The following is a 206,544-nucleotide window of genomic DNA, read 5'->3' on the forward strand; positions in this document are numbered from 1 at the left end:
GCGGAACAGGAGGTCGGGACGGAACACGGCGGGGTCGTGCAGCGCGTCGTCGGCGAGATTGGTGGCGCTGACGATGCGCACGTCGACGGCGTGGGCGCGGTCGGCGCCGAGCGGCGTGACTTCGCGCCGCTCCAGCGCCGTCAACAGCTTGGCCTGGGCGGGCAGCGGGAGGTTGCCGATCTCGTCGAGGAACAGCGTGCCGCCCGACGCCGCCTGGAAGCGTCCGGCCCGCTCGTGGCGCGCGTCCGTGAACGCGCCCTTGCGGTGGCCGAACAACTCGCTCTCCAGCGTGGCTTCGGGCAGGGCGCCCATGTCGAGGGCGAGGAACGGATGCGCCGCGCGCCGCGACTGGCGGTGGACGGCACGTGCGACGAGCTCCTTGCCGACGCCGTTCTCGCCCAGCACCATCACGTTCGCCTCGGTCGGCGCGACGTGGGCGATCAGGTTGCGCAGGTGGCGCATCGATGGCGCGTCGCCCATCAGCGCATCCTCGTCGCCGGGAACGGCGGGCGCCGCGTCCGCGCGCCGCGCACACGCCTGGTCGACGGTCGCCAGCAGGCGCGCGTTGTCCCAGGGCTTCGTCAGGAAGTCGCACGCACCGGCCTTCATCGCTTCCACCGCCAGCGCCACGTCCGCATAGGCCGTCAACGCGATGACGGCGGGCGGTTGCGGCAACGCGCGCAACTGGCGCAGCGCGGCGAGTCCCGCGGCGCCGTCCGTCTGGCCCGGCGCGAAATTGAAGTCGAGCAGGACGACGTCCGGCGTGGCGCCCTGCAGGTAACGGGGCAGGTCGGCCGGATGCGCCAGGCTGTCCACCCGCGCCACGTGCCGGCGCAGCAACAGCGTGGCCGCGTAGGCGACGTCGGCGTCGTCGTCGAGGACGAGGATGTGCGCTGCGCTGGGCGACATGGGAACACCAGGAATGAAGGTGCGCCGATTCTAGCAGCCGTCCCGCGCCCCGCCCAGCGTTCCGGATGGCGTGGCGGCGAAGTGTCCGGAAGCGGACACCTCGCTTGTCCGGTCGCGGACAATCCGCACGCCGGAAGCGTCCGTCCGGGCCTGAAATGTCGTGGCACGGATGTTGCGAACGGTGTGCGTCATGCTCTCCAACCTGCACGATGATCTGGCCCCGGCGGATGCCGACGGTGCCGCCATGGACACCCCGCTACCCGTACGTCGCGGACGCCGCCTCGCCGCGCTGTGCGCCGGCGCGCTGCTCGCCGCCGGTGCCGCCATGCTGGTGTGGCGCGCGATGCCGCGCGGCTTGTCGGTCGAGGCGGCCAGCGTGCGCGCGGCCGCCGTCACCCGCGCGACGTTCCATGACGACGTGCTGGTGCGCGCGAGCGCCGCGCCCCTGCGTTCCGTGCTGCTGGATGCGGTCGAATCGGGCCGGGTCGAGGAAGTGCTCGCGCGCGACGGGGCGCTCGTCGCGAAAGGAGAGGTGCTGTTTCGCCTGTCGAACGCGCAGCGTCGCCTGGAGCTGCTGCAGCGCGAGTCGGAACGGGCGCAGCAGATTTCGAATGCGATGAACATGCGCATCGCGCTCGAGGCCAGCCGCGCCGACCGGCGGAGGCGGCTCGCGGACCTCGAGTTCGCGGCGCGCGAAGCGGACAAGCAGTACCGCCGCAGCCTCGCGCTGTCCGAGCAGGGCTTCGTGTCGGCGGCCGCGCTGCAGGACGCGGCCGACCGCAGGACGCAGCAACGGCGGCTGCTGGCCGCGGAGCAGGCCGATGCGCGCGCGGAAGAGCGCATCCAGGCGAACGCGCTGCAGCAGATGGACAAGGCCGGCCTGCGCCTGGAAACGGGCCTGCGCCTGGTCAGCGAGACCGTCGCCGCGCTGGAAGTGCGGGCGCCCGTCGCGGGCCGGCTGACCGACTTCCGGCTGCAGGTCGGCGAAACGGTCAAGCTCGACCAGCACCTGGGCCGCATCGACGATCCGGTCCGCTTCAAGCTGGCGGCGCAGCTCGACGAGTATTACCTGAACCGCCTGGCGCCGGGCCTCGCGGCGCATGCCGTCGTGAACGGCACCTCGTACGGCCTGGCGGTCAGCCGGCTGTATCCGCAGATCCGCGACGGCAGGTTCGCGCTCGAACTCGCGTTCGGGGAGGGCGCCGCACCCGTCCTCCAGCCGGGCCAGAGCCTGGAAGTGGCGATCACGCTGGGCGCCCCGGCGCCCGCCATGGTGCTGCCGATGGATGCGTGGGTCGCCGACGGCGGCGGCACCAGCGTCTACGTGCTCGCGGCCGATGGACGCAGCGCGCTGCGGCGCCCGATCCGCACGGGGCGCCGCAACGACAGCCAGGTCGAAGTGCTGGCGGGCCTCGCGCCCGGCGAGCGCGTGATCGTGTCGTCCACGGCCGCCTACGGCCAGGCCGCGCGCCTCGCCTTCGCCCAGCCGGCCGGCCTTTCAACCCAACCCAAGGACATGACACAATGAAGCTCGACGATCACCCACCCATATTCACCGGAGACGCCATGCTGAAGCTCGTCAACGTGACCAAGACGTATCGCGGCGGCGACGTGCGCACGCGCGCGCTCGACGGCATCAACCTCGAGATCGAGGCGGGCGAATACGTGGCCGTCACGGGGCCGTCGGGGTGCGGCAAGTCGACGCTGCTGGCGATGCTCGGCCTGCTCGACACGCCGGACAGCGGCGACTACTGGATCGACGGGCAGCAGGCGGGCGGCCTTGACGAGGCGCGCCTGAACCGGCTGCGGCGCGGCCGCATCGGCTTCATCTTCCAGAACTTCAACCTGATCGAAGCGCTGACCGTGCAGGAGAACGTCGAGCTGGCACTGCAGTACCTGGGCGTCTCGGCGGCGGAGCGGCGCCGGCGCACCGCTGCAATGCTGGACAAGCTGGGCGTGGCACACCGCGCGCGCCATCGTCCCTCGCAGCTCTCCGGCGGCCAGCAGCAGCGCGTCGCGATCGCGCGCGCCCTGGTTCCGAATCCGGCCGTGCTGCTGGCCGACGAGCCGACCGGCAACCTCGATACGGCGCGCGGCGAAGAAGTGATGCGCCTGCTCCGCCAGATCAACGCCGAGGGCACGACCATCGTGATGGTCACGCACTCGCCGGCGCACGCGGCCCAGGCCTCGCGCACCGTGCGCCTGCTCGACGGACGCATCGTGGTCGATGCGCTCCACGCGGCGTGAAGGAGCGGCGATGACCCGACAAGATTTCACGATCGGCTGGCGCACGCTGGTCGCCGACCCCGTGTATTCGCCGGTGGTCGTGCTGGGGCTGGCGATCGGCTTCGGCAGCTGCCTGCTGCTGCTCGGCTTCGTGCGCTATTCGTGGCAGTACAACGCCCACGTGCCGCACGTGGAGCAGGTCTACGTCGTCAAGCAGCGCGACAACCGCCAGCCGACGGCGCCCTGGTTCGACCAGGTGCCGTTGCTGTTGCACGCGACCGCGCTGAAGGCGCCCGGCGTGGACAGCGCGGCCGCGTGGCTGCCGACTCGGCCGCAGCAGCTGACGGCGCGCGCGGGTGGCCGCCTGCATCGCCACGACAGCCTGACCGTCACGCCCGAATTCGCGCGCACGCTGGGCCTTGTCGCGGTGCGGGGCGACCTCGATGCGGCGCTGCGCCGGCCCGACAGCTTCGCCGTCACGGAAGCGGGCGCGCTGGCGCTGTTCGGCAGCGCCGACGCGGTCGGACGCACCATCGACGTCGATGGCCAGTCCGTGCGCGTGGGCGCCGTCGTGCGCACGCCGCCCGCCAACACGACGATTCCGTTCGAGACCGTGTTCGGTCCCACGTCCAGTCTCGCGCCGCCCGAGATCCGCGACGAACTGGTGACGGGCAGCCGCGGATGGTGGGGCAGGATGCTCGTGCGCGTGCGGCCGGGCGCGCCCGTCGGGCCGATCCGCGCCGCGCTGCAGGACGCCGTCGACCATGCCGCCGTGCTGCAGAAGATCCCGGCCGCGACGCGCGCGCGCCTGGGCGGACGCAAGGTGATGGACGTCGAACTGGTGCCGCTCGGCGAAGCGTATTTCGACCGCGACGTCGCGGCCAACAACCTGGCGCGGCCGGGCCCGCGCGGCGACAAGACCGTGGTGGCGGGCCTGGGCGCCATCGCCTTGCTGATCCTGCTGCTGGCCGCGATCAACTACGTCAACCTGGCGACGGCGCGCGTGGTCCGGCGCCAGCGCGAGATCGCCATGCGCAAGGTGCTGGGCGCGAGTCCGCGCCGGATCGCCATGCAGTTCGTCGCCGAGGCGTTGCTGGTGGCGCTGCTGGCGACGAGCCTCGGGCTGCTGTTCGCGTGGCTGGCGCTGCCGCTGTTCGCCGAGCTGGTGGCGCGCGACCTGGGCGGCCTGCTGTCGCCGTCGAACGTGGCGGCGGCGCTGGCGCTGGGCGTCGTCGTCGGCCTTGCCAGCGCGATCCATCCCGTGTGGGCCGCGCTGCGCGTGGCGCCGCATGGTGCGCTGACCGGCCGCCAGGACGACGAATCGGTGCGCGCGGGCCGCGTGCGCAAGGCGATGACGGTGCTGCAGATCGGCGCGGCGATGGGCCTGGCCTGCGTGACGCTCGCCATCACGTGGCAGACCCGCTACGCGCTGGCGCAGTCGCCCGGGTTCGATCCGTCCTCGCTGCTGATCGTCGACCTGCAAGGCGGGGCGAATGCCAAGGACAGCGCCGCGGTGCGCGGGCTGATCGCGGCGCTGAAGGCCAACGGTGCCGTGGCCGGCGTCGCGATCAGCGAAGACGCGGTCGGTCGCCACGACGCCGCCTGGTCGCGCGAAGTGCGCCGGCCCGGCGTGGCCGACGTGCGCGTCGAGATGAAATCCGTCAGCCCCGATTTCTTCGAGCGGTACGGCATCCAGCCCGTGGCGGGCCGCTTGTTCGATCCGCGCCTCGACGCGGACGACGCGGCCGAACCGCTGGTGGTCAACGCCGTCACGGCGCGCCGGCTCGGTTTCGCCACGCCGGCCGCCGCCATTGGCCAGATGGTCGTCTTCACGAATTTCGACGACAGCGTCGTCCACAAGCGGATCGTCGGCGTCGCGCCCGAACTGCGCTTCCATTCGCTGCACGAGGCACCGGCCGCCGTCGGCTACGAGGTGTGGATCGCCGGTTCGACGCTGACGGTGAAGGCGGCGCATGCGCTGCCCGAGGCCGAAGCGGCCGTGCGCGCGTCGTGGCCGCGCTGGTTTCCGGATGCGGTATTGACCGTGCACCGCGCCGCCGACGTGCTGGCCGCCGATTATGCCGAGGACCGGCGCCTCGCCCGGCTCGTTGCGATCGCCACCGGCATCGCGCTGGCCATATCGGCCTTCGGCACGTACGCGCTGGCGGCCGACGCCGCGCAGAAACGGGCGCGCGAAATCGTCCTGCGCAAACTGTACGGCGCGCGCCGGCGCGATATCGCCGTGCTCATGCTGCGCGAGATCGGCGTGCTCACGCTGGCGGGCGCCGTCGCGGGATTGCCGCTGGGGGCGCTGGCGGGCGAACGCTATCTGTCGTCGTTCGTCGAGCGTGCCCCGTTCGGCTACTGGAACGTGGCGCTGGCGTTTTGCGCGAGTGCCTGCGTGGCGGTGGCCGCGATGGCGCAGCATGCGTGGGGCGCCATGCGCATGTCGCCGGCGGATGTGCTCAGGTAGAATCCAACGTCGGCACGCGCTGCACCCTGGACGATGAGGACTTGGCATGAGCAATCAGGAATGGACTCCGGTCACCCATGACAACTGCGGCCACGTGCCAGGCCCGTTCTACCACGGCACCAGGATTCGCCTGCAGCCGGGCGACCTGTTGACGGCGGGCCGGGCCTCGAATTTCGAGGACGGGCGCGTCTCCAACAACGTGTATTTTTCCGCGCTGCTGGAGCCCGCCGTCTGGGGTGCGGAGCTGGCGGTGGCGCTGGCCGGCGCGGCGGGCCGCGGGCACCTCTACATCGTGGAACCGACGGGCACGTTCGAGGACGATCCCAACCTGACGAACAAGCGCTTTCCCGGCAATCCGACGCGGTCGTACCGCACGCGTGCGCCGCTCAGGATCGTCGCGGAAGTGGAGGATTGGACGGGGCATCCGCCAGAGGTGCTGCGGCAGATGCTCGACCACCTCGAGGAATTGCGGCGCGCGGGGCGCGCCGTGATCGAAGACTAGGTCAGCCCCGCGTGCGCTTGCGTGCGCGGCGCGCGGCCAGCAGCGCGGCCACACCGGCGCCACCCAGCAACAGGGTACCCGGTTCCGGCGCGGCGCCGGGTTTCGTCGGCGTCTTGCCGGGTTTGTCCGTGGTGCCGGGCAGGTCCGTCGTCGGCGGCAGCAGGGTGCCCGGGATCTCCGCCGGCGGCTTCGTGCCCGGGTCGGTGGAGGGCAGCTTGGTGTCGTCCAACGTCGTCGGCAACTTCGGGTCGGGGGTCGGCGAGCCGCCCTTGTCCGTACCGCCGCCCGTGCCGCCACCTGTGCCGGTGCCGTTATCGGTGCCGGTGCCGGTGCCGCCACCTGTGCCGGTGCCGGTGCCGTTATTGCCACCCGTGCCGGTGTCGGCCGGAGACGTCCCGGTCGCCAGGACTTGCGGCAGCGTGCCCCGGTCCCAGGCGCCGACCGGGTTGTTGTTGTAGTAGGCCGGTACGCCGGCAATGCGGTGCGCCAGCGGCGTGCCATTGTTCGGGACCGTGCCGCTGGTGGCGAAGGTCTGCAAGTGGAAGCGCTGGCCCACGGGATTGCCGTCGACGGCGAATCCGACCTGTGCCACGCTGCCGTCGCCGTCGCCTTCCTCCGCCTGCTCGACGGAAGAATCGAGTTCTTCCTCGCTCGGGCCTTTCACCTCGACGGGCAGTCGCGGCACGTCGGAAATGCGGTTGCCGCAGCGCGTGCGGATCTCGTTCTGGCCATCGGACAGCACGGTCTCGCCTTGTGCCAGCTGGAGTTTCTTCGCCGTCCAGTACACCTTGTCGCCCTTGCGGTACGAGACGTACACGCCGCGCGGCGCGGCGACTGTCTTGACGGTGGCCTTCGACGCTTCGAAGGCGGCATAGTGCGCCGCGACGACCTTGTCCACGACGATGGCGTGCGCCAGTTCGCGGCGGTCGAGCACGCCGCCAGGCACGATCGAATAGGCGTAGACGCGGCGCGTCTTCTTCGTCTCCACCTGCTCCGCGGCCGGCTGCACGGCGGTTGCCGGGGCGGGCGCAGCGGCCAGCGCGGTTACGCCCGCGGCCGGTGCCGATGGGGCAGAAGGGCGCATCGCCAGCGCGAACGCGGCGGCGCAGGCGGCCACGCCGAGCACGCCGGCGGCGGCCAGGCGCTTGTTCAGGCGTAAACCTTTTCTGCTGCGACGGATGTAGGCGCTGCGGTAGTCCATAAGAGGCTAGGCAATAAATAAGTAGGATAGCTCCTACAGAATAGCATCTTTCCTAACGTTAAATCCAGATTTTGTTAAAAAAATTCTATTTGCATAATGCAATGACGACACAAGTTGACGCGACATGACGGTACGTCCGGCTTCCCTGCGTACGGGCCATGCGCGGTGTTGTATGTACGACAGTTGTGTTGCGGAATTGATACGATCTAACGCCGTCGGCGTCAGCGTTCGATGAGCGCCAGCACGGCCGTGATGTTGTCCCGGCTGCCGTGCGACTTGGCCAGCGCGACCAGCTCGGCGCAGCACTGTTCCAGCGACTGCGCATGCGCGCCGGCCAGCACGCGTTCGATGGCGGCGTGGGGCGTATTGCCGTACAGGCCGTCGCTGCACAGCAGGTAGAGGTCGCCGGGGTGGGGCGTCGTTGCCTTGACGTCGGGCGCGACGGTGGCCACCGGGCCGATCGCCTGCAGCAGCAGGTTCCGCGGCGGGAAATCGCCGGAGACACCGGCTTCGAGTGCTTGCTGGTACAGGGTCTGGTCGCGCGTGAGCACGGCCAGCTCGCCGTCGCGGCAGCGGTACAGGCGGCTGTCGCCCACGTGGAAGACGACGAGCGGGCCGTCGGGCAGGCTTTGCCAGAAGCCCGTCAGCGTCGTGCCCATGCCGCCGCCTTCGCCGAGGCCGTTGTGCGCGTTGGCCTGGTAGACACGCGCGTTGGCGGCGTCGACGGCCTCGTGCACGGCCATGATGGCGGGCATGTGCTCGTCCTGCCAGGTCGCGTCCGGGTCGAACGCGTCGCCGGGGCAGGTTTGTGTCGGGGCCGCTGCGGACAGCGCGTCGCGCACCGTTTCCAGCGCCAGCCGGGCCGCGATCTCGCCGCCCTCGTGGCCGCCCATCCCGTCGGCCACGGCGACGAGGTTCAGCTGCGCGTCGATGAGGAAGTTGTCCTCGTTGGACTGGCGCACGAGTCCGACGTCGGTCAGGCCGTACGCGCAACCGAACGAAAGGCGGTGATAGATGCTCGGGGTCAGCTGCTTCCAGTGGCTCATCGACGGCGCGGCTTGCGTGGCTAAGGTGACGTGGGAGGGCTGCATGCTAGCACGCGCGGCGCCGTCCCGGTGCGCACGTCGGACGCCGCGAAGCTGAGCCGGATCGGCATCGCGGGCGGTGGCGATGACCTCGATGGCGACGCTGCGGATGAGCGGCCGCACGTGTCATCGAAGTGATTCATCGACAATGAAAATCGGCCCCGCAGCATGATGCCGCGGCGGTCGCGGAGGTTTATACTTGATGTATGAACGACATCCGCTGCACCTGGGCCAACATGGCCAATCCGCGCTACATCGCCTACCACGACCACGAGTGGGGCGTTCCGTGCCACGACGAGACGACGCTGTTCGAAATGCTGAATCTCGAGGGCGCGCAGGCCGGGCTGTCGTGGGAAACGATACTCAACAAGCGCGACAACTACCGTGTCGCGTTCGACGGCTGGAACGCCGGGAAAATCGCGCGCTACGACGACGCGAAGGTGGCCGACCTGCTCGCCAATCCGGGCATCGTGCGTAACCGCCTGAAGGTCGCGGCCGCCATCAACAACGCCCGGGCGTACCTGCGCCTGCGCGACGACGGCTTGACCCTGGACGACTACCTGTGGCGCTTCGTCGACGGCCAACCCATCGTCAACGACTGGCCCGACGGCGCGCGGCCGGCCCGCACCGACCTGTCCGACCGCATCTCGAAAGACCTCGGCAAGCGCGGCTTCAAATTCGTCGGATCGACCATCGTGTACGCGTACATGCAGGGCATTGGCATGGTCGACGACCACGACCGCGCCTGCCTGTGCCGCCGCCGGAGGTGATGTCATGGACTATCGCGCATGCTGGTGCAGCCGGGCGCGTTACACCGTCTTCGATGCGCATTACGGCGACGGGAGTGCGATCCGCGTCCTGACCGACGTCTGGAACACCGACCCGCACCGCTCGCCGAAGCTGCACGTGATCGCCGTGTGCGACCACCTGCTGCCGGGCTTCCACCGCTTGCCGCAGGCGGAGCCCGGCTTGACTGTCGACCTGGTCAGCGCGCCACTCGACGAGGCGCTCGCGCAGCTGACGGCGCGCGTCGACCTGTTCCGCCTGCACGACATCGAACAAGCCGGCACCGACTTCGCGCGCCACGTCGCGCGCGTGGCCGCGCAGGATGCGCACCTGCTCGCGCAAGGCCTCACGCCAGCGCAGATCGACGCGCTGACGGCGCAAGGCTTCGTGTTCGATGCCGGTGGCCAGCACGCGCGCTTCGCCAGCCGCAAGCCGCGCGCGCCGGTACCGCCCGCGCCCGAGCGGCGCGCCATCGTGCTCGGTGCCGGCATCGCCGGTGCCGCCGCCGCCGAACGCCTGTGCGCGCGCGGGTGGCAGGTGACCCTCGTCGACCGCCAACCGCAGCCCGCGATGGAAGCGTCGGGCAACCTGGCCGGCATCTTCATGCCGCTGCTGTCGAAGGACGACAACGTGCCCACGCGCCTGACGCGCGCCGCCTACCTGTACGCGCTGCGCCACTGGGAACGGCTGGGCGGCATCGGCCGCGCCATCGAGGGCGACACGTGCGGCGTGCTGCAGCTCGCGCGCGATGCCGACCATGCCGACGTGCAGCGCGCCATCGCCGCAGGCAAGTCGCTGCCGCCCGATTTCGCCGAGTGGCTCGAGCGGCCCGCGGCGGAAGCCTTGCTCGGCCTGCCGGCGCCGGACGGCGGCTGGCTGTTCCGCGGCGCCGGCTGGGCGCGGCCCGGCAGCGTGTGCGATGCAATGCTGGCAGCGTGCGGCGGTCGGCTCGAACGGCGCTTCGGCGTGGGCGACGTACGCATCGAGCGCACCGGCGAGCGCTGGCGCCTGACGGATGCGCATGGCGCCACGGTGGCGTGCGCGCCGAACCTGATCCTCGCCAACGGCAGCGGCGCCGTCGCCGTGCCGCAGGCTGCGCAGCTGCCCCTGACGACCTTGCGCGGGCAGGTGTCGCACGTGCCCGCCGGGATGGTGCCGAAGCTGCCCGTCGTGCTGTGCCGCGAAGCGTATCTGACGCCGGCCGCCGGTGGCGTGTGCAGCGCCGGGGCGACGTACGATGCCGATCCGAACCCGGCGCTGTCGCCGGAAAGTCACGCGGAAAACCTGGAGCGCCTGCGCGGCCTGCTGTCCGATCCGCAGGCTGCCAGGGACGCGCCGCTGGAGGGCCGCGTGGGCTTTCGCTGCGTCGCGCCGGACCGGTTGCCGCTCGTCGGCCGCCTGCCGGACTTCGACGCGGCCGGCACCACCGAGCGCCTGCGCGACGTGCCGCGCCATCCAGGCCTGTACGCGTTGCTCGGGTATGCGTCGCGCGGCCTGATCTGGGCGGGCTTCTCCGCCGAATTGCTGGCCGCACAGATCGAAGGCGAGCCGCTGCCGCTGGAAGCCAGCCTCGTCGACGCGCTCGATCCGGCCCGCTTCGTGTTGCGCGCACGCCGCGCGCCGCGGGGTCCGCAGTCCGAAAATTGATTTCTTTCGGGAAACCGAAAGTTTCAAAGGTATAATGTGTGCAGAGCAACATTTCACACATGAGCCGGACATGGACGACGACACCCCCGACGCGCCAGAGCTGTCCCTGTTTCTCGCCTCGACCGCGCACGACATGAAGAACTCGATCAGCGTCCTGTCCGGGACGCTGGAGCGGCTGCTGGTCGCGCATTCTTCCCGGCCCGCCGCGCAGACGGACCCGGAATACACGCAGATGGCGCACATGCTGTACCAGACGAAGCGCCTGAACGACAACCTGATGCAGCTGCTGGCGCTGTACAAGCAGGTGGGCACGCCCGCGTACCCGTTCGACATGCAGCCGCTCGAGCTGGGCCAGCTGGTCGACCAGGTGGTGGCGCTGGAGCGTGTGCTGCTGACGTCGCGCGGCGTGAAGCTGGAGCTGGATTACGACGCGGACCTCGTCTGGCACCTCGACGAGGACCTGATCGTGGGCGTGCTGTCGCATGCGATCAACAACGCCATCCACTACACGTGCGACACGGTGCGCCTCGCGATCCGCGCAACGGACGACGGCTGGCTCGAACTGCGCGTGGAAGACAACGGCCCCGGTTATCCGCCGGCGCTGCTGAAGGCGGGCGCGATCGCGACACGCGATACGGCGGCCGGCATGAACTTCCTCACGAACAGCGCGGGCCTGGGGCTGTATTTTTCGAGCGAAGTCGCGCGCATGCACCGCCACCGCGAGCGCCGCGGCCTGCTCCGTCTCGAGAACGGCGGGCGTTACGGCGGCGGCTGTTTCATCCTGAACCTGCCATGAACGCACCCGGGAACGCGCCGGTGAAGACGGTGACCGAGATCGACTGGGCCGGCAAGAACTACCTCGTCGTCGACGATTTCGTCGGCGTGCGCCAGCTGCTGCGCGAAGCCTTGCGCAGCCTGGGCGCGAAGAACATCGACCAGGCATCGTCCGGCGGCGAGGCGATGGGGCTGCTCGCGCGCATCCGCTACGACGTCGTCCTGTGCGACTACAACCTCGGCGACGGCAAGAACGGCCAGCAGGTGCTGGAGGAAGCGCGCGTGCGCAACCTCGTCAACCCGAGCACCGTGTGGCTGATGGTGTCGGCCGAGAAGAGCGTGGAATCGGTGATGGGCGCGGCCGAGCACCAGCCGGACGCCTACCTGATCAAGCCGATCACGGAAGGCGTGCTGCTCACGCGCCTGAACCGCGTGTGGCACAAGAAGCAGGTCTTCCGCCTCATCGACCAGGCCTACGCCGAGAAGGACTACCTGCGCGCGGCGCGCATGTGCGACGCGGCGATGGAAGTGCACAAGGCGCACGAGATCGACCTGTTGCGCATGAAGGCGAAGCTGATGGAGAAGAGCGGCGAGCCGGATCGGGCGCGCGAGGTGTACGAGCGCGTGCTGGAACAGCGCGAATACCAGTGGGCGCGCTCCGGCATCGCCAAGATCCGCATGGCCAACGGCGAATTCGAGCAGGCGCGCCAGGCCTTCCAGAGCGTGATCGCGGAGAACCGCTACTACATCGACGCCTACGACCAGCTCGCGCTCGCGTACCAGAACATGGGGAAGCTGGACGAGGCCTGCGCCATCCTCGAACGGGCCGCGAAGCTGTCGCCGAATTCCGTGCCGCGCCAGCGCAACCTCGGGAACGTCGCGCTCAAGGTGGGCAATGTGCAGATCGCGGAGAAGGCCTTCCGCAAGTGCATCGCGATCGGCGAATACTCGATCATGAAGACGCCCGACGCCTACCTCGGGCTGGCACGCGTGTGCGGCCAGAAGAACGACGCGAAGGAAGCGTTGCAGCTGCTGGCGCAAGCCCAGCGCGAATTCGCCGCGGACCATCCGGACATCGCGCTGCGCTCGAAGATCACGGAGGGCCTCGTCTACCACGAGAGCGGCGACTACCGGCGCGCGCGCAAGGCGGGCGACGAGCTGGAAGCCCTGCTGAACGCGACGGACAACCGGCCCGACATCCCGACCTGCCTGGAACTGGCCACGTTGCTGTTCGCCGTCGGCGTGAAGGACGCGCCGGCCGACCTGCTGTGCTACGTCATCCGCAACAACCACGACAATCCGCTGCTGCTCGACGAGGTGCAGAAGATCTTCGAAAAGGCGCGCCTGGGCGACGAGGGCCTGGAACTGATCCGCGCATCGAAGAAGGAAGCGACGGACCTGATGAACCAGGGCGTGCTGCTGTGGAAGACGGGCAAGCTGAAGGACGCCGTGACGTGGATGCGCGAGGCGCGCAAGAAGGTCCCGAACAACCAGCGCATCCTGTTCAACGCGGCCCAGATCCTCGTCTCGCACCTGCAGCAGCACGGCTACGACACGGCGCTGTCCGCCGAAGCCTACGACGTGCTGCACCACGTCGACCGGCTGCTGCCGGGGCAGCAGCGTTTTGCGCAACTCATGGAGCAGTTGGCGCAGTTGCAGCCGGTGGCGGAGCGTGGGGCGGTGGATGAGGTGGCTTGATCGGCCAGTAAATTCCGCTACGCGATCTGGTGAAAATCATAACGCCGGCGGCGCGGACCGCCGTGTGAGAATTTCGGCCTGACTAACTGCGGAGGGCTGCATGCGCATCGAATGGACGAACCCATCCCCGAACGGCGTGTCGCGCCGCGGCTTCCTGAAGTCCGCCGGCGGGCTTGTACTGGGCTTCGTCGTGCCCGGCGCCGCGCGCGCGGGCGCGACGGCACCCGCCGCACCCAACGCGTTCCTGCGCATCGCGCCGGACGGCACGATCACGGTGATGGTCGACCGCCTCGAATTCGGCCAGGGCGTGCACACGGCGCTGCCAATGCTGATCGCCGAAGAACTCGACGCGGACTGGTCGCAGATGCGCGGCGCGCTGGCGCCCGCGGCCAGCGCCTACAACGATCCGCTGTTCGGCATCCAGATGACGGGCGGTTCGATCTCCGTGTCGCACTCGTTCACGCACTACCGCGAAATCGGCGCCCGCGCCCGCGCGATGCTGGTCGCGGCGGCGGCCGAGCGGTGGCAGGTCGAGGCGGCGCAGTGCACGACGGCGAAGGGCGTCGTCTTCGGCCCCGGCGGCCGCAAGGCCCGTTATGGCGCGCTGGCCGATGCCGCGATGGCGCAGCCCGTGCCGGCGACGGTCAAGCTGAAGGACGCGAAGGATTTCCGCTGCATCGGCAAGCCATTCCTCCGCCTCGATGCACGCGCGAAGGCGAGCGGCAGGCAGCAGTTCGGCATCGACTTCGCGCTGCCCGGCATGAAGGTGGCCGTGATCGCGCGCCCGCCCGTGTTCGGCGCGCGGGTGCGCAGCGTCGACGCCGCCAAGGCCAGGGCGATCAAGGGCGTCGTCGACGTGGTCGAGGTAGCGGCGGGCAGTGGCGGCCGCGGCGTGGCCGTCATCGCGGACGGTTACTGGCCCGCGACCCAGGGCCGCGCCGCGCTGGCGATCGATTGGGACACGAGCGCAGTCGACAAGCCGGATTCAAGCCGGCAGATGCGCGCGTACCGTGCGCTCGCCGCGAGCCCGGGCTTGCCGGCCAGCGTGGCAGACACCGGCCGGCTGGCATCGGCACCGAAGACGATTGCGGCCGTCTACGAATTTCCCTACCTGGCGCACGCCCCGATGGAGCCGGTCAATTGCGTGGTCGATCTCCAGGGCGACCGGTGCACGGTGTGGGCCGGCGTGCAGTTCCAGACCTTTGACCGCGCCGCCATCGCCACCGCCACGGGCCTGGCGCCGGAGCGCGTCACATTGCACACGATGATGTCGGGCGGCGGTTTCGGCCGGCGCGGGGTGACGACGTCGGACGACCTGGTCGAAGCCGTCAACGTCGCGAAGGCGTACGGACGGGGGGCCGTGAAAGTCGTCTGGAGCCGCGAAGACGACATCAGGGGCGGCTACTATCGCCCGTCACACGTCCACAAGGTCGATATCGGGCTCGATGCCGACGGCGACGTCGTCGCGTGGAACCACGTGATCGTCGGCCAGGCCATCAGTGCCGGCACGCCGTTCGAAGGCGCGTTGATCAAGGACGGCATCGATTCCACGACGACGGAAGGCATCGCGGGGATGTATGACTTACCTGTGAACCTGTCGGTCCACCACCCCAAGGCGAACGTGCCCGTGCTGTGGTGGCGCGGCTCGGCCTCCACGCACACGGCCTTCGTGATGGAGACGCTGGTGGACGAGGCGGCCCATGCGGCCGGCGTCGATCCCGTCGCGTACCGGCGCAAGCTGCTGGGTGCGACGAAGCCGCGGCATCTGGCGGCGCTCGACCTGGCCGTGGCGAAGTCCGGCTATGGCACACGGACGCTGCCCGTCGGCCGAGCCTGGGGCGTGGCCATGCACGGGATGGCGGGCAGCGTCGTGGCCTACGTGGTCGAAGCGTCGGTGGAGAAGGGTCTGCCCAGGCTGCACAAGGTCACGGCCGGCGTGCATTGCAACCTGGCCGTCAATCCGCTCGCGATCGAGGCGCAGGTGCAGGGCGCCGTGCTGATGGCCGTCGGCACGACGTTGCCGGGTGCCGCCGTCACGTTCAAGGACGGTGCCGTCGAACAGAGGAATTTCGGCGATTACACGGTGGCGCGCATGCCGGACATGCCGCACGTGGACGTGTTCATCGTGCCGTCCGGCGAGCCGCCCAGCGGCATGGGCGAGCCGGGCCTGCCGCCGCTGGCGCCGGCCTTCGCCAACGCCGTGTTCAGGCTCACCGGCAAGCGCTTGCGCAAGCTGCCGTTCGACCTCGATGCGGCGTGAGTTCGCGCCGGATCAGCCCGGCTGCCGCTTCCATTCGGCGTAGCGTTGCGCGATGACGGGCGCGAGCCGGTCGTACGTGTCCCACGTGTCGGGGAAGTGGGACTGCCAGGATACGTCGTCGTATCTTACGGCGCGCCTTTATCCGTCTTGGACCGGCTCGGACGCTTGCCGTTGCCGCCCTCGCTGCCGTTGCCGGCGCTCGTCGCGCCGTTGCCGGCTTTCGGCGCAGGTTGAGCCGGCTCCGCCTTGGGCGCACCACCGGCATTCTCGGCCGGTGCCGGTGCCGGTGCCGGTGCCGGCGCCATCGCACTCGCAACTGCCTGCGTAAATTGATCCTGCAACATGTTCCACCACGCGACGGCGGCCGGCATCGCCATCGACGCCGCGTTGGCCTGCGGGTCCGGTGCGGCGGATGCTTGCGGTGCCGCCGTGCCCGGCTGTGCCGTGCCGCCGCCGCCCGTGCTGCTCGCGTTGCCTGCATCGGCTGCGCCCGGCGCGGCCACAAACGGTGCCGGCGCACCCGGTTTCACAGCGGGCGCGGCCGGTGCCGCCGTCTTCGCTGCAGCACCGCCCTGGGCCGGCGCACCGAAGAAGGCCGCGAACGGCGTGGCGCCCATCTTTTCCGCGCTGACGCCGGACTGGCGCATCGCTTCGGCCATCGACGCGCCCATCGATTTCAAGGTCGCCAGCGTGCCGCGCTGCACCTCGAGGGTCTGGATGGTTCCGCGCAGCATCGTGAGATTCAGGTTTAGCCAGGATTCGACGGCCCGCAAGTCGGCGATCCGTTTCTCCAGGTCGTCGGTCGACATGGGGGGCGTCGCGATCCCGGGCATGCCGGGCAGGCCGGTGCCGGGGATCTGCATCGATCCCCACAGGTTCTTGACGAAGTCGAGCGTGTCCGTCATGCCAGGCATGGGCGCGGAGGGTTTCAGCATGGTGGTCTCCCTGATTGGTCGCCGCTAGCGTAACAGATAAATAAGACCGGACATAGATGCGAATGGATATGCGGCGACGCGTGCGGACGGCCCCGCGCCGGCGGACCGGCTACACTAGGCGGATGAGTACCGCCCATGCTCTCATCCGTCGCCGCCGGCAACTGGTGCTCGGTGCCCTCACGGTCGTGCTGCACGTGCTCGTGTTTCGCTGGTTCGCGGGCCAGATGGGCCACGTGCCCGAGCGGGCCTTCCGCGCTGCACGCGTGACCGTGGCGGAATTGGTCGAGGCGCCCAAGCCGCCCCCGCCACCGCCCGTGCCGCCGCCGCGGCCGGCGCTGGTGCAGCCGCCGTTGCCGGAGGTGGCCCCTGTGCCGGTCGAGCTCGCGCCGCCGCCTGCTGCTGCCGGCACGGCCGACGCCAGCGCATCCGCTGCCGGCGCGCCCGCGCCGACGCCGGAAACGGACGCTGTCGCCGCCGCAGGGCGGCAAACGGGGCAGGATGGCGCCGCCGCCGGCCCGGGAGCCGTACAATCGGGGCAGCCAGCGAAACAAGAGGCGCCTGCACAAACGAATGCCCAGGCCGACGCGGCCGCGAAGCCTGCGGCCGCGGCGCCGGAAACGCGTCATTACAAGGTCGACATGCCGCCGTCGGCCGACATCAAGCTCGACGTCGCGCGCACGGACGCGAACGGCACGAAGTGGAGCGGCGATGCGCTGCTGTCGTGGCGGGTGACGCCGTCCAGCTACCGGGTCCAGGTCGAGGCCGGCATCGGCGTGCTGTTCGCGCACGTGAACCTGCTGACCCTGACCAGCGAGGGGACGGTTGGAGACGAAGGATTCGTCCCCACCTTGATGACGGAGAAGCGGCGCGGGCGCGCCATGACGGCGACGCATTTCAATCGCCAGGACGGCACGCTGACGTTTTCGGCGTCGGCGGCGAAGTATCCGCTCGTGCCGGGCGCGCAGGACAAGGCCAGCGTGCCGCTGCAACTGACGGCCATCGCGCGCGCCGATCCGAAACAATTGTCGGGAAATATCGACATCCTTGTCGGCGAAGATCGCGACGCAAGCGTTTTTACCTTCATGGTGGCCGGACAGGAACAGATCGACACCCGCCTGGGCCGCATCGCGACGTGGCATCTCGTGCGGCCGCCCAAGCCCGGCTCGTACAACTCGCGCCTGGAATTGTGGCTGGCGCCCGGTTACGGCTGGTATCCGGTCCAGATCCGCAACGTCGAGGCGAGCGGGGCCGTGACGACGCAGACCGTGAACAATATCGCAATCAAATGAGCAGGAGCTTGAATTGAAGAATGTGTTGAAACTGGCAGGCGCGAGCCTGGTACTGATGGCGGCGCTGGGCGGCCATGCGCAGGCGGCGGAAGAGCATCCGGCCGTCAAGCGTCCGTTCGACCTGCCGCCGTCGGCCGACCTGAACTATTCGATCTCCGCACGCCAGCACGGGTTCAACTTGAGCGGCGATGCGCTCGTCACGTGGCGCGCGGGCGCGGGCAAGTATTCGGTCAACGCCGAGTCGCGCGTGGCGATGCTGGGAAAGCTGACGGAGAACCGCAGCACCGGCATCGTGGATGCGTATGGCCTGGCCCCGACCGAGTACTTCGACAAGCGTTTCCGCAAGGACCCGACGACGGCCGCGTTCGACCGCGACGACAAGACGATCACCTTCAGCCAGGGCGACAAGAACTACCCGGTCAAGGGCGGCGAGCAGGACCGCGCGTCCGTGTCCTGGCAGCTGGTGGCCATCGCCCGGGCCGCGAAGGACAAGTTCAAGCCGGGCTCGGAATGGCAGTTCTTCGTCGTCGGCCCGCACGATGCCGACCCGTGGACGTTCCGCGTCGTCGGCCGCGAAAAGGTCCGGGCCGGGCCGTCGCTGGGGGAAGTGGACGCCGTCCACGTGATGCGCGCGCCGCCGCCCGACTCCAAGGACCAGACGCTGGACATCTGGCTGGCCCCCGGCCACGAGTGGTATCCCGTCAAGCTGCGCTTCACCGACAACGACCGCGACTACGTCGAGCAGACGCTCGAGCGGATCGTCAGGAAGTAACGCAGTCAGTCGCCCAGCCGCGCACGTAGCCCGGCGCCGGCGTCGTGCAATGCGCGTCCGGCACGGGCGTCCCGCGCGCCTCGGCGAGCGGCAGCACGCCTGCCCAGGCGGCGATGTGCATGTCTTCCTCGTCGTCGTCCGGCGCGCCCGTGCGGACCTTGCACGCGGCCTCGGCGAGCGCGATGCGCAGTACGGTCGTCGCCGCGAATTCCTTGTCGTTCCCGGCGCGGATCTCGGCTTGCCGGCCCGGCGCGATGTGCTCCATGAAGTCGGCGAGCGCCTGGCGCTTGGCGGGTTCCCCGACGATCTCGAAGCGACCGTAGACCATCGCACTGCGGTAATTCATCGAGTGGTTGAAGGCGGAGCGCGCGAGCACGAGGCCGTCCAGGTGCGTGATCGTCACGCAGCAGTCCTGCTCCGTCAGGCGCTGCACCATGCGGCTGCCGTTCGATCCATGGATGTACAGATGGTCGCCGCTGCGCCAGCAGGCGGTGGGGATGCAGTGCGCGCCGTGCGCGTCGGCGAACGCGATGTGGCAGAGGTAGGCGGCATCGACGATGGCGTGCAGCAGGGCAGGATCGTAGGACGCCTTGGATGCGCCGCGCTTGACCTGGGTGCGGGAGGAAGGAGCAGTGTTCATTGGCCTCGAAAGTAGGGGTGGAAGCCGCACTATAATGGCCGTGATGGCCCTGGTAACAGACCCAGGGCCGCACAATTTCATGGAGCCATGATGGACTACGCCCTGCTGCTGGACACCTTCGGCCGCGACAACGCCCGCAACGCCTGGCCGCGCCAGCGCCTGCTGCACGAATGCCTGCGTGCCGCGATCCGCGACGGCACACTCGCCGCCGGCACGCGCCTGCTCGCCACGCGCGCGCTCGCGCAGGAGCTGGGTGTGGCCCGCAACACGGTGCTGTATGCGTACGAGCAGCTGGCCTGCGAAGGTTTCGTCATCCCGGACCGGCGCGGCACGGTGGTCGCGCGCATCGCCCCGGTGGCGCGCCGGCGCGGCGCCGACGTCCCGCACGCCGGCCTGGCCCGCCGCGCGCAGAATCTGCGCGTCGTGAACGGCAATGCCGGCGACGCGCTGCCGTTCACGCCCGGCGTGCCCGATCTGCGCGCGTTCCCCCTTGCGCAGTGGCGCCGCCTGCTGGACCGCGCCTGGCGTGGCCTGTCCGCCCACCAGCTGAACTACGGCGATGCGGCCGGCGAGCCGGCGCTGCGCACGGCGATCGCGGACTACCTGCGCGCGTCGCGCGGCGTCGTGTGCGAGCCGGGCCAGGTGTTCATCACGGACGGCACGCAGGGAAGCCTCGACCTGTGCGCGCGCGCCTGCGCGGACGCGGGCGACACCGCCTGGATCGAGAGCCCGGGCTACGGCGGCGCGCTGGCCGCATTCCGGGGCGCAGGCCTCATCGTCGAAGGTATCGCGGTCGACGGCGAGGGCATGGCGCCATCGCTGCAAGACTGGACCGCGCGCCGCCCGAAGCTGGTCTACACGACGCCGTCGCACCAGTACCCGATCGGCGTGGTGACGTCGGCCGCGCGGCGCATGGCGCTGATCGACGGCGCGCGCGCGGCCGGCGCCCTGATCGTCGAGGACGACTACGACAGCGAATTCCGCCACGAGGGCCCGCCGCTCGCGGCCATGCAGGGCCTCGTGGCCGATGCGCCCGTGCTGTACTGCGGGACGTTCAGCAAGACGATGTTCCCCGCGCTGCGCATCGGGTTCGTCGTCGTGCCGGCCGGGCTGGCGCCGCAGCTCGCCGCCATGCGCGCGCAGTCGGCGGCGGCGGGGCGTACGGCGGAGCAGCTGGCGCTGGCTGAATTCCTGCGCAGCGGCGAGTTCGCGCTGCACCTGCGGCGCATGCGGCGGCTGTATCGGCAGCGGCGCGACGCGCTGGTGGAGGCGCTCGACCGGCATCTGGACGGTCATGCCGTCATCGAAGGCGCCTCCGCCGGGATGCATCTGGCGTTGTGCCTGCCGTCCGATGGCGTTGCGGACGTCGAGATCGTGCGGCGGGCGCGGGAGCAGGGGATCGTCGTGAACGCGTTGTCGGCGCACGCGGTGCCCGGTGGACCGGTGGCCAATGGATTGCTGCTCGGTTATGCGCAGGTGCCGGTGGAGCGCATGGATGCGCTGGTCGCTAAGCTGGCGGGCGCGCTGACCTGATCCGGGTCTCAGGTCCCGTTGAAGTGGCCGAGCCACAGCGCAGCGACGGCGCCTTCCAGCTCGGTGCCGAAGTCGCGGTCGAGGCCGCGCAGCCCCGGTTCCTGCAGCAGGGATCGGAGCGCGGCCGGATACGACAGTGCCTGCCACAGGCCGAGCGTGAGCGCATAAGTGCGCAGCAGGAGGGTCTCGCCGCTGCCGGGTGGCGTCAGGCCGGTATGCGCCTCGAGGCGCGCACCGCTTGCCGCAAGGCCGTTCGCGAGGGCCAGCTTGAAGCGTCGCATGGGTTCGACCGGCAGGTTCTGCTCGAGGATGGCGTTGCCCAGGGCTGCCAGCGGCAGCAGGTCGCCACTGCCCGCGATCAGCCGGCCGAAACCGGCAGCGAACGCGCCGGCGACGGCCGCGCCGCCGCGCGGCAGACTGTCCAGCAGGGGCTCCAGCGCCGCGAACATCCGTGCGAACCCGTCCTCCAGAAGCGCCACGAAGATTTCTTCCTTGGTCCTGAAGTACAGGTAGACCGTACCCTTGGCCAGTCCCGCGGCGCTGGCGATATCGGCCACGGGCGGCAAGGCGCCGCGCTCGCGATACAGCCGGTGCGCCGCCGCCAGCACCACCTGCCGGCGGCTTTCTCGTTCGTCGTCACTCAGTGCGGTACGGGCCACGGCACTCCTAATTCTTCATCAACGCAAAGGCAACACGCCGCTGCACCACGCGCGGCATGAGGCGGTTCGACCATGCCGTCAAAGCGTTCAGCCAGCCGGGCACGATCGACGCGCGTCCGGAGTATAAGGCCTTCAGACCCGTCAGCGCCACCGGACGGCTGCGCATCATCACGAGGCGCTGGTACAGCGTGGGCTTCTGGCCCGAGACGTCCAGGAAACGGGTCGCCGTGATCCCGGGCGACAGCACGGTGACGGTCACGCCACGCGGTTTCAATTCTTCATGCAGCGCCTCGCCGAACAGCAGGACGTAGGCCTTGGTCGCGCTATAGGCCGCGTAGGTCGGCGTGGCCTGGTAGCCCCCGATGCTGGCCACGAGCAGGATGTGCCCGCGGCCGCGTGCCGTCATCGCGCGGGCGAACACGTGGGTCAGCTCGGTCAGCGACAGCATGTTCAGCTGCATCATGTCGAGCGTGCGGTCGAGCGGCTGCGACAGGAACTCGCCATACACGCCGTAGCCCGCGTTGTTGATCAGGACGTCGACGGTGATGCCCGCCGCGGCCAGGCGGTCGTGCAATGCCGTGCCGGCGCCCGGCCGCGCCAGGTCGATACCGACGACGTGAGTCCGCACGCCATGTCGTGCCTGCAGTTCGATCGCCAGCTTGTCCATCGGCTCCACCGAGCGGGCCGCCAGCACCACGTTGGCGCCACGCGCGGCCAGCAGATGTGCGAAGTCGACACCGAAGCCGCTCGACGCGCCCGTCACCAAAGCCCATTGTCCTTCCAGATCCCGCATCGCTTTTCCTCCCGGTTTAAATAGATGACCATTGGTCAGTAATGCGTCATTATTGAATGACCGGCGGTCATTAGTCAAGCGGGCGGTGTCTGGTGTTGTCGGGGACACCGAGGATCCGGAAGGCGTGGCGGCAGTGATGGCCTTCCTGGCAAGCGACGATGCGCGCCTGATTACAGGCGTTAACTTGCCGGTGGACGCGGGGCCGAGTGCATCCAACGGACAGCCGCCGATGTAACCGATGTAAACAAGCGGGGCCAGCGCATGCGGCGCCGGCCATCCGCATACGCCAGCGCCGCCTTGATGTCGATCCGCCACGTCGTCCCGGCACCGGGCGCCGTGCGCAGGACGGCGTCCGCATGGATGAGGCGCGCGCGTTCTTCGATGCCGGGCAGGCCCCAGTGGCCGTGCTTCGCGCCGGCATCGAGGTCGATGCCGCGTCCGTCGTCCCGCACGGTCAGCACGAGGGCACGCGCGCCGTACTCGACGATCACGTCGTGCTGCTGCGCATCCGCATGGCGGAAGGCGTTGCGCAAGGCTTCGCGTCCGATGGCGCACAACTCCTGCTCGACGATCGGATGCAGCGCCCGTGCCTCGCCCACGCAGCGCAGCGTGAACCGCTGGCCCGGCCCGGCGTCCTGCTCGCCCACCATGCGCAGGTACTCGTGCAATGGCGGTCCCTTGCGCTCAATCGCCCGCAACGCGGTGATCTTGTCGCGGCCTTCCCGGATGGCGTAGGTGGCGTCGCCCAGGCTGCGTCGCAGCGCGTCGCCCATCCCGGATTCGGATTCGGGCAGGATCGTTTCCACCTTCAGCACGAAGCCCTGGAACGTCTGCAGCACCGTGTCGTGCAGGTCGCGTGCGATGCGTTCGCGTTCTTCCAGCTGCGCGCCCAGGCGCGCGGTGAGGGTGCGGGTCAGGTAGCGCACGCGCAGGCAGTAGCCGAGCCAGAGCAGCAGCACGCCGGCCCCGATGCACGTCAGCTTGAACCAGACGGTCTGCACGAGGGTCGGCGCGATGTGCAGGTCGAGCGTTCGTTCGTTGCCGCTCCACGCGCCGTCCTCGTTCATGGCACGCACGCGGAAACGATAGTGGCCCGGACCGAGACCCGTGTAGGTGGCGCTGCGTTCCGTACCGGTCTGCCACGCGTCGTCCACGCCGTCGAGCCGGTAGCTGAACACGACGCGTTCGGGGCGGCACAGGGCGGGCGCGGTGAAGTCGAAGCGCAGGCGGGTCGTGCCGGCGCGGATCGCGGGCGGCTGTGTCGGCGCGTAGGCGACGTCGTCCCCGGTCACGGCGAGCAGCGACGGTTGCGGCGCGGGCGGCGTGACGTCGCGCGGCGCCAGGTCGGCCTCGACGATGCCGTCCGTCGTCGTCACCCACAATCGGCCGTTCACCATCCGCAGCGAGACCACGCCGGCGGCGGTGCCCGTGTAGCCGTCGCGTATGCCCATCAGCGCATAGCGCAGCGGCGCGCCCGTCTCCACCGCCCGGCGCCAATCGCTCGCCTCGACACGCAGCAAGCCCGTGCCGCCATTGAGCCAGCGGGCGCCGTCGGGTGCCACGACAAAGCCGGTGACACGGCGCAGCACGTCGTCGCGCAGCGCGCGCAGCCGGCGGAACCGCCCGGCGTGCAATACGGCCAGCCCGTCCGTGCCGCCGACAACCAGTTCCGGCTCGGCCGCCACGGACGTCACCTCGCCGATGCCGTCCTGCGCGGCCCGGTCGTAGGTCGTCCGCACATGCCCACCCTCGAACAGCACGAGGCGCCCATCGGCAAGCGCACGCCACATCTGGCCGCGATTGCCTGGTGCGCTGAACACGAATTCGGCCCCGGCCAACGCGCGCAGCGTCGTCCAGGCGCGGCCATCCCAGAGCTGGATCGGCACGTCGAATCCACCGAGCCAGACACGTTCGCCGTCGCTGCGTGCCCAGGCGGCCCTCGCCATGGGGCCCGGGAGATCGACGTGGGTCTCGACACCGGCGCGCCGCAGCGTGATGCCGTCTTCCCGGAGGAGGACGACCGTGCCGTCCGGACCGACGGTGGCGCCCCGATACTTGCCCGGTAGCGGCGTGAGGCGGCGCGCGGCGGGATCGTAGCGCCATCCGCGCTTTTCCTGGGGCGCGACCACCCACACGCTGCCGTCGGCATCGGGTGCGACATGGAAATCGCCCTTGATCGCCGGCAGTTCCAGGGGGCGCAGGGTATTGCGGCGGAAGCGCTCGATGCCGGTCGGCGAGCCGAGCCAGATGTCGCCTTCGCGGTCTTCGAAGACGACGCGCGGCGCCAGTGAGCCCAACTGGCCACGCTGGTCGAGCCGGGCCGTCGTCGCCGCGGCCAGGTCGATGAAGTCGCCCGTGCGCTTGCCCGCGGAGCCAGCCAGGCAGACGCCGGTCGGGCAACGCAGTGCCCACAGGTTGCCGGCGCGGTCGAAAACGGCCGTGCTGCCCGATCCCTGGCCGAGGTAGCGCGGCGGCACGGCAGCGCCGGCAGCCGGCGCCGCGACGAGCGCAAGATACCTGTCCGCACCCGCCCAGAGCCGGCCGTCCGGCGACATCCGGAATCCCTCGATGCGCTCCGGCAGCCCGCCGTTTGCGTTGCGCAGTTCAGTGGGAGCGCAGCGGCCCGTGGTGCGGTCGTAGCGGAACAGCTGGTTGTGCTTTGCGGCCCATAACTGGCCGTCGGGGGCGAGCGCGATCACGACATCCTTGTCGGGACAGCCTTGCGCCGCGCCGAGCGTCGACCAGCGCCCGTCCTGCAGATGGCGCAACCCATACGACGTGGCCACCCACAGCGTCCCGTCGCGATCGCGTTTCACGTCATTGGTCCAGTGGACGGGGCTGTCCTTCGTTGCCGGAGCGAGATGATCGAGCCTGCCGTCCGCGTGGAGGACGCTCAGGCCGTGGTCCTCGTAGCCGATGTACAGATCGCCGTCGGGCTGGGCCGCCAGTTCGGAGATCCGGGGACTCAGCAAGTGCGCGCCGTTGGCCGCGGCGAACGGGTAGAAGCGGACGCCATCGAAGCGGTACAGGCCGTTCGGCGTGCCCAGCCACAGCCAGCCGTCGGGCGTCTGCGCCATGCGCGTGACCTGGACCGGCGCACCGTCGCTGGCGGTCCAGACGGCGTGATTGTAGTCGGCGAACGTCGGGCCGGGGTCTTGCGCGCAAGCCGCCCCGCTCGAGACGAAGCCGAGCAGCGCGCAGAAGAATCGTTGCATCCAGATCATTCCCGCGCTCGCACCATCGTGTCGACTCCGTTCAGTGTTACCTCATGAATAAGGGCCCATTGTAGAGTTTCCGAGGCTTTTCAGCCGGGCGTCAGGCCCCTTATTCGTCCGGGCCGGGATCGTCCGGGTTGTCATTTTCCCAATGCAGCACGATCTCCTTCGGCGCATTGCCCACCTTGACGGTCCGTTTGAAGGTCTTGCCTTCGGCCGATGCGCTGATGCGGTAGGTCCCCGGCGTCAGCTTGGCGAAGAACATCGGGCCGACGTTCGCGACGCTCAGCAGGTCGGTGCCTTTGGCGTCCATGATGTCGAGCTGGATGTCGGACCGGTAGGCGCCGCTCTGTTGCGTGGCAAAGGTCAGCAGCAGGTTGTAGTCGGCGCGCTGGGCCTTCATGGCGGCTTGCTCTTCCACGCCCACGCCGCCGTTGACGTAGGTGACGCCGTTCTGCTGGTGCGGGGTGGGGGCTGCCAGGGCGGCAGTCGAAGTCAACGCAACGGCCACAACCATGGCCGCGCTCGCAAGTGCTCGTTGCATGGTGTCCTCCTTGGTTGTCGGCCGGCCGGACCGGATCGTCCAGCCGGCCTGTCGAGAACTCGACCTTAGCACAAGCCTTTCGATTTCCGCGCGACATAACGGAACTGTAATGCTTATTTTGCAAGTTATTGCCTGGTGCATTTGTTGTCCGTTTCATAAGTTGCAAAAACGTGACGGCCGTTCCCGTGCTAGTTGCCAGGCCTTAACTGTTATACTGACGCCCCCGCGCCCGCCGGCGTCAATGTGCCGCGCGCGACAGCAGACTGGTAAGCCTTACGATGATCGACAACCTGGCAGCAACCGCCGCCGACCTCCAATCCCCAGCGTTAGAAGAACTCGACCCGCTGCAGACGCATTTCCAGGACGGAGTTGCGCCGGACGAGATCGAGCAGGTGTATCACCTCAAGCGCGCGCAGCCGATGCTGCAGGCGTTCACGGCGCTGTTCCACGGCTCGCAGGACGGCGTGATCGTGCGCCTGCTCGTGCTGCGCGAGCTCGCGTCCGACGCGATGGATTCCGCGTTCTCGCGCGCCGACATCAACCAGAAATTCGCCTACCTGATCCCGGAAAGCCTGGAGACGGTGCTGGGCCGCCTGCGCAGCCACGGCCTGCTCGCGTGGGACAACCCGGCCGCCGTCTACCGCATCACGCCGCTCGCGCGCAACGTGCTGGCCGCCCTCGACACGCTGCTCGCGCTGGGCAAGCCGGAAGAGGACGAGGCCGAGATGGGCTTCCTGCTGTCGCAGGTCGCGGGTGCGCAAGCCGTCGGCGGCGTCACGGTGGAGCAGCTGAAGCATTTGTTGGGCCGCCTCGTCGAGCTGCACGAGGAATTCCGCGACGCGATCGCATCCGGCTCCGAATTCCGCCTGCGCGCGTCGCAGGCGAAGTGGCACATGGCGTGCGACTGGGTGGAGAAGGGCTCCGTGATCCTGCGCGCCATCACGTCCGACGAGCGCGCCGATTCGGCCACGCACCGCGCCGCGCAGGCGATCGGCCGCGCGCAATCGCAGCTGCTCAATATGCAGGGCATGTTCTCGCGCGCGCTGAACCAGATCGAGCGCCAGCGCGTGCACCTGGGCCAATCGGGCCTGTCGACGACCGATATCAAGCGCTGGCTGCTGGCGCACGACGACCTCGCGAGCCTCGCCGAGGACGCGATCGACCGCCCCGTCGTCCCGCTGTTCACGACGCCCGCGGAGATGATCGACGTGGCCGAGACGGAACTGATGATGGAGCGCGTGGCGGCCGTGGCGCCGGCGGGCCTGCCGAGCGGCGAGGACGCGGCGATGACCATCAACGACAACCCGGCGATGCAGGCGGAGCTGGACGACTGGATCCGCCGCCTGTCCGATTTCGCCAACCTGGACAACTTCCCCGTGATGGCCGAGGGCGCGCCACGGAGCGTGCCGATCCAGGAATCGCTGCTGCCGGCCAGCTTCGCCGTCGCGTCGTACCGCGCCTCGCTGCTGCCGCTGCTGGGTGATCCGGCCGAGGCGAATTTGCAGGGCCCGACGGCCGAACTGGCGCGCCTGCCCGTGCGCTTCGACTCGGCCGACGAAATGGTGCCGCTCGACGACCCGCACCTCGCGGCGATCTCGCGCGCGACCCTCTCACTGAATCTCGATCTACCGAGCACCCCGGAAAGCACCACGCAAGATGAATGACGACGCCCAAATCCTGATCGCGCGCCTGCTCACGCACCAGACGCTGCGCCGTGACGACAAGATGGTCAAGCGCGCGCTGTCCGACGACCTGTTCCGCACTGAGCTCGACAAGCGCCTGCTCGAATCCGGCCTGAAACTGCTCGACAACGTGTACGCGGACCACGTGACGCTGGCCCTGCATCGCAACGTCGAGCCGAAGATCTTCGGCGCCAAGGACATCTGGCAGAACAATAATTTCGGCCTCACGCGCGACGGCGTGGCGCTGCTCGTCGTGCTGTGGGCGCAGATCATCCTCCCGAAGCGCCAGCGCCAGGAAACCCACCAGGCCATCGCCGTCGACCAGTCGGACATGTTCGACAAGGACAATCCGATCCCGCGCGCGGAAGACACGTCGATCGGCATCTCGTACACGGCGCTGCTCGCGGACTTCGGCGAGAAGCTGGGCAAGAAGACCCGCATGGACATGAACCTGGGCCTGCTGTCGAAGCTCGGCTTCATCGAGCGCCGCGGCGACGTGATCCTGGAAGGTCCGCTGCTCGACCTGCTGATGGATACCGACGTGCTGAAGGAACGCATCATCAACGGCGCGCTGGCCGACGTGTTCAAGCGCGCCCCGCTGGCCGCCGCGCCGCGCCGCCACGTCAGCGAAGCCGCGAACGACGAGCCGCAGGAAGCCGTCGACACGGCCGCCGACACCGACACGCCCCAAGCTTAAGAGACCCGCATGTTCCACATTAAATCCCTCGAGCTGGTCCACTGGGACTACTGGCAGCGCATCAAGAACATCCCGCTCGACGCCAAGATCATCACCATCGCGGGCCAGAACGGCTCCGGCAAGACGACGTTGCTGGACGCGCTGCGCACCCTGTTCGGCCTCGATTGCTCGATGGGCCGCACGTACAAGCACTATGCGCGCCACTCGGGCCAGCAGAGCGCCTGGCTGCGCGCCGTCGTCGACAACAAGCCCGTCGGGCGCCAGCTGTCGAACCGCCCGTTCCGCCATTCCGGCTTCTTCAGCGACGACGAAGTCACGCTGTTCTGCCAGGTGCAGAAGAACGGCGGCGACTGGAAGCGCCAGTACCTGATGCGACCGGGGAACATCCAGATCGAGGAAGTGACGGAAGCGACGGACTGGCTCGGCGTCGAGAACTACCGCAAGCGCCTCGCATCGGCCGGCCTGTCGCCGGCGATGTCGAAGGTGCTGGCACTTGAGCAGGGCGAGACCGACAAGCTGTGCGAATACGCGCCGCGCCAGTTGCTGGACCTCGTGTTCCAGGTGTTCGGCGACAAGGAGGTGCTCGATGCGTACGACGAGGCGAAGCGCCACCAGCGCGACACCGAGTCGGAACTGAAGCGCTTCGAGGCCGAGCTGGAAACGTCGCGCATCAACCTGGAGGGCCTGCGCCTGCGCGTGGCGAACTACCACCAGTGGGAAGACCTGAACAAGGAACGCCGCGCCCTCGTCGAGGAAGTGCTGCCGAGCCTCGAGTACCACGAGGCGCGCGAAAAGGCCGCCAACGTGAGCCGCGCGCTGCGCGAGGCGAAGAAGCCGCTGATGCAGGCCGACGGCCTCCTGTCCGAGAAGCGCAACGCGCTCGCCGCGCAGCAGCGCGCGCTGACGGAAGCGCAGCAGGAGGAAGTCAAACTCGAACAGGAAGCGAACGAACTGGCCACCCGCCTGACGCAGGTGAACGCGAAACTGAAGCCGTTGGAAAGCCTGCTCGAACAAAAGGAACGCCTGAACAAGCTGGCCGCGGACGCCGGCGCGGACATCGCGGAAGTGGCGAGCCAGCTGGAAGCGAAGGAAGCGGAACTCGCGAAGAAGAAGGCCGAGCGCGAAGCCCTGGCCACGCGCATCGCGGGCGAGCTGGCGACGATCAGCGCGCTGCAGGGCAAGACGACGATGCCTGAACCGGAAGCCCAGCGCCAGATGCGCCGCGCGCTGCGCGATGCGGGCATCCCGCACGCCATGCTGTCGGACATCGTCGAAGTGACGGACCCGAAGTGGCAGGGCGCCGTCGAGGGCGTGCTCGGCGGTTATGCGTCCGTCGTGCTGCTGGAGCGCGCGAAGGATGCGCCGGCCGCCTATAAACTCGCGGAGAAGGAGCGTTATCGCCACTTCATCGTGCCCGACTGCGTCGACGCGCCGGTCGTCAAGGACGATACCTTGTTGTCCGTCGTGCGTTTCAGCTCGAAGGCGCCCTCCTGGCTGATCGACCAGCTGGAACGCATCGAGCGCGTGGAGTCCGTCGACGCCGGCTTCAAGAGCGATGCCGACGAATGGATCACGCCGGACGCGTACCACCGCGAACGCCGCGGCGGCCGCTCGCTGTTCGTCGAGCCGTCGCGCTACCGCTTCGGCGCGGCCGGCAAGACGCAGCGCCTGGAAGCCATCCAGAAAGCGCTGCCGTCGCTGGAAGCGCAGGAAGACACGCTGACGCTCGCCATCAGCAAGCTGGCCGCGGAAGTGTCCGCGCTGCGCGTGCGGATCGCGGGCGTGGACGCGGCGAAGGAGCTGTCCGCGCGCCAGGCCGAATTCGAGGAAGCCACGCGCGCGCTGGAACCGCTGAAGGCCGAGCGCCTGCAGGTCGGCGCGCGCCTGGGCGAGCTGCAAGTGCTGATCAAGAACGCGACCGTCACGCGCACGCGCGCCGACACCGTCTGGCAGAACGCCCGCATGGCGCTGTCGGAAGCGGAAGCGGGCATGCGCCTGAACAACCGCCGCGTGATCGAGCAGCGCAGCGAGCACGCGCGCGAGCTGCTCACGTTGCGCCGCTCGTGGCGCCACGTGCCGAAGTCGTGGCGCAGCGCGCAGCAGCGTGCCACGCTCGTCGCGACGCACCAGAACGCGCACCAGGTCAAGCTGCGCATGAATTCCCTCGACGCGTCGCTCGCGCGCGGCGACTGGGAACAGGATCCGACCGTCATCGACCAGTACGCGCGCCTGAACGACCAGCTGTCCGGCCGCCAGGTGGAGACGGAGGAGCGCCGCTACCAGAACAACCGCGCGATCGAGGCGACGGACAATGCGCGCGGCGCCTACATCGAGCGCCTGCGCTACACGATCAAGACGTACTCGAAGAACATCCGCGAACTGGGCGAGCTGGCGAACATCGACGTCTCCGTCGACCCGGTGCGCCTCGAGAACGACGACGTGCAGCTGGCGCAGGCCGGCCTGCACGTGCGTTTCAAGTTCGACGGCAAGGGCCAGATCGGCATGAACGACGGCGAGGCGTCGGGCGGCCAGCAGGTCATGAAGTCGCTCGTCCTGCTCATCGGTCTGTTGAAATCGGAAGAGGGCTCCGGCGGCTTCGTGTTCATCGATGAACCGTTCGCCCACCTGGACATCCGCAACATCCAGCTGGTCGGCGAGTTCCTCAAGAACACCGACGCGCAATACCTGATGACGACGCCGCTGACGCACAACACGGACGTCTACGATCCGTCCGACCTCACGCTCATCACGAGCAAGAAGAAGAAGGACGTGCAGTGGGCGCAGCCGATCTTCGTGCTGCAGCGCCGGCGCGAGGGCGAGGCGGAAGCGAAGGTAGCTTAAGAGACCACGGCGTTACGCGTGGGCACCCCTGTGCCCACGCGTAACGCCAACATGGCGCAAACGTCACGCGTGGGCACGGGGTGCCCACCCTACCGGGTACCGTGCCAGTCACGCTGGCGCATCAGATCTCGCCGATTTCCTTGCGCTTGCGCTGGCGCCAGCGCATGAAGCTCGCGGAGAAGGTGGCGAAATAGGCGGCCGTGATCCCGAGGCACAGCATCGTGACGGGGCTGTCCGTGAAGCGCGGATTCGGTTTGTTGCTGCCCTGGTTCATGTAGATCTCGATGCCGAGGTAGATCACGCGCGCCACCAGCAGCATGGCGACGAGGATGCCCATGCGCGACGGCGGCGTGAAGAAGTAGCCTTCCGGCGTGTCCTCGAAGCGGGTGCGGCGCAGGCCGTAGGTGCCCAGCGCGATGCCCGCGATGGCGCCGCCCGCCAGCGCCGCGAGCTGGAACGGGCGGTCGCCGAGTTCGGACGCGGGAATCAGCAGCATCACGACGAACACGAACAGGCCCGTGTAGTGGCGCGACATGATGGAGCGCTGGCGCGTCATCTGCTGCTTCAGGCGCGAATAGATGCGCCACACGAGCAGCGGGACAAGGGCGATCAGGGCGAGGGTGGTCAGGCTCATGCGATAAAACTCGTGCGAAAAAAACTCAGGCGGTGCGCTTGCGCCAGGCGAGCAGGCCGAAGGCGTAGGTCATGTAATAGCCGGCCAGGACGCCGAAGATGACGAGGGTCAGCGGGCTCGATACGAACTCGCGGTGCGCGAACGAGCCCAGCGCGTAGAACTCGTACGCGCGCCACGCCATGCGGGCCATGAACAGCAGCGCGACGGCCATGCCGATCGGCGCGTGCGGCGTGAAGAAGAACGCGTCGCCGACCTGTTCGAAGCGCGTCTTGCCCGTCGCGATGCGGCCGAGGATGGCGCCGACCGGCAGCCCGGCCGCGAGGCCCACGAGGGCGAACGGGTTCGTCTGGATGCTGAGGACGGCCAGCAGGACGATCAGCAGCGGGAAGAACACGAGGGTCGTGCGGTGGCGCCACGTCTTCGATCGCTGGCGGGTCGTCAGGCGCTTGATGCGGCTGACCATGCGCCACAGGACGAGCGGGGCGAGAACGGCGGCAACGACGGGAGTCGGCAACATTGGTTTCCTCCTGGTTCTTTCTGTCGAATCCGCCATTGTAATCCAGGCGCGCGTCGGCAAACCGCCGGTCATGGTAATGTTTTGGCATCGTCCGCAGGAGTCCCACCCATGATCCAATACCTGAGCGCAGGGCAGGCGATCGGGCGCCATGCCCACCGCGCGCCCGATCCGGCACCCATCGAAGAGCCGCCGCCCGACCCGTTCGAGAATTCCGATCCGCACCAGCCGCCGATCCGCACACCGCAGAACGACGAGCCGCCGACGGACCCCAATCCCAGCGTGACCCTGCACTAGGCCAGCAAGGCCGCGTGCGCCTGCAACACCTCGGCCAGCAGCTCCGCCATCAAGGTCACGCGCGGCGAGCGGCGCACGTCCGGATGGACGGCCAGCCACAGCGGGCGGCTCAGCACCTGGGCGTAGTCGGGGTGCAGCACGAGCATGGGGTCGCCGCGGCCGAGGAAGTGCGGCAGCACGGCGACGCCGAGCCCGGCCCGGCACGCCGCGAGCATCGCGGCCGCGTCGTTGGTCCAGAACGCATACGGCCGTCCGGCCACGAACTTCGCCAGCCATGCCTGCTGGGGCGTCTCCTTCATCGCCTCCCCGTAGCCGATGAATTCCCATTCCTCCGTCGGACGCTCGAACCAGCCCGGCGCCGCATACAGCCCGTAGCCGGTCTGCGCCAATGGCCGCGCGGCGAGCCCGCCCTGGTCCGGACGCGACATGCGCAGCGCGAGGTCGGCCTCGCCCCGGTACAGGTCGGCCTGGCGGACCTCGCCGATGATCTCCAGCGTGATCGCAGGCCAGCGCGCCCGCGCGGACGCGAGGCGCGGCACGAGAAAGGCGTGCGCGAAGGTCGGCGGCGCCGACAGGCGCACGACGCCGCGCAAGGTGGCCGCGCCCGCGCCGGCGCGCGCGAAGGCGAGCGCCTCGTCCTCGACCTTGCGCGCCTGCGCCAGCAACTCATCGCCATCCACGGTGAGCACCCAGCGCTTGGGCAGGCGGTCGAACAGGCGCACGCCCAGCCGGGTTTCCAGCGTGCCGATGCGGCGCGCGACGGTCGAGTGTTCCACGTCGAGCACGCGCGCCGTCGCGCTCAGCTTGCCCTGGCGCGCCAGTTCGACGAAGTAGCGGATGTCGTCCCAGTCGAAAGCCGCGGCGTCTGGTTGACCTATGGATTTTTGCACGGTAAGTGACGAGTTTTAGGGATTTCGGGCGATTTTCGATCAATCTACCATGGGGCCTCACACATCAGGAGGAATCATGGACGAATTGTTCGAACAGGTACGCATTTACCGCCAGGGCGGTGCCGGTGAACTGGAAGCGGAACGGGTCGCGCTCGCGCCGCCCGCGGCCGGAGAAGTCCGCGTGCGCCAGATGGCGGTCGGCGTGAATTTCCTGGACGTCTATTACCGCAGCGGCGCGTACCCATTGGCGCAGTTGCCGGCCACGCTGGGTGTCGAAGGCGCGGGCATCGTCGAGGCCGTCGGTTCCGGCGTCGCCGGCTTCGCACCCGGACAGCGCGTCGCGTACACGGGCCTGATGGGCGGCTACGCTGCCGTGCGCAACGTGCCGGTGGAGCGCCTCGTCGCCGTGCCGGACGGCGTCGCGCTGGATGCCGTCGCCGGCGGCCTGCTGCGCGCCGTCACGACGCACATGCTGTTCGCGCATGTACGTGAGCTCCGTCCCGGCGACACCGTGCTCGTGCATGCGGCCGCCGGCGGGCTCGGGCTCGTGCTCACGCAGTGGGCGAGCGCGCTCGGAGCACGCGTCATCGGCACCGTCGGCAACCGGGAGAAGGCGGCGCTGGCGCTGGCGCAGGGCGCCGAACGCGTCGTGCTGTACCGCGACGAGGATTTCGTGGCGGCCGCGCGCGAGTTCAGCGGCGGGCGCGGCGTCGACTACGCGATCGACGGCATCGGCGGCGCCACCTTGCTGCGCACGTTCGACGCGGTGCGTCCCTACGGCCTGGCCGTCAGCGTCGGCCAGGCCGGCGGCACGGTCGAGCCGGTCGACCTGATGCAGATCGGCAGGCCGCGCCAGATCGCGTTTGCGCGCCCCAGCGTGATGCAGTTCATGACGGACCCCGCGCTGTACCGCGAAGGTGCGCAGGCCGCGCTGGACCGGCTGGCGGCGGGGCTGCGCGTGCCCATCGGGCTGGACCTGCCGCTGGCGCGCGCGGCCGACGCGCATGCCGCGCTGGAGGAGGGGCGCACGAGCGGCGCGGTGCTGCTGCGGCCGGCACCATAAAAAATCGCTTGACCGACGTATAACCATCTGGTTATGATTAAATCCATAGCCGGATGGTTATTGATTGCCATGACAGACGCTCAAGACATTCTTTTCCGGACACTCGGCGACCCCACGCGGCGCGCCATCTTCGAATCGCTGTGCCGCGACGGCGAGCAGACGGTCGGGGCCCTGACGGCCCGGGCCGGCATCTCGCAGCCGGCCGTGTCCAAGCACCTGGGCTTGCTGAAACAGGCGGGGCTCGTGCGCGATCGGCATGCAGGACGCCAGACGCATTACACCGCACAGCCGGGCGCGCTCGCGCCGCTGACCGACTGGACGACCGACATGGCCCGGTTCTGGGAGAGCCGGCTCGACGACCTGGACGACCTCTTGAAAAGGATGGACCAATGAACGATACCTCGCTCCAAACGCGCACCGTCACCGTCGAACGCGAATTCGCGCATCCGCCGGAAAAGATCTGGCGCGCGCTCACGCAGCCGCACCTGATCGAGGCCTGGCTGATGAAGAATGACTTCGTGCCCTCCCTGAACCACCGCTTCAAGCTCACCGGCGACTGGGGCTCCGTCGATTGCGAAGTGCTGGAGATCGAGCCGAACCGCTCGCTGTCGTACACGTGGGCCGCGATGGGCCTCGACAGCGTCGTCACCTGGACGCTGACCCCGGCGGGCGCGGGCACGCATTTGAAAGTGGAACAGACGGGCTTCCAGCCGGGCCAGGATGCGGCCTACAATGGTGCGAAATATGGCTGGGACAAATTCACCACCGCCCTCGACGAGGTGCTGGCGAAGCTCGACGACTGAACGACTGGAGGCCACATGAAGCAGGAGAATGCGTCCGCAGACTTGCCCGCGTCCGCTCTGATCGACCGCCGCATCGCCGACCTGGGCGGTTGGCGCGGCGCGGCACTCGCCCGGGTGCGCGCGCTGATCCACGAAGCCGTGCCCGGCGTGGTGGAAGAGTGGAAGTGGATGGGCACGCCCGTGTGGAACAGCCAGGGCATCCTGTGCACGGGCGAATCGTACAAGTCGCACGTGAAGCTCACGTTCCTCAAGGGCGCATCGTTGGACGATCCTGCCGGCCTGTTCAACTCCAGCCTGGACGGCAACGCGCGCCGCGCCATCGACATCCACGAAGGCGAGGAGCTGGACGCGGCCGCATTCCGCGCGCTGATCCGCGCGGCGGCCGATCTCAATGCGGCCGCGAAGGCCAAGCCGAAGCGCACGAAAACCGCAGCGTGACGCATGGTGGGCTCGGGGAGCCCACCCTACGGGCGCCGGTCATCGAACGCCCACGAATGCCGTAGGGTGGGCACCCCGTGCCCACCAAACCGATGCGTCGCCGCGCATCCGGCCGGCACCCGCTACCCGTCAAACGGTGCCGGTCATCGAACGCCCACGAATGCCGTAGGGTGGGCACCCCGTGCCCACCAAACCGACGCGTTGCCGCGCATCCGGCCGGCACCCGCTACCCGTCAAACGGTGCCGGTCATCGAACGCCCACGAATGCCGTAGGGTGGGCACCCCGTGCCCACCAAACCGATGCGTCGCCGCGCATCCGGCCGGCACCCGGTATCCGTCAAACGGTGCCGGTCATCGAACGCCCACGAATGCCGTAGGGTGGGCACCCCGTGCCCACCAAACCGATGTGTCGCCGCGCATCCGGCCGGCACCCGCTACCCGTCAAACGGTGCCGGTCATCGAACGCCCACGAATGCCGTAGGGTGGGCACCCCGTGCCCACCAAACCGATGTGTCGCCGCGCACGCGGTTGATACCCCGTACCCACCAGCCGGTGCCGTCAATCGAACGCCCACGAATACAGAATGTCCAGCGCCGTATTGGTCCCGGTCTGCAGCTGCAACGTGATGCGCGGATTGATCTTGTAGCGCACGCGCACGACGCTCGACGCCGTCGCGGCGCCCTGTTCGAAGCTCAGGTACAGGCGCGACGAGATGCGCTTGCCCACCGTGACCACCGTATTCTCCAGCCCCGATGCCTGCCCCGCGCCCTGGCGCACGCCCAGTTCGTCCACGCCCAGCGAGTTCGCCAGCTTGCTCGTGATGCCGCCCGTGCCGCCCTTGCCGCCGAGGAGGGCGCCGGCGGCCGCGCTCAGCACGTCGGCCTCGTTGCCCGTCGTCGCCTCCATGCCGTGGCCAAGCACGAGCCACGACAGCTTGTCGCTGTCGGACACGTTCGGCGTCGATATCAGCTTCGCCGTCGGCGACAGCGCCGAGCCGCGCACCTGCACGCCCGCCTCGACGTTCGTGGTGCTCAACTGGTCGCCGCCCGGGGCCTTGCGCACGGCGAGGATGTCCAGCGACGGGTTGTCGTACGGGCCGCTGAACGTGATGACGCCGCGCTCGATCACGAGGTGCTGGCCGTACGCGGCATACGTGCCGCTGACCGTGTTGACGGTGCCGTTGATGCGCGGCGGACGATCGCCGACTTTCTGCACGCGCACGCTGCCCGCGAGGTAGGCGTCGGCGCCCATGCCGCGCAGATGGAAGTCGTCGCCCAGGTCGGCCGTCAGGTCGATCGTCAAGGGCACCGCCGCCTGCTTCTTCGACTGCGCCGACGCCACCTTGCCGCGGCCCAGCACGATCACGTCGTCCGAGATCGTCGGGCGGTCCTGCGGCGCCAGTTCGACGAGGGCGCGGTCGGCCTTGAAATTGCCCTCGACCTTGAACTGCGTCGCGTCGCGCACGACGCTGGCCTGGCCGCTCAGGATCACGGTGCGGTCGGGGCGCGACAGCGCTTCCAGCTTGTCCGCCACGAGTTTCAGGTTCATCGTCGCCTCGCCGCCGGCAAAGCGCACGAAGCCCTCGGCCGTCGCGCGTCCGCTGTTGCCTTCCAGCGTGAGGCGCTGCAATTGCAGCTGGTCGCCGGCGAGCAGCGCGCGCAACTGGCCGTTGCGCAGGCGGACGCCCTGGTCCGGCCAGCGCACGGCGAGGCCGTCGCCATCGACGCTGCCGTTCAGCGTGGGTGCGCCGACGGTGCCCGTGCCGTTGATGGCGAGGCGCAGCGCGCCGTCCACTTCCAGCCCCGGCTGGCCGAGCAGCGGCGACACCCACGACAGCGACGCGAGGTTCGCGTTCGCCGTCAGTTTCAAGGGGCTGTCGTTGTCGACGCGGCCCTGCAGCAGCTGCGCCGTCGCATCGACGCGCGCCGTGCCGATGCGCGTGCCGTCCAGCGCGACCTGGGTGCGCAGCGCGCCGCCCGCGACGTCCGCGCGCAGGTCGAGCTGGCGCAGGCCCAGCGCGATCGGTGAGACGTCGCCCGCGATCAGGTCGCCCTTTTCGCGGAACACGTGCACGCTGCCGGCCAGTTGCGGCACGGCGCTCGGCACCGCGGGCGCGCGCAGGTCGATCGCCCATTGCGCGCCGAGGGTCAGGTCGCCGCGCAGGTTGTCGGCGACGGCGGGCGACGCCTGCCCGAGGTAGCTGATCGAGACGCCGCTGGCGCTGCCGCGCGTCGTCCAGCGCGGGCCCGTCTTGACCAGCGAGTCCACGGTGACCGTGCCCTCCGCGAGCTTGAACGTCGCGCCGTTGAACGCGATCTGCTCCGGCTTCGCCAGGCCCGCGAGGCCCGTGCCCGGTGCGCCCGCGATGCGCAGCGGCGTCGGCGCGACGAGCGCCAGCGCGTAGCGGCCGCCATTTTGCAGCGCGTCGACCGTGCCGTTCCACGCATTGCCCGTGAGGCCGCCGTGCACGGCCAGCGACGCGTCGAACGTGTCGCCGCGCGCGGCCGCGCGGATCGTGTGCGCGCCGCGCGTGCCCGTCGACGTCAGGTGCGCCGACGCGATCCTCGTTTCGCCGACGTTGCCCTGCTTGTCCGTCTTCGTGCCCACGTAGTCCGTGACCGCCACGTCCAGCGCGAGCGGATCGGCGGCACCGCGACCCGCGCCGAGGTTCGCCGTCGCCTTCAGCGCGCGCACCGATTGCGTGCCCATCGCGCGGATGTTCTGGCCGTCGAGGGACGCGGTCAGCGACGGCGTCTCCATCGTGCCGGACAAGGTGCCGGAACCGCGCAGCGCACCGGCGAAGTCAGGGCCGAGCGCGGCCAGTTGCGGCGCGTCGATGCGCCAGTTCAGCGTGTCGCGCCCGCTGCCGAACGCGCCGTTCGCCGCAACGACGTTGCCGCCCAGGTGCAGGTCGACGTCGGCATTCGACACGCGGTGCTTGTCGGCCGCGAGCTTCGCATGGCCCCACAGCGGCGATTTCGACAACGTGGAATCCTGCAGCGCGAGGTCGATGGCGCCGCCCATGTTCGCGCCCGTGCGGCCGCTCGCCGTGAAGCCGCCGTTGATGCTGCCGGCCAGCGGGGAGCCGAAGGCGGCCGGGTTCAGTCGCTGCATGTCGCCCTTGGCCTTGACCTCGACGACACGCGCGCCGGGGGCGCCGGCCCGCCACGCCTCGCCGCTCGCGTGCACGGACCCGTTGTCGTTTTTCCGTTCACGCGGCACCCAGCCGAGGTTGCGGGCGTCGACGTCGAACGTCGTGCGCGGCGCCTGCATGGTGCCCGTGACCACGCCGCTTGCCAGGACGGCGCCGTACAGGTCGCCGCGCAGCGCGGACAGCTGCTTGCCGTCGACCTTCCACGCCAGCTGCTCGCCCGGCTTGCCGAACGCGCCGCGCAGGTCGACCGTGTTCTGGCCCAGCGCCAGCGTGGCGTCGACGTCGTGCACGTGCGTGGCGTCCGCAGCGACCTTGCCGCGGCCGGCCAGCGGCTGGCCGAACAGGCGGCTGTCGCGCACGGCGAAATCGGCTCCGACCTGCCACTTCGGCGCCAGCGTACCGGCCGCGTTGACGTCGGCATTGATGTCGGCCTGCGGGAACGTGCCGAAGTCCGCGGGATTGAAATGGCTGGCGACGGCGTTCGCCTTGAACGGCTTGTTGTCCTTCAGGCTCGCGCGGCCCGTCACGCGCACGCTGCTCCTGCCCGCGGACAGGCGCGCGTCGCGCACGGTGAGTTCGTTGCCGTCCAGCGCGGCCTGCGCGGCGAGGCGCAGGCCCGCGTCCACGAGGTTCACGTCCAGCGTCTGCACGTCCTTCGTGTTCGCCACTTTGACGTCGCCCGCGATCTTCGTCGGCTTCATGCTGCCGTAGACGCGGTGCAGGTCGAAGCGGTCCGTGTGCAGCGTGAATTCCGCGGTGCCGAGCCCTTGTTCGTGGGGCCCGCGCTGCACGCTGCCGCTGCCGGTGAAGCGGCCGGCGTCGCCCACGTCGATCAGGACGTCCGTGATGCGCATCGCGGAGAGGCTCCCGCCCAGCCGCCCGCGCATCGCGCGCAGCGGCAGGCGTTGCTGGTCGAGGGTGCCCACGGCGCCGTCGTTCGCCAGGTCGACGGTGCCCGCGATGTTGCGGTTGGCGTCGAGGCGCACGGCCACGGCCAGGTTCAGGTCCGCGCTCGGCAGCGTGGGGCTGAAGAAGCCGGGGTCGATGTCGTGCGCGTCGAGCGTGAAGGCTTGCAGCGGGATGTCGGCGAACGGCGCCAGCACGAGCTGCGCCTTGCCTTGCGCGCGCGCGGCCTTGCCGGTGGCGTCGACGACGGCCTTCTGCAGGTCGCCACCCGCGTGCAACGTCAGCTGGGCGCCCAGCGACGCCGGCGTGACCGTGTCGCCGGTCCCCGCCTGCGCGGGAGCGGCCGGCTGCGCCTGCGTCAGGCTCGCGTCCGCATCGAGTTTATAAGGCAGCGTGTTGGCGATGGTGCCCTTCGCGGCGACCTGGCCCCACGGCGTGGTCGCCGATGCGTGGTCGAGCTTCCACTGCACCTTGTCGCCATGCAGGCGCGCGCGGATGTCGTCGATTTCCGTCGCCGCGCCCTTGTTCACGAAGATGGCCTTCGCGAGGCGCGCATCCTCGACCGCGATCTCGAACGGCGGCGCGAGGCGCGTGGGCATCGTCGCCGGCTCTTGCGACGGCTTGAGCGTCTCCACGCGCAGCACGCGCGCATACAGCTTGTCGATCTCGACGCCGCGCGACAGGTATTGCCAGGGCTTCCAGTCGATGTCGATGGCGTCGGCCGTCGTCACCGACGTCTCGGTGCGGAACACGACGTGGCCGATGTGCATGCGGCCGTACAGCGAGCCGGAGACCCCGGACAACGTGAGCTTGCCGCCGCTGGCGTTGGCCACGCGCTGGGCGATCATCTGCAACGTGGTTTCGCGGCCGAGGTACCAGACGGCGCCGCCCAGCACGACGCCGACGACCACCACGCCGATGGCGACGCGGCGCGGCCAGCGGCGCTTGTGTTCCGGAGCAGGAGTCTCGGGCGTTTGTCGATCGGCTGCCATCAGAACGTGAACCCCAGTGAGAAGTGCAGGCGGACCTTGTGCACGGCCTTGCCGTAGGCGAAGTCGACGTTGATCGGGCCGACGGGGCTGCGCCAGCGCGCGCCGACGCCGTAGCCGACCTTCGGCTTCAGGTCGTGGAAATTGTCGCCCGCGTTGCCGACGTCGTAGAACACGGCCGCGCCCCACGGCGGCTTGAACCAGTAATCGTATTCGGCGCTGCCGGTGAGCAGGTAGCGGCCGCCGGTGATGGCGGAACCGACCGGGACGCCCAGCTGCTGGTAGCCGTAGCCGCGCACGGACTGGTCGCCGCCGGCGCGGAACAGGAACGTCGACGGCACGCCGTTCTTGTCCTTCGAGCCGACGGCACCGAATTCGCCGCGCACGATCAGGGTGCCTGCGTCGCCGACCGGTTTGTAGCCGAGGGCGCGCGTGTAGACGCGCAAGAATTTCTCGTCCGTCAGGACGGGCAGCACGGCGCCGCCGACCTGCGCGTTCACGATATAGCCGCGGGTCGGCTGCACGAGGCTGTCCAGGTGGCGCTTCGTGATCGAGAACGTCAGCGGCACGCTTTTCACGCGCGTCGTCGGCATGTCGTCGATGGTCACCTGTTCGGTCAGCGCTTCCAGGGTGAGCGTCTTTTCCAGCAGCGGCGAACCCCACGCGCGCTTGGCGTGCACGCTCGTCGTGCGCGTGATCTGGCCGTTGGCGTCGAGGCGGTCGTAGCCGGCGCCGAAGCTGTTGTTGTAGCCGCCCGTCGTCGTGGGCAGGTAGAACTCGGCCTTCGCGGCCTGGTGCTTCTGTTCGTACAGCACGTTGCTCTTCATGCGCTTGCCGAACACGTTCAGGTCGTCGTATTCGGCCTGGGCGCGGGCACCCGTGTTGGTCGAGTAACCGAGGCCCAGCGCGACGTTCTTGCGCTTGTTCTCCGTGACGCGCACGAGCACGGGCAGCACGGCCGGTGGACTCGGCGGCTGCGGCGTCGGGGCCTCGTTCTCCTTCAGGTCCTGCACTTGCGACGCGATCACGGACGACATGTCGGCGCTCACCTCGACGCCGCTGAAATAGCCGGTGTCCTGCAGGCGGCCCTGCAGCGCCTGCAGCGCGGCCTCGCTGTATTCGTCGCCGGGCCGGATCGTGTTCAGGTTCGTGATCACGCTGGGCGGGTAGCGTTTCAGGCCCTCGATCTCGAGGCCGCCGAAGTGCGCGTCCGGGCCGCTGTCGATGACGACCTTCAGCAGCGCGCGGTGCGTGTCCGGGTCGACGGTGGCGGAAGACTCCAGCAGCTGCGCGCGCGGGAAGCGCGTCTGCGCGATCTGGCGCACGAGGCCGCGCTTGGCCGCTTCCCAGTCGGCCGTGCGGAAGCGCGCGCCGACGGGCAGCGTCCAGCGGTTGCGCAGCGCGGCCGCGTCGATCGGGGCGCTGCCCTTGTCGAAGGGGACGAAGCCGCGCAGCTCGATGTCGACGTCGCCCACGGTGACGGGGTCGCCCGGCACGACGTCGATGAGCGCGAGCGGCTTCGTGCCGGACGTGTCGAGGTCGGCGGACACGGTCGGGCTGTAAAAGCCTTCGGTGGCGATCAAGGTCTTGATCTGCTCGGGCGCGGCGCGCACGAGGCGCAGCAGCTGTTCGCGGTCGAGCCGGGGGTTGCCGCGCCAGCGCATCAGGTCGAGGTTATTCTCCAGCAGCTCGCGCAGCTGGCGTGGCGCGTCGATGCGGACGTCGTAGTCGATGGCACGGGATGGCGCGACGTCGGCGGGCGCCGGTGCCGGCTGGCCCTGCGCCGGCTCGTCCTGCGCGGCCGCGACCGGAGCAAGGCATAGCGCGTTCACGGCCAGCACGATTTGTGCCAAAATTCGTGATCGCGCCGGCGCCATCGCCGTGCATGGGTCGGGTCGTGCGGGAAACATGTCGCTCCATTCGTCAATATGCCGGCGACATCTTAACTGATTGTCAAATGTGATGGCGGACGCCTCGCTCGACAATTACTTCAGGAAATCCACTATGCACCCACCCGATACCGCGCTCGTCCTGTTCAGCGGCGGACAAGATTCCACCACCTGCCTGGCCTGGGCCCTGCAGCGCTACGAGCGCGTGGAGACGATCGGCTTCGACTACGGCCAACGCCACGCAATCGAGCTGGACGTGCGCGCGCCCGTGCTCGCGAAGATGCGCGCGCTGTCCGCCACGTGGGACCAGCGTCTCGGCGAAGACCACCTGATCGACCTGTCGCTGATCTCACGCATCTCCGACACGGCGCTCACGAGCAACGTCGAGATCGCGATGCAGGCCAACGGCTTGCCGAACACGTTCGTCCCCGGCCGCAACCTGCTGTTCATGACGGTGGCGGCGACGGTCGCGTACCGGCGCGGCCTGAACGTGCTCGTGGGCGGCATGTGCGAGACGGACTTCTCCGGTTACCCCGACTGCCGCGACGACACGATGAAGGCGCTGCAGGTCGCGCTGAACCTGGGCATGGCGACGCGGCTGAAGGTCGAGACGCCGCTGATGTGGATCGACAAGAAGCAGACGTGGCAGCTTGCCGAGGCGTGCGGCGGCGAGGCGCTCGTCGACCTGATCCGCTTCGAGACGCACACCTGCTACCTGGGCGAGCGGGGCGCGCCGCATGCCTGGGGCCACGGCTGCGGCAAGTGTCCGGCGTGCGAGCTGCGCGCGCGCGGCTACGAGCAATACGCACGGGAACGCGCGGGCGCGTGACCTTTACATGCGCCTCGCCCTGCTGACCGACCTGCACGCGAACCGCGAAGCCGTCGAGGCCTGCCTCGCGCACGCGGCGCGGCAGCACGTCGACCAGTACGCGTTCACGGGCGATTTCGTCGGCTACGGCGCCGACCCGGCCTGGGTCGTGCGCACGGTGATGGTGCACGTGGCGCGCGGCGCCATCGCCGTGCAGGGCAACCACGACTACGCGGTCACGCACCCGCCCACGTCGCGCATGCACGCGGAGGCGCGCGAGGTCATCGCCTGGACCGGCGGCCAGCTCGACGCGGAACAGCTCGCGTTCCTCGCGGCGCTGCCGCTGACGCACAAGCAGGGCAATGCGTACTTCGTGCACGCGAGCGCGCATGCGCCGCAGCTGTGGGAATACGTGGCGGACGTCGCCGCGGCCGAGCGCAGCATCCGCGCCGCCGGCAGCCGCATCGTGTTTTCCGGCCACGTGCACGTGCCGGCGCTGTACCGCCGCGCCGACGACGGCCGCATGGGCCGCCAGGTGCCGCGCGCGGGAGAAGCCATCGCGCTGCAGCCGCAACACCAGTACCTCGTGCTGCCGGGCGCCGTGGGCCAGCCGCGCGACCAGAACAACGCGGCGTGCTATGCGATCTTCGATGACGGGGCGCGGGAACTCCAGTATTTCCGCGTGCCGTACGACCACGGGGCGGCCGCGCGCAAGGTCATCGCGGCGGGGTTGCCGATCGTGTTCGCGATGCGATTGGTGGAAGGGATTTGAGCGTGCCGGCGGTGCGCTGGTGACGTCGTTGGGAGATCGTAGGGTGGGCGCCCCGTGCCCACGCGTAACGCCAACACGTCGCGAACGTGACGCGTGGGCGGAGGCCGCCCACCCTACGGCAAGATGTGAACCTCGTTCGGGGGCGTAGCGTAACGCCGCGGCGCCGTGAACGTCACTTACACCGGTTGCTGCATCACGCGGTGCTTGCGCGACCGGCTCACGAGCCACCACACGATCGCGACGGGCACCAGCAGCGGCAGCAGCAACGGCGACACCATCAGCGCGAGCACGCACGCCCCGATGGCCAGGCCGCCGATGCACAGGATACCCACGCCGGCGAACACCACCGCGAGCACGCCGCCCACGAACAGCATGATCACGCCTGCGAGCAGCAGTCCCCCACCCGCGAAGAACGTCGCCAGCAAGGCGCCCAGCGGTCCGCCGATGTCTTCGCCATCGATGTTGACGACGCTGTCGCCGAACGTGAACACGTTCCAGACGAGCATGGCGAACAGGAACAGGATGATGATGGCGGCGGTCTTTTTCATGATGGGTCCTCGTGGAGTCTTGTTGGCCGGCTCATGTCGTTGTCGGCATGGTCGTACTGTATCTGTACGTCCCGCGCGCCTCCACCGGACTGCGACAAGCTGCATGTTTCGAGGGCCGGAGGGTTGCCTGCGACGACGAACGGCGCGCCGGCGCGGCTGGTCCAACCAGGATGGCTAGTGGTCCCCGTCGGCGTCGAACCGGCTGCGCACATAGTCGATGTGCGTCTGCATCGCCGTGCGCGCCTCTTCCGGGCGGCGCGCGCAGATCGCGTCGCAGATCGTGCGGTGCTGCAGCGACAAGGCTTCCGACACCGACTTGTTCAGCTCGCGCATGCCGTCCACGTTGCGGATGATGTGCTCGCGCATCATCTTCGTGATGCTGCTGTGCAGGTGCAGGAACATGCTGTTGCCCGACGCCTTGGCGATCGCCTCGTGCAGCTCGACGTCGATGCGCGATTCGCCCGCATGGTCGCCTGCGCGCCGGGCCTGGTCGAGCCGCGCCATCGCGCTGCGGATGCGCTCGAGGTCGTCGTCCGTGCCGCGCAACGCGGCGAGATACGCAGTCGCGCCTTCCAGCACGCGGCGGAATTCCAGGATGTCTTCGCGCCGCGCCGGGCTGTCGGTGATCAGCTGGCCCCAGGGCGACGCCGTCGCGCCCGTCCGCAACTGGTCGGACACGAACACGCCGCTGCGCGGGCGGATATGTACGAGGCCGCGCGCCCCGAGCTGCTGGATCGCCTCGCGCACCGTGTTGCGCGACACGGCGTAGCGCTCCGCCAGCTCGCGCTCCGATGGCAGCCGTGAATTCGCGGGGAACGTGCCGTCAAGCAAGGCGTCCTCCAGCCTGCGCGTGACGGAGGAAACGCGCCCGCCGGCCTGCCGATTCGATGTCGTCACGTCTATTCCTTTCCTGGCCCAACCAGTTTGTCATGCGTACAGATTACTGGAAATATCTGCCAACAAGAAGAAAAACGTATCCACGAACCGGAGGCAAAGCATGACCCGCTACGACCGTCCGCCCGCCGGCGACGTATATCTGTTCGCCACCTGTGTGATCGACCTGTTCATGCCGCAGGCTGGCCTCGACGTCGTGCGCGTGCTCGAGGCGTCCGGCATCACCGTTCACTATCCGCGCGGCCAGAGCTGCTGCGGCCAGCCCGCCTGGAGCAGCGGCAATCCCGACGAGGCGCGCGCCGTGGCCCGTGCCCAGCTCGACCTGTTCCCGCACGACTGGCCCGTGATCGTCCCGTCCGGCTCCTGCGCCGGCATGATGCGCAAGCACTGGCCAGAACTGTTCCGCGACGACCCCGTGCTTGGCCCACAGGCGGACGCGCTGGCCGCGCGCGTGTTCGAATTCGCCGAATACCTGACGTGCGTGCTGGGCTGGGCCTTGCCCGCAGGGACGTCCGTCGGATCGGAGGCGGTCGCGCTGCACACGTCGTGCTCGGCGCGGCGCGAGATGGGCACGCGCGCGCACGGCGTGGCGCTGCTGGATGCCTTGCCCGGCGTGACGCGCGTGGACCACGAACGCGAATCCGAGTGCTGCGGCTTCGGCGGCTCGTTCTCCATCAAGCATGCCGACATTTCCGGCGCCATGGTCAAGGACAAGGTCGCGGCCGTGAGCGCGACCGGCTGCGGCCGCGTCGTGTCGGCCGACTGCGCGTGCCTGCTCAACATCGGACATGCGGCGCGGCACCAGGGGGCGCGGTTCGACGTCGAACACCTGGCGAGTTTCTTGTGGCGCCGGATGGGAGAACAGGCATGACGGCGCGCGACGGCATCCTCGGCCGCCTGCGCGCGGCCAATCCGCGCGCGGCCGGCGCGGCGGATCTCGATCGGCGCATCGATGCCCATTTCGACGCGCGCCGCGCGGAGACGGCGACCGCGCCGGACGCGCTCGCGCAGCGCATGCTGGACGCGCTGCATGCCGTACGCGCGCAAGCCTGGTGCATGGAGGCCGACACGTGGCCCGCGCTGCTGGCCGAACGCATCGAGAAGGCGGGCGTGGCCCGCATCCTCGTCGATGCCGCGACACCGGAAGGCCGCGCGCTGCGCGCCGCGCTGCCGGCGAGCGTGGAGGCCATCGCGTTCGAGCGGCCGCTGGAAGACTGGAAAGGCGAGCTGTTCGACACGGTCGATGCCGGCTTCACGGTCGCGCGCTCGGGCATCGCGGCCACGGGCACGCTCGTGCTGGCACCGGATACCGTCACGCCGCGCACGGTGTCGCTGGTACCGCCGCTGCACATCGCGCTCGTCCACGCGCACACGCTGCACGCCGACCTGCACCAGGCGCTGCACGCGGAGCGCTGGCAGGACGGCATGCCGACGAACCTCGTGCTGGCGACGGGGCCGTCGAAGACGTCCGACATCCAGCAGACCTTGGCGTTCGGCGCGCACGGCCCGCGCTGGACGTGGGTCGTGATCGTCACCGATGAGAGGAACCCCGCATGACGACGTCCCCGTTGCAATTCGTGCCGACGCAGGACTTCCACGCGCGCAGCCGCGCGGCCCTCGCCGACCCCCATCTGCGCCAGAGCTTTCGCGGCGCGATGACCTTCCTGCAAGACAAGCGCCGCAGCCAGTTCGGCGACGACGACGAGCTGCAGCAGCTGCGCGACCTCGGCGAAGCGGTGCGCAAGAACGCATTGGCCAAGCTGCCCGCGCTGCTCGAGCAGCTGGAAGCCAATCTGACGGCGGCCGGCGCACATGTGCACTGGGCCGCCACGCCCGAGGACGCGAACGCGATCATCCACGGCATCGCGACGGCGCGCGGCGCAACACGCATCGTCAAGGGCAAGTCGATGGCGAGCGAGGAAATCGAACTGAATCACTACCTCGCCGAGCGCGGCATCGAATGCCTGGAATCGGATATGGGCGAATACATCGTCCAGCTGGCGGGCGAAAAGCCGTCCCACATCGTGATGCCCGCGATTCACAAGACGCGTGCCGACATCGGCGCGCTGTTCGCGCAGCACATCCCCGGCACCGAGTACACGGAGGACGTCGACCAGCTGATCCGGACGGGACGGGTCACGTTGCGCAGCGCGTTCGTCGATGCCGATATCGGGCTGTCCGGCGTGAACTTCGCCGCGGCCGACACGGGCACGTTGTGGCTCGTCGAGAACGAAGGCAACGGCCGCCTGTCGACCACGGTGCCGGACGTACACATCGCCATCATGGGCATCGAGAAGGTCGTGGAAAAGCTGGAGCACATCGTGCCGCTCGCGAGCCTGCTGACGCGTTCAGCCACCGGCCAGGCCATCACGACGTACTGCAACCTGATCTCGGGTCCACGCCGTGCCGGTGAACTGGACGGGCCGCGCGAACTGCACCTCGTCCTGCTGGACAACGGCCGCACGCAGGCGTATGCGGACGAAGAGCTGCGCGCGACGCTCCAGTGCATCCGCTGCGGGGCGTGCATGAATCATTGCCCCGTCTACGGCCGCATCGGCGGGCATGCGTACGGCACGACGTATCCGGGCCCGATCGGGGCGATCCTGTCGCCGCATTTGCTGGGCCTCGAGTCGACGGCGGATCTCGCCACGGCGTCGAGCCTGTGCGGCGCATGCGGCGACGTCTGCCCCGTGCGCATCCCGATCCCGCAACTGCTCGTGCGCCTGCGCACGGAGGCGAACCGCGACCCCGATGCCGAGGTCGAACATCCGCTGCGCGGGCAGGGCGCCAAGTACAGCCGAGGTGAACGCCTCGTCTGGCGCTTCTGGCGCGGCGCGTTCGCCCGGCCGGGCGTGTATCGTCTGTTCCGCTGGGCGGCCACGCGGCTGCGCGTGCTGGCGCCGGACGAACAGCTGGGGTGGACGGCGCACCGCACTCCGCTGAAGCCCGCCCCGCGCAGCCTGGCCGATCTGCTGCGTGACAAGAATCAGCCCCGGTAGGGTGGGCACCCCTGTGCCCACGATGCGTTACGGCGACGCATACTGAGGGTGGGCGGGGGCTGCCCACCCTACGCACATATAAAAATTTAATCAAGGAGACACACATGGTTTGGCAACAGATTTACGATCCGTTCGGCAGCATGGCAATCTCGACCCTGCTGGCCGCGATACCCGTCGTGGTGATGCTGGCCGCACTCGGCTTCTTCCACATCAAGGCGCACATCGCGGCCGCGCTGGGCCTGGGCGCGGCCCTGCTCGTGGCCGTGCTCGGTTACCACATGCCGGCCGCGATGGCGGGCAAGGCGGCGCTGTTCGGCGGCTTCACTGGCCTGCTGCCCATCGGCTGGATCGTCCTCAACATCATCTTCCTGCAGCAGTTGTGCGAACAGAACGGCAGCTTCAAGGTGCTGCAGGCGTCGTTGTCCGGCATCACGAGCGACCGGCGGCTGCAACTGCTGCTGATCGCGTTCTGCTTCGGCGCGTTCTTCGAGGGCGCGGCCGGCTTCGGCACGCCCGTCGCCGTCACGGCGGGCATTCTCATCGGGCTCGGGTTTTCCCCCCTGGCCGCGTCCGGACTGTCGCTGATCGCCAACACGGCGCCCGTCGCGTTCGGCGCGCTCGGCACGCCCGTGATCACGCTGGCCAAGGTGCATGGTTACGACCTGATGGAAGTGACGGCGATGATCGGTCGCCAATTGCCGTTCTTCTCGCTGCTCGTGCCGTTCTGGCTGATCTGGGCGTTCGCCGGCCGCAAGGCCATGTGGGAGATCTGGCCCGCGATCCTCGTGACGGGCCTGTCGTTCGCGATCCCCCAATACCTCGTGTCGAACTTCATCGGCCCGGAACTGGTGGACATCATCGCCGCCCTCGTGTCGATGGCGTCGCTGATCCTGTTCCTGCGCGTGTGGCAGCCGAAGACCGTGTGGACGTCGGCGAACCTGAAGGGCCGTGAGACGGAGCTTGCTTCCCGGTCCGCACAGAGCCTCGAGACGTATTCGCGGGCGGAGATCGTGCGCGCCTGGACGCCCTGGATCATCCTCACGGTGTTCGTCTTCGTCTGGGGCCTGCCGCCGGTGAAGGCGTACTTCAACGGCGTGTTCGCGCCGAAGTTCCCGATGGACGGCCTGCACAACCTGATCATGCGCGTGCCGCCGGTGGTGGCCAAGCCCAGCCCTGAAGCTGCCGTGTACGTGCTCAATCTGCTGTCCGCGACGGGCACCGGCATCCTCCTGTCCGCCATCGCCGGCGCGCTGTTCATGCGCTACAGCCTCGGTGCGGTCGTGCGCACGTTCTTCCGCACCTTGTGGCTCGTCCGCTTTTCGCTGCTGACGATCGTGCTGATGCTGGCCCTGGGCACCCTCACGCGCTACTCCGGCTCCGATACGACCCTCGGCCTCGCGTTCGCCAACACGGGCGCGCTGTATCCGTTCTTCGGCACCCTGATGGGTTGGCTCGGCGTGGCGATGACGGGCTCGGACACGGCGTCGAACGTGCTGTTCGGCGGCATGCAGAAGGTGGCCGCGCAGCAGCTCGGCCTCGCGCCGAACCTGATGGGCGCCGCGAACAGTTCCGGCGGCGTCATGGGCAAGATGATCGACGCCCAGTCCATCGTCGTGGCATCCACGGCGACGCGCTGGGTCAACCACGAAGGCGACATCCTGCGCTTCGTCTTCTTCCATTCGTTCGCGCTGGCCGCCCTGGTCGGCATCCTGGTCACGCTGCAGGCGTACGTGTGGCCGTTCACGTTGCTGGTGATCCGATGAATGTTTCCACCTCTCCCGAAACCGGGGCCGTGAGCCACCGCGAGGCGACGGCCGCGCTGCTCGCGGTGCTGCCCGCACGCTGCGTGCGCGCCGACCCGGAAGATACGCGGCCCTACGAATGCGACGGCCTCGCCGCCTACCGCCAGATGCCGATGATCGTGCTGCTGCCGGAAGACGAGGCGCAGATCATGGCGGCCATCGCCGTGTGCCGGCAACTGGGACTGCCCATCGTGCCGCGCGGCGCGGGCACCGGATTGTCAGGCGGCGCGATGCCGATCGCCGGCGGCGTCGTGCTGTCGACGGCCCGGTTGAACCGGATCGTCAGGCTCGATCCCCTGTCGCGCACGGCCATCGTGCAACCTGGCGTACGCAACCTCGCGATCTCGGAGGCGGCCGCGCCGCACGGCCTGTACTACGCGCCCGATCCGTCGTCGCAGATCGCGTGCACCATCGGCGGCAACGTCGCCGAGAACTCCGGCGGCGTGCACTGCCTGAAATACGGCCTCACCGTGCACAACGTGCTGCGTGTCCGCATGGTGACGACGGACGGCGACATCGTCGAACTGGGCAGCGAGGCGCTGGACGCACCGGGGCTCGACCTGCTCGCGGTGGCGATCGGCTCGGAAGGCATGCTCGGTGTCGTGACCGAGGTCACGGTCAAGCTGGTGCCCAAGCCCCGCGTGGCGCGCGTCGTGATGGCGTCGTTCGACGACATCGTCAAGGCGGGCGATGCCGTGGCCAGCGTGATCGCCGCGGGCATCATCCCGGCCGGGCTCGAGATGATGGACCGCCTGTCGACGCAGGTCGCCGAGGAATTCGTGCATGCGGGCTACGACACGCAGGCGACCGCCGTGCTGCTGTGCGAATCGGACGGCATCGCCGAGGAAGTCGAGGAAGAGATCGCGCGCATGAGCGAGGTGCTGAGCCGCTGCGGCGCGACGGCGTTGTCCGTGTCGCAGGACGAAGCGGAGCGCCTGCGCTTCTGGTCCGGCCGCAAGAACGCGTTCCCCGCCGTCGGCCGCATCTCGCCGGACTACTACTGCATGGACGGCACGATCCCGCGCAAGCACCTCGCGCACGTGCTGCAGCGGATCGAAGAGATGGAGAAGAAATACGCCCTGCGCTGCGCGAACGTGTTCCACGCCGGTGACGGCAACCTGCACCCGTTGATCATGTTCGACGCGAACGCGCCCGGCGAATTCCACCGCGCGGAGCAGTTCGGCGCCGACATCCTCGAGCTGTGCGTGGAGGTCGGCGGCACGATCACGGGCGAGCACGGCGTCGGCATCGAGAAGATCAATTCGATGTGCGTGCAGTTCTCGCGCGCGGAGCTCGATGCGTTCCTCGCCGTGAAGCGCGCTTTCGACCCGGCCGGCATCCTCAATCCCGACAAGGCGATCCCCACGCTGCACCGCTGCGCCGAATACGGCCGCATGCACGTGCGCCACGGACAAACGCCATTTCCCAACCTGCCGCGCTTTTGATGATGGATACGACACTCCAAGAATTCGCCGACAAGATCGGCCACGCCGCCGCCAGCGGCACGCCACTGCGCTTGCGCGGCGGCGGCAGCAAGGACTGGTACGGGCAGGACGTGCAGGGCACGGTGCTCGATACGACGGCCTACCGCGGCATCACGGACTACGAACCGACGGAGCTCGTGATCAGCGCCCGCTGCGGCACGCCGCTGGCCGAGATCGAGTCGCACCTGGCGGAACACGGCCAGATGCTCGCGTTCGAACCGCCGCACTTCGGCCCATCCGCGACGATCGGCGGCACGGTGGCGGCCGGCCTGTCCGGGCCGCGCCGCCAGGCCGCAGGGGCCGTGCGCGACTTCGTGCTGGGCGCCGTGCTGCTGGACGGACGCGGCGAGCTGCTGCACTTCGGCGGCAAGGTGATGAAGAACGTGGCCGGCTACGACGTGTCGCGCCTGCTGGCCGGATCGCTGGGCGTGTTCGGCCTCATCGCCGAGGTATCGCTGAAGGTGTTGCCGAAGCCCGTGGCGGAATGCACCGTGCGCCAGCCGATGACGCAGGACGAAGCGCTGCGCCGCCTGAACGAGTGGGGCGGCCAGCCGCTGCCCGTGTCGGCCTCGAGCTGGCACGACGGCGTGCTGACGGTGCGCCTGTCCGGCGCGCGCTCGGCCGTCGACGCGGCCTGCCTTCGCATCGGCGGCGACGCGCTCGCGCAGGCGGACGCGGACGCGTGGTGGGGCGCACTGCGCGAGCACGACGCGGCCTTCTTCGCCGAGGCGGCGCAGGGTTTGTGGCGCCTGTCGCTGCCGTCCGCGGCGCCGGCGCTCGCGTTGCCCGGCACGCAGCTTGTCGAATGGGGCGGCGCGCAGCGCTGGCTCCGCACCGATGCGGATGCCGCCACGGTGCGCATGGCGGCCATGGAGGCCGGCGGCCACGCCACATTGTTCCGTGGCGGCGCGCGGGAGGCGGGCGTGTTCCAGCCGCTGGCACCCGCCGTCCTCGCGCTGCACCGACGACTCAAGACCACATTCGACCCGGCCGGGGTGATCAACCGCGGCCGCATGTACAAGGATTTCTAGCCGTGCAAACCAATCTCGCAGACTTCATCCGCGACACGCGCGACGGCATTGACGCCGACGCCATCCTGCGCAAATGCGTGCACTGCGGCTTCTGCACCGCGACGTGCCCGACCTATCAACTGACCGGCGACGAGCTGGAAGGCCCGCGCGGCCGCATCTACCTGATCAAGCAGGTGCTCGAAGGCCGGCCCGCCACCGACAAGACGCAGGCCCACCTGGACCATTGCCTCACGTGCCGCAACTGCGAGTCGACGTGCCCGTCGGGCGTGCAGTACGGACGCCTCGCGGACATCGGTCGGCGCGTGGTCGAGCAGCAGGTGCCGCGGCCGGCGGGCCAGCGCCTGCTGCGCACCGTGCTCAAGGAAACCTTGCCCCGTCGGTGGCTGTTCACGCCTGCGATGAAGGCGGGGCAGTTGGTGCGTCCGCTGCTGCCGCAGGCGTTGCAGGACAAGGTGCCGGCGCGGCAGCGTGCCGGTGCCTGGCCGCGCACGGAGCACACGCGCAAGATGCTGTTCCTGGAAGGCTGCGTGCAGCCCGCGATGTCGCCGAACATCAATGCGGCCACGGCGCGCGTGTTCGACGCCGTCGGCGTGCAACTCGTGGCCGCCAGCCGGGCCGGATGCTGCGGCGCGATCCGCTGGCACCTGAACGATGCGGATGGCGGCCGCGCCGACATGCGGCGCAACATCGACGCGTGGTGGCCCTACCTCGAGCAAGGTATCGACACCATCCTGATCAACGCGTCCGGCTGCGGCGCCATGATCAAGGAATACGGGCACGCGTTGGCCGACGACCCCGCGTACGCCGGAAAGGCGGCACGCGTGTCCGCCGCGGCGAAGGACGTCAGCGAAGTGCTGCCCGCGTTCGAACAACGCTTGCGTGACAAGCTGGGCACGCGCGCGGGCGCGCAGCGGGTCGCGTACCACCCGCCGTGCACCTTGCAGCATGGCCAACAGATCCGCGGCAAGGTCGAGGGGCTGCTGCGCGCGGCCGGTGTCGACGTGAAGCTGTGTGCGGACAGCCACTTGTGCTGCGGCTCGGCCGGCACCTATTCCGTGCTGCACAAGGAGGTGGCGCGGCAGCTGCGCGACGACAAGCTGGCCAAGCTGCAGGCGACGGGGCCGGAGCGCATCGTCTCCGCCAATATCGGCTGCATCACGCACCTGCAGTCGGGGACGGACGTGCCCGTCGAGCACTGGATCGAATTGCTCGACCGCGCGCTGGCGTAGCGGCAAAAAGTGGCCGGAAATCAAGCCTTGCAATGCTGGACTCGACGTCTATACTGACAGCCTGCTCTGTTGCAGGAGGCAATCCATGCAGTGGATTTTTGATACCCGCAGTCAGCACGCGGCCGGCCACAAGAACCCGCCCTCGGCACCGCCGGCGATTCCGCCCATCATCATCAACCCGTTCAAGAGCCAGATTCCGTCGCCGGCGATCGACCCGCGTCGCACGCCGCCCGGTCCCCCGATCATGCCGCCGCGCGGCCCCGATTTGCGCATCATCTAGCGGGCCTGTCATTCTTGCGTTCCAAGGGAATCGGCGCTTGTCCAGTGCGCCGCGAACGCCTATGATCTTGCATTTGGGCGTACGCCCGCAAGACTGAGCAAGCAAGAATGAACGATCATATTTCCGGCCACGACCACGACCACGACGGCGACCACGACGACGACGCGCCCGTCCAGGAGGCCCGCCTGTGGCAGGGCAACGGCTGGACCGCGCGCGTCATCAAGAACGAGGACGACGACGGCTGGGCCGTGGCCATGTACAAGGACGGCGAATCGGAACCCGCCCTCGTCGGCCCGTGGACCATGGGACGCGACAAGAAGAACCCGAAGCCGCTCGACGTCAGCGCGTTCCACACGCTCGTCAAGACGGCGTCCGAAGTGATCCGCCGCCATGAGCAGCAGTTGCACGCCCGGCTGCACAAGAGCACCGTCGTCTCCACCGATGACGGCGAGCTGAAGGTGACGCTCGACATCGTACCGGACGAGGACAATCCGTACGCGCTGCTGAGCGCCTTCGACGCGATGGGCGAGCGCGTGGCGCAGGTGCGCGTCGACCCCGCGTTCAAGCTGTCGCCGGCATCGGCGCATACCTGGATCGAGAACAATTTCCGCGCACCGCGCTAAGAACCCGTTCCGATGGTGGTTTTCCGCGACACAATCCCCGCAAGCACAGGCTGAGCTGATAATATTTCCCGAACGCATCATTTTGATCCGATAAGGGGAATCGATGGAAGACCGTCTTGCCCGCCTGGAAACTGTGCAGGCCATGCTGCTCGGCATCGGGCACTTGTCCGCCAGCTGCACCGACGTCACCGAGTTCATCGGCGCCGTGCACCGCGCGCTGGGCCGCATCATGTATGCGGAAAACTTCTACGTGACCCTGGCGGAACGGGAAGATGACACGGTCCGCTTCGTCTACTTCGCCGATGCGCGCGACGAAGGGCCGAGCCCGGACGAGCGGGTGCGGCTCGCCTCGCCCGACGAATCGCCGACGGCCTGGGTGATGCTCAACAAGCAGCCGCTCACGATGACGGGCGACGAGATGCGCGAGCGCGAGACGGGCATGGCGTGGGGCAGCGGCAGCCTCGCCGAGCATTGGATGGGCTGCCCGTTGCTCGACCAGCAGCACGAGATCCTGGGCGCCATCGTCATCCAGAGCTATGTGCCGGAACACAGGTACAGCGAGGAAGACCAGGCGCTGTTCGCGCTGATCGCGAACCACGTGTCGAACGCACTGCAAGGCCTGCAAAGCATGGACCGCCTCGAGCGCGCCGTGCAGGAGCGCACGCGCGCCCTCGCGCGCGAGGTGGCCGAGCGGCGCCGCGCGGAACAGGTGCAGCACGCGCTGTACCAGATCGCCGACTTGTCCGCGGCCGCCCTCGAGCCGGACGTCCTGGCCGCGAACCTGCACGACATCATCGGCGAGCTGATGATGGCGAAGAATTTCATCATCGCGCTCACGCACCCGGACACGGGTGAAATCAGCATCCCGTATTTTGCCGACGAAAAGGACAACGAGGCCCCGCACCAGCGCTTCCCGTTCGGCATGGGCATGGTGTCGTACGTGCTGCAGACGAAGCAGGCGCAGCTCCACGACGCCGGCAGCTTCGCGCGCCTGCACGCGGCGGGCAAGGTGAAGCACCCGCTGGGCAGCACGGACATCGCCAGCTGGATCGGCGCGCCGATGCTCGTGCATGACAAAGCGTACGGCGTGCTCGTCGTGCAGAGCTACGACCCGACCGTCGTCTACACGAAGGCCGACCTCGACCTGCTGGCGTTCATCTCCAGCCACGTCGCGGTGGCCATCGCGCGCATGCAGGCCGACCGCGCGATCCGCAAGGCGAAGGAAAGGCTGGAGCAGCAGAACGCCGCGCTGGAACAGGCGCTGCACCAGTTGCAGGAAGCGCAGTCGGAACTCGTGCGCAAGGAAAAGCTGGCGTCGCTGGGCCAGATGGTCGCCGGGGTCGCGCACGAGATCAACACGCCGCTGGGCATCTGCGTGACGGCCACGAGCCACCTCGTGCAGGAACTCAAGCTGACACGCGCGGAATTGGCGGCCGGTGCGATGACGGAAGACAGCCTGGATGCGTTCTTCGACATCGTCGACCAGTCGCTGCGCATCATGACGACGAACACGCAGCGGGCGGCGGCCCTCGTGCGCAGTTTCAAGCAGGTCGCTGTCGATCAGTCGTCGGACGACATCCGCAGCTTCAACCTGGGCACTTACCTGAACGAGGTACTGCTGTCGCTGCAGCCGAAGCTGAAGGGCCGGCCGATCGAAGTCGCCGTCGACTGCCCGAAAGACCTCGTGCTGGAGAGCTTTCCCGGCGCGGTGTCGCAGATCGTCACCAATATGGTCGTCAATTCGCTGATGCACGGCTTCGAACGCGACCAGTGCGGCCACATCACTGTGCACGCGGCGCTCGACGGCGACCACGTCGTCTTCGACTATGCCGATGATGGTGCCGGCATGGACGCGGAGACGCTGGCCAAGCTGTTCGACCCGTTCTTCACGACGAAGCGCGGCAGCGGCGGGAGCGGCCTCGGTGGCCACATCCTGTACAACCTCGCGACCAATGTGCTCGGCGGTTCGCTGCGCGTCGAGAGCAGCCCGGGGCAGGGCCTGCGCTACCACCTGCGCTTTCCGCGCAAGGCCGCGCGGCCCGTGCTGAAGGCGGCCTGAGCTAGCTGAACACGGAAGCGATCGCTTCGCATACGTGGTCGACGTCGGCCTCGTCCATCCCGCAGACATGTAGGGTGGGCTCCCCGAGCCCACGCGAAAGCCGGCTCCGTGCTGGCGTCACGCGTGGGCACGAAGTGCCCACCCTACCGGAACACGGAAGCGATCGCTTCGCATACGTGGTCGACGTCGGCCTCGTCCATCCCGCAGTGCAGGGGAATCGTGACGGTCTCGCGGCCGATGCGCTCCGCGTTGGGGAACTGTCCGTCGCGCCAGCCCAGGCTGCGGCCGAGCGTGGTCAGGTGCGACGGTTCGTACGAGAGGCCCGTCGCGATGCCCCGTTCGCGCAGCGCGGCGCGGAAGCTTTGGCGCGTCGTGCCGAGCGCTTCATACGGCAGCAGCACGCAGAACATGTTCCAGCTCTGGCCCGGCACGCCGCGCGGCGGCAGCACGGCGCCGTCGATGGCGGGGAACGCTTCGAAATAACGGTCCGCCAGGCGCTGGCGCTGCGCCAGGAAGCCCGGCAGCTGCGCCAGTTGCGCGAGCCCGATCGCGGCCGACACGTCCGACATATTGTATTTGCCGCTGGCGACGGCGACGTCGCGCGTGTCGTCCGGCTGGCGCTCGATGCCGTGGAAGCGCAGCACCTCGATGCGCCGCGCCATCGCCTCGTCGGGCACGACGATTGCGCCGCCCTCGATCGTCGTCATGTTCTTGTTGGGGTGGAACGAGAACGTGGCGATGTCGCCGAAGCTGCCGACGGGCTGCCCGTTCCACGTCGAGCCCTGCACCAGGGCCGCGTCCTCGATCACGCGCAGGCCGTGCTGGCGCGCCAGCGCGTACAGCGCATCCATGTCGCCCAGCGCGCCGGGGAAGTGCGTGGGCACGATCGCCTTCGTGCGCGGCGTGATGGCGGCGGCCGCCTGGTCGAGGTCGATCGCGCGCGTGACGAGGTCGCAGTCGACGAACACGGGGCGGGCGCCGACCTTGACGATCATGTTCATCGTCGAGAAGAAGCTCTGCGTGGACGTGATCACTTCGTCGCCCGGCCCGATGCCGCAAGCCAGCAGCGCCAGCTCCATCGCGCCCGTCGCGGAGGTCAACGTGCGGGTGGGCCGGCCGCCGAACGTGGCGGACAGCGCGCGCTCGAATTCCAGCACGCGCGGGCCGCTGGCGATCCAGCCCGTGCGCATCGTGTCGGCCATGGCGGCGATGGTGGCGTCGTCGAGCGCCGGTTGGGAAAAGTTCAGCATGGTCACGGTCGTCTTCAGGATGATGTCGGACCGGACATTCTAGCCCTACCCGACGAATGTCGCGGCAACGGGCTGCAGCGCCACCGGCATGGGCTCGACGGCAGGCGCGTTGGCGGCCGGCTCGTCGAACCGGTAGTCGCAGGCATCGTGCATGGCCCAGCCGCCGTCGCCGCGCAAGTGCAGCACGTGCGTGTGGTGGCGCAGTACGCCGGCGCGGTGGGCGATGCTGACGAGCGTGGCGCCATTGTCGCGCAGGCGCGCGTACAGCGACGCTTCGTTGCCGCTGTCGAGCGCACTCGTCGCCTCGTCGAGGATGACGATCGCGGGCTTGTGCACGAGCACGCGGCCGAAGGCGAGGCGCTGCTGTTCGCCGACCGACAGCAGCTTGTCCCAATCGTGCACGGCGTCCAGGCCACCCACGCGGTCGGCCAGCCGGGGCAGGTGGACGAGGTCGAGAATCTCCAGCAGCTGCTCGTCGCCGAGGTCCGTGCTGACGCTGGGGTAGATGAGCTGGCTGCGCAAGGTGCCCGACTGCAGATACGGCTGCTGGGGCAGGAAGAAGACGTCGTCAGCGGGCGGATGGTGGATGACGCCGCTGCCTTCCCGCCACAGGCCCGCGATCGCGCGCAGCAGCGAACTCTTGCCACAGCCGCTGTCGCCGGTGATCAGGAGGGCGTCGCCCGGCTTCAGGACGAGGCTCAGGTCCTTGATCAGCACGCGGTCGGATTGCGGCGGGCACAGGGTCAGCGCGTCCAGCGCGAGGTGCGTGCACGGCGTCATCCGGATGCGCGGACGCTCGTCGTTGGCTGCGGCCGCGGGCGCCGCGCCGGGCAGCACGAGAGCCGATAACGCCTGCAGGCGGCCGATGCCGGCGACGAAGCGGCTGAGGCTTTCGAAGTTGTCGACGATGACGCCGACGGCACCCAGCACCGCGGTGAACGCGCCCGCCGCCTGCGTCGCCCGGCCCACTTCGAGTTCGCCGGACAGCACGCCGCCGGCCAGGATCCCGTACGGCAGCACGACGGTGAGCTGGCTGAACGTGCGCTGGAAAAAATTCAGCGAACGCTGTTTCCTGATCAACCGCGCGAAATTGCGGATGACCTTGTCGAACGTGGCGTCGATGCGTGTGCGCTCCTGGCCTTCGCCGCGGTAGAACGCGATCGACTCGGCGTTCTCGCGCAGGCGCACGAGGCTGAAGCGGAAATCGGCCTCGCGTCGCAGCTGCCAGAAATTCAGCTGGATCAGCGGGCTGCCGAAGAAGTACAGGGCGACGATGTTGCCCGTGACGGCGTACGCCACCAGCACGGCCACGAGCACGTGCGAGATCGACCACAGCACGGCGCTGAAACCCACCAGCTGCATGATCGACCCGAGGAAGATCAGCAGGAAGTTGATGGATCGGCCCGTGAACGTGTTGATGTCCTCGCTGATGCGCTGGTCCGGATTGTCGATCGCGCTGCTCGCACCCAGCGCATAGTATTTGCGGCCCGCCAGGTAGCCGTCGAGGAAGCGTCCCGTGAGCCAGCGCCGCCACTTGTTCGCGAACACGTCGCGCATGTAGTAATAGAAGGCGTACGTCGGCACCGCGAACGCGAGGATGAACAGGCAGGCCCGTACCGACGTCCAGAAACGGTCGCCGTTGCGCGCCGCCAGCGCCGAGGTCAGCTCGCCGGTCTGGTTGTTCAGCATGACGGCCAGCTTGGTGTCGACGACCATCAGGACGATCAGCAGCATCAGCATTGTCCAGGCGCGCTTCTTTTCTTCGCCGAGCCAGTACGGCTTGGCCACGTTGACGAACTGCTTCCACGCGGCGAGCGACAGCGGCGCGGGCTTGGGTGCCGGGCCGTCGTCCGTCGCGGCGCCTGCGGGTGTGGAAGTGGGTGTGGTCATGATCGATCTCTGCGCGTCGGCGGCGGTGTTGTCTTCCCCTCAAGCTTAAGTTCGCACAACAGACCGTTCAGTGCGGAAACGGACATAGCAATGCCATTTGCGCGGCGTGTGTCACCGGCCGACGACAGGTGCATCGAGGGTTTTAAATAATGTTCTGCTGAAAAGGTTTTGTTTTGGAAAAATAATTTGGCAGGAACCATTTTTTACTCTTATCTCATATCGCTTTTTTATTTTGACTGCCGAGATTAGCGTGGATTGCCGTGGTTGCGTGCTCTGCAATTGTTCGAGGAATATTTTTGTTCCAGAGTGGAATATGGCTTCTCGCAGCCGAATGCGTTGCATTTGACCTGATCGGTACGGCGCCTGCATCGGGGCTGGTATTTTTTATGCATCCAGCGTTAAATTCCATCGGCTGGAACAGTTTCCGTTTGTTATGGTCGAATGTGGCGATTTTGTCGAGAATATTTACAGTTGGTGAAATTATTTTGAATTGCTTCGCCTAACTAATTGAAAAATACGGATTAGTGTTTTTGGCATATTGTTTGCTTACGTTCCGCTGGCGTGCATCCGGGCGGTAATATGCAAAAGAGCTAGCTCGATTGCATAATTCGCACGATCATTGTCCGATTGAACCAACCAAGCCGTTGACATTTCAATGCACTGGGCGGCACGCGTAAATGGGAGATTTTGGGGAGATTTTGGGGAGATTTTGCGCAGTCACACCGGAGGATATATGGAAAATCGATTGGGAAATTCGGTTCATGCCTGGGCCGATGCAGTGCGCTTGCGTATCCTGAGACGGATATTGTTGATCTTCACCCTGCTCGCGGCCAGTAGCGGAGCGAGCTACGCGGCAAGCTGGACCCCCGTGACCAACCTCGCACCCGCCGGCAGCGGCACGATGTTATTGCTGAGCGACGGGCGGGTGATGATGCAGGGCAATGGTGCTCAATGGCAAATACTATCTCCCAATGCGCTTGGCAGTTATATCGCCGGAACGTTTTCCTTGGCCGCCCCGACGAGCGTTGCGCGGCTTTATTTTGCCTCGCACGTCCTGCGTGACGGCAGGGTGTGGGTACTGGGAGGCGAATACGTCAATGGCAACCCGACATGGACGAACACGGGCGAAGTCTATAACCCGCTGACGAACAGCTGGTCCCCGATCGCGCCATACCCGCCCCAGCCTGAATGTCCATCGGGATGTTTTGGTGACGATCCATCGATGCTGCTGAACGGGGACAAGATCCTCGCCGGCAATTTGGCGAACAACACGAGTCGGCTCTACGATATCGCGACCAACACCTGGGGACCGCCGATCAACAAGGTGAACAACGACCGGAGCGACGAAGAAACCTGGGTAAAAATGGGCAACGGGCGGGTTCTCACGTACGACCTTTTCCAAAGCATCGCCGCTGGTGGCTCATACGCTGAAACCTTCAATCCCGCAACGAATACATGGGTCGATATCAGCCCAAGTAACGGTACGGCCAACGGGACGATCCCGCAGCTGAGTAGCGCCTTCCTGGGCTATGAGATGGGCCCCGCGTTCCGTTTGCAGGATGGACGGATTTTCCAGATTGGCGCAAACGAGAACACGGCTTTTTATAATCCGACGACAAATACGTGGTCTGCCGGACCCTCCAATCCTGGCTGGGGCGCTTATGATGCCGCTGCGGCAATCCTGCCAAATGGGCACGTCATTTTTGCCGCGAGCCCAACGTCCCGGCTTTTTAGTACGCCAACCCACCTGTTCGAATTCAACCCGGGCACGAACACGATTACGCCGCTTCCCGGCGTGCCGGCAGCGCTCCAGAATCAGCTCGACCAGATCCCATGCTACATAACACGCATGTTGATGCTTCCTACCGGGCAATTGCTCCTCACGGACGGCTTCAACCAGTTATGGATTTATACGCCGGACGGGCCGGTGAATCCGGCAATGCGGCCTGTCGTCAATCAGATCATCAATAATGGTGGCGGCAGTTTCACGCTCGGTGGGCAGCAGCTCAATGGCCAGTCGGCGGGGTCCAGTTATGGTGACGATGCCGAAAGCGATGAAAATTATCCGATTATCCGCTTGACGAACACGGTGACCGGCCTGGTGTATTACACCCGTTCGACGAATTGGAGTCATACCGATGTCGGCCCAGGGCCCGAAACGGTCAACTTTAATACGCCTGCCGGCCTGCCGTCTGGCCGATATTCCGTCGTTGCGGTGGGGGCGGGGATTCCGTCATTCCCGGTATTTACCTCTGTCCCATAATCAACGATCGGGCCGGATGTCTTTTCGAAATCCGGCTGATTTTCACGGCACACAAGAAGGGGATTTTCATGAAAAAATATTTGATTAATCTTTCCAAGTACCTGGGGATGTGCGTGCTGAGCATGGGCATATCGTCTCATGCGTTGGCCGACGTTATTTTTTCCAACTTCGGCCCGGGATACACATATAACGTCAGCAGCGGCAACGTCGTGGGCGACGGGTTCGATGGCAGCATTTACTCGGAAGGGGATAGCTTCGCGCCCATCCAGAACGCGGTGTTCGGTTCGCTCAGGATCGCGCTCTCTGAAGTCTTTCCCGGTTCCCAGGGCACTTCGTTGACGATCAGTCTCACGGCCGACAGCGGCAATGCGCCCGGCGCCGTATTGGAAAGCTGGTTGCTGGCCCCTGGCAGCCTCGGTCTGTTGGGTAACAACAATGCGCCCGTGGTGCTGAACTCGAGCCTGAACCTGATGCTTCTCGCCGGGACGGAATACTGGATTACCGCAAGCCTGGGTGGCATGGGCAATGCCGTCGCGTGGAACTGGAATTCCATTGGCGATATGAATGCCCATGCCATCAATGACGGGTCCGGTTGGTTTTCACCATCCGGGATGACACCCGGTGCCTTCGAGGTGGATTCGGCGGCGTCAGTTCCCGAGCCGTCGACACTCGCGCTCTTCGGCGTGGCGTTTGCGGGCATCGCTGCCCGCTCCCGGCGCAAACCTCGGCACCCAGGAGCACGCTGAATAGTTGATACGTTGCTCCCGCCGGTGCCGCAAGCGACAGCGCGCTTTGCGGCACCGGTTTATCGTCCTAAGCCTTCACGAACAACTCATCGAACCCCGTCGCCGGGTCGAACTCGCGGCGGAAGCGATGGCGCGGCAGCAGTGCGACGAGCACTTCGGCCGTCGTGCGCACGACGCAGCCCGGGCCGAGATGCCCACCCAGCACCCGCCCGCCGTCGTCGGCCACCGACACGTGCAGGTGCGGACCGTCCGGCGACAGCGAGCCACCCAACGTGAGGATTTCGAGGTCGCCGCGCAATTCCGTGAATTCCGACCGTCCGGCGAAGCGCAGCCGCGCGACGGACAGGCTGCCGATGCCTTGCAGGACGAAGGCGGCTTCCACGTGATGCTGCGCGACGAGGGCGTCGAGCACGGCCCGCAGGTCGTGGCCGGCGCCGATACGCAAGGGCAGGGTCTGCATGTGATTGTCCTCCTGGAGGCATTCTACGCCCGCCGGACAGGGCATTGTGAACGCGCCTCCCCACGCATTTTTCATTGCAAAAAAAACACACGTCAAGTTGATCGTTTTGAACATTTATTTCCGCCTGAACATATGTATAATCTCCAGTTCCTGAGGAGAACCGCGAAGATAAGCGGAGATGAAAAGAAGATGTCAACAAATTTCATGATTGCGGCCGCACTGGCCGTCACAATCTCCGGTTGCGCCGCTGTCGCGCCGGCCGCTGGAAATCAGTACACGAGCCGGGACGGCAAGCTGAACATCCGGGGCGAACTGGTTGATTCGTCGCGCGTCCACATCTTCGTCAATGGCGACAAGGTCATCGCCGACGAGGTCTCGCTCGTCACTGGCGACGGACGCTTCGACGGCAACTGGCAGGGCAAGCCTGTCAGCGCCGACTGTGCCACGGCGGCGGGCGGCAAGCTCGGTGCCACCTTGTGCACGGTCGTCGTCGGCGGCGAGCGTGTGACGCTGGCGCTGTAACGGGTCAGCGGGCGGCGGACAGGTTGGCCAGCAGCTCGACCAACTGGTCGATCTCGTAGGGCTTCGCCAGCACCTGCACGCCCGCGATCACGGCGCGCTGCTCGGTGTAGCCGGTGGCCAGTACGACGGGCAGGCCGGGGCGGCGCTCGCGCAGCAGGCCGGCCAGCTCGATGCCGCTCACCTTGCCGGGCATGACGATGTCGGAGAACACGACGTCGGCATCGAGTCCGGCGTCCAGCATGGCGAGCGCCTTGTCGCCGTCGGCCGCCACCATTACGTCGAAGCCGCAATCCTCCAGGCCGCGCACGACGGCCTCGCGCACGAGCGGGTCGTCTTCCACGAACAGCACGCGCCCGCTGCCGCGGCCCGGCGCCTGGCTGTCCGTGCGTCCGGCCACTGCCGACAGCGGTTGCTGCGAGCGCGGCAGGTAGATGTCGATCGTGGTCCCGGCGCCGACGGTGCTCGCCACCGTCAGCCACCCGCGCGACTGGGTGGCGAACGCATAGGCCTGGGGCAGTCCAAGACCCGAGCCCTGGCCGGGCGGCTTCGTCGTGAAGAACGGGTCGAGCGCACGCGCCAGCACGTCGGGTGGCATGCCCGTGCCGGTGTCGGTCACGCGCACACGCACGTAGTCGCCGCCCGTGCGTTCCGCGGTCGGCTCCAGGGGGCAGTTGTGCACCTCGATGGCGAGGCGGCCGCCGTCCGGCATGGCGTCGCGCGCATTGATCGCCAGGTTCAGCAGCGCGAGGTCGAACTGCACGGGATCGATGGTCACGGGCCACACGTCGTCGCCGCACTGCACTTCCACGCGCGTGCCCTGGCGCAGCACGCCCCGCAGCAGTTGGACGGAGCCGCGTACCTGTTCGGCCGGGGCGACCGTCAGCAGGCGCGCGTCCTGCAGGCGGCCGAACGACCCCAGGCGCGTCGTGAGCGCGGTGGCGCGGCTGACCGTGCGCTTGCACGTGTCGATCAGGTTCAGCACCTTCGGCTGGTTCGCGGTCAGCGCGGCCAGGTGCAGCGCCGTCGTCAGCGTCTGCAACAGGTTGTTGAATTCGTGCGCGATGCCGCCCGTGAGGCGGCCGAGGGCTTCCAGCTTCTGGCCGCGCACGAGGGCGGTCTGGGCGCGCTCGCTGGCGGCAACGGCCTCGGCCACGCGCTGCTCCTGCTCGGCCTGCGCCGTCAGGATCCGGCGGCTGGCCTCGGCCATGCGCTGCGCCACCGCGTCGATCTCGATGACGCCTTGCGGCTCGTAGCGAACTTCGCGGCCCGCGCCCAGGTCTTCGGCGCGGCGGCCCAGGTATTCGATCGGGATGGCGGCACGACGCGCGAACCAGCGCGCGGCCACCGACGCCAGCACGAGGAGCACGGCCATGATCGCCGCGAGGAACGCCGCTGCGTGCAGCGGCACGCGGCGCAGGTCCGCCGTCGGGATGCTGACGAGCACCTTCCAGTCCGACCCGGGTACGGTGCTGTAGAACGCTTGGACGGGGATGCCGGCCAGGTTGTTGCTCGAGAAGACGCCTTCGCGGCGGGCGGCGAACTGCGCCATCGCCACGCTGCTGAGGGGGCGTCCCCGGTACAGGTCCGGATCGAGCGTGCGCGCGACGACGCGGCCGCCGCGGTCGACGATGGTGGCCTGCCACTCCGTCGGGAAGCGCTGTTCCAGCAGCAGGCCCTGCATCGTGGCGGCGTTCACGCCCATCGACAGGAAGTAGCGAATCTGGCCGTCGATGTGCACCGGCACCTGGATCGCGAAGTCGTGGCGCCGGCCGATCGGCGACACGAACAGGTCGGACACGAGCGTGCGGTCGGCGCCGTCGCGCCGCATCAGGTCGCCGATGTTCGACGCGCGCTGCTGGGGCAGCGGCGTGCCCGGCGCTGCGCGCGTGTTGAGCAGCTGGCGCCCGTCGGGAGAGAACAGGATGATCGTCGTCTCGGCGGTCGGCGCGAGCGAGCTGGCGTGGTGGAAAAAGGTGGCGAAGTCGCCGCGGGCCAGCGCGGGCGAGTTCGCCAGCGCGCGCAGGACGCCTTCCTTCGCTTCCAGTTCGTTGTCGACCACGAGGGCGAAGGCCCGCACGGCTTCCTTGACGCTCGTCTCCTGGGCATGCCGCTCTTCCTGGTAAACGTACCCGACGGCCAGCACCGCCGCGACGAAGGCGGGCACCAGGATCGCGAGAATCAGGAGCAGCAGTCGGGTTCGGATACGCATGAGCAGGAAGGGCAGTCGCGACAACGTTGCCTCGAAGCCCAGCATACTACCCGACAATGTCGGGCTTGTCGTGGCTTGACGGTTTTAGTTCAGTCCGGCCACCGCTCGTTGATGTCCGCCGCCTTGTCGAGATTGCGGATCAGAATGTCGACATAATAGGGATCGAGGTGAAGGCCGGCCACTTCGTGCAGGTAGTCGCGCACCTGGTCGATCGGCCACGCCTTCTTGTACACGCGCTCGTGGGTGAGGGCGTCGAACACGTCGGCCACGGCCACGATGCGGGCGTACGGGTGGATGTCCTCGCCCTTCAGGCCCTGCGGATAGCCGCTGCCGTCCCATTTCTCGTGGTGCTGGTGGGCGATCACGGCGGCCGCCTTCAGGATCGGGCGCTGCGAACCGTCCAGGATCTGCAGGCCGATGGTCGGATGCTGCTTCATGACGACCCATTCCTCGGGCGTGAGGCGGCCTGGCTTGAGCAGCACCGCGTCCGGCGTGGCGATCTTGCCGATGTCGTGCATCGGCGCCGCATGCATCAGTACGGCCGTCTCGTCGTCCGGCATGCCCGATTCCTGGGCCAGCAGATGGCACACCTGGGCCATGCGGCGCACGTGGTTGCCGGCCTCGTTCGAGCGCGACTCGACGACGTCGCCCAGGCGCAGGATCAGCTCGGCTTGCGTGTCCGTGATTTCCTGGTTCAGCAGGATGTTATCGAAGGCAATGGCCACGCCCGAGCAAAATACGTCGAGCAATTGCACGTCGACCTCTCCGATTTCCTCGACACCCTTGAGCACCAGCAGCGACGCCTTGCCGCTATTGTTCGGGAAATAGCCGACATACGTGTCGCCGTGCAGCTTGGAGATGCGGTTGTGGCGTGCCTCGTCCAGCTGGGCGATCAGTTCCGGGCCGATGGTGTGGTCGCCCACGTCGCCGATGCGCGCGAGGATCTCGTACTGGCTTTCGCCCGTGATCACGCTGGCGCCGGCCACGCGCAGCAGCATGCTCTGCTCCAGGCGCAACAGGGCGACGACCTGCTGCAGCAGGCCGCTGGCGAAATCCTTCAGGTTGCGCTGCTTGAACAGATGGGCCGACGCGGAGATCACGCGCTCCAGGCCCTCGCGGTAATTCTGCTGGACGCGGCGGGCTTCCTCGACCTTCATGATGTCGCGGTAGGCGCGCAGGGCGGCGAACGTCGTCGTGAACAGCTTGGTGCGGTCGAGTTCCGTCTTTTCCTTGTAATCGTTGATGTCGTAATCGACGATCACGCGCTCCTCGGGCGCCTGGCCCGGCTGGCCCGTGCGCAGCACGATGCGGGTGAACTGGTTGTCCAGATCCTGGCGCATCCAGCGCGCCACTTCCAGGCCGCTGTCTTCGCGCTCCATGACCACGTCCAGGAACACGAGGGCGATGTCCTTCTCGCGCGCGAGGATATCCTTCGCCTCCGCGCCGCTGTACGCGTGCAGGAACGACAGGCTGCGCCCGTCCAGGCGGAAACGGGAGAGTGTGAGCTTGGTGATGTCATGGATGTCCGGTTCGTCGTCGACGAGCAGGACTCTCCATGGTGCAAGCTTCGGCGCGGTTGAGGACAGGAAGGACATTTGACGATCCAATCTCTTAGTATTCGGGAAAGAGCAATGGCATTGCATTAGAGCAGCACCAGTCCGAAATGATTGTAGTATGGGCAGCGACCATTAACAACAAGAAATATTAATGACGCAGCGCAATAAGTCACAATGTCGCAACGTGTTGCTTCCCTGTCATTTGCGCCGTGGCCGCATGGCTCATTGATATAGTTTCTGGCAGCGCTCGCACCAGAAGCTGCGCCGGTTCGTCCGGCCGAGGTGCCCTTTGTGGAACGGGATGTGGCAGCGGGGGCAGGTCTTCTGGTTATGTGCGAGCCAATGCTTCTTGAGGGTGAATTCCTTCTTCCATTCGAGGAAGTCGAAGCTGTACTGGCGCGCTTCCTGCACGAGCGCGCGCAGCTTGGCGGGCGGCAGCGCGCCCACGGTCGAGCGCGGGTCCACGCGGATGCGGAACAGCACCTCGTTCTTGATGATGTTGCCGACGCCGGCGAAGATGTCCTGGTCGAGCAGCGCGTCGCACGCGAGCGTGTCCGGCGCCGATCTTAATTTCTTGCGGGCCTTCGCGGGGTCCCACGCGTCGGACATCACGTCCGCGGCCCAGTCGTAATAGGCGTCGATGTCGCAGTCGATTTCCTTCACGGAGCACGCATAGAAATTGAGCTCGCCGCCGTCCGCGAAGCCGAGCGACAGGCGCGGGGGCTTGTCGCGTCCCTCGTCCACCCGATAGGTGCCGAACAGCAGGAAATGGATGCGCACGACCATCGTCGGCATCTGGATGAGGAAATGCTTCCCCCACGTGCGCAGCGCGATGACGGGCTGGCCGACGAGGCGCGTCGTGTCGATGGCCCACGTATTGCCTTCCGCGCGCACGATCTTCTGGCCCACGAAACGGGCTGTCTGTTCTTTGAGGATGACCAGCGACGGGCCCTCCGGCATGATGTTTCCTTCGTTGTGCTCGGTTGTACCGCTTCCCGCGATTGTGCTGTCCAAGCGCCCGGCGCACCTGTGCGGCGACTAACATTTCGATACAAACTTTGACGATCTTGTAACGGACAACGGCCTGCGAACAGGCGTATAAGAATCCTATCCGGTAAAGATGACGGATGACGCAACACGAAAGGAAGACATCATGAAACCGTTCATGAAAACCCTGGCCCTGGCGGGCCTGCTGGTGCTGGCCGCGGGCAATGCATCGGCCGCGGTGAGCGTGACGTGGATCCACCCCGAGAATTTCCACGACCTGCCGTTCCCGACCTGGGAACGCAACGAGATGCTGGACCAGATCTCCGACCACTTCAAGAAGCTGGGCGCGAACCTGCCGCCGGGGCAGGACCTGCGCATCGAGATCACGGATTTCGACCCGGCCGGCCGCCTCGTTCCCAGCATCCGCCTGGGCCGCGACCTGCGCGTCATCAGCGGGCGCGCCGACTGGCCGCGCATGGACCTGCGCTACGCGGTGGAGCAGAACGGCCAGGTGGTCAAGAGCGGCGAAGCGAAGCTGCAGGACATGAATTACCAGCAGACGTACAGCCACTACTTCGATTCGGAGCCGCTGCGCTACGAAAAGCAGATGATCGACGACTGGTTCGATAAAACGATTGCGCCTGTGCGCAAGCGGTGATGGTGGGCGCGTCTCATTGGATTGATGCCCCGGCCTCAAATACCCACTCAACGACCGACGTCAGCGTCGTAGGTAGGCACCCTGTGCCCACGCGGAAGCCGGCATGACGCGAACGTCACGCGTGGGCGGAGGGCCGCCCACCCTGCGGCTGTCGTTATCTGTCGCCGCGGCCCTTGCGGTCGCGCACCGTGTAGTCGGCCGGCACGGTGAACAGCGCGGCGGCGGGTTCCTCGCGCCGCACGTTCTCGAGCCGGAACACGACGTCGCCGCTGCGCGGGTCGCTGTGCTTCGTGTAGACGGTCACCTGCAGGTCCGGCGCCGTCCACGTCTCGTCCGAGACCACGATGGGATTGCGGTTGCCGAGCGCGCCGGCCGGAATCTCGTAGCTGCGTAGTTTGCCCTCGGCCTTGATGCCGCCGACGTCGCGTGTGCCCAGGTCCTTCGTGACCGCCTTCGATGCCCATTTCAGGTCGGCGAAGGCGCCGTTCATCAGCGGCGCCACCTGCATCTGCGCGTCGCGCAGCGCCGTGTCGCCTCCCGCCAGCGCCCGCGGTACCTGGATGCGCACGTCGCGCTGGCGCTCGGCGTCGCCCGCACCTTCGACCCGCTTGACGATGATGTCCTCGCCGCCGTCCTTGCGCGTGTGCGCGATCCGGACGGCCGAACGGTCGCGCGGATGCAGGATCAACGTCGCACCGGCCGCCGGGTCGTTGATCGTGACGGTGACGACTTCGCCGTCGGCGTCGCGGATTTCCTGGCGCGTACGGCCGGCGCCATCGCGGTACGTCATCGTCGTGCGGCGGATGGCGATCTGGTTGCCGTCGGCCAGCGCCTGCGTGCGCTCGGTCACGACCTGCGCGGTGTACGGTGCATTCTTGACGACGTTCATACGCATCGTCGTGATGCCGCGGCGCGCGTCGTGGTCCAGTGAATCGAAGTGGACCGTCACGGCGCCGTCCGCGGCACGGCCGGCGCGCGCGTCCTGGGCGTGCGCGGGCGCGAAAAGGGCGACCAGTAAAGTCGCAAGCAGCAGGTGTCGGGTGGTCATGGCATCCTCTCGTGGTTATTGGATGGCGGAGACGCGCAGCGCCAGCGGCTGGCCGTCGGCCGCGACGAGCATCTCGGCGCGCACGGAATCTCCCGCGTTTTCCGGCGTCAGCGGCAGGCCCAGCGCGGCCAGGCTCGTGCGCGGCACGTCGGCGGCGACCAGGCGCGGCGCCGGTTCCGCGGCGATCCGCTCGGCCGAATCCAGCGCGATGAACGGCCCGTTGTCGTCCAGCGCGGCGAGGGAGTGTGCCCCGTCGTCGGCGGCGCCGGGCGTGCGCAGGCCCAACGCAAGCACGAGCAGCGCGGCTGCGGCGCCGGACACGCCGCCCGCCAGCAGCCACCGGCGCGCGAACGGCGTGTGATACCAGCGCCGCCGCGGCGGATGCAGCCGGGCGAACGCGTGCAGCAAATCCTTTTCCACGCCGCGCGGCGTGTCCAGCCGTTCCACTTCCGCGCGCAGGGCGCCGAACAGGGGATCGCGATGGGTCGTGTGTCGGGTGTCCATGGTGGCTTTCCTTCTCATGCCGCGTTGGCCGTGGCGTGCCAGCCGGCCAGGCGCTTGGCGAGCGCCGCGCGTCCGCGTGACAGGCGCGAGCGCACGGTGCCGATGTCGACCTGGCAGATGTCGGCGATGTCGGCGTACGACAGGTCGTGCATCTCGTACAGGATGACGGCGTCGCGGTAATGCGGCGCCAGCAGCGCCAGCGCGCGCCGTACTTCCTCGGCCGCCTCGTTGTCCAGCAGGCGCGCCAGCGGGCAGGCGTCGTCGGCCGCCTGCGCCGCGCCGTCGTCCTCGTCGTCCGCGTTCGGCAGGACGACGTGGCGCAGGTGCGCCGTCTCGTTCTTCAGGATCAGGTTGCGCGCGACGCCGAACAGGAAATGCTGCAACGCGCCGCGCAGCGGGTCGAACCGGAAGCGTTCCGTCAACAGGCCCATGAACGTTTCCTGCACGACGTCGGCGGCCGTGTCCGCCGAACCGCAGCGCAGCAAAGCGAAGCGGTACAGCGGCCCCTGGTGGCGCCGGTACAAGGCCGCAAAGGCGTCGGCGGCGCCGCCGCGCATCTGGCGCAGCAGGTCGGTGTCGGAAGTGGTCGTGAGCATGGGTCGTTATGTTTACCTGTATTCCGGCGGCGGGCGCGGAAAGTTCCAGGTTTTTGACGGCCACCTGCTCAATCGACCCAGTTCACCCGTTCGAACTTGGCGCGGAATTCGTCCGGCATGACGACGACCTGGCTCCTCTTGTAGTTGAAGAAGACGAAGCCCTGCTTGGCCATCGCGACGAGGACCTTGTCCTTCGGACGCGTGACGCGGAACGTGATGTCGCCGCCGTATTTGTTGAAGTCCATGACGCCCACTTCGAACAGCAGTTGGTCGCGCGCGTGCGCCTCGGCGCGGTACGTGGTCGCGAGGTCCGTGACGATGATGCCGGTGCCGTCGCGCTCCGCCTCGGCCACGCCGTATTCGAACAGGAAGCGGGCACGCGCCTCGGAGATCATCGAGATCATCGAGTCGTTGCCGAGGTGGTTGCCGGCGTTGATGTCGGTGACGCGCACCGTCAGCAACGTCGTGTAATAGTACTGGTCTTCGGGGAAGGTGAGGGTCAGTCGTGCCATGGCTGGATTGGTCGAGGAGGCTACAGTGGTCAGCGGGTGAGGCGATAGATCAGCAATGCCGCGCGGATGGCACCCCGTTCGATCGAGCCCACGTCCAGGTCTTCGTCCGGCGAATGGGCGCCGTGGCCGCTCGCGCCCAGGCCGTCGAGGCTGTCGACGAGCGGTGCGACGAACTGGATGTCGCCCGCGCCGCGCGCTTCGGCCGGCACGGCGCCGATGGGGCCCAGCCCCGCATCCTGGCTGGCGCGCGCATACAGGCCGAGCAGTTTCAGGTTGCCTGGCGTGACGGCCATCGGCGGATACGAATCGTGGAACGCGATGGTGGCACTGGTGCCCTGCAGGCTGTGCGCGACGATGTCGCGCATGCGCGCCTGTGCGCGGTCGCGTTGCGGATAGTCCAGGTAGCGCAGGTCGGCCTTCACGACGGTCGTGTTGGCGATCACGTTCGTCTTGCCGAACGCCGTGCCGCGCGAGTTGGCATCGTCCAGCGCGACCTCGGTGCCGCCCAGGATCACGCCCGGGTTGAACGTGAGGCCCGGTTCCGCGACCTCGCGCCGGAACGCGTCGAGGATGCGCGCCGTCTCGTACACGGCGCCGTAGCCGTTGGTGCCGAACACGCCCATCGAGTGACCCTGGCGGCCCTGCACCTGCAGTTCCCACGTGGCGGTGGCGCGCCGGCCCACGGTGGCCGTCGCCTGGCCGTTCTTGTCCGGGATGTTGCTTTCGAAGCTGAGGGCGACGTCGCTGCGCTTGGCGAGTTCCACCATGTCGCCGCGCGAGACGCTCTTCGGATTGCCCGCTTCCTCCTCGTCGCCCGTGAACATGACGGCGATGCGCGCGCCGTCCAGGGCGCCCGCGCGCTGCAGGGCGCGCAGTGCCTCGATGACGATCACGTCGCCGCCCTTCATGTCGGACACGCCCTGGCCGCGCACGCGGCCGCCCGCGCTGTCCTGCCATGCGGGGACCGGCGAGCCCGGCTCGAACACGGTGTCGAGGTGACCCAGCAGCAGCAAGCGCTTGCCCCGGTTGCCGTCGCGCGTGGCGACGAGGTGGCCGGCGCGGTGCATCTCGGGCGGCATGTCGATCCAGCGTGTGCGGAAGCCGAGTTCGTCGAACGCCTTGCGGAACAGCTGTCCGACGTCGCGCACGCCCCGTGCGTTCATCGTGCCGCTGTTGATGCGCACGCTCTGTTCGAGCAGCGCGAGGGCCTGCGGCGCATGGGCCTTCACTGCCGCGACGATCTTCTGCTCCGTCGGGTCCAGGTTGTCGGCCCGGGCCGTATGTACGCACGCCAATGCCGCCGCCAGCAGCGCGCCTGTCATCCTGCGCATCGTGAGCCTTCCAAAACAATGATGCGCAACTGTACACCGATTCGGGACGCCTGCGCGTCCTCACAGGCTGCGCAGGATGAAGCCGCAACCGGCCACCATGCACAGGCCGCCGACGAGGCGCTTGACCAGGCCCGCATCGATGCGATGGATGGCGACGGCGCCGCCCAGCACGCCGACCGTCTCGAAGGCGCCGATGAAGGCAGCCAGTCCGTAGTCGACGTCGGCGTAATGCAGGTTGGCGAGCGAACCGGAGAGGGCGCCGACCGTCTGCAGCACCTGGCCGACGCCGATCGCCGTCAGCACGGGATAGCCGCACATGACCATCAGCGGTACCGACAGCACGGGCCCGCCGACGCCCGTGAGGCCGGACAGGAAGCCGGTCACGATGCCGATGGCGACGAGGACGACGCGGCGCCGGCGCGCATCCCGCGGCATCGCATGCGCCATACCGCCGGCGCTGCCTGCGAGCGTCTGGATGCCGACGGCGAGGATGAGCGCCGCGAGCAGCGCCGACAGCACCCCCGTGTCGAGGCCGTGGCCGAGCCATGCGCCGGCATAGCCGGCCGGTGCCGCGCCGACGCAGACCGGCCGTGCCAGGGTCCAATCGAGGCTGCCCTTGCGGTGGAAGTAGAACGCGCCGGCGATGCCCGTGAACACGAAGGTCAGCAACGACAAGGCCATGGCCCGGTGCAGGTCCATCGCCATCAGGACGGTCAGCGCGGGCGGCATGAAGAAACCGCCGATGCCGGCCGCGCCCACGAGGGCGCCGATGGCAATGGAGGTCAGTGCGAGGCTCGCGGACGTCGGCATGGCTCCCGATCGACGTGATTGGTAAATCTCATTATAACTGGGTATGACGAGTTTGCGAAAGGCTCAGGCGACAAGCTGTTTTTGACGATCCTCCCGCAGCGCCGCCAGCAGTGCAGGCACGACGTCGAACAAGTCGCCGACGATGCCATAGTCGGCCACGCCGAAGATCGGCGCGTCCGCATCCTTGTTGATGGCGACGATGACCTTCGCGGCGCCGATGCCGGCCAGGTGCTGGATCGCGCCGGATATCCCGATCGCGAGGTACAGGTCGGGCGCGACGACCTTGCCTGTCTGGCCGACCTGCAGGTCGTTGCCGGCGAACCCGGCGTCGACCGCCGCGCGCGACGCGCCGATGGCGGCGCCCAGGGCATCCGCCAGCGGCTCGAGCATCCTGAAATGATCGCCGGAGCCGAGACCGCGCCCGCCCGCCACGACGACGCGTGCCGACGCCAGCTCCGGCCGCTCGGACATGGTCCGCGCTATCGCGACGACGCGCGCCGTGCGGGCATCCTCGACCGGCGTCACGTCCTGCACGACCGCTTCGCCGCCGGTGCGCTGCGCCGCGTCGAAACTGATGGCGCGCACGGTGAGCACCTTGACGGGGTCGAGCGCCCGGACGGTCGCGATGGCGTTGCCCGCGTAGATGGGACGCTCGAACACGTCGGGCGCCACGACGCGCGTGACTTCCGAGATCTGGCCGGCGTCCAGTCCCGCGGCGATGCGCGGCATGACGCTCTTGCCGAACGTGCTCGCCGCGGCCAGCACGTGGGTGTACGGATGCGCGGCCAGCACGTGCAGCGCCTGCGCGGCGACATTTTCCGCGAGGCCGTGCGCGAGGTGCGCGGCCGTGGCGACCAGCACCGTCGCCACGCCGGCGACACGGGCGGCGCCGTGCGCGGCTGGGCCGCATTCGTGTCCCGCGACGAGCAGGTGGACGTCGCCGCCGCACAGGCGCGCCGCGCCGACCGCATGCAGCGTGGCCGTGCTCAGCGCCGCGTCGTCGTGTTCTGCAATGACCAGTACCGTCATGATGGCTCCTTCGATGATGTTCAGATGACGTGCGCTTCGTGCTTCAGGCGGTGGACGAGCGCGGCGGCGTCCCGCACGAGCACGCCGGGCTTGCGCTTCGGCGGTGCGTCGACGTGCAGCGTGTGCCAGCGCGGTGCGAGGTCGACGCCCAGCGTTTCCGCGCGCACGACGTCGAGCCGCTTCTTCTTCGCCTTCATCAGGTTCGGGAGGCTGACGAAGCGCGGCGCGTTCAGGCGCAGGTCCGCCGTCACGACGGCCGGCAGCGCAAGTTCCACCGTCTCGACGCCGCCGTCGACGTCGCGTGTGACGGTCAGGTTGGCTCCGGCGACGCGCACGCTCGACGCGAACGTGCCCTGGGGCCAGCCCAGCATGGCCGCCAGCAGCTGGCCGGTCTGGTTGCAGTCGTCGTCGACGGCCTGCTTGCCGAGGATGACCAGTTGTGGCACTTCGCGCCGGACGATCGCTGCCAGCAGCCTGGCGACCGCGAGCGGCTGCAGTTCGGCATCCGTCTGCAGCAGGATGGCGCGGTCTGCGCCCATGCCCAGCGCCGTGCGCAGGACGTCCTGGCATGCATCGGGGCCGCAGGACACGGCGATGACTTCCGCCGCATGCCCCGCTTCCTTCAGCCTCACGGCTTCTTCCACGGCGATCTCGTCGAACGGGTTGATGGCCATCTTGACGTTGGCGAGGTCGATGCCCGAGCCATCCGCCTTCACGCGCACCTTGACGTTCGGATCCACGACCCGCTTCACGGGGACCAGTATGTTCATCATGGCTTCCTCACTTGTCGACGAACGCGCGCTCGATGACGTAATGGCCGGGATGGCTCATATTGCCTTCCGTGAGGCCATGCGCCTGCAGCACCTCGACGGTGTCCTTCAGCATGGCGGGGCTGCCGCACAGCATGAAGCGGTCGTGTTCGATGTCGAGCGGCGGCACGCCCAGCTTGTCGTAGAACTCCGGGTTGGTCAGCAGGTCCGGGATGCGGCCCTGGTTTTCGAACGGTTCGCGGGTCACGGTGGGGTAGTAGAGCAGGCGGCCGGCCACCATCCCGCCCAGGAATTCGTGGTTCGGCAGGTCTGCCTCGATGCGCTTCTGGTAGGCCAGTTCGCTCACGTGGCGGCAGCCGTGCACGAGGATGACCTTGTCGAACTTGTCGTAGATGTCCGGGTCCTGCACGATGCTCATGAACGGCGCGAGGCCGGTCCCCGTGCCGAGCAGGTACAGGTGCTTGCCCGGCAACAGGTTCTGGCTGAGCAGCGTACCGGACGCCTTGCGGCCGACGAGGATCGCGTCGCCGACCTGGATGTTCTGCAGCCGCGAGGTGAGGGGACCGTCGGGCACCTTGATGCTGAGGAATTCGAGTTGCTCGTCGTAGTGAGGGCTGACCATGCTGTAGGCGCGCATCAGCGGCCTGCCGTCCACGTCGAGCCCGATCATCGCGAACTGCCCGCTCTGGTAGCGGAAGCCCGGATCGCGCGTCGTGGTGAAGGAAAACAGGCGATCCGTCCAGTGATGCACGGACAACACTTCCGCCTCGTAGAAATTACTCATCACGCCATCCTTTCGTCAAAGAGTCGCTGAATTCGCCCGTCGTCGGGCCGAATGCCATCTGCTTCAGGTAAGTCCACGGATAGATCCCCCGCTCGTGGCCGTCCGAAAAGACGAGGCGCAGGGCCGTCGACCCCAGCGGCTCGATCGTCAGCAGCGCCACGTCGGCGGCGACGGGCAGGGTGTCGTCCGTTTTCCTGCGCGCGTTCTCGCACACGCTGCAGCGGCAGGAACGCCGCAGCACCCGGTGCGACAGCACGGCGTGCCGGCCGTCCCACACGAGTTCCAGCGTGCGGGCCTGCGCGTGCAGGTTGATCGCGGAGGGCCATGCGGACGGCGGCACCGTGTTCGCATCGTCACAGGACATTGGCCACCCCCTCCGGTCCGATTTCCATGCCCAGCCCGCCGTAGCCGCCGTCGCGCAATTCGCCGTCCATCGCGGCCAGGCTTTCCTCGCGAATCAGCTTCTTGATCGAGCGGACGAGGCCAGCGAACTCGGGCGTGTCGATCATGTCGGGCGTGCGCGGACGCGGCAGCGGCACCTTGATCTCGGCCTTGATCCGCCCCGGCCTGGCCGTCATCACGTAGATGCGGTCCGAGAGGAAGATCGCCTCCTCGATGTCGTGCGTGATGAACAGCACGGACAGCCGCAGCCGCTGCCACATATTCGTCAGGATTTCCTGCATCACCGTGCGCGTCTGCGAATCGAGCGCCCCGAACGGTTCGTCCATCAGCAGCACCTGCGGACTCGTGGCCAGCGCGCGCACGATGCCCACGCGCTGCTTCATCCCGCCCGACAGCTGCGACGGATAGTGATTTTCGAACGCCAGCAGGCCGGCGAGGCCGAGCAGGGTCCGGGCCTGCGTTTCGCGCTGCGACGGCGGCATGTGCGCCATCTTCAGTCCGAACTCGACGTTCTTGCGCACCGTCATCCAGGGGAACAGCGAATACTGCTGGAACACGACGCCACGGTCCGAGCCGGGACCGTCGATGCGTTTGCCGTCCAACATCGCGACACCGCTGTCCGGCGGCGTAAAGCCGGCGACGGCATTCATCAGGGTGGACTTGCCGCAACCGGACGGGCCGATCAGCGAGACGAATTCGCCCGCCTGTACGTCGAGCGACGCGGATTTGACAGCCTGCACGGTCGCACCGTTCGCCTTGAAGCCGATGTTGAGGTCGCGTACCTGGATATGTCCCGACCGGGTCGCGGCGGTGGGCGCGCTCATTTTCGCGCTCCCGCCAGCGCGGCCCACGGCATCGCGAGCCGCGAGCACACGTGGATCGCCTTGCTGCACAGCAGGCCGAGGACGCCGATTGTGATCATGCCCAGCGCGATGTCCGGATACGAAATCAGCGAATACGCTTCCCACGTGAAGTAGCCGATGCCGAACTGGCCGGAAATCATCTCCGCCGCGATCAGCGACACCCAGGCGACGCCCATGCCGACGGCGAGTCCCGTGAAGATGTGCTGCAGCGCGCCGGGGATCACGACGTGCAGGATTACGTCTTTCTCTTTCGCGCCGAGACTGTGCGCGGCGCGCAGCAGGACGTCGTCGATGGTTTCCACGCCGTGGATCGTGTTGATCAGGATGGGGAAGAAGGCGCCCAGGAACGTGATGAACGCGATGCTGACCTCGTTGCTGGGCCATAGCATGATCGCCATCGGCACCCACGCGATCGCCGGGATCGGGCGGAACAATTCCATCGCGGGCATCGTCAGCGAACGGAAGATCCGGTAGCGGCCGACCATGATCCCGAGCACGGTGCCGGCGACTGCGGCGCCGAAGAAGCCGAACAGCACGCGGCGCACGCTGATCCCGATGTTCACCATGAACTTGCTCGAATGGTTGACGGCGACGATGCTGTGCCAGACGTCGAGCGGTGTCGGGATGTTCCCGAAGCGGATGTAGAAATCGACCTGGAAGCGGGTCGCCAGATACCACGCCAGCAGGACGGCACCGATCGATAGGGTGCCGAGCAGGGCGCCTCCTGGGCCGGACTCGAGCCAGCGCTTCAGCGAGAACGGCGCGGGCCGTGCCGCGGGGGCGCCGGCGCCGCCTTCGATCGCTTCCAGCCTGGGCTGGCGCACCGGCTTGCCGGGGATGGGGTGGTGGGGCGGCGCCGCGGGCGCGGGCGGCGCGATCGTGTGACGATCTGTCAGAGCCATGATCAATTCTCCATCTTGGCGAGCACTTGCTCGTAGGTTGCGACGGTGCCGCCGGCCTTCGCCGCGCTGGCTTCCGCGTCCTTCTTCAGCAGGAAGGGCACGACCTCCATCCCGGTACCGCTCCCGTTGACCGCGTAGAAAGCCCTGTCGGCGAATACCTTGATGCCGAGCCCTCGGTCGAACAAATAGGCCACTGCAATTTTCTTGCCAGCTTCCTGGTACTTCCGGATCCCCATGAAGGTGCAGACGGGGGAGCTGAGGGGCACGATGTCGCCGCCCTCGATCCAGATTTCGCCCGCGTTCTTCGGGCTCGTCACCGGCTTGGCGCACACGGGGTCCTTGCCCTGGATGTCGTAGTTGGCCAAAGTGCGTTTCTGCGCGTCGTAGTCGAGGCCGCGCTGCTTGAACGCGGTGCGCAGATAGGTCTCGTTCACCCAGCCGTCGACATTGAAGTCCTTCACCCGTCCCAGTTTCTGCAGCACGCCGTAGCTGGTCCGGATGCTGTTGACGAGCAGGGGCTTGATGGTCGGATCGAGCGTGTGGATGCCGTCGGGGCCGAGGAAGATGTAGACGACTTCCTTTTCGATTTTGGTCCACTGCGCGATCTTCTCGGCCGCCAGCTTCGGGTTCTTGCGCACCCAGTCGTCCGCATCCATCAGCGCGCGCAGGTACGCGACGACGACTTCCGGATACTTGTCGGCGAAGTCCTTGCGCACGACGATGCCGTGGAACGTGGGGACCCGCGTCTCCGCGCCGTCGAAAATCTTGCGCGCGAAGCCGCGGTACGGCAGCAGCTCGCCGAACGGCACGAAGTCGGCGTGGGCGTCGATCTTCTTTTCCTGCAGGTTGCTGGAGCCGATTTCCGGCGACTGGCTGACGAGGTTCCAGTAATCGTCCGACCAGCCGCGCGCCTGCATCGCCTGCAGCAGCATGCCGTGCGCCGCCGATCCGAACGGCACGGACACGTTCTTGCCCTTCAGGTCGGACAGCTGGTAGTAGGGGCTGTCCTTGTTCACCACGACGCCGTTACCGGCGCCGAACGCGTTGTAGGCGATCACGGCGACGAGCTGCGTCTCGTTGCCGCGGCTTTGCTGGCCGTTGGCGCCGTTGATCAGCAGGGGGTAGTCGCCCATCATGCCGATCTGGATCTTGTTGGCCATCATGCCGTTGGTGACGGGCGGGCCGGACGTGAAGTTCTGCCAGTCGACCTTGAACTCGACGTTCGCGTACTTGCCCGTCTTCGGCAGGTATTTGTCGAGCAGGCCCAGTTCCTTGATGACGACGCCGCCCGTGACCGTGTTCGTCGTCGTGTTCTGCGTGCCGATGCCGATCGTGACGACGTCCTTCGCGTGCGCCAGGGCGGCGCACAGCACGGTGGCGGAGACGGCGGCGATGCGAATGAACCAATGTGTCATGTTGAATCCTTCCAGAATGAGTCGAAGCATGAAAGCCGGGGCGGTCCGCGGTGCTACGTCGTCTCCATCAAGTGTTCGCGCTTGTCCGGCCGGGATGCCCATGCGTCGGCATCGGGCAGCGGTTCCGTCGACGCCGCGATGACGGGCCAGCGCGCGGCGAGCCTGGCGTTCAGCGCGACGTAGTCCCGCTGCGCCTCCGGCAAGTCCTTTTCGTCATAAATCGCTTCGACGGGACATTCCGCCACGCAGACGCCGCAGTCGATGCACGCTTCGGGATCGATCACGAGGAAGTTCGCTCCTTCGTGAAAGCAGTCGACGGGGCAGACCGACACGCAGTCCGTGTATTTGCAGCCGATGCACGATTCGCCGACGACGTGGGTCATGACGCACCTCCGCGCAGCTGGATGGTGGCCAGCGCCAGCTTCGACAGCTTGCGCACGTCCGAGTCCACGTCCTTCAGCGCCAGTTCCAGGTGCACGATGGCGCGCGTGTCGGCGATCTCCCCCAGCGCGATCACGGCTTCCTTGCGCAGATTGCTCATCGGGTGCTGCAACGCCATGCACAGCGCGTTCACCGCGGGCTTCGCCTTCAGCTTGCCGAGGCTGCGCGCCGCCTTCACGCGCACCTGCCAGAACTCGTCGTCCAGCGCGCGCACGAGGTCGGGGATGCCGAGCGCGAGGCCAAGCTTGCCCATCGTCGTGGCGGCCTCCTCGCGCACCTGCCAGGCCGGGTCGGCGAGGACGCGGCTCAGCGTCGGCTGGATGCTGACGGCCGACGCGTAACCGAGCGCGCCCACCGCGATGCGGCGCACTTCGTGGTCAGGGTCGTGTGCCGCGGCGTTCGTCAGCGCGCCGATCGCTTCCGGCTTCTTCAGGTACCCGAGCACGCTGACGGCTTCGCGCCGCACGGCCGCATCGTCGTCGTCTAGCGCGTGCAGCGCGGGCTCGAATGCCGCGTCCACGCGCAGGGCGCGGATCGCGTGCAGGGCGGCGGCGCGGACCGTCGCATCGGCGTCGGTCAGGTAGGGCAGCAGGTGCGGCGCCGACGCGGGTTCCTTCAGTTCGGCCAGTGTCGTCGCGGTCGCGCGCCGCACGTCCGGATCGGCGTCCTTCAGCAGCGGCACGAGCGCCTCCAGCACGTCCGGGCTTTCGTAGCCTTCGATGGCCTTGGCCGCCTCCAGCCGCACGCACGCGTCGGGATCGGCCAGCGCCGCGACCAGCAGCGGCACGATGTCGTCTTCTTCCTCGGAATAGGGGAGGTCCAGCACCGCGATGCGGCGCACTCCCGGGTCGCTGCTGCGCAGCCGTTCGTGAATACCGGTTGCCATCATGGCCGTGCCTCCTCAGCGTACCAGGTAGGGGATGTTGACGTGTACGGCGCCCGTGGGGCAGTCTTGTTCGCACGGCATGCAGTACCAGCATTCGTCGAACTTCATGAACGCCTTGTTGGAGACGATGTCGATCGCCAGCACGTCCAGCGGGCAGACGTCGACGCACACGGTACAGCCTTTCTCGGCGATGCACTTCGACTGGTCGACGACGACCGGGGCTTGCGTACGGGTGGTTGCGATGGTCATGATCTTTCCTTTTTCGTGTGGATTAGACGGCGACGCCGGTCTTGCTGCCGGCCACGCGCAGGCGTTGGTACGCGGCTTTTTCCTCGGCATTCAGTTCGACGATGTAGGGCTCGATCTCGCGCTTGCGGAAGCTCATCCGGCCGTCCGCGCCCTTGCTGACGTTGGTGTGGCAGAACCAGTTTTCGTCGTCCTTCTCGGGATGGTCGACGCACAGGTGGTACAGGCCCCAGCGGCTCTCCTTGCGGAACAGCGAGGCGCGCGCCGCGAGTTCCGCGCAGTCGCGGATCGTGTGCGCTTCCATCGCCCGCATCAATTCGTGCGGATTGACGGCGCTGAGTTCCTCGAGGTCGTCCTTGATCTCGCCGAAGCGTTCCAGCGCGATCTCCATCTTGCGGGTGATCTTCGGCGGCTGCAGGTAGTCGTTGACGATGCGGCGCGTCTTGTACTCGACCTGGAACGGCGTCAGGCCTTCGCTGCGGGCCAGCGGCGCCATGATGCGCTTGCGCTCCGCTTCGACCATGTCCCTGTTGATGACGGGCGCCGACCTGCCAGCGACGTAGTCCGCCGCGTTCTCGCCGCAGAATTTGCCGTACACGAAGGCGCCCAGCATGTAGTTGTGCGGGATGCTGGCGCAATCGCCCGCCGCGTACAGGCCGGGGATCGAGCACTCGCCTTTCTCGTTGGTCCAGATGCCGGATGCGCTGTGGCCGCTGCAGAAGCCGATTTCCGAGATGTGCATCTCGATCGCCTTCTGCCGGTAGTCGTTGCCGCGCCGTTCGTGGAAGCGGCCGCGGCTCGGGCGTTCGTTCGTATGGAGGATGTGCTCGATCTCGGCGATCGTTTCCTCGGCCAGATGGTCGAGCTTCAGGAACACGGGGCCGCGGCCGCCTTCGAGTTCGTTATAAAACTCCAGCATCATCTGGCCGCTCCAGTAGTCGCACTCGATGAAGCGCGCGCCGGTGGAGTTCGCGGTGAAGCCGCCAAACGGGCCCGTCACGTACGCGCACGCGGGGCCGTTGTAATCCTTGATGAGCGGATTGACCTGGAAGCATTCGAGGTTCGTCAGCTCCGCGCCCGCGTGGTAGGCCATCACGTGGCCTTCGCCGCTGTTGGTCGGGTTTTCGTACGTGCCGAACATATAGCCCGAGGCGGGAAGGCCGAGACGGCCCGCCGCGCCCGTGCACAGGACGACGGCCTTCGCCTTGATCACATAGAAGTCGGCTGTGCGGCAATCGAAGCCCATCACGCCGGCGATCTCGCCGCATGCGCCCGTGATCAGGCGCGTGGCGACGACGCGGTTGGTGATCTCGACGCGCTGGCGCTTCAGCTGCCGGTACAGCACCTTCTTCATGTGGTGCCCTTCCGGCATGGGCAGCACGTAGCTGCCGAGGTGGTGCACCTTGCGCACGGCGAAGTCGCCCGTCTCGTCCTTCTCGAACTTGACGCCCCAGCGATCCAGCTCCTCGATCATCGCGTAGCTGTTGCTCGCATACGCGTACACGCCTTTCTGGTCGACGATGCCGTCGTTGGCGACCGTGATCTCCTTCGTGTACTGCTCCGGTGTCGCATGGCCGGGAATGACGGCGTTGTTCAAGCCGTCCATGCCCATCGAGATCGCGCCGCTGCGCTTGACGTTCGCCTTTTCCAGCACGAGCACGCGCAACTTCGGATTCTTTTCCTTGGCCTTCACGGCGGCCATCGGGCCGCCCGTACCGCCGCCGACGATCACCAAATCGTATTCCAGTTCGATGGTATTCATGTCACCCTTTCAGTAAAGTTCCCGTGCGGCCCGGTGCGCACCTCGTCATAACTCGTAATAACGAGTAGTGCAAAACGCGTGCCAATGGATTTCCCCGGGATTTACGGGCGGCGGACTGGAAGAATGGTCAGGAACGGTGCGCGCGTGGCGCGATGGGTGGCCGTTGTGGGGCGGGCGGCCACCAAAGTGGGGCGGGCTTCAGCGCAAGACTTTCATCTTGTATTTGAACGTCTCCGCGCGGTAGTACAGGTATTCGAAGACGAGCGGCGTCTCCTGCTGCGCATAGGTCAGGCGCTCGATGCGCAGCACGGGCGAACCCGGTGCGATCTTCAGGCGGGAGGCCACGTCGTTGCCGGCGGACGTCGCGTCGATCTCGATGTCGGCCGAGTGCAGCCGCTGGCGCAGCTCGTTTTCCAGCAGCGAGAACAGGTCCTTGTCGCGCAGGTTCTGCTCGGTTAGCCGCGAGCCGACGTCATGCCGGACCCAGGAATGGTCGATCGACACGGGTTCCCTGTTCAGATAGCGCACGCGCCGGATCTCCGTCACCGGGTCGCCGTCGCCGATCCCCAGCTTGGCGGCCACGATGCCCGTTGCCTTGACGGTCTTCAGGCCGAACACGTCGGAAAAGGTTTCGTGGCCGAGGCGGTGCATCGCTTCGCCGAACCCCTGCAGATGCGTCAGCTCCTGCGACACGTTGGGCAGGGCGACGAACGTGCCCTTGCCGTGCACCTTGAACAGCAGGCCTTCCTTCTGCAGGTCGTTGATCGCCTGGCGCACGGTGATGCGGCTGACGCCGAACGCGGCGATCATGTCGTTCTCCGACGGGAGCTGCTGGTGTCCAACATACGTGCCGTCGATGATCTTGGCACGGATCGCTTCCTTGATCTGTATGTACAGGGGAACGGTCGACGAACGCGGAAGTTGGATGTTCAAGGCGGCGGCGCGGCAGGATGATGGAAAGGTCATTATAACGAGTTCGCCGGCCGCCCCGTCCATGACCCGTCAGGGAACGGGATCCGTCGGGTAGGCCGGCCGCTTGCGCAGCTTGCGCACGATGCCGTCGCGGCCCACCAACAGCACGAGTTCCGTGTGCGTTCCACCCGCCACCGGCGCCGTGTACAACCAGGCCGCCATGCCGGAATCGAACACGACCGTCTTCGTGGGGCCGAATGCGGCCAGCAGCTCGGCGCGGGTCGTGCGGCCCGGCGTGACGAGTGCGTCGAACCGCGTTTCGGCCACGCTCGTGCCGGGCTCGGGCGCGCGCGTGGCGCAGCCGGCCAGCAGAATTGCCACGGCGGCCAGCATGCGGCGGGCGCTCATGGCGTGCTCTCCTGTGCCGGAGACGCGTCGTCCATGTAGTCGAAGGTGACCAGGGTGTCGTCGGGCCAGCTGCGGTCCCAGATCGGCGCGTAATACGTGCGGTCGAGCAGCACCTGGCAATCGCAGAACGGCAGCATGTCGCGCGTCTGCTCGCCGCCCGCGTACAGGAAGTGGAATGGCAGCACTTCGGTACGGTCGCCCGCGTGCAGCGTGACGGCGAACACGGGCCGCTCGGTAAAGAACAGGAAATTGCCGTCGGGGCTGTTGCACACCTGCTCGGGGCTCGTGAGGGCGTTCGAGATCCAGCCGAACAGCGGCGAACTGTTCGACACGAGCCCCGCCTCCATGCCGACGAGGCATTCGAGCCGCAGATCGCCCAGCCGGCGCGCGCCGGGCGGCAGGCCGGGTGTCGTCACCTGGGCGCGCCACGTCATGCTCGTCGTCTTGCGGTTCGCGACGACGGCGGCGTCTTCCTGCAGCGCCTGCTCGTTGCGGGGCAGGACAAAACTGTTGTCGGGGGCGACGGCGACGGGCACGGTGATGTGGTCGCCGGCGACGCGCAACGTGATGCCATGCATGTCGACCGTCGGCGAGCGGGGCAGCAGCCGGAAGCGCAGCGTGGCCTGCGGCGCCAGCGCATGCTCGCGCTGGAAGCGTTCCATGCCGCGGATCATCTTGCGGTACGACTTGTCGACCGGGTCGCGCGTGTACGTGACGGTGACGGTCTGGATGCCCTGGTCCGGTTGCGCCTGGGCCTGCGCGGCGCCCGGCGCGAGTGCGGCCAGCAGCGCGGGCAGGACGACCGGCAGGACGATCCGGAGCATGGTCACCAGTGGCGCACGCGGCCGACGTCCATGTGCACGAATTGCGAGTCCGGGTAATAGCCGACCCCGCCCGCTTGCTGGGCCAGCGCGACCTTGTGTAGCTTCGCGAGGTCTTCGCCGGGGATGCGCACGTCGATGGCCTTGCCCTCCATGTGCAGGCTGTGCTTCGCGACGCCATTCGTGTTTTCGTGCAGCATCGCGTTCGTTTCCGGCGAGCGATAACCGGAGATCACGTGCATCGTGGGATGGCTGCCGTACTGGGCGCTCACGCGGTCCAGCAAGAGGAGCAGTTTCGGATCGATGGCCGAGATCTTGTTGTTGCGGTGGTCGCGCAGCAGTTTATTAATGTCCTGCAAGGCTCCGGGGATGAACTCGCCCTCGGCCCAGAAAATGGTCCGCAGGCTTTCGCCCGTGTGCGTGTTGTACAGGCGCACGATGCGCTCGTTGGGTGCCACCGGGGTGACGGGCGCATCCGGCAAGGTCTTGGCGCTGGTCCGGATGGCGGGCGCACCGAGCACCGATGCGAGGACGGCCGAGCTTTTGAGGAAGGAGCGTCGCTGATTCATGAGCGTTTCCTTGCTGTTTGCCAGTCTCAATGATACGCCTCGCGCATCGTTCATGCAGCGGACCGGAGCCCTCCGGTCTGTCAGCCAAGGATGACAACACGGGGAAACATTGGCTTACAATGTCTCGCCATTGCCCCTTTTGCAAGATTGCCAGGAGAACCGCATGCGTGTGTCCCACCGTCTGACCCTCGGATTGTGCAGTGTCCTGTTCCCGATATTGACGACTGCCGCCGCCGCCCCGGCGCGCGACGCCGCCGTCGCCATCCCCATTCCCGATGTCCCGTACACGACGTTCACGCTGAAAAACGGCCTGACCGTGATCGTGCACGAGGACCACAAATCGCCCGTCGTCGCGATCAACACGTGGTACCACGTCGGCTCGAAGAACGAAAAGCCCGGCAAGACGGGCTTCGCGCACCTGTTCGAGCACCTGATGTTTTCCGGCAGCGCCAACTTCGACAAGACGTTCCTGTCGGCATTGGAGGGCATCGGCGCCACCGACCTGAACGGCACGACGAACAAGGACCGCACGAATTATTTCGAGACGGTGCCCACGTCGATGGTCGACTACGCGCTGTTCGCGGAGAGCGACCGCATGGGCCATCTGCTGGGCGTGCTCGACCAGAAGAAACTCGACCTGCAGCGGGGCGTCGTGCAGAACGAGAAGCGCCAGCGCGAGAACCAGCCGTACGGCGTCGTCGAGCAGATCGTCACGGAGAACACGTGGCCCGCGAACCACCCGTATTCGTGGACCGTGATCGGTTCCATGACCGACCTCGACGCCGCGTCGATGACCGACGTCACCGACTGGTTCAAGGGTCATTACGGCCCGAACAACGTCGTGCTCGTGCTCGCGGGCGACATCACGCCGCAGCAGGCGCGCGAGAAGGTCGAGAAATACTACGGCGACATCCCGCCGGGGCCGCCGCAGGCGCACCAGGAGGCGTGGATCGCGAAGCGCAGCGGCACCCATCGCGGCAAGGTCCAGGACCGCGTGCCGCAGGCCCGCATCTACCGGTCGTGGAACGTGCCCGGCGCCGATACGCCGGAAGAGGCGCTGCTCGACCTCGCGGCGCAGGTGCTGGGCGGCGGCAAGACGTCGCGCCTGTACCAGCGCCTCGTCGTGAAGGAACAACTGGCGACGGCCGCGTCGGCCGGGGACGACTCGAACGAGATCGTCGGCCAGTTCGGCATCAACCTGACGGCCAAGCCCGGCGCGCCCGCGGCCGACGTGGCGCGCATGGAAGCGCTGGCCGACGAGGAATTGCGCGCGTTGCTGAAGTCCGGCCCGACGGCGGCCGAACTGCGCCTCGCGCAGACGACGATCCTGGCGCAGTTCGCGCGCGCCGTCGAGCGCGTGGGCGGCTTCGGCGGCAAGAGCGACCTGCTCGCGCGTTGCGCCACGTTCACGGGCAACCCGGACTGCTACAAGACCTACCTTCAACGCATCAAGGCCGCGACGCCGGCCGCCGTGCGCCAGGCGATGAACGGGTGGCTGGCCGACGGCGACTACGTGCTGGAAGTCGATCCGTTCCCGACTGCCCTGGCCGCCGCCCCGTCCACCGTGGACCGCAGCAAGGGCGCGCCGACGGGTCACCCGGAAGCGCTGCGCCTGCCGCCGATGCAGAAGACGACGCTGTCCAACGGCATGCACGTCGTGCTGGCCGAACGCCACGGCGCGCCCGTCATCAACCTGTCGCTGCTGCTGGGCGGCGGGTTCGCGTCCGACTCACAGGCGCTGCCGGGCCTCGCGAGCCTCACCTTGCGCATGCTGGAAGAGGGCACGGGCGCGCCGGGCAAGACGCGCAGCGCGCTGGAGATCAGCCGCGAGCTGGAAGGCCTCGGCGCGTCGTTCGGCACGACGATCAACCTGGACGGCGCGTTCGTCAACATGAACGTCCTCAAGCCGACGTTGGCGCAGGCGCTCGGCTTGTACGCGGACCTGGCGCTGCACCCGTCGTTCCCGCAGGCCGACTTCGAGCGCGTGCGCAAGACGCGGCTGGCCGCCATCCAGCGCGAGCAGACGGTGCCGCGCCTGATGGCCTTGCGCGTGCTCCCGCCGCTGCTGTACGGCCCCGGCCACCCGTATTCGCTGCCGCTGACGGGCTCGGGCACGATCGATGCCGTCGCGCGCATGCGCCGCGCCGATCTCGCTGCCTACCACGACACGTGGTTCAAGCCGAACAATGCCACCTTGCTCGTCGTCGGCGACACGACCCTGGCCGAACTGACGCCGCTGCTGGAACGCGCGTTCGGCGGCTGGAGGGCCGGCGCCGTGCCCGCGCACGAGATCGCCAAGGTCGACCAGCCGGCCGGCACGACGATCTACCTGATCGACCGTCCGGGCGCGCTGCAGAGCGACATCGTCGGCGCCCAGCTGGCCCCGCCGCGCAACACGCCGGACACCGTCGCGCTGAACCTGCTGAACGACGTGTTCGGCGGCACGTTCAGCTCGCGGCTGAACATGGACCTGCGCGAGGACAAGCACTGGTCGTACGGCGTCGGCACGTCGCTCGTGGCGGCGCGCGGGCAGCGCATCCTGTACAGCGATTCTCCGGTGCAGACGGACAAGACGGCCGACGCGCTGCGCGAACTGGCGCGCGAATACGCCGAACTGGGCACCGCGCGTCCCGTCACGCCGCGCGAGCTGCAGGACGCGCAGGCCAACGAGACGCTGGGCCTGCCGGGGTCGTTCGAGACGGTCGGCCAGCTGAGCAATGCGTACTCGACCATCCTGCAATACGGCTTGCCCGAGGATTACTACAACACGTACACGGCGGCCGCGCTCGCGCTGACGCCGGCGCAGCTGAACGCGCTGGCCGCGCGCGTCGTGCTGCCGCGCCAGCCCGTGTGGATCGTCGTCGGCGACATGAGCAAGATCGAGGCACCGATCCGCGCGTTGAACCTCGGCACCGTGCGCCGCATCGACGTCGAGGGCAAGCCGCTGCCGTGACGCCAACAAGATGCGAGCGTCACGCGTGGGGACGGGGTGCCCACCCTACCTGCGCTGGAAGGCCTCGAAGCGCTCCTCGCGCCGCAGGATCTTCGAATGCGGGTCGAGCGTGCAAGTCGCGCCGGCCGGCAGGGCGACGCTGCCGCGGCCGTCCGTCATCGGCACCGTGACGATGCGCTCGCCGACGCGCACGTCGAGCGGCATCGGGAACGGCGTCCTGCCGGCCGTCGTCCACGTCAGGTCCAGCGTGTCGCCGCGGCGCACGGCGGACAGTTCGGGCAGCGCGGCCTGGTACATATAGGCCTGGAAGAACCAGCCGAGGTCGCGTCCGCTCGCGCGTTCGGCGAGGCGGATGAAGTCCGGCGTCGTCGCATAGCGCGGCGCGAAGTTGCCGGGGCGCGGGTCCGGCGTGCCGTAGACGAGTTCCCGCACGGCGCGGAAGAATGCCGTGTCGCCGATCAGGCCGCGCAATGTGTGGAGCACGAGCGAGCCTTTCGTGTAGATGTCGCCGCCGGGGCCGCCCCGCTTGGTGTCGTAGACGTCTTCCTCGCGCTTGTGCTTGCCGGAGACGAGCGGCGCCTTGTTGCGGATGGATGACCGCTGCTGCATCAGCGCGGCAAAGTATTCCTGGTCGCCGTGCAGGTATTGCATGTACAGCGGCTGCATGTACGAGGCGAGGCCCTCGTGCAGCCACATGTCGTCCCAGTCCGCATTGGTGAGCTGGTTGCCGAACCATTCGTGTGCGAACTCGTGCTGCAGCAGGTCGTCGTAGCCGTACGCGGTCTTGGCGTATTTGTTGCCGTAGGCGTTGATGGTCTGGTGCTCCATGCCCTTGTGCGGGGTTTCCACGACGCCCATCTTCTCGTCGCCGAACGGGTACGGGCCGATCGTGGATTCGAAGAAATCGAGCATCTGCGGGAATTCCGAGAACAGGTCCTGTGCCTGCGCCTTGTTCTGTGGCAGGTACCACAGCCGCAGCGGGATCACGTTGCCGTAGCGGCTGCGATACTCGCCCGACAGCACCTCGTACGGCCCCACGTTGATGGCGATGCCGTAGGTGCTGGGGTGCTTCGCGCGCCAGTGCCACGTGCGCCAGCCGTTCGCTTCCGTCATGCCGAGCGCCACGCCATTGCCCGCGGCGACGAGGGGCGCCGGCACGGTGATGTGTTCGTCGACGACGGCCGGCTTGCCCATCGGGTGGTCGATGCAGGGCCAGAACAGGTCGCAGCCTTCGCCCTCGACGGCGCTGGCGACCCACGGCCGGCCGTCCGGCGTGCGTGCCCACACGAAGCCGCCGTCCCATGGCGCTCGCTTCGCCACGTGCGGTTCGCCGTGATACGTGACGCGGATCGTGGTGTGCCGGCCCGGCGTCAGCGACTGGGGCAGGTCGATCGTCAGCTTGCCGTCCGGATTGCGCCACGCGCTTGCCGCGAGCGGCCGGCCGTCGACGGCGATCGCATCGATGGGCAGGTTGCGGTCGAGGTCCAGGTCGATATGGTCCAGCGCCGCGCGCGTGCCGAACGTGAGCAGCGCGTCGCCCGCGAGGCTGCGGCTGTCCGGATCGATGCGGAGGCTCAGGTCCGCATGGTCGAACAGGAGCGCGTCCTGGCCCGGGCCGCGCTGGACGCCCGAGTTGACGGTGTAGTCGGTGAGGGCGGGCTGGCTGGCGCAGCCCGCCAGCACGGTGCACACGGCGGCGATGGCGAATCTTTGCATGCAGGGAATTTAGCACAGCGGAACGGGGCGCCACGCAAATCGCGGCTGGTGAATACTGCGCGGCGAGGAGGATGACGAATGAGCGACCTGGACATCGACATCGGCCGCACCGCCCTGGTGCTGATCGATTTGCAGAACAGTAATGTGAAACGCGACCTGGCCCCGTACACGGCCGAGCAGGTGGTCGGCAATTGCGTGCTGCTGGCGGGCGAGATGCGCGACCGCGGCGCGATGGTGATCTTCGTGCGCGTGCTCGTCGACCAGATGCAACTGCCGCCGTCCGACGCGCCGCTGAGAAAGCCGGGCACGCCCGCGCCGCCGCCGGACGCGTCGCACCTGGCGCCGGACGCGCAGGTGCAGGCGACGGACATCGTCGTCACGAAGCGCCAGTGGGGCGCGTTCTACGGCACGGACCTGGACCAGCTGCTACGCCGGCGCAACATCAAGACGATCGTCCTCGGCGGTATCGCGACGAATTTCGGCGTCGAGTCGACGGCACGCGCCGCGTTCGACCGCGGCTACCGCGTCGTGTTCGTCGAGGATGCGATGAGCAGCATGTCGGCGGAGATGCACAAGTTCGCCTGCGAGCACACCTTCCGCATCATGGGCAAGGTGCGCTCGACGCGGCACGTGATCGACGCGCTGCAGGCGGGCACGGGCGACGCCTGACGCGCCTGCCGGGCGTGTTGCTTATTTGCGCGGCGCCGGTGCGGGTGCCGGCTGCTGGCTGTTGGCCTGCGCCTGTGCGTTGGCCCGGGCTTGCGCTTCGCGCTCCTGGCGTTCCTGCTTCTTCGCCATGTGGTGGCCGATGGCGCAGCCTGCTGCGGCACCGAGCAGGCCGTGCTTGCCGGCCACGTGGCCGCCGACACCGCCGACGATGGCGCCTTTCGCGCAGCTGGGTTTGGCGTAGGCGGCGCCCGTCGAGGCGAGCGAGAGCATCAGGGTGGCGGTGATCAGTCGAGTCTTCATGGTGTCCTCCAAAATGGGTAGGCTTACAACGGCCACATGCCGTGCATGGATGACAGCCTAGACGCCGCGGCGCCGGTTGAATGTTCGCCAGATCACCGTTGCGGGCAACGGTAATGTCTGTCTGTTCAACCCTTGCGGCGGATCTCTGCCGCGATCTCGTACGAGCGCAGCCGCGCCGCGTGGTCGAAGATCTGCGACGTGATCATCAGCTCGTCCGCGCCCGTGCGCGCGATGAACGCTTTCAATTGCCGCTCGACGGTCTCGGGCGAACCGATCGCCGAGCACGACAGCACGCCATCGAGCATGCCCCGTTCCGCCGGACCCAGCAGGTCGAGATAGCCTTCGACGGGCGGCTTCAGGCGCGTCGGGTGGCCGCTGCGCAGGTTCACGAACGCCTGCTGCATCGACGTGGCGCGCCACTGCGCTTCCGCATCCGTCTCGGCGGCGAACACGTTAAAGCCGAGCATGACGTACGGCTTGTCGAGCTGGGCGGAAGGCTTGAAGTTCGTGCGGTAGATCTCGATGGCCTGCATCATCATCTGCGGCGCGAAGTGCGACGCGAACGCGTACGGCAGGCCCAGCATCGCGGCCAGCTGGGCGCCGAACAGGCTGGAGCCGAGGATCCACACTGGCACTTTCATGCCGGCGCCGGGCACGGCGCGCACGTGGCGGCGCGGCGACTCCGCAAAATAATCCATCAGTTCCACGACGTCCTGCGGGAATTCGTCCGCGTCCGACGCGAGGTTGCGGCGCAGCGCGCGTGCCGTCGCGTGGTCGGAACCGGGCGCGCGGCCGAGGCCCAGGTCGATGCGGCCGGGGAACAGCGATTCGAGCGTGCCGAATTGTTCCGCGATGACGAGCGGGGAATGGTTCGGCAGCATGATGCCGCCGGCGCCGAGGCGGATGGTCGACGTGCCGTTGCCCACGTGGGCAATCAGCACCGCCGTCGCCGCGCTGGCGATGCCCGGCATGCCGTGGTGTTCGGCCAGCCAGAAGCGGTGGTAGCCCCAGCGTTCGCCGTGCTGCGCGAGGTCGAGCGAGCGGCGGAACGATTCGGCAGCGTCGCTGCCTTCCGTGATCGGGGCGAGGTCGAGTATCGAAAAGGGAATCATGGGTGCAGTCATCCGGAGATCATACGCCGATCGCTTTTTTCGCGTGCGCCGTGCCGCGCTTGTGCTCGTTCCTACGCTTGACCCCGCCTGACGGGCTGCCTATGATGGCCGGTCGATCAATGTCGCTCCGGCATCATTTATTTCGCCATGCGTATTTACCTGCTGTCCGTCGCCTGCATCGCCGCGCTTGCCGCCGGTTGCTCGGCGCCCGCCCGCGTGCCCCGTGCGCCCGCGCGCGCGGCGCTCCAGCTCGACGTCAGCCGCTTCCCGCAGATCGACGCCGCCGTCAAAGCCGCAATCGCTGCGCACAAGCTGCCGGGCGCCGTGTTCCACCTGGAGCATGGCGACGCGTTCTACGAGCGGGCCTACGGCAACGTCACGTACGATGCGGATGCGGCGGCCGTCGCTACGGCGGCCGTCACCGCGTCCACCGTGTTCGATGCGGCGTCGCTGACGAAGGTATTGGCCACGGCGCCGTCCGTGCTGATGCTGGTGGAGCAGGGCCGCATCGGGCTGGACGACAAGCTCGTCAAATATTTCCCCGACTGCGCGGGCGGCGGCAAGGAAACGATCACGATCCGCCAGCTGCTCACGCACAGCTCGGGCCTCCCGGCCGGGCTGCCGGCCACGCCCGCCTGGCACGGCCGCGCGGCCGCGCACAGGCTCGCGTGCGACCAGGCCGTCACGCGTGCGCCGGGCACGTTCTTCCGCTATTCCGACATCAATTACGTGTTGCTGGGCCAGATCGTCGAACAGGTCACGGGCACGCCGCTGGACGATTACGCGCAGGCCCACGTCTTCGCGCCGCTGCGCATGACGGCGACGGGCTATTTGCCGCTGCGCCGGGTGGACGCGGCGACGATCGCGCCCACGCAGGTGGGGCAGGCCGGCGGCCACGGCGCGCACGGCGACCTGGCGCCGGGCGACGTGCTGCGCGGCGTCGTGCACGACCCGACCGTGCGCCGCATGGGTGGCGTGGCGGGTTCGGCCGGCGTGTTCACGACGGTGGGCGACGTGGCGCGCTTTGCCCGGATGCTGCTCGACGGCGGCGTGCTGGACGGCGTGCGCATCCTGAGCCCGGAGAGCGTGCGCCTGCTGACGACGGTGCAATCGCCGCCCGGTTTGGCCTTGCGCGGCCTCGGCATGGACATCGACTCGCCGTACGCGAAGCGCCCGCGCGGTACCGTGTTCCCGATCGGCAGCTATGGCCACACGGGCTTTACGGGATGCGTGCTGTGGATCGACCCGGCGTCGCGCGCGTTCTACGTGTTGCTGTCGAACCGCGTGTACCCGGACGACAAGAGCAATGTGCTCGACCTGTACACGCGTCTCGGCACGCTGGCCGCGCTGGCGGCGGGGGCCGGCTGAGGCCAACGCGAACATGGCTTTCCCTCGGTACCGGCCCTTTTGTTGCGGTCATTTTTTGTTGCCACGCGGCTAACGCGCGCGCCCCTCACGACGATCTCTTTAAACTTCGCCTCCACAATATCTACTTGATATTGCAGAGTTTTTGCCCCACCCATTCTCTGAGGAGAGCGATATGAAAATGAATAAGTTACTGAAAGGCCTGATGGGTGCTGTCGTCACGGCGGCGATGTTCGGTACCGTGGGCGCACAGGCGCAGACCAGCGGCAGCGCCTCCACCGACAGCAGCGCGACTGCGCAGGACCAGTCGAGCAGCGCACCCATGAAGAAGCACAGCAAGAAGAAACACACCCGCCACCACAAGAAGAGCTCCAGCGCCAGCTCGAGCAGCGGCTCCAGCAGCAGCGGTTCGACGGGCAGCAGCGGTTCCAGCAGCAGCGGCATGAGCGGTAGCCACGACATGCAGGGCACGCAGGGTACGTCCGGCAGCAGCGGCAGCATGGGCACGGGTACCTCGGGCACCGGCACGTCGGGCACGAGCGGCACGAGCGGCACGTCGACCTCGGGTTCGTCGGGCACCAGCGGCATGAGCGGCAGCACGGGCGCCAGCGGCACGGGCCTGTCCGGCTCCAGCAGCAACATGGGCACCGGCACCAGCACGAGCGGCTCCAGCACCACCACGCCCGCCTCGCCCGCTACACCGGCCACGCCCGCCACGCCGGCCACGCCTCCCAACAATCAGGGCACGGGCAACCGCGGCTACTGATCCAGTGGCGACCTCCGGCTCCGGCCGGACAGCGCGACAACGCCAGCCTGCGGGCTGGCTTTTTTTTGCCCGTCGGTATCGCAACACGTCGCCGTTGGTATAACATTGTCTGTATCAAAAAATGATATGCGCAAACATCCGAGCCCGGCTAGGTGGCGCATCCACGACAAACGACGAGGAATCACGATGGAGACAACGAAACTGGCCGCGCGCGTGCTCGCACTCGCCGCAGCCTGCGCTTGCCTGCCCGCGCAAGCGGCCGACCTGGGCCTGGCCCGCATCTTTTCCGACCATGCCGTCCTGCAGCGCGACGAACCGATCGCCGTCTGGGGCACGGCCGCGGCGGGCCACAAGCTGGCCGTCACGCTGGCCGGCCATACGGTGAACGGCAGCGCGGATGCGCACGGCAAGTGGAAGGTCCAGCTGCCGCCGCAGCCGGCGGGCGGGCCGTACACGCTGACGGTGAAGTCGGACGGCCAGACGGTCAGCCGCACCGACATCCTCGTCGGCGACGTCTACCTGTGCTCGGGCCAGTCGAACATGGAATTCCAGCAGCGCCAGGCAACCAATGCCATCGGCGCCGTCTACGCGGGCCGCAACGAGCAGCTGCGCTTCCTGAACGTGCAGAAGAACAGCACGGCGCTCCCGCAGGACGAGCTCAAGGGCCCGGTCCAGTGGGCGGTCGTGACGCCGGAATCGGCCGGCGATGCGTCGGCCGTCTGCTACTACATGGCGCGTTCGCTGCAGGCCAGCCAGAAGGTGCCGGTCGGCTTCGTCAACGCGAGCTGGGGCGGCACGACGATCCAGAGCTGGATCGGCGGCGAATCGCTGCGCACGCTGGACGGCTACAAGGCCGGCGTCGCCGCCGTCGCGCAATACGGCGCCGATCCTGCCGCCGGCATGCGCGCCGAGGACGCGCGCAACGACGCGTGGTGGCGCGCGCACGATCCGCAGGCGGCCGCGCAGCGCGCGTGGATCGCCCCTGGCTTCGACGACAGCGCGTGGCCGACGGTCGCGCCGGGCGGATCGTGGAAGGACAGCGGCGTGGCCGGCTTCAAGGACTTCGACGGCGTGGCCTGGTACCGCACGACCGTCACGTTGACGGACGCGCAGGCGAAGGCCGCGAACATGCTGCACCTGGGTCCCGTCGACACGTACGACACCACCTGGGTGAACGGCGTGTACGTGGGTGGCGCCAGCACGTCGTGGATGTGGCGCGACTATGCCGTGCCGGCCGGCGTGTTCAAGCCGGGCCGCAACGTGATCGCGATGCGCGTGCTGAGCGGCGGGCAGGGCGGCGGCATGTCGGGCGCGCCATCCGGCCGCAGCATCGGCACGGCCGACGGCCAGGCGATCCCGTTGCCGGCCGCGTGGAAGGTGCAGCGCGGCAGCGCCCTGAAAGGCCTGTCCGTGCCGCCGGCGCCGTGGGACGTGCCGACGAGCTTCACCACGCTGTACAACGGCATGATCGCGCCGCTGGTCGGGTATAAATTCAAGCTGGCCGCGTGGTACCAGGGCGAATCGAACGCGGACGCGGCACAGGAATACCGCACGCTGCTGCCGCTGTTGATGCGCGACTGGCGCCAGCGCTTCGCCGAGCCCGCACTGCCGTTCCTCGTGGTGCAATTGACGTCGTTCGGTTCGACGGCGAAGGCGCCCGGCAAGTCGGGCTGGGCCGAGCTGCGCGACGCGCAAGCATACGCCGTGGCGCACGACGCGCATGCGGGCCTCGCCGTCACGCTCGACGTGGGCGACCGCTTCGACATCCACCCGACGCAGAAGACGCTCGTCGGCGAACGCCTCGCGCGCGCCGCGCGTGCCGTCGCGTACGGCGCGCACGAGGTGCCCGGCAGCCCGACGGCCGTGTCGGCGACGCGCAGCGGCAACGACATCGTCATCGCGTTCAAGGACACGGGCGGCGGCCTCGCCACCTATTCGTCCGACCGCGCGCTCGCGTTCGAGACGTGTGCGGCAGCAGCTTGCCGCTATGCCGAGGCGCGCGTGGCCGGCGACACGGTCGTCCTGCCCGGCGCCGCCACGGCGGACGTCACGCGCGTGCGCTATGCGTGGGCCGATGCGCCGTTCGTGAACCTGTTCGGCGCCGACGACCTGCCCGCCGCGCCGTTCCAGCTGGACGTCAAGTAATCAGCTGAGCCGGTAGTCCTGCGGCAGCAGCGGGGGCGGCAGGTCGCGCTCCCCCAGCGCCGCCCGCAGGTCGATCTCGATCGTGCGGCACAAGGCCTCGAGCGGCAGGCCGTTGTCGGACGCGCGGAATGGTTCCTCGAGCTCGTCGCCGAGCGCGTCCAGGCCGAAGAACGTGTAGGCCACGATGGCCGACACCAGCGGCGTCAGGTAGCCGATCGTGTCGACGAGGCCGAACGGCAGCAGGAAGCAGTACAGGTACGCCGTCCGGTGCAGCAACAGCGTGTACGAGAACGGGATCGGCGTGCCGCGGATGCGTTCGCACGACGCGGCCACCGCCGTCAATGCCGACAGGCTCGCGTCGATGGCGGGCGCCAGGCAGGCGTCCACGCGGCCCGTGCGCAGGCACAGGCCGAGATCCGTCCCCATCTCCAGCATCAGCGCGTACGGCAGGTTCGGCTGCGCGCGCACCCGGTCCCATTCCGCCGGCGCGAGCCACGGCGCGACGTCGGCCTCGGCCCCGGCGCCCGCATCGCGCAGGCGGTGGCGCAGCGCGTGCGCGTACGCGATGGCGCGACGCACGATGCGCAGGTGCGGCTCGTCGCCGCCGCTGCTGCCCGGCGCCACGAGCGACAGGCACTGGCGCGCCAGGCTGCGGCTGCGCAGCACCAGCTCGCCCCACTGCTTGCGGCCTTCCCAGTAGCGGTCGTATGCGGCGTTGTTGCGAAAGCCGAGGAAGATGGCGAGGGGGAGGCCCATCAACGTGAACGGCGTCGGCGTGAAATGCAGCTTGTGGTGGCCAAACTGGCCGTCCGTCCACGTGACGGCGACGGCGAGCAGGGTGCTGACCGCGAGGTGCATCCAGATGCGGGGCAGGACGGAGCCGCGCAGGATGAAGAACAGGCGCAGGCCCGACGGGCGGTCGCGGACGATCATGGCCGGCTCCAGGGCCGGACGGTGTGGATGGGCATGGGTCGGTCTGTTGGCATTGGCGTGAGAATGCTTTGTTGCATTATCGCCGGATTCACACGGGCCCGGTGACCGGCAGAAAATTCGGGGTCAGAGCACTTTTTCGGCGCACTTCGGGGTCAGAGCACTTTTGGAAGAAATTGTTCTTCGGCGAAAACGCTCCCGTAGTCGCAGCCCATCCCGTCTCGTATGGCGTGCTGGCCCAGCGCGGCGGGCGATAGTCGAATCGAAGCCAGGTTACGGGTTGCTCTGACCCCGAAGTTCTGCTCTGACCCCGAATTTTCAAGCGGGCTCGGTGACCGGCAGCAGCGGCAGCGTGACCGTGAACGTGCTGCCGCGCCCCGGCCCCGGGCTGGCGGCGTCGACGTGGCCGCCGTGCAGTTCGACGAGCTTGCGCACGAGGGCGAGACCGAGCCCGAGGCCGCCCTGCGCGCGGTCGAGCGTGCGCGAGCCTTGAGTGAACAGGTCGAACACGACGGGCAGCAGGTCGGGCCCGATGCCATTGCCGTTGTCGCGCACGGCCAGGTAGGCCTGTCCGTCCATCGTTTCGAGATCGACGTCGATGCGGCCGCCCTCGGGTGTGTACTTGGCCGCGTTGTTGAGCAGGTTCGCCACCACCTGCACGAGGCGCGTGTGGTCGCCGTCGACCATCACGGGCGTGTCGCCCAGCCGCACGGCGAGCACGTGGTGGCGCGCGTCGACGAGCGGGCGGGCCTGCTCGGCCGCCTCGGCGACGACGCGCCGCAAGTCGAGCGGCCGGCGCGCGACGGTGACGAGCCCGCGCGTGACGCGCGAGACGTCCAGCAGGTCGTCCACCAGGTGCCGCATGTGCGCGACCTGGCGCGCGATGATGTCGCTGATCTGCTTCACGCGCGGCTCGCCCGCGTACGCGAGGCGCAGCATGTCGGCCGCGCTGGAGATCGGCGCGAGCGGGTTCCGGAGTTCGTGCGCCAGCATCGCGAGGAATTCGTCCTTGCGCCGGTCGGCCAGCTGCAGCGCTTCTTCCGCGCGCTTGCGCTCCGTGATGTCGATCGCGATCGCGTGCACGACGGTGCTGCGGCCGTCGGCGCCGAGGCCCAGGCGGCCGCGCACGTCGATCCACGCGAGGCGCCCGTCGTCGGCGCGCCGGATGCGCGGCGTGGCGCGGTATTCGCCGCCGGCGCGGACGGCCTGCTCGACCGTGGCGCGCACCGCCTGGCGGTCGTCCGGATGGATGAGCTTGTGAAGCTCGGCGATGTTGTGCCACTGCTTGCCGAATACGCTGTGCAGGTTCGCGGAGAAACTCACACGGCCGCTGTGCGGATCGCGCTCCCACACGGCCATGTGCGCGGCGACGAGCCCTTGCTGCAGGCGTTCCTCGCTGTAGCGCACGGCGCGCTCGGCCCGCTCCAGCGGCGTGACGTCCGTGCAGGTGCCGAACCACTGGACGATGTGGCCGCCGTCGTCGCGCAGCGGCGCCACCGACGTGAAGAAGCTGCGGTAGCGGCCGTCGGCGCCGCGCAGGGGGAAGGTCATCTGCGCCATGTTGCCGCTGGCGAGCGCCTCCTTCCAGCGCCGCATCACCAGGGGCAGGACTTCTGGATCGTGGTACCGGTGCCATTCGTCCATGCCGGCCTGGCCCGGCGGGCTTCCCGTGAATTCGTGCCAGCGGTCGTTGAACCAGACGATGTTGCCGTCCGGGTCGGCGATCCACACGAGCTGCGGGATGTTGTTCGCCAGCTGCAGGAACTTGCGGCGTTCCGCTTCGAGCCGTGCATGCTGTTCGTACAAGCGGTCGAGCATGCGGTTCAGCGCGCGCGCGAGGCTCACGACTTCGCGCGACCCGTCCAGCGGCGCGCGCTGGCTGCCGATGTCGTCGCCGAGGCTCGCGGAAAACGTCTCAAGGCGCCGCAGGTCGTGCGTGAGGCCCAGTGCGAGCCGCGACGCGAGCAGGAACACGACCAGCGCAAGCAGCGCGGCCACGGCCAGGATCAACAGGTATTGCGGGGCCGACGTCGGCAGCGGCGGCGGCAGGCGGCGTTCGTCCTCGTGCAGCACGAGGCCGAGGTGGGCCAGGCGCGGCGGCAGCGGGACGGCGACCGCGACCTCGTGCGCGCCCGTGCGCGCGTCCGCGGGCGCGAGCACGGCCCACGGCGCGGGCTTGAGGTCGGCCAGGCGCACCTTGTACATCAGCGCGCCCTCCGGCGTGCGCGTGCGCGAGTAGCGCAGCAGCACGACGCCGAGCAGTTCGCCGCCGTCGGGGCCGGCGCGCAGCGCCGCGCGCTCGTCGCCGCTGTCCAGCCGCGCGCGCAGCCAGGTCATATCGGCCGGCGTGAAGCCGGGCACGCCGTTGTCGGCGATTTCCTGCGCCTCGAAGTCGGTGAACAGCAGCCGCACGGGGATGCCGTTCATCTGGCGCAGGCCGTGCAGGAATGGCGTCAGATAGGTTTCCTTGCCGGTGCTGTCGATGAGCGCCGTGGCCAGGATCGGGCTGGTGCCCACTTCCTGCAGCCGCGTGGCGAGGGCGTCCAGGTTGTGGCCGACCGTCGTGGCGTGGAACGTGACTTCGCGCTTCTGCAGCAGGGCGTTGGCCTGCGCGCGCTGCTGGTCGATCAACCAGAACGAGACCCCCGCGATCAGCAGCACGGCGGCGGCCGTCAGGATCGCGGCCGCGATCGCGAAACGGCGCGACAGGCTCGTCGGTGCAAACGTCTCTGCCATGTCAGTCGCCGGCCGGCACCAGCACGCCGTCGGCGCGGAAGCGCGCCAGCAGCAGCGTGTCGGGGGCGAGCGCTTCGTGGCGGGCCGGCGTGAACGGCGGGGCATAGGTCTGGACGAGGCCGTGGTACGTGCCCAGGTGCTCGAGTGCGTCGCGCACGGCGTTGCGGTCGGTGCTGCCGGCGCGGGCTATCGCCAGCGCCAGGATGTGCGTGAGGTCGTACGCGTGGGCGGCGCCCACCGGGGACTTGATGTCCTCGATGCGACGCACCGCCGACACCTTGGCCGCGCTGTCGAGGAAGCGCCGCACGCGGGCCGGATCGGCGCGGAAGAAGCTGAACGTCTGGATCACGGACAGGTCGACCTGCTGCAGCGCGGGCCCCGCCTGTGCGGCGAACTCGCCGCCCGTCACGCCCCAGTGACTCAGGATCGGGAGACGTTGCTCTTGCGGCAGCGCGGCCACTTCGCGCACGAGGATCGCCGCCTCGTCATCGTTGGCGACGAGGATGATGGCCTGGGCACCGGCCGCCTGCAGGTGCCGGTAATTATCGACGAGGCTCGTGTCGCGCCAGTTGTACCACGACGTGCCGACGATCTTCAGCCCGGGCAGCGCCGGCAGCGCACGCGCGGCCGCCTGGGCATTGCTGCGGCCCCACGACGTGTTGGTCAGCAGCAGGCCGATGCGCCGCAGGCCGCGCCGCTGCGCCGCCCGCAGCAGCCTGGGCATCGCGAGCGCATCGCGCAGCGACAGGCGGAACACGTAGTTCGGTCGCATGCCGTTGTCGACGATGACGTCGGCCGACGACCACGGTGCCATGAACAGCGTGCGCGTTTCGCGCAGCGCCGGCAGTTCCTCGATGACGACGGGACTGAAGCGCCCGCCGAACACGGCCACGAGATCGGGCATCGCCGCGAATTCGCGGATGTTGCGGATGCCGCGCGCGGGGATCGAGCGGTTGTCCTTGATGACGAGGGACAGAGGCCGTCCGTGCAGCACGCCGCCCGCCGCATTGATCTCCGCGAGCGCGGCGCGCATGCCCAGTTCGATGGCCTGGGCCGATGTCGAATTGTCCAGGCCGAATTCGCCGTCGATCCCCAGCAGCACGGGCGACGGCGCGGCCGCGCGCGTGGCGCCCGGCAGCGCGGCCAGTACGGTACCCGCGGCGAGCACGCGGCGCCGCGAACGCAGGATGGTGGACTTCGGGGAAGCGGTCATGGCAAACCTGAAACAATACGAATCTAGAAATTCTAACCTTGGGCCGTCGATGGCATTTTTGTTTTCTGACGAAATATCGTTGCGGTGTTGCAACTCGATATTCCTCGAGTAAATATCGCGTGTATCATCAAATTGTGACACGGCCCCGCCCACACAGGCGCGCGCCCGTCGGGCCCAACCCGCGCCCCCGTCACCGCTCCGGCCAGCCGCCAAGACCCACCGCGCGCAGCCAAGGCTTGAACGCGCAGCCGCATCGCGCAGTGTTACCGTTTTCCGTCGAGGTGCACATGACTATCCAGAATCTCAAAATCGGGGCCCGGCTCGGCATCGCGTTCGCCGCCGTCCTGGCGCTTGCAGCGATGCTCACCGTCGTCGGCACGCTGCGCCTGCAACAGGTCGTCAGTGCGACTTCCGACATGCACGGGCTCGTCCGCAAGACCCGCCTGGCCGACCGCTGGCTGGCCGACACCCGCATCAACCGCGCCCTCGTCGAAGCGCGGTTGCGCGCGGTGGATGCGGATGACCGCAAGCGGATCGACGCGAAGATGAAGGAGAACAGCGCGGACATCACCGACATCGCCAAGCAACTGCAGGTGGACGTCGCCAGCGCGCAAGGCAAGGCGTTGCTGGCGAAGCTCGACGAGCGGCGCGCGACCTACACGACGGCGCGCAAGAAGCTGTTCGCACTCCAGGAAGGCGGCGCGGCCGACGTCGTAGCCGTCGGGCGCGCGGCCGATGCCGAGATGAATCCGGCGCTGGCTGCCTACGAGGCGGCGGCAAACGACCTCGCCGAACACCAGAAGCAGCACTTCGACGAGGCCAAGGCGCGCGTCGAGGAGCTCGCCGCGAGCGGCCGCGTGCTGCTGGGCAGCGTGGGCGTCGTCGCGATGCTGCTGGGCGCCGCGCTGGCATGGTGGCTCTCGCGCAGCATCACGGGCCCGCTGCGCCGTGCCGTCACGCTCGCGAATGCCGTCGCGGACGGCGACCTGTCGACCCGCATCGAGGCCGTGAGCGGCGACGAGACGGGCGAACTGATGGCCGCGCTGCAGGCCATGAACGCGAACCTGAACACGCTCGTGACGCGCGTGCGCAGCGGCGCCGATACCATTGCCACGGCCGCCACCGAAGTCGCCACGGGCAACCACGACCTGTCGGCGCGTACCGAGGCCCAGGCCGGCGCGCTGGAGGAGAGCGCGTCCTCGATCGAGGAATTGACGAGCACCGTGCGCCAGAACGCGGACAATGCCCAGCAGGGCAACCAGATGGCAGTGTCGGCGACCGAGGTCGCGGTCCGCGGCGGCAACGTCGTGGCGCAGGTCGTGGCGACGATGGGCGCGATCGACTCGTCGTCGAAGAAGATCGTCGACATCATCGGCGTCATCGACGGCATCGCGTTCCAGACCAATATCCTCGCGCTGAACGCCGCCGTCGAGGCGGCGCGCGCGGGCGAGCAGGGCCGCGGATTCGCCGTCGTGGCGGGCGAAGTGCGCACCCTGGCGCAGCGCTCGGCGGCGGCGGCCAAGGAGATCAAGGCGCTCATCGACGATTCCGTCGACAAGGTCGCCACGGGTTCGCGCCTCGTCGGCGAAGCGGGGACGACGATGCGGGACGTCGTCGCCAGCGTGCGCCGCGTGTCCGACATCATGGCCGAGATCTCGTCCGCGTCGAGCGAGCAGAGCGCCGGCATCGAACAGGTCAGCTCGGCGATCCTGCAGATGGACCGCGTGACGCAGCAGAACGCCGCGCTCGTCGAGGAAGCGGCGGCGGCCACGGAATCGATGCAGGACCAGGCACGCAGCCTTGCCGACGCCGTCAGCGTATTCAAGCTGGACCATGCAGCGCCCGCGGCCGCCCGCACGGCGCGCACCGTCGCACGACCGCGGCCGGCACTCGCCGGAGGCAAGGCGTTCTGAACGCCGCCGACGTCCTGACGGCCCATATCCGCATCCGCGCCTGCCGCACCGCCTTTCCGGCGGACGGCGGGCGCTGTCGTTTGGGGGCTCGCATGGCCGCACCGTTTTGGATGCGGCGCACCATGGTGGTGAAAGTTGACTCCAGTATGGTGCGCGTTGATGTGGGTTAGCCGTAAGTTGCGCGATAATGTAGTCAGATGGCAACGGTTTGGTTTCGGTGCGGGAGAAACTGCTCTACAGTTCGGTGGCGTCTCATATTCACGAACGGACAAGCGCCGTCAGCCATCATGCTCAAACACCTCAGCATCAAAACCCGCCTGATCTTCCTGACCGTTCTGTTGAGTACGGTTTCCATCCTCGTCGGCGTCGTCGGCCTCGTCAACCAGGGCGCCACCAGCGACGCGCTCGGCGGCGTCTACAACGATCGCCTGCTGGGCCTGTCGCGACTCGGCCACGTCCTGTCGCTGATGCAGCAGAACCAGAACGCTTTGTCGAGCGCGGCGCTCGCGGCCGCGCCGGACAACGGCCCCGTGGTCGCGGAGGTCGAGGCGCGCATCCGCGAGATCACGGACTTGTGGAAGCAGTACGAGGCAGCCCGCCTGACGCCGGACGAACAGGCGCTCGCCCGCACGTTCATCGACAGCCGCATGGCCTTCGTGCAGGAAGGTTTGAAGCCGACCATGGCCGCGCTGCGCGGCAACGATCCGGAGCAGCTCAAGCGCCTCGTCGCCGGCCCGCTGAAGTCGCGCTTCCTCGCCGCGGAACGGCATATGCAGGCGCTCGTGGCGTTGCAGCATGACCTGGCGAAGGCGCAGTACGCCGCCGCCCTCGGGCGCTACGAGCACACGCGCAATCTGTCGGTCGCGCTGATCGTCGTCGGCACGCTGGCGGGGACCCTCGTCGCCGCGCTGCTGATCCGCGGGATCGACACGTCGCTGGCGGAAGCCGTGCGCCTCGCGCGCAGCGTGGCCGCGGGCGACCTCACGCAAGTCGTGCACATCGAGCACGACGACGAAATCGGTCAGCTGCTGACGGCGCTGCAGGCGATGAACGCGTCGCTGGCCGGCATCGTGGGCGAGGTGCGCAGCGGCACGGACACGATCGCGGCGACGTCGGACCAGATCGCGGCGGGCAACGAGGACCTGTCCGCGCGCACCGAGCAGCAGGCGTCGTCGCTGGAACAGACGGCGGCGTCGATGGAAGAATTGATGTCGAACGTGAAGCACAATGCCGACAATGCGCGCCAGGCGAATGCGCTGGCCGAGGCGGCATCCGGCGTCGCCGGGCGCGGCGGTGCCGTGATCCGGGAAGTCGTCGGCACGATGGGCGAGATCAGCGAATCGTCGCGCCGCATCGCCGAGATCATCGGCGTCATCGACGGCATCGCGTTCCAGACGAATATCCTCGCCTTGAACGCGGCGGTGGAAGCGGCGCGCGCGGGCGAGCAGGGGCGCGGCTTCGCCGTCGTGGCGTCCGAGGTACGCAACCTCGCGCAGCGCTCGGCCGGCGCGGCGCGCGAAATCAAGCAGCTCATCGGGCATTCGGTGGAGCGCGTGGAAGCGGGCGGGCGGCTCGTCGAGCAGGCCGGCGCGACGATGCACGAGATCGTCGCGAGCGTGCATCGCGTCACCGACATCATGGGCGAGATCACGTTGGCCAGCGCCGAGCAGACGACGGGCATCGGCCAGATCAACGCGGCCGTGGCGCAGATGGACCAGGTGACGCAGCAGAATGCGGCGCTCGTCGAGGAAGCGGCGGCGGCGGCCGGTGCGCTGCGCGACCAGGCGCGGCGCCTGGCGGCATCGGTCGGCGTGTTCCGCACGGGCGCGCTGCCGCCGCCGGCCACGCCGGCGCAAGCCTTGACGCCTGCGCGGCGCGCGCTCGCGCGGGCGTGACGCGCGCGCCGCGCGCGAGGTCCGCGGTCCCCGGTCTGCGCGCCCCGGTCAGAACTTCGCCTTCTGCGCCTGCAGCTGTTCGCGCAGCTGGTGCGCGTTGCAGTGGCTGTAGTCCTTGTTCAGTTCCAGGTCGACGAGGGGTTTCAGCTGGTTGTCGAGCTGGCCGCGCAGCACGCCGAGGAACCTCGGCTCGGCCACCAGTTCCAGCTTCTGGAAGCGCTGTTCCTGCCAGCCCTTGAGCAGGAAGGCGCAGATGTCCTTGGCAAAGAATTCCGCGTCATGTTGTTCCGGCGTCTGCGCCGGCTGGTACTGCTTGTTCGGCGTGGCGCCCCCGGTGTTGTGGATGCTCTGGCCGGCCGCGGTCGCGCCGATGCGGTCCGTGTTGATGTCGATGTCGCGCAGGCGCGCATTGGCGCTGACCATGTCCTCGATTTCGATGTACGGCTGCTTGGGATCCGATTCGGCGAAGATGCGTGCGCGGCCGGCGTCGGCGGATACGATCCAGGTGGTAGTCATACATTCCCCTTTTCCAAGTTGCAATCAAGTTGTCGGCCCCACCGGGGCCATACAGGCTGAAGACCAGTCTATCCCAACCAGATTTTTCGAGAAGTACGGATCGCGGTAGACTGGCACCATGCAAAAACTTCTCATCCTCCTCGGCCTCGCGCTCCTCGCCGCGGGCCTCGCCTGGCCCTGGCTGCGCCGGCTGCCGTTCGGCCGCCTGCCCGGCGACATCCACATCGCGCGCGGCGGCTTCCATTTCAGCTTCCCCATCGTCACCTGCCTCGTCATCTCCATCGTCGTCTCGCTGCTGCTCTGGATTTTCCGCCGCTGAGCCGCCCCCGTCGGCCGTGTCAAAAAAATGACGCGCGTCTGCGCGATAGCAAGATTTGACAAACATGGTCGGAATTTCAACGCGACAATGCGCCCCATGCGAAGACGAGAGACGCTGCAGCGTCCACGAATTCGAAACTGGCAAGGTTCCTCGATTACCACAGTTTTGGGAGAGCACATGAGACAGCAAAAGACCATGGTCGCGCGCACCGCGATCGCGGGCGCGGTGGCGGTACTGGTGATGGGCATCGCCGCACAGGCGCGCGCGCAGGACGACATGAACACGAACGCGGCCAGCGCGGCCGCCGGTGCACCGGGCCCGCGCGCGGGCGAGACGCGGACCGTGATCGTCACGGGTGTGCGCGCCGCGCTGGAGCAGTCGATGCGCCAGAAGCGCAACGCGGACGCCGTCGTCGAGGTGGTGACGGCGGAAGACATCGGCAAGATGCCGGACAAGAACGTGGCCGACGCGATCCAGCGCCTGCCCGGCGTGAACACGCAGTCGTCCGCGGGCGGCGAGGGCGGCTTCGGCGAGAACGACCGCGTGAGCCTGCGCGGCACGAGCCCCAGCCTGCAGCAGACGCTGTTCAACGGCCACGCCATCAGTACGGGCGACTGGTTCGTGCTGAACCAGGTCGGCGGCAACGTGGGGCGCTCGTCGAGCTTCTCTCTGCTGCCGTCGGAACTCGTGGGCTCCATCGTCGTGCAGAAGAGCGCGACGGCCGACCTCGTGGAAGGCGGCGTTTCCGGCGCCATCAACGTGATCACGCGCCGTCCCCTCGACTTCCGCCAGCCGCTGACGGTCGAAGCGTCCGTGCAGGCCAATTACAACGACCTCGCGAAAAAGACCGAGCCGCAGGTGTCGGCCCTCGTCAGCTGGAAGAACCCGGCGAACAACGTCGGCGTGCTGCTGCAGGGCTTCTCGGAAAAGCAGAGCGTGCGCCGCGACGGCCAGGAAATCCTCGGCTACACGCCGATCAGCGCGACGAGCGCCGCCGCCGTCGCGAATCCATCGCTTGCCGGCGTGAAGGTCCCGACCTTCATCGGCGCCGCGCTGTTCGAGCAAAAGAAAAAGCGTGAAGGCGGCGCGTTCGACATCGAGGCGAAACCGTCGCGCGACATCGGCGTCGATTTGAACGGCTTTTATTCAAAGCTGAAGGCGCCGCACCAGAACACGAACTGGCTCGCCGCGCCCGCGAATTCGATCAACAGCGCGGGCCTGATTCCGCAGAACCCCGTCGTGCGCAACGGCACGCTCGTCGGCGCCGGGTTCACGAGCAATGCTGGCGAAGTGGACAACATCTACCGTCCGGATGCCGGCGGCGAATCGTGGTACGTCGACTTGAACGGCCGCTGGCGCGCGACGGAAGACCTGAGCTTCACGGGCAAGATCGGGCGCACGCACGGCGTGGGCTTCGACCACGGCGACGTCTACTACCAGAACAACGTCGACGGCGGCATGGTGTACGCGCTGAACGGCATGACGCCCGCCAGCGTCAGCTACCCGGGCGGGAACACGACGCAGCCCGGATCGACGGCATGGGCCGGCGGCGGCGAGGCGCAATCGGTCGACAAGGAAAAGTATGCGCAGGTCGACGGCGAATGGCGCGTGCACGACAACGCCTGGGTCCAGGCCGTGCGCTTCGGCGCGCGCTGGACGGACCACAAGCGCACGGCGGAACACCCGCTGGAAACGCGTCCGGGCCCGAACGGCTTCACGAATCCGGGACCGGCGTGGAGCGGCCAGATGTACCCGTCCGACTTCGGCTCGGACCTCGGCGGCAGCGTCTTCAACAACTACTTCAAGTACGACGGCGCGGCCCTCGGCGCCTGGGGCGCGGTGCCGGGCAACCGCCTGCTCGACTTCACGTTGCGCCACAACTGGCTCGACGAATTCCAGGTCGGCGAGAAGACGGCCGCCGTGTACGGCATGGCCGACATCGGCGGCGATGGCTGGAGCGGCAACTTCGGCCTGCGCGCCGTCGAGACGCGCCAGACGACGATCGTGAACCTGCCGGGCGGCCCGAACCCGATCACCGGTTCCGCGTTCGGTCCGTACACACCGACGACGTACGAGCGCACCTACCGCGACTATCTGCCGAGCGCGAACGTGAAGTTCGATGTCCGTTCCGACCTCGTCGTCCGCGCCGGCATCGCGAAGACGATGTCCCGGCCGGACTACAGCGCGCTGGGCGGCTCCGTGTCGCTGAACGACGACGCGCTGTCGGGCACCGGCGGCAACGTCAGGCTCGATCCGATCCGCTCCGTCAACTACGACCTGTCGGCCGAGTGGTACTACATGCCGAAGGCGATGCTGTCGGCGGGCCTGTTCTACATGGACTTCAGCTCCATCGTCGCGCAGGGCACGAGCACGGGCAGCTACTACAACAACAAGCGCGGCACGTTCACCGATTACCAGATCACGTCGCCGTACAACACGAAGGCGACGAACAAGGGCGTCGAGCTGTCGTGGCAGCAGCCCGTGTGGAACAACTTCGGCGTGCTGACGAACTACACGTGGGCCGACGGCGAACTCGATGGCGGCGGCGAGATGCTCAACGCGTCGAAGAACACGTACAACGTGACGGGCTATTACGAGAACGACAGGTTCAGCGCGCGTCTCGCGTACAGCTACCGTTCGTCGTACAAGGCCGGCGTCGACCGCGGCGCGAGCCAGCACGTGGATTCGATGCCGTCGCTGGCGGCCTCCGTGAACTACAAGCTGAACGAGCACCTCACGATCACGTTCGATGCGCTGAACCTCACCAACGAGACGATCAAGATGTACGCCGAGAACAAGGACCAGCCGCGCGCCTTCTATTCGAACGGCCGCACGTTCTACCTCGGCCTGCGCGGCAAGCTCTGATCGTGTCGCAACGGGAGAAGCGGGACGGCGTGCCCGTGGCCGCGGCATGGGAATGCCTGACGAACCTCGTCGCGGACGACGTGTTCGCGGCGCGGCTTCTGCTTACCAACGTGTCGGACGCGCCCATCGAACCCGGATGGACCATGTACTTCAACGCGTGCCGCCGTGTGTTGAACGTGAGCGCGGGCTTCGACCTCGCGCACGTCAACGGCGACCTGTTCTCGCTGCGCCGCACGAACGCGTCGGCGTGGCAGCCGGGCGAAGTGCTCGACGTGCGCTACGAGGCGCAGTTCTGGGCGATCAGCGAGACGGATGCGCCGCTCGGCTTCTACCTTGTCGACGCGGGCGGGCACACGGTCGACCTGGGCGACGCGGACGTCAAGCCGTTCGCGCGTCCGGAGCAACTGCGGCGCAACGCGCACGACGTGCTCCCGACAGCCGACGCGGCCTGGCGCTGGCACGAGAACGCGGGCCTGCGCCTGTTGCCGGCCGAGGAAGTCGGCCGCATCACGCCGACGCCGATCTCGGCGTGCTTTGCCGATGCGCGTTGCAAGCTGACGTGCGCGAGCGAGATCGTGGCCGGCGCCGCGCTGGCGGCCGAGGCAGCATTGCTGGGCACTTTGCTGGCCGATCTGCCGGACGGTGAAGGCGCGCGCATGCTGCTGGAGATCGGCACGGCGGCGGCGGAGGGGCCCGAGGCGTACCAGCTCGACATCGGCACCGACACGATCCTCGTGCGCGGCGCGAGTGCACACGGCGTGTTCAACGGCATCCAGACCTTGGCCCAGCTGCTCGATGCGGACGGCACGGTGCCGTGCGGCCGCGTGGTCGACGCGCCGCGCTTCGGCTACCGCGGCATGATGCTGGACGTCGCGCGCCACTTCGCGTCGGTGGCGACCGTGCAGCGCCTGCTCGACTGCATGGCGCGCTACAAGCTGAACCGCCTGCACCTGCACCTGACGGACGACGAGGGCTGGCGCCTCGCCATCGACGCGCTGCCGGAACTCACCGGCATCGGTTCGAAGCGCGGCGTCGCACCGGACGCCGGCGCCGTGCTGCCGGCATCGTTCGGCTCCGGCCCGGACGTGGCGTCGTCCGCCGGCACGGGGTTTTACGACGCGGACGACTTCATCGCGATCCTCCGCTACGCGCATGCGCGCCACATCGAAGTCATCCCGGAGTTCAACATGCCGGGCCACGCGCGCGCGGCCGTGCTGGCGATGCGCGCGCGTCACGACCGCCTGCGCGCGCAGGGCGACGTCGAGGGAGCGGAGCGCCACCTGCTGAGCGATCCGGACGACGCCTCCGTCTACGAATCCGTGCAGCTGTGGCGCGACAACGTGATCTGCATCGCGCTACCGTCCGTCGACCGTTTCATCGACACGGTCGTCGCGCACGTGGCCGCGCTGTACCGCGAGGCCGGCGTACCGCTGTCGACCATCCACACGGGCGGCGACGAAGTACCGCGCGGCGCCTGGGAAGGCTCGCCGCGGTGCCGGGCGCTGATGCGCGAGCGGGGCTGGACGCACGTGGGGCAGCTGCACGCCGATTTCGTGGGCCGCTGCCGCGCGATCCTGGCGCGCCACGGCATCGCGTTCGCCGGCTGGGAAGAGACGGCGCTCGCGTATGACGAGGCGCCGCCGCAGCCGCATGGCGGCTTCCTCGTCCATGCCTGGAACAATGCGTGGGGCTCGGGGAAGGAAGACGTCGCGTACCGCCTCGCCAACGCGGGCTACGACGTCGTGCTGGCGAATGCGGCGAACCTGTACTTCGACCTCGCGTACGCGAAGGACCCGCAGGAACCCGGCTATTACTGGGCCGGCTTCGTCGAGACGCGCCACGCGTTCGGCTTCTGCCCGCTGGACATGATCGTCAGCGCGGCCAACGATCCGATGGGCCAAGGCGTCCCGCCCGCGCGCCTGGCCGCGCTGGTGCGCCTGACGCCGGCAGGCCGGCGCCGCATCGTTGGCCTGCAGGGCCAGCTGTGGGGAGAAAATGCCCGCACGCGCGACCGCATCGAATACCTGGCCGCGCCGCGCCTCGTGGCGCTGGCGGAACGGGCGTGGGCGCCGGACCCCGGCTGGTGCGCAATCGAGGACACCGCCGCGCGCACGGCCGCGATGGACGACGCGTGGAACGAGTTCGCAAACCGCCTCGGCCAGCGCGAACTGCCGCGCCTCGACCGCGCGCCGCTCGCGTACGGCTACCGCCTGCCGCCGCCGGGCGCCGTCGCGCAAGGCCGCACCGTGCACGCGAACGTGGCCCTGCCGGGCCTCGCGCTGCATTACACTCTGGATGGCAGCGAGCCCGATGCCGCCAGCCCGCGCTACGCGGGTCCGGTACAAGCCGGGCCGGACGCCGCCGTGTTCAAGACCGCCACCTTCGACACGCGCGGACGCAAGAGCGCAACCGTCGTCATCGCACTGGATTCCCATGGATAGCATCCACCCCGACCACCTGACGCCCGCCGCCCGCCATCCGCTCGCGTGGGTGCCCACGCTGTACCTCGCGCAGGGCCTGCCGTTCTACAGCGTCGCCCTCGTGGCGGGGCTGATGTTCAAGAGCATGGGCGTGCCCAACGAGCAGATCGCGCGCTGGACCGGCATGCTGGGCCTCGCGTGGGTGTTCAAGGCGTTGTGGAGCCCGTTCCTGGAACTGGCGTCGAGCAAGAAGCGCGTCGTCGTCGTGCTGCAGGTCACGGGCGGCATCGCGCTCGGCGTGCTGTCGTTCGCGCTGCAGCTGCCCGCGTGGTTCGCGCTGGCGATCGGCCTGCTCGCCGTCGTGGCGCTCGCGTCCAGCACGCACGACATCGCGGCCGACGGTTTATATATCGCGAGCCTGTCGGCGCGCCAGCAGGCCGCGTATGCCGGCTGGCAGGGCGCCTTCTTCAACGGCGCTAAATTCCTGTCGCTGGGCGGCCTCGTGATCCTGGCCGGCTTCCTCGAGCAGCGCATCGGCGCATCGGCCGCATGGGCCACCGTGTTCGCGCTGCTGGGCGCCTTGCTGGCGGGGCTGGGGCTGTACCACGCGTGGGCGCTGCCCGGCACGCTCACGCCGGCAGCGGTTGGTGCCTCCATGCGCGGCGCCGCCGACGTGCTGGTCGACGTCGTGCGCGCGTTCTTCGCCAAGCCCGGCATCTGGATGGGTATCGTGTTCATCCTGCTGTTCCGCCTCGCGGAAGGGCAGGTGCAGACGATCGGGCCGCTGTTCCTGCGCGACGCGCGCGCGCTCGGCGGCCTCGGTCTCTCGACGCAGGAAGTGGGCGCCATCTACGGCACGGCCGGTACGGCGGCCTTCCTCGTCGGCAGCATCCTCGGCGGCTGGTTCACGTCGCGCGTGGGCCTCGCGCGCGCGATGCTCGTGCTGATCCTCGCGATGAACGTGCCGAACCTCGTGTTCTGGTACCTGAGCGCGATGCAGCCGGACAGCCTGGGCTGGATCACGGCGGCGCTGTCGCTGGAGATGTTCGGCTACGGTTTCGGCTTCGTGGGCATGATCCTGTTCATCATGCAGGTGATCGCGCCGGGCCGCTACCAGACGGCACATTACGCGCTGGGGTCCGGTTTCATGCAGCTGGGCTTCGTGCTGTCGAAGGTGGTCAGCGGCGACATCCAGCTGCTGCTCGGCTACCGCCACTTCTTCCTGTGGGTCGTGCTGTCGGCGCTGCCCGTGCTCGTGCTGACGCGCTTCGTGAAAATGGCGCCGGCCGACGGCGCCTGACCGTCAGCGGCGGTACGTCGGGCGGCGCGCCGGTGCCGCGTTGCGCTTCTCGATGTGGCGGAACGTGATCCGGCCCTTGCTGAGGTCGTACGCCGACATTTCCAAGGTGACGCGGTCGCCCGCCAGGATGCGGATGTGGTGCTGGCGCATCTTGCCGGACGTGTAGGCGATCAGCTTGTGACCGTTGTCCAGGTCCACGCGAAAGCGCGAGTCGGGGAGGATTTCCTGGACGATGCCGTCCATTTCGATGAGTTCTTCTTTGGCCATGAGGGTTCCTTGGTAGGCGCAGGCGGGCCGGCGGGTGCGCATGCTGCGCGCGACGCTTGCCGGGGCATGAGGCGGGATGGAGAAGGGCACCGGTGCGTGCTCGAGGCGCCGGCGGTGAGGTGGTCCGGATTTCTGTCCAGAAATCGCATTATACGGCATCTGGATGGCCCACACGCGTCTTTTTGAAATTTATACGCCTCTCATACTCCAATTGGAGTATATTGGGCGTATCGATTGCACGGAGACGCCATGAAGCTCGTCGAAACAAAGCCCAAATTCCCCGACACGGACAAGGTCACGATCAATCTCGGCCTCGTCGACCTGGCCCAGATGGACCTGCTCGTGGCGGAAGGTTTTTATACGAACCGTACGGATTTCGTCCGCACGGCCATCCGCAACCAGTTGCAGCAGCACGGCGACGCGATCCGCCAGACGGTCACGCGCAAGCGCTTCGTGATGGGCATGCAGCGCTACACGAAGGCGGAACTGGAAGCGGGCGTGGCGGCCGGCGAACGGCTCGACATCCACGTGCTGGGCCTCGCGACGATCGACGACGACGTCACGCCCGAACTGGCACGCGCGGCGATCGCGTCGATCCAGGTGCTGGGCGCGTTCATCGCTCCGGCCGCCGTCAAGTCCGCCCTCGCGGACCGCATCCATTCTTAAGGAACACCATGAAACCGTATGAACAATTTGTTGAAAACATCCTGGGCGCCGTGCGCTCGGGCCAGGGCAAGGACCCGGCCGCGGCCACCGCGCTGATCCAGGATGCGCTGCGCAATGCCGGGCTGATGCCGGCCGCCGCGGAACCGGCAGCGCGTACGCCGTTCCCCGACCTGAACGGCATGCCGGACTGGCTGCGCCGCACGGGCGCGCCCGCGGGCGACTGGCGCGCGCGCGTCGATGCGCTGCGGCCGCGCACGCCAGCGGCGACGCCGGACGCGCCCGGCCAATTCCTCGACGGCGTATTCTCGAATGGCGCGGGCTCGCGCCGTTACCGGCTGTACGTGCCGGCGCGCGCGGCGTCCGGGCCGCGGCCGCTCGTCGTGATGCTGCACGGCTGCCAGCAGAGCGCCGGCGATTTCGCGGCCGGCACGGCGATGAACCGGCTCGCGGAGGAGCACGGCTGCCTCGTGCTGTATCCGGACCAGGAGCGGGGCGCCAACAGCTCGAATTGCTGGAACTGGTTCGACGCGGCGCACCAGAAGCGGGGGCAGGGCGAGCCGGCGCTGCTCGCCGGCATGACGGGCCAGGTCGTGCAGGAGCACGGCGCCGATCCGCGCCGCGTCTACGTGGCCGGGCTGTCGGCCGGCGGCGCGATGGCGGCCGTGCTGGGCGCCGCGTATCCCGACGTGTATGCGGCCGTCGGCGTGCATTCCGGCTTGCCGGCGGGTGCCGCGCGCGACCTGATGTCCGGCCTGCATGCGATGAAAGGCTCCGGCAAAGGGGGCCGCCATGCGCCGCTGCGTCGGCGCGTGCCTTTGATCGTGTTCCATGGGGACCAGGACGCCGTCGTGCATCCATCGAACGGCGCGGCGCTGTACCGCCAGTTCACGGGCGCGGGCGCGGATGCGTCGCTGCGCGAGATCGAGGAGAGCGGCGCTGCCGGCGCGGGCCGCGGCCACACGCGCACGACGGCGCTGGACGGCGGCGGCCGCGTGGTGGCGGAATACTGGGTCGTGCATGGAGCCGGCCACGCGTGGGCGGGCGGCGATCCGGCAGGGTCGTACACGGATGCGACGGGGCCTGACGCATCGGCCGAGATGTTGCGCTTCTTCCTTGACCGGACCGCGGGCTGAGCGGCCGCTGTTGCGAAGGCGCCAGGTTTGCTATGCTGGAGGATTCCCAAGATCGTTGATGGAGTACACGATGGTTTCCCTGCAGGAGCAGCTGATGAAGGCCGGGCTGGTCGACAAGAAGAAGGTCAAGGTCGCCAACCAGGAAAAGTCCAAGCAGCAAAAGATTGAGCGGCGCACCGGCGTGCAAAGCGTCAACGAGACGAAGGAGGCGGTGCTCGAGGCGCAGCGCCAGCAGGCCGAGCGCGCCCGCGCGCTGAACGCCCAGCGCGACGCCGCCGCGGCCGCGAAGGCCGTCGAGGCGCAGATCGCGCAGATGATCCAGGTGAACCGCCAGCCCAAGGGCAAGGGCAACCTGGACGTCGCGTACAACTTCACCATCGGCACGAAGATCGAGCGCATTCACGTCTCCAGCACGGTGCGCGACCACCTCGTGGCCGGGCGCCTGTCCATCGTCGCCCACGGCGGCGGCTTCGAACTGGTGCCGCGCGTGATCGCCGACAAGATCGCGGAGCGGGCGCCGGAGCGCGTCGTGCGCGTCAACAAGGCGGCCGAACCCGTCGCGGCCGACCAGGACGATCCGTACAAGGACTTCAAGATTCCGGACGACTTCGACTGGTAAACCACCGACGTCGACCCACATCACATCAGGGGACGCCGGCCCTGGACTTGTCGTTTTTTTATGCTAGCTTCTATGGATCAGTGATCTCGAGGAGGCTGGCATGGCATCTCCGCAACGGCAGTACGTGGCGATTTCCGACCACGCGCTGCAGCAGACCGTGGGCTGGATCGCATTCGCGATGCCCTTGTTCGTCAGGGCCGTGGCATTCCTGCACGACGGCATCTGGACGACGAATTCGATCAGCGCCTATTACTACACGAACCTGCGCGACGTGTTCGTCGGCGCACTCGTCGTCGGCGGCGTCGTGCTCGCGTTCTTCCCGTCGCCGCACAAGATGGACCGCTGGCTGTCCCGCATCGCCGGGGTGGCGGCCGTCGGCATCGCGCTGTTTCCCATGTCGATCGAGGAAGGCGTCATCGATTGGGTGGGCGCGACGACGCCGGCAGCGCGCAAGGCCTATGTGCAGGCGCTGGAGCACGGCCCGCACGGTCCGCTGCACTACCACTATGCGTTTGTCGTCGTGTTCTTCGCGATCGTCTTCTACCTCGTGACGTTCCGGTTCAAGGCCAACACCCCGGCCGATCCGACGGAGCGTAAGCTCAGGCGCAACAAGGTGTATGCCGTGTGCGGCTACCTGATGGGGGCCGCGTTCCTGTGGATGGCCGTCATCTGGCTCCGGCACCACAGCGACCAGAACGAGATGGCCTCGATCTTTTATCCGGAAACGCTGGCCGTGATGGCGTTCGCGGCCGCTTGGCTCGTCAAGGGACAAGTGGTGTTGAAGGACCGCCCGCGCACCGCGCCTGTCGCGCACCCGGCCATCAAGGTAATCCCTGCGGGCTAGCGCTTCTTGACGGGCAGTGCGAGCCAGCCGCGCCAGCGGCCTTCGGGCGTGCGCTCGACCTTCTGGATGTGCGGCCGGGTGCTGTCCAGGCGCCAGACAGCCTGCTTGTCGAGCCAGTCCTCGTACATGGAGCGGAAGCGCGGCCATTCGTCGTCGAAGTCGAGGCAGGCATAGCTGCCGGCCGGCAGCACGCGCAGGCCCAGCGCCGGGTCGACGACCGTGTCGTCGGCGCAGCCGAAGTCGTAGCAGTATTCGCGCTCGCCCGTGAAACCGGGGTCCTCGTCGAACACGCCGTACCATGCCGTGCCGGTGGGCACGCCGTCGGCCTGTTCGCGTTCGCGGATGAAGTCGTGGCAGGCGAACGACAGCGCCGCGCCGGACTGGCCGAAGAAGCGCTGGTAGCGCAGGTTCAGCGCCGGCAGGTTGCGCACGGCGATGCGGGCGGCAATCGTGCCGGGCTCCGGCTGGCAGTAGGGCGCGAGGATCGCTTCCAGGTCGTCCGGCTCGGCCACGAAGAAGCTGACGTCGCTCTCGCGCCCGACTTGTTGGTCCATGTAGTCGCGCCAGCCCCCTTCGCGCCAGGCCTTGGCCGACATCGCGAACTGTTGCTTGAATGCCTTGGCGAATGCGGCGTTCGATGGAAAACCGCAGTCTTGCGCGATGCGCACGATGGGCACGTCCGGCTCGTGGCGCAGCAGGTGCGCCGCGCGGCGCAGGCGGCGCTTGCGCTGGTATTCGACGGCCGAGAACCCCGTCAGCTCGCGGAAGATGCGGTCGAAGTGGAACGACGAATAGCTGGCCGAAGCCGCCAGCGATTTCAATGCGAGCGGATCGCCGACCGAGTCCAGCATGAGGTCCATGACTTCGTACAGGCGCGACACGCGCGCGGCGGTCTTCATGCGCAGGGCCACCCGGCGTGGGCCGGCCGGATCGGGACGGATCGAGGAAAACGCGTCATCAACGGCGATCGTTACAAAATTGAAATAACTAGTTTCCGTAAATAACACGACCTTGGCAAGCATTTGCCGCCGCCGGGTCGCAGAGTGTTGTCGGTACGCGTCCCAGCCCGCGCATCGTCATTTCTCATGAGTTAACTCGACGATACGTATGACCGCTGCAATAAGTTCCAGTTCACATAACTAGCGCGAACGCAGCCAAAAAAAATGGCACATGCGCGCATGTGCCATCGGGAGCGGGGACGGCGCCCGTGTCAGTTCATGCCGCCCTGGGCGACGGGCGCGGCAGGCGCCGCCGGTGCCGATGCCGCGGCTGCGGCGGCCGGTGCCGCGGCCTGCGGCGCCGCGGCCGGCACGTTGGTCTGCTGGCCCATCAGGATCTGGAACGTGGTCGGATAATCGTAGCCGGCACCCGTCGCGGCATCCACGCCGGCACCGATGAAGCCGCCGACCAGGATATTGCCCGCCATCATGCCCTTGGTCGCGGACTTGATCGTGGCGAGGCCCGGATCGAAGCCCAGCTTTTCGCATTTCACGTTCATGTCGCCGTAGGCACGGTGCACGGTGACTGTGCCGGGCGTCGTCACGTAATAGACGCCCTTATCGTTTTCGAGCTTGCAGGTCGCGCCCGTGACGGGGCCGCTGGCGTGCAACGTCTCCACCGAGACGACTTGATTCGTACCGCTGACGATCGACGCGCATCCCGTGAGGCTGCTCGCACCGGCCAGGACGGCCGTCATCATCGCGATGCGTAAAACTGGTTTGGACATTTTCTCTCCCTGGACCTGGCCGACGGGTTCGACCATTTATTGTTGGAAACATATTTATACATATGCAAGTATTTTTTTGCAATAAATATTTTCCAAAACCAAGGAAAGAACCGCGGCATCATCTTGTCTGCCGCGTCACCTCCAGCTTCGACAGGTCGAATCCCTGCCGCTCCAGGCGGTCGAGCAGGGCGTTGTACGCCTGGCGCGACACGGTCGGCGTGCGCGCCAGGATCCACAGGTAATCGCGACCGGGCTCGCTGACGGCGGCCAGCTGGTAGCCCGGATCGAGGTCGATCACCCAGTAATCGCCCCACACGAACGGCAGGAACGACAGCCAGCGGGGCGCGAAGCGCACCTTCAGCGTGGGCGACGTGGGCCCGCCCAGCTGGCGGGCCGTGCCGGCGGCATCGACGAAGGTGCCGTCCGCGCGGCGGCAGCGGTTGATGACCTGGACGGTGCGGTCGGGCTGCAAGCTGTAGTGCGCGGTCGTGTCGCCCGCGCACTGTTTCTGGAAGCGGTTCGGGAATTTCGCGATTTCGTACCAGACGCCCATGTAGCGGGGCACGTCGAGGCTCGGGATCGGCGTCACGGGCGTGGCGCGGGTGCCCCGCTCGGCGGCCAGCAGGGCGGCGCTGGCGCCAAGCAGGCCGAGCAGCAGAAGGATCAGGCGGGAATTCGGCAGCATGGGCAGCATCGGTTGACTGAACGGTATCTATCCTACGACAACGCGGCGTCGGTCGGCGCCACCCGCGCACGGCGAGTGATACGACGATCGATATCGGCCGTGCCGAAAATTTCATCAGCGGCGCACGGTTTTTCCATATGCCATCTGGATAGCATGCAACTACCTGCCAATCCGGTGGGCATAACAAGATGAATGCATAGAGGAGACATCTATGAAACTGTTATTGGCCGTCGCGGCCTTCCTGATCGCCTGTTCGGCGTCCGCGCTGGACTTGCAGGGCCTGCAGAATTCCCACGACCCCGGCACGATCGTGAAGGACCACGACACCTATTTCCACTTCACGACCGGGACCAACGGCATCTGGTATTCGACGTCGACGGACCTCGTCAACTGGGGCACGACGACGGGCAACGTGTTTTCGTCCACGAGTTATCCGTCCTGGATCACCAGCAATTTCCCGAACTGGAGCAAAGGCTCGTTCTGGGCGCCGGACGTGATCAAGATGAACGGGTATTTCTACCTGTACTACTCGGTGACGGACACGTTCGGCAATGCCAATTCCGCCATCGGCGTCGCGCGCTCGCCATCGCTGAAGAACCCCGTGTGGACGGACCTCGGCATCGTCGTGCAATCGAGCGGCGGTGCCGGCGCGAACGTGATCAATGCGATCGACCCGGCCGTGTTCCGCGACCATGACGGCAAGGTGTATCTCACCTACGGCTCGTTCTTCAACGGCATCGGCGTGGCCGAGATCAACCAGGGTACGGGCAAGCTGGCGACGAACGTCACGCACCTGATCGGTGGGAATGGCCTGGACATGGAAGGCGCCTACATCACGCGCAACAAGGGCTATTACTACCTGTTCGTCAATCGCGGCGCCTGCTGCACGAATCCGCTGTCGAACACGACCTATTATGTCGAAGTCTATCGCTCGACGAGCGTGACGGGCCCCTACACGGGCGGAAATGTGTACAACGGCACGAACACGGTCATGCCGAACGTCGACGGCGCGGCGCCCACGCACAAGGGGCCAGGCCACGTGGGTGTGCTGAAGAAGGATGGCTGCAACTACGTGTCGACGCACTACGTGGACACGAGCGACGGCAATGCCAAGCTGCAGTTGATGCTGATGACGTACGACACGAACGACTGGCCCGTCCTGACGCGCAACTTCACGAGCATCGCGAGCTGCGGCGGCATCAGCGACGATCCGTACGTGTTCACGTCCGCCCTCAGCGGCAAGGCAATCACGGTGGCGAACGCGTCGACGACGAACGGCGCCCTCGTGCAGCAGCTGACGTATTCCGGCGCCCAGAACCAGAAGTGGTACGTGATCGGCCATGGCGACGGCTACTACAGCATCATCAACGCGAACAGCCTGCTCAGCATGGACGACTACAACAACTCGACGACGGCGGGCACGAACATCGCCCAGTGGGGTTACTGGGCCGGCAACGGCCAGCAGTGGAGCTTCGCCAGCGCCGGGTCCGGTTACTTCACGGTGAAGAATCTTCTGTCCGGCATGGTGCTGGACGTGCAGAACAAGAGCACGGCCGACAATGCGCAGATCATCCAGTATCCATCGAATGGCGGTACCAACCAGAAGTGGGCGATGGACGCGCAGTAAACGCACGACGGGGCGGCGCTTGCCGCCCTTTTCGCGCTGCTTTTGTTGCCAATAAGAAATTAATTCGACCGCTTATTCGTTGCAAAAATCTCTAGCATGCGTTGACGCATATGTCGAGTAATATCTGCGAATTCATCAATTTGTAATTAAAAAGCGACAACTTTTCACACGAATGCGTCGTCAATTTCATAGGGAAATCCGAATTTTGTTCAATTTCTTATATCCAATACAATAGTTAATTTGGGTAATTTTCTTAGATCGGAAATTGTTTTCTTGCTAAAGTGAAAAATCGTGCAGTTGGTAAAAAAACACGAATGGCCGGTAACCCATCGGCACTTCCACTTCAAGGCGAGAGACAATGACAACACATCCGACTTCTTGCGTTTCACCCGCCCGATCCGGGCTGAACAAACTGGTTCTTGGCGCCGCCGCGGCGCTTGCGCTGTTGGGCACGGCACCGGCCATGGCCGCCACGGTGAATTTCGAATCCCTGGTTGCCGACACGGTCTACGGCGGCGGCGACACGCTGTCCGAGGCCGGCTACACGCTGCACGCGGTCGACAATCACGCCGGCACGAGCGGCGGCGTTGGCCTGCTCGTCAACGGCCTCGATCCGACCAGCTGCTGGCTGGGCGGCTGCCCCACCAACAACACGAGCCATTTCTACGCCGGCCTCAACGACGGCGGCTTCACGATCACGAAGGATGACGGCGGCGTCTTCAGCCTGCGCAGCCTCGACTACGGCTTCATCGCCCCGGTCGGCGGCCTGGCGAACGTCTCGTACGGCCAGCTGATGTTGACGGGCACGTTCGGCAACGGCGGCTCGGCCAGCATCGCCCTCGACTTCCCCGGCACCGACGGCAGCGGCAATCCGCTGTTCGATTCGGCCACGCTGCCCACCGCATTCGGCAACACGCTGCTGAACAGCCTGACGGTCCGCGCCTGCCTGTTCGACGGCATGGGCGGCTGCACGGTCGCGCAGGACTGGACCGATCCGTCGATCTACCAGGCGCAGTTCGCCGTCGACAACCTGCGGCTGGCCGAAGTGCCCGAGCCGGCGAGCCTGGCCCTGATCGGCCTCGGCATGGGCGCGCTGCTGCAGCGCCGCCGCAAGTCCTCGTCCAAACACGCCTGATCCGCCGGAGCCGACCATGAAATTGCGTCCCATCACTTCGGCCGTCCTGTTCGCGCTGACCGTCGCCGCGGCCTCGTCCGTCCACGCCGACGACGTCCGCCGCTCGTACATCGTCCAGCTGGCCGACAAGCCCGTCGCCACCTACGACGGCAGCGTCAGCGGCCTGCAAGCCACCAAGCCGCCCAGCGGGCAGCGCCTGAACGTCGACGCGTCCAGCGTCCAGAACTACATCACCTACCTCGAGACCAAGCAGGCCGACGTCCTCTCGACGATCAACAAGGCCCAGGTCACGAACGAATACAAGGTCGTCTTCAACGGCTTCTCGGCCCTGCTGACCGACGCAGAAGTCCGTTCCCTGAAGAAGAATCCCGGCGTCGCCAGCATCTCGGCCGACTCGATCCTGCAGCTCGACACGAGCTACACCCCGACGTTCCTCGGCCTCGACAAGCCGGGCGGCCTGTGGGACCAGCTCGGCGGCCAGGACAAGGCGGGCGAGGGCATCATCATCGGCATCGTCGACGGCGGCATCTGGCCCGAGCAGGACAGCTTCGCCGACCGTGTCGACGAGAACGGCAACCCGAGCCGCAGCGGCAGCAAGCTCGCCTACGACGCCCCGCCGGCGTCGTGGAAAGGCATCTGCCAGGCTGGTGAAGGCTTCGCCGTCACCGACTGCAACAACAAGCTGATCGGCGCGCGTTACTTCAAGCAGTCGACGCAGACCTTGCACTGGACCGAATTTTTGTCGGCGCGCGATTCCGTCGCGGGCGCGGAAGGCCATGGCGGCCACGGCGACCACACGGCCAGCACGGCCGGTGGCAATGCGCACGTGAATGCCGTCATCAACGGCCTGTCGCTGGGCAAGGTCACGGGCATGGCGCCGCGCGCGCGCCTCGCCGCGTATAAAGTCTGCTGGACGGACGGCGTGACCGGCGCGAACGGCTGCGCCACGTCGAACAGCGTGGCCGCGATCGAGCAGGCCGTCAAGGACGGCGTGAACGTCATCAACTTCTCGATCGGCCCGAACGCCGGCGGCGGTGCGTTCAACGAACCGACGGAAGTCGCGTTCCTCGGCGCCGCGGCGGCCGGCGTGTTCGTCGCCGCATCCGCGGGCAACTCCGGGCCGTCGACGGCACCGGTCGCCCACATCAGCCCGTGGCTGACCACGGTCGGCAACTCCACGCACAACCGCACGTACGCGGGCGACGTCGCGCTGGGCAACGGCGTGACCGTCACCGGCGCGTCGGGCAACGCGAACACGCCGTCGGCGCCGCTGATCCTCGCCCGCGACGCGGGCGTGGCGGGCGTCGATCCGAGCAACATCAACCTGAACCGCTGCTTCGGCCCGGCCGACGGCGCTCCCGTCATGCTCGATCCTGCCAAGGTGACGGGCAAGGTCCTCGTCTGCGACCGCGGCGCCAACGTCCTGGTCAACAAGAGCGCGAACGGCAAGACGGCCGGCGCCGTGGGCGTCATCATCGCCAACGTGCCCGGCGGCGCGACGACGATCCTGAACCAGGCCCACACCATCTCCACGGTCCACATCACGAAGGACGACGGCCAGAAGGTCAAGGATTATTACGCGGCCACGCCGGGTGCCACGGCGGCGCTGAACAACCTGCGCGGCATCGTCGATCCGAACCTCGTCGCGCCGCAGATGAACAACAGTTCGTCGCGCGGCCCGAACGTGGCCAACGCCAACATCATGAAGCCGGACGTCACGGCACCGGGCACGGACATCCTGGCGGCCGTCAGCGCCGACCTGACCCGTGACCAGCGCAATGCGGTGGCCGCCGGCTCAGCGGCGCCGAGCAAGGACTTCGCGTTCTACACGGGCACGTCGATGGCGTCGCCGCACGTGGCCGGCATCGCCGCGCTGCTTAAACAGCGCCATCCGGACTGGAGCCCGGCGATGATCAAGTCGGCCCTGATGACGACCGCGTACGACACCTTCAACGACGGCTTGAACGGCTCCGTGTCGTGGGACAGCACGGCCCGCACGACCGGCACGCTGCCGTGGGGCCAGGGCGCCGGCCACGTGGCGCCGTCCGTCGCCGTCGATCCGGGCCTCGTGTACGACGCGTCCGAGATCGACTATGCGCGCTTCCTGTGCGGCCTCGGCATCACGAACGTGTACGGCCCGGCGACCTGCTCGGCCGTCGGTACGATCCAGCCGTACAACCTGAACCTCGCGTCGCTGACGGCCGCCAACGTGCTGGGTATCCTGACGATGACCCGCACGGTGACGAACGTGGGCGGCGCCTCGGCGACGTACAACGCGAACGCCGTGCTGCCGGGCTTCACGGTCGACGTGCAACCGGCCACGCTCACGCTGGCGCCCGGAGCGAAAGGCACGTTCACCGTCAAGCTGACCCGCACGACCGCGCCGCTGAACACGTGGGTGTACGGCAAGCTGACGTGGAGCGACGGCATGCACACCGTGCGCAGCCCGCTGACCGCCCGCGCCGCCACGATCGCCGCACCGGCCTCCGTGGCGAGCGAAGCGACTTCCGGCACGAAGGTGGTCACCATCGGCACCGGCTTCGGCGGCCCGCTGGCGATCGCCAAGTCCGGCCTGATCCCGGCCACCGAGTTCAACTCGACGGTCGTGAAGGCGTCGGACACGTCGAACGCCGTGTGCACGGGCGGTGGCGGCACGGGCGTGAACGTCCACACGGTCACCATCCCGGCCGGCACGACGAAGGCGCGCTTCGCCCTGTACGACAGCGACACGAGCGGCGACGGCCTGTCCGACCTGGACCTCGTCGTGGCACGCGGCGCGACCGTCGTCGGCACCAGTGGCGGCTCGACGTCCAACGAGATGGTCACGCTGACCAACCCGCCGGCCGGCGACTACAAGGTCTGCGTCGTCGGCTATGCGCCGGTGGGCGGCAGCGCCACGTACAAGCTGTCGACGTGGGTGCTGAACCCGGCCGCGACCGGCGGCAATTTCAAGGTGATGGCACCGAGCATGGTCGCGCTGGGCGGCACGGCGTCGGTGTCGCTGTCGTGGTCGGGTCTGCCGACCGGCAAGCGTCACCTGGGTGCGGTCGGCTTCGTGAGCGGCGGGGCCGTGGTCGCGACGACGATGGTCGAAGTCGACACGACGGATCCGATCCCCCTGTTCCAGAACGCCGGCGACAAGCAGGCGAAGGTCGAGTAATCGTCCTGGCAGGGCCGCCACAAGCGGCCCCTGCGACAAAGCCGCGGCCGTGTGCCGCGGCTTTGTCGTTTCTACGGTGTGCGAATCAGCGCGCGACGGGCGCCGTGCCGCCGGGGCCGTTGGTGCCCGCGCGCAGCTGGCAGTGGCCGGCGGCGCACGTGGCGCCCGGATCGGGGACGACGGAGCAGGTCGACATCATGCCGGCCTTGGCATCCTCCGCGCGGCGCGCGGCCGCGTGCTCGGCCACGAGCGCGCGCAGGCGCGTGCCGTCGCCGTTCTTGCTGGACCACGCGAGATAGCGTTCGGGACCGCCGCACGCCTTGGCGCCGACGCCGATCGTGTGGCATTGCGCATCGCTGTCGCACGCGGCATCGCCGCGCTCGGCCTCGATGCGCGCGAGCAGGGGCGCGCTGCCTCGTTCGGCAGCGGTCGACGGATTTTGTGGCGCATCGCTGCGGCAGGCGCTGCTCGCCAGCAGCAGCGCCAGGCCGGCCAGGTGCGCGAGGGCACGGGAAGGGATGAGCGGGTTCATGCCCCATGATCGCGTGCGCGGCCGCGGCTGGCAAGGGGCGCACGGTTGCCGCCACCATGGCCCGGTCACGGCACAGTCATATTCCGCCGCTACAGTGCCATCCATGGATATGAGCGGCGGGGCAGGAACGATGGGTGGGCGCCTGGTGGAGGGCGAAGGCAGGACAGGCAAGCGTGTCCTCGTGCTGAGCGTGCCCGCGGGCGCCGGCCATACGCGCGTGGCCGACGCGATCCGCGCCGGCGCGCTCGCGCGGCCGGACGACACCGACGTCATCCACCTGGACGCCACCGCCTACGCGACGCCGCGCCTGCGCAAGGTCTACGCCGACCTGTACATCACGCTCGTGCGGCGCGCGCCGGCCGTGTGGAGCTGGGTCTACCAGTTCACGAACGGCGCCGCGCCCGACGGCTGGGCGCATCGGCTGCGGCGCCGTATCGAACGCCGCGACAGCGCGCCGCTGCTGGATAAAATCGCCGAGCTCCAGCCGGACGCCATCGTCTGCACGCACTTCCTGCCGGCCGAGATCCTTGCGCACTGCGTCGCGGACGGCACCTTGGCATGCCCCGTGTGGGTGCAGGTGACGGACTTCGACCTGCACCGCATGTGGGTCCATCGCCACATGGCCGGGTACTTTGCCGGCAACGACGAGGTCGCGTTCCTGATGCGCAAGCACGGCATCCCGGACGACTCGATCCACGTCACGGGCATCCCCGTCATGCCCGCGTTCAGCCGCCTGCCCGACCGCGCCGCATGCGCGCGCGAACTGGGCATCGATCCGGACCGGATGACGTTCCTGCTGATGGGCGGCGGCGCGGGCCTGGGCGGCCTCGCGGCGCTGGCGCAGCGCCTGCTGGCCATCCCCGGCAATTTCCAGTTGATCGCGCTCGCCGGCCGCAACGCCGAAGAACTGGCGATCCTGCAGCGGCTCGCTGCGATGCACCCCGGTCGCCTCGTACCGCAGGGTTTCACCGACCGGGTCGAACGGCTGATGGCCTGTGCCGACGTGGCGATCACGAAGCCGGGCGGGGCGACGACGGCCGAATGTCTCGCGTTGGGGCTGCCGATGATCGTGAATGCGTCGATCCCCGGGCAGGAAGAGCGAAACGCCAATTTCCTGCTCGAGCATGGCGCCGCGATGAAGGCGTTCGATGCGGCATCGCTCGAATACCGCGTGCGCTACCTGATGGCCCATCCGGACGAAGTCGACCGGATGCGCGCCCGCGCCCGTGCACTCGGGCGGCCGCATGCCGCCGCCGCCGTGCTCGCGGCCGTCCTGAAACAATCCGAATCCATCGATGCCTACGTTTGAACTTACCCGTGCCGGCCAGTTCCTTGCGACCTTGGCCGCCGTCGTCGTGACCGCCTATTTTTTTGCCCGCGTCGAAGTCGAGATCGAAGGCGACGCGGGCTGGGCCGCGAACCTGCCCACGTGGCGCGTGGAAGACCACCCGCTGCTCGACATCTTCTGGGGCGGCCGCGCGATGACCGGCTACCACGCGTGGATGTTTTCCTTCATCGGCGTGATCTTCCATTTTCCGCTGGCCTTCATGGGGCAGTGGTCGCCGCAGCTGGAGGCGCGCGCGCTGGGTGCCGTCATGTTGTTCTGGATCGTCGAGGACTGGCTCTGGTTCGTCGTCAACCCGGCATTCGGCTGGCGCCGTTTCAAGCGCGCGCTGATCCCGTGGCACAAGCGCTGGTTCGCCGGGGCCCCGGTCGACTACTGGATGTTCGGCGTCCTCAGCGCGCTGCTGTTCTGGTACGCGTACTGAGCGCGCCGGTGCGGCGGGTGCCCAGGTCGAGCGCGTGGCGCACGCGCTGGCACAGTTCGTCGGACGTGCGCGCGATCAGTTCGTGAGGAATCTCGAATTTTTCCGTCAGCCGGTCGTAGTCCTCGAAGCCGTACGACACCATGAACGGATGCATGCCGGTGCTTGACGCGGCCACGAAATCCTTGTGCTCGTCGCCGCACACGTACGCGCGCGCCGGGTTGATGCCGAATTGTTCGCGGATGGCGCGGAACTGGCTCGTCTTCTTTTCCGACAACGGGATGTGGACGAGGAAGTCGAGCGCGTTGATGTCGATGTCGTGGCGCTGGAACAGCTGGCGCAGCGTCTCCAGCGGCTCGTTCGTGATGTTGCGCGTGACCAGCCCGACGACGACGTCGGGCGCGGCGACCAGTTCGCGCACGAGGTCGGGGATGCCCTCGTACATGGTGGCTTCCTGCCGATAGACTTCCGTGAGGCTGTCCACGAGCCGCGCGCGGCTGTTCTTGCGCAGGTTCTTCTTGATGATCGAGGGGAACTCCTTCAGCCCGCCCAGGTATTTGAAGAGGTTGTGCCGCTTCTGGAAGCGGGCTTCGTCGCCGATGTCGAGCCCGTGCCGCGCGAAGGCCGCTTCGATGGCGGAAAAGGCGTCGATGGTGGTGCCGTCCGCGTCGAGGATCAGCAGGCGTTTCTTCGATTTATACATGGCGTCGTGTGCGGATTCCGTTGCCTCATCATACGCGCCGGCCCGTTACAGGCGTATGACAGGCCGGCGCCGCCGCGCCGGCCGTTGTGCTGAAATGGCGCGTCGCCGGCACGGCCGGCATCGCGGAGGCGACGTCATGGCGGACGAGTTCAAGGTGGGCGACAAGGTCGAATGGCACTCGTCGCAAGGGCCCGTGCGGGGCACGATCAAGAAGAAGCTGACGTCTCACACGACGATCAAGGCGCACGAGGTGGCGGCGTCGCCCGAGCATCCGGAATACCTCGTCGTCAGCGACAAGACGGGTGCCGAGGCAGCGCACAAGGGGAGCGCGCTCAAGAAAATCTGAGCGCGTCCCGTTCAGTCGCGCTCGATGTCCGCGTTCGCGTCGTTACGGATGAAGCCTTCGTCGTGGACGGCGAAGACCTTGTTCGCGATCGGCTTGTGATCGACGCTCGTCACGCGCCACACGGTGCGGCCGTCCGCAGCCTGGATCAGCAAGGGCAACTTTGCCGTCGTGCTCCAGCACACGTGCGTCGTCTGCGTGCCCTGGACGAGGGCAACCCATTCGCAGGCGCCGATGGCGCGCGCGGCCCCGTGCGGCGTGGCGGCCGGCACGAGGCGGTAGCTGCCTTGCGGGTGGCGCAGGCCGTGGCCGAGGTCGAACCAGTCCGTGAACTGGCCGATGCGATACAGGTTGTCGCGGTCGATGTCGGTGCGGATCTTTTTGCCGAGGTCCAGCACGGACAGGTGGTAGTCCGGGCTGCCCGGCTGCTTGTTGCCCGGATCGCGCGTGGCGAAGCTCTCGGCCTTGTCGTCGGTGCGGCGGCGGATGCGACGATCGCCGTCGCGCCAGACCTCGACGTGGTGTTCGAGGCCGCCGGCGAGATAGGTGGCCTGGAAGTGCGTCGCCGCGGGCTCGCCGCGCGTGCTGAAGACGTGGTCGAAATCCGGCGTGGCGGCATGGGAGCAGGTCGCGGAAAACACGGCCGCGGCCGCCGTGCAGAGCACGAGCGACCGCGACGCGCGCCTTCCGGTGCAGACTGGAAGGGCGTAGGTCATGTCAGTTGCGCACGGCGCGCGCGGAGTCGAAGTAGCGGTACGACTTGCCGCCCACGGTCAGGTCCTTCACGGACAGCTCGACGTTGTACGTGCCCTTCGTCAGCGCGGCATCTTTCGCGGCGCCCGTCGGATCCGTCGGCAGCTCGAACGCCAGCCCGGTCGCGGCGGCGGCCGGGGTCACGGTCGACGGCGTGACGGTCGGCACGTCCTTCGTGGCCGGATTGGCGAGGCCTTCGTTCAGCACGCGGCCGTCCGCCTGCGGCATGGAGAGGCCGAGCAGGTAGGCGACGGTCGGGGCCACGTCGACGTTGCCGGACGGCGTCGAGACAACCTTGTTCGCGAGGAACGACGGGCCGTTCGCGATCAAGGTGTTGTGCACGTCCGCGATGCCGAAGCTGCCGTGCATGCCGCGCTGGCCGCCGACGCTTTCGAACTCGATGCCCGGCATGCCTTGCACGGACGTGTTGTAGTCCCAGTTGAACGAGACGACGACGTCCGGCTGGCCATTGCCCTGGCGCTTCGCGTTCTCCAGGTTCACCTGCGCCATCGACAGCGTGCCCGGGATGCTGCCGTAGCGGCTGTCGACGAAGATCGCGCCGTATTCCTCGCGCTGCTGCAGGAACGTCACGAGCTTCTGCACGGTGGCGGCGTCGTGGCCCGGCACGTAGAAGTAGTCGGACCCGCCATTCGCGGCGACGACGATACCGTTCGCCGGCAGGCTGCCCGGCGCCGGCACCTTGAAGCTGGCGACCGGCGTCGCGAGGCCCGCGCTGACGGCCTGGTATTTCGCGTTGGTCGTGCCGCACAGGCTGCCCGTCGCGTCGACCTTGACGGGGATGACCGGCTTGCCGTCGGCCGTGAGACCGTACATGGCGCTCGTCGAGCAGCCGTTGCCGTCATACGCCGCGAAGCCGCGGTAGGTCAGCAGGTCGGCCGAGCGCACGTCGCCCGAGAACGAATAGCCGTTCGGATCGGGCGCGCCGATCGATGCGCCGCTCACGCCGCCGGTCGGCAAGGTCGTCGACGCCGTGATGGCGCGCAGCGGATAGGTCGACACGGGCCCCGAGACGCTCGAGTGGCCATGGTCGGACACGACGACGATGTTGGTCGAGCTGTCCATGCCGTTGGCGCGCAGCGCGGCGATCAGTTCGCCCAGGCGCGCGTCCTGCGAGCGCAGGCCCGCCTTCATGTTGGCGCTGCCGGGGCCGTAGCCGTGTTCGACGTTGTCCGGCGTGCGGAACCAGATCAGCGACAGCATCGGCTTCTTCTGCGGCAGGATGTATTGCGTGTACACGGACATCATGTACTTGTTGGCTGCATCTTCCGGCGCGCCTTGCGTCGTGTCGGCGGAATCGCGCGCAGAGATCGCGACCTTGCCGTCGGTGTCGTAGGCCGTCGTGTTGAACGTGACGTAGCCGGCGCGCGCCGTCGGATTGCCGTTGCCGGCGGCGAGCGTGACGGCGTCGGTGCCGGAATAATTCTTGACGACGTTGGCCGGCAGCGCGAAGCCGGCGCCCTGCAGCTCGGTGACGAGGCTGCGCGGCTGCACCGTGTTCTCGTCGAGGAAGACGCCGCCCTTGCCGAGGTCTTGCAGGTAGGCCGCGCCCGACTTGCCGATGGTGGCCGTCGTCAGCCCGGCCGCCTGCGCCGTCGCGAACAGGCTCTTCACCAGGAGCAGCTGGCCGCCGTAGTAATCGTTCAGCGTCGTCAGCACGGCATAGTCTTCGGTGAACACGGGGTCCTGATAATCCTGGGCCGAGCCGCTCGCGCCCGTGCCGGCCGGGATCGCGTTGCCGCTGCCCTGCGGCGGCGTCCAGAACGTGTTGCCGTAGAAGCCGCTCGTCTTCGGGAACGACCCGGTCGCGAACGACGACGAGTTCATCATCGTGAACGTCGGGTACGTGGAGTGGTTGTCGCTGAAGTTGACGCCGCTCTGGCGCAGCGCGTACAGGTTCGGGGTATCGGTGGCGTTGACGGAATCGGGCCGCAGGCCGTCCCACACCATGATGATCGTACGGGTGGCGGCCGGTGCCGCCGATGCCGCCGGCGTCGCCGCCGCGGTCGTGCCGTTGCTGTCGCTGCCGCAGGCGGCCAGCAGGATGCCGAGCGCGAGCGGGGTAATCAAGGTCTTTGCTAACCTCACGAGGAGTCTCCTGGTCAGAGTCGGAAATACGCGATCGATGGATCGGGCCGCGCATAGGATCGTTGGCAGGCGTGACAGGCTCGTGACAAAAAAGGCAACGGGCGGGGTTCGTTACAAAGTTAATGTTCCGGTAATGTTTGTGATGCTCACACGACAGGGAGGGCCGTTGCGAGACAAGTGTCTCCGGCGAAGAAAAAAATTTGGTTTTTTACGGTGGGATGTGGAAATCTGTGAATTTCTGTGCGGAAACAAATGCTACGCTGTGCCATCTTTCTTCAAGGTATGGCTATGTCACAGAAAATTCTGCGCGCACTCGCGATAACTTTATTATGTTTTTTCGGAATCTATTCTTCGGCAAGTGCTACTCCTAGTTACATTGGGCCATACCGGTATTACGGCGTAACCAACGAGGCGATAACACCTGGCTTCAACAATTCATACGCTACCGAGGACGAGGCAATTGCTGCTGCGCCGAAGGCGATGTATTTTGGCCCGACTTTTTGCAATATACATTTTTGGTCGTCGAACCTTACGGACTGGAATGCCAAGGACGTCTACTACGGAAAAATAGTAGAGGGCGTCGAGGCCAGCGCCATTCGGGGAACATGGTATTACCAAGCCGGCGTTACGTTAAGTGATGGTCTATGCCATGGGTCAAGTCCTACGCCGACGGGAAATTGGCAAATCGTACGTTGGCGGACTGTATGCAGTTCCACTCAACGTTATTTCGACGGAAAATGTGTAAATATTACGTGGTTGAATCTTCCTGGAATGAAAGGAGCCAATCAGGGGCCGACATGTTCGACTAACGGAACACACAGCTGCGGCGAGCCGATCAATACTGCAACCGGAAATATGTGGCACATCGAGAAGGATTTTGCGGATCGTTTGGGAGGAAATCTTTTCTTGAAACGCACGTATAACAGCCAGATTTTCGAGCCGGTGAGATCCAACCTGTTCGGCAATCGCTGGACAGTTGCGTATGACGCACGATTGATCCCGGTTGCAGCGGTGGCCAATTTCGTGTCGCAAAAATGCTATCAGCGCACCGATAACAATCAGATGTTCTGTGAGAGCAGCGTTACATCCGATTCGCTCGCGAGCGCTCCGGCCATTGAGGTTTCTCGTGGCGACGGCAAATTTTATGTATTCAATCTAAGTGGAGGGATATATAAAGGCGACAAAGATACCAATGATGAGCTGACAGCACGAAAGTCAGTCGACGGGACAATTATTGGATTCGACTATAAAGACGCTCAGGCCGGAACGCTGGAAAGTTTTGATACGAATGGCCGGCTTCTGGCTATTTCGACGCGTGCCGGCGTCGTGCATCGTTTGACCTATACCATCGGTACCACAAACGATAGCCAGGTCGGAAGATATCCGGCGGATGCACCGCCGTGCAGGATATCGCAAGACGGCGACATACAGCCAGCCGGACGCCTCGCTTGCGTGACGGATGATTGGGGGCGGCAGGACGTGTTCAAATATGACTTGGCGGGGCGCGTCGTGGAATTTATCGACCCTGCCGGACACTCCTATATGTACGAATATGACGGACCGACTGGAGGGTGTATCCCGGCGAACGCATCAAGCGCCGCGTGCAAAGCCAGTAATCTCACGAAGGTGACTTATCCCGACGGAGCGGTCAAGCAATACGTTTATAACGAAGCAAGTAACATCAACTGGGGCAGTGCATGCGAGATGCCTTCGATTGGTAATGGTTTTGGCCCCTTTGTATCCGTCATGACCGGGCTCATTGATGAGTTGAACGTCAGATACATTTCTTGGTTCTATAATTGCCGGGGACAGGCAAAAGTTTCCACTTTTCCAGGCAACGTCAATAGAGTCGATATTGGCTTCTATCAAAGCTCTTATGGTGTCGCATCGTATAGCCAGGTTATCTCGACGACTGGACCGGCAAGCGCATCGACCCAGGTGACATCCACTTTTACGCCTACCCTGGTTCTGGATGTTTACAAGAACGGTGGCATCGACGCTCCTTGTACGGTTTGTGGACCGATTCGGGCAAGGACGTTTGACGCCAACGGCAATGTAGCCTCGACAACCGACTTCGGCGGAAACGTCACCAAATATACCTACGACCTCATTCGTAATCTCGAAACGAGCCGTGTTGAGGCAAGCGGTACTGCAAGTGCCCGGACAATCACGACGGTGTGGCATCCGACGCTGCGATTGCCGGTCACAATCGCACAGCCCAAGATCATCACCACGTTGACTTACGACGCGAACGGTAATGTCCTGACTCGCACTGAGCAGGCTACCAGTGACGTGTCGGGTAGCAGCGGTGCCGCGGCTGCACTCGTTGGGCCGCCGCGCAACTGGACGTACACCTACAACCGTTATGGCCAAGTCCTCAGTGTCGTTGGTCCTCGTACCGATATCGTCGACAAAACGACGTACGACTATGACGCGCAAGGCAATCTGGCCGTCGTCACGAACCCGCTCGGCCAGACAACGACGTATTCGGATTATGACGATAACGGTAATGTGGGTCGTATCGTCGGGCCCAATGGACTTGTCACCGAATTCACCTATACGCCTCGGGGCAGGATTGCCAGCCGCACAGTTTCGGACAAGATCGGACGAGAGGCGACAAGTTTCGAATACGACCCCGTGGGACAAATGGTCAAGCAGATCAATCCGGACGGCTCATGGATGGCTTTCGGCTATGACCCGGCCCATCGTCTGATATCGGTGAACGACAATGTGGGCAACAGCATCGCCTATACGCTCGATTTGACGGGAAATCGTATAAGCGAACAGGTCAGCGACCCAGCAGGGACGTTGAAGCGTCAGGTGGCGCGTGTCTTCAACACGCTTGGACAAATGACGAAAGTGACCGGAGCCGCCCAATGAGTATCCGCAACTTCAATCGTCCTGTCACTTCAATGAACCCCTCGAAATCCATGATGAACCGGATGACTCGCGTCGGCTTGGCCTGTCTCGTCGCGTTTGGCAGCAGCAGTGCTTGGGCGCAGACCCAGGATACGGTCACGACATTCGCCTATGACAACCTCGGCAATATCAAGACGATAAGCCGACCGTTGAGCCGTACGACGTCATACAGCTATGACGCGTTCGGCCGGATGACGCAGCGGAACGTGACCGTAGGATCCGCCACGCTGATTACCAAGCAAAGTTTTGACGGTCTAGGCCATGTTGCCACGGTGACGGATCCGCGTAATTTCGTTACCACTTATACCGTTGACGGACTCGGCAACAGGAGCCAGTTGAGCAGCCCGGATACACATGGAACGGGTTATACGGTTGACGAAGCCGGCAATGTCCTCACCGTCACCGATGCGCGAGACAAGACAACCGCTTTCCAATACGACGCGCTCAACAGGCTCATCCAGGCGCAGTATCAGTCCGGCGTGCCATCGAAATTCGAATACGACGGCGGTCCAGGCGGCCCGGCGATAGAGACTGGCAATCTGACTCGCTTCACCGACGAATCGGGCTCGACGACCATCACGCACGACATGAAAGGCAGGGTACTGACCAAGACCCAAACGGTCAGCACCGGAGGCTCTAGCGCCGAGCTCACGCTGCAGTACAGCTACGGCAGCACGGGCTCGGCGATTGGAAAACTCGAGACCATCACGTATCCGAGCGGCGCCCGCGTGAACTATAGGTACGACGCCGGTGGACGAGTTACCAGCGTGACCGTCAACCCGTCCGATGGAAGCGGCGGAACGATTGCGTCGACCGAGGTGCCTTTGCTTACCGACGTCGCCTATACGCCGACTGGCAACGTGCAATCATGGCGTTGGGGTAACTCGGCATTGCCGATTTACCAGCGCATGTACGACCTCGACGGGCGCCTGACGTCGTATCCGACCGATCCCGCTGGTACGGTCAGAACGGTAACGTACAACGCCGCGAGTCTGGCTACGGCATTTACCCATGCGGGAGGGCAGAGTCCGGCTCAGTATGACCAAACGTTCACTTACGACACTGCCGACCGCCTCACCAGTTTTACCCAGGGTGGCGTGACGACGACTTATACCTATGATGCGAACGGTAATCGTACTCAGCAGACCGGTCCAAGTGTTATCTATACCTACGATACGACCAGCAATCGCCTGAGCTCCGCCACGTTTTCGACACCGAGGACATATCAGTATGACGCGGCGGGTAACCGAATCGCCGACGGTCTTAATACCTACACGTACAGTGATCGCGGCCGGCTGGCGCAAGTCAGCGGTGCGGCACAGTTGAGCATGTATTACAACGCGCTGGGCCAGCGTGTGCTGAAAGCAGGGGCGGCACAGCGGATCTACTACGTCTATGATGAAGAAGGGCATACGATCGGCGAGTACGGCCAGCAGTATATAGGTACGGTCGAGACGGTTTATCTCGGCGACTTACCGATCGCGGTCTTGACACCGTCGCTGATCCTCTACGCGTTTGCCGATCACATCGGTACACCGCTTGTCTTGGCTCTCCCCTACGGCCAAATAGCTTGGGATTGGCGTAATCATGATCCTTTCGGAAATAATGCGCCGAGCAACTCCAGTTTTTTGCCGGCGTATGATCATCGCTTTCCAGGACAGGTTGCAGATGGCGAAACAGGGCTTTTCTACAACTATTTTAGGGATTATGACCCACAGACGGGACGGTACATTCAAAGTGATCCAATCGGACTAGGTGGCGGAATTAATACCTACGGCTATGTTGAATCTAACCCACTCAGCAACGTAGATCAGCTGGGTCTTCAGTCTGACCCCGGCGGATTCTCGACGCCGAGGCCGCAACCGTTACCGATGCCGGGGGATGTTTTCCTCCCGGGTACGGGCGCAAATAATGCGTTTGTTGCTTCAGTTAACCACCTTATCAAAATTGTTAAGAATGCTTGTAAAAGTGAATCGTCCAAGGAGGAATGCCGGGAAGAAGCTGCGCTGCAACTGGAGCGTGACCAAGCTGAGTGTCTTGTTGCAAGAGCTGCCTATGGAAAGCGCGGTCAGGCCATCTGTTTGGCACGGGCGATGGAAAACTACTCTCAACGCTTGCGAGAGTGCGACGGGAAATGAAAATGAATGAACCATACCTTATTGTCTACGTCAAAGACGGGACCATGTATTTTGCGAAAAAACTGCCTGCAGAGACAAAATCTCGGGAAATATTTGAGGTCGAAATCGATGAGGTTATATCAGACGAATTTGATGAGGCTGCGAAAAAATTGGGGGCTACCGTACTTGGTATCTTAAGTCTTTGGCATAAGGATGCTTTCCCCGGTTGGGGTATTCCTTCTGATGCAGAAAAGGAAGAGAATTGTGACTTCGCTCTTGCTATGGAGTTGATTGGAAGATCCGTTGCTGGCAAGACGAAAACACATGTGCAATCGATTGAGCTTTTGCTGCGCCAGGCCGCCATTAAAACGGATTCTGTTCAACAATTTTTGGATGAAAGTTGGCCGCCCATACGCGCCAATTTGGAAGGTTATTCTGGATGAGCGAGCGTAGGGCATTGCCGCTTCGATGAGATGTGATTTGAGGACGCGGAGAACCGCCGCTTCCTCGTTTGTCGAATAGACGTACCTACATACGAGAGATTGATGTATTTATTTTAGGGCAGCTAGAAGCCCCAACACCCGCACAAGGAACGCTCCACTCAACTTGTCGCAAGCGGTTAGCCGCGCACAAGTTTAACGTGGTTAGAGCCGCGGCTGCCGCAGCTACAGGACATCTCGCGGCATTCGCCGAACTAAACGAATTCGAATGGAAAAAGATCTTGCGAAAATTATCGCGCTCACGGCATTCCGCAGCGCTGCCGATCTTGGCAATCTTGTACCCGTGTTGCAGGACTGCGTTGGCGCGGAGCGTACGGAAATAGGCGTGGCGTTGGCGATGGCATCTGCTGAAATTAATCGGCAAGTTCTGGGGAAAATCTTCGAACGCTTTCCTGAGCTCGCTGAAGAATTCGAGGAAAAGGTCAGGAAATTCGGGCACCCGTTCTAACCCGAATGTCGGGTTTCACTTGTTTGTTCGTGACACCCCCCGGCATCAGTAGCTCAGCGTGACGAGCGACACCGCCTGCCGCGGCAACTGCATGCTGACCGTCGCCGCACCATCGCGTGTCTCGATGGTCTTGGCCGCACCCAGTTCCGCCAGGTCGCCTGCCTTCTGCAATTCGGCGACCTGCGCCGGCGTCGGCTTTGCCGGCGAGCCCATGCGCTTCCACGCGGCATACGAATTGCTGTGCTCCTGGTCGATGCGGTAGTGGTGCATCTGCACCTGCTTCGCCGGGATGCCCGCGATACGCAGTTCGACCGGAGAACCGGCATCGATCACGTCGTCGTCGTGGTAATTCCAGACCATGACGGCGATGCCGTGCGCGTCCTTCGCCGCCAGCGCGTCGATGTCGGTGCGCGCGCCGCGCACGCCGGCAGCCTGGATGCGCGCGGCGTCGTAGGCCCGGTCGCCCGTCACGGCCACGCGGTCGCCGCGCATCTTGCCGAGCATGCGGAACACGTTCAGCACGGGCTTGTCGACGCCGTTGGTCGCGAGGTCGCGGAAGCCGGCGAACCACGGCTGGTCTTCGAACTCGAACGACCAGTTCACGGCCCCGATCAAGTTGACGCCGCGCCGCGCCGCCAGGTCGTACTCGCGCGCGATGGAGGCAGCCGTGTAGCTGGCGTACAAGGTGCCGTTGCGGTAGGCGTTCTCGGGATTCGTCTGCATGCCGCAGGCGGCGCAGCCTTCCGGATCGGATTCGCCGACGATGACGGGAATGCCCTTCAGCTCCGGATATTTTGCGACGAGCGCGAAGCCTTCGTCGAGGTGGCGGAAATGCGTGTCCATGCCCATCCGTACGACGCCATCGACCACCTTCGGCGCGCCCTTCGCGTGGAACGCGACGAAGTCCAGCGGCGATCCGGTCTTGCCCGTCGCGTAGTTGGTGCCGTGCAGGCAGTGCGCAAGGAAGTGGTCCATGAAGCGTCCCGCGACGGCCGTGTGCGGGCCGCCGATGCGCGCCGTGGGCAGCGCGCGCTTGACCGCGGCGGCGGCCGTGTCGTACATGCGGAAATAGGCTTGTTCGGTGTCCGGCGCGATCAGGTACAGGCCGTCCGGCTCGTTCCACACTTCCCAGTACCAGCTCTCGACTTCCTTCTGGCCGTAGCGCGCCACGCTGTGCTTGACCCATTGATAGATCAGCTCACCCCACTTGGCGTAGTCGTTGGGCGGCGTGGCCCACCCGGTCATGATCTCCTGGTACGGCGTGCCCGGCTTCCAGTGGTGACGATAGGGCTGCGGCCGTTGCGACAGCGCTTCCGGCATGAAGCCGATCTGCGCCAGTGGCTTCATGCCGCGTTCGATATATGTGTCGAAGATGCCGTCGACGATGGTCCAGTCGTAGACCGGCTTGCCGTCCTTGTCCTCGCTGTACATATTGGTCGAGCCCCACTTGAGCGCATAGCTGCCGTCGCCCGACGTCATGAGGTTGTGCGCGCGCACGTAGACAGGCACGGGACTCAGCGCGGCGATCTCGCCGAGGAGCTTCTTGCCGTTGGGCGCCGTCGTGTAATTCGGTTCGTCGTAGCCGAACCACGCCCAGATGGGCGTCATCGGACCCGTGACGCGCGTCGCATCGATGGCCAGCTTGACGGGCTGCGGGGACGATTGTTCGGCGGCGCACAGCGGCGCGCAGGCCGCGAGGAGGAGGGCGGCGAGGTGTCTCTTCATTGTTGTTCTCGTGGTTCGGACCGATGGCGTGATGCTAGGCCGAACGTCGAAGAGCGTCCAATGACGGTTTTTGCGCGGGCCATATCGAATCGGATATCGCCGGAAAAACAAACGCCACCCGGAGGTGGCGGTGTCATTCGATCGTAACGCGCTCAGCTCTTGCGCACGAACTCCGACTTCAGGCTCATCGCGCCGAAGCCGTCGATCTTGCAGTCGATGTCGTGATCGCCGTCGACGAGGCGGATGTTCTTGACCTTCGTGCCCTGCTTGACGACGCCACCGCCGCCTTTCAGCTTCAGGTCCTTGATGACGGTGACGGTGTCGCCGTCCTGCAGCGCGTTGCCGGCCGCATCGCGCCAGACGCGGGCCGTCGCGTCGTCGGTGGCGGCTTCGGTCTTGACCGGCCATTCGTGCGCGCATTCCGGGCAGACGTAGTTGCCGGAGCCGTCTTCATAGGTCAGGGCGGAGCCGCAGGCGGGGCAGGGAGGGAAAGTGGACATGACAGGAACTCGGCTTGGACGGTGAATCGGTGCGGACGTCGCGGGTGGCCCGGCTGGTGCGGGCTCAACGAACGCCGTATTATGATTGATCAGTATAAACGAAGGAGACGCCCATGAAGCTACGTCCCGCCGTGTCCTGCTGCCTGATCGCGTCCGCGCTGCTGGCGTCGACCGCCGCGCAGGCACTGCAACTGGGAGAGAATTTCCGCCATCGCCTCGAACAGCGCCGCGCCGAACGGGGCGAACGCAACGGCGCGTCCGCCCTGCAGGAAGTGCAGGTGCAGGGCCGCAAGGTGCTCGTGCATGTGCCCGCCGGGTACGATCCTGCCCGTCCGGCCCCGCTCGTGCTGGCCTTCCACGGCGGCGGTGGCGATGCCGCGTTCATGGCCGACGACAGCCGCTATGGATTGCAGCGCGAGGCCGACCGGAGCGGCTTCATCGTCGCCTTCCCCAACGGCGCCAGCAAGCTGCCCGGCGGCCGGTTCGCGACGTGGAACGCGGGCGCCTGCTGCGGCTACGCGCGCGACCAGGGCAGCGACGACGTCGGCTTCGCGCGCGCGGTCGTGAGCGCGCTGGAGGCGAAGTATGCTGTCGACCCCCGCCGCGTGTTCGCCACCGGCATGAGCAACGGCGGCATGCTGGCGCACCGGCTCGCGTGCGACGCGGCGGATGTGTTCCGGGCCGTGGCCTCCGTCGCCGGCACGGACGCGACCACGCACTGCACGCCGTCGCGCCCCATCTCCGTGCTCCACATTCACGCCCATGACGATGACCACGTGCTGTTCGACGGCGGCGCCGGGCCCGGCGCGTTCCGCGACCAGAGCAGCGTCATGAATTTCGTGTCGGTGCCGGAGACCGTCGCGCGCTGGGTGCAGCGCGACCAGTGCAGCGGCAGCCCGCAGCGGGTGCTGCAGGTGGCTGGCGCGTACTGCGACGCGTACAAGAGCTGTGCGGGCGGTGCGCAGGTCCAGCTCTGCGTGACGGACACGGGCGGCCATTCGTGGCCCGGCGCCGACCGGGTCCGGCCGGGCAAGGAAGCGGCGTCGACGGCGTTGGATGCGAGCGCGACGATCTGGCGCTTCTTCGACAGCCAGGGGCCGCGTTCCGGCGCCGCGCCGCGATAACGCCGGCGCAAATGAAAACGCCGACCTGCGAAGGCCGGCGCTCAATCCTCAGTGCGCGCGCTGGGCGCCGGTACCGGCACTGCCGGCCTGGCCACTCGCGGGCGAATACTCGGGCGGCATGCCGTCCTTGAACAACTGGCGCAGCTGCTGGCGCAGCTCCGGCGAATCGGTGTGATGGTGCACCGACACCGCATGGTCGACTGCGGCTTGCAATAACTCTTCCTCGGTGTCTGCCGAAATCGCGACAGTGCAGTGCGTGTCGCTTGGGAACTCCCGGCAATCGATGAACTTGCGCGTCATGATCGGCTCCTTTACTGGCAAGGGTGGGCATTGCGCCCACCGGTTTCAGTATAGGCAAGCGGTGTCGTTTCTGCCGTAAAAAAGCGCCAGCGACCAGGCAGGACCGGCCGATTTTCCGTTCCGGAAACAAAAACGCCGACCAGCGAAGGTCGGCGTTTCGTTTGCTGCTGAATTCTTGGTGGCCCCGGGGCGGAATCGAACTACCGACACAAGGATTTTCAAGACCCGAGTCGTGCGTGGCGCCAAGGGCGCCAGTATTACTGCCTCACCGGTAAATTTAAGCAAGACCAGGCGATTGCATTTTCACAGCATTAAATCTTTGCTCTGCTTCGCGGAATACCGTTTTCACTCTCTCGACATCCCAAGGGCGTTCGACTAGTGTTTCGTGCTCCCACTCGCTTCTGGGCTCATCCGGGGCGAAGAAATCTCCGCCATAAATATGGATTGCCGAGGTCATCTTGCTGATTGGGTTCAGGACGGAATGGATGGTATCCGCCCCCAGCGCCACAACGTCACCAGCCCCGAGCGACCTTGCGCTTGCTGCTTCGATGGTCATTTCTTTCCTGCGCCAAAATATATTGTCTTCTCTGCCTGAGTAAATGCCGATTACCGCAAACATCTGGTGGTTGTGCGGCATGAGGGCCATATACGGTGCCCAGGTAAACTGCAGAATGGTCAAGTCATGTGCACGATAAAGCGTAGTAATACCCGCATGCCGAGGCTCACCAAGCTCGGTCATTACGTTTGCGCCATTGGAAACCGCTTCTTCCATGATTTCGCGAATGGCTCCCTGACCCTCGACCACGGCAGCCCTGCAATCCTGTATGAAACGCTCTTTGCTGAACACGATGACACTCCTTACTTGCACAAGTTCATGGAGTTGCCTTTTATCTACCAAGAAGCGCTTCGCGCAACCCGGCTCCCTCGACATGCCGATTCTACGCTTCCGCGAATGCCCGGCAACCGGGTTCAATCCACGCCGTTCTCGAGCAACACCCCGGCCTCTCCTGTAGCGGCTGGGCAGCACTGCGCTGGAAGACCTGGCCGCCGCGATCCCGGTGGTCGAAGGGCAGGGCGCCCTCTTCCCACCTTGAGTGCTCAGGGATGCGACAGCATGCCGGGCCCGGCCGCACCGGCATGCAACAGTGCCGCAATGCCCCATCCGATCAGCAAAACTCCCGCGCCGCGGCCGATCCAGTGGCCTGCGGGAGCAAGCTTTTCGGTCAGAACCAGGATGGCCAGCCCCGCAATCCAGCCCAGGTTCATGATGCCACCGACAAAGAGCAGCAGCATCAGAATCCAGCAACAGCCCACGCAGTAGACGCCATGCAGTACTCCCATCACGAAAGCGCCACGCACGCCGGAGCGCCAATGGGTCAGCACGAATTCCAGGGGGGAGCGGCAGCCTTGAAGGCAGGTCTTCTTGAGCGGCGACCATTGGTACATGCCTGCTGCAATCAGTATTCCACCAGCCAGGGTCTTGCTCGTCGTCTCCATCATGGGCGAGAGCAGGGCAAGCCGCTCCAGGCCATACTGAAGCGCAACCGCTCCGAGGCTGAATGCGGTCCAGAGCGCAACATATCCGGCGGCAAACATCCCCGAACTCGTGGCCGCCATGCCGTTGTCGTGACGGCCGCGCGCAATCGTGGCGTAGAGCAGGATCATCGGTGCGGCGCTCGGCAGCATCATGGCCGCCATCATCGCGGTCCACATGAGCAACATGACGAGGGCATGGCCGAGTGTCCATGGCCCTGAGCTCATGGGCATCAGCATGCCATCCATTTCCTGCATGGTGCCGGCGCCGGCCAGCAGATAGGCCCACGACAGCACGACAGCGGCCAGTACCCCGGCGACCACCAGGAGGCGATCGTAGCGCAAGGCTCGCGTTACCAGTCCATGGGCGTGCTCGCGAGCGTGGCCCATTTACGCTTCCACGCCATGCGGCGTTTGCACGACATCGGCGAGCGTACTGTGCGTTCCCCTGGTATCGAACCGGATGGCGCCGGTACTGTGGATATTCGCTGCGGCGACCTCGCCCTCCCGGTGCTCGAACCCTTCCGGCATGACGACCTGGATGCGGTGGGGAGCGCCGGTCACCGGGTTCCTGATCGGTTCCACATCGGTTTCGAGCACGCCTGGAATGTCAATGCTCGCGACCCTGGCGAGCTTGTCGAATTCGATGTGCACCGGCGCAAAGATCGGCTCATGCATCGTCGTCACGATCAGGCTGAAAATATGGAACAAGGTTCCTTCCGCAGAATTTTTCCCTGACAGGATGGCAAACAACGCTTCGCGTTGCGCCGGTGTGGCGCGCTCATCGATAATCGCTTGCGCCTCACCGTTGCCTTCGTGTAATGCCCCAGGAAAGTGGACCGTCACGCAGAAACTCAGGCCGCTCAGGTCGGTTGACTCAAAATTTCCCTTTGTAATCCGCATCCCGATCAGGCCCTTGCACTCTCCATTGGTGGGTCTTGCATTGAAATCGCACGGGCATCCAAACGCACAGTTGCAGTTCTTGATCCATTCGCCTTCCAGCCGCCAGTTTGCTTGTGCCATGATCACATCCTCCTGTTCGCCGTGTGCCAAGCCTGCAGCAAGGCTATGCTGTGAAGCGGCAAGCCTCCCGTCATTCACTGTAGGTCGTGTTCAGGGTGCCGGCAATGTCTTTTCTTCACCCGGAAGGGCTTTTCCGGAAAGGGACGGCATAAAAGCGTTTCCTGGGCCGGAAACAAAACGTCAGCCTGCGAGGGGCGGCGTTTGCTTGGGGATGTTCCAGGAGTTGCCGCTAGCGAACGCCGCACGTCACGACGTGCGGAGTCTTGACTACAGGTGCCGTTGCCTTAACAAGGAGAAATCATGATTCCGAGGGTGGCTGTTGCTACACTGGCATTAGAGGTAATTGGTAACTATCGATATCTGAATGATTCCGGTATTTGGACAGTTTGCCGATCACTGCCGTGTAAGTGAGCATAAGGGAGGAATAACAATGGCAACTTTTGTCTTCGACGCCTATGGCACCTTATTTGATACTCATTCGGTCGCATCAGCGACGGAGGAGGCATTTCCGGGGCAAGGAAGTGCAATTACCGAAATCTGGCGCCTGAAGCAGCTTGAGTACACCTGGCTGCGTTCATTAATGGAGCGGTATGAGGATTTTTGGGCCGTCACCCGCGAATCGCTCGCCTATACATTGAAGAGCCTGGGGCTTGCAGCCGATCCGGCAACATTCGACAGGATCCTGGAACGCTACCTCCACCTTTCGCCTTATCCGGACGCGCTCGAGACGCTGCAGACATTGCGGGCGAAGGGACACCGGCTGGCGGTCCTGTCCAACGGCAGTCAGTCCATGCTTGACGAGCTGGTTGCCAATACGGGGCTCAACGGGGCTCTGGATGCGGTATTGAGCGTCGATGCAAAGGGTGTCTTCAAACCAAGCCCCAAAGCGTATTCGCTGGTGAAGGAAAGCCTGGGGGTAGAGCCGAGCGAAGTAGTTTTTGTGTCCTGCAACCCGTTCGACGTCAGCGGCGCAAAGAGCTTTGGATTCAGGGTGGCCTGGATTGAGCGCGTGCCCGCGGCTGCCTTGCAGAATGAACTGCGGGCATCCCGTGCGATGGGACCGGCAACGATCTTCAAGGTTCTCCGGATGCGCAACGACGAGCTCGGCTATGACCCGGACGTGCGCATCAACTCGCTCATGGAGCTGGCAAACATTGATAGCACAACCCTTGGCGCAGGGAATTCGACATCAACGAAACAGGTTTTCGGACCGGGCGACTGAAGCTGCCCGCCTTCTCTGTTCTCGCGCGCTTACCGGGCGGACCATGTCAATCGTAGCCAGCCTGCGCAGTTTTTCGTTTGCGTTTCGCGAGGTGGAGCGGATACTCTGCTTTGGCGTACCGGTCGCCCCTATGCTCATGCTGCTGGCGCTGGCTCCTTGAAGCCGACGAGCGACCAAAGATCGACCGGACACAAGGACTAAGAACGCCAGAAACGACAACGCCCACTTGCATGAGTGGGCGTTGCGTGAACGATGTTCTTGGTGGCCCGGGGCGGAATCGAACCACCGACACAAGGATTTTCAATCCTCTGCTCTACCAACTGAGCTACCAGGCCAAGGCGGCGCAGTATAGCATGGGTTACGCGAAATCCATAATTTTTGTCGCGCCGGCCCGCGCCCGGCTCAGACGCGCGCCGCCGCGCGTTCCGCGGCCCGTTCCTCGTGCTTGCGGTCGAGTTCCAGCCGCAGTTCCTTGCGGCCCTTGGCTTCCTCGTAGCGGCGCTGCTCGTCCGGCGTGAACGGGCGCAGCGGCGGCACCGGGACGGGCTGCTTGTCGTCGCCCACCGCCACCATCGTGAAGAAACAGCTGTTCACGTGGCGCACTTGCTGGGTGCGGATGTTTTCCGCGACGACCTTGATCCCGATTTCCATCGACGTGCGGCCCGTGTAGTTCACGGCCGCGAGGAACGTCACCAGCTCGCCCACGTGGATCGGCTGGCGGAACGTCACCTGGTCGACGCTCATCGTCACGACGTAGGTGCCGGCATAGCGGCTGGCGCAGGCGTAGGCCACCTGGTCGAGCAGTTTCAGGATGTTCCCGCCGTGTACGTTGCCGGAAAAATTCGCGGTATCCGGCGTCATCAGGACCGTCATGGTGAGTTGGTGGGCGGGGAGATTCATGGCGTCGAGCGTAAAGATGAAAAGAATAGGATGATGTTGCCTGAGAAACTCGGTCGCGGCAACATCGCCCTGTCCTCGACGTTGCGACCGTCAGAATTCTTCCCATTCGCCGTCCATCGTGGCGGGGGCTGCATGCCGTGCCCCTTTTGCCGTGCCCGCGGCGGCTGCTGGCTTCGCGGCCGGTCGGGCGACGGGCCGGGTTGCCGCCGCCGTGGGCCGGCGTGCGGGCGGCAGCGCGGGTTTCGCTGCGGCCGGCGCCGGCGCGGCGGGCCGCGTGGACGATGGCACCGGTCCGCCGTCCACGCGGAACAGCGCCACCAGCCCGGCAAGCGCCTGCGCCTGCTCGTGCATCGCCTGCGTCGTGGCCGCCGATTCCTCGACGAGTGCCGCGTTCTGCTGCGTCACGCCATCCATCTGCACGATCGCCTCGTTGACCTGGCCGATGCCGCTGGCCTGTTCGCGGCTGGAGGCGACGATCTCGTTCATGATGCCAGTGACGCGGCCGATGCTGTCGACGATGTCCTGCATCGTCTGGCCGGCCTGGCCCGCGAGGGTCGCGCCGTCGGCCACGCGCTGGGTCGAGGCGTCGATCAGGTCCTTGATCTCCTTCGCGGCGGCGGCCGAACGCTGGGCGAGGGCACGCACCTCGGCCGCGACGACGGCGAAGCCGCGGCCTTGCTCTCCCGCGCGCGCCGCTTCCACGGCGGCGTTCAGCGCGAGGATGTTGGTCTGGAAGGCGATGCCGTCGATGACGGCGATGATGTCGACGATGCGCGCCGACGAGGCGTTGATCGCGCCCATCGTGTCGACCAGCTGGCCGACCATCGCGCCGCCCTGTTGCGCCACGCGCGCGGCGTCGCCGGCCATGCGGTTGGCTTCCTCGGCGTTGGTCGAGTTGTGGGCGACGGCCGCCGTCAATTGCTCCATCGACGACGCCGTCTCTTCCAGTGCCTGCGCCTGGTTTTCCGTGCGGTGCGACAGGTCTTGCGCGTCCCCGGTCATCGTGGCGATGGCGGCGCCGATCGTGCCGGTGCCCGCGCGCACGTCGGCGACGATGCCGGCGAGGCTCGCGCGCATGCGTTCGAGGGCGGCCATCAGGCTGTCCTTGTCGCCGCTGCGCACGGGTACTGGCACGCACAGGTTGCCGCCCGCGATCTCGGCCGCCACCTGCGCCGCCGCGGCCGGCTCGCCGCCCAGGCGCCGGAACAGGGCGCGCGCGAACAGCGTGCCGGCCGCGATGCTGAAGACGAGTGTGCCAAGGCACAGCGCGGACAGCACGCGGCTGCTGCGGTCCGCGCTCGCGAGCACGGCCGCGACGCGCGTGTCGATCTCCTTCTGCTGCAGCTCCAGCAAGGCCTTGATGTGGCCGAGGTACGCGGTCACGGCGGGCATGAATTCGTCGTCGAAGACCTTGCGTGCCTCGGCATCGTTGCCCGCCTTCTTGAGGGCCATCACGCGGTCGCGTGTGGCGATGTAGCGCTGGCGCGCCGTGCCGATGCGCTCGAAGACGGCCTGCTCCTCCGGCGTGTCGAGCAGGGCGCCGACCTGTTTCTGCAATGCGGTGGTGCGCGTCGTCGAGTCCTGCGTCTCGGCCGAGTAGTACGTGGCCAGTTCCGGATCGGCCGCGCGCGCGATGGCGCCGGTGCGCTTGGCGGCGATCGACGTGTTCAGCAGCCAGCTGGACATGAGGCGCTCCTTGGCGAGCGGACGCTGGGTGAGGGCCTGCGTGTCGTCCGACAGGACTTGCAGGCGCCAGATGGCAATGGCCGTCGCGAGGAACGACAGCGCGATGACGACGACGAACGTGAACCTGAGCTGGTTACGGACGCTGGCGGTGGCGGATGGGATCACGTGGGCTCCTTGGCTGGTTGAGGACCGTGCCCGGCTTTTTTCGGGCAACAAGACGCAATGAGAGTCCCATCCACGGGCGCCCGCCTTGACGCCGTGCAGGGTCACGCATTTTTTTGCTCGGGAGCAAGCGGAGCAGGGATGGCCGTATCCGTCGCGGGTGAAAAGCAGGCCAAGGAGACAACGACCGTGGCCGGATCGGCAACGCCGGTGTGCGCCGGCCACGTCTGCTAGGATGCCGGGATGGCTATTCTTCTCGTTCCCGGTTTCATGGCCGACGACACCCTGTGGGACGACGTGGTGCCGGGGTTCGCGTGCTTCGGTCCCGTCGTCCATGCCGATCTGCGCCACGACACGTCGGTCGAGGCGATGGCGCGCCGCGTCCTCGAGACGGCACCCGAGTCGTTCCTGCTCGTCGGCTTTTCGATGGGCGGCTACGTCGCGCGCGCGATCGCGCGCCAGGCGCCCGCGCGGGTGCGGGCGCTCGTGCTGGTCGCCACGTCGACCCGCGGCGACACGGCCGCGCTGCAGAAGCGCAAGGGCGCGATCGGGAACGCGGCGCCGACGATCGCATTCAGCGGCCTGAGCCGTACGGCCGTCGCCACGTCGCTGCATCCGAAGAACCGCGACAACGACGCGCTGATCGAACGCGTGCGCGCGATGGGGACGCGCCTCGGTGGCGACGTATTCCGGCGCCAGTCGCTGCTGGACCGGCCCGGCGACCTCGAGCGCTCCGGCGAGATCCGCTGCCCGACGCTCGTCGTGGCCGCCGCGCAGGACCAGTTGCGCAGCCTGGCGGAAGCGCGCGAGATGGCCGACGCGATTCCCGGTGCCACGCTCGCCGTCATCGAGGACAGCGGCCACATGATCCCCATCGAGGCGCCGCAGCGCCTGGTCGACGTGATCGTGCCCTGGCTCGCGGCGCACGCGGACGCGTAGCGCCGCGCACCGTTCAGCCCCGGCCGGACGGCGGGACGTCGTCCATGCCGAGCACGGCCAGCGTCGCCCGCAGCGACAGCAACGCGGCCCGTGCCCGGCGCCGTGCGCGGGTCATCGTTACGCCTCGGCGCGCAGGCGGCGCAGCGCGTCGGCGACGCCCTGGCCGTACGCCGGGTCGGCCTTCAGGAAGTGGCCGATCTGGCGGTCCTGGGTGGCGGCGTCCGCGCCGGCCAGGCTGCCCGCGATGTTCGCGACCAGGTTGCGGCGGCCTTCGTCCGTCAGCAGGCGGAACAGGTTGCCGGCCTGCGTGAAATGGTCGTCGGTGGCGCGGGTGTCGTAGCGGCCCGCGTTGCCGTCGACCGGCCAGCCGGCGTCGCCGTGGCCGATGCCGCCCGCGGCCGGGACGTCGGCCCGCACCGGATCGTGGTTCGGCGCCGCGCCGCCATTGGCGATGGCCATCGCGCCGTCGCGCTGCTGGTTGTGGAACGGGCAGCGCGGACGGTTCACGGGCAGGTGCTGGTGGTTCGTCCCGACGCGGTACAGCTGGGCGTCGTGGTAGGCGAACAGGCGCGCCTGCAGCATCTTGTCCGGGCTGTAGCCCATGCCGGGCACGATGTTCGACGGCGACAAGGCAGCCTGCTCGACGTCGGCGTGGTAGTTGTCCGGATTGCGGTTCAGTTCGAGCATGCCGACGGGGACGCGCGGGAATTCGCCCTGCGGCCATACCTTCGTCAAGTCGAACGCATCCCAGCCCGTCTTCGCTTCCCAGGCGGCGCGCTGCGCATCGTCCATCACCTGGATCTCCACGCTCCAGCGCGGGAAGTTACCGGTGGCGATGGCGTTGAACAGGTCGCGCTGGGCGTAGTCCGGGTCGACGCCGGCCAGGCGCTGGGCTTCGGCCGCGCTCAGGTTCTTAATGCCCTGCAGCGTCTTGAAGTGCCACTTGACCCAGACGCGCTCGCCCGCGTCGTTGATCAGGCTGTACGTGTGGCTGCCGAAGCCGTCCATGTGGCGGTAGCCGTCCGGCGTGCCGCGGTCGGAGAACAGGATCGTCACCTGGTGCAGGCTTTCGGGCGCGCGGCTCCAGAAGTCCCACACGTTCTGCGCCGACTTCAGGTTCGTCTGCGGATCGCGTTTTTGCGTGTGGATGAAGTCGGGGAACTTGATGCCGTCCTTCAGGAAGAACGTCGGCGTGTTGTTGCCGACCAGGTCCCAGTTGCCTTCCTCCGTGTAGAAGCGCACGGCGAAACCGCGCGGATCGCGTTCCGTGTCGGCCGAGCCTTTTTCGCCGCCGACGGTCGAGAAGCGCAGGAACGTCTCCGTCTGCTTGCCGATGGCCGCGAACAGCTTTGCCTTCGTGTACTTGCTGACGTCGTGCGTGACGGTGAAGGTGCCGTACGCGCCCGAACCCTTCGCGTGCACGACGCGTTCAGGGATGCGCTCGCGGTTGAAATGCTGCAGTTTTTCGATCAGGTGGAAGTCCTGCAGCAGCACGGGGCCGCGCGGGCCGGCCGTGATCGAGTTCTGGTTGTCGGCGACGGGGATGCCGGAGGCGGTGGTCAGTTGGGTCATGGCGGCGCTTTCAGTTGAGTTTAAATTCTATCGATATTTTTCTATCGATAGTTCTGTTCTATTTGCAGCCATGGTAGAGCGCAGGGGGTATTTGTGCAAACTATCTATTTATATGGATAGGATAGAAAAAATTAATCTAATCAGGCTGACGTTGTACGGGTAGTCTATTGCTTGAATTCATCAAATAGTTCTCTTCAAGAACAAATTAACATCATGGACCTCGTGCCACCGCCTCATATCGTCCTGAAATTGCCGGAATTGATCGGCGCGCTCAGCTATGCGCTGGACATTACCGAAGGCCAGCCACCCGGCCATTGCATGCGCTGTTGCTGGATCGGTACGCACATCGGGCGCGAGGCAGGGTTGCCGGAAGACCAGTTGTGGGAGCTGTACTACACGCTATTGCTGAAGGACCTGGGTTGCAGCAGCAACGCGGCACGCATCTGCGAGTTGTATCTGACGGATGACCTCGACTTCAAGCGCGACTATAAAACCGTCGGCGACAGCCTGCCGCAGGTGCTCGGTTTCGTGCTCAAGCACACGGGCCTCAAGGCCGGGCTGGCGGAGCGCTTCCGCAGCGTGCTGACGATCCTGCGCGACGGCCCGGAAATCGCGCGTGACCTGGTGGCCACGCGCTGCCAGCGCGGCGCCGAGATTGCCGGACTGCTGCGGTTTCCGCAGGGCGTGTCCGACGGCATCTATTCTCTCGACGAACATTTCAACGGCAACGGCAAGCCGCACGGTCTGGCAGGCGAAGCGATTCCCGTCTATGCGCGCATCGCGTTGCTGGCGCAGGTGATCGACGTGTTCCACACGGAAGGCGGCCGCGAGGCTGCGCTGGCGGAAGCACGCGCGCGCGCGGGCCGCTGGTTCGATCCGCGTCTGGTTGCGGCCTTCGCGCAGGTGGCGCAGTCGGAAGCGTTCTGGGAAGGGTTGGCGAGTCCCGGCATCGACCGCGCCGTGGCCGCCCTGGAGCCGGCGGGCAGGGGACCGGAACACGTGCTCGACGACGACTACCTCGACGACATCGCGGCTGCCTTCGGTCAGGTCGTCGACGCGAAGAGTCCGTACACGAGCGGACACAGCGGACGAGTCGCGCTGTACACGGACATGATCGCGGAAGCACTGGGCTTGTCGGCACAGCGGCGCCGCTGGCTCAACCGCGGCGCGCTGCTGCACGACGTGGGCAAGCTGGGCGTGAGCAATAGTGTGCTCGACAAAGCGGGCGCGCTCGACCGTGCCGAGTGGGACGCCGTCAAGCTGCATGCCGCCTACACGGAAACGATCTTGGGCCGCATCACGCCGTTCCGCGAACTGGCGGCTATCGCCGGCGCGCATCACGAACGACTGGACGGCACGGGTTATCCCCGCGGCCTGTCCGGCGACGCCATCCGCATCGAGACCCGTATCATCACGACGGCCGACGTCTTTGATGCCATCACGGCGGCGCGGCCGTACCGTGGCGCCATCGCGATCCCGCAGGCATTGGAGATGATGGAGAAAACAGTTGGCACGGCGCTCGATGTGGATTGCTTCGCCGCCTTGACGCGCGCGGTGGAGCGCATGCCGCTGTAAAGAAAAGGCGCCGGACCAACGCGGGCGGCGCCTTTTTGTGTCAGCTCAATTCGGGCTCTGACCCCGAATTCACGCAGATCAAGCTTGGATGACGCTCAGCTTGACGTCGATGTTGCCACGGGTGGCGTTCGAGTACGGGCACACGACGTGGGCGGCTTCGACCAGGTCTTGCGCTGCGGCGCGGTCCAGGCCCGGCAGGCTCACGGCCAGTTCCACGGCGAGGCCGAAACCGTTCGGGATCGGGCCGATCGAGACGCTGGCGTCGATCGAGGCGTCGGCGGGGACGACGACTTTCTTCTGCGCGGCGACGAACTTGATGGCGCCCATGAAGCAGGCCGAGTAGCCGGCGGCGAACAGCTGTTCCGGGTTGGTGGCGTCACCTTTGCCGCCCATTTCTTTCGGCGGTGCCAGCTTCACTTCCAGCAGGCCGTCGTCGCTGCGGGATTGGCCTTCGCGGCCACCCGTGGTGTGCGCCTTGGCGGTGTACAGGACTTTTTCGAGTTTCGTGGTCATCGCATTACCTTTCAGTGGTTGAGTTCGTACTGCATCACATCTTCACAGCGCGCCGGCCAGCCGGTCGCGCATCGCTTTTATTTCGCCGACGAGCTTGACGACGTCCTGCACGTCGCACCCGGTCGCGCCCAGGATGCAGGCCGGGATGCCGGCCGCTTCCTTCTTCAGCGCACGCGCCCGCTCGGTCAGGCGAGTCACGACGCGGCGCTCGTCCTGCGGATCGCGCGACCGATCGACCAGGCCCTGTGCCTCCAGGCGCTTGAGCAGCGGCGTCAACGTGCCGGAATCCAGGTACAGGCGCTCGCCGATCTCGGACACGGTCAGCCCGTCGCGCTCCCACAGCACCAACAGCACGAGGTACTGCGGGTACGTCACGCCCAGCTTGTCCAGGTGCGGCTTGTACACCTTCGTCATCGCCAGCGATGCGGAGTGGAGTGCAAAGCACAGCTGGTTGTCGAGGAGGAGGGCGGCGTCGTTCGTTTCCATGGGCTAAACTATAGCGCGCAATTAAATTGTGCACAATATGTTTATTTTTATGAATGCCATAGCCGAAACCAATGATCAGCGCGGCGTGCCGAACACCTGGGTCCAGTAGACGGTACGGTTGCGGTTCTGCGGATTGACGACGTACGCGGCGCCCATTTCCGTGAAGCCGGGATTCATGATGTTGGCGCAGTGGCCGGGACTGCCCAGCCACGACGCGACGGCTTCGGCGGGTGTGCGCTGGCCCGACGCGATGTTTTCGCCGACGCGGCGCCAGCGGTAGCCGGCCGCCGTCGCACGGTCGGGAGGCTGGCTGCCGTCCGGCTGCTTGTGGTTGAAATAGTGCTTCTGCGCCATGTCGGCGCTGTGCGCGAGGGCGGCCTGGCCCAGTTGCGGATTCCACGTCACGGGGGCGGCCGGCCCGAACGCCTGCGTCCCGCACGTGCGCGGCTGCGCGCGCGCGGCGTTCACGAGTGCGAGGATCTGCTGTCCCGCGTCCGGCCAGTCGGGCAGCGGCGGCATCGCGACGGGCCGCGCCAGCACGACCTGCCAGTCGTTGCCGACGTGCGCCGTGCCGATCGCGGCGAAGTCCGGCGCGAGCAGGATGCGGCAGTATTTCTGCCCGATGGCGTCCATGGCCGCGCGCGCATCCCGAGGTCCCGTGATCGTGATCGCTTCCGCATGCTCGGCCTCGTAGCCGGCGCGCTGCAATGCGGATTCGAGGAACGTGCCCGTCGCGATGCGGATCGCGGACAGCGCGGGCTCGACGGCCAGCGCGCGCGCCGGCGCGGCAGGGCGGCCGTCGCACGTGCCGGGCGCCGCGCGGTAGGCATTGACGAGATTGGCGAGCTCGTCCGCACGCACGGGCGCGATGGCGGCAGCCAGCAGGGCGGCGAACGGGACGATATGGACGGCGGCGGGCATGGATGCGGCAGCGGGAAGAGCCTGGCATCCAGATGGGGACGCCGACGTGTAATTCCAGCGTCGCCGCGCGCGCGTCCCGTTTGGCGATGTCCTATGTCGCGGCTAGAAGGCCAGCAAGCTGATACGCACTGCGAACATGAACGACGAGGTCAAGCAATTCAATATGTATTTGCCGATCAGACTGATGCGGCAGGTAAACATCACGCCATCGTAGCGGAGATGGGGTTGTCGGTACTCGTCTTGCCCTTGCCGGCCGCCTCATTCGCAACGCGCCTCAGCCGATTTCGTCGATACCGCACTCGGACGAGCCATCGACGGCGTGCTGCAGCAGCGTGGCTCCGTGGAGGCCGCTGTATGCTCAACCGGTAACGGCTTGGTGGAACACCAGATCGTCAACCTGCCTTCCATTGCACAGGTGCTCGTCGATGATGCGATCCATGTTCTCGGGCGTGACGTTGTAGTACCAGGTGCCGTCCGGTTGCACGCACACGATCGGTCCGCCCTTACAGGCGGCAAAACAGCTCACGCGGCTACGCTTGACGCGCAGCTCGCCCTCGTTCAGGCCCGCGACCTTGAATTTCCCTCCCAGGCTGTCGAACAGCGCCTGCGCTGCGCCATCCTGGGTACAGCGCGGGCCGGTGCAGACCAGCAGGTGGCGACGGTAGTCGCCGATCTTCGGCTTGACGACATCATTCATGTTTCGCACTCCTCGGTTGCGTTGGCATCGTTTTCCCACGGTTCGTCCAGCGTGGCACGGATGTAGTCGGCGGGCAGGCGGTGGCGTGCGGCCAATGCCTCGACGTCGGCGCCGGCAGCGTGCTCGTCGCGCAACATGTCCAGCCAGCCCAGTAATCCGGTCGAAAGCGAGCGTCCGGCACGCTCGCCTTCGCGCGTACTGCCGCCGTCCTCCATGTCGTATTTGTTGGCGTAGCCGCGCGGCGTCACCATGACGCCGTGACGGATGAAGGTATTGCTGTTGCCGATCAGGACCGTGCTGAGCATGCCGATGTCGGCATCGGCCATCGCATCGAGCGTCGTGAAGACGATGTTCTCGCGGCGCCGGTAGGCGCTCTTGACGATCGCCACCGGCGTGTCCGGGCGGCGGTGGCGCAGGAACAGGCGCTGCGCCTCGACGATCTGGCGCGTGCGCCGTCCGCTCTTCGGGTTGTACAGCGCGACGACGAAATCGGCCATGGCGACGGCGTCCAGCCGACGCGCGATCGTGGGCCACGGCGTCAGGAGGTCGGACAGCGAGATCGCGCAGAAGTCGTGCGTGAGCGGCGCGCCGACCAGGGCCGCGCAGCTGTTCAGTGCCGAGGCGCCAGGCACGATCTCGACCTGCACCGCGTCGTCCGGCGTCCACCCCGCCTGGAACAGCACCTCGTAGGTGGGCCCGGCCATGCCGTACACGCCGGCGTCGCCCGACGAGATCAGTGCCACCTTCTTGCCGGCCCGCGCCGCCTCCAATGCGCTGACGGCGCGGTCGAGCTCCTCGGTCATCGACTTGCGGATGATCTCCTTGCCTTCGATGAGGTCGGCCACCAGCTTGATGTAGGTGACGTAGCCGATCACCACGTCGGCTTCGGCGATGGCGGCACGGGCGCGCTGCGTCATGTGGTCGACGCTGCCGGGGCCGATCCCCACCAGCATGATCTTGCCGGCGCTGCCGGCCGATGGTTCGCGTTGTTCGTTCATGCTTCCTTCCTTGCGATAGAGACGGTGACGTTGCGGCCGTCCACCCCTTTGTGTTTGTGTTTTTCGACGGCCAGGGCGCTCATCGGCACGCCCGGCCCGGCGGCGAGAAGCGCGGCGGCCTCGCTGACCGACGGCGTGCCCGTGTAGCGGCGTACCGTCTCCGACGGATGGGGCACCTGCACCCGCGCCAGCTCGTGCGCTTCGTAAAAATGCAGCGGCCAGCCGTATTCGGTGGCCAGGGCGAGGAACGCGGCCTCGTCGCACTTGAGTGCAATGCTGGCCGCCGCGGTCACCTGGTGCGGCTGCGCGCCCGCCAGCGCCAGCGCCGCCAGCACGGCTTCGCGCACGGTCGCCAGCGGCACCCCGCGGTCGCAGCCCAGGCCGATCGCGTACGTCGTCATGCGGCGGTCTCCACGGGCGGACGGTAGACCACCAGCCGCTCGTGCAGCGCCTCCCAGCGCTCGGGCGGCACGTCGGCGTGCGTCACCCACAGCACGGCGGCGTATCGCTCCAGAGGCACCTCGTCGATGCGTGCGAAGCGGTGGATCGTATCGGGCAGCGGCGTCGGACGGGTCCACCAGTCCGGACTGCCCGCTTCCTGCACGAAGGCGATCGATTCACCGTTCACCACGTGCGCGGACACGCGCGTGACGTTGATCTTGGGCGCCTCCACGCGCCAGCCCAGGTGGCGGCCGAGAATGTCGACAGGGATCGTGCGGCCGACGTCCGACGCGGTCGTCAGCACGGGCTCGGCGCCCAGCAGGTCGGCCACGCGCTCGCTCCATGCATTCGCGCCGCCAACGTGGCCGGACAGGACGGGAATCACGTATTGGCCGGCGTCGTCCACCACGATCACGCCGGGGTCCTCGTCCTTGCTGCGCAGGTGCGGCGCGATCAAGCGCACCACCGCGCCCAGCGAGACGAAGAAAACGATCTGGTCGTAGCGTGCGAACAGCGGGCCGATCTCGTCGCGCAACGCGCCTTCGTAAGCGTGCACGGTGTTGGCCACCTGCGCGAACTGCGACCGGAACTTGGCGGACGTGCAGATATCCGCGTCCGGCAGGTCGGCCGCGAGGCGCGCGGCCTGGGCGGCCCCGTGCTTCGTGATGGCCACCAGGCACAGGCGCGGGGCGGTGACGTGGATTGGTTCGCTCATGCGGTCTCCAAGGGTGTGGGTTGTGGACCGCTCTTTTTCAGGCAGCCCTTGATGCGTTCGCCGCGCACGCGGTGCGGATGCTTCACGATCAGCAGCGACAGGTAGCTGACCTTCGTCCCGCGCAGCGCCAGGATATCGGCGCCGCTGACGCGACGCTCGTCCGGCGCGCCGACGCGTTCGATGAAATGCGCGCCCGCCAGCAGGCCGCGCCGCTCGAGCCAGTCGACGACGTCGTCGAGCAGGGGCTTCACCTTCATCAGCACCAGCGTATCGAAGTCCGCCAGCAGGCGATCGACCGCGTCGACACCATAGGCGGCGGGCACGATGGCGACCGTGTCGTCCTGCTCGGCGAACGGCACCGGCACCTGCGCGCAGGCCGCCGTGAAGGCGTTCACGCCAGCGATGATCCGCACAGGCGCCCGGTCATCCAGCGCGGACACGGTACGCGCCAGGTGGCCGAACGTGGCGTAGGTGCTGGCGTCGCCCTCGACCAGGAACAGCACGTCGCGGCCGGCGCGCAGCCAGGGCAGCACGGTCTCGGCCGCCCTGAGCCAGGCGCGAGCCAGTTTTTCGCCGTCGTGCGTCATCGGGAACAGCAGCAACGCGTGATCAACGGGCGGCGCGAGGCCCGCGCGTTGGACGATGTCGAGCGCATAGCTGGGCGTCTTGCCACTGCGCGCCGGGTACACCCACACGGCGTCGCGGCGCTGCAACGCGTCCCAGGCGGCGCGGGTGATGAGGCCGGGGTCGCCCGGCCCGAGAGAAATGCCCCACAGCGTTCCGGTCATCCGGCGTCTCCTCGGCGCGCGCAGACGATCCAGACCGGGTTCTCGGCGGCCATCCGGTGCATGTGCAAAATCGGCTTGCTGCGCGCGGCCTGCAGCTGCAGCACGTCCCAGGCGGCGCCGAAGGACTGCAGCGCGCCGGTGGCCGTCGAAAGGTTTTCCAGCGTGACGAAGTTCATCACCAGCGTGCCGTCCGGGCGCAGGCGCCGCAGCACGCCGTCGATCAGCGCAGCCAGCTCGCCGCCCGAGCCGCCGACGAACACGGCGTCCGGATCGGGCCACGCGTCCAGCCCTTCCGGCGCCTTGCCGAGGAATAGACTGTAGTTGCTGACGCCGAAGGCGGCATGGTTGCGCCCCGCGATCGCATGGTCGGCCTCGTTCTTTTCTATCGCGTACACGTGGCCCTCCGGGCACAGGCGCGCCGCTTCGAGGCCGACGGAACCCGAGCCTGCGCCGATGTCCCACACCACGCTGTCCGGCCGCAGGCGCATGCGGGCAAGGCTGACGGCGCGTACCTCCTGCTTCGTGATCAGGCCCTTCTCCGGCTGGCGTTGTTCGTAGGCGTCGTCTGCGAGCCCAAAGCGCTGGGTCCGCGGCAGCGGCGTCGTGCGCCACAACAGCACGACGTTGAGCGCCGCGAAGCGCATCGTCGCGGCTTGCTCGGGCCGGAGCTCGGCCAGCACGCGCTCGTCGGGCTGCAGCAGGTTTTCCGCCACGGCCATGTGAAAATCGTCGCCCAGTCCTTCCGCGAGCAACAGGCGTGCGATGCGGTCCGGCGAATTGTCCGGACTTGTCAGCACCAGCAGCCTGGCGTGCCGGCGCAGGGCCTGCGCCAGCGCATACAGGCCGTGTGCAGGCGGACTGCCGCGGCGCCATTCGCCGGCGTCGCGCGCGTGCGCCGAGACGATGCGCGCGTCCTGCCAGGCCAGGCCGATGCGCGCGCAGGCCAGCTGCAGCGTCGATACGTTCGGCAGGATGTCGAGCGCCTGCACGCACAGATGCTGGGCGAGGTAAGGCGCGATGCCGTGGCACAGCGGGTCGCCCGTAGCCAGCACCACGCATGCCAGGTGATCGGCGCGCGCGGCGCGTACCCAGCCCGGCACGTCCTTCAGGCACCCGGTCAGGTCGTGGCAGACGGCGCCGGGCTTGAGCTCGCGCGCGAGCAGCGCGAGCGTGCGCGCACCGCCGATTACGACGTCTGCGCTGCGCACGTACGCGAGCGCCGTCGGCGTCAGGCTGGCGGGGCCGTCGTCCAGCACGCCGACGACGCGGCAGGGATTGGGGTCTTGCAGGCAGGTGTCCATGTCAGTCCTTGTCCAGGATGTGTTCGATGCCGATGCGCGCGACGGCGCCACGTGATCGCGGCGGGACCGGCGCCGACCAGACGTCGGCGACCTGGCGTCCTTCGAAATCGCACACGAGCACGCGCAGGCGGAAGGCGGTGCCGTAGCGTTCGGGCGCCGTCAGCGTGTCGATGGCGGCTTGCGCCAGCGCGGCGTGGAAGGCGTCGCCCAGGCCGCGCTCGACCATCAGCTCGGCGCCGAAGCGGGCCGTTTCGGCGGCGGCGATCGCGGCGCAGTCCTCGGCGGCGGCGCCGACGCGCCGCGCAATCGCGGCCACGAGGTCCGTGTCGACCTCGCTGCGATTGGCGTGCGTGATGGTCTCGCCCTGCGCGATCTTGGTCAGCTTGCCGACCATGACCGCCAGCACGACCAGCCCGATGCCCTGGGCCGCCGCTTCGTCGAGCGCGTAGCGCAGGAAGTCGCCCATCTGCACGAAGCAGGCGGCCGGCAGTCCGGGCCGCTCGCCGCGCAGTGTGGTCATGGCAAAGGTCTCGGTGCGCCCGCCCGTCGTCAGCGCGACCAGGTCGTGGTCCGTGGTCGCTGCCACCTGCACGCCCTGCACGACGCTGGCGCGCCATGCGGCAGTGGAATACGGCTTGACGATGCCGGTCGTGCCGAGGATGCTGATGCCGCCCAGGATGCCCAGGCGCGCATTGGTGGTCTTCCTGGCCATGACCTGCCCGTCCGGTACGCTGATCGTGACCTCGATGCCGTGCTCCTGCAGCAACTCGGGCACCGCCTCGCGCAGGTTCTCGGCGATGTTGCGGCGCGGGACCGGGTTGATCGCCGGACCGCCGACCTCGAGACCGAGGCCCGGCATCGTCACCGTGCCGACGCCTTCCCCGGCCACGTAGGTCACCACGCCGGTCTGGCCAGGCAGCAGCCGCAGGTCGACGGTCAGATGCGCGCCATCCGTGCAGTCGGGATCGTCACCGGCAAATTTGACCACCATCGCGTGCGCCGACTGCGCATCGCAGCGGCCGTCGTGCACGGAAAAGCACACTCGCGTGCCGTTCGGCAGCAGACTCTCGATCCCGTCGGGTACGCGGCCGGTGGCCAATCCCAGCGCGGCCGCGCGCGCCGCGGCGGCCGCGCAAGCGCCGGTTGTGAAACCGGTGCGGGTGCCCCGTTCGGCCGTCTTGTCTTTCATGCGTCCGCTTTCTGGCGGGCCTCGGCCAGCGCCAGCAGCGCGTGCAGCGCGGCCACGACCAGCGTGGAGCCGCCCTTGCGGCCGCGAATCACGATCCACGGGACCTCGTCCACCTGCGCCATCAGGTCCTTCGACTCGGCCGCGGACACGAAGCCGACCGGCATTCCGACCACCAGCGCCGGCCGCACGCCTTCCTCGCGGATCAGGCGCACCAGCTCGATCAGCGCGGTCGGCGCATTGCCGATCGCCACGATGGCGCCACGGTCCAGCAGGCCGAGACGGTGCGCCTTGCGCATCGCTTGCACGGCGCGCGTCGTGTCCTCGCGCTGCGCGGCCTCGATCACGTCGGGGTCGCTGATGAACTGGCGTGTCCGCATCCCGAAGTGCGCGAGGCGCGGCTGCGACAGGCCCGAGCAGATCATCTCCACGTCCGCGACGATGGGGGCGCCGCCTTCCAGCATTGCCCGGATGCCGGCTTGCACCGCGTCCGGATGGAAGTCGGCCAGGCCGTTGAAGTCGAAATCGGCGTTCGCATGGATCATGCGGCGCACGATCGGCCATTGCGCGTCCGTATAGCCGTGCGCACCGGCTTCGGCATCGATGATCGCGAAGCTGTCGTGTTCGATCGCCTGGCCGGCGCGGGTCAGTTGTTCCGTGACCGTGTTTACGGTGCTCATGCGGGTTGCCCCTCGGGGTGCGAGTGCGGATGAGCGTGATCGTTGCCATGCGCGTGGTCGTGCGTGTGCGCATGCGAGTGGCCATGGCCGAGGTCGTGCGCGATTTCACGGTAGCTGCAGCCGTCGCACGGCAGGCGGCTGTCCGTCACGCCGGCCCGCAGGTCGGCGACGCGCTGTTCCATCAGTTCGAAGATTTCCTTCTCGAAGCCGAAATGCTCGGTGCAGGCGAAGCGCACCTGCGGATACTGGCCGCGCAGGTGCTCGACCTGGCGGTGGATACGCTGTACCAGCGTGCCCGTGTACAGGTAATACGGCAGCACGACGATCTGACGCATGCCCTGCAGCACCTGTCGCTGCACGACCCTCTCCAGGCGCGGCCACGTGATACCGGTGAACGCGAGGTCCACCAGTTCGTGGTCGCTCTCCTCCAGAAGCCAGCGCGCCATCTTCGCCATCTCGCCGTTGGCGCCGCGGTCGGACGAGCCGCGTCCCAGCAGCACCACGCCGGTGGTGGTCGGGTCGGGCATGTCCAGCGCGTTCGTCGCGCGGCGCAGGCGGCGCTTCAGGATCGCAAGGATCGGGTCGCACGCCGTCAGGTGCGGCGCCAGCAGGATCTGCCCCTGCGGGCAAGCCAGGCGTGCCTGCTCGACGGCTTCCGGGATCTCCATCTTGACGTGGCCGGCCGCGTTCAGGATCAGCGGCACCACCAGCACGCGCGCCGACGAGCGTGCGGCATCCAGCAGCGCCGCGTTCAGCTCGGGCGGCGCGAATTCGATGAAGCACAGTTCGATGCGCAGGTCCGGCCGGCGCGCGCGCCACAGGGCGGCGAATTCGCGGATTTCGTCGTTGCCGGACTCCTCGCGCGAGCCGTGCCCGACGATGAGGACGGTGTCGCCAGCCTGCATGGGGGTCGCTTGCATCATGATCGGATGGTTCATGCGCTTGCCTTTCTGAAGCGGTGGGTGAAGGTGGGGTCGTACAGTTTGGACCGCACCAGGGTTTCCCAGTGCAGGGCGCCCAGCGTCGGGCTGGCGACGATCATTGCCTGGCTGGCGACACCGGCGGCGCGGCAGCGTGCCTTGATGTCGGCCAGCGTGCCGCGCAGGATTTTTTCCTCGCCAGGCCAGCTGGCCTTGTGCACGACCAGCATCGGTGCATCCTCCGGCCAGCCGGCCGCGCGCAGCGCCGTCTCGACCTTGTGCAGCAGCGTGATCGACAGGAAGATGCAGAGCGTGGTGCGGTGCGTCGCGAGGCTGGCGAGATCCTCGCCGTCCGGCATCGGCGTGCGCCCTTCGACGCGCGTGAGAATCACCGTCTGCGTGACCTCCGGCAGCGTCATCGATTCGCCGGCCGCGGCCATCGACGCCATCGCCGACGATACGCCGGGCACGACGGCCCATTCGATGCCGGCTGCCGCAAGCGGCCGCGCCAGCTCGATCAGCGCGCCGTACAGGGCCGGGTCGCCCGTCTGCAGGCGCACGACGACCGCGTTGGCATGGGCCTGTTCAAGCAGCCAGGCCGTCATGTCCTCGAGCGTCATGTCCTTCGAGTCGCGGACGACGCAGCCGGGTGGCGCGTAGAGCGTGGCGGCGCGGTCGACGAGCGAGCCGGCGTACAGGATGGCGCCGGCCTGCGCCAGCAGGTTGCGGCCCTTGACGGTGATGAGCTCGGGGTCGCCGGGACCGGCGCCCACGAACCAGATCTTGCCCGGGTGTGGCTGTGTCATCTGGACATCCTTCGAATGTGGGAGGTCGGCAGCGCGCGCAGGCCGTCGAGGACTGCCTCCACGCTGCGCGGGGTGGCGTCGGCTTGCAGCAGGCCGTGCGCGGCCAGGCTCGCATGCAGCGCGAGCGCCAGCGGCTGGCGTTGGCCGGCCGCGTGCAGCACGTCGGCCTGGCTTGCGATCGCCGGCGCCGGCCCCGAGCCGATGCAGCGACCGGCGGCCATGAGATGGATATCGTCAGCCCAGGCGTAGGCGAAATCGATGTCGTGCGTGGACAGCAGGACCGTCACGCCACGCGCCACCAGCCGCTCGATCAGGCGCACGAGTTCTGCTTGCATGGGCGCGTCGAGGCCGGCCATCGGTTCGTCCAGCAGTAGCACGTCCGGCTCCATCGCGAGCACGCCGGCGATGCAGACCCGCTTCTTCTGGCCGAAACTCAGGTGGTGCAAGGGGTGGCGCGCATGGCCTTCCATGCCGACGGCCTCCAGTGCCGCCTTGACGCGCGCACGCACGGTGGCGGCGTCGAGGCCGAGGTTGATCGGGCCGAACGACACGTCTTCCTCGACCAGCGCCGCGAACAGCTGGCGGTCCGGATTCTGGAATACGAGGCCGACCTCGCGCCGCAAGGCAGCAAGGCCCGCGCGGCCATAGTCGACCGGCCGGCCGCCCCGCAGCACCTGGCCCGCGGTCGGGCGCAGCAGGCCGTTCAGGTGTTGCAGGACGGTGGTCTTGCCGGCGCCGTTCGCACCCAGCAGCGCATGGCGGCGGCCGGGCGCAAGCACCAGGCTGCAACCGCGCAGCCCCGCGCTGCCGTCGGCAAACAAGTGCTCGACGGCCCGCAGCTCCAGCTGCGGCACGGCGGTCACAAGTGCTCCCCGATGGCCAGCGCCAGCAAGACCGCGCCCGCGGCCAGCGCCATGGCTTGGTCGCGGCGCGCGTGCGGGAAGGCCGTTGGCAGGAAGCGCAGGCGGCCGTCATCGGCACGCGCAGCCGCCGCCGCCTGCAATGCGCCGGCGCGCTCCCACACCTGCACGGCCATCTGCCCCGCCAGCAGTCCGGTGGAGCGCCATGCCCGGCGCCAGTCGCCATAGCCCAGGCGCGCGCTCTGCGCCGTCACGCCTTCGTCCCACGCCTGGCGCAGGACGAACACCGTGCGATAGCACAGCGCCATGAGGTCGAGCAGCAGCTCGGGCACGTGCAGGTCACGCAGCAGCGCGAGCAGGTGCGGCAACGGCGTCGTCAGCACAAGGCCCAGCAGCGAAGCCAGTACCGCCGCCGAGCGCAGCGCCGTCCGGGCGATGGCCGGCAGGGACGCGCTGGCCCAGTGCCACGTGCCGTCGGCGGCCGGCGCCGCCAGCATGTTCAGGCACGATACGAGCAGGAACCCGAGCGGCGGCATGGCGGTCGCGAGGTACGTCCGCGGCGACACGCGCGCACCGAGTAACGTCACCGCCACCTGCGCCGCGGCGATGCAGGCCAGCATGGCGTGCCCCTGCGCGATCCAGGCCGCGAGCGCGCCGGCAAGCGCAAACTGCGCCTTGGCCGCTGGCGCGACGTCGCGCCAGCGGCTGGCATAGGCAGCGCTATCGATCCGCATGGCGTTCCTGGCCGGGAGCGGCGTCGCGGCGGCCGCGCTCGCGCGCGACGGACAGCCCGAGCCAGAAACCGATCACGCCCGCGCCGGCGGCGGCCTGCAGCGCGAACAGCAGCGACGCGATCTCATCGCTTGCCGGCGCAAACACGGGCGCGAACCAGGGCCGGTAGCCAGGCGCGATCGTGCCGATGGCCTGGCGTGCGGCCTCGTCGGCGCCACCGAACGCCGCGCCGCCGCCGGACATGGTGCCGGCCAGCCACAGCGGCAGAACCGTCATTCCGACGACGGCCGCGAGCATGCACCAGGTGCGAATCTTCATGCCGCCTCCCGCGTGCGCACCGCCATCACGGGCAGTGTGCGCAGCTCGGGCGCGTTGAAACGCGCCATCGCGTTCACCACCAGCACCGTCAATAGGCCTTCGCTCGCGGCGATGGGCACCTGGGTCAGCGCGAAAATGCCGGCGAACTTGAGAAACGACGTCGTGAATCCGCCGGCCGCGTCGGGAAACGCCCATGCCAGCTGCGCGGACGTCGTCACGTACGTCGCCAGGTCGCCCAGGAACGCTGCCACGAACACGGCGGTAGTGCGCGACAGGCCGGCCGCGGCCGCGGCGCGGAATGCGCCATACGAGACGACCGGTCCAACGACCGCCATCGACACGACATTGGCGCCCAGGGTGGTGATGCCGCCATGCGCCAGCAGCAGCGCCTGGAACAGCAGCACGACAAAGCCGACAGGGACCATCGCGGAAGGTCCGAACAGCAGCGCGCCAAGCCCGACGCCGGTCGGGTGCGAGCAGCTGCCCGTCACGGACGGCAGCTTGAGCGCGGACAGCAGGAACGCGAACGCGGCGGCGACGCCGAGCAGCATGCGCCGCTCGGGATGGGTGCGCAGGTTCCGCTCGAGGGCACGCACGCCGCAGGCCAGGATGGGAACGGCGACGACAGTCCAGCCGAGCGCGTGCGCGGGCGGCAGGAAACCTTCCATGATGTGCATTCGAATCTTCCCGTCGAATGGTCCATTAACGGCACCATGCGGGAGATGAAAGACGGCCGACGCAAGACATGGAGCGCGCCCATGAACGGACGCGCGACGCGATCGGCAGCGGCTTCCCGTCACCCCGGGGAATGGTGCTTGCTCGTTCGGGCCGGTATTCTGGCTCGCCGTCATCCTTCTCCGCACCTTCCCGCGATGGCTCGCAGTGGTATCAGGCGGAGTCGTCAGGCTCACAGCAGCGGGGGCTGCACCGGAATGACCGCGCGAAGCGGTGCCACCGGTTTCCCGTTTAACGCCGATGCCGATAAGGCATGGCGCACCCGAACCGAGATCTTACACGGAACGGCGCCGGCATCCAAATTTTGCAACATGGTCGGGCCGCGACCGAAGTGCGCTCTGCACGAGATGCGTCACCGAATGGCGTTGGCGGAGGGCGCGAATGGATGGGCAGTAATGGAATTTTCGCGGAGGGAAATATGCGATGAAGCGATCTTCCGGCGTGCGCACATACGTTCCAGCTGGGCTGGTGATCGACTACATCGCCGCCAGGCTGCCGCCGGCTGGCCGCGACCTTGTGGCACGCCCCGGCTCGCGCACGACGTGCAGGTGGAAATCGAAGGCGTGCCGAGCGCCGCAGGCCAGGTCGAAGGCGGACGACGCCCAGTGTGCCGCCGAAGGTTGGCGCACCGGTCAACCGGGCTCCGGCTTGCCGCCGTCCCGGCTTACGCCCCGCTGTCCGACAGCGTCGGGTAATCGATATAGCCCTTGTCCGTGCCGCCATAAAAACTGCCGCGGTCAGGCGGATTGAACGGGGCATTACGACGGAAGCGTTCGACCAGGTCAGGATTGGCAATGAACAGCTGCCCGAAGGCTACCAGGTCAGCGGTGCCTTCCCGCAGCACCTGATTGCCTTTCTCCAAGGTGTACCCGCCGGCCACGATGATGGTGCCCGGATAGAACTGGCGGAAATAGCGTGCGGTAAGGTCCGGCGTCGGGTGCTCGCCCTGCGCTGGCGCCGGCTCGACCAGATGCAGGTAGGCGAGATTCAGGTCGGCCAGCCGCTGCACCACGTGGCTGAAGGTCTGCTGGGGATGGCTGTCGCACATGTCGTTGAAGCTGCCGCCGGGTGACAGCCGCACGCCGACCCGGTCGCTGCCCCACACACCGGCGACGACAGCGATCACTTCGAACAGCAGCCGGGCCCGGTTTTCCACGCTGCCGCCATAGTCGTCCGTGCGCTGGTTCGTGCCGTCCTCGAGGAACTGGTCGAGCAGGTAGCCATTGGCACCGTGGATCTCGACGCCATCGAACCCCGCGGCCTGCGCATTGATCGCAGCCTGTCGGAATTCCTCGACGATGCCCGCGATTTCCGCGGTCTCGAGCGCCCGCGGCGCCGGGATGTCCTGGAAGCCGTCCGCGGTATAAGTCTGCACGCCACGCGGAGCAATAGGCGACGGCGCGACGGGCAGTTCGCCGTTACGGAACACCGGATGGGAAATCCGCCCGACATGCCACAATTGTATGAAGATCAGGCCACCTTCCTGGTGCACTGCATCCGTAATCTGCTTCCAGCATTGGACTTGCTCCTGGCTATGGACGCCAGGGGTCGAGATATATCCTTGTCCGCCAGCGGCTGCCTGCGTCGCTTCGGTGATGATCAGCCCGGCTGAAGCACGCTGCCGGTAGTACGTGACCGCCATGCTGGACGGCACGTTGTCTTGTCCGGCGCGGCTGCGCGTCAGTGGCGCCATGACTATTCGGTTCCGCAACTGGAGTGGCCCCAGCGTATAGGGCGAAAACAGATCGATTCCTTGCGGCGCGTTGGTTGACATCGTCATTCTCCCGGTAGATTCGATTCGCAATGCATGGTCCGACGACCAGATCGGCCACGTTAGCATCATTCAGGAAATCGAGACGCGCGCCGGGATCCGATCGCGTGGCGTGCACGTTCGGTACGGGAAAAGCGAAATCAAGCGCGGCGACCGAGGCCGTCCTGCGCAAGCATTCATGAGGCAAAGATCAAAATGCCCGCTGGTCGCCGGCCTTCTATATGGCCCCGCAACAGGGTCCCCAGGCCTGGAAGCGGCAACGTCTCGTCGAGCCCGGCTACGGCGTGCCCGTTGATTTACCCCGGCCGCCCGCCAATGCGGAGGAGTTCCTCGTCGCAACGACGTGACGTCGACGCGCCGTCCGCTCAGTGCCTCAGCGCCGTCGCGGCCGCCACCTGGTCCGGCCGGTCGGGACGGAACGCGCGCTCGGCCGGCGCGGTGTCGAAATAGGCATGCGTGCGGATGACCTTGCCGTCGCGCAGCGTGAACACGTTGACCCACGGGTTCTCGTAAGTGCGACCCGTGGACTTGACGCGCCACGTTGCCTCGCCGATGACGACGACCTTGTCGTTCTCCGCGACGATGTCGTGGACGTCGAAGCGCATCGGCTCCAGCGAGCCGCCCAGTTCCGCGAAGAAGCGCGCGACTTCCTGCTTGCCGTGGAAGTTGCCGGCGAACGGGACGGCTTCCGCCTCGGGGCTGAGCCACTCTGCGTCGTCGTGGAAGCGCTCCAGCATCTGCGTGATCTCGCCCTTCTGGAACAGCTGGAGGCCGTTCATGATGATCTGCTTGTTCTCTTGCGCGCTCATGTCTCTCTCCTTGGTCCTGGTGTGCGGCGGCGCCGCTCCATGCAGCCTAGACGTCCGGCGCGGGAAGTCAAGCGCGAATTGTGACTTCTGGTAGTCGTGGTTGGGGCCCCGAGGCCTTACAATCGGGCACCCCACCTCAAGGAATGTCCATGCGCCTGCCCCTCATCGCCGTCGCCCTGTCCTCGCTGGCCCTGGTGCCCGCCGTCCACGCCCAGTCGCAAGTGAAGATCGGCAGCGCGTCGCCGCTGTCCGGCCCCAGTGCGCACCAGGGCAAGGACATCGAGAACGGCGCCCGCCTCGCCATCGACGACTTGAATGCGCGCGGCGCGACGATCGGCGGCAGGAAGGTCAAGTGGGTCTTGCAGGCCGAGGACGACGGCAGCGATCCGAAGCTCGGCACCGCCGTCGCGCAAAAGCTCGTGGACGGGGGCGTGGCGGCCGTCGTCGGTCACCTGAATTCCGGCACGACGGTGCCCGCCTCGAAGATCTACAACAACGCCGGCATCCCGCAGATTTCCCCGGCCGCCACCACGCCGCTGTACACGCACCAGGGCTACAAGACGGCGTTCCGCGTCGTCGCCAACGACGACCTCGTAGGCCGCGTGCTGGCGAATTATTCGATCAACACGCTGAAGGCGAAGAAGATCGCCGTCATCGACGACCGCACCGCATTTGGCCAGGGCCTCGCCGACCAGTTCGCGAAGGACGTCAAGCGCTTGAAAGGCGCGGAGATCGTGAGCCGCCAGTTCACGAACGACCGCGCGACGGATTTCAGTGCCATCCTCACGCAGATCCGCGCGCGCCGTCCCGACGTGATTTTCTACGGCGGCATGGACGCCACGGCCGGCCCGATGCTCAAGCAGATGCGCGCGCTGGGCATCGCCGCGACGTTCGTGTCGGGCGACGGCGTGTGTTCGGAAAAGCTGCCGCAGCTGGCGGGCAGCGCGCTCGGCGACGACAAGGTGGTGTGCGTCGTGGCGGGCGGCGTCGACGGGCCGCTGGAAGCAGGCATGACGGCCTTCGCGGACCGCTACCGGAAGCGCTACGGCATGTCGTTCCAGACCTATGCGCCATATGCGTACGACGCGACGATGGCGTTCGCCGCCGCGATGCGCGAGGCCGGATCGTCCGACCCGGCGACGTTCCTGCCGGCGCTTGCGCGCATCAAGTACCAGGGCATCACGGGCACCATCGCGTTCGATGCGAACGGCGACCTGCGCGACGCGGCGCTCACGCTGTACACGTACCGCAAGGGCCAGCTGACGAAGCTGCGTGTCGTGCGCGACAGCGTGGACGGCGGCGCGCGCTGAACGCCGCCGTGCGCGTCGTTCAATCCGTCACGACGTGCCAGACGTTCATTTTCTTGTCGCCTTCGCGCTCGCCCGCCTTCTTATCCTTGACGAACGTGTACAGCGGCTTGCCGTGGTAGGCGAGCTGCTTGGTGCCGTCGTCGCGCACGATGGCGGAGTAGGGTTCGGACAGCGGGGCGTCGCCCGCCTTCACGGCCGGCCAGTTTTCCGCGCACTGGCCCGCGCAGGCGCTCTTGCCGCTGCCGGCGACGTCCTTGTCGAACGTGTAGACCGTCATGCCATGCGCATCGACGAGGATGCCGTTCATCTTCTTCACGGGCATCGGGTCGGCGGCGTGGGCGGACAGGGCGAGCAGGGCGGACAGGCAGGCAATACCAAGGTTCACGGCTTTCATGGAATCTCCTTTGAAAACATCGGACATCGGTTGTAGGGACTGCCCGGTCATTCTAGACCATGGTGGAAGCGATCCGCGCTCTCCACATCCGCTATAATGCGCGACCCCTTCCCGTCAGCCTGATTGTCTTTTCCATGTCCCTCGACTGGTTCGCGCCGGCGCAATGCGTCGGCTACATCGCGTTCGTCCTCGGCGTCGCCTCGTTCACGCAAAAGGACGACCGCCGCTTCAAGCTGTTCATGGCCGCCGAATGCCTGGCCTACATCGTCCACTTCGCGCTGCTCGGCAACCCGACGGCCGTCGCCAGCTCGACCATGTCGCTGCTGCGCTCCGTGCTGGCGCTGTACACGCGCTCGCGCTGGGTGGCGGCAGGCGTCGTCGCGATGAACGTCATGCTCGGGCTGTCGCTCGCCACGCGCATGACCGACTGGCTGCCGCTGGCCGCGTCGTGCGTCGGCACGCTCGCGCTGTTCCTGCTGCGCGGCATTCCCATGCGGCTCATGATGCTGGGCGGGACGTTCCTGTGGATCGCGAATAACGTGATCGCCGGCTCGATCGGCGGCACCGCGCTGGAGATCGTGATCGCGCTCGTCAACGGCACGACGATCTGGCGCATGGCGCGGGTGGCGCGCGTCGCACAGCCGGCCTGAGCGCCGTCAACGCCGGGCGTTTTGTGCGGCGCGGCGATCGGGGATAATGACGCCTTGATCCGCTTTCGTTATCGGCAATGGAATTCACTCACGACGACATCAGGCGCCAGTTCGATCCCGGCACGTTCGCCCGCGGCGAGGATTACGCCCGGCGCGACCGGGTCATCACCCTCGAACTGGAGGGGCTCGACAGGCTCCATGGCGAAGTCGAGGGCAGCGGCGGCAGCCGCTACGTGCAGTCGATCCGCATCGCGCAAGGCAAGGCCGGCATCCAGTTCAAGGGCGATTGCAGCTGTCCCATGACGCGCAACTGCAAGCACGTCGTCGCCGTGCTGCTGGCCGAGCTGGCGTGCCGGACGCGGGACGTGCCGGTCGCGGCCGAGCGCTGGCTGCGCGAGCTCGCCGAGACCCGCGCCTACGCGCGCGAAGCGCAAAGCCTGGCGCGCGACGCGTCCATCCAGCTCGCGTACGTGCTCGCCCCCGAGCGCAAGGGGCTGGCGCCGGCCCTGCATCCGCACACCCTCCGGCTGCGCGACGACGGCACCGTCGCCGAAGCCATCCTCGAGATCGATGCGGCGCGCACGACGCCCGCCAGGCCGCCCTTCGCCGGACGCGGACACGACGAGCCGCTGCAGTTGCTGATGGCGATGCAGATCGCCCACGGCACGGGCAGGCCCACGGGCGCGTTCGGCGCGGCGCTGCTGGCGCGGCTGTGCGCCGACGGAAGGCTGTGGCGCGCCAGCACGTTGAAGGCGGCCCGGTACGGCGACCTCGAGCGCATCGTGCCGGGACCTCGGCGGCACATGGCGCCCGCGTGGCGAGAGGATGACAGCGGCGACGGCACGGTGACGCTGGACTGGCGCGTCGACGGCGGCGACATGCCCGAGTGCACGTTTCCCACCGATCCCCTGTACTACCTGGATGGTCTCGCGCTCGGCGTGCTCGAGGTGCCGCCACAGTTCGCCGGCATTCCGCCCGCGGCCGTGCTGGACCTCGTCGCGCAGGCGCCGACCTTGCGCGCGGACCAGCGCACGGCCGTGGCCGGCATCCTCGTCGACATGGGCCTGGACGACTTCATGCCGCCGCCCGCCGCGCTGGCGGTGCGCGAGCGGCGCGACGTCGTGCCCGTGCCGCACCTGCTGCTCGACAGCGTGCAGGTGCCGGCGCGGCGCGAGTGGGTCTGGCGCGACGTCGCCGTGTTGTCGTTCGACTATGACGGGCTGTCCACGGAAGACATCGACGAGCCCGTGCTGCGCAATGCGATGGCGGACGGCATCGAGGTGATCGTACGCGACCGCGGCGCGGAAGCGGCTGCGGGCGCCTGGTTGGCCGCGTCCGGCTTCGTCGCGGCGCCACCGGACGCACCTGCGCTCGACGGCCGGCCGGACGTGCTGGCGTTGCCGGACGAAGCCGCATGGCTCGCTTTCGTGCGCGACGAATTGCCGCGCCTGCGCGACGCCGGCTGGATGGTGGAGGTCGGCAGCGACTTCCGCTACGACCTGGCCGAGGTGGACGAGTGGTACGTCGAGGTGGACGAGGATGCGCCGGGCGCCAGCGGCTGGTTCGACCTCGAGCTCGGCATCGTCGTCGCGGGCGAGCGCCATCCGCTGCTGCCCTTGCTGCTGGCGATGATCCGGGCGGCACCGCGCGAATTCGACGCCGCCGCGCTGGCCGCGCGCGCGGACGACGCCGAGCTGCTCGTCACGCTGCCCGACCGGCAGCGCGTGGCCCTGCCGTGGCGCCGCGTGAAACCCATCCTGGCCACGTTGGGCGAACTGTATTTCAGCGACCGCATCGGCGCGAAGATCCACTTGCCCGCCATGGACGCCGCGCGCCTCGCCGAGCTGGAGCGGGCGGCGCGGATGCGCTGGCTGGGCGGTGAACGCCTGCGCGAACTGGGCCGCAAGCTGCACGATTTCGACGGCATCCGTCCCGTGGACGTACCCGCCGGCCTGAACGCGGCACTGCGCGGTTACCAGCGCGCGGGCCTCGACTGGATGCAATTCCTGCGCGCATACGGCTTCGGCGGCATCCTCGCCGACGACATGGGGCTCGGCAAGACGATCCAGACCCTCGCGCACATCCTCGCCGAAAAGGAGGCGGGCCGTCTCGATGCTCCGGCGCTCGTCGTGGCGCCGACGACCTTGATGGGCAACTGGCAGGCGGAAGCGGCCCGCTTCGCGCCCGGCCTGCGCGTGCTCCTGCTGCACGGCAAGGACCGCAAGACCCTGTTCGACCAGGTGGGCGAGGCGGACGTCGTGCTCACCACGTATGCGCTGCTGGGCCGCGACGAGGCGGCGCTGCGCCGTCACCGCTACCACCTGCTGATCCTCGACGAAGCCCAGTACGTCAAGAACAGCCGGTCGAAGGCCGCGCAGACGGCGCGCCTGCTCGACGCGCGCCACCGCCTGTGCCTGACCGGCACGCCGGTGCAGAACCACCTGGGTGAATTGTGGTCGCAGTTCCATTTCCTGATGCCGGGCCTGCTGGGCGACGAGAAACAGTTCAATGCGGCGTACCGCAAGCCGATCGAGTTGCAGGGCGACGTCCTGCGCCAGGATCTATTGGCGCGGCGCCTGAAACCCTTCATGCTGCGCCGGACCAAGGACAAGGTCGCGACGGAGCTGCCGCCGAAGACGGAAGTCGTGCTGCCCATCGAGCTCGACGGCCCACAGCGCGACCTGTACGAGACGGTGCGCGTGGCGATGGACGCGAAGGTCCGCGACGCGGTCGACCGCAAGGGCCTGGCGCGCAGCCACATCGTGATCCTGGAAGCGTTGCTGAAGCTGCGCCAGGCCTGCTGCGATCCGCGCCTGCTGGACCCGGCGTCAGGGGCCGGCTCCGCCAAGCTGGAGGCGCTGCTGGAATTGCTCGACACCTTGCTGAGCGAGGGCCGCAGCGTGCTCGTGTTTTCCCAATTCACCAGCATGCTTGCCCTCATCGAGGACGCCTTGCGCGCGCGCGGCATTGCCTATGCGCTGCTGACGGGCGACACGGTCGACCGCGCCGCGCCCGTGGCCGCGTTCCAGCGGCGCGACGTCGGCGTGTTCCTGATCAGCCTGAAGGCGGGCGGGGTCGGCCTGAACCTGACGGCGGCCGATACCGTCATCCACTACGACCCGTGGTGGAATCCCGCGAGCGAAAACCAGGCGACGGACCGCGCCTGGCGCATCGGCCAGGAGCAGCCCGTGTTCGTCTACAAGCTGATCGCGCGCGGCACGCTGGAAGAAAAAATCCAGGAGATGCAGCGCCGCAAGGGCGAACTGGCCAACGCCGTGCTCGAACCGGATGCCGGACTCGCCGCCGCGATCGGGCCGGACGATTTGCGCATGCTGTTCGCGCGACCGTAGCCCGCGCACACCGTGCACTAGCGTACGGAAGCCCGCGTCCGCTGCAGGCATCCTGAACTTATGATCAATCGCAGACGAAAGGAGAACGATCATGGGTAAATATTTCCTCGCGTGGATCCTGGGCGTGCCGGCAATCGTGCTGGTCATCCTGTACCTGTTCTTCCACTGATTGCAGTGCCCGCGGTAACGAAACGACGCCACCCTCCGACGGTGGCGTCGTCGTTTCGAACTTACGCCAGCGCGATGCCGACGTCGATATTTCCGCGTGACATTTTCGAGTACGGGCAGCGCGCGTGCGCGGCACCGTCGCGGCCGCCGGTCGTGTGCGTCTTGCCCGTGTAGAGAGCCTTGTCGATCTTGCTCATGGTGTGTCCTTGCGACGGATGGTGGATGACGATTACAGGTGGTCGACGGCGATGACGGCGTCGGCGAACGCGCCCGGGGCTTCCTGCGGCAGGTTATGTCCCACGCCGCCCTTGATCAGCTCATGCTTGTATTTGCCGGTGAACCGCTTGGCGTACGCGGCGGGCTCCGGGTGCGGCGCGCCGTTCGCGTCGCCTTCCAGCGTGATCGTCGGTACGGTGATCGCGGGGAACTGCGCCAGGCGCGCTTCCAGCGGCGCGTATTTCGCCTCGCCCTGTGCCAGGCCCAGGCGCCAGCGGTAGTTGTGCACGGTGATGGCGGCGTGGTCCGGGTTCTCCAGCGCGGCGGCGCTGCGGTCGAACGTGCGGTCGTCGACATGCCATTGCGGCGACGCGGTCTGCCAGATCAGCTTGGCGAAATCGTGGCGGTTCTTTTCGTAGCCGACACGGCCGCGCTCGGTGGCGAAGTAGAACTGGTACCACCATTGCAGTTCGGCGGCGGGCGGCAACGGCTGCTTGCCGCTGTCCTGGCTGCCGATCAGGTAGCCGCTGACGGACACGAGACCCTTGACGCGCTCGGGCCACAGCGCCGCGACGATGTCCGCGCTGCGTGCGCCCCAGTCGTAGCCGGCCAGGATCGCCTTGTCGATCTTCAGCGCATCCATCAGCGCGACGACGTCTTCCGCCAGCGCGGCCGGTTCGCCGTTGCGCACGGCATTCTTGTCGAGGAAGCGCGTCGTGCCGTAGCCGCGCAGGTAGGGCACGACGACGCGGTAGCCGGCCTGCGTCAGGCGGGGCACGACCTCGACGTAGCTGTGGATGTCGTAGGGCCAGCCGTGCTGCAGGATCACGACGGGACCGTTGGCCGGGCCCGCGTCCACGTAGCCGACGTTCAGCACCCCGGCGTCGATCTGCTTGATGTTCTGGAAGGCCGCCGTTTGTGCCTGGGCGGCACCCAGGCACAGGACTGCGAAGACGGCTGCGCCGATGGCGTTGCGGACGATGTGCTTGTTCATGGATTCCTCCGGTCAGGTCAGCGGTTGGCTGAATTGATTATCGCGATAATCATTATGATGATAAATGTAGGCGACGCCGCGGGGGTTTGCAAGCACAAAAACCATTATTTCGATAATTATTTTTTGCACCACCGTCTCTACATGTCCCGCAGCAAATATTGCTCGCTAAAATCAGCATCGATAATTGAATCCATCTCGGTAGGGTGGGGTGTTTGATGCCGGGGGCATCAAACACGTGCCCACGCGTACGTTCGCGATGCGTTGACGTCCGCGCGGGCTCGGGGAGCCCACCCAACCGGAATATGCCCTTAACAAGGAGACATCATGACGAGCATGCGAACGACGGCCCTCGTCGCCGGCTGCCTGCTGGCCTGCACAGCGCAGGCGGCCCAGGTGACGGCGCCGGTGACGGTGACGGGCGGACGAATCGTCGGCACCCAGGCCGGCGACGTGAACACATTCCTCGGCGTGCCGTTCGCCGCGCCGCCGGTCGGCAACCTGCGCTGGCGCGCGCCGCAGCGCGTCGTGCCGTGGCTGGGCGTGAAGGAAGCGCGTGCGTTCGCGCCCGCCTGCGCGCAGACGGCCCCGTGGGTGCCGAACCCGAAGAGCGAGGACTGCCTGTATCTGAACGTGTGGACGCCGGCGCACGCTCGGAAGCTGCCCGTCATCGTCTGGATCCACGGCGGCGGGTTCTATGGCGGCACGGCCGCGATGCCCATGTTCGACGGCGCGGCGCTGGCGCGGCGCGGGGTTGTCGTCGTCACGATCAACTACCGTCTCGGCATCTTCGGCTTCTTCGCCCACCCCGAGCTGACGGCGGAGTCGCCGCACGAGGCGTCGGGCAACCAGGCCATCGAAGACCAGATCGCGGCGCTGCGCTGGGTGAAGGACAATGCCGCGGCGTTCGGCGGCGACCCCGCGCGCGTGACGATCATGGGCGAGTCGGCGGGCGGCGAGTCCGTCGCGATCCTCGTCGCGTCGCCGCTGGCGCGCGGCTTGTTCCAGCGCGCGATCTCGGAAAGCGGCAACGACGGCGTGCCGATGGACGCGAGCGAGAACGCGCCGTTCGACCGCAAGGCGGCGGAAGCCGAAGGGCTCGCGTTCGCGAAGGCGGCCGGCGCGGCGCACCTGGCTGACCTGCGCGCGCTGTCCGTCGCGGCGCTGCAGAAGCCGGCGTGGGCGCCGCATCCTATCGTCGACGGCCACGTGCTGCGCGAAGACCTGACGACGACGTATCGCAACCACCGCCAGAACGACGTCCCGCTGCTCGCCGGCTGGAACGCGGAAGAGGGCAAGGACCTGGCGCCGGAACTCGTCGGCACCGACAAGTTCACGGCTGCCAGCCACCGCGCGCTCGTGGCGAAGCTGCTCGGCCACGCGCCGTCGGCCGCCGTGCTGGCCATGTATCCGGGCGCGACGGACGCGCAGGCCAAGGCGTCGATCGAGCAGCTGACGAACGACTGGTGGGGCTGGCGCATGACGCACTGGGCCGGCCTGCAGGCGCGCTACGGCCGCGCGAAACCGTACGTCTATTATTTCGCGCACCGGCCCACCGAGCCCGTGACGCCTTGCGGCTACGGCTGCGGCGCGGGGCATGGCGCCGAGATCCAGTACGTGTTCGACCACCTCGGCCAGGATGCGCGGCCCTGGTCCGCGTACGACCGCCGGCTGGCCGCACGACTCGCCGACACGTGGGCGGCGTTCGCGCGCACGGGCGATCCGAACGGGAAAGGCTTGCCGGCGTGGCCCGCGTTCGACGGGACCGCGTCAACCATCGTGCGCATCGGCGACGAGGCCGACCTGCGCGCGCGCGGCAAGCTGCCGGACTTCTCGCTGTTCGGGCCGGAGGCCGGACACTGACGTCCGTTGCTCGACGCGGCGGCTAAACAGCGGCCGATTCCTGGCGAGGCATTGCGTTTCGCGCACGGGCTTTGTATAACCGAGGGACGTGAACCCATCGTCCCGACAGGATGCATAGCCCATGCGATTCGATCGACACCTGCTCGCCGCCGCGTGCGCGGCCTTCGTATTGACCCACGCCCACGCGGCCCCGCGCACGGTCGGCGCCGTCGTGCAGACCGTGCCGTCCGCGGACGGCGCGGATTTCACCTTGTCGAGCGGTGCGCGCGTGCACGTCGGCTTCGTAACGCCCGACGTGGTGCGCGTGCGGATGGCGCCCACCGGCCGTTTCGGGCCGGACGTCTCGTACGCCATCGCCGGTACGCCGCCTGCCTCCGAGGCGACGCTCACTGCGGGCGACACCATCGAATTGCGTTCGACGACGGGCACGCGCGTCGTGATCACCACGAAGCCCGACCTGGCGATCGCCGTGTACGACAGTGCCGGCCGGCTCGTCGCCGCCGACGACCCGGCCCGTCCGATGACGTTCAATCCGGACGACGGCGCCGTCGAGACGTCGATGCGCCGCGACGACTACGAGCTCTATTACGGCTTCGGCGAAAAGACGATGCCCCTGTCGCGGCACCAGCAATCGATGGCGATGTGGAATTCGGACGTGCCGGACTACCCGGCCGGTCACGATCCATCCTATGAATCGATCCCGTTCTTCATCGCCCTGCGCGACGGCCGCAGCTACGGCGTGTTCTTCAACAACACGCGGCGCAGCTGGTTCGACATGGGCAAGACGGCGCCGCACCGCTACAGCTTCGGCGCCGACGGCGGCGAGCTGGATTACTACGTCTTCACCGGCGGCGCCGCACGCACGCCGGCGAACGTCCTGCGCGACTACACGGCGCTGACGGGGCGCGGCGCCTTGCCGCCGTTGTGGGCGCTGGGCTACCAGCAATCGCGCTGGTCGTACAAGACGCAGGAACAAGTGCAGGACGTCGCGCGCGGATTCCGCCGGCGCCACATCCCGGCCGACGTCATCTACCTCGACATCGACCACATGGACGGCTTCCGCGTGTTCACGTGGAACCGCACGACGTTCCCCGATCCGAAGGCGATGCTGGCGTGGCTGCATGGCGATGGCTTCCATGCCGTGACCATCGTCGACCCGGGCATCAAGGTCGACGAACAGTATCCGATCTACCGCAGCGGCCGGAAGCAGGGCGTCTACGTGCGCAACGCGGACGGCAGCGAGCTGCACGCGAAAGTCTGGCCCGGCATCTGCGCCTTCCCCGACTTCACGCTGCCTGCCGCGCGCACGTGGTTCGGCAGCCTGTACAAGGCACCGCTCGACGTCGGCGTCGACGGCTTCTGGAACGACATGAACGAGCCGGGCGTGTTCGCTCCCGACGGTTTCGACAAACCCGAGATCAGCCTGGGCCCGCAGAAGACGTTCCCGCTCGACGCCCATCACGCGGGCGACGGCCAGCCCGGCACGCACGCGCAATACCACAACGTGTACGGCATGCAGATGGCGCGCGCGAGCTTCGAGGGTTTGCGCAGCCTGCGTCCGGACAAGCGCCCGCTCGTGCTCACGCGCGCCGGTTTCGCCGGCGTGCAGCGCTACGCGGCCGTCTGGACGGGCGACAACTCGCCGACGTGGACGCACCTCGCGCTGACGATCCCGATGCTGACGAATCTGTCCGTGTCCGGCGTGCCGTTCGTCGGCGCCGACGTGGGCGGCTTCATGGGCAGCCCGGGCGCGGAACTGCACACGCGCTGGCTGCAGGCGGCGGCATTGACGCCGTACTTCCGCACGCATTCGAACGACGTGTCCGCACCGCGCGAACCGTGGGCGTTCGGCGCCGCGCACGAGCGCATCAACCGCGCCACGATCGAGTTGCGCTACCGGCTGCTGCCTTACCTGTACACGCTGTTCGCCGACAACGAGCAGTCCGGCCTGCCGCCGCTGCGGCCGTTGTGGTTCGCGTATCCGGGCGACGCGCGCGCGAGCCTCGTCGACGACCAGTTCCTGGCCGGCGGCGACCTGCTGGTGGCGCCCGTGCTGCACGAGGGGCAGACGACGCGCGACGTCTATTTCCCGCAGGGCGATGCGTGGATCGACTGGTGGAACGGCACGCGCCACGCGGGCGGCACGTCGGCGCGGGTGGCCGCGCCGCTGGACCGGCTGCCGCTGTTCATCCGCGCCGGCGCCGTCGTGCCCACGGCGCCCGTCGTGCAGCACACGGGCGAGTTGAAGACCGTCCCGCTGACGCTCGTCGTCGCGGCGGGCGCCGGCGGTGGCCACGTGTTCCAGGACGCGGGCGACGGCTACGGCTATCGCGACGGCGTGGCGCGCACGATCGCCGCGACGGCGGACGAACATGGCGTGCGGCTGGACATCCCGCCGAACCGGGGCTGGCAGCGCGTGGGCGCCGTCGAATTCACGGGGCTCGCGGCCGCGCCGGCCAGCGTCCGCGTCGACGGCAAACCCGCGCGCGGCGTGCGCTTCGACGCGGCCACGCGCCGCCTGCGCGTGCCGCTGCCGGACGAAAACGTGAAGCGGATCGACTTCTAGCCGCGCAGCTGCGCCGGCGTGAGGCCCAGCAGCCGGCGCAGGCTGCGCGCCATGTGGCTCGGGTGCGCGAAGCCAGCTTCCAGCGCGATCTCCGTATTGCTCTTGCGTCCTTCGAGCAGGCGCAGGCGCGCCCGCTCCACGCGCCGCTCGAGCACGAAGCGGTGGACAGGCATTCCGGCCGCCTGCTTGAACAAGGCCTTGAAGTGCGACGGGCTGAATTGCGCGACGGCCGCCAGTTCAGCGAGCGTGAGGTCCTGGTCGAGGTGCGCGTCGACGTATTCGATCACATGACGCAGCCGCCAGGCCGGCAACGCCCGCGCGGGCGCCACCGTCCGGCCGCGCGACTGCAGGGAGACGAGACGCACCGCGAGCGCCGACGCGAGGCTGTCGGCGAACAGCCTGCCGCCCGGGTAGGCGTCGTGGTCTTCCGCCTGCATCATCCAGCCGATGCGTTCGATGTGCGGGTCGCGGATGTGGATGGCCGGCGCGAGGTCGAACGTGCACGACCCGAGGCCCATGTCCTCCGCGGTCGCGCGCAGGTGCGCGGGCGCGAGGCGCAGCAGCAGCGAGGTCGCGGGCTTCGATACGGTCCAGCGCGTGCTCGAACCGCCCGGCACGACGCAGAACTGGCCGTGCAGCCGCACCCCGTCCCGCTCGACGCGGCCGGCCCGGTACGACACGGGGACGGGCGTGCCCAGGTGCAGGCACAGCACGTGGCGCGCGTCCACGGGCGAATCGAACAGGCCGGGCGGGACGGGCGACGTCAGCACGTCGAGCAGAGGCAGGCCCTTGTCGCGTACGTCCGGCAGCAGCGCGGGGGATGGGCTGGGATAGCAGGGGGGACGGTCGATCATCGCAAGGCTCCGGGCTGGCGTTTCATGAATGTACAGGAAATCATCCGCCTGTGTCCGCGACCGGCCGCCGATGCGCGCCGGATCGCGGGCCCGTTGCTAGCATCCCTGCATGCACGACCCATCCAAGGAGACGCTTGATGAAACGTAGGGATTTCTTGCTGGTGACCGGCGCGGCGATCGGCGCCACGGTTGCGATGAATGCGGCAGCGCAGCCGGCCGCGCCGACCGATGCGAACGCGTATCGCCGGATGCGGCGCACCGTCGATCTGCCGTGCGGCCGTATCGCATACGCCGAGCGCGGGCAGGGCGAGGCCGCGCTGTTCCTGCACGGCGCGCCACTCAATGGCTTCCAGTGGCGCGGCGCGCTCGACCGCCTTGCGCCATACCGCCGCTGCATCGCGCCGGACTTCATGGGCCTCGGCTATTCGCAGGTGCCGGAACGCCAGTCAGTGGCACCCGCCGCGCAGGTGGCGATGCTGGCGGACCTGCTCGATGCGCTGCATGTGGGCCAGGTCGACATCGTCGCGTCCGACAGCGGCGGCGCCGTCGCGCAGCTGTTCCTCGTCCGCCATCCGGACCGCGTGCGCACGGTGCTGCTGACGAACTGCGACACGGAGCCGAACAGCCCGCCGCCGATGATCAAGCCGGTGCTGGACATGGCGAATGCGGGCACCCTGGCCGACGACACGTCCAAGTGGCTGACGGACAAGAACCTGGCGCGCGCCACGTTCGGCGCGGCCGTGTACCACGATCCGGCGGGCCTCACGGACGCGAATATCGAGTACTACGTCGCGCCGATGGTGAGCACGCCGCTGCGGCGCAAGCAGTACCACGACTTCCACAAGGCACTGGCGCCGAATCCGCTGGCGGGCATCGAGGCGGCACTCAGGCGCAGCACGGTGCCGGTGCGGATGCTGTGGGGCGCGAGCGACAAGATTTTTCCCGTCGCGGATGCGGCCTACCTGGACCGCGTCTTCCCGCGCTCGCAGGGTATCTGCCAGGTGCCTGAGGGGAAGCTGTTTTTCCAGGAAGAGTTTCCTGACGTGATTGCGGAAGAGGCGCGGCGGTTGTGGGGTATTGCCTGAAGCGTGTGACCGCTTTCGCTGCAACGCCCCGGCGGATCAGCCCTTGGGCTTGGGGCCCTCGTCCAGTTTTTGCGAGGACCCTGCAGTTTTTTTCGCTGTGGATGTCGACATCCAGCGCTTCCACTGCGAAGCATTGTCGAAAAACTGGGTTGGCGTCAGCTGAAGGAGGGACAGCAGTGACATGCCGGTCAGGAACAGGCCAGCGATCGACAGGAACAGGCCAGCGAACGACAGCATGTGGCCGCGGCGCTTGTCTGCCTTGTCCTCATGCGCCTTTTGGGCGGCAAGTGCCTGCTTTTCGAGCGCGCGCTGCTCTGCCAGCGCTTTTTCCTCGCGCGCCGCTTGGGCGGCCAGTGCCTGCTTGTGCGCGTCTTCCTCGGCCCGCCGTTTCGCCTCGTCTTCCGCCTGCTGTTTTTCCCGTTGGCCGCTCAACAAGGCCGCGACATCCGATAATTGCTGGGTCAACTCCTGACTCAGCACTTTGAGGTGGTAGTGGTCGCACAATACCCTCCACGCCGCGAACAGCTCGTGGCGTCCGACCAGGACCGGTAGCGTGAAATAATACGCGGCATTGAAGCGCAGGATGTTTTCGTAGAGGGCGATCGTCTCGTCGGTCCGATTGTTTAACACGCTTCTCGTGGTATCGGCCATGCAGGTCGTGATGACCTGAACATACGCGATGGCCAATGCCTGGCACAACACGATGCGCTTGAACTGGTCACTGTCGCCGGAGAAATACGCGAAACCGTCACGATCGGCCAGCAGGGTGCGGTTTGCGGTCAGTTCCTCTGCCCTGGCCAGCGTAAGAGTGTCCGAATCGCGCAGGAACACCGATGCGGCAGGGATCAACCGTTCGTCGTTGCTCGCCTTGTGCTTGTTGTCATACCAACTGGCTCGCCCGAGGGCGGGAACGTCCCCGGGAGCGTTGAAATCTACGAACAGCGTTTTCTCGAATGCGGAATTGATGAAGAATTTGAGTTGCCATACCTTGCCGTCATCCGACGACAGGAATTCCGACGTCTCCATGACGGGGCGGGTAAAAAAGGCGATGTTCCCGTCATTGATCTGCAGCGGACGGGGCGCACTGATCTTCTTGTGGTACTGGTAAATAAAAGCTTGCATCAAGTGTTCTCGGACCGAAAGAAACCCGGGATTTTACGGATTCCCATGGGAAACAGTCTCACCAATTGTCTCAATGCAGGCAAATTTTCATTGAGGCCAGGTCGCCGGCAAACGCCGTGGCACGGAAAGAAAAACGCCACCCGCAGGTGGCGCTCTGCCTCGACGTTATTTGGATGCAGCCGCCTTGGCCCGCGCAATGTGCAGCTTCCTGTAGCTGTCGATCAGGCGGTGGTGCCTGTCGAGTCCTTCCAGTTTCATGCTCGTCGGCGTCAGCCCGTGGAAGCGCACGCTGCCGTCGACCGAGCCCAGCACCGCATCCATCCGCGGATTGCCATACATGCGGCGGAAATTGACGACGTAATCGTCCAGTTCCAGGTCGTCGTCGAGCACCACTTCCAGCACGACGTTCATGGCCTGATAAAACAGTTTGCGCTCGACGGTATTGTCGTTGTACTGCAGGAAGGCGCCCACCAGATCGTGCGCCTCTTCGAATTGCTTCAAGGCGAGCTGAATCAGCAGCTTCAGCTCGAGCACGGTGAGTTGGCCCCATTCCGTGTTCTCGTCGAATTCGATGCCGATCAGCGAGGCGATGTCGGAATACTCGTCCAGCTCATTGTTTTCCAGGCGATCGAGCAGCGCCGCCAGGGCGTCGTCGTCCAGGCGGTGCAGGTTCAGGATATCTTCCCGGAACAGCAATGCCTTGTTGGTGTTGTCCCAGACCAGGTCTTCCACCGGATAGATTTCCGAATAGCCGGGCACGATGATCCGGCACGCGACGGCGCCCAGCTGGTCGTACACGGCCATATACACTTCCCTGTCCATCTCGTCGAGAATGCCGAGCAAGGTGGCCGCTTCCTGTTCGTTGGAATCGGCGCCCTGGGCGGAAAAGTCCCACTCGACGAAATCGTAATCGGCCTTCGCGCTGAAGAACCGCCACGACACGACACCGCTCGAATCGATGAAGTGTTCGACGAAGTTATAGGGCTCCGTCACGGCATTGCTGGCAAAGGTCGGCTGGGGCAAATCGTTCAAGCCTTCGAAACTGCGGCCCTGCATCAGCTCCGTCAGGCTCCGTTCCAGCGCCACTTCGAAGCTCGGGTGCGCGCCGAACGACGCGAAGACGCCGCCCGTCTTCGGGTTCATCAAGGTGACGCACATCACGGGATAGCTGCCGCCCAGCGACGCATCCTTCACGAGCACGGGAAAGCCCTGTTCTTCCAGGCCCCGGATGCCGGCCAGGATGCTCGGGTATTTCGCCAGGACCTCGTGCGGCACGTCGGGCAGGGCGAGTTCGCCTTCGAGGATTTCGCGCTTTACCGCGCGCTCGAAGATCTCGGACAGGCACTGCACCTGCGCCTCGGCCAGCGTATTACCGGCGCTCATGCCATTGCTGGCGTACAGGTTTTCGATCAGGTTCGACGGGAAATACACGGTCTCGCCGTCCGAATGCCGCACGTACGGCAGTGACACGATGCCGCGCTCCACATTGCCCGAGTTCGTGTCGATCAGGTGCGAGCCGCGCAATTCGCCTTCGGGATCGTAAATGCCCAGGCAATACTCGTCGAGAATCTCCGCCGGCAGCGCATCGTCGGGGCCGGGCTGGAACCAGCGCTCGTCCGGGTAATGCACGAACGGGGCGTCGGCGATGTCCCCGCCCCAGAAAGCGCCGGCATAGAAGTGGTTATTGCTCAGGCGTTCGATGTATTCGCCCAGCGCGGATGCCAGCGCGCTTTCCTTCGTCGACCCTTTGCCGTTGGTGAAGCACATCGGCGAATGTGCATCGCGGATATGCAGCGACCAGACGTTCGGCACGATATTGCGCCACGACGCGATTTCGATCTTGATGCCCAGGCCGGCCAGCAAGCCGGACATATTCGCGATCGTTTGCTCCAGCGGCAGGTCCTTGCCCGGAATATAGGTTTGCGAGCCGGCATCCGGCTGTAACGTCAGCAAGGCCTGCGCATCGGCGTCCAGGTTCTCGACTTCTTCGATGACGAATTCCGGCCCGGTCTGCACCACCTTTTTGACGGTGCAGCGGTCGATCGAGCGCAGGATGCCCTGGCGGTCTTTGTCGGAAATATCCGGCGGCAGCTCGACCTGGATCTTGAAAATCTGCTGGTAACGGTTTTCCGGGTCGACGATATTATTCTGCGACAGGCGGATGTTCTCGGTTGGAATATTGCGGGTGTCGCAATACAGCTTCACGAAATAAGCCGCGCACAATGCCGACGACGCCAGGAAATAATCGAACGGACCGGGCGCCGAGCCATCGCCCTTGTAGCGGATCGGCTGGTCAGCGATCACCGTGAAATCATCGAACTTCGCTTCGAGGCGGAGCTTGTCGAGAAAATTGACTTTAATTTCCATGGAAGATATCCAAATAGAAAGCTGACTGGACAGAGGGGGCGTTGCTTGCCGCGACGCGTCGATGGCGCCATGACCGGGGAGGGACCGAATGCAAAATCCGGACGCTGAAAGCACAAACGCCAACCAAAAATGGTCGGCGTCGCGTGAAACATGTTCTTGGTGGCCCGGGGCGGAATCGAACCACCGACACAAGGATTTTCAATCCTCTGCTCTACCAACTGAGCTACCAGGCCAAAGGAGGCATGATTATAGCGACGGGTTTGCGAAGCTGCAAGTCCTGTCGAGCAGATTCGTGCGCCGGCAGGGCGTCGCACCCGTCCCGCTCGCCGAAAGCAGGGCAGGGTGAAGCGTCTATAATGTGTGTCATGAGCACACAGACCACTTCTTCCGCACATCATCGCAATGTCGCTCGCCGCAGCGACGTTTGTATTGTCGGCAATGGCGCGATCGCCAAGACGGCGGCGCTGGGGTTGTCCCAGGCCGGACACAGCGTCACCTTGCTCGTGCCGCCCGCGCGTCCCGACGCGCCGGAGGCGGCCGCGGCCGGCGGCGAGAAGCCCTGGGACGTGCGCGTCTATGCGCTGAACCACACGGCACACACGCTGCTGTCGGCGCTGAAGGTGTGGGGCGCGCTCGACATGGCGCGCGTGGCGCCCGTCGACGCGATGGACGTGCACGGCGATGGCGCGCAGGGCGGTCATCTCGGGTTCGACGCGTTCGGTGCCCACGCGGGCGCGCTCGCGTGGATCGTCGAGGACAGTAACCTGAACCAGGCGCTCGACGCCGCACTGCGCTTCGCCCAGAACGTCGAGACCGTGACGGGACGCGCCTGCCGCATCGTGAACGGTGCCGACAATGTCGAGGTCGAGCTGGAAGACGGCAAGGTGCTGGCGGCCCAGTTGCTGCTCGGCGCCGACGGCCGCGACTCCTGGGTGCGCGGGCAGTGCGACATCGGCATCGATTACCGCTCGTACCACCAGCGCGGGATCGTCGCGAATTTTTCCTGCGAAAAGCCGCACCACAACGTCGCCCATCAATGGTTCACTTGCAAGGACGGCATCGTCGCGCTGCTGCCGCTGCCGGGCAACAAGGTGTCGCTCGTGTGGTCCGCGCCGGACACGCTGGCCGATACCATCATGGGTGAATCGCTGGGCGAGCTGGCGATCCGCCTGGGCGAGTATTCGGAGGAAAAACTGGGCTTGCTGAAGCCCTTGCAGCCGGAAGACGTCAAGGCGATCCCGCTGGCGCTCGTGCGCCCGCACGCGATCACGGCGCCGCGCGTGGCGCTCGTCGGCGACGCCGCCCACGCCGTGCATCCGCTCGCCGGCCACGGCATGAACCTGGGCTTCGCGGACGTCGTCGCGCTGCTCGACACGATCGCCGCGCGCGACGCCCACCAGGGCATCGGCGACGAACGCGTGCTCGCGCGCTATGCTCGCGCGCGCAAGGAAGATGTCTTGCTGATGCAACTCGCGACCGATGGTTTGGAACGTTTGTTCGGCGCAAATCTGGAACCGGTGCGCGTGGTTCGCAATTTCGGATTAAACTTGCTGGATAAGTTGCCCGTGATCAAGCGACGGCTGATCGCCCATGCAATGGGCAGGTAACGTGCCAAATCTTTAAGGAATATATTCATGGGTAAAACGAAGCTCGCCGTCCTGTTGGCGACCGGCTTGATCACGTCGTGCGTCGGCGCGCAGAACGCGGTCGAGGCGAACATCAAGAAGTCGCTCGAGCCGCGCCTGGGCGCGAAGATCGAGTCGATCAAGGAAACGCCGTACGCCGGCTTGTACGAAGTGCGCGTTGCCGGTGACATCCTGTACACGGACAAGAAAGGCGAATACCTGGTCATCGGCCACGTCTACGATGCGAAGTCCACGCGCGACCTGACGCGCGAGCGCATCGAGGACATCAACAAGATCAAGTTCTCCGACCTGCCGCTGAACGACGCCATCAAGCAGGTGAAGGGCAACGGCAAGCGCGTGATCGCCGTGTTCGAAGACCCGAACTGCGGCTACTGCAAGCGCCTGCGCCAGACGACGCTGAAGGACATGGACAACGTGACGATCTACACGTTCCTGTACAACATCCTGTCGCCGGACTCGTTCGAGAAGTCGAAGAACGTCTGGTGCTCGCCGGACCGCGCAAAGGCGTGGGATGATTGGATGATCAATGGCAAGTCGGCACCGGCCGCGCCCGCGAACTGCGAGACCCCGAACGAGAAAGTGGTGGCGCTGGGCCAGAAGCTGCACATCACGGGTACGCCGGCCATCTTCTTCTCGGACGGCACGCGGATTCCGGGTGCGGTCGACCAGAAAACGCTGGAAGCCAAGCTGGCTTCCCTCAAGCAGTAATCGAAGCCCGGCACCGCCGGGTTTTTTTCACCGCAGTGACGCAACCGTTTGGTGGGCGGAGGCCGCCCACCCTACGTATCGCACGCCGTAGGGTGGGCTCCCCGAGCCCACCAAGCCCAACGTAACAAAACACCAGAACAGGGAGAAGACATGGTCACACTGAACATCAACGGGCGCGACGTCCAGGTCGATGCCGATCCCGCGACGCCCATCCTGTGGACGCTGCGCGATAACCTGAACATGACCGGTACCAAGTTCGGCTGCGGCGCGGCCCTGTGCGGCGCGTGCACCGTGCACCTGGACGGCCAGGCGATCCGGTCCTGCGTCACCCCGATCTCGGCCGCCGCCGGCCACAAGATCACGACCATCGAGGCGATGGAATCGGACAAGGTCGGCAAGGCCGTGCAGGACGCCTGGGTCAAGCACGACGTCCCGCAGTGCGGCTATTGCCAGAGCGGCCAGGTGATGAGCGCCACGGCGCTGCTGCGCGCGAACAAGAAGCCGACGGACACCGACATCGACAACGCCATGAGCGGCAACATCTGCCGCTGCGGCACCTATCAACGCATCCGCGCGGCCATCAAGGATGCCGCCAAGACCCTGGCATAAGGAGGCCGCATGCGACTCGACCTGATGAAGCATGCCGGACCCGTCGGCCTGTCCCGCCGCGGTTTCCTGAAAGCGGGCACCGCGGCCACGGGCGGCCTCGTGCTGGGCTTCGTGCTGCCGGCCGGCGGCCGCCTCGCCCGCGCCGCCGACGCCGCCAAGCCGACCGTCTACGCGCCGAACGCCTTCCTGCGCGTGGCGCCGGACAACACGGTGACCGTGATCGTCAACCGGCTGGAATTCGGCCAGGGCGTGCACACGGGCCTGCCGATGGTGCTCGCGGACGAGCTGGACGCCGACTGGAGCCAGATGCGCGCCGAGCTTGCGCCCGCCGGCGACGTGTACAAGGACCCCGTGTTCGGCATCCAGATCACGGGAGGCTCGGGCACGATCGCCCACTCGTTCACGCAGTACCGCGAAGTGGGCGCCCGCGCCCGCGCGATGCTCGTCGCCGCGGCGGCGCAGCAGTGGAAGGTCGACCCGTCCCAATGCCGCACGGCGAAGGGCGTCGTCTACGGCCCGGCTGGGCGGAAGGCGACCTATGGCGCGCTGGTCGACGCGGCGAAGGCGCAGCCGGTGCCGGAGACGGTCGCGCTGAAGGACCAGAAGGCGTTCCGCTACATCGGCAAGCCGATGCCGCGCCTCGATGCGCGTGCCAAGTCGACGGGCCGCCAGCAGTTCGGCATCGACGTCAAGCCGGCCGGCACGAAGGTCGCCGTCGTTGCGCACCCGCCCGTGTTCGGCGCGAAGGTGGCGAAGTTCGACGCGGCGAAAGCGCAGGCCGTGCGCGGCGTGATCGCCGTGCTGGAAGTGCCGGTGGACCGGGGCGGCAGCGGCGTGGCCGTCGTCGCGGACGGCTACTGGCCCGCGAAGCAGGCGCGCGACCTGCTGGCCATCCAGTGGGACACGGGCGCCGTCGAGAAGGCCGACAGCGCCAAGCAACTGGCGCAATTCGTCGAGGTGGCGAAAACGCCGGGCGCCGTCGCGCGCAAGGCCGACACGGCCAAGCTGGCCGGCGCCGCGAAGAAAATCTCCGCGGTCTATGAATTCCCGTACCTGGCGCACGCACCGATGGAGCCGATCAACTGCACGGTCGACCTGAAGGATGACGCCTGCACCCTGTGGGTCGGTTCGCAATTCCAGGGCGTCGACCAGGCCGCGGCCGCGGCAGTGGTGGGCCTCAAGCCCGAGCAGGTCACGCTGAACACGATGATGGCGGGCGGCGGCTTCGGCCGGCGCGCCACGCCCACGTCGGACTTCGTCGTCGAAGCCGCCCATGTCGCCAAGGCGTACAAGGCGGCGGGCCATGCGGGCCCCGTGAAGCTGATCTGGAGCCGCGAGGACGACATCCGCGGCGGCTACTACCGCCCGTCGCACGTGCACCGCGCCGACATCGGGCTGGATGCCGCCGGCAACATCGTCGCGTGGGACCACGCGATCGTCGGCCAGTCGATCATGGCCGGCACCACGTTCGAACCGTTCATGATCAAGAACGGCGTCGACAACACGATGGTCGAGGGCATGGGCGAACCGTACGACGTGCCGCTGAACCTGACGGCGCATTCCGCCAAGGCCAACGTGCCCGTGCTGTGGTGGCGCTCCGTGGGCTCCACGCACACGGCGTTCGTGATGGAGACGCTGATCGACGAGGCCGCGCACGCGGCCGGCCAGGACCCGGTCGCGTACCGCAAGAAGCTGATCGACGCGAAGCACGTGCGCCATCACGCGGCGCTGGACCTCGCCGTGGCGAAGTCCGGCTACGGCAAGAAGACCATGCCGAAAGGGCGCGCGTACGGCGTGGCGCTGCACGAGTCGTTCAACACCGTCGTCGCGTACGTCGTCGAGGCTTCCGTCGTCGACGGCAGCCCGAAGCTGCACAAGGTGACGGCGGCCGTGCACTGCAACCTCCCGGTCAACCCGATGTCGATCGAGGCGCAGATCCAGGGTGCGGCGCTGATGGGCCTCGGCACCACGTTGCCGGGTGCGCGCATCACGCTGAAGGACGGCGTCGTCGAGCAGCAGAACTTCAACGACTACACGGTGGCGCGCATGAACGACATGCCGCACATCGACGTGTTCATCGTGCCGTCGCAGGATGCGCCGACGGGCATCGGCGAACCGGGCCTGCCGCCGCTGGCGCCGGCGCTGGCCAATGCCGTGTTCCAGCTGACCGGCAAGCGCCTGCGCAAGCTGCCGTTCGACCTGGCGTCGGCCTGACCGTGGACGCCCTCGCGCCGGCCGGCATCCTGCTGGCTGCCGGCCGCGGGCGCCGCTTCGACCCCGCCGGGCTGCGCAACAAGCTGCTGCAGCCGCTGGCGGACGGCGAGCCCGTCGTCGTGGCAGGCGCGCGCAAGCTGCTGGCCGCCGTGCCGCGCGTCGTGGCCGTCGTGGCGCCGGACGACGGGGGCGTCGGAGCCCATCTGTCCGCGCTCGGTTGCGACGTCACCGTCTGCCCCGACGCCGACAGCGGCATGGCGCAATCGCTCACGCACGCCATCCGGCACACGCTGGCGTGGGCACCGGCGCCGCGGGCGTGGCTCGTGGCGCTGGGCGACATGCCTTACGTGGGCGTCCCCACATTGCAGGCGTTGGCCGCCGCGCTGGCGGCGGGCGCCGGCATCGCGGCACCCGTCCTGGATGGACGGCGCGGCAATCCCGTCGGCTTCGGCGCCGTCCACCTCGACGCATTGCTCGCCTTGCGCGGCGACGCGGGCGCGCGCCGCCTGCTGCAGGCGTTTCCCGTGACGGACATCGCGGTGCGCGACGCGGGCATCTTCCGCGACGTCGACACCCCGGCGGACCTGATGGAACCGTGACGTGACCGTAACGCGACCGTGTGAACACCCTCATTTCTGAAAAATCCGATTACACTACGGCGCATCGGAGAGAGATTGTTCACGTCATATGAAAAAAGCACCCCAGAAGCAGCCGCCGGCCATCCTGTACACCATCGTCCCGAAAGACCTGGCCGGACACCTGTTCAACGTCACCGTCACCGTGGCCGAACCGAGTCCGGACGGGCAGGTGTTCGCATTGCCGGCCTGGATCCCGGGCAGCTACATGATCCGCGAATTCGCCCGCAACATCGTGCGCATCCGCGCGGAGGCCGGCGGGCAGGCGGTGCGGCTGACGAAGCTGGACAAGCATAGCTGGCAGGCCGCCCCCGTCGCCGGGCCGCTGACGGTGCATTGCGAAATCTACGCGTGGGACCTGTCCGTGCGCGCCGCCCACCTGGACCAGACGCACGGCTTCTTCAACGGCACGAGCGTCTTCCTGCGCGTCGTCGGCCAGGAGGGGCGGCCGCATCTCGTCGACATCCAGCGCCCGCTTGATCCCGGCGCGCGCAACTGGCGCGTCGCCACGTCGCTGCCGGAAGCGGGCGCCAAGCGCTACGGCTTCGGCACCTACGCTGCGGCCGACTACGACGACCTCGTCGACCACCCCGTCGAGATGGGCGACTTTGCGCTCGGCGGCTTCACGGCGCACGGCATCCGCCACGACATCGTGATCACGGGCCGCGTGCCGAACCTCGACATGGCCCGCCTGGAAAAAGACCTGAAAGCCATTTGCGAAACGCAGATCGCGTTCTTCGAGCCGAAGACGAGGAAGGCGCCGATGGACCGGTACGTGTTCCTGACGATGGCCGTCGGCGACGGCTACGGCGGCCTGGAACACCGGGCGTCGACGGCGTTGATCTGTTCCCGCGCCGACCTGCCCACGACGGCCGCGCCCAAGACGGCCGAGCCGAACGAGGGCTACATCAAGTTCCTGGGCCTGTGCAGCCACGAGTACTTCCACACCTGGAACGTCAAGCGCATCAAGCCGTCCGTGTTCGCCCCGTACGACCTGCAGAACGAGAACTACACCCCGCTGCTGTGGCTTTTCGAGGGTTTTACCAGCTATTACGACGACCTGATGCTCGTGCGCAGCGGCATCATCAGCGAGGCGACGTATTTCAAGCTGCTCGCCAAGACGGTCGGCAGCGTCCTGCGCGGCACGGGCCGCACGAAGCAGAGCATCGCCGATTCCAGCTTCGACGCGTGGAGCAAGTACTACCGCCAGGACGAGAACGCGCCGAACGCCATCATCAGCTATTACACGAAAGGGGCCCTCGTCGGCCTCGCGTTCGACCTGACGATCCGCGCGAAGACGGACGGCGCGAAGTCGCTGGACGACGTCATGCTGGCCCTGTGGGACCGCTACGGCCGCGATTTCTACAGCGGCGGTGCGCGCGGCGTGACGGAGCAGGACGTGGAAAGCCTGTTCGACGAGGTGAGCGGCGTACGTTTGAAATCCATCTTCGACCGCTACATCCGCGGCACCGAGGACATCCCCCTGGCCAAGCTGTACGCGCCGTTCAGCGTGAAGGTGACGGAAGAGCGCAAGAGCGCCAAGCCGTCGCTGGACGCCGGCATCGGCCGCGACGCCGGCGGCGCCAAGCTGACGCAGGTGCATGAAGACGGCGCCGCGCACCAGGCGGGCCTGTCGGCCGGCGACGTGCTGATCGCCGTGGACGGCCTGCGCGTGAACGGCAATCCGTCGAACCTCGACCAGCTGCTCGCGCGCTACCGCGTGGACGACACGGTGACCGTGCACGCGTTCCGCCGCGACGAGCTGATGACGTTCGACGTGACCCTGCAGGGCGACCGCGTGCCGTGCGTGCAGATCAGCGTCGCGCCGGGCACGCGCAAGGGCCCGGCGGTGAAGCGGCCGAGCGCGAGTTAAGCCGGAAGGTACGACCGCAGCAGGTCGAAATCGATCGGCTTCGTGAGGTGGCGGTCGAACCCGGCCGCGAACGCGCGCTCGCGGTCCTTCTGCTGCCCCCAGCCCGTCGTCGCGATCAAGGTCATCGCGGCGCCTGACGGCAACTGGCGTACCCGGCGCGCCAGCTCGTAGCCGTTCATGTCCGGCAGGCCGATGTCGAGCAGCGCCACGGCCGGCGCGAAGCCGGGCAGCATCTCGAGCGCGCGGGCGGCCGTCGCTGCCGTCCGCACGTCGCAGCCGTGCAGCTCCAACGTCATGGCCAGCGTCTCGGCGGCATCCTCGTTGTCGTCCACGACGAGCACGCGCACCTGGGCCGGTACCGCTTCGGCGGACAGTGGCGTCGCCGGGGCCGGCACACACATGCTGCCCTGCGCGAGCGGCAGGCGGAGCGTGAACGTGCTGCCGAGGCCCGGCCCGGCGCTGTCGGCGTGCACGCTGCCGCCGTGCAACTCGACGATGCCGCGCACGAGCGCGAGGCCGATGCCGAGGCCCCCCTTCGAGCGCTCCAGCGCCGGCTCGAGCTGCGAGAACATGTCGAAAACGGTGGCGAGGGCGGAGGCGGGCAGGCCGATGCCGTTGTCGCGCACGGCGATCTCGGCCCGGCCGTCCTCGCACGACAGGCGCAATTCGATCGTGCCGCCATCCGGCGTGTACTTGGCCGCGTTGGTCAGCAGGTTGATGACGACCTGCGCCAGCCGCGTCGCATCGCCGTCGACGATCACGGGCGGCTCGGCGATCGCCAGGCGCAGCGTGTGGCGCGCCGCTTCCATCGTCGCCACGAGGTCGTGTGCGGCACCCTGCACGAGGGCCGACAGTTCGACGGGCGCGCTGCGCAGCTGCATGCGTCCCTGCGTGATGCGCGAGACTTCCATCAGGTCGTCGACGAGCCGCGTCAGGTGGCGCAGCTGCCGGTCGAACGCCTGCAGCAGGCGCTCGTCCGTGCCGCGGCCGAACTTGAGCTTGAGGACGTCGAGCGCGCTGCGCATCGGTGCCAGCGGGTTGCGCAGTTCGTGCGACAACGTGGCGAGGAATTCGTCCTTGCGGCGGTCGGCCGCCGACAGCTGTGCGTTCAGCTTCTGCAGCTCCGCTTCGGCGCTGCGGCGCGCGTCCAGCGCCGCTTCCGCCGCCTTGCGTGCCGCCAGCAATTCACGTTCGTACGCGCGCCGGTCCGACGCCTTGAACAGCGCCCAGTGATCGACCGTGCCGCCCTCGTGTTCGCGGCGGCTGATGTTGATCAGCATGGGCAGGCGTTCCTGGCGCCGGTTGCGCAGGTCGACCTGGATCTCGGCCACGGAACCCTGTACCTGCAGGATCGGCTGGCAATGCGTGTGATAGAACAGGCGCGCGCCGACGGGCAGCAGGTCCTGCATGCGCAGCTTGCCGACGAGTTCTTCTGCCGTGTAGCCGAGCCACGTGCACGCCGTGCCGTTCGCCCGCAGGATGACGCCGTCGGCCGCCGTCACCAGCAGGGCGCACGCCGCATGCTCGAACAGGATGTCGCCGGTCGGCGGAGTGGACACGGGGATCAGCGCAGGGCGTGCGCGAGGAAGTTGTCGATGGCGCGCGAGCTTGCCGTCGGCGCGCTCATGTGCGGGCAGTGGCCGACGTTGTCGATGATGTGCAGCGTGCTGTTCGGCATGTGCCGGTGCAGGAAGTCGCCCACTGCGCGCGGCGCCACGAGGTCGTCGCTGCATTGCAGGATGAGGGCCGGCACCGTGGACCGGGCCACGTCCGCGCGATGGTCGGACAGGAACGTCACGCGCGCAAAATGCTTGGCGATCTCGGGATCGTTGCGGCAAAAGCTGTCCGTCAGCTCCGCGCGCAGCTCCGGGCGGTCGGGCACGCCCATGATCGCGGGCGCCAGGCTGCTCGACCAGCCGAGGTAGTTGGCGTCCATCGTCTCGAGCAGCTCGTCGATGTCCTCCCGGCTGAACCCGCCGACATAGTCGCCGTCGTTGATGTAGCAGGGCGACGGGCCGACCATCACTTGCGCGACGAATTTCTCGGGCGCCTGGATCGTGGCCAGCAGGCCGATCATCGTGCTGACGGAGTGGCCGACGAAGACGACGGGGCCCGTCGCGCATTCGTCGACGATCTCGAGCAGGTCGTCTGCGTAGCCCTGCAGCGTGCCGTATTTGGCGCGGTCGTACGCGGACAGGTCGGAACCGCCGCTGCCGACGAGGTCGAACGAGATCGTCCTGAACCGGTCTTCGTAGGCGGGCGCGAGGAAACGCCACATGGTCTGGTCGCAACCGAAGCCGTGGGCGAACACCATCGTCGCCGGGCCGTTGCCGGCCAGCCGGACGTTATTTCTGCGCTGCACTGTCGACATATTTGTAAAAAATTTAAAAATGTAACATCGGATTATAGGCCAATTAACGCTGAGCGCACGCACGCGTGGTAAATAACGGCCGGGGTGCTCACGCGCCCCTTCGCCAGCCGCCAGCACGTCGACCATCGCACGGATCGCGGCGGTCGACGGCCGTCATTCGTGCGCCTGCTCCTCCGCCAGGCTGCGCAGCTGGAACCGTGCGTCGTCCGCGAACAGGAAGGTTTCCGAGAACGTGAGGCTGCCCGCCGGCGTCGCCAACTGCTGCGGCGGCGGCAGCGGCGCGCTGCGTTGCACGGAGGCCATCGCGATGGTGGCGGCGTCCGGGTTGCGCGACCGCTGCACGTTCACGTCCTGCACGCGGCCATTGGCGGCAACCGTGATCTCGAGCACGACGACGGCGGGCAGTTGCGCCGGCAGCGTGCCGGTATAGATGTGGTCGGGATTGCGGGCGGCCACGTGGCGCGCGACTTGCGTCTTGTAATCGGTGAGGTCGGCGGGCGCCGGCGCCGCGGAGGGCGCCGGCGTGGCAGGGTGGAAGACGTCTGCCGCGACCCGTTCGACGGACGACGCGACGGCATGTGTTGCCGTCCGCACTTCCGCGCATCCAACCAAGGCCGCCAGCAGCGGGATGGACGCCAGGCCCGCGCGGTTGATCGTGTTCATGTCGGCACCTCCGGAAAATCGCTGCGCCGTTGTTGTCCCGCGTGCGCTGCGACGTCCGGCGATGCTCAGTCGAACAGGCGACGCAGCTCCGTGCCTGGATCGGGCGCGCGCATGAACGCTTCGCCCACGAGGAACGCGTGCACGTCGGCGTCGCGCATGCGCTTGACGTCGGCGGGCGCCAGGATGCCCGACTCGGTGACGACGAGCCGCTCCGCCGGAATGCGCGGCAGCAGGCCGAGCGTCGTATCGAGCGTGACGTCGAAAGTGCGCAGGTTGCGGTTGTTGATGCCCAAAAGGCGCGTATCGAGCTTCAGCGCCGCATCCAGTTCGTCGCCGTCATGCACTTCGACCAGCACATCCATGCCGAGTTCCTGCGCGCATGCCTCCAGATCGGCCATCAGGCCGTGATCCAGCGCAGAGACGATCAGCAGGATCGCATCCGCGCCCATCGCCCGCGCTTCGTAGACCTGGTAGGTGTCGACGATGAAATCCTTGCGGATCACGGGCAGGTGGCACGCGGCGCGAGCCTGTTTCAGGTACTCGGGCGAGCCCTGGAAGAATTGTACATCCGTGAGCACGGACAGGCACGACGCACCGCCCGCTTCGTAGCTTTGCGCGATGTCGGCCGGGCGGAAATCGGCGCGCAGCACGCCTTTCGACGGCGACGCCTTCTTGACTTCGGCGATCACGCCGGCGCGGCCCGCGGCTATGGTGCGGCGCAGGTTCGCTTCGAAGCCGCGCAGGCCGGCGCGCAGTTCGGCATCGCTTTCGACGTCGCGGCGCAGGCTGTTGAAGTCACGCTGCCGTTTCGCCGCGGCGACTTCGGTGGCTTTGACGTCGAGGATCTTGTTCAGGATATCGGACATGGTGGACCTTCAGTGTTGTTTCGCCAGCGCCAGCTTGACGCCGAGCCAGACGAACAGGCCGCCCGTGGCGCGGTTGAGCCATTGCGTGACGGCGGGATTCAGTTTCAGGCGCGCCCGCGCCTGCGCGGTGAACAGCGCCAGCGCATGGCACCACAACATGCCGTTGATGTTGAAGATGGCGCCGAGGACGATGAATGCGAGCGCCTTGTGCGGCGCGTTCGCATCGATGAATTGCGGGACGAACGCGAGGAAGAACAGCGCGACCTTCGGGTTCAGCACGTTCGTCAGGATGCCTTGTCCATAGATGCGGCGCAGGGGCAGCGGCGCGAGCGCGGGGGCCTGCACGGCGCTGCCGACGGCGCGTTTGCTGAGCAGCATGCCGATGGCGAGATACAGGATGTACGCGGCGCCCAGCAGCTTGACGACGGTGAACGCCGCGGCGGACGTCGCGAGGATCGCCGACATCCCGAGGGCCGCGGCGAAGATGTGCACGAACGTGCCGGTACCGATGCCAAGGGCCGCCGCGCTGCCGGCGCGCCAGCCCTGCGTCGCGCTGCGCGTCATGATGAGCAGCGAGTCCGGGCCCGGCATGATGTTCAGCAGCAGGCCCGAGACGACGAACAGGGAGAGGTCGTGGATGCCGAACATCGCGCCCTCCTCAGTGCGCCGCGAGCTGGCGCGTGACGCCCACGAACTGGTCGAGCTTCGCCAGCGCCGCGCCCGACGCGATCGCCGTGCGCGCGCGCTGCAGGCCGTCCTCGATCGATGCCGCCACGCCGGCCGCGTACAGCGCCGTGCCCGCGTTCAGTGCCACGATGTCGTGCGCCGGACCCGGTTCGCCGCGCAGCGCTTCCATGATCTTCGCCTTCGATTCGGCCGCGTCCGCCACCTTCAGGTTGCGGCTGGCGATCATCGCGAGGCCGAAGTCTTCCGGGTGGATCTCGTATTCGCGGATCTCGCCGTTCACGAGTTCACCGACCATCGTGCCGGCACCCAGCGACACTTCGTCCATATTGTCGCGGCCCCAGACGACCAGCGCATGCTGGGCGCCGAGGCGCTGCAGCACGCGCACCTGGATGCCGACGAGGTCCGGGTGGAACACGCCCATCAGGATGTTCGGCGCGCCGGCCGGATTCGTCAGGGGCCCCAGGATGTTGAAGATGCTGCGCACGCCCATCTCGCGGCGGACGGCGGCCACGTTCTTCATCGCGGCGTGGTGGTTCGGCGCGAACATGAAGCCGATGCCCGTCTGCGCGATCGACTGGGCGATCTGCTCGGGTTTCAGGTCGATGTGGGCACCCAGCGATTCGATGACGTCCGCGCTGCCCGACGACGACGACACGCTACGTCCGCCATGCTTGGCGACGCGCGCGCCCGCGGCGGCGGCGACGAACATCGACGCGGTCGAGATATTGAAAGTGTGCGCGCCGTCGCCGCCGGTGCCGACGATGTCGACGAGGTGCGTCGTGTCGGCCATCGGCACCTTGGTGGAGAATTCGCGCATCACCTGCGCGGCGGCGGTGATCTCGCCGATGGTTTCCTTCTTCACGCGCAGGCCCATCGTCAGGGCGGCGACCATCGTCGGCGAGATTTCGCCGGACATGATCTGGCGGAAGAGATGCAGCATCTCATCGTGGAAGATTTCGCGGTGTTCGATGCAGCGCAGGAGCGCTTCTTGAGGGGTGATCATGGCAGGTCCAGTCAACGTAAGTACTCACGAAACCCGTCGTCCCGGCGGCGCAGGCCTGGCCGGGGCGGGCAGGACGTCGATACGGCTCGGGTCAGGCGGTGCGATCGAGGAAGTTCTTCAGCATCGCGTGGCCGTGCTCCGACAGGATCGACTCGGGGTGGAACTGCACGCCCTCGATGTCGAATTCCTTGTGGCGCACGCCCATGATCTCGCCGTCGTCCGTCCACGCCGTCACTTCCAGGCACGACGGCAGCGACGCGCGCTCGATTGCGAGCGAGTGGTAGCGGATCACGGTGAAGGGGCTGGGCAAGCCCTTGAATACGCCTTCGCCGATGTGCGCGATCTTCGACGTCTTGCCGTGCATGACCTGCTTGGCACGGATGATGTGGCCGCCGAACGCTTCGCCGATGGCCTGGTGGCCCAGGCACACGCCGAGGATCGGCTTCTTGCCCTTGAAGTGCTTCAGCACGTCGACGGAGACGCCGGCATCCTTGGGCGCCTTCGGGCCCGGCGAGATGCAGATGCGGTCCGGGTTCAGTGCCGCGATTTCATCGAGGGTGATCTCGTCGTTGCGCACGGTGCGCACATCCTCGCCCAGCTCACCGAAGTACTGCACGATGTTGTAGGTGAACGAGTCGTAGTTGTCGATCATGAGCAGCATGTCAGATCTCCCCATCCAGTCCGTCTTGCACTTGCTCGGCCGCGCGCAGCACGGCGCGCGCCTTGTGTTCCGTTTCCAGCCATTCCATCTCGGGGACGGAATCGGCCACGATGCCCGCCGACGCCTGCACGTACAGGTTGCCGTCCTTGATGACGCCCGTGCGGATCGCGATCGCCACGTCCATCTCGCCGCCGAACGACAGATAACCGCAGGCGCCGCCGTAGATGCCGCGCATCACCGGCTCGAGCTCGTCGATGACTTCCATCGCGCGCACTTTCGGCGCACCGGTCAGGGTGCCGGCCGGGAAGGTGGCGCGCAATACGTCCAGGTTCGACATGCCGTCCTTCAAAGTGCCTTCCACGTTGGAGACGATGTGCTGCACGTGCGAGTACTTTTCGATGACCATCTGGTCCGTGACTTTCACGGTGCCCGTCTTGGCGATGCGGCCGATGTCGTTGCGGGCCAGGTCGATCAGCATCACGTGCTCCGCCACTTCCTTCGGATCGTTCAGCAGTTCGTGCGCCAGCTCGGCGTCGCGCTCCGGCGTCGAACCGCGCGGGCGGGTGCCGGCGATCGGGCGCAGCGTGACCTTGCGGCCGACGACGGCATCCTTTTCGTTGCGCACGAGGATCTCGGGCGACGAGCCCACGATCTGCATGTCGCCGAAGTTGTAGTAGTACATGTACGGCGACGGGTTCAGCGAACGCAGCGAGCGGTACAGCGACAGCGGCGAATCGACGTACGGCTTGCGGATGCGCTGGCCGATCTGCACCTGCATCAGGTCGCCCGCCATCACGTATTCCTTCGCGACGGCGACGGCCTTCAGGTAGTCTTCCTTGCTGAAGTCGCGCACGGCCTCGGTGCGCACGGAGCTCGACGTCACCGGCGCGTCCACGCTCCGGCGCAGCATCATGCGCAAGTCTTTCAAACGCTGGCGCGCCTTGTTGAAAGCCTCGGGCAGGGCCGGGTCGGCATAGACGATCAGGTACAGCTTGCCCGACAGGTTGTCGATCACCGCCAGCTCTTCCGTCACCATCAGCTGGATTTCCGGCAGGTCCAGTTCATCGCGCGGCGCCGTGTGCGCCAGCTTCTTCTCGATGTGGCGCACGGTGTCGTAGCCGAAGTAGCCGGCCAGGCCGCCGCAGAAGCGGGGCAGGCCAGGGCGCAGCGCGACCTTGAAGCGCGCTTGATAGGCCTCGATGAAGTCGAGCGGATTGCCGTCGTGCGTCTCGATGACTTCCCCGTTCTTCTCGACCGTCGTGACGGTGCCGCGCGTGCGCAGCAGCGTCTTCGCCGGCAGGCCGATGAAGGAGTAGCGGCCGAACCGTTCGCCGCCGACCACGGACTCGAGCAGGAACGTGTTCTTGCCGGCGTCCTGGCTCTGGGCCAGCTTCAGGTACAGCGTGAGCGGGGTTTCGAGATCGGCAAATGCTTCCGCGATCAGGGGGATACGGTTATAGCCTTGCGTGGCGAGCGATTTGAATTCGAGTTCGGTCATGCTTTTCTCCGGGCCGCCCGCAGGAAGGGGAACGGGCGGCGATTTCTTCAAAAAACCTGCCGGTATCAAGTGTGCACAGGGCGTGCACCGGCAGCAATCAGCTTGGGTCAGATGGACCAGGATTGCCAGCGTCGCCACAGCCAGGCCTCATGGGCACCGGTTGGGTTGACGATGTGTTTTTTGGCGAAAAACATGGAGTAGATGGTTTAGGAGTTGGCTTTGTTATGAGCGCTGATCAGTTCAGCCGCTGCAAGTAGCGAATCAACTATACCATCGGAATTAATAGTTTGCACAGGTTTTCCGTGGTTGTAGCCATACGGGACCGACAACACGAAGCAGCCGGCCGCGCGCGCGGCTTCCGCGTCGTTGCTGGAATCGCCGATCGCCACGACGCGCGCCGGCGCCAGGTCGAAGTCGCGGCATACCTGCAGCAGCGGCATCGGATCGGGCTTCTTGCGGGGGAACGAGTCGCCGCCGTAGACCAGCTCGAAGAACTCCGTCAGTCCCTTCTTCGCCAGCAGAGGTAACGTGAAAGCAATAGGCTTGTTCGTCACGCACGCGAGGCGCAGGCCCAGCTCCTTCAGCGCCCGCAAACCCTCGATCACGTGCGGGTACAACGCGGCACGTTCGCCGTTGATGGCGAGGTAGTGGCGCTGATACGCGGCCATCGCATCGTCGAACACGGCGTCGATGCGGGCCGTGTCGAGGTCGAGGGCCAGCACGTCGCGGATCAGCTTTTCCGATCCTTTGCCGACCATCGGTTCGATGACCTGCTGGGTGATCGGCGCCAGGCCGAATTCCGCGCGCATGCCGTTCAGCGCGAGCTCGAAATCGGGCACGGTGTGCAGCATAGTGCCGTCCAGGTCGATGATGGCGGCCCGGATCGTGTCGGCGCCGTGCTTCATCAGGCGGCCTTCCTGGCGACGGTGGCCAGCTCGGCGCGCATCGCGTCGATGACGGCCTTGTAGTCCGGCTTGCCGAAGATGGCGGAACCGGCCACGAACGTGTCGGCGCCGGCTGCGGCTGCTTCCGCGATGTTGTCGGCCTTGATGCCGCCGTCGACTTCCAGCAGGATGTCGCGGCCCGATTCATCGATCATGCGGCGCGCGAGCGCGATCTTCTTCAGCGCTTCCGGGATGAACGACTGGCCGCCGAAGCCCGGGTTCACGGACATAATCAGGATCATGTCGATCTTGTCCATCACGTGGTCCAGGTGGTGCAGCGGCGTGCCCGGGTTGAACACGAGGCCGGCCTTGCAGCCGTTGTCGCGGATGAGCTGCAGGGTGCGGTCGATGTGTTCCGACGCTTCCGGGTGGAAGGTGATGATGTCGGCGCCGGCCTTGGCGAAATCGGGGATGATGCGGTCGACGGGCTTGACCATCAGGTGGACGTCGATCGGCACCTGCACGTGCGGACGGATGGCCTGGCACACCAGCGGGCCGATGGTCAGGTTCGGGACATAGTGATTGTCCATCACGTCGAAGTGGATGATGTCGGCGCCGGCGGCGACGACGTTGCGCACTTCCTCGCCCAGGCGGGCGAAGTCGGCGGACAGGATGCTGGGAGCGATGCGGTAGGTGGTCATGGTGGCAGCAGGCTTGCTTGAGACAAAGCCATCATTGTACGCCGATGTGACGCTGCGGACACGGTGGCCGGCCCATCCTTCCGGGGCGGCGCCGCGCTTTCGGCAGGCGTTGTATCATGTTCGCCACCGTCACTTTTGCCAATTCAACAAGGAACACCGATGCCCGTCTACGATTTCGCGATCACCGTCAGGACGCAGTACCTGCCGGAGCAATCCCACCCGGACCGGACGCAGCACGTGTTTACCTACACCATCACGATCAAGAACACGGGCTCCGTCGCGGCCCAGCTGATCTCGCGCCACTGGGTGATCACGGACGCCAACAACAAGGTGCAGGAAGTCAGCGGGCTGGGCGTCGTCGGCCACCAGCCGTTGCTGCAGCCGGGTGAGCAATTCGAGTACACGAGCGGCACGCAGCTCGAAACGTCGCAGGGGTCGATGGTCGGCGAGTATTTCTTCGTCGCCGAGGACGGGCACCGGTTCGAGGTCAAGATCCCGGAATTCGTGCTGTCGCTGCCGCACGCCCTCCATTGACGGCTTGAGCCGGTCAGGCGTCGGGCGTATCGTTATTCTTCGTGGCGGGCGGGCGCTCAGGTTTGCGTCCGGCGAACATCGTCCACCACACGATGAAGACGAGCAGGAACAGGGCCGTGCCGGCTTCCAACATCAGTATCCACATCCCGTATGCCTCCTATGTTTTCGACACGCCGCAGTGTACCCCCTTTATTGACCGTCGTCGCCTTGCTGGCCGCCTGCACGACGCCGCAACCGCCGCAGCCGCGCCCCCAGCCGCAGCCGCCGATCAAGATGCCGCCGCCCGTCGGGCCGGTGACCGTGCCGCCGACCCAGCCGCCGGCGCAGCCGCAGCCGGCGCCGCCGTCCGCGCCGCTGTTCACGCCCGTGGCGTTCGACGCGCTGCCCGGCTGGCAGCAGGACGACCTGCGCCAGGCCTGGCCCGCGTTCCAGGCCTCGTGCCGCGCGCTGGGCGCGAAGCCGGACTGGAATACGCCTTGCGCCGCGGGCAAACGGGTCGACCCGGCCGACGGCACCGCGATCCGCCAGTTCTTCGAGACCTATTTCGTGCCGAACCTCGTGCGCGCGCCCGATGGCGCGGACGCGGGCCTGATCACGGGCTACTACGAACCGATGCTGCGTGGCGCGCGGCGACGCGGCGGCGCCTACCAGACGCCGTTGTATAAGGTGCCGGACGACCTGATCACCGTGGACCTGGCGAGCGTCTATCCGAGCCTGAAGGGCATGCGCCTGCGCGGACGCCTCGTCGGCAAGACGGTCGTCCCGTACGGCACGCGCGCCGAGATCGAGCGCGCGCGCATCCCGGGCAAGGAGCTCGTGTGGGTCGACGACCCGGTGGAGGCGTTCTTCCTCGAGGTGCAAGGCTCCGGCCGCGTGCAGCTGGACGACGGCGAGACGGTGCGCATCGCGTACGCGGACCAGAACGGCCATCCGTACAAGGCGGTCGGCCGCTGGCTCATCGACAAGGGCGAGCTGGCGCCGGGCGAGGCGACGGCGCAGGGCATCCGCGCCTGGATCGCCGCGCATCCGGAGCGCCGCCAGGAACTGCTCGACGTCAATCCGAGCTATGTCTTCTTCCGCGAAGAGCGCCTGCCCGATCCGTCGGTGGGGCCGAAGGGCGCGCTGGGCGTGCCGCTGACACCCACGCGCTCCGTCGCCGTCGACCCCGGCTTCCTGCCGCTGGGCGTGCCGCTGTTCCTGTCGACGACGGAGCCGACCGGCGACGTGCCGCTGCAGCGCCTCGTGATGGCGCAGGACACCGGCGGCGCCATCAAGGGTGCCGTGCGCGCGGACTTTTTCTTCGGTTTTGGCGAACAGGCGGCGGACAACGCGGGCCGCATGAAGCAGCGCGGCCAGATCTGGGCGCTGCTGCCGCGGCCTGCGTTGTCCGCCGCGCGTTGATCACTGCCTGATCCGGTGCCGGCGAGTCAGCCGGTAGGGTGGGCACCCTGTGCCCACGCGAACGCGGCATACCGCGTACATCACTGCCTGATCCGGTGCAGCCGGGTACCGAACAGCGTGGTCATGGTCAGCAGCAGCGCGCCTGCCGCAACGACCGTCAATCCGCCACGCACGCCGAGCCACTCCGCCAGCGCGCCGGCACCTGCCGCGCCGATGGGTGCCGTGGCCACGGTCATGAAGCGCATCGTCGACGTCATCCGGCCGAGCAGCGCATCCGGCGTGACGCGCTGGCGCAGCGCGAGATAGGGCAGGAAGAACAAGGTGCCGCCGCAATCGAGGCAAAACACGACGGCGGCATAGGCGGCCGTCGTGAAGCCGCGGCTGCCCAGCAGGTCGCGCGGAATCGCCGGCATCAGCATGAAGCCGAGGCACGAAATGCACAGGCCCGTCGCGATGGCGCCGCCGGAGCCGAAGCGCCGCGTCAGCGGTTTCAATAACAAGGAGCTCAACAGGACACCGAGGCCGCCCAGCATCTGCGCGGTGCCCATCAGGCCGGGCGACATGCCCAGCACGCGCGTCGCGAACAGCACGTACAGCGCCGTGTAGCCGTAGAACAGCAGGTGCCAGCTGGCGGACGTCCACGCCAGCAGGCGCAGCACGGGCTGGCCCCACACGAATTTCAGACCCTCGACGACGTCGCGCAGCACGTGCGCCTGCGGCGGTTCCGGTTGCGGCTCGCGCGTACGAATCTGGCGCAGATTCCACAGCGAGACGGAAAAGCCGGCCACATTGCACAGGATCGCGACGGGGGCGCCCAGCGCCTGCACGAGCAGGCCCGCGATGCCCGGGCCGAGCAGGCGCGATGCGGATTCTGTCGCACCCAGCTTGGCCTGCGCATCGATCAGGCCATCGCGGCCGACGAGGAAGGTCAGGAAGATCTGCTCGGCGCTGCCGCCCACGACGAAACCGGCACCCAGCATGAACTGGACGGCATACAGCCAGTGCACGCTGAGCCACCCCTGCCACCACGCGAGGGGCACGGTGGCGAGGCTCAGCGCCACCATCGCATCGCTGCCCAGCATGACGGGCAGGCGCCGGCTGCGGTCGAGCAGGACGCCCGTCGGCAGCGAGAACAGCAGGAACGGCAGGGAGCCGAAGGCGGCGAGGGTGCCCATCTGCGCGGGCGTCGCGTGCAGCAGCAGGGCCGCGCAGATGGGCAGCGCGAGCAAGGTGATATGGGCCCCGAAATTCGTCAGGGTGCTGCTGGCCCAGAACCGGCGAAAGTCGACGTTGCGCAGCTGGCGGTCGGCGGCGAGGCTGTGGAGGATGGCGATGGGGGACACGGATCGATGATAGCAAAACGATAGTTGCCGTATACGTCATGTGCGTCGTTCAGGCGCTACAATCCGGGTTCATCTTATTAAAGGGGGCCCCATGGAATATGCAGACCTGTTGATCGAACACCACGACAAGGTGGTCGTGATCCGCCTGAACCGTCCGAAGGCGATGAACGCCCTCAACGACAACATGATGAACGAGCTGGGCGACGCGCTGTATAAATTCGACGCCGATCCCGCCATCAACGTCATCGTCCTCACCGGCAGCGACAAAGTGTTCGCGGCGGGCGCCGACATCGCCGCCATGGCCAACTATACGTATGCCGATACGTACCCGGGCAATTACATCGGCCGCAACTGGGAGCACATCCTCAACGTGCGCAAGCCCGTGATCGGTGTCGTGGCCGGTTATGCGCTGGGCGGCGGTTGCGAACTCGCGATGATGTGCGACTTCCTGATCGCCTCCGAGACGGCCAAGTTCGGCCAGCCGGAAATCAAGGTCGGCGTGACCCCGGGCGCCGGCGGCACGCAGCGCCTGCCGCGCGCGATCGGCAAGGCCAAGGCCATGGACATGCTGCTGACGGCGCGCATGATCGACGCGGCGGAAGCGGAGCGCACGGGCCTCGTGTCGCGCGTCGTCCCGGCCGACCTTGTGATGACGGTGGCGCTGGAAGTGGCGGAAACGGTCGCGGCGATGCCGGTGTCGGTGGCCATGCAGATCAAGGATTCGGTCAACCGCGCGTTCGAGACGACGCTGACCGAGGGCGTCCGCTATGAGCGCCGCTTCTTCCACGCCGGGTTCGGCACGCCGGCGCAGAAGGAGGGGATGGCGGCGTTCCTGGAGAAGCGCAAGCCGAATTTCGAAGGGATGTAATTTTTCCACAGCCCTTGCGCGGGCGCGGACGGTTTTGCTATAGTTCGCGTCCTGCTTCTGCGGCGCACGACATCGAACAGATTGAACGCACTGTAGAAAACGAAGAGTTGACGAGTTAAGTGAAACACTGCATAATCTCGCTTCTCTGCTGCTGACGAACACAACGATTCGCAAGCGCAGCAAGGCAGTACCGAATACGAGTTCTTTAACAATAAACAGTCGATAAGTGTGGGCGTTTGATGAGGTGCCAGTATCGTTTCGGCGATACTGAATGCTTAAATTATCAAATGTTCACGCAAAAGAAATACGTTGCTCAGCAATGAGTGACGGTCAGTATTTTGAGTGAGCGACATGCTACGAAAGTAGCAAAAACAGGAATTAAACTGAAGAGTTTGATCCTGGCTCAGATTGAACGCTGGCGGCATGCTTTACACATGCAAGTCGAACGGCAGCGCGGGGCAACCTGGCGGCGAGTGGCGAACGGGTGAGTAATATATCGGAACG

General features: G+C 67.1%; 184 protein-coding genes, 2 tRNA genes, 1 rRNA gene, 1 pseudogene and 1 riboswitch (1 of these 189 cut by a window edge). Of the genes and pseudogenes, 81 read left to right on the plus strand and 107 right to left on the minus strand.

All coding sequences use genetic code 11. The features are described 5' to 3' along the window. On the minus strand, nt 1-909 hold the 5' portion of the coding sequence (locus HAV22_RS13050) for a sigma-54-dependent transcriptional regulator (protein WP_166859519.1). Its footprint begins 435 nt before the window's first position; only the first 909 of its 1,344 coding nucleotides appear in the window; the start codon lies at nt 907-909; the stop codon falls past the left edge of the window. Between the two features lie 190 nt (nt 910-1,099). Between HAV22_RS13050 and HAV22_RS13055 the strand changes: the two genes are divergently transcribed. From HAV22_RS13055 to arr, 4 genes are read left to right on the plus strand one after another with little or no spacing between them, the layout of a single operon-like run. After that, entirely contained in the window at nt 1,100-2,437 is a 1,338-nt protein-coding gene (locus HAV22_RS13055; RefSeq protein ID WP_229421216.1) for an efflux RND transporter periplasmic adaptor subunit, read from the plus strand. 38 nt (nt 2,438-2,475) lie between these two features. Next, nucleotides 2,476-3,156 carry an ABC transporter ATP-binding protein gene (locus HAV22_RS13060; RefSeq protein ID WP_166859520.1) on the plus strand — a complete coding sequence of 227 codons (681 nt, stop codon included), beginning with the start codon at nt 2,476-2,478 and terminating at the stop codon, nt 3,154-3,156. Between the two features lie 10 nt (nt 3,157-3,166). Further along, on the plus strand, nt 3,167-5,608 hold the full coding sequence (locus HAV22_RS13065; RefSeq protein WP_166859521.1) for an FtsX-like permease family protein: 2,442 nt from the start codon (nt 3,167-3,169) through the stop codon (nt 5,606-5,608). Nucleotides 5,609-5,654: 46 nt separating this feature from the next. Next, nucleotides 5,655-6,110, plus strand: a complete 456-nt coding sequence (gene arr / locus HAV22_RS13070) for an NAD(+)--rifampin ADP-ribosyltransferase (RefSeq protein ID WP_166859522.1) — start codon at nt 5,655-5,657, stop codon at nt 6,108-6,110. A gap of 1 nt (nt 6,111) precedes the next feature. Here arr and HAV22_RS13075 read toward each other — a convergent pair whose 3' ends face one another. Continuing rightward, a complete protein-coding gene (locus HAV22_RS13075) occupies nt 6,112-7,311 on the minus strand; it encodes a PEP-CTERM sorting domain-containing protein (RefSeq protein WP_166859523.1) in 1,200 nt (399 codons plus the stop codon). 221 nt (nt 7,312-7,532) lie between these two features. Continuing rightward, nucleotides 7,533-8,402, minus strand: a complete 870-nt coding sequence (locus tag HAV22_RS13080) for a PP2C family protein-serine/threonine phosphatase (RefSeq protein WP_208296178.1) — start codon at nt 8,400-8,402, stop codon at nt 7,533-7,535. Nucleotides 8,403-8,602: 200 nt separating this feature from the next. Here HAV22_RS13080 and HAV22_RS13085 point away from each other — a divergent pair, with 200 nt between their 5' ends. The 5 genes from HAV22_RS13085 (at nt 8,603) to HAV22_RS13105 (ending at nt 15,561) form a co-directional block, all read left to right on the plus strand. Further along, complete coding sequence (locus tag HAV22_RS13085; RefSeq protein ID WP_166859524.1) at nt 8,603-9,166, plus strand: DNA-3-methyladenine glycosylase I; 564 nt, start codon at nt 8,603-8,605, stop codon at nt 9,164-9,166. Between the two features lie 4 nt (nt 9,167-9,170). Next, nucleotides 9,171-10,829, plus strand: coding sequence for an FAD-dependent 5-carboxymethylaminomethyl-2-thiouridine(34) oxidoreductase MnmC1 (gene mnmC1 / locus HAV22_RS13090; RefSeq protein WP_166859525.1), 1,659 nt, complete (start codon nt 9,171-9,173; stop codon nt 10,827-10,829). Nucleotides 10,830-10,899: 70 nt separating this feature from the next. Next, nucleotides 10,900-11,625, plus strand: a complete 726-nt coding sequence (locus tag HAV22_RS13095) for a sensor histidine kinase (protein WP_166859526.1) — start codon at nt 10,900-10,902, stop codon at nt 11,623-11,625. Beyond that, entirely contained in the window at nt 11,622-13,301 is a 1,680-nt protein-coding gene (locus HAV22_RS13100; protein ID WP_166859527.1) for a tetratricopeptide repeat protein, read from the plus strand. The genes HAV22_RS13095 and HAV22_RS13100 overlap by 4 nt, the downstream gene beginning before the upstream one ends. A gap of 100 nt (nt 13,302-13,401) precedes the next feature. Next, nucleotides 13,402-15,561 (plus strand): xanthine dehydrogenase family protein molybdopterin-binding subunit, encoded by a 2,160-nt coding sequence (locus HAV22_RS13105; protein WP_166859528.1) that lies wholly within the window; start codon nt 13,402-13,404, stop codon nt 15,559-15,561. Nucleotides 15,562-15,686: 125 nt separating this feature from the next. On the opposite strand, the gene HAV22_RS13110 is transcribed toward HAV22_RS13105, so the two are convergent. Continuing rightward, nucleotides 15,687-16,496, minus strand: coding sequence for a PhaM family polyhydroxyalkanoate granule multifunctional regulatory protein (locus HAV22_RS13110; protein ID WP_208296179.1), 810 nt, complete (start codon nt 16,494-16,496; stop codon nt 15,687-15,689). A 122-nt stretch (nt 16,497-16,618) separates the two neighbouring features. Between HAV22_RS13110 and HAV22_RS13115 the strand changes: the two genes are divergently transcribed. Next, the gene (locus HAV22_RS13115; protein ID WP_166859529.1) at nt 16,619-17,785 is read left to right on the plus strand and encodes a DUF3108 domain-containing protein; all 1,167 of its coding nucleotides are present in this window, start codon (nt 16,619-16,621) and stop codon (nt 17,783-17,785) included. A 22-nt stretch (nt 17,786-17,807) separates the two neighbouring features. Further along, nucleotides 17,808-18,557: a DUF3108 domain-containing protein gene (locus HAV22_RS13120; RefSeq protein ID WP_371869652.1), complete on the plus strand. Its 750-nt coding sequence runs from the start codon at nt 17,808-17,810 to the stop codon at nt 18,555-18,557. On the opposite strand, the gene HAV22_RS13125 is transcribed toward HAV22_RS13120, so the two are convergent. Beyond that, nucleotides 18,547-19,197, minus strand: coding sequence for a pyridoxamine 5'-phosphate oxidase family protein (locus HAV22_RS13125; protein WP_166859530.1), 651 nt, complete (start codon nt 19,195-19,197; stop codon nt 18,547-18,549). The two genes, HAV22_RS13120 and HAV22_RS13125, sit on opposite strands and share 11 nt — an antisense overlap. A 90-nt stretch (nt 19,198-19,287) precedes the next feature. On the opposite strand from HAV22_RS13125, the gene pdxR reads away from it, so the two are divergent. Then, nucleotides 19,288-20,730 (plus strand): MocR-like pyridoxine biosynthesis transcription factor PdxR, encoded by a 1,443-nt coding sequence (gene pdxR / locus HAV22_RS13130; RefSeq protein WP_166859691.1) that lies wholly within the window; start codon nt 19,288-19,290, stop codon nt 20,728-20,730. Nucleotides 20,731-20,738: 8 nt separating this feature from the next. On the opposite strand, the gene HAV22_RS13135 is transcribed toward pdxR, so the two are convergent. The 4 genes from HAV22_RS13135 to HAV22_RS13155 all read right to left on the minus strand — a co-directional run bounded on the left by HAV22_RS13135 (nt 20,739) and on the right by HAV22_RS13155 (nt 25,941). Then, on the minus strand, nt 20,739-21,389 hold the full coding sequence (locus HAV22_RS13135) for a TetR/AcrR family transcriptional regulator (RefSeq protein WP_166859531.1): 651 nt from the start codon (nt 21,387-21,389) through the stop codon (nt 20,739-20,741). Nucleotides 21,390-21,396: 7 nt separating this feature from the next. Continuing rightward, on the minus strand, nt 21,397-22,182 hold the full coding sequence (locus HAV22_RS13140; RefSeq protein WP_166859532.1) for an SDR family NAD(P)-dependent oxidoreductase: 786 nt from the start codon (nt 22,180-22,182) through the stop codon (nt 21,397-21,399). A 179-nt stretch (nt 22,183-22,361) separates the two neighbouring features. Then, entirely contained in the window at nt 22,362-25,397 is a 3,036-nt protein-coding gene (locus HAV22_RS13150; RefSeq protein ID WP_166859533.1) for a sensor histidine kinase, read from the minus strand. 109 nt (nt 25,398-25,506) lie between these two features. Further along, nucleotides 25,507-25,941, minus strand: coding sequence for a carboxypeptidase regulatory-like domain-containing protein (locus HAV22_RS13155; protein ID WP_166859534.1), 435 nt, complete (start codon nt 25,939-25,941; stop codon nt 25,507-25,509). 278 nt (nt 25,942-26,219) lie between these two features. On the opposite strand from HAV22_RS13155, the gene HAV22_RS13160 reads away from it, so the two are divergent. From HAV22_RS13160 to HAV22_RS13170, 3 genes are read left to right on the plus strand one after another with little or no spacing between them, the layout of a single operon-like run. After that, a complete protein-coding gene (locus HAV22_RS13160) occupies nt 26,220-27,605 on the plus strand; it encodes a hypothetical protein (protein WP_166859535.1) in 1,386 nt (461 codons plus the stop codon). After that, nucleotides 27,598-28,320, plus strand: coding sequence for a hypothetical protein (locus HAV22_RS13165; RefSeq protein ID WP_166859536.1), 723 nt, complete (start codon nt 27,598-27,600; stop codon nt 28,318-28,320). The genes HAV22_RS13160 and HAV22_RS13165 overlap by 8 nt, the downstream gene beginning before the upstream one ends. 9 nt (nt 28,321-28,329) lie before the next feature. Then, nucleotides 28,330-31,161 (plus strand): ATP-binding protein, encoded by a 2,832-nt coding sequence (locus HAV22_RS13170; RefSeq protein WP_166859537.1) that lies wholly within the window; start codon nt 28,330-28,332, stop codon nt 31,159-31,161. A 121-nt stretch (nt 31,162-31,282) separates the two neighbouring features. Here the strand turns inward: HAV22_RS13170 and HAV22_RS13175 are convergent, their stop codons facing one another. Beyond that, on the minus strand, nt 31,283-31,795 hold the full coding sequence (locus HAV22_RS13175; RefSeq protein ID WP_166859538.1) for a CcdC protein domain-containing protein: 513 nt from the start codon (nt 31,793-31,795) through the stop codon (nt 31,283-31,285). 25 nt (nt 31,796-31,820) lie between these two features. Beyond that, complete coding sequence (locus HAV22_RS13180; protein WP_166859539.1) at nt 31,821-32,312, minus strand: CcdC protein domain-containing protein; 492 nt, start codon at nt 32,310-32,312, stop codon at nt 31,821-31,823. 108 nt (nt 32,313-32,420) lie between these two features. Here HAV22_RS13180 and HAV22_RS13185 point away from each other — a divergent pair, with 108 nt between their 5' ends. Then, nucleotides 32,421-32,606, plus strand: coding sequence for a hypothetical protein (locus HAV22_RS13185; protein ID WP_166859540.1), 186 nt, complete (start codon nt 32,421-32,423; stop codon nt 32,604-32,606). Here the strand turns inward: HAV22_RS13185 and HAV22_RS13190 are convergent. After that, nucleotides 32,603-33,496, minus strand: a complete 894-nt coding sequence (locus HAV22_RS13190; protein WP_166859541.1) for a LysR family transcriptional regulator — start codon at nt 33,494-33,496, stop codon at nt 32,603-32,605. The two genes, HAV22_RS13185 and HAV22_RS13190, sit on opposite strands and share 4 nt — an antisense overlap. A 76-nt stretch (nt 33,497-33,572) precedes the next feature. Between HAV22_RS13190 and HAV22_RS13195 the strand changes: the two genes are divergently transcribed. The 4 genes from HAV22_RS13195 to HAV22_RS13210 all read left to right on the plus strand — a co-directional run bounded on the left by HAV22_RS13195 (nt 33,573) and on the right by HAV22_RS13210 (nt 35,800). Continuing rightward, the gene (locus HAV22_RS13195) at nt 33,573-34,559 is read left to right on the plus strand and encodes a quinone oxidoreductase family protein (RefSeq protein ID WP_166859542.1); all 987 of its coding nucleotides are present in this window, start codon (nt 33,573-33,575) and stop codon (nt 34,557-34,559) included. Nucleotides 34,560-34,628: 69 nt separating this feature from the next. Continuing rightward, a complete protein-coding gene (locus tag HAV22_RS13200) occupies nt 34,629-34,952 on the plus strand; it encodes an ArsR/SmtB family transcription factor (protein WP_166859543.1) in 324 nt (107 codons plus the stop codon). Continuing rightward, nucleotides 34,949-35,362, plus strand: coding sequence for an SRPBCC family protein (locus HAV22_RS13205; RefSeq protein ID WP_166859544.1), 414 nt, complete (start codon nt 34,949-34,951; stop codon nt 35,360-35,362). Before HAV22_RS13200 ends, HAV22_RS13205 begins: the two co-directional genes overlap by 4 nt. A 15-nt stretch (nt 35,363-35,377) precedes the next feature. Continuing rightward, nucleotides 35,378-35,800, plus strand: a complete 423-nt coding sequence (locus HAV22_RS13210; RefSeq protein ID WP_166859545.1) for a DUF1801 domain-containing protein — start codon at nt 35,378-35,380, stop codon at nt 35,798-35,800. Nucleotides 35,801-36,358: 558 nt separating this feature from the next. On the opposite strand, the gene HAV22_RS13215 is transcribed toward HAV22_RS13210, so the two are convergent. Both HAV22_RS13215 and HAV22_RS13220 read right to left on the minus strand, forming a co-directional pair. Beyond that, a complete protein-coding gene (locus HAV22_RS13215; RefSeq protein ID WP_166859546.1) occupies nt 36,359-40,852 on the minus strand; it encodes a translocation/assembly module TamB domain-containing protein in 4,494 nt (1,497 codons plus the stop codon). Next, nucleotides 40,852-42,690 (minus strand): autotransporter assembly complex protein TamA, encoded by a 1,839-nt coding sequence (locus tag HAV22_RS13220; protein WP_371869636.1) that lies wholly within the window; start codon nt 42,688-42,690, stop codon nt 40,852-40,854. Before HAV22_RS13220 ends, HAV22_RS13215 begins: the two co-directional genes overlap by 1 nt. A 163-nt stretch (nt 42,691-42,853) precedes the next feature. On the opposite strand from HAV22_RS13220, the gene queC reads away from it, so the two are divergent. Both queC and HAV22_RS13230 read left to right on the plus strand, forming a co-directional pair. Beyond that, on the plus strand, nt 42,854-43,567 hold the full coding sequence (gene queC, locus HAV22_RS13225) for a 7-cyano-7-deazaguanine synthase QueC (protein WP_166859548.1): 714 nt from the start codon (nt 42,854-42,856) through the stop codon (nt 43,565-43,567). A 7-nt stretch (nt 43,568-43,574) separates the two neighbouring features. Then, nucleotides 43,575-44,318 (plus strand): metallophosphoesterase family protein, encoded by a 744-nt coding sequence (locus tag HAV22_RS13230; protein WP_166859549.1) that lies wholly within the window; start codon nt 43,575-43,577, stop codon nt 44,316-44,318. 176 nt (nt 44,319-44,494) lie between these two features. Here the strand turns inward: HAV22_RS13230 and HAV22_RS13235 are convergent, their stop codons facing one another. Both HAV22_RS13235 and HAV22_RS13240 read right to left on the minus strand, forming a co-directional pair. Further along, on the minus strand, nt 44,495-44,866 hold the full coding sequence (locus tag HAV22_RS13235) for a hypothetical protein (RefSeq protein ID WP_166859550.1): 372 nt from the start codon (nt 44,864-44,866) through the stop codon (nt 44,495-44,497). Between the two features lie 174 nt (nt 44,867-45,040). Beyond that, on the minus strand, nt 45,041-45,763 hold the full coding sequence (locus tag HAV22_RS13240) for a FadR/GntR family transcriptional regulator (RefSeq protein WP_166859551.1): 723 nt from the start codon (nt 45,761-45,763) through the stop codon (nt 45,041-45,043). A 100-nt stretch (nt 45,764-45,863) separates the two neighbouring features. On the opposite strand from HAV22_RS13240, the gene HAV22_RS13245 reads away from it, so the two are divergent. From HAV22_RS13245 to HAV22_RS13290, 10 genes are all read left to right on the plus strand, one after another. Next, nucleotides 45,864-46,631 (plus strand): (Fe-S)-binding protein, encoded by a 768-nt coding sequence (locus HAV22_RS13245; protein ID WP_166859552.1) that lies wholly within the window; start codon nt 45,864-45,866, stop codon nt 46,629-46,631. Then, the gene (locus HAV22_RS13250) at nt 46,628-47,317 is read left to right on the plus strand and encodes a LutC/YkgG family protein (RefSeq protein ID WP_166859553.1); all 690 of its coding nucleotides are present in this window, start codon (nt 46,628-46,630) and stop codon (nt 47,315-47,317) included. The genes HAV22_RS13245 and HAV22_RS13250 overlap by 4 nt, the downstream gene beginning before the upstream one ends. Continuing rightward, nucleotides 47,314-48,759, plus strand: a complete 1,446-nt coding sequence (locus HAV22_RS13255; RefSeq protein ID WP_166859554.1) for a LutB/LldF family L-lactate oxidation iron-sulfur protein — start codon at nt 47,314-47,316, stop codon at nt 48,757-48,759. Before HAV22_RS13250 ends, HAV22_RS13255 begins: the two co-directional genes overlap by 4 nt. Before the next feature lie 104 nt (nt 48,760-48,863). Then, nucleotides 48,864-50,522, plus strand: coding sequence for an L-lactate permease (locus tag HAV22_RS13260; protein WP_166859555.1), 1,659 nt, complete (start codon nt 48,864-48,866; stop codon nt 50,520-50,522). Next, the gene (locus HAV22_RS13265) at nt 50,519-52,006 is read left to right on the plus strand and encodes an FAD-linked oxidase C-terminal domain-containing protein (RefSeq protein WP_166859556.1); all 1,488 of its coding nucleotides are present in this window, start codon (nt 50,519-50,521) and stop codon (nt 52,004-52,006) included. The genes HAV22_RS13260 and HAV22_RS13265 overlap by 4 nt, the downstream gene beginning before the upstream one ends. A 2-nt stretch (nt 52,007-52,008) precedes the next feature. Then, entirely contained in the window at nt 52,009-53,076 is a 1,068-nt protein-coding gene (gene glcE / locus HAV22_RS13270; RefSeq protein ID WP_166859692.1) for a glycolate oxidase subunit GlcE, read from the plus strand. A gap of 2 nt (nt 53,077-53,078) precedes the next feature. Beyond that, nucleotides 53,079-54,305 carry a glycolate oxidase subunit GlcF gene (gene glcF, locus HAV22_RS13275; protein WP_166859557.1) on the plus strand — a complete coding sequence of 409 codons (1,227 nt, stop codon included), beginning with the start codon at nt 53,079-53,081 and terminating at the stop codon, nt 54,303-54,305. An 85-nt stretch (nt 54,306-54,390) separates the two neighbouring features. Then, on the plus strand, nt 54,391-54,585 hold the full coding sequence (locus tag HAV22_RS13280; RefSeq protein ID WP_166859558.1) for a hypothetical protein: 195 nt from the start codon (nt 54,391-54,393) through the stop codon (nt 54,583-54,585). A gap of 107 nt (nt 54,586-54,692) precedes the next feature. Continuing rightward, a complete protein-coding gene (locus HAV22_RS13285) occupies nt 54,693-55,208 on the plus strand; it encodes a hypothetical protein (RefSeq protein WP_166859559.1) in 516 nt (171 codons plus the stop codon). Between the two features lie 103 nt (nt 55,209-55,311). Then, nucleotides 55,312-57,267, plus strand: a complete 1,956-nt coding sequence (locus HAV22_RS13290) for a GAF domain-containing sensor histidine kinase (protein ID WP_166859560.1) — start codon at nt 55,312-55,314, stop codon at nt 57,265-57,267. A 143-nt stretch (nt 57,268-57,410) separates the two neighbouring features. On the opposite strand, the gene HAV22_RS13295 is transcribed toward HAV22_RS13290, so the two are convergent. After that, nucleotides 57,411-58,538: a DegT/DnrJ/EryC1/StrS family aminotransferase gene (locus tag HAV22_RS13295; RefSeq protein WP_371869653.1), complete on the minus strand. Its 1,128-nt coding sequence runs from the start codon at nt 58,536-58,538 to the stop codon at nt 57,411-57,413. A gap of 24 nt (nt 58,539-58,562) precedes the next feature. Then, the gene (locus HAV22_RS13300) at nt 58,563-60,407 is read right to left on the minus strand and encodes an ABC transporter ATP-binding protein/permease (protein WP_166859562.1); all 1,845 of its coding nucleotides are present in this window, start codon (nt 60,405-60,407) and stop codon (nt 58,563-58,565) included. Between the two features lie 733 nt (nt 60,408-61,140). Here HAV22_RS13300 and HAV22_RS13305 point away from each other — a divergent pair. Next, nucleotides 61,141-62,670, plus strand: a complete 1,530-nt coding sequence (locus tag HAV22_RS13305; protein WP_166859563.1) for a Kelch repeat-containing protein — start codon at nt 61,141-61,143, stop codon at nt 62,668-62,670. Between the two features lie 68 nt (nt 62,671-62,738). Beyond that, the gene (locus tag HAV22_RS13310; protein ID WP_166859564.1) at nt 62,739-63,416 is read left to right on the plus strand and encodes a PEP-CTERM sorting domain-containing protein; all 678 of its coding nucleotides are present in this window, start codon (nt 62,739-62,741) and stop codon (nt 63,414-63,416) included. A gap of 67 nt (nt 63,417-63,483) precedes the next feature. Here HAV22_RS13310 and HAV22_RS13315 read toward each other — a convergent pair whose 3' ends face one another. Next, a complete protein-coding gene (locus tag HAV22_RS13315; RefSeq protein ID WP_166859565.1) occupies nt 63,484-63,876 on the minus strand; it encodes a PPC domain-containing DNA-binding protein in 393 nt (130 codons plus the stop codon). A 189-nt stretch (nt 63,877-64,065) separates the two neighbouring features. Here HAV22_RS13315 and HAV22_RS13320 point away from each other — a divergent pair, with 189 nt between their 5' ends. Next, nucleotides 64,066-64,398 (plus strand): hypothetical protein, encoded by a 333-nt coding sequence (locus tag HAV22_RS13320; protein WP_166859566.1) that lies wholly within the window; start codon nt 64,066-64,068, stop codon nt 64,396-64,398. Between the two features lie 4 nt (nt 64,399-64,402). On the opposite strand, the gene HAV22_RS13325 is transcribed toward HAV22_RS13320, so the two are convergent. The 3 genes from HAV22_RS13325 to HAV22_RS13335 form a co-directional block, all read right to left on the minus strand. Continuing rightward, nucleotides 64,403-66,607 (minus strand): hybrid sensor histidine kinase/response regulator, encoded by a 2,205-nt coding sequence (locus tag HAV22_RS13325; RefSeq protein WP_166859567.1) that lies wholly within the window; start codon nt 66,605-66,607, stop codon nt 64,403-64,405. 89 nt (nt 66,608-66,696) lie between these two features. After that, entirely contained in the window at nt 66,697-68,202 is a 1,506-nt protein-coding gene (locus HAV22_RS13330; protein ID WP_166859568.1) for an HD domain-containing phosphohydrolase, read from the minus strand. Between the two features lie 183 nt (nt 68,203-68,385). Beyond that, nucleotides 68,386-69,123, minus strand: coding sequence for a DNA-formamidopyrimidine glycosylase family protein (locus tag HAV22_RS13335; RefSeq protein ID WP_166859569.1), 738 nt, complete (start codon nt 69,121-69,123; stop codon nt 68,386-68,388). Nucleotides 69,124-69,328: 205 nt separating this feature from the next. On the opposite strand from HAV22_RS13335, the gene HAV22_RS13340 reads away from it, so the two are divergent. After that, on the plus strand, nt 69,329-69,808 hold the full coding sequence (locus HAV22_RS13340) for a DUF3016 domain-containing protein (RefSeq protein WP_229421218.1): 480 nt from the start codon (nt 69,329-69,331) through the stop codon (nt 69,806-69,808). 154 nt (nt 69,809-69,962) lie between these two features. On the opposite strand, the gene HAV22_RS13345 is transcribed toward HAV22_RS13340, so the two are convergent. From HAV22_RS13345 to mepK, 21 genes are all read right to left on the minus strand, one after another. Next, a complete protein-coding gene (locus tag HAV22_RS13345; protein WP_166859571.1) occupies nt 69,963-70,856 on the minus strand; it encodes a hypothetical protein in 894 nt (297 codons plus the stop codon). A gap of 15 nt (nt 70,857-70,871) precedes the next feature. After that, nucleotides 70,872-71,360, minus strand: a complete 489-nt coding sequence (locus HAV22_RS13350; protein ID WP_166859572.1) for a hypothetical protein — start codon at nt 71,358-71,360, stop codon at nt 70,872-70,874. A 14-nt stretch (nt 71,361-71,374) separates the two neighbouring features. Continuing rightward, entirely contained in the window at nt 71,375-71,956 is a 582-nt protein-coding gene (locus HAV22_RS13355) for an RNA polymerase sigma factor (RefSeq protein ID WP_166859573.1), read from the minus strand. Between the two features lie 68 nt (nt 71,957-72,024). Then, nucleotides 72,025-72,468 carry a thioesterase family protein gene (locus tag HAV22_RS13360; RefSeq protein WP_166859574.1) on the minus strand — a complete coding sequence of 148 codons (444 nt, stop codon included), beginning with the start codon at nt 72,466-72,468 and terminating at the stop codon, nt 72,025-72,027. A gap of 29 nt (nt 72,469-72,497) precedes the next feature. After that, nucleotides 72,498-73,799 carry a M20/M25/M40 family metallo-hydrolase gene (locus HAV22_RS13365; RefSeq protein ID WP_166859575.1) on the minus strand — a complete coding sequence of 434 codons (1,302 nt, stop codon included), beginning with the start codon at nt 73,797-73,799 and terminating at the stop codon, nt 72,498-72,500. A 60-nt stretch (nt 73,800-73,859) separates the two neighbouring features. Then, the gene (locus tag HAV22_RS13370; protein ID WP_166859576.1) at nt 73,860-74,609 is read right to left on the minus strand and encodes a sulfite exporter TauE/SafE family protein; all 750 of its coding nucleotides are present in this window, start codon (nt 74,607-74,609) and stop codon (nt 73,860-73,862) included. 63 nt (nt 74,610-74,672) lie between these two features. Beyond that, complete coding sequence (locus HAV22_RS13375) at nt 74,673-75,638, minus strand: electron transfer flavoprotein subunit alpha/FixB family protein (RefSeq protein ID WP_166859577.1); 966 nt, start codon at nt 75,636-75,638, stop codon at nt 74,673-74,675. A 20-nt stretch (nt 75,639-75,658) separates the two neighbouring features. Next, complete coding sequence (locus HAV22_RS13380; RefSeq protein ID WP_166859693.1) at nt 75,659-76,408, minus strand: electron transfer flavoprotein subunit beta/FixA family protein; 750 nt, start codon at nt 76,406-76,408, stop codon at nt 75,659-75,661. A gap of 10 nt (nt 76,409-76,418) precedes the next feature. Beyond that, on the minus strand, nt 76,419-77,192 hold the full coding sequence (locus tag HAV22_RS13385) for a ferredoxin--NADP reductase (RefSeq protein ID WP_166859578.1): 774 nt from the start codon (nt 77,190-77,192) through the stop codon (nt 76,419-76,421). Beyond that, nucleotides 77,185-77,556: a gamma-butyrobetaine hydroxylase-like domain-containing protein gene (locus tag HAV22_RS13390; protein WP_166859579.1), complete on the minus strand. Its 372-nt coding sequence runs from the start codon at nt 77,554-77,556 to the stop codon at nt 77,185-77,187. The genes HAV22_RS13385 and HAV22_RS13390 overlap by 8 nt, the downstream gene beginning before the upstream one ends. After that, nucleotides 77,546-78,418: an ABC transporter ATP-binding protein gene (locus HAV22_RS13395; protein WP_166859580.1), complete on the minus strand. Its 873-nt coding sequence runs from the start codon at nt 78,416-78,418 to the stop codon at nt 77,546-77,548. The genes HAV22_RS13390 and HAV22_RS13395 overlap by 11 nt, the downstream gene beginning before the upstream one ends. After that, nucleotides 78,415-79,359, minus strand: coding sequence for an ABC transporter permease (locus HAV22_RS13400; RefSeq protein ID WP_166859581.1), 945 nt, complete (start codon nt 79,357-79,359; stop codon nt 78,415-78,417). Before HAV22_RS13400 ends, HAV22_RS13395 begins: the two co-directional genes overlap by 4 nt. A 2-nt stretch (nt 79,360-79,361) precedes the next feature. Next, complete coding sequence (locus HAV22_RS13405) at nt 79,362-80,774, minus strand: ABC transporter substrate-binding protein (protein ID WP_166859582.1); 1,413 nt, start codon at nt 80,772-80,774, stop codon at nt 79,362-79,364. A 53-nt stretch (nt 80,775-80,827) separates the two neighbouring features. Further along, nucleotides 80,828-81,157 carry a ferredoxin FdxA gene (fdxA, locus tag HAV22_RS13410; RefSeq protein ID WP_166859583.1) on the minus strand — a complete coding sequence of 110 codons (330 nt, stop codon included), beginning with the start codon at nt 81,155-81,157 and terminating at the stop codon, nt 80,828-80,830. Then, entirely contained in the window at nt 81,154-82,104 is a 951-nt protein-coding gene (locus HAV22_RS13415) for a HEAT repeat domain-containing protein (protein WP_166859584.1), read from the minus strand. Before HAV22_RS13415 ends, fdxA begins: the two co-directional genes overlap by 4 nt. 12 nt (nt 82,105-82,116) lie before the next feature. Continuing rightward, complete coding sequence (locus HAV22_RS13420; RefSeq protein ID WP_056448502.1) at nt 82,117-82,350, minus strand: 4Fe-4S dicluster domain-containing protein; 234 nt, start codon at nt 82,348-82,350, stop codon at nt 82,117-82,119. Nucleotides 82,351-82,372: 22 nt separating this feature from the next. Next, nucleotides 82,373-84,109 carry a fumarate reductase/succinate dehydrogenase flavoprotein subunit gene (locus HAV22_RS13425; protein ID WP_166859585.1) on the minus strand — a complete coding sequence of 579 codons (1,737 nt, stop codon included), beginning with the start codon at nt 84,107-84,109 and terminating at the stop codon, nt 82,373-82,375. A 198-nt stretch (nt 84,110-84,307) separates the two neighbouring features. Further along, the gene (locus HAV22_RS13430; protein WP_229421219.1) at nt 84,308-85,042 is read right to left on the minus strand and encodes a GntR family transcriptional regulator; all 735 of its coding nucleotides are present in this window, start codon (nt 85,040-85,042) and stop codon (nt 84,308-84,310) included. 69 nt (nt 85,043-85,111) lie between these two features. Continuing rightward, nucleotides 85,112-85,429 (minus strand): hypothetical protein, encoded by a 318-nt coding sequence (locus tag HAV22_RS13435; RefSeq protein WP_166859587.1) that lies wholly within the window; start codon nt 85,427-85,429, stop codon nt 85,112-85,114. Further along, a complete protein-coding gene (locus HAV22_RS13440) occupies nt 85,426-86,253 on the minus strand; it encodes a hypothetical protein (protein ID WP_166859588.1) in 828 nt (275 codons plus the stop codon). The genes HAV22_RS13435 and HAV22_RS13440 overlap by 4 nt, the downstream gene beginning before the upstream one ends. A gap of 2 nt (nt 86,254-86,255) precedes the next feature. Further along, entirely contained in the window at nt 86,256-86,819 is a 564-nt protein-coding gene (gene mepK / locus HAV22_RS13445; protein ID WP_166859589.1) for a peptidoglycan L,D-endopeptidase MepK, read from the minus strand. A 163-nt stretch (nt 86,820-86,982) separates the two neighbouring features. Between mepK and HAV22_RS13450 the strand changes: the two genes are divergently transcribed. Beyond that, nucleotides 86,983-89,772, plus strand: a complete 2,790-nt coding sequence (locus HAV22_RS13450; protein ID WP_166859590.1) for a M16 family metallopeptidase — start codon at nt 86,983-86,985, stop codon at nt 89,770-89,772. A 45-nt stretch (nt 89,773-89,817) separates the two neighbouring features. Here HAV22_RS13450 and HAV22_RS13455 read toward each other — a convergent pair whose 3' ends face one another. Continuing rightward, nucleotides 89,818-91,488 carry a M1 family metallopeptidase gene (locus tag HAV22_RS13455; protein ID WP_166859591.1) on the minus strand — a complete coding sequence of 557 codons (1,671 nt, stop codon included), beginning with the start codon at nt 91,486-91,488 and terminating at the stop codon, nt 89,818-89,820. Between the two features lie 78 nt (nt 91,489-91,566). Between HAV22_RS13455 and HAV22_RS13460 the strand changes: the two genes are divergently transcribed. Next, entirely contained in the window at nt 91,567-92,157 is a 591-nt protein-coding gene (locus HAV22_RS13460; protein WP_166859592.1) for an isochorismatase family protein, read from the plus strand. 21 nt (nt 92,158-92,178) lie between these two features. Here the strand turns inward: HAV22_RS13460 and HAV22_RS13465 are convergent, their stop codons facing one another. Next, on the minus strand, nt 92,179-92,457 hold the full coding sequence (locus HAV22_RS13465) for a hypothetical protein (RefSeq protein ID WP_166859593.1): 279 nt from the start codon (nt 92,455-92,457) through the stop codon (nt 92,179-92,181). Between the two features lie 125 nt (nt 92,458-92,582). Beyond that, nucleotides 92,583-93,569, minus strand: a complete 987-nt coding sequence (locus tag HAV22_RS13470) for an LLM class flavin-dependent oxidoreductase (protein WP_166859694.1) — start codon at nt 93,567-93,569, stop codon at nt 92,583-92,585. 147 nt (nt 93,570-93,716) lie between these two features. Here HAV22_RS13470 and HAV22_RS13475 point away from each other — a divergent pair, with 147 nt between their 5' ends. The 3 genes from HAV22_RS13475 (at nt 93,717) to HAV22_RS13485 (ending at nt 97,845) form a co-directional block, all read left to right on the plus strand. Next, nucleotides 93,717-94,937 carry a serine hydrolase domain-containing protein gene (locus tag HAV22_RS13475; RefSeq protein WP_166859594.1) on the plus strand — a complete coding sequence of 407 codons (1,221 nt, stop codon included), beginning with the start codon at nt 93,717-93,719 and terminating at the stop codon, nt 94,935-94,937. 178 nt (nt 94,938-95,115) lie between these two features. Continuing rightward, entirely contained in the window at nt 95,116-95,700 is a 585-nt protein-coding gene (locus tag HAV22_RS13480) for a hypothetical protein (RefSeq protein WP_166859595.1), read from the plus strand. Nucleotides 95,701-95,886: 186 nt separating this feature from the next. Beyond that, nucleotides 95,887-97,845, plus strand: coding sequence for a sialate O-acetylesterase (locus tag HAV22_RS13485; RefSeq protein ID WP_166859596.1), 1,959 nt, complete (start codon nt 95,887-95,889; stop codon nt 97,843-97,845). Here HAV22_RS13485 and HAV22_RS13490 read toward each other — a convergent pair whose 3' ends face one another. From HAV22_RS13490 to HAV22_RS13500, 3 genes are all read right to left on the minus strand, one after another. Further along, nucleotides 97,846-98,778 carry a bestrophin family protein gene (locus HAV22_RS13490; protein WP_166859597.1) on the minus strand — a complete coding sequence of 311 codons (933 nt, stop codon included), beginning with the start codon at nt 98,776-98,778 and terminating at the stop codon, nt 97,846-97,848. It abuts the gene before it with no gap. Between the two features lie 315 nt (nt 98,779-99,093). After that, complete coding sequence (locus HAV22_RS13495; RefSeq protein ID WP_166859598.1) at nt 99,094-101,511, minus strand: PAS domain-containing sensor histidine kinase; 2,418 nt, start codon at nt 101,509-101,511, stop codon at nt 99,094-99,096. Nucleotide 101,512: 1 nt separating this feature from the next. Continuing rightward, nucleotides 101,513-102,724, minus strand: a complete 1,212-nt coding sequence (locus HAV22_RS13500) for an ABC transporter substrate-binding protein (RefSeq protein ID WP_208296181.1) — start codon at nt 102,722-102,724, stop codon at nt 101,513-101,515. A gap of 287 nt (nt 102,725-103,011) precedes the next feature. Between HAV22_RS13500 and HAV22_RS13505 the strand changes: the two genes are divergently transcribed. Together HAV22_RS13505 and HAV22_RS31510 are read left to right on the plus strand one after the other, a co-directional pair. Beyond that, on the plus strand, nt 103,012-104,637 hold the full coding sequence (locus HAV22_RS13505) for a methyl-accepting chemotaxis protein (RefSeq protein WP_166859599.1): 1,626 nt from the start codon (nt 103,012-103,014) through the stop codon (nt 104,635-104,637). Between the two features lie 287 nt (nt 104,638-104,924). Further along, nucleotides 104,925-106,532 carry a methyl-accepting chemotaxis protein gene (locus tag HAV22_RS31510; protein WP_166859600.1) on the plus strand — a complete coding sequence of 536 codons (1,608 nt, stop codon included), beginning with the start codon at nt 104,925-104,927 and terminating at the stop codon, nt 106,530-106,532. Nucleotides 106,533-106,580: 48 nt separating this feature from the next. Here HAV22_RS31510 and HAV22_RS13515 read toward each other — a convergent pair whose 3' ends face one another. Beyond that, the gene (locus HAV22_RS13515; RefSeq protein ID WP_166859601.1) at nt 106,581-107,048 is read right to left on the minus strand and encodes a host attachment protein; all 468 of its coding nucleotides are present in this window, start codon (nt 107,046-107,048) and stop codon (nt 106,581-106,583) included. Between the two features lie 118 nt (nt 107,049-107,166). Here HAV22_RS13515 and HAV22_RS13520 point away from each other — a divergent pair, with 118 nt between their 5' ends. From HAV22_RS13520 to HAV22_RS13535, 4 genes are all read left to right on the plus strand, one after another. Next, nucleotides 107,167-107,367: a DUF2905 domain-containing protein gene (locus HAV22_RS13520; RefSeq protein ID WP_166859602.1), complete on the plus strand. Its 201-nt coding sequence runs from the start codon at nt 107,167-107,169 to the stop codon at nt 107,365-107,367. A gap of 177 nt (nt 107,368-107,544) precedes the next feature. Next, a complete protein-coding gene (locus tag HAV22_RS13525; RefSeq protein WP_229421220.1) occupies nt 107,545-110,232 on the plus strand; it encodes a TonB-dependent receptor in 2,688 nt (895 codons plus the stop codon). 2 nt (nt 110,233-110,234) lie between these two features. Further along, nucleotides 110,235-112,673, plus strand: coding sequence for a family 20 glycosylhydrolase (locus HAV22_RS13530; RefSeq protein ID WP_371869639.1), 2,439 nt, complete (start codon nt 110,235-110,237; stop codon nt 112,671-112,673). After that, nucleotides 112,666-113,952 carry an MFS transporter gene (locus tag HAV22_RS13535; protein ID WP_166859603.1) on the plus strand — a complete coding sequence of 429 codons (1,287 nt, stop codon included), beginning with the start codon at nt 112,666-112,668 and terminating at the stop codon, nt 113,950-113,952. The genes HAV22_RS13530 and HAV22_RS13535 overlap by 8 nt, the downstream gene beginning before the upstream one ends. Nucleotides 113,953-113,955: 3 nt before the next feature. Here the strand turns inward: HAV22_RS13535 and infA are convergent, their stop codons facing one another. Beyond that, the gene (gene infA / locus HAV22_RS13540) at nt 113,956-114,219 is read right to left on the minus strand and encodes a translation initiation factor IF-1 (RefSeq protein ID WP_056129853.1); all 264 of its coding nucleotides are present in this window, start codon (nt 114,217-114,219) and stop codon (nt 113,956-113,958) included. A 249-nt stretch (nt 114,220-114,468) separates the two neighbouring features. Between infA and HAV22_RS13545 the strand changes: the two genes are divergently transcribed. The 4 genes from HAV22_RS13545 to HAV22_RS13560 all read left to right on the plus strand — a co-directional run bounded on the left by HAV22_RS13545 (nt 114,469) and on the right by HAV22_RS13560 (nt 117,481). Then, nucleotides 114,469-114,885 carry a ribbon-helix-helix domain-containing protein gene (locus HAV22_RS13545; protein WP_166859604.1) on the plus strand — a complete coding sequence of 139 codons (417 nt, stop codon included), beginning with the start codon at nt 114,469-114,471 and terminating at the stop codon, nt 114,883-114,885. A gap of 8 nt (nt 114,886-114,893) precedes the next feature. Next, the gene (locus HAV22_RS13550; RefSeq protein WP_166859605.1) at nt 114,894-116,018 is read left to right on the plus strand and encodes an extracellular catalytic domain type 1 short-chain-length polyhydroxyalkanoate depolymerase; all 1,125 of its coding nucleotides are present in this window, start codon (nt 114,894-114,896) and stop codon (nt 116,016-116,018) included. 70 nt (nt 116,019-116,088) lie between these two features. After that, entirely contained in the window at nt 116,089-116,637 is a 549-nt protein-coding gene (locus HAV22_RS13555; protein ID WP_166859606.1) for a DUF2058 domain-containing protein, read from the plus strand. A gap of 100 nt (nt 116,638-116,737) precedes the next feature. Further along, a complete protein-coding gene (locus tag HAV22_RS13560; RefSeq protein ID WP_166859607.1) occupies nt 116,738-117,481 on the plus strand; it encodes a hypothetical protein in 744 nt (247 codons plus the stop codon). On the opposite strand, the gene HAV22_RS13565 is transcribed toward HAV22_RS13560, so the two are convergent. The 3 genes from HAV22_RS13565 to HAV22_RS13575 form a co-directional block, all read right to left on the minus strand. Then, entirely contained in the window at nt 117,478-118,380 is a 903-nt protein-coding gene (locus HAV22_RS13565) for a helix-turn-helix domain-containing protein (protein ID WP_166859608.1), read from the minus strand. The two genes, HAV22_RS13560 and HAV22_RS13565, sit on opposite strands and share 4 nt — an antisense overlap. 311 nt (nt 118,381-118,691) lie before the next feature. Further along, complete coding sequence (locus HAV22_RS13570) at nt 118,692-119,207, minus strand: hypothetical protein (protein WP_208296182.1); 516 nt, start codon at nt 119,205-119,207, stop codon at nt 118,692-118,694. 118 nt (nt 119,208-119,325) lie between these two features. Next, nucleotides 119,326-119,892: a lipocalin family protein gene (locus tag HAV22_RS13575; protein ID WP_166859609.1), complete on the minus strand. Its 567-nt coding sequence runs from the start codon at nt 119,890-119,892 to the stop codon at nt 119,326-119,328. Between the two features lie 211 nt (nt 119,893-120,103). Between HAV22_RS13575 and HAV22_RS13580 the strand changes: the two genes are divergently transcribed. From HAV22_RS13580 to HAV22_RS13590, 3 genes are all read left to right on the plus strand, one after another. Further along, nucleotides 120,104-121,519, plus strand: a complete 1,416-nt coding sequence (locus HAV22_RS13580; RefSeq protein ID WP_166859610.1) for a family 43 glycosylhydrolase — start codon at nt 120,104-120,106, stop codon at nt 121,517-121,519. 358 nt (nt 121,520-121,877) lie between these two features. Continuing rightward, the gene (locus HAV22_RS13585) at nt 121,878-122,654 is read left to right on the plus strand and encodes an NF038120 family PEP-CTERM protein (protein ID WP_166859611.1); all 777 of its coding nucleotides are present in this window, start codon (nt 121,878-121,880) and stop codon (nt 122,652-122,654) included. Nucleotides 122,655-122,670: 16 nt separating this feature from the next. Further along, nucleotides 122,671-125,814 carry a S8 family serine peptidase gene (locus HAV22_RS13590; protein ID WP_166859612.1) on the plus strand — a complete coding sequence of 1,048 codons (3,144 nt, stop codon included), beginning with the start codon at nt 122,671-122,673 and terminating at the stop codon, nt 125,812-125,814. An 85-nt stretch (nt 125,815-125,899) separates the two neighbouring features. On the opposite strand, the gene HAV22_RS13595 is transcribed toward HAV22_RS13590, so the two are convergent. Then, the gene (locus HAV22_RS13595) at nt 125,900-126,346 is read right to left on the minus strand and encodes a hypothetical protein (protein ID WP_166859613.1); all 447 of its coding nucleotides are present in this window, start codon (nt 126,344-126,346) and stop codon (nt 125,900-125,902) included. A 130-nt stretch (nt 126,347-126,476) separates the two neighbouring features. Here HAV22_RS13595 and HAV22_RS13600 point away from each other — a divergent pair, with 130 nt between their 5' ends. Next, a complete protein-coding gene (locus tag HAV22_RS13600; protein ID WP_166859614.1) occupies nt 126,477-127,655 on the plus strand; it encodes an MGDG synthase family glycosyltransferase in 1,179 nt (392 codons plus the stop codon). Continuing rightward, entirely contained in the window at nt 127,642-128,115 is a 474-nt protein-coding gene (locus tag HAV22_RS13605; protein ID WP_166859615.1) for a hypothetical protein, read from the plus strand. Before HAV22_RS13600 ends, HAV22_RS13605 begins: the two co-directional genes overlap by 14 nt. Here HAV22_RS13605 and HAV22_RS13610 read toward each other — a convergent pair. Then, entirely contained in the window at nt 128,084-128,815 is a 732-nt protein-coding gene (locus HAV22_RS13610) for an HAD family hydrolase (RefSeq protein ID WP_166859616.1), read from the minus strand. The genes HAV22_RS13605 and HAV22_RS13610 overlap by 32 nt on opposite strands. A gap of 136 nt (nt 128,816-128,951) precedes the next feature. On the opposite strand from HAV22_RS13610, the gene HAV22_RS13615 reads away from it, so the two are divergent. Further along, nucleotides 128,952-129,161: a hypervirulence associated TUDOR domain-containing protein gene (locus HAV22_RS13615; RefSeq protein ID WP_166859617.1), complete on the plus strand. Its 210-nt coding sequence runs from the start codon at nt 128,952-128,954 to the stop codon at nt 129,159-129,161. An 11-nt stretch (nt 129,162-129,172) separates the two neighbouring features. Here HAV22_RS13615 and HAV22_RS13620 read toward each other — a convergent pair whose 3' ends face one another. Both HAV22_RS13620 and HAV22_RS13625 read right to left on the minus strand, forming a co-directional pair. Next, entirely contained in the window at nt 129,173-129,874 is a 702-nt protein-coding gene (locus HAV22_RS13620) for a hypothetical protein (protein WP_166859618.1), read from the minus strand. A gap of 1 nt (nt 129,875) precedes the next feature. Then, nucleotides 129,876-132,017 carry an alkaline phosphatase family protein gene (locus tag HAV22_RS13625; protein ID WP_371869641.1) on the minus strand — a complete coding sequence of 714 codons (2,142 nt, stop codon included), beginning with the start codon at nt 132,015-132,017 and terminating at the stop codon, nt 129,876-129,878. Between the two features lie 252 nt (nt 132,018-132,269). Between HAV22_RS13625 and HAV22_RS13630 the strand changes: the two genes are divergently transcribed. From HAV22_RS13630 to HAV22_RS13645, 4 genes are all read left to right on the plus strand, one after another. Further along, complete coding sequence (locus tag HAV22_RS13630) at nt 132,270-134,897, plus strand: DUF6531 domain-containing protein (protein ID WP_166859619.1); 2,628 nt, start codon at nt 132,270-132,272, stop codon at nt 134,895-134,897. Continuing rightward, nucleotides 134,894-137,074, plus strand: coding sequence for an RHS repeat-associated core domain-containing protein (locus tag HAV22_RS13635; RefSeq protein WP_166859620.1), 2,181 nt, complete (start codon nt 134,894-134,896; stop codon nt 137,072-137,074). Before HAV22_RS13630 ends, HAV22_RS13635 begins: the two co-directional genes overlap by 4 nt. Nucleotides 137,075-137,076: 2 nt before the next feature. After that, nucleotides 137,077-137,496 carry a hypothetical protein gene (locus HAV22_RS13640; protein WP_166859621.1) on the plus strand — a complete coding sequence of 140 codons (420 nt, stop codon included), beginning with the start codon at nt 137,077-137,079 and terminating at the stop codon, nt 137,494-137,496. 265 nt (nt 137,497-137,761) lie between these two features. Continuing rightward, nucleotides 137,762-138,001 carry a hypothetical protein gene (locus HAV22_RS13645; RefSeq protein WP_166859622.1) on the plus strand — a complete coding sequence of 80 codons (240 nt, stop codon included), beginning with the start codon at nt 137,762-137,764 and terminating at the stop codon, nt 137,999-138,001. 45 nt (nt 138,002-138,046) lie between these two features. On the opposite strand, the gene HAV22_RS13650 is transcribed toward HAV22_RS13645, so the two are convergent. Together HAV22_RS13650 and HAV22_RS13655 are read right to left on the minus strand one after the other, a co-directional pair. Beyond that, the gene (locus HAV22_RS13650; protein WP_166859623.1) at nt 138,047-139,726 is read right to left on the minus strand and encodes a GH39 family glycosyl hydrolase; all 1,680 of its coding nucleotides are present in this window, start codon (nt 139,724-139,726) and stop codon (nt 138,047-138,049) included. Between the two features lie 152 nt (nt 139,727-139,878). Beyond that, the gene (locus HAV22_RS13655; protein WP_166859624.1) at nt 139,879-140,226 is read right to left on the minus strand and encodes a zinc ribbon domain-containing protein YjdM; all 348 of its coding nucleotides are present in this window, start codon (nt 140,224-140,226) and stop codon (nt 139,879-139,881) included. 113 nt (nt 140,227-140,339) lie between these two features. On the opposite strand from HAV22_RS13655, the gene HAV22_RS13660 reads away from it, so the two are divergent. Next, complete coding sequence (locus HAV22_RS13660; protein WP_166859625.1) at nt 140,340-141,350, plus strand: extracellular catalytic domain type 1 short-chain-length polyhydroxyalkanoate depolymerase; 1,011 nt, start codon at nt 140,340-140,342, stop codon at nt 141,348-141,350. Between the two features lie 48 nt (nt 141,351-141,398). On the opposite strand, the gene HAV22_RS13665 is transcribed toward HAV22_RS13660, so the two are convergent. The 4 genes from HAV22_RS13665 to HAV22_RS13680 form a co-directional block, all read right to left on the minus strand. Further along, complete coding sequence (locus HAV22_RS13665) at nt 141,399-141,650, minus strand: DUF1059 domain-containing protein (protein ID WP_166859626.1); 252 nt, start codon at nt 141,648-141,650, stop codon at nt 141,399-141,401. Nucleotides 141,651-141,927: 277 nt separating this feature from the next. Then, nucleotides 141,928-142,497, minus strand: coding sequence for a hypothetical protein (locus HAV22_RS13670; RefSeq protein WP_166859627.1), 570 nt, complete (start codon nt 142,495-142,497; stop codon nt 141,928-141,930). A gap of 251 nt (nt 142,498-142,748) precedes the next feature. Continuing rightward, on the minus strand, nt 142,749-143,573 hold the full coding sequence (locus tag HAV22_RS13675; RefSeq protein ID WP_166859628.1) for a DUF2182 domain-containing protein: 825 nt from the start codon (nt 143,571-143,573) through the stop codon (nt 142,749-142,751). Further along, a complete protein-coding gene (locus tag HAV22_RS13680; protein ID WP_166859629.1) occupies nt 143,574-144,206 on the minus strand; it encodes a DUF1326 domain-containing protein in 633 nt (210 codons plus the stop codon). It lies immediately after the preceding gene. A 430-nt stretch (nt 144,207-144,636) separates the two neighbouring features. On the opposite strand from HAV22_RS13680, the gene HAV22_RS13685 reads away from it, so the two are divergent. Continuing rightward, a complete protein-coding gene (locus HAV22_RS13685) occupies nt 144,637-145,428 on the plus strand; it encodes a haloacid dehalogenase type II (protein WP_208296183.1) in 792 nt (263 codons plus the stop codon). 259 nt (nt 145,429-145,687) lie between these two features. On the opposite strand, the gene HAV22_RS13690 is transcribed toward HAV22_RS13685, so the two are convergent. From HAV22_RS13690 to HAV22_RS31670, 3 genes are all read right to left on the minus strand, one after another. Continuing rightward, nucleotides 145,688-145,763 (minus strand) — tRNA-Phe (locus HAV22_RS13690). Nucleotides 145,764-145,830: 67 nt separating this feature from the next. After that, complete coding sequence (locus HAV22_RS13695) at nt 145,831-146,328, minus strand: acyl-CoA thioesterase (protein WP_166859630.1); 498 nt, start codon at nt 146,326-146,328, stop codon at nt 145,831-145,833. Between the two features lie 90 nt (nt 146,329-146,418). Further along, nucleotides 146,419-148,179 (minus strand): methyl-accepting chemotaxis protein, encoded by a 1,761-nt coding sequence (locus tag HAV22_RS31670; RefSeq protein ID WP_371869642.1) that lies wholly within the window; start codon nt 148,177-148,179, stop codon nt 146,419-146,421. 240 nt (nt 148,180-148,419) lie between these two features. On the opposite strand from HAV22_RS31670, the gene HAV22_RS13705 reads away from it, so the two are divergent. Beyond that, nucleotides 148,420-149,115 (plus strand): alpha/beta fold hydrolase, encoded by a 696-nt coding sequence (locus HAV22_RS13705; protein WP_166859632.1) that lies wholly within the window; start codon nt 148,420-148,422, stop codon nt 149,113-149,115. Between the two features lie 117 nt (nt 149,116-149,232). Here the strand turns inward: HAV22_RS13705 and HAV22_RS13710 are convergent, their stop codons facing one another. After that, nucleotides 149,233-150,687, minus strand: coding sequence for a catalase (locus HAV22_RS13710; protein ID WP_166859633.1), 1,455 nt, complete (start codon nt 150,685-150,687; stop codon nt 149,233-149,235). Between the two features lie 213 nt (nt 150,688-150,900). Between HAV22_RS13710 and HAV22_RS13715 the strand changes: the two genes are divergently transcribed. After that, on the plus strand, nt 150,901-152,262 hold the full coding sequence (locus HAV22_RS13715; protein ID WP_166859634.1) for an HD-GYP domain-containing protein: 1,362 nt from the start codon (nt 150,901-150,903) through the stop codon (nt 152,260-152,262). A gap of 78 nt (nt 152,263-152,340) precedes the next feature. On the opposite strand, the gene HAV22_RS13720 is transcribed toward HAV22_RS13715, so the two are convergent. From HAV22_RS13720 to HAV22_RS13810, 20 genes are all read right to left on the minus strand, one after another. Further along, nucleotides 152,341-152,775, minus strand: coding sequence for an organic hydroperoxide resistance protein (locus tag HAV22_RS13720; protein WP_166859635.1), 435 nt, complete (start codon nt 152,773-152,775; stop codon nt 152,341-152,343). Between the two features lie 42 nt (nt 152,776-152,817). Then, on the minus strand, nt 152,818-153,261 hold the full coding sequence (locus tag HAV22_RS13725; RefSeq protein WP_166859636.1) for a MarR family winged helix-turn-helix transcriptional regulator: 444 nt from the start codon (nt 153,259-153,261) through the stop codon (nt 152,818-152,820). 75 nt (nt 153,262-153,336) lie between these two features. Next, complete coding sequence (locus HAV22_RS13730; protein WP_166859637.1) at nt 153,337-154,182, minus strand: CAP domain-containing protein; 846 nt, start codon at nt 154,180-154,182, stop codon at nt 153,337-153,339. Nucleotides 154,183-154,540: 358 nt separating this feature from the next. Next, entirely contained in the window at nt 154,541-154,879 is a 339-nt protein-coding gene (locus HAV22_RS13735) for a (2Fe-2S) ferredoxin domain-containing protein (protein WP_166859638.1), read from the minus strand. Next, nucleotides 154,876-155,877 carry a precorrin-3B C(17)-methyltransferase gene (gene cobJ, locus HAV22_RS13740; protein WP_166859639.1) on the minus strand — a complete coding sequence of 334 codons (1,002 nt, stop codon included), beginning with the start codon at nt 155,875-155,877 and terminating at the stop codon, nt 154,876-154,878. Before cobJ ends, HAV22_RS13735 begins: the two co-directional genes overlap by 4 nt. After that, entirely contained in the window at nt 155,874-156,278 is a 405-nt protein-coding gene (locus tag HAV22_RS13745) for a cobalamin biosynthesis protein (RefSeq protein ID WP_166859640.1), read from the minus strand. Before HAV22_RS13745 ends, cobJ begins: the two co-directional genes overlap by 4 nt. After that, entirely contained in the window at nt 156,275-157,033 is a 759-nt protein-coding gene (locus HAV22_RS13750) for a cobalamin biosynthesis central domain-containing protein (protein ID WP_166859641.1), read from the minus strand. Before HAV22_RS13750 ends, HAV22_RS13745 begins: the two co-directional genes overlap by 4 nt. Continuing rightward, nucleotides 157,030-157,821: a precorrin-2 C(20)-methyltransferase gene (cobI, locus tag HAV22_RS13755; protein ID WP_166859642.1), complete on the minus strand. Its 792-nt coding sequence runs from the start codon at nt 157,819-157,821 to the stop codon at nt 157,030-157,032. The genes HAV22_RS13750 and cobI overlap by 4 nt, the downstream gene beginning before the upstream one ends. Then, entirely contained in the window at nt 157,818-159,122 is a 1,305-nt protein-coding gene (gene cbiE / locus HAV22_RS13760; RefSeq protein WP_166859643.1) for a precorrin-6y C5,15-methyltransferase (decarboxylating) subunit CbiE, read from the minus strand. Before cbiE ends, cobI begins: the two co-directional genes overlap by 4 nt. A 1-nt stretch (nt 159,123) precedes the next feature. Beyond that, a complete protein-coding gene (locus HAV22_RS13765; protein ID WP_166859644.1) occupies nt 159,124-160,311 on the minus strand; it encodes a cobalt-precorrin-5B (C(1))-methyltransferase in 1,188 nt (395 codons plus the stop codon). Further along, nucleotides 160,308-160,988: a precorrin-8X methylmutase gene (locus tag HAV22_RS13770; protein ID WP_166859645.1), complete on the minus strand. Its 681-nt coding sequence runs from the start codon at nt 160,986-160,988 to the stop codon at nt 160,308-160,310. The genes HAV22_RS13765 and HAV22_RS13770 overlap by 4 nt, the downstream gene beginning before the upstream one ends. Further along, a complete protein-coding gene (locus HAV22_RS13775) occupies nt 160,985-161,926 on the minus strand; it encodes a sirohydrochlorin chelatase (protein WP_208296184.1) in 942 nt (313 codons plus the stop codon). Before HAV22_RS13775 ends, HAV22_RS13770 begins: the two co-directional genes overlap by 4 nt. Then, nucleotides 161,923-162,714: a precorrin-4 C(11)-methyltransferase gene (gene cobM, locus HAV22_RS13780; RefSeq protein ID WP_166859646.1), complete on the minus strand. Its 792-nt coding sequence runs from the start codon at nt 162,712-162,714 to the stop codon at nt 161,923-161,925. Before cobM ends, HAV22_RS13775 begins: the two co-directional genes overlap by 4 nt. Next, a complete protein-coding gene (locus HAV22_RS13785) occupies nt 162,711-163,577 on the minus strand; it encodes an energy-coupling factor ABC transporter ATP-binding protein (protein ID WP_166859647.1) in 867 nt (288 codons plus the stop codon). Before HAV22_RS13785 ends, cobM begins: the two co-directional genes overlap by 4 nt. Continuing rightward, nucleotides 163,574-164,308 (minus strand): CbiQ family ECF transporter T component, encoded by a 735-nt coding sequence (locus tag HAV22_RS13790; RefSeq protein ID WP_166859648.1) that lies wholly within the window; start codon nt 164,306-164,308, stop codon nt 163,574-163,576. The genes HAV22_RS13785 and HAV22_RS13790 overlap by 4 nt, the downstream gene beginning before the upstream one ends. Then, a complete protein-coding gene (locus HAV22_RS13795; protein WP_166859649.1) occupies nt 164,295-164,624 on the minus strand; it encodes an energy-coupling factor ABC transporter substrate-binding protein in 330 nt (109 codons plus the stop codon). Before HAV22_RS13795 ends, HAV22_RS13790 begins: the two co-directional genes overlap by 14 nt. Then, a complete protein-coding gene (locus tag HAV22_RS13800) occupies nt 164,621-165,301 on the minus strand; it encodes an energy-coupling factor ABC transporter permease (protein ID WP_166859650.1) in 681 nt (226 codons plus the stop codon). Before HAV22_RS13800 ends, HAV22_RS13795 begins: the two co-directional genes overlap by 4 nt. Nucleotides 165,302-165,433: 132 nt before the next feature. After that, nucleotides 165,434-165,640: riboswitch (cobalamin riboswitch) on the minus strand. A 195-nt stretch (nt 165,641-165,835) separates the two neighbouring features. Next, nucleotides 165,836-165,988 carry a hypothetical protein gene (locus tag HAV22_RS30840; protein ID WP_208296185.1) on the minus strand — a complete coding sequence of 51 codons (153 nt, stop codon included), beginning with the start codon at nt 165,986-165,988 and terminating at the stop codon, nt 165,836-165,838. A 35-nt stretch (nt 165,989-166,023) separates the two neighbouring features. Continuing rightward, entirely contained in the window at nt 166,024-167,133 is a 1,110-nt protein-coding gene (locus tag HAV22_RS13805) for an alkene reductase (RefSeq protein ID WP_166859651.1), read from the minus strand. A gap of 362 nt (nt 167,134-167,495) precedes the next feature. Beyond that, nucleotides 167,496-167,939, minus strand: a complete 444-nt coding sequence (locus HAV22_RS13810) for a nuclear transport factor 2 family protein (RefSeq protein ID WP_166859652.1) — start codon at nt 167,937-167,939, stop codon at nt 167,496-167,498. A 149-nt stretch (nt 167,940-168,088) separates the two neighbouring features. On the opposite strand from HAV22_RS13810, the gene HAV22_RS13815 reads away from it, so the two are divergent. Next, nucleotides 168,089-169,249 (plus strand): branched-chain amino acid ABC transporter substrate-binding protein, encoded by a 1,161-nt coding sequence (locus HAV22_RS13815; RefSeq protein WP_371869643.1) that lies wholly within the window; start codon nt 168,089-168,091, stop codon nt 169,247-169,249. Between the two features lie 19 nt (nt 169,250-169,268). Here HAV22_RS13815 and HAV22_RS13820 read toward each other — a convergent pair whose 3' ends face one another. Continuing rightward, entirely contained in the window at nt 169,269-169,643 is a 375-nt protein-coding gene (locus HAV22_RS13820) for a COG4315 family predicted lipoprotein (RefSeq protein ID WP_166859654.1), read from the minus strand. A gap of 134 nt (nt 169,644-169,777) precedes the next feature. Between HAV22_RS13820 and HAV22_RS13825 the strand changes: the two genes are divergently transcribed. Beyond that, nucleotides 169,778-170,293 carry a YgjV family protein gene (locus HAV22_RS13825; RefSeq protein ID WP_166859655.1) on the plus strand — a complete coding sequence of 172 codons (516 nt, stop codon included), beginning with the start codon at nt 169,778-169,780 and terminating at the stop codon, nt 170,291-170,293. 77 nt (nt 170,294-170,370) lie between these two features. Continuing rightward, the gene (locus tag HAV22_RS13830; protein WP_166859656.1) at nt 170,371-173,643 is read left to right on the plus strand and encodes a DEAD/DEAH box helicase; all 3,273 of its coding nucleotides are present in this window, start codon (nt 170,371-170,373) and stop codon (nt 173,641-173,643) included. Between the two features lie 296 nt (nt 173,644-173,939). Here the strand turns inward: HAV22_RS13830 and HAV22_RS31675 are convergent. Next, nucleotides 173,940-174,008: pseudogene (locus HAV22_RS31675) on the minus strand (peroxiredoxin); the annotation flags it as partial. A 32-nt stretch (nt 174,009-174,040) separates the two neighbouring features. Beyond that, nucleotides 174,041-175,021 carry an alpha/beta fold hydrolase gene (locus HAV22_RS13840; protein ID WP_166859657.1) on the minus strand — a complete coding sequence of 327 codons (981 nt, stop codon included), beginning with the start codon at nt 175,019-175,021 and terminating at the stop codon, nt 174,041-174,043. 324 nt (nt 175,022-175,345) lie between these two features. On the opposite strand from HAV22_RS13840, the gene HAV22_RS13845 reads away from it, so the two are divergent. After that, on the plus strand, nt 175,346-176,881 hold the full coding sequence (locus HAV22_RS13845; RefSeq protein WP_208296186.1) for a carboxylesterase/lipase family protein: 1,536 nt from the start codon (nt 175,346-175,348) through the stop codon (nt 176,879-176,881). Between the two features lie 121 nt (nt 176,882-177,002). Then, entirely contained in the window at nt 177,003-179,447 is a 2,445-nt protein-coding gene (locus HAV22_RS13850; protein WP_166859658.1) for a glycoside hydrolase family 31 protein, read from the plus strand. Here HAV22_RS13850 and HAV22_RS13855 read toward each other — a convergent pair. Then, the gene (locus HAV22_RS13855; protein WP_166859659.1) at nt 179,444-180,301 is read right to left on the minus strand and encodes a helix-turn-helix domain-containing protein; all 858 of its coding nucleotides are present in this window, start codon (nt 180,299-180,301) and stop codon (nt 179,444-179,446) included. The genes HAV22_RS13850 and HAV22_RS13855 overlap by 4 nt on opposite strands. 137 nt (nt 180,302-180,438) lie before the next feature. Here HAV22_RS13855 and HAV22_RS13860 point away from each other — a divergent pair, with 137 nt between their 5' ends. Continuing rightward, on the plus strand, nt 180,439-181,386 hold the full coding sequence (locus HAV22_RS13860) for an alpha/beta fold hydrolase (RefSeq protein ID WP_166859660.1): 948 nt from the start codon (nt 180,439-180,441) through the stop codon (nt 181,384-181,386). Between the two features lie 36 nt (nt 181,387-181,422). On the opposite strand, the gene HAV22_RS13865 is transcribed toward HAV22_RS13860, so the two are convergent. From HAV22_RS13865 to HAV22_RS13875, 3 genes are all read right to left on the minus strand, one after another. Then, entirely contained in the window at nt 181,423-182,508 is a 1,086-nt protein-coding gene (locus HAV22_RS13865) for a cell envelope integrity TolA family protein (RefSeq protein ID WP_166859661.1), read from the minus strand. Between the two features lie 165 nt (nt 182,509-182,673). Further along, complete coding sequence (locus HAV22_RS13870) at nt 182,674-184,875, minus strand: OsmC domain/YcaO domain-containing protein (protein ID WP_166859662.1); 2,202 nt, start codon at nt 184,873-184,875, stop codon at nt 182,674-182,676. A gap of 157 nt (nt 184,876-185,032) precedes the next feature. Then, nucleotides 185,033-185,108 (minus strand) — tRNA-Phe (locus HAV22_RS13875). 132 nt (nt 185,109-185,240) lie between these two features. Between HAV22_RS13875 and HAV22_RS13880 the strand changes: the two genes are divergently transcribed. The 6 genes from HAV22_RS13880 (at nt 185,241) to HAV22_RS13905 (ending at nt 192,560) form a co-directional block, all read left to right on the plus strand. Then, nucleotides 185,241-186,482: an FAD-dependent monooxygenase gene (locus HAV22_RS13880; protein ID WP_166859663.1), complete on the plus strand. Its 1,242-nt coding sequence runs from the start codon at nt 185,241-185,243 to the stop codon at nt 186,480-186,482. Between the two features lie 27 nt (nt 186,483-186,509). Further along, nucleotides 186,510-187,229, plus strand: a complete 720-nt coding sequence (locus tag HAV22_RS13885; protein WP_166859664.1) for a DsbC family protein — start codon at nt 186,510-186,512, stop codon at nt 187,227-187,229. 150 nt (nt 187,230-187,379) lie between these two features. Then, the gene (locus HAV22_RS13890) at nt 187,380-187,838 is read left to right on the plus strand and encodes a (2Fe-2S)-binding protein (RefSeq protein ID WP_166859665.1); all 459 of its coding nucleotides are present in this window, start codon (nt 187,380-187,382) and stop codon (nt 187,836-187,838) included. Nucleotides 187,839-187,847: 9 nt separating this feature from the next. Continuing rightward, nucleotides 187,848-190,052, plus strand: a complete 2,205-nt coding sequence (locus tag HAV22_RS13895) for a xanthine dehydrogenase family protein molybdopterin-binding subunit (protein ID WP_166859666.1) — start codon at nt 187,848-187,850, stop codon at nt 190,050-190,052. A gap of 2 nt (nt 190,053-190,054) precedes the next feature. Beyond that, a complete protein-coding gene (locus tag HAV22_RS13900) occupies nt 190,055-190,651 on the plus strand; it encodes a nucleotidyltransferase family protein (protein ID WP_371869649.1) in 597 nt (198 codons plus the stop codon). Nucleotides 190,652-190,739: 88 nt separating this feature from the next. Then, nucleotides 190,740-192,560: a M61 family metallopeptidase gene (locus HAV22_RS13905; protein WP_166859667.1), complete on the plus strand. Its 1,821-nt coding sequence runs from the start codon at nt 190,740-190,742 to the stop codon at nt 192,558-192,560. Here the strand turns inward: HAV22_RS13905 and HAV22_RS13910 are convergent. The 10 genes from HAV22_RS13910 to rpe form a co-directional block, all read right to left on the minus strand. Continuing rightward, nucleotides 192,557-194,119, minus strand: coding sequence for a hybrid sensor histidine kinase/response regulator (locus tag HAV22_RS13910; RefSeq protein WP_166859668.1), 1,563 nt, complete (start codon nt 194,117-194,119; stop codon nt 192,557-192,559). The genes HAV22_RS13905 and HAV22_RS13910 overlap by 4 nt on opposite strands. A 5-nt stretch (nt 194,120-194,124) precedes the next feature. Further along, nucleotides 194,125-194,931: an alpha/beta fold hydrolase gene (locus HAV22_RS13915; RefSeq protein ID WP_229421221.1), complete on the minus strand. Its 807-nt coding sequence runs from the start codon at nt 194,929-194,931 to the stop codon at nt 194,125-194,127. A 153-nt stretch (nt 194,932-195,084) separates the two neighbouring features. Continuing rightward, nucleotides 195,085-195,594: an energy transducer TonB family protein gene (locus HAV22_RS13920; RefSeq protein WP_166859669.1), complete on the minus strand. Its 510-nt coding sequence runs from the start codon at nt 195,592-195,594 to the stop codon at nt 195,085-195,087. Between the two features lie 65 nt (nt 195,595-195,659). Further along, a complete protein-coding gene (gene trpC, locus HAV22_RS13925; RefSeq protein WP_166859670.1) occupies nt 195,660-196,460 on the minus strand; it encodes an indole-3-glycerol phosphate synthase TrpC in 801 nt (266 codons plus the stop codon). A 9-nt stretch (nt 196,461-196,469) separates the two neighbouring features. Continuing rightward, a complete protein-coding gene (locus tag HAV22_RS13930) occupies nt 196,470-197,108 on the minus strand; it encodes a LysE family translocator (protein ID WP_166859671.1) in 639 nt (212 codons plus the stop codon). Nucleotides 197,109-197,118: 10 nt separating this feature from the next. Continuing rightward, nucleotides 197,119-198,150, minus strand: a complete 1,032-nt coding sequence (gene trpD / locus HAV22_RS13935; protein ID WP_166859672.1) for an anthranilate phosphoribosyltransferase — start codon at nt 198,148-198,150, stop codon at nt 197,119-197,121. A 91-nt stretch (nt 198,151-198,241) separates the two neighbouring features. Beyond that, nucleotides 198,242-198,811 (minus strand): anthranilate synthase component II, encoded by a 570-nt coding sequence (locus HAV22_RS13940; protein WP_166859673.1) that lies wholly within the window; start codon nt 198,809-198,811, stop codon nt 198,242-198,244. A 1-nt stretch (nt 198,812) separates the two neighbouring features. Continuing rightward, complete coding sequence (gene trpE, locus HAV22_RS13945) at nt 198,813-200,309, minus strand: anthranilate synthase component I (RefSeq protein ID WP_166859674.1); 1,497 nt, start codon at nt 200,307-200,309, stop codon at nt 198,813-198,815. A gap of 206 nt (nt 200,310-200,515) precedes the next feature. Beyond that, nucleotides 200,516-201,214, minus strand: coding sequence for a phosphoglycolate phosphatase (locus tag HAV22_RS13950; protein WP_166859675.1), 699 nt, complete (start codon nt 201,212-201,214; stop codon nt 200,516-200,518). Continuing rightward, entirely contained in the window at nt 201,214-201,894 is a 681-nt protein-coding gene (gene rpe / locus HAV22_RS13955; RefSeq protein WP_166859676.1) for a ribulose-phosphate 3-epimerase, read from the minus strand. Before rpe ends, HAV22_RS13950 begins: the two co-directional genes overlap by 1 nt. Nucleotides 201,895-202,053: 159 nt before the next feature. On the opposite strand from rpe, the gene apaG reads away from it, so the two are divergent. Then, the gene (gene apaG / locus HAV22_RS13960) at nt 202,054-202,428 is read left to right on the plus strand and encodes a Co2+/Mg2+ efflux facilitator ApaG/CorD (RefSeq protein ID WP_166859677.1); all 375 of its coding nucleotides are present in this window, start codon (nt 202,054-202,056) and stop codon (nt 202,426-202,428) included. A 13-nt stretch (nt 202,429-202,441) separates the two neighbouring features. Here the strand turns inward: apaG and HAV22_RS31520 are convergent, their stop codons facing one another. Further along, nucleotides 202,442-202,573, minus strand: a complete 132-nt coding sequence (locus tag HAV22_RS31520; protein ID WP_267874774.1) for a hypothetical protein — start codon at nt 202,571-202,573, stop codon at nt 202,442-202,444. Nucleotides 202,574-202,587: 14 nt separating this feature from the next. Between HAV22_RS31520 and mltA the strand changes: the two genes are divergently transcribed. Continuing rightward, complete coding sequence (mltA, locus tag HAV22_RS13965; protein ID WP_166859678.1) at nt 202,588-203,829, plus strand: murein transglycosylase A; 1,242 nt, start codon at nt 202,588-202,590, stop codon at nt 203,827-203,829. 80 nt (nt 203,830-203,909) lie between these two features. Here the strand turns inward: mltA and HAV22_RS13970 are convergent, their stop codons facing one another. Beyond that, entirely contained in the window at nt 203,910-205,172 is a 1,263-nt protein-coding gene (locus tag HAV22_RS13970) for an MFS transporter (RefSeq protein ID WP_371869651.1), read from the minus strand. 91 nt (nt 205,173-205,263) lie between these two features. Between HAV22_RS13970 and HAV22_RS13975 the strand changes: the two genes are divergently transcribed. Together HAV22_RS13975 and HAV22_RS13980 are read left to right on the plus strand one after the other, a co-directional pair. Then, entirely contained in the window at nt 205,264-206,040 is a 777-nt protein-coding gene (locus tag HAV22_RS13975; RefSeq protein ID WP_166859679.1) for an enoyl-CoA hydratase, read from the plus strand. A 380-nt stretch (nt 206,041-206,420) separates the two neighbouring features. Continuing rightward, nucleotides 206,421-206,544 (plus strand): 16S ribosomal RNA (locus HAV22_RS13980); the annotation flags it as partial.

The sequence above is a fragment of the Telluria antibiotica genome (genome assembly GCF_011682055.1).
Taxonomy (GTDB): Bacteria; Pseudomonadota; Gammaproteobacteria; order Burkholderiales; family Burkholderiaceae_D; genus Telluria; species Telluria antibiotica.

Coding starts and splice junctions, on each gene's coding strand:
- HAV22_RS31510 (WP_166859600.1), top strand. CDS start 104,925: ATGCTCAAACACCTCAGCATCAAAACCCGCCTGATCTTCCTGACCGTT.
- HAV22_RS13115 (WP_166859529.1), top strand. CDS start 16,619: ATGAGTACCGCCCATGCTCTCATCCGTCGCCGCCGGCAACTGGTGCTC.
- HAV22_RS13850 (WP_166859658.1), top strand. CDS start 177,003: ATGCGATTCGATCGACACCTGCTCGCCGCCGCGTGCGCGGCCTTCGTA.
- HAV22_RS13285 (WP_166859559.1), top strand. CDS start 54,693: ATGAACGATCATATTTCCGGCCACGACCACGACCACGACGGCGACCAC.
- HAV22_RS13360 (WP_166859574.1), bottom strand. CDS start 72,468: ATGGCACGACTGACCCTCACCTTCCCCGAAGACCAGTACTATTACACG.
- trpC (WP_166859670.1), bottom strand. CDS start 196,460: ATGTCCGATATCCTGAACAAGATCCTCGACGTCAAAGCCACCGAAGTC.
- HAV22_RS13950 (WP_166859675.1), bottom strand. CDS start 201,214: ATGAAGCACGGCGCCGACACGATCCGGGCCGCCATCATCGACCTGGAC.
- HAV22_RS13345 (WP_166859571.1), bottom strand. CDS start 70,856: ATGACCACCCGACACCTGCTGCTTGCGACTTTACTGGTCGCCCTTTTC.
- HAV22_RS13745 (WP_166859640.1), bottom strand. CDS start 156,278: ATGACGACGTACGCGATCGGCCTGGGCTGCGACCGCGGGGTGCCGCTG.
- HAV22_RS13685 (WP_208296183.1), top strand. CDS start 144,637: ATGGCAACTTTTGTCTTCGACGCCTATGGCACCTTATTTGATACTCAT.
- HAV22_RS13320 (WP_166859566.1), top strand. CDS start 64,066: ATGTCAACAAATTTCATGATTGCGGCCGCACTGGCCGTCACAATCTCC.
- HAV22_RS13555 (WP_166859606.1), top strand. CDS start 116,089: ATGGTTTCCCTGCAGGAGCAGCTGATGAAGGCCGGGCTGGTCGACAAG.
- HAV22_RS31520 (WP_267874774.1), bottom strand. CDS start 202,573: ATGTGGATACTGATGTTGGAAGCCGGCACGGCCCTGTTCCTGCTCGTC.
- HAV22_RS13810 (WP_166859652.1), bottom strand. CDS start 167,939: ATGAGCGCGCAAGAGAACAAGCAGATCATCATGAACGGCCTCCAGCTG.
- HAV22_RS13535 (WP_166859603.1), top strand. CDS start 112,666: ATGGATAGCATCCACCCCGACCACCTGACGCCCGCCGCCCGCCATCCG.
- HAV22_RS13800 (WP_166859650.1), bottom strand. CDS start 165,301: ATGCACATCATGGAAGGTTTCCTGCCGCCCGCGCACGCGCTCGGCTGG.
- HAV22_RS13770 (WP_166859645.1), bottom strand. CDS start 160,988: ATGAGCACCGTAAACACGGTCACGGAACAACTGACCCGCGCCGGCCAG.
- HAV22_RS13215 (WP_166859546.1), bottom strand. CDS start 40,852: ATGGCAGCCGATCGACAAACGCCCGAGACTCCTGCTCCGGAACACAAG.
- HAV22_RS13350 (WP_166859572.1), bottom strand. CDS start 71,360: ATGGACACCCGACACACGACCCATCGCGATCCCCTGTTCGGCGCCCTG.
- HAV22_RS13180 (WP_166859539.1), bottom strand. CDS start 32,312: ATGTTGCCGACTCCCGTCGTTGCCGCCGTTCTCGCCCCGCTCGTCCTG.
- HAV22_RS13885 (WP_166859664.1), top strand. CDS start 186,510: ATGGGTAAAACGAAGCTCGCCGTCCTGTTGGCGACCGGCTTGATCACG.
- HAV22_RS13550 (WP_166859605.1), top strand. CDS start 114,894: ATGAAACCGTATGAACAATTTGTTGAAAACATCCTGGGCGCCGTGCGC.
- HAV22_RS13235 (WP_166859550.1), bottom strand. CDS start 44,866: ATGAAAAAGACCGCCGCCATCATCATCCTGTTCCTGTTCGCCATGCTC.
- HAV22_RS13495 (WP_166859598.1), bottom strand. CDS start 101,511: ATGGCAGAGACGTTTGCACCGACGAGCCTGTCGCGCCGTTTCGCGATC.
- HAV22_RS13210 (WP_166859545.1), top strand. CDS start 35,378: ATGAAGCAGGAGAATGCGTCCGCAGACTTGCCCGCGTCCGCTCTGATC.
- HAV22_RS13400 (WP_166859581.1), bottom strand. CDS start 79,359: ATGGCTCTGACAGATCGTCACACGATCGCGCCGCCCGCGCCCGCGGCG.
- HAV22_RS13715 (WP_166859634.1), top strand. CDS start 150,901: ATGGACCTCGTGCCACCGCCTCATATCGTCCTGAAATTGCCGGAATTG.
- HAV22_RS13165 (WP_166859536.1), top strand. CDS start 27,598: ATGAATGACGACGCCCAAATCCTGATCGCGCGCCTGCTCACGCACCAG.
- HAV22_RS13920 (WP_166859669.1), bottom strand. CDS start 195,594: ATGAACACGATCAACCGCGCGGGCCTGGCGTCCATCCCGCTGCTGGCG.
- HAV22_RS13365 (WP_166859575.1), bottom strand. CDS start 73,799: ATGCGCAGGATGACAGGCGCGCTGCTGGCGGCGGCATTGGCGTGCGTA.
- HAV22_RS13170 (WP_166859537.1), top strand. CDS start 28,330: ATGTTCCACATTAAATCCCTCGAGCTGGTCCACTGGGACTACTGGCAG.
- HAV22_RS13635 (WP_166859620.1), top strand. CDS start 134,894: ATGAGTATCCGCAACTTCAATCGTCCTGTCACTTCAATGAACCCCTCG.
- HAV22_RS13600 (WP_166859614.1), top strand. CDS start 126,477: ATGGGTGGGCGCCTGGTGGAGGGCGAAGGCAGGACAGGCAAGCGTGTC.
- HAV22_RS13230 (WP_166859549.1), top strand. CDS start 43,575: ATGCGCCTCGCCCTGCTGACCGACCTGCACGCGAACCGCGAAGCCGTC.
- mltA (WP_166859678.1), top strand. CDS start 202,588: ATGTTTTCGACACGCCGCAGTGTACCCCCTTTATTGACCGTCGTCGCC.
- HAV22_RS13720 (WP_166859635.1), bottom strand. CDS start 152,775: ATGACCACGAAACTCGAAAAAGTCCTGTACACCGCCAAGGCGCACACC.
- HAV22_RS13315 (WP_166859565.1), bottom strand. CDS start 63,876: ATGCAGACCCTGCCCTTGCGTATCGGCGCCGGCCACGACCTGCGGGCC.
- glcE (WP_166859692.1), top strand. CDS start 52,009: ATGGATACGACACTCCAAGAATTCGCCGACAAGATCGGCCACGCCGCC.
- HAV22_RS13750 (WP_166859641.1), bottom strand. CDS start 157,033: ATGAGCGAACCAATCCACGTCACCGCCCCGCGCCTGTGCCTGGTGGCC.
- HAV22_RS13560 (WP_166859607.1), top strand. CDS start 116,738: ATGGCATCTCCGCAACGGCAGTACGTGGCGATTTCCGACCACGCGCTG.
- rpe (WP_166859676.1), bottom strand. CDS start 201,894: ATGACCACCTACCGCATCGCTCCCAGCATCCTGTCCGCCGACTTCGCC.
- HAV22_RS13735 (WP_166859638.1), bottom strand. CDS start 154,879: ATGAATGATGTCGTCAAGCCGAAGATCGGCGACTACCGTCGCCACCTG.
- HAV22_RS13805 (WP_166859651.1), bottom strand. CDS start 167,133: ATGTCAACCAACGCGCCGCAAGGAATCGATCTGTTTTCGCCCTATACG.
- HAV22_RS13065 (WP_166859521.1), top strand. CDS start 3,167: ATGACCCGACAAGATTTCACGATCGGCTGGCGCACGCTGGTCGCCGAC.
- HAV22_RS13280 (WP_166859558.1), top strand. CDS start 54,391: ATGCAGTGGATTTTTGATACCCGCAGTCAGCACGCGGCCGGCCACAAG.
- HAV22_RS13100 (WP_166859527.1), top strand. CDS start 11,622: ATGAACGCACCCGGGAACGCGCCGGTGAAGACGGTGACCGAGATCGAC.
- cbiE (WP_166859643.1), bottom strand. CDS start 159,122: ATGGACACCTGCCTGCAAGACCCCAATCCCTGCCGCGTCGTCGGCGTG.
- apaG (WP_166859677.1), top strand. CDS start 202,054: ATGCCCGTCTACGATTTCGCGATCACCGTCAGGACGCAGTACCTGCCG.
- infA (WP_056129853.1), bottom strand. CDS start 114,219: ATGGCCAAAGAAGAACTCATCGAAATGGACGGCATCGTCCAGGAAATC.
- HAV22_RS13620 (WP_166859618.1), bottom strand. CDS start 129,874: ATGACCTACGCCCTTCCAGTCTGCACCGGAAGGCGCGCGTCGCGGTCG.
- HAV22_RS13890 (WP_166859665.1), top strand. CDS start 187,380: ATGGTCACACTGAACATCAACGGGCGCGACGTCCAGGTCGATGCCGAT.
- HAV22_RS13290 (WP_166859560.1), top strand. CDS start 55,312: ATGGAAGACCGTCTTGCCCGCCTGGAAACTGTGCAGGCCATGCTGCTC.
- HAV22_RS13775 (WP_208296184.1), bottom strand. CDS start 161,926: ATGAACCATCCGATCATGATGCAAGCGACCCCCATGCAGGCTGGCGAC.
- HAV22_RS13325 (WP_166859567.1), bottom strand. CDS start 66,607: ATGCGTATCCGAACCCGACTGCTGCTCCTGATTCTCGCGATCCTGGTG.
- HAV22_RS13305 (WP_166859563.1), top strand. CDS start 61,141: ATGGAAAATCGATTGGGAAATTCGGTTCATGCCTGGGCCGATGCAGTG.
- HAV22_RS13460 (WP_166859592.1), top strand. CDS start 91,567: ATGAGCGACCTGGACATCGACATCGGCCGCACCGCCCTGGTGCTGATC.
- HAV22_RS13480 (WP_166859595.1), top strand. CDS start 95,116: ATGAATAAGTTACTGAAAGGCCTGATGGGTGCTGTCGTCACGGCGGCG.
- mnmC1 (WP_166859525.1), top strand. CDS start 9,171: ATGGACTATCGCGCATGCTGGTGCAGCCGGGCGCGTTACACCGTCTTC.
- HAV22_RS13570 (WP_208296182.1), bottom strand. CDS start 119,207: ATGTCCAAACCAGTTTTACGCATCGCGATGATGACGGCCGTCCTGGCC.
- HAV22_RS13585 (WP_166859611.1), top strand. CDS start 121,878: ATGACAACACATCCGACTTCTTGCGTTTCACCCGCCCGATCCGGGCTG.
- HAV22_RS13565 (WP_166859608.1), bottom strand. CDS start 118,380: ATGAAGACCGCCGCGCGCGTGTCGCGCCTGTACGAAGTCATGGACCTC.
- cobJ (WP_166859639.1), bottom strand. CDS start 155,877: ATGAACGAACAACGCGAACCATCGGCCGGCAGCGCCGGCAAGATCATG.
- arr (WP_166859522.1), top strand. CDS start 5,655: ATGAGCAATCAGGAATGGACTCCGGTCACCCATGACAACTGCGGCCAC.
- HAV22_RS13825 (WP_166859655.1), top strand. CDS start 169,778: ATGTCCCTCGACTGGTTCGCGCCGGCGCAATGCGTCGGCTACATCGCG.
- fdxA (WP_166859583.1), bottom strand. CDS start 81,157: ATGACCCACGTCGTCGGCGAATCGTGCATCGGCTGCAAATACACGGAC.
- HAV22_RS13465 (WP_166859593.1), bottom strand. CDS start 92,457: ATGAAGACTCGACTGATCACCGCCACCCTGATGCTCTCGCTCGCCTCG.
- HAV22_RS13150 (WP_166859533.1), bottom strand. CDS start 25,397: ATGCAACGATTCTTCTGCGCGCTGCTCGGCTTCGTCTCGAGCGGGGCG.
- HAV22_RS13080 (WP_208296178.1), bottom strand. CDS start 8,402: ATGCAGCCCTCCCACGTCACCTTAGCCACGCAAGCCGCGCCGTCGATG.
- HAV22_RS13380 (WP_166859693.1), bottom strand. CDS start 76,408: ATGAACATACTGGTCCCCGTGAAGCGGGTCGTGGATCCGAACGTCAAG.
- HAV22_RS13185 (WP_166859540.1), top strand. CDS start 32,421: ATGATCCAATACCTGAGCGCAGGGCAGGCGATCGGGCGCCATGCCCAC.
- HAV22_RS13630 (WP_166859619.1), top strand. CDS start 132,270: ATGCTACGCTGTGCCATCTTTCTTCAAGGTATGGCTATGTCACAGAAA.
- HAV22_RS13680 (WP_166859629.1), bottom strand. CDS start 144,206: ATGGCACAAGCAAACTGGCGGCTGGAAGGCGAATGGATCAAGAACTGC.
- HAV22_RS13470 (WP_166859694.1), bottom strand. CDS start 93,569: ATGATTCCCTTTTCGATACTCGACCTCGCCCCGATCACGGAAGGCAGC.
- HAV22_RS13545 (WP_166859604.1), top strand. CDS start 114,469: ATGAAGCTCGTCGAAACAAAGCCCAAATTCCCCGACACGGACAAGGTC.
- HAV22_RS13650 (WP_166859623.1), bottom strand. CDS start 139,726: ATGAAGAGACACCTCGCCGCCCTCCTCCTCGCGGCCTGCGCGCCGCTG.
- HAV22_RS13455 (WP_166859591.1), bottom strand. CDS start 91,488: ATGCAAAGATTCGCCATCGCCGCCGTGTGCACCGTGCTGGCGGGCTGC.
- HAV22_RS13865 (WP_166859661.1), bottom strand. CDS start 182,508: ATGCAAGCTTTTATTTACCAGTACCACAAGAAGATCAGTGCGCCCCGT.
- HAV22_RS13580 (WP_166859610.1), top strand. CDS start 120,104: ATGAAACTGTTATTGGCCGTCGCGGCCTTCCTGATCGCCTGTTCGGCG.
- HAV22_RS13105 (WP_166859528.1), top strand. CDS start 13,402: ATGCGCATCGAATGGACGAACCCATCCCCGAACGGCGTGTCGCGCCGC.
- HAV22_RS13640 (WP_166859621.1), top strand. CDS start 137,077: ATGAATGAACCATACCTTATTGTCTACGTCAAAGACGGGACCATGTAT.
- HAV22_RS13605 (WP_166859615.1), top strand. CDS start 127,642: ATGCCTACGTTTGAACTTACCCGTGCCGGCCAGTTCCTTGCGACCTTG.
- HAV22_RS13790 (WP_166859648.1), bottom strand. CDS start 164,308: ATGCGGATCGATAGCGCTGCCTATGCCAGCCGCTGGCGCGACGTCGCG.
- HAV22_RS13595 (WP_166859613.1), bottom strand. CDS start 126,346: ATGAACCCGCTCATCCCTTCCCGTGCCCTCGCGCACCTGGCCGGCCTG.
- HAV22_RS13140 (WP_166859532.1), bottom strand. CDS start 22,182: ATGCGGGATCTGGAAGGACAATGGGCTTTGGTGACGGGCGCGTCGAGC.
- HAV22_RS13450 (WP_166859590.1), top strand. CDS start 86,983: ATGCGTGTGTCCCACCGTCTGACCCTCGGATTGTGCAGTGTCCTGTTC.
- trpE (WP_166859674.1), bottom strand. CDS start 200,309: ATGACCGAACTCGAATTCAAATCGCTCGCCACGCAAGGCTATAACCGT.
- HAV22_RS13435 (WP_166859587.1), bottom strand. CDS start 85,429: ATGAGCGCCCGCCGCATGCTGGCCGCCGTGGCAATTCTGCTGGCCGGC.
- HAV22_RS13830 (WP_166859656.1), top strand. CDS start 170,371: ATGGAATTCACTCACGACGACATCAGGCGCCAGTTCGATCCCGGCACG.
- HAV22_RS13815 (WP_371869643.1), top strand. CDS start 168,089: ATGCGCCTGCCCCTCATCGCCGTCGCCCTGTCCTCGCTGGCCCTGGTG.
- HAV22_RS13250 (WP_166859553.1), top strand. CDS start 46,628: ATGACGGCGCGCGACGGCATCCTCGGCCGCCTGCGCGCGGCCAATCCG.
- cobI (WP_166859642.1), bottom strand. CDS start 157,821: ATGACCGGAACGCTGTGGGGCATTTCTCTCGGGCCGGGCGACCCCGGC.
- HAV22_RS13840 (WP_166859657.1), bottom strand. CDS start 175,021: ATGAACAAGCACATCGTCCGCAACGCCATCGGCGCAGCCGTCTTCGCA.
- HAV22_RS13095 (WP_166859526.1), top strand. CDS start 10,900: ATGGACGACGACACCCCCGACGCGCCAGAGCTGTCCCTGTTTCTCGCC.
- HAV22_RS13055 (WP_229421216.1), top strand. CDS start 1,100: ATGCTCTCCAACCTGCACGATGATCTGGCCCCGGCGGATGCCGACGGT.
- HAV22_RS13110 (WP_208296179.1), bottom strand. CDS start 16,496: ATGCTGAAACCCTCCGCGCCCATGCCTGGCATGACGGACACGCTCGAC.
- HAV22_RS13655 (WP_166859624.1), bottom strand. CDS start 140,226: ATGTCCACTTTCCCTCCCTGCCCCGCCTGCGGCTCCGCCCTGACCTAT.
- HAV22_RS13490 (WP_166859597.1), bottom strand. CDS start 98,778: ATGATCGTCCGCGACCGCCCGTCGGGCCTGCGCCTGTTCTTCATCCTG.
- HAV22_RS13575 (WP_166859609.1), bottom strand. CDS start 119,892: ATGCTGCCGAATTCCCGCCTGATCCTTCTGCTGCTCGGCCTGCTTGGC.
- HAV22_RS13125 (WP_166859530.1), bottom strand. CDS start 19,197: ATGAACACTGCTCCTTCCTCCCGCACCCAGGTCAAGCGCGGCGCATCC.
- HAV22_RS13200 (WP_166859543.1), top strand. CDS start 34,629: ATGACAGACGCTCAAGACATTCTTTTCCGGACACTCGGCGACCCCACG.
- mepK (WP_166859589.1), bottom strand. CDS start 86,819: ATGAATCAGCGACGCTCCTTCCTCAAAAGCTCGGCCGTCCTCGCATCG.
- HAV22_RS13975 (WP_166859679.1), top strand. CDS start 205,264: ATGGAATATGCAGACCTGTTGATCGAACACCACGACAAGGTGGTCGTG.
- HAV22_RS13205 (WP_166859544.1), top strand. CDS start 34,949: ATGAACGATACCTCGCTCCAAACGCGCACCGTCACCGTCGAACGCGAA.
- HAV22_RS13425 (WP_166859585.1), bottom strand. CDS start 84,109: ATGAATACCATCGAACTGGAATACGATTTGGTGATCGTCGGCGGCGGT.
- HAV22_RS13765 (WP_166859644.1), bottom strand. CDS start 160,311: ATGAAAGACAAGACGGCCGAACGGGGCACCCGCACCGGTTTCACAACC.
- HAV22_RS13870 (WP_166859662.1), bottom strand. CDS start 184,875: ATGGAAATTAAAGTCAATTTTCTCGACAAGCTCCGCCTCGAAGCGAAG.
- HAV22_RS13860 (WP_166859660.1), top strand. CDS start 180,439: ATGAAACGTAGGGATTTCTTGCTGGTGACCGGCGCGGCGATCGGCGCC.
- HAV22_RS13395 (WP_166859580.1), bottom strand. CDS start 78,418: ATGAGCGCGCCCACCGCCGCGACCCGGTCGGGACATATCCAGGTACGC.
- HAV22_RS13525 (WP_229421220.1), top strand. CDS start 107,545: ATGAGACAGCAAAAGACCATGGTCGCGCGCACCGCGATCGCGGGCGCG.
- HAV22_RS13175 (WP_166859538.1), bottom strand. CDS start 31,795: ATGAGCCTGACCACCCTCGCCCTGATCGCCCTTGTCCCGCTGCTCGTG.
- HAV22_RS13610 (WP_166859616.1), bottom strand. CDS start 128,815: ATGTATAAATCGAAGAAACGCCTGCTGATCCTCGACGCGGACGGCACC.
- queC (WP_166859548.1), top strand. CDS start 42,854: ATGCACCCACCCGATACCGCGCTCGTCCTGTTCAGCGGCGGACAAGAT.
- HAV22_RS13795 (WP_166859649.1), bottom strand. CDS start 164,624: ATGAAGATTCGCACCTGGTGCATGCTCGCGGCCGTCGTCGGAATGACG.
- HAV22_RS13160 (WP_166859535.1), top strand. CDS start 26,220: ATGATCGACAACCTGGCAGCAACCGCCGCCGACCTCCAATCCCCAGCG.
- HAV22_RS13310 (WP_166859564.1), top strand. CDS start 62,739: ATGAAAAAATATTTGATTAATCTTTCCAAGTACCTGGGGATGTGCGTG.
- cobM (WP_166859646.1), bottom strand. CDS start 162,714: ATGACACAGCCACACCCGGGCAAGATCTGGTTCGTGGGCGCCGGTCCC.
- HAV22_RS13420 (WP_056448502.1), bottom strand. CDS start 82,350: ATGACCATCGCAACCACCCGTACGCAAGCCCCGGTCGTCGTCGACCAG.
- HAV22_RS13930 (WP_166859671.1), bottom strand. CDS start 197,108: ATGTTCGGCATCCACGACCTCTCCCTGTTCGTCGTCTCGGGCCTGCTG.
- HAV22_RS13615 (WP_166859617.1), top strand. CDS start 128,952: ATGGCGGACGAGTTCAAGGTGGGCGACAAGGTCGAATGGCACTCGTCG.
- HAV22_RS13405 (WP_166859582.1), bottom strand. CDS start 80,774: ATGACACATTGGTTCATTCGCATCGCCGCCGTCTCCGCCACCGTGCTG.
- HAV22_RS13940 (WP_166859673.1), bottom strand. CDS start 198,811: ATGCTGCTCATGATCGACAACTACGACTCGTTCACCTACAACATCGTG.
- pdxR (WP_166859691.1), top strand. CDS start 19,288: ATGGACTACGCCCTGCTGCTGGACACCTTCGGCCGCGACAACGCCCGC.
- HAV22_RS13085 (WP_166859524.1), top strand. CDS start 8,603: ATGAACGACATCCGCTGCACCTGGGCCAACATGGCCAATCCGCGCTAC.
- HAV22_RS13265 (WP_166859556.1), top strand. CDS start 50,519: ATGAATGTTTCCACCTCTCCCGAAACCGGGGCCGTGAGCCACCGCGAG.
- HAV22_RS13675 (WP_166859628.1), bottom strand. CDS start 143,573: ATGGGCCACGCTCGCGAGCACGCCCATGGACTGGTAACGCGAGCCTTG.
- HAV22_RS13665 (WP_166859626.1), bottom strand. CDS start 141,650: ATGACGCGCAAGTTCATCGATTGCCGGGAGTTCCCAAGCGACACGCAC.
- HAV22_RS13245 (WP_166859552.1), top strand. CDS start 45,864: ATGACCCGCTACGACCGTCCGCCCGCCGGCGACGTATATCTGTTCGCC.
- HAV22_RS13415 (WP_166859584.1), bottom strand. CDS start 82,104: ATGATGGCAACCGGTATTCACGAACGGCTGCGCAGCAGCGACCCGGGA.
- HAV22_RS13060 (WP_166859520.1), top strand. CDS start 2,476: ATGCTGAAGCTCGTCAACGTGACCAAGACGTATCGCGGCGGCGACGTG.
- HAV22_RS13385 (WP_166859578.1), bottom strand. CDS start 77,192: ATGAGTAATTTCTACGAGGCGGAAGTGTTGTCCGTGCATCACTGGACG.
- HAV22_RS13520 (WP_166859602.1), top strand. CDS start 107,167: ATGCAAAAACTTCTCATCCTCCTCGGCCTCGCGCTCCTCGCCGCGGGC.
- HAV22_RS13895 (WP_166859666.1), top strand. CDS start 187,848: ATGCGACTCGACCTGATGAAGCATGCCGGACCCGTCGGCCTGTCCCGC.
- HAV22_RS13590 (WP_166859612.1), top strand. CDS start 122,671: ATGAAATTGCGTCCCATCACTTCGGCCGTCCTGTTCGCGCTGACCGTC.
- HAV22_RS13645 (WP_166859622.1), top strand. CDS start 137,762: ATGGAAAAAGATCTTGCGAAAATTATCGCGCTCACGGCATTCCGCAGC.
- HAV22_RS13880 (WP_166859663.1), top strand. CDS start 185,241: ATGAGCACACAGACCACTTCTTCCGCACATCATCGCAATGTCGCTCGC.
- HAV22_RS13330 (WP_166859568.1), bottom strand. CDS start 68,202: ATGTCCTTCCTGTCCTCAACCGCGCCGAAGCTTGCACCATGGAGAGTC.
- HAV22_RS13725 (WP_166859636.1), bottom strand. CDS start 153,261: ATGGAAACGAACGACGCCGCCCTCCTCCTCGACAACCAGCTGTGCTTT.
- HAV22_RS13845 (WP_208296186.1), top strand. CDS start 175,346: ATGACGAGCATGCGAACGACGGCCCTCGTCGCCGGCTGCCTGCTGGCC.
- HAV22_RS13475 (WP_166859594.1), top strand. CDS start 93,717: ATGCGTATTTACCTGCTGTCCGTCGCCTGCATCGCCGCGCTTGCCGCC.
- HAV22_RS13300 (WP_166859562.1), bottom strand. CDS start 60,407: ATGACCACACCCACTTCCACACCCGCAGGCGCCGCGACGGACGACGGC.
- HAV22_RS13710 (WP_166859633.1), bottom strand. CDS start 150,687: ATGACCCAACTGACCACCGCCTCCGGCATCCCCGTCGCCGACAACCAG.
- HAV22_RS13485 (WP_166859596.1), top strand. CDS start 95,887: ATGGAGACAACGAAACTGGCCGCGCGCGTGCTCGCACTCGCCGCAGCC.
- HAV22_RS13915 (WP_229421221.1), bottom strand. CDS start 194,931: ATGTCGACAGTGCAGCGCAGAAATAACGTCCGGCTGGCCGGCAACGGC.
- HAV22_RS13375 (WP_166859577.1), bottom strand. CDS start 75,638: ATGACGGTACTGGTCATTGCAGAACACGACGACGCGGCGCTGAGCACG.
- HAV22_RS13370 (WP_166859576.1), bottom strand. CDS start 74,609: ATGCCGACGTCCGCGAGCCTCGCACTGACCTCCATTGCCATCGGCGCC.
- HAV22_RS13390 (WP_166859579.1), bottom strand. CDS start 77,556: ATGTCCTGTGACGATGCGAACACGGTGCCGCCGTCCGCATGGCCCTCC.
- HAV22_RS13730 (WP_166859637.1), bottom strand. CDS start 154,182: ATGCCCGCCGCCGTCCATATCGTCCCGTTCGCCGCCCTGCTGGCTGCC.
- HAV22_RS13355 (WP_166859573.1), bottom strand. CDS start 71,956: ATGCTCACGACCACTTCCGACACCGACCTGCTGCGCCAGATGCGCGGC.
- HAV22_RS13440 (WP_166859588.1), bottom strand. CDS start 86,253: ATGCTCCGGATCGTCCTGCCGGTCGTCCTGCCCGCGCTGCTGGCCGCA.
- trpD (WP_166859672.1), bottom strand. CDS start 198,150: ATGATCACCCCTCAAGAAGCGCTCCTGCGCTGCATCGAACACCGCGAA.
- HAV22_RS13820 (WP_166859654.1), bottom strand. CDS start 169,643: ATGAAAGCCGTGAACCTTGGTATTGCCTGCCTGTCCGCCCTGCTCGCC.
- HAV22_RS13255 (WP_166859554.1), top strand. CDS start 47,314: ATGACGACGTCCCCGTTGCAATTCGTGCCGACGCAGGACTTCCACGCG.
- HAV22_RS13705 (WP_166859632.1), top strand. CDS start 148,420: ATGGCTATTCTTCTCGTTCCCGGTTTCATGGCCGACGACACCCTGTGG.
- HAV22_RS13155 (WP_166859534.1), bottom strand. CDS start 25,941: ATGCAACGAGCACTTGCGAGCGCGGCCATGGTTGTGGCCGTTGCGTTG.
- HAV22_RS13335 (WP_166859569.1), bottom strand. CDS start 69,123: ATGCCGGAGGGCCCGTCGCTGGTCATCCTCAAAGAACAGACAGCCCGT.
- HAV22_RS13660 (WP_166859625.1), top strand. CDS start 140,340: ATGAAGCTACGTCCCGCCGTGTCCTGCTGCCTGATCGCGTCCGCGCTG.
- HAV22_RS13500 (WP_208296181.1), bottom strand. CDS start 102,724: ATGACCGCTTCCCCGAAGTCCACCATCCTGCGTTCGCGGCGCCGCGTG.
- HAV22_RS13075 (WP_166859523.1), bottom strand. CDS start 7,311: ATGGACTACCGCAGCGCCTACATCCGTCGCAGCAGAAAAGGTTTACGC.
- HAV22_RS13695 (WP_166859630.1), bottom strand. CDS start 146,328: ATGAATCTCCCCGCCCACCAACTCACCATGACGGTCCTGATGACGCCG.
- HAV22_RS13905 (WP_166859667.1), top strand. CDS start 190,740: ATGAAAAAAGCACCCCAGAAGCAGCCGCCGGCCATCCTGTACACCATC.
- HAV22_RS13855 (WP_166859659.1), bottom strand. CDS start 180,301: ATGATCGACCGTCCCCCCTGCTATCCCAGCCCATCCCCCGCGCTGCTG.
- HAV22_RS13515 (WP_166859601.1), bottom strand. CDS start 107,048: ATGACTACCACCTGGATCGTATCCGCCGACGCCGGCCGCGCACGCATC.
- HAV22_RS13505 (WP_166859599.1), top strand. CDS start 103,012: ATGACTATCCAGAATCTCAAAATCGGGGCCCGGCTCGGCATCGCGTTC.
- HAV22_RS13195 (WP_166859542.1), top strand. CDS start 33,573: ATGGACGAATTGTTCGAACAGGTACGCATTTACCGCCAGGGCGGTGCC.
- HAV22_RS13260 (WP_166859555.1), top strand. CDS start 48,864: ATGGTTTGGCAACAGATTTACGATCCGTTCGGCAGCATGGCAATCTCG.
- HAV22_RS13340 (WP_229421218.1), top strand. CDS start 69,329: ATGAAAACCCTGGCCCTGGCGGGCCTGCTGGTGCTGGCCGCGGGCAAT.